This window comes from Streptomyces sp. NPDC005017 (genome assembly GCF_042873115.1).
In the GTDB taxonomy this organism is placed as follows: Bacteria; Actinomycetota; Actinomycetes; order Streptomycetales; family Streptomycetaceae; genus Streptomyces.
In genome coordinates, this window is the sequence record NZ_JBIALD010000003.1 from 109,617 (window position 1) to 332,424 (window position 222,808).

The 222,808-nt window shown below is 73.2% G+C and carries 205 protein-coding genes, 10 pseudogenes and 1 CRISPR repeat array (1 of these 216 running past the window's edge); of the genes and pseudogenes, 106 read left to right on the forward strand and 109 right to left on the reverse strand.

Annotation, left to right across the window (positions count from 1 at the left end; all coding sequences use genetic code 11):
* The 7 genes from ACFYR0_RS05540 to ACFYR0_RS05570 all read left to right on the forward strand — a co-directional run.
* Positions 1-50 carry the final stretch of an urease subunit gamma gene (locus ACFYR0_RS05540; RefSeq protein ID WP_386379609.1) on the forward strand. The gene continues 253 nt to the left of window position 1, outside the view, so the window shows 50 of its 303 coding nt (coding positions 254-303); the start codon falls outside the window, past its left edge; it ends in the stop codon at positions 48-50.
* 13 nt (positions 51-63) lie between these two features.
* Positions 64-375: an urease subunit beta gene (locus tag ACFYR0_RS05545; protein ID WP_356689985.1), complete on the forward strand. Its 312-nt coding sequence runs from the start codon at positions 64-66 to the stop codon at positions 373-375.
* Positions 368-2,089 (forward strand): urease subunit alpha, encoded by a 1,722-nt coding sequence (locus ACFYR0_RS05550; protein WP_389322177.1) that lies wholly within the window; start codon positions 368-370, stop codon positions 2,087-2,089. Before ACFYR0_RS05545 ends, ACFYR0_RS05550 begins: the two co-directional genes overlap by 8 nt.
* Positions 2,089-2,763, forward strand: coding sequence for an urease accessory protein UreF (locus tag ACFYR0_RS05555; RefSeq protein WP_389322179.1), 675 nt, complete (start codon positions 2,089-2,091; stop codon positions 2,761-2,763). The genes ACFYR0_RS05550 and ACFYR0_RS05555 overlap by 1 nt, the downstream gene beginning before the upstream one ends.
* 135 nt (positions 2,764-2,898) lie before the next feature.
* Positions 2,899-3,582: an urease accessory protein UreG gene (ureG, locus tag ACFYR0_RS05560; RefSeq protein WP_389322181.1), complete on the forward strand. Its 684-nt coding sequence runs from the start codon at positions 2,899-2,901 to the stop codon at positions 3,580-3,582.
* The gene (locus tag ACFYR0_RS05565; protein WP_389322183.1) at positions 3,579-4,343 is read left to right on the forward strand and encodes an urease accessory protein UreD; all 765 of its coding nucleotides are present in this window, start codon (positions 3,579-3,581) and stop codon (positions 4,341-4,343) included. Before ureG ends, ACFYR0_RS05565 begins: the two co-directional genes overlap by 4 nt.
* A gap of 111 nt (positions 4,344-4,454) precedes the next feature.
* Positions 4,455-6,077, forward strand: a complete 1,623-nt coding sequence (locus tag ACFYR0_RS05570; RefSeq protein WP_389322185.1) for an alpha/beta hydrolase — start codon at positions 4,455-4,457, stop codon at positions 6,075-6,077.
* 82 nt (positions 6,078-6,159) lie between these two features.
* On the opposite strand, the gene ACFYR0_RS05575 is transcribed toward ACFYR0_RS05570, so the two are convergent.
* From ACFYR0_RS05575 to ACFYR0_RS05595, 5 genes are all read right to left on the reverse strand, one after another.
* Positions 6,160-7,185 (reverse strand): NAD-dependent epimerase/dehydratase family protein, encoded by a 1,026-nt coding sequence (locus tag ACFYR0_RS05575; RefSeq protein ID WP_389322187.1) that lies wholly within the window; start codon positions 7,183-7,185, stop codon positions 6,160-6,162.
* Positions 7,186-7,246: 61 nt separating this feature from the next.
* Complete coding sequence (locus tag ACFYR0_RS05580) at positions 7,247-7,966, reverse strand: lysophospholipid acyltransferase family protein (RefSeq protein WP_389322189.1); 720 nt, start codon at positions 7,964-7,966, stop codon at positions 7,247-7,249.
* A gap of 425 nt (positions 7,967-8,391) precedes the next feature.
* Positions 8,392-9,612 (reverse strand): ornithine--oxo-acid transaminase, encoded by a 1,221-nt coding sequence (gene rocD / locus ACFYR0_RS05585; protein ID WP_389322191.1) that lies wholly within the window; start codon positions 9,610-9,612, stop codon positions 8,392-8,394.
* The gene (gene ddaH / locus ACFYR0_RS05590) at positions 9,612-10,433 is read right to left on the reverse strand and encodes a dimethylargininase (protein ID WP_389322193.1); all 822 of its coding nucleotides are present in this window, start codon (positions 10,431-10,433) and stop codon (positions 9,612-9,614) included. The genes rocD and ddaH overlap by 1 nt, the downstream gene beginning before the upstream one ends.
* A 136-nt stretch (positions 10,434-10,569) precedes the next feature.
* Positions 10,570-11,061, reverse strand: a complete 492-nt coding sequence (locus tag ACFYR0_RS05595) for an Lrp/AsnC family transcriptional regulator (protein ID WP_389322195.1) — start codon at positions 11,059-11,061, stop codon at positions 10,570-10,572.
* A gap of 101 nt (positions 11,062-11,162) precedes the next feature.
* On the opposite strand from ACFYR0_RS05595, the gene ACFYR0_RS05600 reads away from it, so the two are divergent.
* The 4 genes from ACFYR0_RS05600 to ACFYR0_RS05615 are packed head-to-tail and all read left to right on the forward strand — an operon-like array spanning position 11,163 to position 15,264.
* Positions 11,163-11,945 (forward strand): LytR/AlgR family response regulator transcription factor, encoded by a 783-nt coding sequence (locus tag ACFYR0_RS05600; RefSeq protein WP_389322197.1) that lies wholly within the window; start codon positions 11,163-11,165, stop codon positions 11,943-11,945.
* Position 11,946: 1 nt separating this feature from the next.
* Positions 11,947-12,306 (forward strand): hypothetical protein, encoded by a 360-nt coding sequence (locus ACFYR0_RS05605; RefSeq protein WP_389322199.1) that lies wholly within the window; start codon positions 11,947-11,949, stop codon positions 12,304-12,306.
* A 22-nt stretch (positions 12,307-12,328) separates the two neighbouring features.
* On the forward strand, positions 12,329-14,059 hold the full coding sequence (locus ACFYR0_RS05610; RefSeq protein ID WP_389322201.1) for a cation acetate symporter: 1,731 nt from the start codon (positions 12,329-12,331) through the stop codon (positions 14,057-14,059).
* Positions 14,056-15,264, forward strand: coding sequence for a sensor histidine kinase (locus ACFYR0_RS05615; RefSeq protein ID WP_389322203.1), 1,209 nt, complete (start codon positions 14,056-14,058; stop codon positions 15,262-15,264). The genes ACFYR0_RS05610 and ACFYR0_RS05615 overlap by 4 nt, the downstream gene beginning before the upstream one ends.
* A gap of 18 nt (positions 15,265-15,282) precedes the next feature.
* On the opposite strand, the gene ACFYR0_RS05620 is transcribed toward ACFYR0_RS05615, so the two are convergent.
* From ACFYR0_RS05620 to ACFYR0_RS05640, 5 genes are all read right to left on the reverse strand, one after another.
* On the reverse strand, positions 15,283-15,453 hold the full coding sequence (locus ACFYR0_RS05620; protein WP_386379593.1) for a hypothetical protein: 171 nt from the start codon (positions 15,451-15,453) through the stop codon (positions 15,283-15,285).
* A 156-nt stretch (positions 15,454-15,609) separates the two neighbouring features.
* Positions 15,610-16,560 (reverse strand): cytochrome c oxidase assembly protein, encoded by a 951-nt coding sequence (locus ACFYR0_RS05625; protein ID WP_389322206.1) that lies wholly within the window; start codon positions 16,558-16,560, stop codon positions 15,610-15,612.
* A gap of 210 nt (positions 16,561-16,770) precedes the next feature.
* On the reverse strand, positions 16,771-17,796 hold the full coding sequence (locus tag ACFYR0_RS05630) for a 6-phosphofructokinase (protein WP_386379591.1): 1,026 nt from the start codon (positions 17,794-17,796) through the stop codon (positions 16,771-16,773).
* Between the two features lie 296 nt (positions 17,797-18,092).
* Complete coding sequence (locus ACFYR0_RS05635; protein ID WP_386379590.1) at positions 18,093-18,821, reverse strand: type 1 glutamine amidotransferase; 729 nt, start codon at positions 18,819-18,821, stop codon at positions 18,093-18,095.
* A gap of 20 nt (positions 18,822-18,841) precedes the next feature.
* A complete protein-coding gene (locus ACFYR0_RS05640; RefSeq protein ID WP_386379589.1) occupies positions 18,842-20,080 on the reverse strand; it encodes a MurT ligase domain-containing protein in 1,239 nt (412 codons plus the stop codon).
* A 158-nt stretch (positions 20,081-20,238) separates the two neighbouring features.
* Here ACFYR0_RS05640 and def point away from each other — a divergent pair, with 158 nt between their 5' ends.
* Positions 20,239-20,775 carry a peptide deformylase gene (gene def / locus ACFYR0_RS05645; protein WP_389322209.1) on the forward strand — a complete coding sequence of 179 codons (537 nt, stop codon included), beginning with the start codon at positions 20,239-20,241 and terminating at the stop codon, positions 20,773-20,775.
* Positions 20,776-20,834: 59 nt separating this feature from the next.
* Here def and ACFYR0_RS05650 read toward each other — a convergent pair whose 3' ends face one another.
* The gene (locus ACFYR0_RS05650) at positions 20,835-21,479 is read right to left on the reverse strand and encodes a TetR family transcriptional regulator (protein WP_389322211.1); all 645 of its coding nucleotides are present in this window, start codon (positions 21,477-21,479) and stop codon (positions 20,835-20,837) included.
* A 170-nt stretch (positions 21,480-21,649) separates the two neighbouring features.
* Here ACFYR0_RS05650 and ACFYR0_RS05655 point away from each other — a divergent pair, with 170 nt between their 5' ends.
* Complete coding sequence (locus ACFYR0_RS05655) at positions 21,650-22,876, forward strand: acyl-CoA dehydrogenase family protein (protein WP_389322213.1); 1,227 nt, start codon at positions 21,650-21,652, stop codon at positions 22,874-22,876.
* 141 nt (positions 22,877-23,017) lie between these two features.
* On the opposite strand, the gene ACFYR0_RS05660 is transcribed toward ACFYR0_RS05655, so the two are convergent.
* The 5 genes from ACFYR0_RS05660 to ACFYR0_RS05680 all read right to left on the reverse strand — a co-directional run bounded on the left by ACFYR0_RS05660 (position 23,018) and on the right by ACFYR0_RS05680 (position 28,107).
* The gene (locus ACFYR0_RS05660; RefSeq protein WP_389322215.1) at positions 23,018-23,248 is read right to left on the reverse strand and encodes a DUF6213 family protein; all 231 of its coding nucleotides are present in this window, start codon (positions 23,246-23,248) and stop codon (positions 23,018-23,020) included.
* Between the two features lie 25 nt (positions 23,249-23,273).
* A complete protein-coding gene (locus ACFYR0_RS05665; RefSeq protein ID WP_389322217.1) occupies positions 23,274-24,668 on the reverse strand; it encodes an NADP-dependent succinic semialdehyde dehydrogenase in 1,395 nt (464 codons plus the stop codon).
* Between the two features lie 70 nt (positions 24,669-24,738).
* A complete protein-coding gene (locus tag ACFYR0_RS05670) occupies positions 24,739-25,209 on the reverse strand; it encodes an NUDIX domain-containing protein (RefSeq protein WP_389322219.1) in 471 nt (156 codons plus the stop codon).
* Positions 25,206-26,744 carry an ATP-dependent DNA ligase gene (locus tag ACFYR0_RS05675; RefSeq protein WP_389322221.1) on the reverse strand — a complete coding sequence of 513 codons (1,539 nt, stop codon included), beginning with the start codon at positions 26,742-26,744 and terminating at the stop codon, positions 25,206-25,208. Before ACFYR0_RS05675 ends, ACFYR0_RS05670 begins: the two co-directional genes overlap by 4 nt.
* Before the next feature lie 397 nt (positions 26,745-27,141).
* On the reverse strand, positions 27,142-28,107 hold the full coding sequence (locus tag ACFYR0_RS05680; protein ID WP_389322223.1) for an NAD(P)/FAD-dependent oxidoreductase: 966 nt from the start codon (positions 28,105-28,107) through the stop codon (positions 27,142-27,144).
* 79 nt (positions 28,108-28,186) lie between these two features.
* Here ACFYR0_RS05680 and ACFYR0_RS05685 point away from each other — a divergent pair, with 79 nt between their 5' ends.
* The 7 genes from ACFYR0_RS05685 to ACFYR0_RS05715 all read left to right on the forward strand — a co-directional run bounded on the left by ACFYR0_RS05685 (position 28,187) and on the right by ACFYR0_RS05715 (position 33,663).
* Entirely contained in the window at positions 28,187-28,759 is a 573-nt protein-coding gene (locus tag ACFYR0_RS05685; protein WP_386379580.1) for a helix-turn-helix domain-containing protein, read from the forward strand.
* A 78-nt stretch (positions 28,760-28,837) separates the two neighbouring features.
* Entirely contained in the window at positions 28,838-29,014 is a 177-nt protein-coding gene (locus ACFYR0_RS05690) for a hypothetical protein (RefSeq protein WP_389322226.1), read from the forward strand.
* Between the two features lie 45 nt (positions 29,015-29,059).
* Entirely contained in the window at positions 29,060-30,025 is a 966-nt protein-coding gene (locus tag ACFYR0_RS05695; RefSeq protein WP_389322228.1) for an NADPH:quinone oxidoreductase family protein, read from the forward strand.
* Positions 30,022-31,203 carry an acyl-CoA dehydrogenase family protein gene (locus tag ACFYR0_RS05700; RefSeq protein WP_389322230.1) on the forward strand — a complete coding sequence of 394 codons (1,182 nt, stop codon included), beginning with the start codon at positions 30,022-30,024 and terminating at the stop codon, positions 31,201-31,203. Before ACFYR0_RS05695 ends, ACFYR0_RS05700 begins: the two co-directional genes overlap by 4 nt.
* Positions 31,200-32,294, forward strand: coding sequence for an acyl-CoA dehydrogenase family protein (locus ACFYR0_RS05705; protein ID WP_389322233.1), 1,095 nt, complete (start codon positions 31,200-31,202; stop codon positions 32,292-32,294). Before ACFYR0_RS05700 ends, ACFYR0_RS05705 begins: the two co-directional genes overlap by 4 nt.
* A 185-nt stretch (positions 32,295-32,479) precedes the next feature.
* A complete protein-coding gene (locus tag ACFYR0_RS05710) occupies positions 32,480-33,343 on the forward strand; it encodes a phosphatidylinositol-specific phospholipase C/glycerophosphodiester phosphodiesterase family protein (protein WP_389322235.1) in 864 nt (287 codons plus the stop codon).
* Between the two features lie 125 nt (positions 33,344-33,468).
* Entirely contained in the window at positions 33,469-33,663 is a 195-nt protein-coding gene (locus ACFYR0_RS05715; RefSeq protein WP_386379575.1) for a hypothetical protein, read from the forward strand.
* A gap of 45 nt (positions 33,664-33,708) precedes the next feature.
* On the opposite strand, the gene ACFYR0_RS05720 is transcribed toward ACFYR0_RS05715, so the two are convergent.
* A complete protein-coding gene (locus tag ACFYR0_RS05720; RefSeq protein WP_389322238.1) occupies positions 33,709-34,977 on the reverse strand; it encodes a phosphodiester glycosidase family protein in 1,269 nt (422 codons plus the stop codon).
* 414 nt (positions 34,978-35,391) lie between these two features.
* Between ACFYR0_RS05720 and ACFYR0_RS05725 the strand changes: the two genes are divergently transcribed.
* The gene (locus ACFYR0_RS05725; RefSeq protein WP_389322240.1) at positions 35,392-36,699 is read left to right on the forward strand and encodes a family 16 glycosylhydrolase; all 1,308 of its coding nucleotides are present in this window, start codon (positions 35,392-35,394) and stop codon (positions 36,697-36,699) included.
* 118 nt (positions 36,700-36,817) lie between these two features.
* Here the strand turns inward: ACFYR0_RS05725 and ACFYR0_RS05730 are convergent, their stop codons facing one another.
* A complete protein-coding gene (locus tag ACFYR0_RS05730; protein WP_389322242.1) occupies positions 36,818-37,795 on the reverse strand; it encodes a UDP-glucuronic acid decarboxylase family protein in 978 nt (325 codons plus the stop codon).
* A 600-nt stretch (positions 37,796-38,395) separates the two neighbouring features.
* Here ACFYR0_RS05730 and ACFYR0_RS05735 point away from each other — a divergent pair.
* The 3 genes from ACFYR0_RS05735 to ACFYR0_RS05745 are packed head-to-tail and all read left to right on the forward strand — an operon-like array spanning position 38,396 to position 40,407.
* Complete coding sequence (locus tag ACFYR0_RS05735) at positions 38,396-39,451, forward strand: phosphotransferase family protein (RefSeq protein WP_389322244.1); 1,056 nt, start codon at positions 38,396-38,398, stop codon at positions 39,449-39,451.
* Between the two features lie 6 nt (positions 39,452-39,457).
* Positions 39,458-39,592, forward strand: a complete 135-nt coding sequence (locus ACFYR0_RS05740; protein WP_389322246.1) for a hypothetical protein — start codon at positions 39,458-39,460, stop codon at positions 39,590-39,592.
* The gene (locus ACFYR0_RS05745; protein WP_389322248.1) at positions 39,589-40,407 is read left to right on the forward strand and encodes a family 16 glycosylhydrolase; all 819 of its coding nucleotides are present in this window, start codon (positions 39,589-39,591) and stop codon (positions 40,405-40,407) included. Before ACFYR0_RS05740 ends, ACFYR0_RS05745 begins: the two co-directional genes overlap by 4 nt.
* An 83-nt stretch (positions 40,408-40,490) precedes the next feature.
* Here ACFYR0_RS05745 and ACFYR0_RS05750 read toward each other — a convergent pair whose 3' ends face one another.
* The 7 genes from ACFYR0_RS05750 to ACFYR0_RS05780 all read right to left on the reverse strand — a co-directional run bounded on the left by ACFYR0_RS05750 (position 40,491) and on the right by ACFYR0_RS05780 (position 48,128).
* Positions 40,491-41,306, reverse strand: coding sequence for a polysaccharide deacetylase family protein (locus ACFYR0_RS05750; RefSeq protein ID WP_389322250.1), 816 nt, complete (start codon positions 41,304-41,306; stop codon positions 40,491-40,493).
* Entirely contained in the window at positions 41,303-42,292 is a 990-nt protein-coding gene (locus ACFYR0_RS05755) for a glycosyltransferase family 2 protein (RefSeq protein ID WP_389322252.1), read from the reverse strand. Before ACFYR0_RS05755 ends, ACFYR0_RS05750 begins: the two co-directional genes overlap by 4 nt.
* Positions 42,289-43,584, reverse strand: coding sequence for a lipopolysaccharide biosynthesis protein (locus ACFYR0_RS05760; protein WP_389322254.1), 1,296 nt, complete (start codon positions 43,582-43,584; stop codon positions 42,289-42,291). The genes ACFYR0_RS05755 and ACFYR0_RS05760 overlap by 4 nt, the downstream gene beginning before the upstream one ends.
* A 66-nt stretch (positions 43,585-43,650) precedes the next feature.
* Positions 43,651-44,937 (reverse strand): glycosyltransferase, encoded by a 1,287-nt coding sequence (locus ACFYR0_RS05765; RefSeq protein ID WP_389322256.1) that lies wholly within the window; start codon positions 44,935-44,937, stop codon positions 43,651-43,653.
* Positions 44,934-45,692 (reverse strand): glycosyltransferase family 2 protein, encoded by a 759-nt coding sequence (locus ACFYR0_RS05770; RefSeq protein WP_389322258.1) that lies wholly within the window; start codon positions 45,690-45,692, stop codon positions 44,934-44,936. Before ACFYR0_RS05770 ends, ACFYR0_RS05765 begins: the two co-directional genes overlap by 4 nt.
* 208 nt (positions 45,693-45,900) lie before the next feature.
* Positions 45,901-46,299: a hypothetical protein gene (locus ACFYR0_RS05775; RefSeq protein WP_389322260.1), complete on the reverse strand. Its 399-nt coding sequence runs from the start codon at positions 46,297-46,299 to the stop codon at positions 45,901-45,903.
* A gap of 8 nt (positions 46,300-46,307) precedes the next feature.
* Positions 46,308-48,128 (reverse strand): glycosyltransferase, encoded by a 1,821-nt coding sequence (locus tag ACFYR0_RS05780; RefSeq protein ID WP_389322262.1) that lies wholly within the window; start codon positions 48,126-48,128, stop codon positions 46,308-46,310.
* 493 nt (positions 48,129-48,621) lie between these two features.
* Between ACFYR0_RS05780 and ACFYR0_RS05785 the strand changes: the two genes are divergently transcribed.
* Complete coding sequence (locus tag ACFYR0_RS05785) at positions 48,622-49,344, forward strand: alkaline phosphatase family protein (RefSeq protein WP_389322264.1); 723 nt, start codon at positions 48,622-48,624, stop codon at positions 49,342-49,344.
* Between the two features lie 36 nt (positions 49,345-49,380).
* On the opposite strand, the gene ACFYR0_RS05790 is transcribed toward ACFYR0_RS05785, so the two are convergent.
* Entirely contained in the window at positions 49,381-50,130 is a 750-nt protein-coding gene (locus ACFYR0_RS05790) for a GNAT family N-acetyltransferase (protein ID WP_389322266.1), read from the reverse strand.
* A 456-nt stretch (positions 50,131-50,586) separates the two neighbouring features.
* Positions 50,587-51,585: a GNAT family N-acetyltransferase gene (locus ACFYR0_RS05795; protein ID WP_389322268.1), complete on the reverse strand. Its 999-nt coding sequence runs from the start codon at positions 51,583-51,585 to the stop codon at positions 50,587-50,589.
* A 475-nt stretch (positions 51,586-52,060) separates the two neighbouring features.
* Here ACFYR0_RS05795 and ACFYR0_RS05800 point away from each other — a divergent pair, with 475 nt between their 5' ends.
* Positions 52,061-52,753, forward strand: coding sequence for a hypothetical protein (locus ACFYR0_RS05800; RefSeq protein ID WP_389322270.1), 693 nt, complete (start codon positions 52,061-52,063; stop codon positions 52,751-52,753).
* A 147-nt stretch (positions 52,754-52,900) separates the two neighbouring features.
* On the opposite strand, the gene ACFYR0_RS05805 is transcribed toward ACFYR0_RS05800, so the two are convergent.
* The 4 genes from ACFYR0_RS05805 to xylB all read right to left on the reverse strand — a co-directional run bounded on the left by ACFYR0_RS05805 (position 52,901) and on the right by xylB (position 58,919).
* Positions 52,901-54,430, reverse strand: coding sequence for an aldehyde dehydrogenase family protein (locus ACFYR0_RS05805; protein WP_389322272.1), 1,530 nt, complete (start codon positions 54,428-54,430; stop codon positions 52,901-52,903).
* Positions 54,431-54,613: 183 nt separating this feature from the next.
* Positions 54,614-56,005: a GAF domain-containing protein gene (locus ACFYR0_RS05810; protein WP_389322274.1), complete on the reverse strand. Its 1,392-nt coding sequence runs from the start codon at positions 56,003-56,005 to the stop codon at positions 54,614-54,616.
* A gap of 122 nt (positions 56,006-56,127) precedes the next feature.
* Positions 56,128-57,336, reverse strand: a complete 1,209-nt coding sequence (locus ACFYR0_RS05815) for an ROK family protein (RefSeq protein WP_389322276.1) — start codon at positions 57,334-57,336, stop codon at positions 56,128-56,130.
* Positions 57,337-57,473: 137 nt separating this feature from the next.
* Positions 57,474-58,919: a xylulokinase gene (xylB, locus tag ACFYR0_RS05820; RefSeq protein ID WP_389322278.1), complete on the reverse strand. Its 1,446-nt coding sequence runs from the start codon at positions 58,917-58,919 to the stop codon at positions 57,474-57,476.
* A gap of 230 nt (positions 58,920-59,149) precedes the next feature.
* Here xylB and xylA point away from each other — a divergent pair, with 230 nt between their 5' ends.
* Positions 59,150-60,316 (forward strand): xylose isomerase, encoded by a 1,167-nt coding sequence (xylA, locus tag ACFYR0_RS05825; RefSeq protein ID WP_389322280.1) that lies wholly within the window; start codon positions 59,150-59,152, stop codon positions 60,314-60,316.
* A 103-nt stretch (positions 60,317-60,419) separates the two neighbouring features.
* On the opposite strand, the gene ACFYR0_RS05830 is transcribed toward xylA, so the two are convergent.
* The 5 genes from ACFYR0_RS05830 to ACFYR0_RS05850 all read right to left on the reverse strand — a co-directional run bounded on the left by ACFYR0_RS05830 (position 60,420) and on the right by ACFYR0_RS05850 (position 66,841).
* Positions 60,420-60,605 carry a hypothetical protein gene (locus ACFYR0_RS05830; protein ID WP_389322282.1) on the reverse strand — a complete coding sequence of 62 codons (186 nt, stop codon included), beginning with the start codon at positions 60,603-60,605 and terminating at the stop codon, positions 60,420-60,422.
* A 38-nt stretch (positions 60,606-60,643) separates the two neighbouring features.
* Positions 60,644-61,018, reverse strand: coding sequence for a hypothetical protein (locus tag ACFYR0_RS05835; protein WP_389322284.1), 375 nt, complete (start codon positions 61,016-61,018; stop codon positions 60,644-60,646).
* A 107-nt stretch (positions 61,019-61,125) separates the two neighbouring features.
* Positions 61,126-62,466: an esterase-like activity of phytase family protein gene (locus ACFYR0_RS05840; RefSeq protein WP_389322286.1), complete on the reverse strand. Its 1,341-nt coding sequence runs from the start codon at positions 62,464-62,466 to the stop codon at positions 61,126-61,128.
* Between the two features lie 329 nt (positions 62,467-62,795).
* Positions 62,796-64,070 carry an SWF or SNF family helicase gene (locus tag ACFYR0_RS05845; RefSeq protein WP_389322288.1) on the reverse strand — a complete coding sequence of 425 codons (1,275 nt, stop codon included), beginning with the start codon at positions 64,068-64,070 and terminating at the stop codon, positions 62,796-62,798.
* A complete protein-coding gene (locus tag ACFYR0_RS05850) occupies positions 64,067-66,841 on the reverse strand; it encodes a DEAD/DEAH box helicase (RefSeq protein WP_389322290.1) in 2,775 nt (924 codons plus the stop codon). The genes ACFYR0_RS05845 and ACFYR0_RS05850 overlap by 4 nt, the downstream gene beginning before the upstream one ends.
* A 437-nt stretch (positions 66,842-67,278) precedes the next feature.
* On the opposite strand from ACFYR0_RS05850, the gene ACFYR0_RS05855 reads away from it, so the two are divergent.
* Positions 67,279-67,461, forward strand: a complete 183-nt coding sequence (locus ACFYR0_RS05855; RefSeq protein WP_386379551.1) for a hypothetical protein — start codon at positions 67,279-67,281, stop codon at positions 67,459-67,461.
* A gap of 49 nt (positions 67,462-67,510) precedes the next feature.
* On the opposite strand, the gene ACFYR0_RS05860 is transcribed toward ACFYR0_RS05855, so the two are convergent.
* Both ACFYR0_RS05860 and ACFYR0_RS05865 read right to left on the reverse strand, forming a co-directional pair.
* Positions 67,511-68,455 (reverse strand): hypothetical protein, encoded by a 945-nt coding sequence (locus ACFYR0_RS05860; RefSeq protein ID WP_389322292.1) that lies wholly within the window; start codon positions 68,453-68,455, stop codon positions 67,511-67,513.
* 330 nt (positions 68,456-68,785) lie between these two features.
* The gene (locus ACFYR0_RS05865) at positions 68,786-69,082 is read right to left on the reverse strand and encodes a hypothetical protein (protein WP_389322294.1); all 297 of its coding nucleotides are present in this window, start codon (positions 69,080-69,082) and stop codon (positions 68,786-68,788) included.
* 119 nt (positions 69,083-69,201) lie between these two features.
* Here ACFYR0_RS05865 and ACFYR0_RS05870 point away from each other — a divergent pair.
* Positions 69,202-69,321 (forward strand): annotated as a pseudogene (locus ACFYR0_RS05870) (DUF2236 domain-containing protein); the annotation flags it as partial.
* On the opposite strand, the gene ACFYR0_RS05875 reads toward ACFYR0_RS05870, so the two are convergent.
* Together ACFYR0_RS05875 and ACFYR0_RS05880 are read right to left on the reverse strand one after the other, a co-directional pair.
* Positions 69,303-71,327 (reverse strand): recombinase family protein, encoded by a 2,025-nt coding sequence (locus tag ACFYR0_RS05875; RefSeq protein ID WP_389322296.1) that lies wholly within the window; start codon positions 71,325-71,327, stop codon positions 69,303-69,305. The pseudogene ACFYR0_RS05870 and the gene ACFYR0_RS05875 overlap by 19 nt on opposite strands.
* Positions 71,328-71,359: 32 nt before the next feature.
* Complete coding sequence (locus ACFYR0_RS05880) at positions 71,360-71,536, reverse strand: hypothetical protein (protein ID WP_389322809.1); 177 nt, start codon at positions 71,534-71,536, stop codon at positions 71,360-71,362.
* Between ACFYR0_RS05880 and ACFYR0_RS05885 the strand changes: the two are divergent.
* Positions 71,501-72,130, forward strand: a pseudogene (locus ACFYR0_RS05885) (oxygenase MpaB family protein); the annotation flags it as partial. The gene ACFYR0_RS05880 and the pseudogene ACFYR0_RS05885 overlap by 36 nt on opposite strands.
* A gap of 108 nt (positions 72,131-72,238) precedes the next feature.
* Here the strand turns inward: ACFYR0_RS05885 and ACFYR0_RS05890 are convergent.
* Positions 72,239-72,838, reverse strand: a complete 600-nt coding sequence (locus ACFYR0_RS05890; protein ID WP_389322298.1) for a class I SAM-dependent methyltransferase — start codon at positions 72,836-72,838, stop codon at positions 72,239-72,241.
* 151 nt (positions 72,839-72,989) lie between these two features.
* Here ACFYR0_RS05890 and ACFYR0_RS05895 point away from each other — a divergent pair, with 151 nt between their 5' ends.
* The 5 genes from ACFYR0_RS05895 (at position 72,990) to ACFYR0_RS05915 (ending at position 78,317) form a co-directional block, all read left to right on the forward strand.
* Positions 72,990-73,760, forward strand: coding sequence for an MHYT domain-containing protein (locus tag ACFYR0_RS05895; protein WP_389322300.1), 771 nt, complete (start codon positions 72,990-72,992; stop codon positions 73,758-73,760).
* Positions 73,761-73,822: 62 nt separating this feature from the next.
* On the forward strand, positions 73,823-76,567 hold the full coding sequence (locus tag ACFYR0_RS05900; RefSeq protein WP_389322302.1) for a nitrate- and nitrite sensing domain-containing protein: 2,745 nt from the start codon (positions 73,823-73,825) through the stop codon (positions 76,565-76,567).
* A complete protein-coding gene (locus ACFYR0_RS05905; RefSeq protein WP_389322304.1) occupies positions 76,564-77,001 on the forward strand; it encodes a roadblock/LC7 domain-containing protein in 438 nt (145 codons plus the stop codon). Before ACFYR0_RS05900 ends, ACFYR0_RS05905 begins: the two co-directional genes overlap by 4 nt.
* A gap of 14 nt (positions 77,002-77,015) precedes the next feature.
* Entirely contained in the window at positions 77,016-77,429 is a 414-nt protein-coding gene (locus tag ACFYR0_RS05910) for a DUF742 domain-containing protein (RefSeq protein WP_386379543.1), read from the forward strand.
* Between the two features lie 282 nt (positions 77,430-77,711).
* Positions 77,712-78,317, forward strand: a complete 606-nt coding sequence (locus ACFYR0_RS05915) for an ATP/GTP-binding protein (RefSeq protein ID WP_389322307.1) — start codon at positions 77,712-77,714, stop codon at positions 78,315-78,317.
* Between the two features lie 35 nt (positions 78,318-78,352).
* Here the strand turns inward: ACFYR0_RS05915 and ACFYR0_RS05920 are convergent, their stop codons facing one another.
* Positions 78,353-78,781, reverse strand: a complete 429-nt coding sequence (locus ACFYR0_RS05920) for a PPOX class F420-dependent oxidoreductase (protein ID WP_389322309.1) — start codon at positions 78,779-78,781, stop codon at positions 78,353-78,355.
* Between the two features lie 93 nt (positions 78,782-78,874).
* On the opposite strand from ACFYR0_RS05920, the gene ACFYR0_RS05925 reads away from it, so the two are divergent.
* A complete protein-coding gene (locus tag ACFYR0_RS05925) occupies positions 78,875-79,288 on the forward strand; it encodes a roadblock/LC7 domain-containing protein (protein WP_389322311.1) in 414 nt (137 codons plus the stop codon).
* 126 nt (positions 79,289-79,414) lie between these two features.
* Positions 79,415-80,443: a DUF6397 family protein gene (locus tag ACFYR0_RS05930; RefSeq protein ID WP_389322313.1), complete on the forward strand. Its 1,029-nt coding sequence runs from the start codon at positions 79,415-79,417 to the stop codon at positions 80,441-80,443.
* 25 nt (positions 80,444-80,468) lie between these two features.
* On the opposite strand, the gene ACFYR0_RS05935 is transcribed toward ACFYR0_RS05930, so the two are convergent.
* Together ACFYR0_RS05935 and ACFYR0_RS05940 are read right to left on the reverse strand one after the other, a co-directional pair.
* On the reverse strand, positions 80,469-81,335 hold the full coding sequence (locus ACFYR0_RS05935; RefSeq protein WP_386379538.1) for an acyl-CoA thioesterase: 867 nt from the start codon (positions 81,333-81,335) through the stop codon (positions 80,469-80,471).
* A 19-nt stretch (positions 81,336-81,354) separates the two neighbouring features.
* Positions 81,355-83,868 carry a DEAD/DEAH box helicase gene (locus ACFYR0_RS05940; RefSeq protein WP_389322316.1) on the reverse strand — a complete coding sequence of 838 codons (2,514 nt, stop codon included), beginning with the start codon at positions 83,866-83,868 and terminating at the stop codon, positions 81,355-81,357.
* Between the two features lie 145 nt (positions 83,869-84,013).
* On the opposite strand from ACFYR0_RS05940, the gene ACFYR0_RS05945 reads away from it, so the two are divergent.
* Positions 84,014-84,808 carry a metal-dependent hydrolase gene (locus tag ACFYR0_RS05945; RefSeq protein ID WP_389322318.1) on the forward strand — a complete coding sequence of 265 codons (795 nt, stop codon included), beginning with the start codon at positions 84,014-84,016 and terminating at the stop codon, positions 84,806-84,808.
* A 38-nt stretch (positions 84,809-84,846) separates the two neighbouring features.
* Here ACFYR0_RS05945 and ACFYR0_RS05950 read toward each other — a convergent pair whose 3' ends face one another.
* The 4 genes from ACFYR0_RS05950 to ACFYR0_RS05965 all read right to left on the reverse strand — a co-directional run bounded on the left by ACFYR0_RS05950 (position 84,847) and on the right by ACFYR0_RS05965 (position 89,621).
* Entirely contained in the window at positions 84,847-85,110 is a 264-nt protein-coding gene (locus ACFYR0_RS05950) for a type B 50S ribosomal protein L31 (protein WP_389322321.1), read from the reverse strand.
* A gap of 42 nt (positions 85,111-85,152) precedes the next feature.
* Positions 85,153-85,620, reverse strand: a complete 468-nt coding sequence (locus ACFYR0_RS05955) for a DUF5709 domain-containing protein (protein WP_386379534.1) — start codon at positions 85,618-85,620, stop codon at positions 85,153-85,155.
* A gap of 201 nt (positions 85,621-85,821) precedes the next feature.
* Positions 85,822-87,816, reverse strand: coding sequence for an ABC transporter ATP-binding protein (locus ACFYR0_RS05960; RefSeq protein ID WP_389322324.1), 1,995 nt, complete (start codon positions 87,814-87,816; stop codon positions 85,822-85,824).
* A complete protein-coding gene (locus ACFYR0_RS05965; RefSeq protein WP_389322326.1) occupies positions 87,813-89,621 on the reverse strand; it encodes an ABC transporter transmembrane domain-containing protein in 1,809 nt (602 codons plus the stop codon). The genes ACFYR0_RS05960 and ACFYR0_RS05965 overlap by 4 nt, the downstream gene beginning before the upstream one ends.
* Positions 89,622-90,111: 490 nt before the next feature.
* Between ACFYR0_RS05965 and ACFYR0_RS05970 the strand changes: the two are divergent.
* Positions 90,112-90,407, forward strand: a pseudogene (locus ACFYR0_RS05970) (peptide-N4-asparagine amidase); the annotation flags it as partial.
* 132 nt (positions 90,408-90,539) lie between these two features.
* Here the strand turns inward: ACFYR0_RS05970 and ACFYR0_RS05975 are convergent.
* Entirely contained in the window at positions 90,540-91,001 is a 462-nt protein-coding gene (locus tag ACFYR0_RS05975; protein WP_389322328.1) for a MarR family winged helix-turn-helix transcriptional regulator, read from the reverse strand.
* A 288-nt stretch (positions 91,002-91,289) separates the two neighbouring features.
* Here ACFYR0_RS05975 and ACFYR0_RS05980 point away from each other — a divergent pair, with 288 nt between their 5' ends.
* Together ACFYR0_RS05980 and mltG are read left to right on the forward strand one after the other, a co-directional pair.
* On the forward strand, positions 91,290-93,092 hold the full coding sequence (locus ACFYR0_RS05980; protein WP_389322331.1) for an ABC transporter ATP-binding protein: 1,803 nt from the start codon (positions 91,290-91,292) through the stop codon (positions 93,090-93,092).
* A 43-nt stretch (positions 93,093-93,135) separates the two neighbouring features.
* Complete coding sequence (mltG, locus tag ACFYR0_RS05985) at positions 93,136-93,978, forward strand: endolytic transglycosylase MltG (protein ID WP_389322333.1); 843 nt, start codon at positions 93,136-93,138, stop codon at positions 93,976-93,978.
* Positions 93,979-94,011: 33 nt separating this feature from the next.
* Here mltG and ACFYR0_RS05990 read toward each other — a convergent pair whose 3' ends face one another.
* Positions 94,012-95,088, reverse strand: coding sequence for an NAD(P)-binding domain-containing protein (locus ACFYR0_RS05990; RefSeq protein ID WP_389322335.1), 1,077 nt, complete (start codon positions 95,086-95,088; stop codon positions 94,012-94,014).
* 130 nt (positions 95,089-95,218) lie between these two features.
* On the opposite strand from ACFYR0_RS05990, the gene ACFYR0_RS05995 reads away from it, so the two are divergent.
* Complete coding sequence (locus ACFYR0_RS05995; RefSeq protein WP_389322337.1) at positions 95,219-95,644, forward strand: YjbQ family protein; 426 nt, start codon at positions 95,219-95,221, stop codon at positions 95,642-95,644.
* A 200-nt stretch (positions 95,645-95,844) separates the two neighbouring features.
* Entirely contained in the window at positions 95,845-97,401 is a 1,557-nt protein-coding gene (locus ACFYR0_RS06000; RefSeq protein WP_389322339.1) for an MFS transporter, read from the forward strand.
* A gap of 31 nt (positions 97,402-97,432) precedes the next feature.
* Here ACFYR0_RS06000 and ACFYR0_RS06005 read toward each other — a convergent pair whose 3' ends face one another.
* From ACFYR0_RS06005 to ACFYR0_RS06015, 3 genes are all read right to left on the reverse strand, one after another.
* Entirely contained in the window at positions 97,433-98,353 is a 921-nt protein-coding gene (locus ACFYR0_RS06005) for a peptidoglycan-binding protein (RefSeq protein WP_389322341.1), read from the reverse strand.
* A 152-nt stretch (positions 98,354-98,505) separates the two neighbouring features.
* Positions 98,506-99,819, reverse strand: a complete 1,314-nt coding sequence (locus ACFYR0_RS06010) for a hypothetical protein (RefSeq protein WP_389322343.1) — start codon at positions 99,817-99,819, stop codon at positions 98,506-98,508.
* Positions 99,820-100,036: 217 nt separating this feature from the next.
* Positions 100,037-100,432 carry a DUF5997 family protein gene (locus ACFYR0_RS06015; protein WP_389322345.1) on the reverse strand — a complete coding sequence of 132 codons (396 nt, stop codon included), beginning with the start codon at positions 100,430-100,432 and terminating at the stop codon, positions 100,037-100,039.
* A 58-nt stretch (positions 100,433-100,490) separates the two neighbouring features.
* Between ACFYR0_RS06015 and ACFYR0_RS06020 the strand changes: the two genes are divergently transcribed.
* Complete coding sequence (locus ACFYR0_RS06020; RefSeq protein WP_389322347.1) at positions 100,491-101,288, forward strand: LysR substrate-binding domain-containing protein; 798 nt, start codon at positions 100,491-100,493, stop codon at positions 101,286-101,288.
* Between the two features lie 438 nt (positions 101,289-101,726).
* Here the strand turns inward: ACFYR0_RS06020 and ACFYR0_RS06025 are convergent, their stop codons facing one another.
* On the reverse strand, positions 101,727-102,203 hold the full coding sequence (locus tag ACFYR0_RS06025) for an Lrp/AsnC family transcriptional regulator (RefSeq protein ID WP_389322349.1): 477 nt from the start codon (positions 102,201-102,203) through the stop codon (positions 101,727-101,729).
* A gap of 297 nt (positions 102,204-102,500) precedes the next feature.
* Here ACFYR0_RS06025 and ACFYR0_RS06030 point away from each other — a divergent pair, with 297 nt between their 5' ends.
* Both ACFYR0_RS06030 and ACFYR0_RS06035 read left to right on the forward strand, forming a co-directional pair.
* The gene (locus tag ACFYR0_RS06030; RefSeq protein WP_389322351.1) at positions 102,501-104,018 is read left to right on the forward strand and encodes an FUSC family protein; all 1,518 of its coding nucleotides are present in this window, start codon (positions 102,501-102,503) and stop codon (positions 104,016-104,018) included.
* Positions 104,019-104,184: 166 nt separating this feature from the next.
* Positions 104,185-105,210, forward strand: coding sequence for a lactonase family protein (locus ACFYR0_RS06035; protein ID WP_389322353.1), 1,026 nt, complete (start codon positions 104,185-104,187; stop codon positions 105,208-105,210).
* A 77-nt stretch (positions 105,211-105,287) separates the two neighbouring features.
* Here the strand turns inward: ACFYR0_RS06035 and ACFYR0_RS06040 are convergent, their stop codons facing one another.
* From ACFYR0_RS06040 to ACFYR0_RS06055, 4 genes are all read right to left on the reverse strand, one after another.
* Complete coding sequence (locus ACFYR0_RS06040; protein ID WP_389322355.1) at positions 105,288-106,211, reverse strand: sirohydrochlorin chelatase; 924 nt, start codon at positions 106,209-106,211, stop codon at positions 105,288-105,290.
* A 127-nt stretch (positions 106,212-106,338) separates the two neighbouring features.
* Positions 106,339-107,340, reverse strand: a complete 1,002-nt coding sequence (locus tag ACFYR0_RS06045) for an N-acetylglucosamine kinase (protein WP_389322357.1) — start codon at positions 107,338-107,340, stop codon at positions 106,339-106,341.
* On the reverse strand, positions 107,337-108,014 hold the full coding sequence (locus ACFYR0_RS06050; RefSeq protein ID WP_389322359.1) for a uracil-DNA glycosylase: 678 nt from the start codon (positions 108,012-108,014) through the stop codon (positions 107,337-107,339). Before ACFYR0_RS06050 ends, ACFYR0_RS06045 begins: the two co-directional genes overlap by 4 nt.
* A 60-nt stretch (positions 108,015-108,074) precedes the next feature.
* A complete protein-coding gene (locus ACFYR0_RS06055; RefSeq protein WP_389322361.1) occupies positions 108,075-109,160 on the reverse strand; it encodes a WD40/YVTN/BNR-like repeat-containing protein in 1,086 nt (361 codons plus the stop codon).
* A gap of 283 nt (positions 109,161-109,443) precedes the next feature.
* Between ACFYR0_RS06055 and ACFYR0_RS06060 the strand changes: the two genes are divergently transcribed.
* Entirely contained in the window at positions 109,444-110,052 is a 609-nt protein-coding gene (locus ACFYR0_RS06060; protein WP_389322362.1) for a hypothetical protein, read from the forward strand.
* A 168-nt stretch (positions 110,053-110,220) separates the two neighbouring features.
* On the opposite strand, the gene ACFYR0_RS06065 is transcribed toward ACFYR0_RS06060, so the two are convergent.
* Positions 110,221-111,879, reverse strand: coding sequence for a DNA alkylation response protein (locus ACFYR0_RS06065; protein ID WP_389322364.1), 1,659 nt, complete (start codon positions 111,877-111,879; stop codon positions 110,221-110,223).
* A gap of 104 nt (positions 111,880-111,983) precedes the next feature.
* Between ACFYR0_RS06065 and ACFYR0_RS06070 the strand changes: the two genes are divergently transcribed.
* A complete protein-coding gene (locus ACFYR0_RS06070) occupies positions 111,984-112,727 on the forward strand; it encodes a PaaX family transcriptional regulator C-terminal domain-containing protein (RefSeq protein WP_389322366.1) in 744 nt (247 codons plus the stop codon).
* An 8-nt stretch (positions 112,728-112,735) separates the two neighbouring features.
* A CRISPR array of direct repeats spans positions 112,736-112,936; the repeat unit is 24 nt; unit sequence CGGCTCCACGCGCGCGTGGCGTGC.
* Positions 112,937-113,010: 74 nt separating this feature from the next.
* Here the strand turns inward: ACFYR0_RS06070 and ACFYR0_RS06075 are convergent.
* Both ACFYR0_RS06075 and ACFYR0_RS06080 read right to left on the reverse strand, forming a co-directional pair.
* Positions 113,011-113,802: a pectate lyase gene (locus ACFYR0_RS06075; protein WP_389322368.1), complete on the reverse strand. Its 792-nt coding sequence runs from the start codon at positions 113,800-113,802 to the stop codon at positions 113,011-113,013.
* A gap of 250 nt (positions 113,803-114,052) precedes the next feature.
* Positions 114,053-115,132 (reverse strand): NADH:flavin oxidoreductase/NADH oxidase, encoded by a 1,080-nt coding sequence (locus ACFYR0_RS06080; protein ID WP_389322370.1) that lies wholly within the window; start codon positions 115,130-115,132, stop codon positions 114,053-114,055.
* Positions 115,133-115,231: 99 nt separating this feature from the next.
* On the opposite strand from ACFYR0_RS06080, the gene ACFYR0_RS06085 reads away from it, so the two are divergent.
* The gene (locus ACFYR0_RS06085; protein ID WP_389322372.1) at positions 115,232-115,588 is read left to right on the forward strand and encodes an ArsR/SmtB family transcription factor; all 357 of its coding nucleotides are present in this window, start codon (positions 115,232-115,234) and stop codon (positions 115,586-115,588) included.
* A gap of 84 nt (positions 115,589-115,672) precedes the next feature.
* Here ACFYR0_RS06085 and ACFYR0_RS06090 read toward each other — a convergent pair whose 3' ends face one another.
* Positions 115,673-116,992 carry an FAD-dependent oxidoreductase gene (locus tag ACFYR0_RS06090; RefSeq protein WP_389322374.1) on the reverse strand — a complete coding sequence of 440 codons (1,320 nt, stop codon included), beginning with the start codon at positions 116,990-116,992 and terminating at the stop codon, positions 115,673-115,675.
* Between the two features lie 219 nt (positions 116,993-117,211).
* On the opposite strand from ACFYR0_RS06090, the gene ACFYR0_RS06095 reads away from it, so the two are divergent.
* Positions 117,212-117,985 carry a DUF6214 family protein gene (locus ACFYR0_RS06095; protein WP_389322376.1) on the forward strand — a complete coding sequence of 258 codons (774 nt, stop codon included), beginning with the start codon at positions 117,212-117,214 and terminating at the stop codon, positions 117,983-117,985.
* 111 nt (positions 117,986-118,096) lie between these two features.
* Here the strand turns inward: ACFYR0_RS06095 and ACFYR0_RS06100 are convergent, their stop codons facing one another.
* Positions 118,097-118,756, reverse strand: coding sequence for a DUF305 domain-containing protein (locus tag ACFYR0_RS06100; RefSeq protein ID WP_389322378.1), 660 nt, complete (start codon positions 118,754-118,756; stop codon positions 118,097-118,099).
* A 216-nt stretch (positions 118,757-118,972) separates the two neighbouring features.
* Here ACFYR0_RS06100 and ACFYR0_RS06105 point away from each other — a divergent pair, with 216 nt between their 5' ends.
* Positions 118,973-120,475 carry an LVIVD repeat-containing protein gene (locus ACFYR0_RS06105; RefSeq protein ID WP_389322789.1) on the forward strand — a complete coding sequence of 501 codons (1,503 nt, stop codon included), beginning with the start codon at positions 118,973-118,975 and terminating at the stop codon, positions 120,473-120,475.
* Here ACFYR0_RS06105 and ACFYR0_RS06110 read toward each other — a convergent pair.
* The 6 genes and pseudogenes from ACFYR0_RS06110 to ACFYR0_RS06135 all read right to left on the reverse strand — a co-directional run bounded on the left by ACFYR0_RS06110 (position 120,463) and on the right by ACFYR0_RS06135 (position 125,418).
* Positions 120,463-121,263 carry a TetR/AcrR family transcriptional regulator gene (locus ACFYR0_RS06110; protein ID WP_389322380.1) on the reverse strand — a complete coding sequence of 267 codons (801 nt, stop codon included), beginning with the start codon at positions 121,261-121,263 and terminating at the stop codon, positions 120,463-120,465. The two genes, ACFYR0_RS06105 and ACFYR0_RS06110, sit on opposite strands and share 13 nt — an antisense overlap.
* A 211-nt stretch (positions 121,264-121,474) precedes the next feature.
* Positions 121,475-122,164: an HAD family hydrolase gene (locus tag ACFYR0_RS06115; RefSeq protein ID WP_389322382.1), complete on the reverse strand. Its 690-nt coding sequence runs from the start codon at positions 122,162-122,164 to the stop codon at positions 121,475-121,477.
* 237 nt (positions 122,165-122,401) lie between these two features.
* Positions 122,402-123,070 (reverse strand): annotated as a pseudogene (locus tag ACFYR0_RS06120) (phosphatase PAP2 family protein); the annotation flags it as partial.
* A 147-nt stretch (positions 123,071-123,217) separates the two neighbouring features.
* A complete protein-coding gene (locus ACFYR0_RS06125) occupies positions 123,218-124,156 on the reverse strand; it encodes a M56 family metallopeptidase (protein WP_389322384.1) in 939 nt (312 codons plus the stop codon).
* A gap of 144 nt (positions 124,157-124,300) precedes the next feature.
* Positions 124,301-124,846, reverse strand: coding sequence for a DUF5134 domain-containing protein (locus ACFYR0_RS06130; protein WP_389322386.1), 546 nt, complete (start codon positions 124,844-124,846; stop codon positions 124,301-124,303).
* A 179-nt stretch (positions 124,847-125,025) separates the two neighbouring features.
* Positions 125,026-125,418, reverse strand: a complete 393-nt coding sequence (locus ACFYR0_RS06135; protein WP_389322388.1) for a VOC family protein — start codon at positions 125,416-125,418, stop codon at positions 125,026-125,028.
* A 123-nt stretch (positions 125,419-125,541) separates the two neighbouring features.
* Here ACFYR0_RS06135 and ACFYR0_RS06140 point away from each other — a divergent pair, with 123 nt between their 5' ends.
* Entirely contained in the window at positions 125,542-126,087 is a 546-nt protein-coding gene (locus tag ACFYR0_RS06140) for a GNAT family N-acetyltransferase (RefSeq protein ID WP_389322390.1), read from the forward strand.
* A 3-nt stretch (positions 126,088-126,090) separates the two neighbouring features.
* Here ACFYR0_RS06140 and ACFYR0_RS06145 read toward each other — a convergent pair whose 3' ends face one another.
* Positions 126,091-126,774, reverse strand: a complete 684-nt coding sequence (locus tag ACFYR0_RS06145) for a glycerophosphodiester phosphodiesterase (protein ID WP_389322392.1) — start codon at positions 126,772-126,774, stop codon at positions 126,091-126,093.
* 338 nt (positions 126,775-127,112) lie between these two features.
* Between ACFYR0_RS06145 and ACFYR0_RS06150 the strand changes: the two genes are divergently transcribed.
* From ACFYR0_RS06150 to ACFYR0_RS06165, 4 genes are all read left to right on the forward strand, one after another.
* A complete protein-coding gene (locus ACFYR0_RS06150; RefSeq protein ID WP_389322394.1) occupies positions 127,113-128,510 on the forward strand; it encodes a DUF6421 family protein in 1,398 nt (465 codons plus the stop codon).
* A 41-nt stretch (positions 128,511-128,551) separates the two neighbouring features.
* A complete protein-coding gene (locus ACFYR0_RS06155; RefSeq protein ID WP_389322396.1) occupies positions 128,552-129,298 on the forward strand; it encodes an SDR family NAD(P)-dependent oxidoreductase in 747 nt (248 codons plus the stop codon).
* Complete coding sequence (locus ACFYR0_RS06160; RefSeq protein WP_389322398.1) at positions 129,295-130,365, forward strand: threonine aldolase family protein; 1,071 nt, start codon at positions 129,295-129,297, stop codon at positions 130,363-130,365. The genes ACFYR0_RS06155 and ACFYR0_RS06160 overlap by 4 nt, the downstream gene beginning before the upstream one ends.
* A gap of 82 nt (positions 130,366-130,447) precedes the next feature.
* Positions 130,448-131,038: a transglutaminase family protein gene (locus tag ACFYR0_RS06165; protein WP_389322400.1), complete on the forward strand. Its 591-nt coding sequence runs from the start codon at positions 130,448-130,450 to the stop codon at positions 131,036-131,038.
* Between the two features lie 352 nt (positions 131,039-131,390).
* Here ACFYR0_RS06165 and ACFYR0_RS06170 read toward each other — a convergent pair whose 3' ends face one another.
* Entirely contained in the window at positions 131,391-132,119 is a 729-nt protein-coding gene (locus ACFYR0_RS06170; protein WP_389322402.1) for a lysophospholipid acyltransferase family protein, read from the reverse strand.
* Between the two features lie 410 nt (positions 132,120-132,529).
* On the opposite strand from ACFYR0_RS06170, the gene ACFYR0_RS06175 reads away from it, so the two are divergent.
* The 4 genes from ACFYR0_RS06175 (at position 132,530) to ACFYR0_RS06190 (ending at position 135,661) form a co-directional block, all read left to right on the forward strand.
* A complete protein-coding gene (locus ACFYR0_RS06175; protein ID WP_389322404.1) occupies positions 132,530-132,898 on the forward strand; it encodes a TlpA family protein disulfide reductase in 369 nt (122 codons plus the stop codon).
* A 220-nt stretch (positions 132,899-133,118) separates the two neighbouring features.
* Entirely contained in the window at positions 133,119-133,628 is a 510-nt protein-coding gene (locus ACFYR0_RS06180; RefSeq protein ID WP_389322406.1) for a flavin reductase family protein, read from the forward strand.
* Positions 133,629-133,846: 218 nt separating this feature from the next.
* Entirely contained in the window at positions 133,847-134,635 is a 789-nt protein-coding gene (locus tag ACFYR0_RS06185; protein ID WP_389322408.1) for an electron transfer flavoprotein subunit beta/FixA family protein, read from the forward strand.
* Between the two features lie 51 nt (positions 134,636-134,686).
* A complete protein-coding gene (locus ACFYR0_RS06190) occupies positions 134,687-135,661 on the forward strand; it encodes an electron transfer flavoprotein subunit alpha/FixB family protein (protein ID WP_389322410.1) in 975 nt (324 codons plus the stop codon).
* Positions 135,662-135,761: 100 nt separating this feature from the next.
* Here ACFYR0_RS06190 and ACFYR0_RS06195 read toward each other — a convergent pair whose 3' ends face one another.
* Entirely contained in the window at positions 135,762-136,664 is a 903-nt protein-coding gene (locus ACFYR0_RS06195) for an endonuclease/exonuclease/phosphatase family protein (RefSeq protein WP_389322412.1), read from the reverse strand.
* Between the two features lie 156 nt (positions 136,665-136,820).
* On the opposite strand from ACFYR0_RS06195, the gene ACFYR0_RS06200 reads away from it, so the two are divergent.
* Complete coding sequence (locus ACFYR0_RS06200; RefSeq protein WP_389322791.1) at positions 136,821-138,116, forward strand: DUF6986 family protein; 1,296 nt, start codon at positions 136,821-136,823, stop codon at positions 138,114-138,116.
* 13 nt (positions 138,117-138,129) lie between these two features.
* Here the strand turns inward: ACFYR0_RS06200 and ACFYR0_RS06205 are convergent, their stop codons facing one another.
* From ACFYR0_RS06205 to ACFYR0_RS06215, 3 genes are all read right to left on the reverse strand, one after another.
* The gene (locus ACFYR0_RS06205) at positions 138,130-138,936 is read right to left on the reverse strand and encodes an alpha/beta fold hydrolase (protein WP_389322414.1); all 807 of its coding nucleotides are present in this window, start codon (positions 138,934-138,936) and stop codon (positions 138,130-138,132) included.
* A gap of 460 nt (positions 138,937-139,396) precedes the next feature.
* The gene (locus ACFYR0_RS06210; protein ID WP_389322416.1) at positions 139,397-140,200 is read right to left on the reverse strand and encodes a hypothetical protein; all 804 of its coding nucleotides are present in this window, start codon (positions 140,198-140,200) and stop codon (positions 139,397-139,399) included.
* Between the two features lie 7 nt (positions 140,201-140,207).
* Positions 140,208-141,257, reverse strand: coding sequence for a LacI family DNA-binding transcriptional regulator (locus ACFYR0_RS06215; RefSeq protein WP_389322418.1), 1,050 nt, complete (start codon positions 141,255-141,257; stop codon positions 140,208-140,210).
* 199 nt (positions 141,258-141,456) lie between these two features.
* On the opposite strand from ACFYR0_RS06215, the gene ACFYR0_RS06220 reads away from it, so the two are divergent.
* The 3 genes from ACFYR0_RS06220 (at position 141,457) to ACFYR0_RS06230 (ending at position 143,945) form a co-directional block, all read left to right on the forward strand.
* Positions 141,457-142,404, forward strand: coding sequence for an ROK family protein (locus ACFYR0_RS06220; protein WP_389322420.1), 948 nt, complete (start codon positions 141,457-141,459; stop codon positions 142,402-142,404).
* 144 nt (positions 142,405-142,548) lie between these two features.
* On the forward strand, positions 142,549-142,752 hold the full coding sequence (locus ACFYR0_RS06225) for a hypothetical protein (protein ID WP_389322422.1): 204 nt from the start codon (positions 142,549-142,551) through the stop codon (positions 142,750-142,752).
* Positions 142,753-142,895: 143 nt separating this feature from the next.
* On the forward strand, positions 142,896-143,945 hold the full coding sequence (locus ACFYR0_RS06230) for an NUDIX domain-containing protein (RefSeq protein ID WP_389322424.1): 1,050 nt from the start codon (positions 142,896-142,898) through the stop codon (positions 143,943-143,945).
* Between the two features lie 190 nt (positions 143,946-144,135).
* Here ACFYR0_RS06230 and ACFYR0_RS06235 read toward each other — a convergent pair whose 3' ends face one another.
* Positions 144,136-145,491: a dipeptidase gene (locus ACFYR0_RS06235; protein ID WP_389322426.1), complete on the reverse strand. Its 1,356-nt coding sequence runs from the start codon at positions 145,489-145,491 to the stop codon at positions 144,136-144,138.
* Between the two features lie 249 nt (positions 145,492-145,740).
* Between ACFYR0_RS06235 and ACFYR0_RS06240 the strand changes: the two genes are divergently transcribed.
* The 3 genes from ACFYR0_RS06240 to ACFYR0_RS06250 all read left to right on the forward strand — a co-directional run bounded on the left by ACFYR0_RS06240 (position 145,741) and on the right by ACFYR0_RS06250 (position 149,149).
* Complete coding sequence (locus ACFYR0_RS06240; protein WP_389322428.1) at positions 145,741-147,120, forward strand: geranylgeranyl reductase family protein; 1,380 nt, start codon at positions 145,741-145,743, stop codon at positions 147,118-147,120.
* A gap of 113 nt (positions 147,121-147,233) precedes the next feature.
* Positions 147,234-148,487 carry a sensor histidine kinase gene (locus tag ACFYR0_RS06245; RefSeq protein ID WP_389322430.1) on the forward strand — a complete coding sequence of 418 codons (1,254 nt, stop codon included), beginning with the start codon at positions 147,234-147,236 and terminating at the stop codon, positions 148,485-148,487.
* Positions 148,484-149,149, forward strand: coding sequence for a response regulator (locus ACFYR0_RS06250; RefSeq protein ID WP_389322432.1), 666 nt, complete (start codon positions 148,484-148,486; stop codon positions 149,147-149,149). Before ACFYR0_RS06245 ends, ACFYR0_RS06250 begins: the two co-directional genes overlap by 4 nt.
* Here the strand turns inward: ACFYR0_RS06250 and ACFYR0_RS06255 are convergent.
* Positions 149,110-149,397 (reverse strand): DUF6332 family protein, encoded by a 288-nt coding sequence (locus ACFYR0_RS06255; protein ID WP_389322434.1) that lies wholly within the window; start codon positions 149,395-149,397, stop codon positions 149,110-149,112. The genes ACFYR0_RS06250 and ACFYR0_RS06255 overlap by 40 nt on opposite strands.
* A 78-nt stretch (positions 149,398-149,475) precedes the next feature.
* Positions 149,476-150,966: an MFS transporter gene (locus ACFYR0_RS06260; RefSeq protein WP_389322436.1), complete on the reverse strand. Its 1,491-nt coding sequence runs from the start codon at positions 150,964-150,966 to the stop codon at positions 149,476-149,478.
* A gap of 85 nt (positions 150,967-151,051) precedes the next feature.
* Here ACFYR0_RS06260 and ACFYR0_RS06265 point away from each other — a divergent pair, with 85 nt between their 5' ends.
* Entirely contained in the window at positions 151,052-151,456 is a 405-nt protein-coding gene (locus tag ACFYR0_RS06265; RefSeq protein ID WP_389322438.1) for a MarR family winged helix-turn-helix transcriptional regulator, read from the forward strand.
* Positions 151,457-151,466: 10 nt separating this feature from the next.
* Here ACFYR0_RS06265 and ACFYR0_RS06270 read toward each other — a convergent pair whose 3' ends face one another.
* The gene (locus ACFYR0_RS06270) at positions 151,467-152,204 is read right to left on the reverse strand and encodes a maleylpyruvate isomerase family mycothiol-dependent enzyme (RefSeq protein ID WP_389322440.1); all 738 of its coding nucleotides are present in this window, start codon (positions 152,202-152,204) and stop codon (positions 151,467-151,469) included.
* Positions 152,205-152,461: 257 nt separating this feature from the next.
* Here ACFYR0_RS06270 and ACFYR0_RS06275 point away from each other — a divergent pair, with 257 nt between their 5' ends.
* A complete protein-coding gene (locus ACFYR0_RS06275) occupies positions 152,462-152,914 on the forward strand; it encodes a phospholipase (protein WP_389322442.1) in 453 nt (150 codons plus the stop codon).
* Positions 152,915-153,004: 90 nt separating this feature from the next.
* Here the strand turns inward: ACFYR0_RS06275 and ACFYR0_RS06280 are convergent, their stop codons facing one another.
* The 3 genes from ACFYR0_RS06280 to ACFYR0_RS06290 form a co-directional block, all read right to left on the reverse strand.
* Positions 153,005-154,510: an amidohydrolase gene (locus tag ACFYR0_RS06280; RefSeq protein WP_389322444.1), complete on the reverse strand. Its 1,506-nt coding sequence runs from the start codon at positions 154,508-154,510 to the stop codon at positions 153,005-153,007.
* 28 nt (positions 154,511-154,538) lie between these two features.
* Complete coding sequence (locus ACFYR0_RS06285) at positions 154,539-156,368, reverse strand: glycoside hydrolase family 15 protein (RefSeq protein ID WP_389322446.1); 1,830 nt, start codon at positions 156,366-156,368, stop codon at positions 154,539-154,541.
* Between the two features lie 281 nt (positions 156,369-156,649).
* Positions 156,650-157,429: a DeoR/GlpR family DNA-binding transcription regulator gene (locus ACFYR0_RS06290; RefSeq protein ID WP_389322448.1), complete on the reverse strand. Its 780-nt coding sequence runs from the start codon at positions 157,427-157,429 to the stop codon at positions 156,650-156,652.
* Between the two features lie 163 nt (positions 157,430-157,592).
* Here ACFYR0_RS06290 and ACFYR0_RS06295 point away from each other — a divergent pair, with 163 nt between their 5' ends.
* Together ACFYR0_RS06295 and ACFYR0_RS06300 are read left to right on the forward strand one after the other, a co-directional pair.
* Positions 157,593-158,474: an SIS domain-containing protein gene (locus ACFYR0_RS06295; RefSeq protein WP_389322450.1), complete on the forward strand. Its 882-nt coding sequence runs from the start codon at positions 157,593-157,595 to the stop codon at positions 158,472-158,474.
* A 34-nt stretch (positions 158,475-158,508) separates the two neighbouring features.
* Positions 158,509-159,375 carry a ketose-bisphosphate aldolase gene (locus ACFYR0_RS06300; protein ID WP_389322452.1) on the forward strand — a complete coding sequence of 289 codons (867 nt, stop codon included), beginning with the start codon at positions 158,509-158,511 and terminating at the stop codon, positions 159,373-159,375.
* A 111-nt stretch (positions 159,376-159,486) separates the two neighbouring features.
* On the opposite strand, the gene ACFYR0_RS06305 is transcribed toward ACFYR0_RS06300, so the two are convergent.
* Complete coding sequence (locus tag ACFYR0_RS06305; RefSeq protein ID WP_389322793.1) at positions 159,487-160,620, reverse strand: methyltransferase; 1,134 nt, start codon at positions 160,618-160,620, stop codon at positions 159,487-159,489.
* 68 nt (positions 160,621-160,688) lie between these two features.
* Here ACFYR0_RS06305 and ACFYR0_RS06310 point away from each other — a divergent pair, with 68 nt between their 5' ends.
* The 3 genes from ACFYR0_RS06310 (at position 160,689) to ACFYR0_RS06320 (ending at position 163,196) form a co-directional block, all read left to right on the forward strand.
* Complete coding sequence (locus ACFYR0_RS06310) at positions 160,689-161,351, forward strand: alpha-ketoglutarate-dependent dioxygenase AlkB family protein (protein WP_389322454.1); 663 nt, start codon at positions 160,689-160,691, stop codon at positions 161,349-161,351.
* Between the two features lie 25 nt (positions 161,352-161,376).
* Complete coding sequence (locus ACFYR0_RS06315; RefSeq protein ID WP_389322456.1) at positions 161,377-162,621, forward strand: ROK family protein; 1,245 nt, start codon at positions 161,377-161,379, stop codon at positions 162,619-162,621.
* Between the two features lie 92 nt (positions 162,622-162,713).
* Positions 162,714-163,196 carry a hypothetical protein gene (locus tag ACFYR0_RS06320; protein WP_389322458.1) on the forward strand — a complete coding sequence of 161 codons (483 nt, stop codon included), beginning with the start codon at positions 162,714-162,716 and terminating at the stop codon, positions 163,194-163,196.
* 76 nt (positions 163,197-163,272) lie between these two features.
* Here the strand turns inward: ACFYR0_RS06320 and ACFYR0_RS06325 are convergent, their stop codons facing one another.
* Positions 163,273-163,461, reverse strand: a complete 189-nt coding sequence (locus ACFYR0_RS06325; RefSeq protein ID WP_389322460.1) for a DUF1272 domain-containing protein — start codon at positions 163,459-163,461, stop codon at positions 163,273-163,275.
* 299 nt (positions 163,462-163,760) lie between these two features.
* On the opposite strand from ACFYR0_RS06325, the gene ACFYR0_RS06330 reads away from it, so the two are divergent.
* Complete coding sequence (locus tag ACFYR0_RS06330; RefSeq protein ID WP_389322462.1) at positions 163,761-164,048, forward strand: SHOCT domain-containing protein; 288 nt, start codon at positions 163,761-163,763, stop codon at positions 164,046-164,048.
* Between the two features lie 438 nt (positions 164,049-164,486).
* On the opposite strand, the gene ACFYR0_RS06335 is transcribed toward ACFYR0_RS06330, so the two are convergent.
* The gene (locus tag ACFYR0_RS06335; protein WP_389322463.1) at positions 164,487-165,131 is read right to left on the reverse strand and encodes an ATP-binding protein; all 645 of its coding nucleotides are present in this window, start codon (positions 165,129-165,131) and stop codon (positions 164,487-164,489) included.
* Between the two features lie 189 nt (positions 165,132-165,320).
* Positions 165,321-165,644: a hypothetical protein gene (locus tag ACFYR0_RS06340; RefSeq protein ID WP_389322465.1), complete on the reverse strand. Its 324-nt coding sequence runs from the start codon at positions 165,642-165,644 to the stop codon at positions 165,321-165,323.
* 354 nt (positions 165,645-165,998) lie between these two features.
* On the opposite strand from ACFYR0_RS06340, the gene ACFYR0_RS06345 reads away from it, so the two are divergent.
* Positions 165,999-167,123: a PLP-dependent cysteine synthase family protein gene (locus ACFYR0_RS06345; RefSeq protein ID WP_389322467.1), complete on the forward strand. Its 1,125-nt coding sequence runs from the start codon at positions 165,999-166,001 to the stop codon at positions 167,121-167,123.
* Positions 167,124-167,144: 21 nt separating this feature from the next.
* Here the strand turns inward: ACFYR0_RS06345 and ACFYR0_RS06350 are convergent, their stop codons facing one another.
* On the reverse strand, positions 167,145-167,615 hold the full coding sequence (locus ACFYR0_RS06350) for an SRPBCC family protein (RefSeq protein WP_389322469.1): 471 nt from the start codon (positions 167,613-167,615) through the stop codon (positions 167,145-167,147).
* Between the two features lie 64 nt (positions 167,616-167,679).
* Positions 167,680-168,519, reverse strand: a complete 840-nt coding sequence (locus ACFYR0_RS06355; RefSeq protein WP_389322471.1) for a DeoR/GlpR family DNA-binding transcription regulator — start codon at positions 168,517-168,519, stop codon at positions 167,680-167,682.
* 280 nt (positions 168,520-168,799) lie between these two features.
* On the opposite strand from ACFYR0_RS06355, the gene ACFYR0_RS06360 reads away from it, so the two are divergent.
* A complete protein-coding gene (locus ACFYR0_RS06360) occupies positions 168,800-171,373 on the forward strand; it encodes a hypothetical protein (protein WP_389322473.1) in 2,574 nt (857 codons plus the stop codon).
* Here ACFYR0_RS06360 and ACFYR0_RS06365 read toward each other — a convergent pair.
* From ACFYR0_RS06365 to ACFYR0_RS06380, 4 genes are all read right to left on the reverse strand, one after another.
* Positions 171,361-173,811: a right-handed parallel beta-helix repeat-containing protein gene (locus ACFYR0_RS06365; protein WP_389322475.1), complete on the reverse strand. Its 2,451-nt coding sequence runs from the start codon at positions 173,809-173,811 to the stop codon at positions 171,361-171,363. The genes ACFYR0_RS06360 and ACFYR0_RS06365 overlap by 13 nt on opposite strands.
* A gap of 133 nt (positions 173,812-173,944) precedes the next feature.
* Complete coding sequence (locus ACFYR0_RS06370) at positions 173,945-174,547, reverse strand: hypothetical protein (RefSeq protein WP_389322477.1); 603 nt, start codon at positions 174,545-174,547, stop codon at positions 173,945-173,947.
* Positions 174,548-174,743: 196 nt separating this feature from the next.
* Positions 174,744-175,565: an MOSC domain-containing protein gene (locus ACFYR0_RS06375; protein WP_389322479.1), complete on the reverse strand. Its 822-nt coding sequence runs from the start codon at positions 175,563-175,565 to the stop codon at positions 174,744-174,746.
* A gap of 40 nt (positions 175,566-175,605) precedes the next feature.
* A complete protein-coding gene (locus ACFYR0_RS06380) occupies positions 175,606-176,070 on the reverse strand; it encodes a DUF6643 family protein (RefSeq protein WP_389322481.1) in 465 nt (154 codons plus the stop codon).
* A 302-nt stretch (positions 176,071-176,372) separates the two neighbouring features.
* Here ACFYR0_RS06380 and ACFYR0_RS06385 point away from each other — a divergent pair, with 302 nt between their 5' ends.
* Positions 176,373-177,674, forward strand: a complete 1,302-nt coding sequence (locus ACFYR0_RS06385) for a TerD family protein (protein WP_389322795.1) — start codon at positions 176,373-176,375, stop codon at positions 177,672-177,674.
* Positions 177,675-177,780: 106 nt separating this feature from the next.
* On the opposite strand, the gene ACFYR0_RS06390 is transcribed toward ACFYR0_RS06385, so the two are convergent.
* Complete coding sequence (locus ACFYR0_RS06390; RefSeq protein WP_389322483.1) at positions 177,781-178,971, reverse strand: glycosyltransferase; 1,191 nt, start codon at positions 178,969-178,971, stop codon at positions 177,781-177,783.
* A gap of 39 nt (positions 178,972-179,010) precedes the next feature.
* Between ACFYR0_RS06390 and ACFYR0_RS06395 the strand changes: the two genes are divergently transcribed.
* Together ACFYR0_RS06395 and ACFYR0_RS06400 are read left to right on the forward strand one after the other, a co-directional pair.
* Complete coding sequence (locus tag ACFYR0_RS06395; RefSeq protein WP_389322484.1) at positions 179,011-179,805, forward strand: glutamate racemase; 795 nt, start codon at positions 179,011-179,013, stop codon at positions 179,803-179,805.
* A 105-nt stretch (positions 179,806-179,910) separates the two neighbouring features.
* Positions 179,911-180,456, forward strand: coding sequence for a hypothetical protein (locus tag ACFYR0_RS06400; protein ID WP_389322486.1), 546 nt, complete (start codon positions 179,911-179,913; stop codon positions 180,454-180,456).
* Positions 180,457-180,555: 99 nt separating this feature from the next.
* On the opposite strand, the gene ACFYR0_RS06405 is transcribed toward ACFYR0_RS06400, so the two are convergent.
* The gene (locus ACFYR0_RS06405; protein WP_389322797.1) at positions 180,556-181,602 is read right to left on the reverse strand and encodes an O-antigen ligase family protein; all 1,047 of its coding nucleotides are present in this window, start codon (positions 181,600-181,602) and stop codon (positions 180,556-180,558) included.
* A 562-nt stretch (positions 181,603-182,164) separates the two neighbouring features.
* Between ACFYR0_RS06405 and lnt the strand changes: the two genes are divergently transcribed.
* The 4 genes from lnt (at position 182,165) to ACFYR0_RS06425 (ending at position 187,271) form a co-directional block, all read left to right on the forward strand.
* Positions 182,165-183,775 (forward strand): apolipoprotein N-acyltransferase, encoded by a 1,611-nt coding sequence (lnt, locus tag ACFYR0_RS06410; protein WP_389322488.1) that lies wholly within the window; start codon positions 182,165-182,167, stop codon positions 183,773-183,775.
* A gap of 75 nt (positions 183,776-183,850) precedes the next feature.
* Entirely contained in the window at positions 183,851-184,330 is a 480-nt protein-coding gene (locus tag ACFYR0_RS06415; protein ID WP_389322490.1) for an NUDIX domain-containing protein, read from the forward strand.
* 54 nt (positions 184,331-184,384) lie between these two features.
* Entirely contained in the window at positions 184,385-185,185 is an 801-nt protein-coding gene (locus ACFYR0_RS06420) for a 3-hydroxybutyrate dehydrogenase (RefSeq protein WP_386378622.1), read from the forward strand.
* A 76-nt stretch (positions 185,186-185,261) separates the two neighbouring features.
* On the forward strand, positions 185,262-187,271 hold the full coding sequence (locus tag ACFYR0_RS06425; RefSeq protein ID WP_389322492.1) for a helix-turn-helix domain-containing protein: 2,010 nt from the start codon (positions 185,262-185,264) through the stop codon (positions 187,269-187,271).
* Between the two features lie 46 nt (positions 187,272-187,317).
* Here ACFYR0_RS06425 and ACFYR0_RS06430 read toward each other — a convergent pair whose 3' ends face one another.
* Complete coding sequence (locus tag ACFYR0_RS06430; RefSeq protein ID WP_389322494.1) at positions 187,318-188,706, reverse strand: MFS transporter; 1,389 nt, start codon at positions 188,704-188,706, stop codon at positions 187,318-187,320.
* A 221-nt stretch (positions 188,707-188,927) separates the two neighbouring features.
* Here ACFYR0_RS06430 and ACFYR0_RS06435 point away from each other — a divergent pair, with 221 nt between their 5' ends.
* The 3 genes from ACFYR0_RS06435 (at position 188,928) to ACFYR0_RS06445 (ending at position 191,882) form a co-directional block, all read left to right on the forward strand.
* On the forward strand, positions 188,928-189,878 hold the full coding sequence (locus ACFYR0_RS06435; RefSeq protein ID WP_389322496.1) for a LysR family transcriptional regulator: 951 nt from the start codon (positions 188,928-188,930) through the stop codon (positions 189,876-189,878).
* Between the two features lie 143 nt (positions 189,879-190,021).
* Complete coding sequence (locus ACFYR0_RS06440) at positions 190,022-191,224, forward strand: NAD(P)/FAD-dependent oxidoreductase (protein WP_389322498.1); 1,203 nt, start codon at positions 190,022-190,024, stop codon at positions 191,222-191,224.
* 226 nt (positions 191,225-191,450) lie between these two features.
* On the forward strand, positions 191,451-191,882 hold the full coding sequence (locus tag ACFYR0_RS06445) for a tetratricopeptide repeat protein (protein ID WP_389322500.1): 432 nt from the start codon (positions 191,451-191,453) through the stop codon (positions 191,880-191,882).
* A 44-nt stretch (positions 191,883-191,926) separates the two neighbouring features.
* On the opposite strand, the gene ACFYR0_RS06450 is transcribed toward ACFYR0_RS06445, so the two are convergent.
* Positions 191,927-193,717: an FAD-dependent oxidoreductase gene (locus tag ACFYR0_RS06450; RefSeq protein ID WP_389322502.1), complete on the reverse strand. Its 1,791-nt coding sequence runs from the start codon at positions 193,715-193,717 to the stop codon at positions 191,927-191,929.
* Positions 193,718-194,031: 314 nt separating this feature from the next.
* Here ACFYR0_RS06450 and ACFYR0_RS06455 point away from each other — a divergent pair, with 314 nt between their 5' ends.
* Together ACFYR0_RS06455 and ACFYR0_RS06460 are read left to right on the forward strand one after the other, a co-directional pair.
* A complete protein-coding gene (locus ACFYR0_RS06455; protein WP_389322504.1) occupies positions 194,032-194,466 on the forward strand; it encodes an SseB family protein in 435 nt (144 codons plus the stop codon).
* A gap of 173 nt (positions 194,467-194,639) precedes the next feature.
* Positions 194,640-195,419 carry a pyrroloquinoline quinone biosynthesis protein PqqB gene (locus tag ACFYR0_RS06460; RefSeq protein WP_389322506.1) on the forward strand — a complete coding sequence of 260 codons (780 nt, stop codon included), beginning with the start codon at positions 194,640-194,642 and terminating at the stop codon, positions 195,417-195,419.
* 112 nt (positions 195,420-195,531) lie between these two features.
* Here the strand turns inward: ACFYR0_RS06460 and ACFYR0_RS06465 are convergent, their stop codons facing one another.
* From ACFYR0_RS06465 to ACFYR0_RS06475, 3 genes and pseudogenes are all read right to left on the reverse strand, one after another.
* Complete coding sequence (locus ACFYR0_RS06465; protein WP_389322799.1) at positions 195,532-195,933, reverse strand: MarR family winged helix-turn-helix transcriptional regulator; 402 nt, start codon at positions 195,931-195,933, stop codon at positions 195,532-195,534.
* Positions 195,934-196,031: 98 nt separating this feature from the next.
* Positions 196,032-196,382 (reverse strand): VOC family protein, encoded by a 351-nt coding sequence (locus ACFYR0_RS06470; protein WP_389322508.1) that lies wholly within the window; start codon positions 196,380-196,382, stop codon positions 196,032-196,034.
* Positions 196,381-196,717 (reverse strand): annotated as a pseudogene (locus tag ACFYR0_RS06475) (hypothetical protein); the annotation flags it as partial. The pseudogene ACFYR0_RS06475 and the gene ACFYR0_RS06470, both read right to left, overlap by 2 nt.
* Positions 196,718-196,791: 74 nt before the next feature.
* Here ACFYR0_RS06475 and ACFYR0_RS06480 point away from each other — a divergent pair.
* The 11 genes and pseudogenes from ACFYR0_RS06480 to ACFYR0_RS06530 form a co-directional block, all read left to right on the forward strand.
* Positions 196,792-197,103 (forward strand): annotated as a pseudogene (locus ACFYR0_RS06480) (glycosyl hydrolase 53 family protein); the annotation flags it as partial.
* A 298-nt stretch (positions 197,104-197,401) separates the two neighbouring features.
* Positions 197,402-197,746, forward strand: a complete 345-nt coding sequence (locus ACFYR0_RS06485) for an ArsR family transcriptional regulator (RefSeq protein WP_389322510.1) — start codon at positions 197,402-197,404, stop codon at positions 197,744-197,746.
* Between the two features lie 108 nt (positions 197,747-197,854).
* Entirely contained in the window at positions 197,855-198,820 is a 966-nt protein-coding gene (locus ACFYR0_RS06490) for an SMP-30/gluconolactonase/LRE family protein (RefSeq protein WP_389322512.1), read from the forward strand.
* 195 nt (positions 198,821-199,015) lie between these two features.
* Positions 199,016-199,465, forward strand: a complete 450-nt coding sequence (gene crcB, locus ACFYR0_RS06495; RefSeq protein ID WP_389322514.1) for a fluoride efflux transporter CrcB — start codon at positions 199,016-199,018, stop codon at positions 199,463-199,465.
* Entirely contained in the window at positions 199,462-199,824 is a 363-nt protein-coding gene (locus ACFYR0_RS06500; RefSeq protein WP_389322516.1) for a DUF190 domain-containing protein, read from the forward strand. Before crcB (ACFYR0_RS06495) ends, ACFYR0_RS06500 begins: the two co-directional genes overlap by 4 nt.
* The gene (gene crcB / locus ACFYR0_RS06505) at positions 199,821-200,195 is read left to right on the forward strand and encodes a fluoride efflux transporter CrcB (RefSeq protein WP_389322517.1); all 375 of its coding nucleotides are present in this window, start codon (positions 199,821-199,823) and stop codon (positions 200,193-200,195) included. The genes ACFYR0_RS06500 and crcB (ACFYR0_RS06505) overlap by 4 nt, the downstream gene beginning before the upstream one ends.
* A 226-nt stretch (positions 200,196-200,421) precedes the next feature.
* Positions 200,422-201,054, forward strand: a pseudogene (locus ACFYR0_RS06510) (FadR/GntR family transcriptional regulator); the annotation flags it as partial.
* Positions 201,055-201,251: 197 nt separating this feature from the next.
* Positions 201,252-202,268: an asparaginase gene (locus ACFYR0_RS06515; RefSeq protein WP_389322519.1), complete on the forward strand. Its 1,017-nt coding sequence runs from the start codon at positions 201,252-201,254 to the stop codon at positions 202,266-202,268.
* Between the two features lie 387 nt (positions 202,269-202,655).
* A complete protein-coding gene (locus ACFYR0_RS06520) occupies positions 202,656-203,594 on the forward strand; it encodes a glutaminase (protein WP_389322521.1) in 939 nt (312 codons plus the stop codon).
* 431 nt (positions 203,595-204,025) lie between these two features.
* Complete coding sequence (gene mptB / locus ACFYR0_RS06525) at positions 204,026-205,429, forward strand: polyprenol phosphomannose-dependent alpha 1,6 mannosyltransferase MptB (RefSeq protein WP_389322523.1); 1,404 nt, start codon at positions 204,026-204,028, stop codon at positions 205,427-205,429.
* The gene (locus tag ACFYR0_RS06530; protein ID WP_389322525.1) at positions 205,426-206,859 is read left to right on the forward strand and encodes a glycosyltransferase 87 family protein; all 1,434 of its coding nucleotides are present in this window, start codon (positions 205,426-205,428) and stop codon (positions 206,857-206,859) included. The genes mptB and ACFYR0_RS06530 overlap by 4 nt, the downstream gene beginning before the upstream one ends.
* An 83-nt stretch (positions 206,860-206,942) precedes the next feature.
* On the opposite strand, the pseudogene ACFYR0_RS06535 reads toward ACFYR0_RS06530, so the two are convergent.
* The 3 genes and pseudogenes from ACFYR0_RS06535 to ACFYR0_RS06545 form a co-directional block, all read right to left on the reverse strand.
* Positions 206,943-207,779: pseudogene (locus ACFYR0_RS06535) on the reverse strand (D-alanyl-D-alanine carboxypeptidase family protein); the annotation flags it as partial.
* A gap of 120 nt (positions 207,780-207,899) precedes the next feature.
* A complete protein-coding gene (gene rho, locus ACFYR0_RS06540; protein WP_389322527.1) occupies positions 207,900-209,039 on the reverse strand; it encodes a transcription termination factor Rho in 1,140 nt (379 codons plus the stop codon).
* 273 nt (positions 209,040-209,312) lie between these two features.
* Positions 209,313-209,489, reverse strand: a pseudogene (locus ACFYR0_RS06545) (SAM-dependent methyltransferase); the annotation flags it as partial.
* Here ACFYR0_RS06545 and ACFYR0_RS06550 point away from each other — a divergent pair.
* Together ACFYR0_RS06550 and ACFYR0_RS06555 are read left to right on the forward strand one after the other, a co-directional pair.
* Positions 209,486-209,770 (forward strand): annotated as a pseudogene (locus tag ACFYR0_RS06550) (cytochrome P450); the annotation flags it as partial. The pseudogenes ACFYR0_RS06545 and ACFYR0_RS06550 overlap by 4 nt on opposite strands.
* Positions 209,771-209,792: 22 nt before the next feature.
* The gene (locus ACFYR0_RS06555; RefSeq protein WP_389322529.1) at positions 209,793-210,632 is read left to right on the forward strand and encodes a class I SAM-dependent methyltransferase; all 840 of its coding nucleotides are present in this window, start codon (positions 209,793-209,795) and stop codon (positions 210,630-210,632) included.
* Here the strand turns inward: ACFYR0_RS06555 and ACFYR0_RS06560 are convergent.
* The 6 genes from ACFYR0_RS06560 to ACFYR0_RS06585 all read right to left on the reverse strand — a co-directional run bounded on the left by ACFYR0_RS06560 (position 210,602) and on the right by ACFYR0_RS06585 (position 216,077).
* Positions 210,602-211,351 (reverse strand): GntR family transcriptional regulator, encoded by a 750-nt coding sequence (locus ACFYR0_RS06560; RefSeq protein ID WP_389322531.1) that lies wholly within the window; start codon positions 211,349-211,351, stop codon positions 210,602-210,604. The two genes, ACFYR0_RS06555 and ACFYR0_RS06560, sit on opposite strands and share 31 nt — an antisense overlap.
* A gap of 129 nt (positions 211,352-211,480) precedes the next feature.
* A complete protein-coding gene (locus ACFYR0_RS06565; protein WP_389322534.1) occupies positions 211,481-212,644 on the reverse strand; it encodes a serine hydrolase domain-containing protein in 1,164 nt (387 codons plus the stop codon).
* Between the two features lie 157 nt (positions 212,645-212,801).
* Positions 212,802-213,770: an acetylxylan esterase gene (locus ACFYR0_RS06570; protein ID WP_389322536.1), complete on the reverse strand. Its 969-nt coding sequence runs from the start codon at positions 213,768-213,770 to the stop codon at positions 212,802-212,804.
* A 197-nt stretch (positions 213,771-213,967) separates the two neighbouring features.
* The gene (locus ACFYR0_RS06575; RefSeq protein WP_389322538.1) at positions 213,968-214,552 is read right to left on the reverse strand and encodes a hypothetical protein; all 585 of its coding nucleotides are present in this window, start codon (positions 214,550-214,552) and stop codon (positions 213,968-213,970) included.
* A gap of 168 nt (positions 214,553-214,720) precedes the next feature.
* Positions 214,721-215,479 (reverse strand): ferredoxin reductase, encoded by a 759-nt coding sequence (locus tag ACFYR0_RS06580; RefSeq protein WP_389322540.1) that lies wholly within the window; start codon positions 215,477-215,479, stop codon positions 214,721-214,723.
* Positions 215,472-216,077, reverse strand: coding sequence for a sulfite oxidase-like oxidoreductase (locus tag ACFYR0_RS06585; RefSeq protein WP_389322542.1), 606 nt, complete (start codon positions 216,075-216,077; stop codon positions 215,472-215,474). The genes ACFYR0_RS06580 and ACFYR0_RS06585 overlap by 8 nt, the downstream gene beginning before the upstream one ends.
* Positions 216,078-216,263: 186 nt before the next feature.
* On the opposite strand from ACFYR0_RS06585, the gene ACFYR0_RS06590 reads away from it, so the two are divergent.
* The 3 genes from ACFYR0_RS06590 to ACFYR0_RS06600 all read left to right on the forward strand — a co-directional run bounded on the left by ACFYR0_RS06590 (position 216,264) and on the right by ACFYR0_RS06600 (position 219,042).
* On the forward strand, positions 216,264-216,968 hold the full coding sequence (locus tag ACFYR0_RS06590) for a GNAT family N-acetyltransferase (protein ID WP_389322544.1): 705 nt from the start codon (positions 216,264-216,266) through the stop codon (positions 216,966-216,968).
* Positions 216,969-217,118: 150 nt separating this feature from the next.
* Positions 217,119-217,928 carry a putative protein N(5)-glutamine methyltransferase gene (locus ACFYR0_RS06595; RefSeq protein WP_389322546.1) on the forward strand — a complete coding sequence of 270 codons (810 nt, stop codon included), beginning with the start codon at positions 217,119-217,121 and terminating at the stop codon, positions 217,926-217,928.
* 202 nt (positions 217,929-218,130) lie between these two features.
* Entirely contained in the window at positions 218,131-219,042 is a 912-nt protein-coding gene (locus ACFYR0_RS06600) for a hypothetical protein (RefSeq protein ID WP_389322548.1), read from the forward strand.
* A gap of 117 nt (positions 219,043-219,159) precedes the next feature.
* Here ACFYR0_RS06600 and ACFYR0_RS06605 read toward each other — a convergent pair whose 3' ends face one another.
* Positions 219,160-221,238 (reverse strand): SpoIIE family protein phosphatase, encoded by a 2,079-nt coding sequence (locus ACFYR0_RS06605; protein ID WP_389322550.1) that lies wholly within the window; start codon positions 221,236-221,238, stop codon positions 219,160-219,162.
* Between the two features lie 596 nt (positions 221,239-221,834).
* Here ACFYR0_RS06605 and ACFYR0_RS06610 point away from each other — a divergent pair.
* Positions 221,835-222,707: a hypothetical protein gene (locus tag ACFYR0_RS06610; RefSeq protein ID WP_389322552.1), complete on the forward strand. Its 873-nt coding sequence runs from the start codon at positions 221,835-221,837 to the stop codon at positions 222,705-222,707.
* Positions 222,708-222,808: the final 101 nt, after the last annotated feature.

Consider the following 222,808-nt stretch of genomic DNA (forward strand, 5'->3'; position numbering starts at 1 on the left):
CCTTCCCGGACGGCACCAAGCTCGTCACCGTCCACGACCCGATCGTGTGAGAGGGGCGGCCCGATGATTCCCGGCGAGATCCTGTTCGCGGACGGCCCCGTGGTCCTCAACGAGGGCCGTGAGGTCACCCGGCTGACCGTCCTCAACTCCGCCGACCGGCCCGTACAGGTCGGCTCCCACTACCACTTCGCCGAGGCCAACCCGGGCCTCGACTTCGACCGCGCCGCCGCCCGCGGCAAGCGGCTGAACGTCGCCGCCGGTACGGCCGTACGGTTCGAGCCCGGCATCCCCGTCGAGGTCGAACTCGTCCCGCTCGCCGGCGCGCGGATCGTGCCCGGACTGCGCGGGGAGACCGGAGGTGCCCTCGATGCGTGAGATCTCCCGTGCCGCCTACGCCGACCTGTTCGGGCCGACCACCGGCGACCGCATCCGGCTCGCCGACACCGACCTGCTGATCGAGATCGAGGAGGACCGCTCGGGCGGACCCGGACTCGCCGGTGACGAGGCGGTGTTCGGCGGTGGCAAGGTCATCCGCGAGTCCATGGGCCAGGCGCGTGCTACGCGCGCAGACGGAACCCCGGACACCGTGATCACCGGCGCCGTGATCGTCGACCACTGGGGTGTGGTCAAGGCCGACGTAGGCATCCGTGACGGCCGGATCACCGGCATCGGCAAGGCGGGCAACCCTGACACCATGGACGGCGTCCACCCCGACCTGGTGATCGGCCCCGAGACCGAGGTGATCGCGGGCAACGGGCGCATCCTCACCGCCGGTGCCATCGACGCGCACGTCCACTTCATCTGCCCGCAGATCGCCGACGAGGCGCTGTCCTCGGGGATCACGACCCTGGTCGGCGGCGGCACCGGACCGGCCGAGGGATCGAAGGCCACCACGGTCACGCCCGGCCCCTGGCATCTGGCCCGCATGCTGGAGGCGATGGAGGCACATCCCCTCAACATCGGCCTGCTCGGCAAGGGCAACACCGTCTCCCACGAGGCCATGCTGTCCCAGATCCGCGGGGGCGCCCTCGGTCTGAAGCTGCACGAGGACTGGGGCTCCACCCCGGCCGTGATCGACGCCTCGCTGACCGTCGCGGAGCGGACCGGCATCCAGGTCGCCATCCACACCGACACGCTGAACGAGGCGGGCTTCGTCGGCGACACCCTCGCCGCGATCGCCGGGCGCGGCATCCACGCGTACCACACCGAGGGCGCGGGCGGCGGCCACGCGCCGGACATCATGACCGTGGTCTCCGAGCCGCATGTGCTGCCCAGCTCCACCAACCCGACGCGGCCCTTCACCGTCAACACCGCCGAGGAACACCTCGACATGCTGATGGTCTGCCACCACCTCAACCCGGCCGTCCCCGAGGACCTCGCCTTCGCCGAGTCCCGCATCCGGCCCTCGACCATCGGCGCCGAGGACGTACTCCACGACCTGGGCGCCATCTCGATCATCTCCTCCGACTCCCAGGCCATGGGCCGCGTCGGCGAGGTGATCCTGCGTACCTGGCAGACCGCGCACGTGATGAAGCGCCGCAGGGGCGCGCTGCCGGGGGACTCGCACGCCGACAACCACCGAGTACGTCGCTATGTCGCCAAATACACGATCAACCCGGCCCTCGCGCAGGGACTCGCCCGGGAGATCGGGTCGGTCGAGAGCGGCAAGCTCGCCGACCTGGTGCTGTGGGACCCGGCGTTCTTCGGCGTCAAGCCCCAGCTCGTCCTCAAGGGCGGCCAGATCGCCTATGCGCAGATGGGCGACGCCAACGCCTCCATCCCCACCCCGCAGCCGATCCTGCCGCGCCCCATGTACGGCGCGATCGGCCGGGCTCCGGCGGCCAACTCCGTGAACTTCGTCGCCCCCCTCGCCGTCGAGGACGGGCTGCCGGAGCGGCTGGGGCTCGGGAAGAGGTTCGTGGCGATCGAGTCCACGCGGGCGGTCACCAAGGCCGACATGCGCGAGAACGACGCCCGGCCCCGGGTCGAGGTCGACCCCGACAGTTTCGCCGTGCACATCGACGGCGAACTCGTCGAGGCCACCCCGGCGGCCGAACTGCCCATGGCCCAGCGTTACTTCCTCTTCTGATGTCCCGGGCAGCGCTACTCGTCCTCGCCGACGGCCGCTTCCCCGCCGGAGGGCACGCGCACTCCGGCGGGGCCGAGGCCGCGGTCAAGGCCGGGCGGGTCACGGACGCGGCGACGCTGGAGGACTTCTGCCGGGGGCGGCTGCACACGGCCGGGCTGGTGGCCGCGGGGCTCGCGGCGGCGGCCGCGCGCGGGCTGGACCCGGTGGAACTGGACGCCGCAGCCGACGCCCGAACGCCGTCGCCCGCGCTGCGGACGGCCGCGCGCCGACTGGGGCGGCAGTTGCTGCGGGCCGCGCGGGCGACCTGGCCCTCGCCCGAACTCGACGCACTGGCGGGGCGGTTCCCCAAGGGGGCCCACCAGCCCGTGGTGCTCGGTGCCGTGGCGCGGGCGGCCGGGCTCGGGGCGCTCGACGCGGCGTACTGCGCGGTCTACGAGAGCGTCAGCGGGCCGGCGACGGCGGTGGTGCGACTGCTGAGTCTGGATCCGTTCGAGGCCACGGCGGTGCTGGCGCGGCTGGCGCCAGAGCTGGATCTCGTGGCCGACCGGGCGGTGGAGGCGGCGGGGCGGGCCGTGGGGGAGGGGGTGGGGGTACTGCCCGCGGGGTCCGCGCCGCTGCTGGAGCTGTCGGCGGAGGCGCATGCGGCGTGGCCCGTGCGGTTGTTCGCTTCGTAGGAGTTCCTCGCCCCCGCCGTCCCGTCCCGTCCCGTCCCCAGGGGGCTCCGCCCCCGGACCCCCGGGCCTCGCCCGCCCACCACCCGGAACCGGCAGCCGAGAAGGGCCGGTTCGGAACCGAAGGAGCCGTGAGACATGCATCTGGATTCGATTCACCCCGGTGCCTCCGCCGTCAGTGCCGATGCCCGGCGGCCCGACGGGCGGCGGAGGGCGTTGCGGGTCGGGCTCGGGGGGCCCGTGGGGTCCGGTAAGACGGCGACGGTCGCGGCGCTGTGCCGGGTCCTGCGGGAGGAACTGTCCCTCGCCGTCGTGACCAACGACATCTACACCCGCGAGGACGCCGAGTTCCTGCTGCGCGAGGCCGTGCTGCCGCCCGAGCGGATCGCCGCCGTGGAGACCGGGGCCTGCCCGCACACCGCGATCCGGGACGACATCTCCGCCAACCTGGAGGCGGTGGAGGACCTGGAGGACGAGGTGGGTCCGCTCGACCTGGTGCTCGTCGAGTCCGGCGGCGACAACCTCACCGCCACCTTCTCCAAGGGGCTGGTGGACGCGCAGATCTTCGTCATCGACGTGGCCGGGGGCGACGACATCCCGCGCAAGGGCGGACCCGGCGTGACCACGGCCGACCTGCTGGTCGTCAACAAGACCGACCTCGCCCCCTACGTCGGCTCGGACCTCGCGCGGATGGCGGCCGACGCCAAGGTGCAGCGGGCCGAACTGCCCGTCGTCTTCCAGTCCCTGCGCGAGGAGCGGGGTGTCACCGAGGTGGCCGCGTGGGTGCGCGGACAGCTCGCCGTGTGGCGGGCCCGCGGATGAGCGGCGTACGCGCCACCGCACGGGTCGTCGCCCGCGCCGACGGACGGGGCGGTACCGCCCTGCCCGTCCTGGAGAGCGAGGGCCCGCTGGCGCTGCGCCGGACCAGGGCGCACGGCGACGAGGCGCGGGTGATGCTCGTCGGGGCCATGAGCGGGCCGCTCGGCGGCGACCACCTCACGGTCCGCGCGGAGGCCGGAGCAGGCGCCCGGCTGCGGGTCGGCTCCGCCGCCGCCACCCTGGCGCTGCCGGGGCAGACCAAGACGGAGGCCCGCTACGACGTCCTGCTCGACGTCGCCGACGGAGGTGAACTGCGCTGGCTCCCCGAGCAGTTGATCTCGGCGCGCGGCAGTGACCTGTATGTCACCACTCGTGCCGAACTGGCCGCCTCCGCCCGGCTGGTGCTGCGCGAGGAGCAGGTACTCGGCCGGGCCGGGGAGGAACCCGGGCGGCTCACCAGCCGTCTCACGGTGCGGATCGAGGGCCGCACCCTGCTCGACCAGGAGCTGTCCTGCGGGCCCGGCGCACCGGGCGGCTGGGACGGCCCCGCCGTGCTCGGGGGGCACCGCGCGGTCGGACAACTGATCGTCGTGGGAACCGAGTTCGCGGAACGGCCGGTCACGGCCCGGGTGCTGGGCGAGGGAGCCGTGCTGATGCCCCTCGCCGGGCCGGCCGCGCTCGTCGGCGCCGTCGCCCCCGACGCCCTGCGGCTGCGCCGGGTGCTGGACGAGGCGCTCGGCGGGCTCGACCGGGGTGACCGCTGACCGGTCATCCGGTTCCGGTTATCGGATTGGCAAAGAACCGCGGCCGCCCCTGTCCCGCACCACCTCGCAGCCACCAGGATCACCCCGTACTCGTGTCTGAACGTCGAAATCATGTACGGGGAGGACTACTTGAGAGACACCGAAGCGAAGAGGCGTACGGCCGCCGCGGGTTCGGCCGGTGCGCTGATCGCCGCGACGCTGATCGCCGGGGCAGTGACCGCGCCCACGGCCAGCGCCAGCCAGGGTGACAGCCGTCACCGCACCGTCAGCGAGGCGCACGGCGCCGCGATCGCGGCGGCCCGCGCCGCGAAGGCCGGGATCAACTGGCAGGACTGCCCGCCCGACTGGGGCCTGGAGCAGCCCATCAAGTGCGGCTGGGTCACCGTGCCGCTCGACTACGCCAAGCCGTACGGCAAGCAGATCAAGCTCGCCGTCGACCGCATCGGCCACACCGGCACCCCCGAGGAGCGCCAGGGCGCCCTCCTCTACAACCCCGGTGGCCCCGGCGGCTCCGGCCTGCGCTTCCCGCGCCGCGTCGTCACCGGCGCGCCCGTGTGGGCGAAGACGGCCAAGGCCTACGACTTCGTCGGCTTCGACCCGCGCGGGGTCGGCAAGTCGGCTCCGATCTCCTGCGTCGACCCGCAGGAGTTCGTCAAGGCGCCCAAGATGGACCCGGTGCCGGACAGCGAGGCCGACAAGCGCGCCCAGCGCAAGCTGGCCCGTGAGTACGCGGACGGCTGTGCCGAGCGCAGCGGCGAGATGCTGCCGCACATGACCACGCCCAACACCGCGCGCGACCTGGACGTCATCCGCGCCGCGCTCGGCGAGAAGAAGCTGAACTTCCTCGGCGTCTCCTACGGCACCTACCTCGGCGCGGTCTACGGCACGCTGTTCCCGACGCACGTGCGCCGCATGGTCGTCGACAGCGTGGTCAACCCCTCCCGCGAGAAGATCTGGTACCAGGCCAACCTGGACCAGGACGTCGCCTTCGAGGGCCGCTGGAAGGACTGGCAGGACTGGGTCGCCGCCAACGACGCCACCTACCACCTCGGCACCACCCGTGACGCCGTCCAGGCCAAGTGGCTCGAACTGCGGGCCGCCGCCAAGAAGAGCCCGCTCGGCGGGGTCGTCGGCCCGGCCGAGCTGATCTCCTTCTTCCAGAGCGCCCCGTACTTCGACAGCACCTGGGCCTCGAGCGCGCGCGTCCTGAGCGCGTGGGCCGCCGGTGACACCCAGGCCGTCGTGGACGCCGCCGCCCCCGACCCGAGCGACACCGCGGGCAACGCCTCCTCGGAGAACGGCAACGCCGTCTACACGGCCGTCGAGTGCGCCGACGCCCAGTGGCCCACCAGCTGGAAGAAGTGGGACCGGGACAACACGCGGCTGCACCGCGACCACCCGTTCATGACCTGGTCCAACGCCTGGATGAACCTGCCGTGCGCGACCTGGCCGGCCAAGCAGCGGACGCCGGTGAACGTGAAGACCCACAAGGGTCTGCCGCCCGTGCTCATCGTGCAGGCCGACCGGGACGCGGCGACGCCGTACGAGGGTGCGGTGGAACTGCACGCGCGCTTCAAGGGCTCCCGTCTGATCACCGAGAAGAACGCGGGCTCGCACGGTGTCACCGGCCTGGTCAACTCCTGCGTCAACGACCGTGTGGACGCCTATCTGCTGACCGGGGCGCTGGACTCGTCGGACGTGACGTGCGCGGCGCACGCCACCCCGAAGCCGTAGCGCTCCGCTCGGCGGGATGTGGTTCGGTGCCCTGTGGCTGCGCCCGCGCGGCGGAGCCGCACACCGACACAGCCCCGCGCCCCTAGGTGAGCCAGGCGTCCTCGGCGTCGTAGTCGAAGAGGTCGCCGTACGTGGCGTACATCTTCGGGTACGCCTCTCGCCAGTCCCTTCCGGACAGGCGGTCCGTGATCCACTCGACCGTCTCCGGGAGGGACTCGGCGTATCCGGTCACCTGGCGGTAGCCGAGCTCCCGGCGGGCCGCCGACATGTCGCAGATGACCGGCACCGGCACCGACCAGGGGGAGTCGCCCACCGTCGGGGCCGGTGCGGGACCGTCGACCAGGACGGTCCTGGGCGGTGCCACCCCCATCACCGTGTCGATGGCCTCGGCGATCTCCGCGACCGTCGGGGCCTCGTCGTCACAGGCGTTGAGGACCCGGGAGCCGGGCCGGGCCGCCGCCAGCCGGATCAGCTCGGCCAGGTTGTGCACACTCGCGGGATGGAAGCGGCTCTCGCCGCCGTGGGCGAGAACGCGGCTGCGGCGGCCGTCCAGGTTGCGTTTGACGAAGTAGAGCTCGCGCGGGGTACGGCAGTGCGGGCCGTGCACCGCGCCGGCGCGCAGCAGCGTGGCCGGCAACCGGTCGCCTGCGGCGAGGAGTTCGCGCTCCACCGCCACCTTGCGGGTGCTGTACGTGGCGTCGCCGGGGGAGACCGTCGGCTGTGTCTCCGGGATCGGCAGCGGGTAGTGCGGGAAGCCGTCGGGCTCGGACTGGGTGTCGAAGCCGCGGCCCGCGCCGTCCTCGTAGACGGCAACGCTGGAGATCACCACGGCCGAGCCGACGCGGCCGGCCAGCCCGGTCAGCTGGCGGGCGTGGTGCTCCCGGAAGGCGACCATGTCGACGAGCACCTCGCAGTCCTCGCCGACCACCGCCTCCAGCGCCCTGTGGTCCTCGCGGTCGAGCCGGACCGCGCGCACTCCCTCCGGCCAGGCCGCGTCACGGCCGCCGCCCCGCGAGGCGGCCGTCACCTCCCAGCCGTCCCGGGCCAGCGCCGCCACCGCCGGTCGCCCGATCTGTCCCGTCGCCCCGATCACCACAGCTCGTCCCATGCGGCGACCGTACGCGCCCGGCGGCCCGGGCCCCAAGGGCGTCTGCCGACAGCAGAGCGCGTCAGGTCAGCGGCATCCGCGGGAACCTGCGCTCCTTGGCGTCGGCGGCCTGCTCCGCCTTGGCGACGGCCGCGTACGTGTCGACGTACTCCTGGCCGGACAGTTCCAGGATCGCGTACATGATCTCGTCGGTGATCGCGCGCAGGACCGCCTTCTCGTGCTCCATCCCCGCGTAGCGGGAGAAGTCCAGCGGCTCGCCGAACCGGATGACCACCGGGTGGAAACGGGGAACGATCCTGCCGGGCGGCTGCGCCTCGAAGGTGCCGATCATCGCGCACGGGACGACGGGGACGCCCGCCCTCAGCGCCATGACGGCGACGCCGACCTTGCCCTTGTAGAGGCGGCCGTCGTGCGAGCGGGTGCCCTCGGGATAGATGCCCAGCAACTGGTCCTTGGCCAGCACGCCGAGGCCCTCGCGGATGGCGGCCTGTCCCGCCTCCTTGCCCGAGCGGTCCACCGGGATCTGCCCCACGCTGTGGAAGAAGGCCGCGGTGAGCCGGCCCTTGAGACCCGGCCCCGTGAAGTACTCGGCCTTCGCCAGGAAGGTGATGCGGCGCTTGAGCACGGCCGGCATCAGGAAGTGGTCCGAGAACGACAGATGGTTCCCGGCGACGATGGCCGCCCCCGAGGACGGCACATGCTCCAGGCCCTCGATCCGGGGCCGGAAGACCAGCCTCAGCAGCGGGCCCAGCAGTACGTACTTGAGCAAGTGGTAGAACAAGGGCGCTCCTCACTCCGGCGAAGCCGCCCAACCCCCTTGTTCCCGCAGGTCAACCGGCCCGTTCTGATGGGGAGTCAGTGTAGGCGCGGGTGCCCGGGACGGGAACCGGGCCCGGCCGTGCCGGGGACGGGCGGGTGACGGGAAACGATCCCTCCGGACGAGGGAATCCCGGTCCTCGGCCCGTCAGTGCGGGGAACCCGGCCTCCGCGGCCCGGCCCACCGGAGCCGGAAACCCGGCGCCGCGGAAGCGTGGCGCGGCCCGCCGGAGCCGGAAACCCGGCGCCGCGGAAGCGGGGCGCGGCCCGCCGGAGCCGGAAACCCGGCGCCGCGGAAGCGCGGTCCGGCCCGCCGGAGCCGGAAACCCGGCCCCCGGAAGCGGGGCGCGGCCGACCCAAGGCCGCGCCCCCGAAGGACCGGGACGCCGGTCAGCCCGTCAGCACCTTCTCCAGCGAGCCCATCGCCGACAGGAGTTCCTCCGCGGTGATGGTCAGCGGCGGCGCGATCCGGATCGTGGAGCCGTGCGTGTCCTTGACCAGGACACCCTCGCGCATCAGGCGCTCGCTGATCTCGCGGCCCGTGCCGATGGCCGGATCGATGTCGACGCCCGCCCACAGGCCGCGCGCGCGGAAGCCGACGACACCCTTGCCGACCAGCTCGGTCAGCCCGTCGCGCAGCACCACGCCCAGCTCCGAGGCACGGCGCTGGAACTCGCCGGTCTCCAGCAGCTCCACCACGGCCGTGCCGACCGCCGCGGCCAGCGGGTTGCCGCCGAAGGTCGAGCCGTGCTCGCCCGGCCGCAGCACCCCGAGCACCTCGCGGCTGCCGATCACCGCGGACACCGGCACGATGCCGCCGCCCAGCGCCTTGCCGAGCAGCACCAGGTCCGGGACGACGTCCTCGTGCTCGACGGCGAGGGTGCGCCCGGTGCGGCCGAGGCCGGACTGGATCTCGTCGGCGATGAACAGACACCCCTGGCGGCGGGTCAGTTCACGGACCCCGGTGAGGTAGCCGTCGCCGGGGATGACGACGCCGGCCTCGCCCTGGATCGGCTCGATCAGCACGGCGGCGGTCGTCTCGTCGACGGCCTCCTCCAGCGCGGCGAGGTCGTCGTACGGCACGATCCTGAAGCCGGGCGCGAACGGTCCGAACCCGGCCCGCGCGGTCTCGTCGGTGGAGAAGCCGACGATGGTCGTCGTACGGCCGTGGAAGTTCTCCGCCGCGACCACGATCGTGGCCCGGTCGGCGGGCACGCCCTTGACCTCGTAGGCCCACTTGCGGGCCACCTTGATGGCGCTCTCCACCGCCTCGGCGCCGGTGTTCATCGGCAGCACCATGTCGTGCCCGGTGAGCGCGGCGAGCCGGTGGGCGAACTCGGCGAGCCGGTCGTTGTGGAACGCCCGCGAGGTGAGCGTGAGGCGGTCCAGCTGACGGTGCGCGGCCTCGGTCAGCGCCGGGTTGCGGTGGCCGAAGTTGAGGGCCGAGTACCCGGACAGCATGTCGAGATAGCGGCGGCCCTCGACGTCCTCCACCCAGGTGCCCTCGGCACGCGCCACGACCACGGGCAGCGGGTGGTAGTTGTGGGCGAGGACCGGCTCCTCGGCGCGGATCAGCTCGGCGGAGGAGCGGGTGCGGGCGGGTGCGGTCATCAGCGGATCTCCTGGGTGCAGCACTTGATGCCGCCGCCGGCCTTCAGGAACTCCGACAGGTCGACGGCGACGGGGACATAGCCGCGCTCGGCGAGTTTCCCGGCGAGCGCCTCGGCCTGCGGCGCGATGAACACATGGCGGCCGTCCGACACGGAGTTCAGCCCGAAGGAGGTGGCGTCCTCGCGGGTCGCCCTCACCGCGTCCGGGAAGAGCCGTTCGAGCACCTCACGGCTGCCGGGCGAGAACGCCTCGGGGTAGTAGACGATGTTGTTGCCGTCGCCCGAGTCGTCCAGCACGAACAGCGCCGTGTCCAGGTGGTAGAAGTACGGGTCCACCAGGTTCAGACTGATCACCGGACGGCCGAAGAACTCCTGCGCCTCGCGGTGCGCCTCACGGGTGGTGCGGAAGCCGTGCCCGGCGAGCAGGTACCGGCCCGTCCAGACCAGGTCGCCCTCGCCCTCGCACACCGACTCCGGGCGGTGCACGGCGAAACCGGCCTGCTTGAACCACATGTCGTAGTGCACGGACTCCGGGCGCCGCTCCTCCGCGTGGAACAGCGAGCCGAGGACGCGGCCGTCGACGACGACCGCCGAGTTCGCGGCGAACACCATGTCGGGCAGTCCGGCGACAGGCTGCACGGAGTCGACGGTGTGCCCGTGGGCACGGTAGGTGCGGATCAGCTCCTGCCACTGCTCCTGGGCCAGGTCGACATCGACCTCGACGTCGGGATGCATCCAGGGATTGATCGCGTACTGCACGGCGAAGTGTCTGGGTTCGCAGACGAGGTAACGCCGCCGGCGCGGCACACGGCTGTCGGTCACAGAGGGGTCCCTCCGCTTCCTGGGGTGATCGGTCAGGGGTGATACCACGGTAGAAACCGACACCGACGCCCGACAAGAAACAAAAGCTGCGCGTCCGCGCAGGAATGCTGCGTGTCGATCAGGGCTTACGCACGTCTCATGCGCCCTCGGGGGCGGGCTGGGACGCACCCGCCTCCGGACTCTCCGGCAGCAGATGGGACAGCACCATCACACTGATCGTCTTGCGGATGAAGGGCTCCGTACGGATGCGCTCCAGCACCTCCTCGAAGTGCCCCACGTCCCGCGCCCGCACATGCAGCAGCGCGTCCGCTCCGCCCGTCACCGTCATCGCCGCGGTGATCTCCGGATGGTTGCGCACCACCTCGGCGAGCCGCCGCGGCGGCGCCGCGCCCTCGCAGTACACCTCGACGTACGCCTCCGTGCGCCAGCCCAGCGCCGAGGGCCGCACGGTCGCCGTGAACCCGGTGATCACGCCGGTCTCGCGCAGCCGGTCCACCCGGCGCTTGACCGCCGTCGCCGACAGCCCGATCGCCCCGCCGATCTCGGCGAAACTGGACCGGGCGTTCGCCATCAGGGCGGTGATGATCTTCCGGTCGAGCTCGTCGAACGGAGGGGTGCTGCTGTTCACACCGCCACTGTATCCAGCGCAAACGCGCCTGCCGCGTCCCACGCGAACGTCCTCGCCGAGTCCGTGTCCAGGCCCGCCGATCACGCCTACACTCCACGTTCATGCTGCGCGCCCTGGCTGTCGACGACGAACGCCCCTCGCTGGAGGAACTGCTCTACCTCCTCAACGCCGACCCCCGCGTCGGCAGCGTGGAGGGCGCGGGCGACGCCACCGAGGCGCTGCGCCGCATCAACCGGGCCCTGGAGAGCGGCCCCGACGGTCCCGAGGCCATCGACGTCGTCTTCCTCGACATCAACCTGCCCGGCCTCGACGGCCTCGACCTCGCCCGGCTGCTCACCGGCTTCGCCAGGCCCCCGCTGGTCGTCTTCGTCACCGCCCACGAGGACTTCGCCGTCCAGGCCTTCGACCTCGACGCCGTCGACTACGTCCTCAAACCCGTCCGCCGCGAACGCCTCGCGGAGGCCGTCCGCCGCGCCTGCGACCTCAAGCCAGGCGCCCCGCGCGGCACGGAACCGCCGGCCGGCCCCGCCCCGCGCATACCCGTGCACGAGCCCGACCCCGACCAGATACCCGTCGAACTCGGCGGTGTGACCCGCTTCGTCGCCGTCGACGACATCACCCATGTCGAGGCCCGCGGCGACTACGCCCGGCTGCACACCGCCCGCGGCAGCCATCTGGTCCGCATCCCGCTGTCCACCCTGGAGGACCGCTGGCGCGCCCGCGGCTTCGTCCGCATCCACCGCCGCCACCTCGTCGCCCTGCGCCACATCGCCGAACTCCGCCTGGACGCGGGCTCCGTGAGCGTCCTGGTCGGCGCCGAGGAGCTCCAGGTCAGCCGCCGGCACGCGCGCGAGCTGCGGGACCTGCTGATGCGGAGGCCCTGACATGCCCCAGGACCCCGCCGAGACCCGGGTCGTCGTCACCGGCCCGCCCCGCCGCACCCGCCGCACCCCGGCCCGCCTGCGCCCGCGCACCGAGATCGACGAGCAGACCACCCTGGGCCACACCTACGTCCGCTCCCTGATGCGCAGCCAACTGCGCGCCGCGCTCACCGCGTTCGCCGTCCTCGTCCTGCTCGTCGGCCCGCTGCCCCTGCTCTTCAGCGCCATGCCCGCCGCCCGCCGCCTGGAGTGGGGCGTCCTCGGCTTCGGCCTGTACGCACCCCTCGTACTGCTCGCCCGCTGGTACGTGCGCCGCGCCGAACGCAACGAGCGGGACTTCGTCAGCCTCGTCGAGGACCGGTGAGCCGCCCCGTGACCGACGTCCGGTGAACCCCGGCTACGCCGTACCGGCGGTCGCCCTGGTGGTCGTGGCGACGATCCTCGTCGGCGCCTTCGGCCTGCGCATCTCCCGCACCACCTCCGACTTCTACGTCGCCTCCCGCACGGTCGGCCCCCGGCTGAACGCCGCCGCCATCAGCGGCGAGTACCTGTCGGCGGCCTCCTTCCTCGGCATCGCCGGCCTCGTCCTGGTCCAAGGCCCCGACATGCTCTGGTACCCGGTCGGCTACACCGCCGGCTATCTCGTCCTGCTGCTCTTCGTCGCCGCCCCGCTGCGCCGCTCCGGCGCCTACACGCTGCCCGACTTCGCCGAGGCGCGGCTCGCCTCCCAGGCCGTACGGCGGCTCGCCGGGGCCTTCGTCGTCGGTGTGGGCTGGCTCTATCTGCTGCCCCAGCTCCAGGGCGCCGGGCTCACCCTCACCGTCCTGACCGGCGCCCCCGACTGGCTCGGCGGTGTCATCGTCGCCGTCGTCGTCACGGTCACCGTCGCGGCGGGCGGCATGCGCAGCATCACCTTCGTGCAGGCCTTCCAGTACTGGCTCAAGCTCACCGCGCTCCTCGTGCCCGCCCTCTTCCTGGTCCTGGCCTGGCAGCAGGACGGCCGCCCGAGCCACGCCTTCGAGGAGCCCGCCGCCTTCCGCGAGCAGCGCACGGTCCGCGTCGACGACAGCCTCGACCTCAAGCTCGACCGCCCCCTGACGGCCACCGTCACCGGCACCGTCGACGGCGCCCGCTACGAGGACCGCGAGACCACCCTGCCCGCCGGCACCCACCGCATCGACGGGGGCACCCGGCTCACCTTCGCCCCCGGCACCGCCGTCCCCACGGCCGAGCGCGGCGGCAACGGCGGCATGTCGACCTCCCTCGCGGCCGGCCGCGCCGAACGCCCCCTGTACGCGACGTACGGCCTGATCCTCGCCACCTTCCTCGGCACCATGGGCCTGCCCCACGTCGTCGTCCGCTTCTACACCAGCCCGCACGGTGTGGCCGCCCGCCGCACCACGGTCGCCGTCCTCGCCCTGGTCGGCGGCTTCTATCTGCTGCCGCCGGTCTACGGCGCCCTCGGCCGCCTCTACGCCCCCGAGCTGACCATCACCGGCGACGCCGACGCGGCCGTCATGCTGCTGCCGGGCCGGATGCTCGGTGGTGCCGCGGGCGACCTGCTCGGGGCGCTGGTCGCCGGGGGCGCCTTCGCCGCGTTCCTGTCCACGGCGTCCGGACTGACCATGGCCGTCGCGGGCGTCCTCACCCAGGACGTACTGCCCAGGGCCCTGCTGACGGATCTCCGCGGCGTACGGCAGTTCCGGCTGGGCACCGGCCTCGCCATGCTGGTGCCGCTGGCGGCGAGCGCGCTGGCGGGCGGGCTGCCGGTGGCGGACGCGGTCGGGCTCGCCTTCGCCGTGTCGGCGTCCTCCTTCTGCCCGCTGCTCGTCCTCGGCATCTGGTGGCGCCGGCTGACGCCGCCGGGCGCGGCCGCCGGGATGCTGGTGGGCGGAGGCTCGGCGTTCCTCGCCGTCACCGCCACCATGGCCGGCTTCCTCGGGCCGGGCGGACTGCACGCCCTGCTGGCCTGGCCCGCGCTGTGGTCGGTGCCGCTGGGCTTCCTCACCATGGTCCTGGTGTCGCTCGCCACCCCGGGCCGGGTCCCGGCGGGCACGGCGGCGATCCTCGCGCGGTTCCATCTCCCCGAGGAGCTGAGAGTGGAGGCGAAGGCGTGACCGGATTCGTGGCGGGGCTCTGCGTGGCCGTCCTGCCCCTGCTGGCGGCGGGCTTCTGGCTCGGCCGGCGCACGGCCCGCCGGGAGGGCCGAGGCGACGGCCTCGGCACACCCGTCGAGCACGCCACCTTCCAGACCCTGCACACCGCCTCGCTGGCGGCACCCTCGCTGCGGGCAGGCCTGACCGAGGAGACGGCCCGCAGGTCTGCCCGCCGACTGCGCTCCCTGCTCGGCACCGAGGCCCTGTGCCTCACCGACGAGGAACGGGTCCTGGTCTGGGACGGCGTCGGCGCGCACCACCGCGACGACATCATGGAACGCCTCGCGGGCGCGCTGGAGACCGGTCGGGGCGAGGCCTTCCCGCTGACCTGCCCCAGCCCCGCCTGCCCGGTCCGCTGGGCCGTGGTCGCCCCGCTCACCGTCGACGACCGGGTCCACGGAGCCCTGGTCGCCTGCGCGCCCCGGGAGTCCGCCGTGCTGGTCCGCGCCGCGGGCGAGGTGGCCCGCTGGGTCTCCGTCCAACTGGAACTGGCCGACCTCGACCGCTCCCGCACCCGGCTGATCGAGGCCGAGATCAAGGCCCTGCGCGCCCAGATCTCGCCCCACTTCATCTTCAACTCGCTCGCGGTGATCGCCAGCTTCGTGCGCACCGACCCCGAGCGGGCCCGGGAGCTGCTGCTGGAGTTCGCCGACTTCACCCGCTACTCGTTCCGCAGGCACGGCGACTTCACCACCCTCGCCGACGAGCTCCACGCCATCGACCAGTACCTCGCCCTGGTCCGCGCACGCTTCGGCGACCGCCTCGCCGTCACCCTCCAGATAGCACCCGAGGTGCTGCCCGTCGCGCTGCCCTTCCTCTGTCTCCAGCCGCTCGTCGAGAACGCCGTGAAGCACGGCCTCGAGGGCACGGCGGACACCTGCCGCATCGGCATCACCGCGCGGGACGCGGGCGCCGAGGCGCTGGTCGTCATCGAGGACGACGGCGCCGGCATGGACCCCGCGCTGCTGCGCCGCATCCTCGCGGGCGAGGTCAGCCCCTCCGGCGGCATCGGGCTGTGCAACGTCGACGACCGGCTCCGCCAGGTCTACGGTGACGACCACGGCCTCGTCATCGAGACCGCCCCCGGCGCCGGGATGAAGGTGACCGCCCGGCTGCCGAAGTACCAGCCGGGCGTGCACTCGGCGGCCCGCCTCGGCCGGGGCTGAACCAGGGCGCCGTACTGCTCAGGTGCTGCGGGTGGCCACCATGCCGAGGGTGATCAGACCCAGCACGACCCAGCCGAACCACAGCCAGCCGTTGCTGCCGAGCACCGCCGTGTAGGCCGTCACCATGACGAGCCCGCCGAGGGTGAGAACCCCCATGGTCTTCGTGGAGCTGTCCGTGGAACCGGGCATCGCGACACCCTCCTCGTGGTCCGTCCCTCCATGGTGCCCCGGATCCGCGCCGAAGCGGCCCCGATCCGCAAATACGTCCGGTTTCCGGCGCGGGGACAGGAGGAGAAACGGGAGAGAAGCGAGGGGGCGAGACGGGTCCCGGGCGGGGACGACCGCTCAGCGGCTGCGCGCGTTCAGCGAGGCGAGATAGGCGTTGTACGCCTCCAGCTCCTTGTCGCCGTCCCGGTCCGCGGCCCGGTCGCTGCGCTTGGCCTGCCGCTGCTCGGAGCCGTACCACTGGAACAGCAGTGCGATCAGCACCAGCACCGAGGGGATCTCGCTGAAGGCCCAGGCGATACCGCCGGCCGCGTTCTGGTCGGCGAGCGCGTCGATCCCGAGCGAGGCGGGCGGGTCGCTGTACGTCTTCACCATCGGGGTCGAGCCCATCATCAGCGCGATGCCGAAGAACGCGTGGAACGGCATGCCCGCGAACAGCTCCAGCATCCGCATCAGATACCCCGGCCGCTGCGGGCCCGGGTCGACGCCCATGATCGGCCAGAAGAAGAACACCCCGACCAGCAGGAAGTGGATCATCATCACGGTGTGGCCCGCCTGGGACCCCATCAGCGTGTCGAACAGCGGGGTGAAGTAGAGCCCGTACAGGCTCGCGATGAACATCGGGATGGTGAACGCCGGGTGCGTGACCACCCGCATGTACCGGCTGTGCAGCAGCGCCAGCAGCAGTTCCCGCGGACCCTTGCGGCCCCGTCCGGCGACGGGCAGCGCCCGCAGCGCGAGGGTGACCGGCGCGCCGAGCAGGATCAGGATCGGCGACAGCATGCTGATCACCATGTGCTGCACCATGTGCACGCTGAACATGACCATGCCGTAGTCGTTCAGCCCGGTGCACATCACCAGCGCGATGCTCAGCACCCCGGAGACGAAGGCCACGGTCCGCCCGAGCGACCAGGCGTCCCCGCGCCGCCGCAGCCGCACGACCCCCCACACGTACAGCGCGGTCCCCAGCAGACAGGCGACGAGGAAGAACCCGTCCGGCGACCACTGAAGACCGCGCCCCAGCGTGAACGGCGGCAGATCCATGGTCATGCCGTGCCCGCTGTGCTCCATAGCCGGCTCCTGCTTTCGTGGGGGGTTGTGCGCTTTGGTCCGGCACCAAGAGTAGAACCGCCCCCAGCCGCACTCGCGACCGGGGGCGGATCAGCGCAATCAGGGGCGCGGGGCTGTATCGATCACGCGGCTCCGCCGCGCGGGCGCGACAAGCCACGACGAACCCGCACCCGCACCACGGGCCGGAGGAAACCGCCGACCGCCGGACGGCTAGAGCACGCACTCCGCCTCGGCGTACCGCCCCTCCGGCACCGTCTTCAGCGTCTGCACGGCCTCGGCCAGCGACACCATGACGATGTCCGTGCCCCGCAGAGCCGTCATCTTCCCGAACTCACCCCGGTGCACGGCCTCCACCGCGTGCCACCCGAACCGCGTCGCCAGCACCCGGTCGTACGCGGTCGGCGTACCACCGCGCTGCACATGCCCGAGGATGACCGGACGGGCCTCCTTGCCGAGCCGCCGCTCGAGTTCGACCGAGAGCTGCCGGGCGATGCCCGCGAACCGCTCGTGGCCGTAGATGTCCTTGCCGCCCTCGTCGAACTCCATGCTCCCGGCCCGCGGCTTGGCACCCTCCGCGGCGACCACGATCGCGAACCGCTTGCCCGCCTCGAACCGCTCGCCGACCACGGTGGCGAGTTCCTCGATGTCGAAGGGCCGCTCGGGCACCACGATGGCGTGGGCACCCGCGGCCATGCCGGAGTGCAGGGCGATCCAGCCGGTGTGCCGTCCCATGACCTCGACGACGAGCACCCGCTGGTGGGACTCGGCGGTGGTCTTGAGCCGGTCGAGGGCCTCGGTCGCCACACCGACGGCCGTGTCGAAGCCGAAGGTGACGTCCGTGACAGCGATGTCGTTGTCGATGGTCTTCGGCACGCCGACGACGGGCAGACCGCTGTCGGACATGAGCCGGGCCGCCTTGAGCGTGCCCTCGCCGCCGATCGGGATGATCGCGTCGAGTCCGAGGTCCGCGACATGGCCCTTGGCCCGCTCGACCCCGTCCCGCAGATGGGACGGCTGGACGCGGGAGGAACCGAGGATGGTTCCGCCGCGGGCGAGGATGCCGCCCACCGCGTCCAGGTCGAGCTTCATGTAGTCGCACTCCAGGAGGCCCTTCCAGCCGTCCCGGAAGCCGATGACCTCGTCGCCGTGGTCGACGACGGCACGGTGCACGACGGACCGGATGACGGCGTTCAGGCCGGGGCAGTCGCCGCCGGACGTGAGGACACCAATGCGCATAGCCCGAAATACCTTTGCAACGTGGGGGCCGAGGACCGGACCACGTCGTCCGGCTTGATCCCGGTCACCCTACCGGCGTGAGGGGGTCGCACCACCATGGGCGTCCGCCTGGTGGACGTGCCCGCACATGTGAGCGGACGGCCTGTCAGAGGGGCCCTCGCAGTACGGTGACGGAGCCTTCTTTCCTCCGTCTTTCCTCCGCGTTTCGGGCATCTGGAGAGCGGTCGACGGGACATGAAAGAAGAGCCGCCCGGGGCCACGGGGGCCCAGGGCGGCTCGTGCGACGCCGTACGGGGTCAGGCGGGCTGCTGCGCGGCGGCGATGCGCTCGTTGCGCAGCGCCTCGTACCAGCGGTCGTCGATCGGCGGCAGGGCGTTGACGTCGAGCGCCAGCTTCAGCAGCAGGTCGGCGATCAGCGGGTTGCGCGCGAGCACCGGCCCGTGCATGTACGTGCCGAACACGGTGTCGTTGTACGCCCCCTCCGTGCCGTCCCCCGTGCCGTTGCCCTTGCCCAGGCGGACCCGGGCGAACGGACGGGCGGTGGGGCCGAGCTGGGTGACGCCCTGGTGGTTCTCGAAGCCCGTCAGCGGGGGCAGGCCCAGCCGCGGGTCGATGTCGCCTAGGACGTCGCCGACGCACCGCTCGCCCGTCCCGCGCACCGTGGTGACGTCCAGCAGCCCGAGGCCGGGCTCCCGCTGGCCGAGGTCGTTGACGAACTCGTGGCCGAGGATCTGGTACCCGGCGCACACCGCGAACACGATCGCGCCGTTCTGCACCGCCTGGTACAGATGTCCGTCGCGGCGCAGCCGCTCGGCAGCCAGCCGCTGCGGCCGGTCCTCGCCGCCGCCGATCAGGTAGATGTCGCCGGACGTCGGGATCGGCTGGTCGCTGCGCACGTCCATCCGGGCCACGTCGAGACCGCGCTGGCGGGCCCGCCGCTCGACGACGAGCGCGTTGCCCTGGTCGCCGTAGGTGCTGAGCAGGTCGGGGTAGATCCACACCAGCCGCAGTTGGTTGTCGCTCATGAAGTGATCGTCCTCCCTGTTCAGTTGCCGACGATCCGGCGCAGGTCCTGGAACGCGGTGTAGTTCGCGATGACCTCGATCCGGCCGGGCGGGGCCTGCTGGACGGCCTGGTCGAGGTTCTCGCAGACCTGGAAGTGCTGGTTCGCGACCTCCAGACGCACCGCGAGGTCCAGCTTCCGGTCGCCGATCACGAAGATCGGGTGGCCGGTCAGGCGGGTGTAGTCGACGTCCCACAGCCACGAGGTGTCGGTGCCGTCGGCGCCGCGCGCGTTCACGGACAGGATCACCGGGGTCGGCGGCGGGTCGATCAGGGAGAACGTCTCCAGCCAGCCCGCGGGGTTCTTGGCGAGCAGCAGCCGCAGATCGCGCTGCATGTACTGCACCACGTCGTAGCGTCCGGCGACGGCCTGCACCTGGTACATCCGCTCCAGGGCGACCTGCGGCGGCACGCCGAACACGGCGGCGACGGCGGCCGAGGAGGCGGCGTTGGCCTTGTTGGCGCGGCCCGGCAGCTGGAGATGGATCGGCCAGGCGGAGCCGTGCGGGTCGAGGACGTGGTCGCCGGAGAGCGCCCAGGTCGGGTTCGGGCGGCGGAAGCCGCAGTCGCCGCAGAACCAGTCGTCGCCGGGGCGCTGCATCACACCGCCGCAGGACGGGCACGACCAGGCGTCGTCCTTCCACATCTGGCCGGCGGCGACCCAGATCACGTTCGGCGAGGAGGACGCGGCCCACACGACCAGCGGGTCGTCGGCGTTCGCCACGATCACCGCCTTGGAGCCCGCGAGACCCTCGCGCCAGTTCTCCGCGAGCATGCGGGTCTCCGCGGCGCGGTCGAGCTGGTCGCGCGAGAGGTTGAGGAGGGCGATGCACTTCGGGGCGGTGTCCCGGGCGACACCAGCGAGGTACTTCTCGTCGACCTCGATCACGCCGAACTTCGACTCCGAGCCGCCCGCCAGCGCCGAGGTGATACCGGCCGGCATGTTGGCGCCGAGGGCGTTGGACACGACCGGTCCGGCCGCGCGCAGCGCCTCGGCGATGAGCCGGGTGGTGGTGGTCTTGCCGTTGGTCGCCGAGACCAGGACCACGTCCAGGTTCTGTGCCAGCCGGGCGAGCAGGTCGGGGTCGAGCTTGAGGGCCACCCGTCCGCCGATCACCGAACCGCTCCCGCGCCCCGCGGCACGGGATGCCGCCGCGACAGCCTTGCCGGCGGTCACGGCGAGCTTGGCCCGCGGAGTGAGCGGGTCCGAATTGCCTGCCATCAGTCCTCGATCCTCCTTGCTTACGCGCCGCTTCGAAAGCCTCGACGGCCACGTGGTGTGGCCTCAGCCTATCGAGATCCACTCACGTGCCCGAATCGCGGCACCGTCACGATCCAGGCACGCACCTGTCGCGACCTGCAGACCGTACCCTTGCCGCCATGCGACAAGGCTTCATCCCGGGCGCCCGCGGGCGGGTCCGGCCCCTCACCCTGCTCGGTTCCCCGGTGCTCCACACCCCCTGCGCCGAGGTCACCGACTTCGGCCCCGGACTCGCCGCCCTCGTCGAGGACTTGTTCGCCACGATGTACGCCGCCGAGGGCGTGGGCCTGGCCGCCAACCAGGTGGGGGAGTCACTGCGCGTCTTCGTCTACGACTGTCCCGACGACGAAGACGTACGGCATCTCGGGCATGTCGTGAACCCCCGGCTCGTCGCGGTGGACGGTGTGGAGATCCGCGGCCCGGAGGGCTGTCTGTCCCTGCCGGGGCTGGAGGCGGGCACGGTCCGCCACGACCACGCCGTGGTCGAGGGCTTCACGGTGACGGGTGAGCCCGTCACGATCCACGGCACGGGCTGGTTCGCCCGCTGCCTCCAGCACGAGTGCGACCACCTGGACGGGACGGTCTACGCGGACCGGGTGACGGGCCGGCGCCATCGCCGGCTGATGAGGCAGGTGGCCAAGTCGCCCTGGAGCTGAGCCTCCGGGGCGCGGGCCCCCACGGCGGACGCGGGCGATTCCGTGAGACGCGGCCTGAGTCAGAACCCGGGCCCGCCGACCCGGTCCCCGGCGGCGGCCAACCGCCCCCACAGCAGGTCCGCCAGACTCCGTACCAGTTCGGCCCGGGAGCAGGGGCGTTCGCCCAGCCACCAGTCACCGGCGGCGTGCATCATGCCGACGATGCCGTGCCCCCACACCCTGGCCAGCTGCTGCGACCCCGGTCCGAGGTCCAGCCGTTCCTCGATGACCGTGGCCAGTTCCTCGCCCATGCGCCGCAGCACCGGGGCGGAGTACCTGCCGATGTCGAACCCGGCGTCGCCCGGCTGGCCGCCCTCCGAGGGGTGCATCAGGAACCGGTAGACCTGGGGCCGGGCCTCGATCGCGGCGAGGTAGGTGTCGAGGGTCGCCTCCACCCGCTCGCGCCGGTCCGCGGGCGCGTCCAGGGCGGCCCGCAGCGAGTCCAGCAGGGCGTCGGTGTGCCGCTTGGCGAGGGCGGCGTACAGACCGCCCTTGTCCCCGAAGTGCCGGTAGAGGATCGGCTTGGTGATCCCGGCCTCCGCGGCGATGGCGTTCATGGAGGCCTGGGGGCCGTCCCGGAGCACCACTCGGTCCGCGGCCTCCAGCAGCTCGCGCCGTCGGCGGTCGGCGGACCTCTGCTGCTCGGTCCGCTGCGTGGTGTCCATGTGCTCTCCCCACCCGTGCTGATTCGGTGACGCCAGCGCAAACTAACACTCGGGACGTCCCGCGCATCGAACGGGATGCCGAGGAACCACGATGAGTTGACTTTTCCTACTCGTCGGTAACAGACTGCGGTTACCGCAAGTAACGCGCAGGTGCCGCCGCTGGAGGGGACATGGCCGAGTTCACCATGGAGCTCAACGACGAACAGAAGGAGGTCCGCGACTGGCTGCACGGCTTCGCCGCCGATGTCATCCGGCCCGCGGCCGCCGAATGGGACGAGCGTGAGGAGACCCCCTGGCCGGTCATCCAGGAGGCCGCCAAGGTCGGCATCTACTCCCTGGACTTCTACGCCCAGCAGTACTTCGACCCGACCGGCCTCGGCATTCCGATGGCCATGGAGGAGCTGTTCTGGGGCGACGCCGGTATCGCCCTGTCCATCGTCGGCACCGGTCTCGCCGCCGTAGGCGTCCTCGCCAACGGCACGGAGGAGCAGATCGGCACCTGGATCCCCCAGATGTACGGCGACGCCAACGACGTCAAGGTCGCCGCGTTCTGCTCCTCCGAGCCGGACGCCGGTTCCGACGTCGGCTCGATGCGCACCCGCGCGGTGTACGACGAGGCCACCGACGAATGGGTGATCAACGGCACGAAGACCTGGGCGACGAACGGCGGCATCGCCAACGTCCACGTGGTCGTCGCGGTCGTCGACCCGGAGCTCGGCTCCAAGGGCCACGCCTCCTTCATCGTCCCGCCGAACACCCCCGGCCTCTCCCAGGGCCAGAAGTTCAAGAAGCACGGCATCCGCGCCTCGCACACCGCCGAGGTCGTCCTGGACCAGGTACGGGTGCCGGGCTCCTGCCTGCTGGGCGGCAAGGAGAAGCTGGACGAGCGGCTGGCCCGCGCCCGCGAGCGCGCCAGGTCCGGCGGCGAGCGCGTGAAGAACGCGGCCATGGCCACCTTCGAGGCCTCGCGCCCCGCGGTCGGCGCCATGGCGGTCGGCACCGCCCGTGCCGCGTACGAGGTCGCCCTCGACTACGCCAGGACCCGCGAGCAGTTCGGCCGGCCCATCATCGACAACCAGGGCGTCGCCTTCCAGCTCGCGGACATGCGCACCTCGGTCGACGCGGCCCGGCTGCTCGTCTGGCGCGCCTCCTGGATGGCGGTCAACGGCAAGCCGTTCACCGCGGCCGAGGGCTCCATGTCGAAGCTGTTCGCCTCCGAGACCGCCAAGCAGGTCACCGCCCAGGCGATCCAGATCCTCGGCGGCAACGGCTACACCCGTGAGTACCCGGTGGAGCGGATGCACCGCGACTCGGCGATCTACACGATCTTCGAGGGCACCAGCGAGATCCAGCGCCTGGTCATCGCCCGCACCCTCGCCGGGCTGCCCATCCGCTGACCGCGGTCTCTCCGCGCCGCCCGGAGGCGAGCCCGTCCGGCTCGCCCTCCGGGGCGGAGAACGACTCCCCGCCCCGGACGCGTACCCGGGTGGCGCCGCCGGACCCCGGCGGGGCGAGCACCCGGAACGGGGAGGCCGGACTCAGGACTGCCCGCTGCTGTGGGCGATACAGGCCACGTCGATCCGGTCGGCCAGCTTCGCCAGCTCGATCGTCAGGGCGGCGACCGTCTCCTCGTCGAGCTCCCGGTCCCCGGCCTCGACCAGATGCACCCAGCGCGCGCCCATCGTGCGCAGCAGCTTGCTCACATCGGCCGCGGCCACCTGCAGGGCCCCACGGTCGTCGACAATCAGCGGCAGAGTCACTTCGCGCACATCGGCGATCGTAACCGCGCGACCGTCACGCACCGTGCCAAACCGTCGTGATGTTGCAGAACTCGCGGATTCCGTGCCCGGACAGCTCACGCCCGTACCCCGAGCTCTTCACACCGCCGAACGGGAACGCCGGATGCGAGGCGGTCATGCCGTTGACGTAGACCGCGCCCGCCTCCAGATCCCGGACGAACCGGTCCACTTCGGCCTCGTCGCGGGTCCAGACGTTCGAACTCAGCCCGAACGGCGAGTCGTTGGCGATGAGCACGGCCTCGTCCAGGTCGCCCGCCCGGTACAGCGTCGCCACCGGACCGAACGCCTCCTCGCGGTGGATGCGCATCTCGCGGGTGATCCCGGCCAGCACCGTCGGCGGGTAGTACCAGCCCGGCAGCTCGGGACGGCGCAGCCGGTGACCGCCGCACAGCAGGTCCGCCCCGCTGCGTGTCGCGTCGTCCACCAGCTCCTCCACGTCCGCGCGCCCCTGCTCGGTGGCGAGCGGACCGACGTCCGTGTCCTCCTCCATCGGGTCACCGACCTTGAGCGCCTTCATCGCGGTCACGAACCGTTCGGCGAAGGCGTCGTAGACGTCCGTGTGCACGATGAACCGCTTCGCGGCGATACAGGACTGCCCGTTGTTCTGCACCCGCGCGGTCACCGCTGTCTGCGCGGCCCGGTCGAGGTCGGCGGAGGGCATCACGACGTAAGGGTCGCTGCCGCCGAGCTCCAGGACGGTCTTCTTGATCATCTCGCCGGAGGTGGAGGCGACAGCCCGGCCGGCCGGCTCACTGCCCGTGAGCGTCGCCGCCCGGACCCGCTCGTCGCGCAGGACGCCGTCCACCTGGGCGGCGCCGATCAGCAGGGTCTGGAAACAGCCCTCCGTGAAGCCCGCCCGGTGGAACAGGTCCTCCAGGTACAGCGCGGTCTGCGGCACGTTCGACGCGTGCTTCAGCAGGCCCACGTTGCCCGCCATCAGCGCGGGCGCGGCGAACCGGATCACCTGCCACAGCGGGAAGTTCCACGGCATCACCGCGAGCACCGGCCCGAGCGGGCGGTAGCGCACCCGCACCCGGGACGCCCCGGAGTCCCGTACGTCCGAGGCGGCGGGCTCCTCGTCGGCGAGCAGCGCCTCGGCGTTCTCCGCGTACCAGCGCATGGCCTTGGCGCACTTGGCGGCCTCGGCCCGGGCCTGCTTGACCGGCTTGCCCATCTCGGTGGTCATCACCCGCCCGATGTCCTGCTGGTCGGCGTCCAGCAGCTCGGCGGCCCGGTTCAGCAGCCGGGCGCGGTCGGCGAAGGCGCTCGTGCGGTACGTACGGAACGTGGCCTCGGCGAGCTGGAGCCGGCGTTCCAGCTCCTCGTCCCCCATGGCCTCGTACGTCTTGAGCGTCTCGCCGTTCGCCGGGTTCACCGTAGCGATGGGCATGACCGGACCTCCCTGGGTGGGCTGTGTCTCGACGATCCCGCGCCCCGGCCGGGGCCGCAACGCGTGGACGTCAGGGCGAGTGTTCCGCGAGGCGGTCGAGAAACGCGGCCTGCGCGGAGACGACGACCTCGCGGGCTCTTTCCAGGCCGTACCAGGCGACCCGGTCCAGCTCGGGGAACTCCTGGGTGCGGCCCGAGCGCGGCGGCCACTCCATGGTGAACGTGCCGGGGACCACCGTGGCCGGGTCCAGGTCCGCCTCGACCGCCCACACCGTGACGACCTTGCCGCCCCGCTGCCGCACCTCGCCGAGCGGTACGGCCGCACCGTCCGGCGGCTCCAGGCCCAGCTCCTCGTGGAACTCGCGCCGGGCCGCCTCCCAGGCGGGTTCCTCCGAGTCGTACTCGCCCTTGGGGACCGTCCACGCGCCGGCGTCCTTCCGTGCGAAGAACGGACCGCCCATGTGGCCGAGCAGCACCTCAAGGCCGTCCTCGCCGTGGCGGTACAGCAGCAGGCCCGCGCTGCGCCCGCCCGCGGCGCTCACGGCCGCACCTCCGGGTGGGCGGCCAGCAGGGTCTCCACGGTGTCCGCCTCCTCAGGCCGCTTGTCCTCCCGGTAGCGCACCACCCGGGCGAAGCGCAGCGTGACGCCCGCCGGGTAGCGGGAGGACCGCTGGAGACCGTCGTAGGCGATCTCGACGACGAGTTCGGGGCGTACGGTCACCACCCAGCCGTCGTCCTTCACCGCGATCCCCCGGAGCCGCTCGGTCTGCCAGGCCAGCATCGCGTCGGTCATTCCCTTGAACGTCTTGCCGAGCATGGCGTACGAGCCGTCGGCGCGGCGGGCGCCGAGATGGAGGTTGGACAGCTTGCCGGTGCGGCGGCCGTTGCCCCACTCGACGGCCAGGACGACCAGGTCGAGGGTGTGCACGGGTTTCACCTTGAGCCAGGACGCTCCCCTTCGGCCCGCGCTGTAGGGGGCGTCGAGGGCCTTCACGACGACGCCCTCGTGGCCGCGGCGCAGGGTCCCGGCGAGGAAGTCCTCGGCCGGGGCCACGTCGTCGGCGCCCGCGGCGAGGGCGCGGCGCACCCGCATCGGCTCGGGCACCAGCCGGGCCAGCTCCGCGTGCCGCTCGGTGAACGGCAGGTCGAGGAGGTCGCGGCCGTCGACGGACAGGGCGTCGAAGAAGACGGGGGAGACGGGCACGGACTCGGCCGCCGTCGCCACGTCGACGCGGGAGCCCACCCGCCCGGCGGTCTCCTGGAAGGAGCGGGGCCGGCCCTCCGCGTCGAACGACAGCACCTCCCCGTCCAGGACGAACCGCTCGCCCGCGAGACCCAGCGCCGCCGCCGTCACCTCGGGCAGCCGGTCCGTGATCTCGTCGAGGGTGCGGGTGTAGACGCGTACGTCGGTGCCGTCGCGGTGCACCTGGACACGGATGCCGTCCAGCTTCTCCTCGACCGCGCACGCGCCGAGCCTGCCGACGGCCTCGGCCACCGAGGCGGCGGTCTGCGCGAGCATCGGCAGGACCGGGCGGCCTACGGTGAGCCGGAAGCGGTCCAGGGCGGGCGGGCCGTCGGCGAGCAGCGCCTCGGCCACGGCCTGCAGCGACCCGGCCAGCATCACCGCACGGCGTACCTCGGCGGCCCCGGCCCCCGTCGCCTGCGCCAGCCCCTCGATCGCGACCGCGTCGAGCGCGCCCTGCCGGACCTCGCCGGTGATCAGGCCGAGCAGGAAGCGCTGTTCGTCCGCCGTGGCCGCGCCCATCAACTCACCCACCAGCCTCGCGCGTTCGGCCTGCGAGCCGGGGCCGGAGAGCGCGCCGAGCTCGGTGAGCCGGGCGTCCACCTCGCGCACGGTCAGGCCCGGCCCGGCGGCCGGTTCGACCGGCCGGCTCAGCGTCTTCCAGCCGACCCCGAGCCGCCCCTGCGGCAGCCGGCCCGCGAGATACGGGATGACGACCGGCGCGTCCCGCGCGTCCGCCTCCCGGAACAGTCCGGCGAGCAGAGCGATCTTGCGAGACCTCGCCGACGCGGCGGCGACCTCCCGCGACACCTCGGCAACCCGACTCAACAACATGCAGTCATGGTGCGCCGCCCCGCCCTCAGAGGCGCGGGGAACGGCGCGACCGGCCGACCACGCCCCGCACCCGAGGCGGCCGGGGCCCTGGGCGGCGGCCCGTCTCTCAAGGGGCGCGGGGAACGGCGCGACCAGCCCCCACGACCCGCACCCGCGATGGAACGGCCCGCCCCTGAGGGGTGCGGGGAACGGCGCGACCGGCCGACCACGCCCCGCACCCGAGGCGGCCGGGGCTTGGGCGGCGCCCCATTTTCAAGGGGCGCGGGGAACTGCGCGATCAGCCCACCACGACCCGCACCCGCGATGGAACGGCCCGCCCCTGAGGGGCGCGGGGAACGGCGCGACCGGCCGACCACGCCCCGCACCCGCGACGCCCCCGGCAGGGCAACGCCCCACGTCACGCCCCCGCGTCAAGGTCCGCGAACAGCAACTCCCCGTTCACCGCGGCACCAGCCCGATACCCACGGCTCGCCGCGTTCACCACCTGCTCGGCGAAGCCCGACGCGTTGCCCGCCGCCCACACCCCCGCGACACTGGTCAGACCCCGCTCGTCGATCACGGGGTACGTGCCGAACGGCGTCTCGTCCATCTCCGCGCCCAGCTTCACGAACAGCTCCGTGCACGGCACCGGCCGGGGCGCCACGAACAGCACCTCACGCTCGTACGCCGTGCCGTCCGCGAGCCGGACAGCGGTCAGCCGGTCGTCCTCCACCACCAGCCCCGCCACCCGGCCGGGCACGACCTTCACCCCGGCCGCCGCGAGCCGGCGCACGTCCTGCTCGGACAGCTCCGACCCGGCGACCTCGTGCAGGAACAGCGTGACGTCCTCGGACCACTGGGACACCATCAGCGCCTGGTGCACGCTCAGCGCGTTCGCGGCCAGCACCCCGAACGCCCGGTCACGGACCTCCCAGCCGTGGCAGTACGGGCAGTGCAGCACATCGCGGCCGAAGCGCTCGGCGACGCCCGCCACCGCCGGGAGCTCGTCCCGCAGACCGGTCGCGACGACCAGACGCCGGGCCCGTACGGTCCGGCCGCTGTCGAGCGTGACGGTGAAGTCCCCGTCCCCGTCCCTCGCGACGTCCGTCACCCGGTCCCGGACGAGCCCGACGCCGTACCGGGCGATCTCCTCGCGCCCGGCCGCCAGGAACTCGGCGGGCGGCATCCCGTCACGGGTGAGATAGCCCTGCATGTGCGCGGCGGGCGCGTTGCGCGGCTCGCCCGCGTCGATGACGAGGGTGCGGCGCCGGGCCCGGCCCAGCACCAGCGCCGCGGACAGCCCCGCCGCGCCCCCGCCGACGACGATCACCTCGTACGTCACGGCGTTCTCCCTCCTCTCGTCCGGCCCGGTCTTCTCGGTCATCGTGACCACCTCCTGACGAGAAGGTCGCCCCGGCCTCACCGGATTGACAAACCAGTTTGCCGAAACTGCAATGTCGGCCATGACCACCGAAGACGTTCTCGCGGAAGTGGGCCCCCGGCTGCGGCGGCTGCGCAAGGAGCGGGAGGTGACCCTCGCCGGGCTGTCCGAGGCGACGGGGATCTCCGTGAGCACCCTGTCCCGGCTGGAGTCAGGGCAGCGCAAGCCCTCCCTGGAACTGCTGCTCCCGATCGCGCAGGCCCACCAGGTGCCCCTGGACGAGCTGGTCGGCGCGCCGCCGGTCGGCGACCCCCGGGTGCGGGCCGCCCCGATCGTGCGGTACGGGCGCACCCACTGGCCGCTCACCCGCCAGCCGGGCGGGCTCCAGGCCTTCAAGGTGCTCGAGCCCCAGCGCTCCCTGGAGCCCGACCCGCGCACCCACGAGGGCTACGAGTGGCTGTACGTCCTGTCCGGCAGGCTGCGTCTGGTGCTCGGCGAGCACGACGTGGTGCTCGGGGCGGGGGAGGCCGCCGAGTTCGACACCCGGGTGCCGCACTGGTTCGGGTCGACGGGGGAGGGGCCGGTGGAGTTCCTGAGCCTGTTCGGGCCGCAGGGGGAGCGGATGCACGTCCGGGCGCGGCCGAAGAACGCGTAGCCGGCCTCGCGGGGAGCGAGGGGACCCGGGGGGCGCGTCGCTCCCCGCGAGGCCGGCTGCCGGGGCTTCCCGGAGGAGGTGGTCACCTGGCTGTACTACGTCCGCACGGCCCGGGTGCCGGGATTCTCCCTGGCCGAGATCGGCCGGCACGGCGAGGAAGTGCGCGAAGCGCCCGGCACCGCCGAGGCGCTGTCCGCCCACGCCGGCCGACTTTGCCGGAAAGGGCTGTTCCCTGATCGGCAAGCGACCGCTTAGTATGCCCTCGACCCGGTCGTACGACACAGTCCGTGGAGGCCCCGAATGCAGGCATGGCAGGTGCACGAGAACGGCGAGCCGAGCGAGGTGATGCGGCTCGCGGACGTCGAGCGGCCCACGCCCGGGGACGGCCAGGTCCTGCTGAAGGTGCGCGCCGCGAACATCAACTTCCCCGATGTGCTGATGTGCCGCGGCCACTACCAGGTACGGCCGCCGCTGCCGTTCACGCCCGGCGTGGAGATCTGCGGCGAGACCGAGGACGGCCGCCGGGTGATCGCCAACCCGGCGCTGCCCCACGGCGGATTCGCCGAGTACGCCGTCGCGGACGCCGCCGCGCTGCTGCCCGCGCCGGACTCCCTGGACGACGCCGAGGCGGCCGCGATGCACATCGGCTACCAGACGGGCTGGTTCGGGCTGCACCGCCGGGCGGGCCTGGAGGCGGGCGAGACGCTGCTGGTGCACGCCGCCGCGGGCGGGGTCGGCAGCGCGGCCGTCCAGCTCGGCAAGGCGGCCGGCGCCACCGTCATCGGCGTGGTCGGCGGCGCCGACAAGGCCGCGGTCGCCCGGGAGCTGGGCTGTGACGTGGTGATCGACCGGCGCGCCGAGGACGTCGTCGCCGCGGTGAAGCAGGCCACGGGCGGCCGCGGCGCCGATGTGATCTACGACCCCGTGGGCGGCGAGGCCTACACCCAGTCGGCCAAGGTGGTCGCCTTCGAGGGCCGTATCGTCGTCGTCGGCTTCGCGAGCGGCACCATCCCCAGCCCCGCGCTCAACCACGCGCTGGTGAAGAACTACTCGGTCCTCGGCCTCCACTGGGGCCTGTACAACGTCAAGAACCCCAAGCTGGTCCTGCACTGTCACGAGCAGCTCACCGAGCTGGCCGCCCGCGGTGCGATCAAGCCCCTGATCAGCGAGCGGGTGCCGCTGGGCGAGGCCGCGGCCGCCGTCCAGCGCGTCGGTGACGGTGTCACCACCGGCCGCGTCGCCGTGACGACGGAGGCAGTGGCATGACCGACGCCGACGAACTGCGCCGCCTGACCCGGGAGTTCCTGGCCGCGCACCCGCCCGCGACCACCGACCGCACCGACTTCCTGCGCGCCCGCTTCGACGCCGGCCTCGCCTGGGTGCACTACCCGCAGGGTCTCGGCGGACTGGGCGCCCCGCGCACCCTCCAGGCCGTCGTGGACGCCGAGCTGGAGGCCGCCGAGGCGCCCGACAACGACCCCCGGCGGATCGGCATCGGCCTCGGCATGGCCGCGCCGACGATCCTCCGCTACGGCACCGAGGAGCAGAAGCGCCGCTTCCTGCGGCCCCTGTGGACCGGCGAGGAGGTGTGGTGCCAGCTGTTCAGCGAGCCCGGCGCCGGGTCCGACCTGGCCGCGCTCGGCACCCGGGCGGTCCGGGAGGGCGACGACTGGGTCGTCAACGGGCAGAAGGTGTGGACCTCCAGCGCCCATGTCGCCCGCTGGGCCATCCTCATCGCCCGCACCGACCCGGACGTGCCCAAGCACCGGGGCATCACCTACTTCCTGTGCGACATGACCGACCCCGGCGTCGAGGTGCGCCCGCTGCGGCAGATCACCGGTGAGGCCGAGTTCAACGAGGTGTTCCTCACCGACGTCCGCATCCCCGACTCCCGCCGCCTCGGCGAGACCGGAGACGGCTGGCGGGTCGCGCAGACCACGCTGAACAACGAGCGGGTCGCGATCGGCGGCATGCGGCTGCCGCGCGAGGGCGGCATGATCGGACCGGTCGCCCGCACCTGGCGCGAACGCCCCGGACTGCGCACCCACGACCTCCACCAGCGGCTGCTGAAGCACTGGGTCGACGCCGAGGTCGTCCGGCTCACCGGCGAACGCCTGCGCCAGCAGCTCGCGCTGGGCCAGCCCGGTCCCGAGGGCGCCGGCATGAAGCTCGCCTTCGCCCGCCTCAACCAGGAGATCAGCGGCCTGGAGGTGGAACTCCTCGGCGAGGAGGGCCTGCTGTACGACGACTGGACCATGCGGCGCCCGGAGCTGGTCGACTTCACCGGCCGCGAGGCCGGCTACCGCTATCTGCGCTCCAAGGGCAACAGCATCGAGGGCGGGACCAGCGAGGTCCTGCTCAACATCGTCGCCGAGCGCGTGCTGGGCCTGCCCGCCGAGCCGCGCACCGACAAGGACGTCGCCTGGAAGGACCTGACCCGGTGAACAAAGAGCCCGATCTGCTCTACTCGGAGGAGGAGGACGCGCTCCGCGCGGCCGTCCGGGACCTGCTCGCCGACCACTGCGACGCGCCCGGCGTCATCGCCCGCACCGAGTCCGACGCCCCGCACGACCTCCGCGCCTGGAAGGCGCTCACTGACGGCATGGGCCTGGCCGGCCTGCTGGTCCCCGAGGACCGGGGCGGCCAGGGCGCCACGCACCGCGAGGCCGCCGTGGTCCTGGAGGAGCTCGGCCGCGCGGTGGCTCCCGTGCCGTACCTGACCAGCGCCGTGGTCGCCACCGAGGCCCTGCTCGCCTGCGAGGCCGAGGGCGGTCTGCTCGCCGAGCTGGCGTCCGGCCGGCGCATCGGCGCGCTCGCCGTCGCGCTGAACGTCGCGCCCGAACGCGCCTACCAGGTCGTACGGTTCGAGGACGACGCACTGCACGGGGAGCTGACCGGCATCGCCGACGCGGCGGCCGCGGACGTGCTGCTGGTCCCCGCGGACGACGGCGGGCTGTACGCGGTGGAGACGGGCGCGGTCACCGTCACACCGCAGGTGTCGCTCGACCTCACCCGGCCGCTGGCCACCGTCACCCTGGACGGCGTCGCCGGGCGGCTGCTCGGCGACGCCGAACCCGCGGTGCGCCGCGCCCTGCGCGCCGGTGCCGGACTGCTGGCCTCCGAACAACTCGGCGTCGCCGAATGGGCGTTGACCGAGACCGTGCGGTACCTCAAGGAGCGCAAGCAGTTCAACCGGTCCGTCGGCGGCTTCCAGGCGCTCAAGCACCGGCTCGCCCAGCTGTGGCTGGACGTCGTCGGCCTGCGCGCCGCCGCCCGCAACGCGGCCGACGCCCTGGCGTACGGCCCCGACGACACGGAGACGGCCGTGGCGGTCGCCGTCGCCCAGGCGTACGCGGCGCCGGTCGCCGTGCGCGCCGCCGAGGAGGCCCTCCAACTGCACGGCGGCATCGGCATGACCTGGGAACACCCCGTCCACCTCTGCCTGAAGCGGGCCAAGGCCGACTCCATCGCCTACGGCACCGCGGGCGTCCACCGGGACGCGCTGGCCGAACTGGTCGACCTGCGCGCTCCCTGACGTCCGCCCGGCGACCACCGGGGAAAGCCCGCCCCACCCGGGGCGGGCTTTTCCGTGCGCTGCGCCGCGGCCGGTGAACGCATGACGGCGGTCCGGCCAACTCCTGCGCCACACGGCCTCTTTGAGGTGTGCACGCCCCATACTCGCTGGGGATTCACACCGGCACCCCCACAGGGAGGCAGCGCATGGCCCTCACCACCCGTCGCAGAGCCCTGACAGCCCTCGGCGCGGCCGTCGCGGGCACGATCGCCCTGCCCGGCGCCACCGCCCTCGCGAGCGAGCGGAACAAGCACCGCCCGTCCCCGCTGTGGCGGGCCCACGCGCACAACGACTACGAGCACCCCCGCCCCCTCCTCGACGCCCTCGACCACCGCTTCGGCAGCCTGGAGGCCGATATCTACCTGGTCGGCGACCAGCTCCTGGTCGCCCACGACCCGGAGGACCTCGACCCGGCCCGCACCCTGGAGTCCCTCTACCTCGACACGCTCGCCGCGCGTGTGAAGGCCAACCACGGCTCGGTGTACCGCGGTCACCGCCGACCGCTCCAGCTCCTGATCGACATCAAGACCGAGGGCGCCTCGACCTACCTGGAGCTCGACCGGCATCTGCGCCGCCACAAGCAGCTTTTCACCACCTTCGCCCACGGCCGCGTCCACCGCGGCCCGGTCACCGCGGTCATCTCCGGCGACCGCGCGGCCCGCGTGCCGATGGAGGCCCAGTCCGTGCGCCGTGCCTTCTACGACGGCCGGCTCACCGACCTCGGCTCCTCGGCGCCCGCCTCGTTCGTGCCGCTGATCAGCGACAACTGGACCCGCCTGTTCACCTGGCAGGGCGTCGGCCCTTTCCCCTCCGCCGAGCGTGAGCGGCTGCACGCCATCACCGCGGCCGCCCATGAGCGCGGCCAGACGGTTCGCTTCTGGGCCACCCCGGACGTGGCCGGCCCGGCCCGTGACGCCCTGTGGGCCGAACTCCTCGACGCCGGTGTCGACTTCCTCAACACCGACGACCTGGCGGGCCTGGAGGCCTTCCTGGACGCGCGTCGGGCCTGACCCTCACACGCAGACACCACACGTTCGGGGGACATGTCAGCCGCCCGGATGAACCCTCCGTTACGCCACACTTGCGGCCGAACGCCGTGAACCGGACGCGACCGGCGTGGCGGAGGAGGTTGACGATGGCCGTTTCCATCTCTGTGGTGCTGCTGCTGTTCATCCTGGCGGTGATCTTCCTGCGCAACGGGGGACTGAAGTTCTCCCACGCGCTGGTGTGCGCACTGCTCGGCTTCTACCTCGCCAGTACGGGCATGGCGCCCACCATCCACAGTGGTCTCACGGCCACCGCGGACATCGTCGGCAGCCTGCGGCCGTGAGGCCCGCGCGGTCTCCGGCCCTCCGGGGCCGAGGCCGCGCGGGCCTCACCCGGTCGTGAAGACCCCGATGCCGTTAGGGACGGCGCGCTCCGCGCCCCCGCTCGGATGGTTGAGCGCGGTGACGGCGCCGGAGCCCGGGTCGCGGGCGACCAGGGCCGAGGAGCCGCCGCCGTCCAGGTTGAACCCCTGCGCGGCACCCAGGTCCGCCAGCGTGGCGGCGAGTTCCGCGACGGTCAGCCCGGTGCGGTACTCGGGCGCGCCGTCCAGTGTGAGCAGGAGCAGCCTCCGCCCGCCCCGGGCGATGCCCACGGCCGTGCGCACGGCGGCGGTCCGGTTCTCCAGGCCGGGCAGCGGGCGGCCGTCCCGCAGCACCGGGTAGCCGCCGACGGCGAAGCGCAGGGGATCGGGGGAGACGGTGGTGCGCAGCCGGTGCCTGATGCGCACGCGCTCGCCGAGGGAGAACTCCCTCAACTGCCGCGCGCCCGCCTCCCGGCCGACCAGCACCGTCGTGCCCGCGGCGATGGGCCCGCCGCCCGGGGTGTCCGCGGTGGCCACGACCTGGCCGTCGCGGACCGTCACCTCGTAGGTGTCGGCGCTGCACGGCGCCGCCCGATCGGTGTCCGTGCCACAGGTGGCGCGCGCCCGGGAGGCGGAGCCCCAGCTCCCGGTGAACGCCCCGATGGAACCCACCGGCAGCGCGTACTGGTTGAGCCCGCCGAGCGGCAGCCGCGTCTCAGGGGTGCGCAGCGAGCCCTCGAACGTGAGCCGCTCGAGCCGCGCCCGGTGGTCGCGGCCCACCCCGACGACGTCCTCGGTGCTCGTGCCCGGCGGCAGCGCGGGGCCGAACCGCTGCCCGTTCGGCACCGCCGCCTTCAGCGTCCGGCCGTCCGCGACCGCCGGGCCGACGCTCGCGCCGGTGGCCTGGACGCCGGGGTGCTGGGTCTCGGTGATGTTGAAGAAGTCGCCGTTGACGCCCGCCACCGCGCCCCGGGCCGCGGCCATCCGCGAGACGGTGTCCCGCGCCGCGACCGCGCCGGGGTACAGCAGCCCCAGCCGCACCCGGAGCTCGGCGAGGTCGACGCGCAGCACATGGGCGTGCGCCGGGCCCTGGGCCCCCTGGAGGTCGTACTGCTCGTAGACGACACCCGGCGCGACGGGCACCGCGGGCGCGGTGACGGCCGGTGCGAAAGGTGACGCCCGGTCGACGGCGTCGGCCGGTGCCGCCCCGGTGAGGGCGGCACCGGCCGACGCGGTGAGTGCCGTGAAGAGGGCCAGTGCCGTTCTGCCCGCCCGTGCCCGGCCGAGTGCGCGCATGGCCGATCCTCCGCCCGAGATCCCTGAGCAACCGTCAAAACCACGGAAGTGCAGGGAGATTGCACCACAGACGGATGGCTGCGCCTCGACCACCTTGGAACGGGTAAGGAAACGTACTCCCTCCGGGGGTGCCGCCGGACCGGTGGGGCATCGGCGGTCGGTGCCCGGCCCGCGGCCGCGCTCACGCCGGATCCGCACATGTGAAAGAACTCACCGAACTGCCCCTGGTGTGTTTGTCGTCACCGGGTGCGGCACTTGCGCATCGAGTTCTCCTCGCGCAGAGTCCATGGCTATTCGGTCGGCCATTGCTCATCCGTCGAGAATGATCCAACTGTCGCAAGGGGGGCGAAAGGTCATGCGTACATGCCAAAGAAGTCCACGAACGACATCCGGCGACATCGCCGCCCTCGCGCTGTGCGAACGAAGCTGGGCGCTCTGGCGCTCGCCACTGCCGCACTCGCCGTAGGCGTCCACACACAGCCGGACCGGGCACAGGCCGCAAGCGAAAACGTCGTGGTCGATTCCCTGTCCGTGTCGGCGGCCCCCGGCGGGCAACTCAAAGCCACTGCCACGGTCCACAGCGCCAAAACCGTCAAAGTGCAGGCACTGACCGTCGCCGTGCGATCCGCGCAGAACAGAAACTATGACTTTCCCGGGGCCACCGCGACCACTCTCGGAACCCGGCCCACCACATATGCCTCGGGCTCCCGCGTATTCCCGGCCGGCACCTATGACTATTTCGTCGCGTACAAGCTTCGCGGCAACTGGCACCGTCTCTCCCCGGTGAAATCCTTCACCTCCGGCACCCCCTCCGCCCCCACGCCGACGGCGACCCCGACGTCGCCCGCCTCCACTCCCACGCCGACAGCGGCGCCGACGTCGCCCGCCTCCACCCCCACACCGACAGCGGCGCCGACGTCGCCGGCCTCGACCTCCACGGGCACGCCCACGCAGACCGCGTCCCCCACGCCCACCCCCACGCCGACCCCGACATCGACTTCCGGCACCACGCCCTCCGCGCCCACGACCGGCGCCATGCCCGTCGGTATCGCCGGCACGTGGCGCCAGGTGTTCAGCGACGAATTCAACGGCACCTCTCTCGACGGTTCCAAGTGGCACCCGAACTGGTTCGGTTGTTCCACGTGTGTCACCAAGCCGATCAACTCGGCCGAAGGTTCCGCCTATTCCCCGTCGCAGGTCTCCGTCAGCGACGGATCCCTCCGCCTCAAGCTGATCGAGAAGCCGACCACCGTCGACGGCAAGACGTATCCCTATCTTTCCGGAATGGTGAACAGCAACGGAAAGGCCCAGTTCACCTACGGCGCTTTCGAAGCCCGCATCTACACACCCTCGATCGGGACGAAGATGGCCAACTGGCCCTCTTTCTGGACCGACGGGCAGAACTGGCCCGAGGACGGGGAGATGGACATCCTGGAAGGCCTGGGCGGCTCCGCCTGTTATCACTTCCATTCCACGGCGGGCGGTCCGGGAGGCTGTGCTCCGGGCACCTACTCCGGCGGCTGGCACACGTTCGGCGCCGAATGGGAGCAGGGCTCCGTCACGTACTACTACGACGGCAAGCAGGTCGGCCGGATCACCACCGGGATCACCTCTGCCCCGATGTATCTGATCCTCAACAACGGGATCAACCCCAGTCACAGCGGGACCAACGCTGCCCCCGCCGACATGGTGGTCGACTATGTGAGGGTCTGGCAGCACTGACCGACCCGACCCACGCGCCCTGGGCGCCCGCCTCCTGCGGCGGGCGCCCAGGGCGCGTCGGCCCCGGAGCGCCGGTCCCCCGGGCGGCGGCGCGGTGTCCGGGGCGAGTCGCCGTACGTCAGGACGGCCCGGCCGCGGCGGCCCGCACCGGCGCTCGCGCGAGGGCCGGCGACTCCGCCATGAACCAGTCGACGGTGCGCCGCAGTCCCTCTTCCAGTGGCACCCGCGGCTCCCAGCCGAGCCCCTCGCGGGCCCGGGTGATGACAGGGCGCCGGCGGACGGGGTCGTCTACAGGCAGGGGGAGATGGCGCAGCTCACTGCCGGATCCGGTGATCCCCGTCACCAGTTCCGCCAGTTCCCGCACCGTGCGCTCCTCCGGATTGCCCAGATTGAAGGGGCCCGGCTCGGCGGAGTCGACCATGGCCACCAGGCCGCGGACCAGGTCGTCGACGTAGCAGAAACTCCGCGTCTGGCTGCCGTCGCCGAATATCGTCAGCGGCTCACCCCGGAGCGCCTGCCTGATGAAGCTGGAGATCACCCGGCCGTCGTGCGGACGCATATGAGGGCCATATGTGTTGAATATCCGGACGATACCGGTATCGACCCCCCGGCTGCGTCGGTACGCCATGGTGAGGGCCTCCGCGAAACGCTTGGCCTCGTCGTAGACGCTTCGAGGGCCGATGGGGTTGACGTGTCCCCAGTAGTCCTCGGTCTGCGGATGCACCGCGGGATCCCCGTAGACCTCGCTCGTGGACGCGAGGACGAAACGCGCTCCGTGGCTCTCGGCCAGCCGCAGCATGTTCTCCGTGCCCCGGCTGCCGACCGCCAGCGTCTCGAGCGGATGGTGGTGGTAGTCGGCGGGTGACGCGGGCGACGCGAGGTGCACGACGGCGTCGACCCTCCCGGAGACGTGGAAACCCTCCGTCACGTCGCAGGGGGAGCACCGGAAGCCCGGCCGGGGCAGCAGACGGGCGACGTTCGCCTTTCGGCCCGAGGAGAAGTTGTCCAGACAGTGGACGCTGTCATTCCTGCGCAGCAGTTCCTCGCACAGGTGCGACCCCAGAAAGCCGCCGCCACCGGACACCACCACACGCATGTGATCCTCCTGCCGCTCGGCCGGGTCGCCCTGTGCGCCGGGCGACGTGCCACGACCGGGTAGACCTGTAAATTTACGACGTATATGTACATCTTCCCCCTTTGGCTCGTCGAGGTCAACGCACAAAAGGGGTGTAGGGGAAGGAAAGCCTGCGAACCCTACGGGCCCGGCAGCTCGCGACGTGGCCGGGCGGGATCGCCTCGGCCGCAGCAGGCGGCGCGCCGGGCGCCGCGGTCGTGGTGCCGCTGAGGCCGGAGTGCGGAGCCGGCTGACCGGCGCCAGGTTCTCGAGCGCCAGTGGGCAACCGAGTTCGCGGCCCGAGTCGACGAGTTCGTCACGGCTCCGCGGCGGCGCCGCCATGCCCCGGGTGCCGACCGTGCGCCCCGCGCCCAGACTGCAGTGGGTAGTTGCCCATCCCGGCGAGGAGTACGGGTACTTCCTTGTCCGGCGAGAGGGTCACCCGCCCCTCTCCGGGAAGCTCCTCCCGAAAGGCACTAGCATGGATGAAAGCTTCAGGTCGTCCCAGTAGGGGCGTATCGCCCATATCCCCTATCCCCGGCAAGCGCGGGTCGTGCCGTCGACGGCCCGACAAGGTCTGGTATGAAGACACCCGCCACGATGTCCTCGCTCTCCGGTTTGCTGCCGCTGTACTTCCCTCGCGCGCTGGCCGGACTGGACGACCGCCTCCGGGCCCACTGGCTCGTACGCGGCGCCGGTCCCAGGGACATCACCGTGGTCCGGCGCCCCTCACTGCCCAAGGCGGGCCTGCTGGTGTTCGAGCTGCGGCGCGGCGCGGGCAGCCTGGTGGTCAAACACCCCAGGAACGAGGCCGGGGTCGCCGTCACGGCGCGGGAGTGGGAGGTCCTCAAGGAACTCGACGCGGACAGCCGGCTCGCCCCCTGGCGTGATCTTCTGCCGCGTGTCGTCGGCTCACGCGGGCCCGAGGGGACCGTCGCCCAGACCAGGCTCCCGGGTGTCCCGGCGGAGCGGCTGATCCTGGACAGCCCTGACGATCCGTACGCCGTCGTGGCTCCCGCCATGAAACTCCTGGCGGATCTGCGGGCCGCAACCGGGCGTCGCCGCAAGGCCGCCGACAGGGCGCCCGCCTGGTGCGAGGCGCAGCTCAGGGCCCTCTCCGCCGGAATCCCCCGCTACCGGTCCGGCCGGCGGGCGGCCGAGTTCGAGGCCCTGCGCCGCCGGCTGGACGCCGCCCTGGCCGGAGCCGAGCTGACCGAGGGCTGGACCCACGGCGACTACCACGCCGGCAACGTGCTGCTCGGCGGCGTCCCCCTCCGGGTCACCGGTGTCTTCGACTGGAGCAGCGGCCGCGCCGACGGGCCGTGCGAGATCGACGCGTACACCTTCGTCCTGGCCCTGCGCAGTACCCTCACCGGCCGCCCGCTCGGCGGCCTGGTCGCCGAGACGCTGAGCGCGGGCCGGGTAGCGGACGCCGACCGCGCGCTGCTCGCGCCGACCGGGCTGGACCCGGATCACGGCGTCGCCGATCCGGTGGCGATCCCCCTGCTGAGCTGGCTGTGGCACGTGACGAACAACGTCTGCAAATCCCCGAGGTTCGGCCACAGCTACGGGTGGCTGGCGCACACGGTCGCACCCGTGCTCGACGAATGCGCCCGTTGGGCCGGTGCGCGGCCGTGAGCCTCCGTGCCCGGGCTGCACTCCACCGGACTGGCCGCCGCGCCCACCTTCGGTCCCGTCCTGCGGTTCGTCACCGGCACCGGATTCGCCGCGCGCCGGGCGGCCGTCTCCGTCGCCGCGAGGAACCGCACCGGTCCATGACGACACGGGGCGCGGTGATCGGTGTGCTCATGCTGTTGCTGGCGGCATGCGGCGCCGGCGGTGCCACACCCGAGAACACGGCGTCCCGGCCCGGGGAGACCGCCGAGTGGCGCCTGGTGCTCCGGGACGAGTTCGACGGCTCACGGCTCGACACGGGCCGCTGGGCCACCTGCTACGACTGGAACGAGGACGGCTGCACCATCGCCTCGAACAACGAACTGGAGTGGTACCAGCCCGGTCAGGTGGCCGTCGGCGGCGGGAAGCTGACCCTCACCGCCCAGCGCCGGGACGTCCGGGCCAGTGACGGCAAGGTCTACCCCTGGGTGTCCGGCATGATCTCCACCGGCCGGGACGACTGGTACGCCGAGCCACGGCACACCTTCACCTACGGCTACTTCGAGGCGGCGATCCGCATCCCGCCGCAGGGCGGGATGGCACCGGAGTTCTGGATGATGCCCGCGAGCCGCTACACGCCGCCCGAGATCGACATCATGGAGTTCCTCGGCAACACCCGCAGGGTGTCGATGTTCGTGCACTGGCTGAACGACGAGGGCGAGGAGAGGAAGCAACGGGGGACCTACACCGCGGACGGCTTTCCCGACGGCTACCACGTCTTCGCGCTGCTCTGGGAGAAGGACAAGCTCGTCTGGCTCGTGGACGGCGTCGAACGGTTCCGGGTGACGGAGCCCGAGCGCATCCCGCACGTGCCGATGGAGGTCATCATCAACCTGGCCGTCGGCCTTCCGTACACCCCGCACCCGGACACCGACCTGGCGCGCATGTACGTGGACTGGGTCCGGGTCTGGCAGCGTTGACGTGCCGTCGGCGCATCCGGGTCCGGGGGCGTTGAGGTGAAGTGCCGTCGGCGCACTCCGTGTCCGCGGCGCCCGGCCGCGGGTCAGGCGGGCAGCGCCCGGTACGGCCGCCCGGTCACCGCTTTCGCCCGGCGGTAGACCCGCCAGCCCCTGGTCATCAGCCCCTCGGAGAACGGCGCCACAGGGGCCCCCTCACCGCTGGTCCAGCGCGCGAAGCGGTCCCGGCCGGTGTCGGCCCGGACCATGAGCCGGGCGAACCGCATCGGGTCGTCCTGGTCCGAACTGAACGCCGAGGCCGCCCGGATGGCGGCGGCCGAGGTCCAGCCCGCCTCCCGCACCAGTGTGCGCACGGTACGGCTGGAGTAGCCGTGCGGGTAGGCGAAGGAGTCGACGCGGTGCCCGAGTTCGTCCTCGATCCGCCGTTTGCAGCCGGCCACCTCCTCCCGCGCCGACCTCCGGGACAAGGTGTCCAGTTGCGGATGGGTCGTGGTGTGACCGCCGATCTCGACCCCGGCCGCGTCCAGTTCCTTGACCTGGTCCCAGCTGAGCGTCGCCACCGACGGGAACGGCGAGTGGCCCGACGTCCGTCCGGCGTCGCGCAGGGCGCCCGTGGTCACGTACAGGGTGGAGGGAAGTCCCCGTGCGGCGAGCAGTGGAGCCACCGTGGAGGCGAAGTCCGCGTATCCGTCGTCGAAGGTCAGCACCGCGGACCGCGGTGGCACCGCGGGACCGCCGAGCAGCGCGGCGACCAGCTGCCGCAACGGGATCACCCGCAGTCCGCTGTCGGCGATCATGTCCAGTTGCTCCACGAACGTGCGCGGAGCGACGGTGAACCGCGCCAGCCACGACGGTGAGCGGTCCGACACCGCGTGATAGAGGAAGACGGGTACGACGCTCATGACCGTGCCGCCGTCCTCGGCCGCGCCGCACCCCGCCGGGAACCCAGCGGCCTGACCGACCCGACCAGGTAGCCGGTGACGGTCGCGCACACACCCCCGGACAGCGCCCCGATCCTGCGCAGCGCGCCGGGGCGTCCGATCCGGGTGACGTCGCGGGCGAGGGCCCGCGAGATGGTCGACCGTACGTACACGCGCTCGTTCGCCAGTGCCGGGCCGCTGCCGCAGCGCCGCGCCACCAGGGCCTTGGAAAGCCCTTCGACGTAGCAGCGGTTGCGGAAGTAGGCCCAGCTGGTGCGGGACTTCGGGACCCGGTGCCGTATCTCGGCGGCCGGCTCGTACAGCAGGACGGCCTCCGGGTCGCGGGCGGCGATCCGCAGGCACAGGTCCGTCTCGTCGCAGCTCGCCACCGGCCGGCTGCCCACGCGTCCGAAGGCGTCGAAGAAGCCGCCGACGGCGAGCAGTTCGCTTCTGCGGAAGGACATGTTGGCGCCGATGAAGTTGCGGACGCGGGCGGCGCTCCGGGGCTGGCCCCGGTAGGAGCAGCCGACCACCCAGTCGAACTCCGGCGGGAACCACACCGGCCGTCCGGTCAGCCACCACGGCCGGACGAATCCGCCGACGCCCACCACCCGGGGGTCGCGGTAGGGCGTCAGCAGGCGGTCCGTCCATCCCGGTCCCGCTGTGGCGTCGTCGTCGAGGAAGGCCACCACGTCGGCACGCGACACCGACACTCCGGTGTTGCGGCCGCCCGACAGACCTCGGCGCCGCTGGTTGGCCACCACACGGACGCCCGTCAGCTCCCGCTCGGCGCGCTCCAGGAGGGCCTGGTTGTGGTCGATCACCAGCACGACCTCGTCGGCGGGCGGGTCCTGGGCCAGCACCGACGCGATCGCGGCCCGCATGTCGTCCCAGCGGTCGAGGGTGTAGGCGCAGATGACGACCGCCAGGGTGGGGACGGTGCGTTCGGTGGAGGGTGCGCTGTTCATGATGAGCCTTCGGTGACGGGGACGAGCCAACGGGACCGGGACACGACCAGGAAGCCGGCGATCACACACTGGGTGACGAGCCAGGCGATGCCCGCGCCCACGAGGCCGACCGTCGACAGCAGCAGATGCGTGAGCCCGAGCACCAGGACGCACATCGCGGCCTGCAGCCACACCGCCCAGCGCAGCCGTCGCTGCGCCCGGGCCACGTCGATGGCCACGCTCAGCAGCAGGTTCGGCAGCGCGGACAGGGCCAGCAGCCGCAGCAGCGTGCTCCCTTCGGCGGCGTACGAGGCACCGAAGATCGACAGGATCTGCGGTGCGGCCGCGACCACGACGACGGTGACACCGCCCAGCAGCAGACCCGAGTGGCGCAGGACGCGCAGGGAGTGCTCCACGAGTCGTTCGGGCCCGCGCACGGATTCCGCGAGCAGCGACGTTCCCATGTTGCGGGCGATCAGGTAGGGCACGTAGGCGACACCCCAGGCGACCGAGTAGAAGGCGCTCTGCTCGGCACCACAGTTGTTCAGCACGATCAGCGGGACCACGGTGTATCCGGCGACCCGGAACAAGGAGCCGACGTAGTCGGCCGCGGCGTACCCGAACATGCGGGGCGGTGGCGGCGCGGTCTTCGTCTCCCGCTCGTGCCGGGGAATGCCCCGGCCCAACAGGACAGAGTTGGCCACGATCAGCGAGACCACGAGAGCTCCCGCCCACGACAGGAGTATCCCGGAGAAGAGGCCCAGGGCCGCGCCGAGGCCGAGCAGCAGGATCTTCACCAGGGCGAAGATCAGGTTCTCCCCCACGACCCAGCCCGGCATACGGACCGCGGTGAGGGCGCCGTCCTGCAGGACGAAGACGGCGTAACCGGCGGTCGCCACCACGAAACAGGTCGCGGTGACCGGTGTCAGCAGGAAGCCGAGCCTCGGTGAGATCAACGGAATCAACGCGAGGAACAGCAGGGCCACCATCACGCTGAAAGCCGTGCTTGCCGCGTAGCAGGTGAGGACCAGACGGCGGCTGCGGCGGCCGGCGGTCGGCACGAACCGCACCAGGAAGTCGTTCAGGTTGAGCTGTCCTATGCCGGTGAGTAGGAGGGATGCGGAGAGTGCCGAGTAGCTCAGGCCCACGGTCCGCTCGTCGTACCAGTGCGTCGCGAGAGTCCAGAAGAAGAAGCCGAGACCGGCGTTGACGAGGGAACTGACCGCGAGGACGTGTCCCGTGCGCAGGAGGGGCTCGCCCGGGAGCGCGGCGGCGACACCCGCGCGCAGCATGCCCAGGGGGCTTCGTCGCATACCGGCGCCCCTTGCCGCTGAGTCGGTGACCCCGCTGGTGTCCAAGCCACTCACCTCGGCATCGGTTCAGGCGCCGTTGAAGCGTCCGCGGAGATAGCCGCAGGGGCCGTAGACCATCCCCCGCACTTCCAGGAGCGCCAGGTGCCGGGACCAGCCGGCCTCGGGATCGGCGCCGCGGGCGCGTGACCTGGTCATGGCGTAGCGGATGCCGCGGGGCAGCCGCCGGAGCAGGGCGGGCAGCCGGCGGGGATCGCGCAGCAGCGCGCCGGTGAGATAGGCGCCGAGGCCGGCCCCGTAGCCGAACGCTTGTGCGGCCACGGCGTCCCGGGTACGGCGATGGCAGTGCCAGACGATGGCACTCGGCTGGTAGGCGAGCGTGTGACCGGCCGTCAGGATCTCGAAGAAGGCGAGCAGGTCGTCACCGCCCCGGCCGGGGGTCCCGGCACCGGTCGCGGTGTCGAAGCCGCCGAGGGCGCGCAACACGTCGGCGCGGAACGCCATGTTGGCGCCGGAGCCGAAGCGCCCGGCGGTGAACGGGAACAGCGGGTCCGCCGGCGGATCGAGCAGCGACCAGGTGCGCGGCACGTACCCTTTCGCGAAACCGCCCTGCAGTTCGAGGGCGATCTGGGCCTGGGTCTCCAGTTCGGCCGGCACGATCAGCCCGGTGACACAGCCGGTCCGCGTGTCGCGGGCGAAGGGCTCGGCCAGCGCCGACAGCCATCCGGGGTCGGCGAGCGTGTCGTCGTCCGTGAAGGCGATGATCGATCCGCGCGCCCCGGCGAGCCCCAGGTTGTGGGCGCGGGCCAGCCCGGCGACAGGTTCGCGGACATAGCGGACGCGTCCGGCGAACTCTCCGCGGACCAGGGCCTCGGTCGCACCGTCGGCCGGGGCGTTGTCGACCACGATGATCTCGAAATCGGGATACGCCGAGCGCAGCAGCGAACGCAGACAGTGGCGGAGCCTCTCCGGTCGGTCGCGCGTGGCCACGACCACGCTGATGCCGGGTGCCGGGTGGGGTGCGTGGCGCCGGACGCCCCGGTGCGGCCGGTCGTCCGGGTCGCCGTCCGGCGGTCCGGTCCGGTCACCGGCGAGGTGCCCGGCGAGCTGCTCCGCCAGTTCCACGTGCGCGGTACCTGCCAGCGCCCGCCACAGGTTGTCGGGTCCGGAGGTGTCGACGGCGCTGACCATGCCCAGGGGCCGGCCGTCCAGTCGCACGAGTGCGCGGGCCTGTCCCCGCGGGCGGACCGGCCCACGGTCACCGGGCAGCCGGAACTCGCCCGGACGGGCCAGGTCGATGTCGACCACCGGCACCGGGGGCCGGACGAGAGGGGGGCGGACCGAGGCGGAGGTCACGATGCGTTCCTGTCGGTCCGGGCGGCCGAGGACCGGGCGCCCGGACGTTCCGAGAGCAGGGTGCGCAGCACTCGGCGCCCGTCGGATATGGCGTGGAGGTTCGAGCAGCCGCTGCGTCGGGGCAGTTCCAGGCTGGGGACCTCGGCGATGCGCAGACCGGAACGCAGGGCGTGCGCGATCATCTCGGCCTCGATCTCGAAACCCGAGGCGTGCAGATCGAGCTGGTCGAGGAAGCTGCGCCGGAACGCGCAGTAGCCGTAGCACAGATCGGTCAGGGAGGCGTGGTACATCCGGTTGGCGGCGATCAGGAGCACAAGGTTGCCCATCCGGCGGATGGGGGTGATGTCGAGCGAGCCGCCGCCCGCGACGAACCTCGAGCCCTTGACGAAGTCGTAGCCGTGGTCGAGGAAGTGCACGAAGTGGGGGATCTCCGCCGGTGACATGCTGCCGTCGGCGTCCATCATCACCACGTAGTCACCCTTCGCCTCCAGGAAGCCGGTACGCAGGGCGTTGCCCTTGCCGGGGCCGCTCTGTCGCACGTTGCGCACGGTCGGGAGGCAGTGCTGCGCCATCGGAACCGTGGCGTCGGTGGAGTCGCCGTCGACGAGGATGACCTCGTCCACGCATGCCGGGATCTGCTCGAAGACCCACGCGATGTTGCGGGCCTCGTTGAGCGCCGGAACGACCAGGCTGACGGTGGCGTGTGCCCCGGCGTCTCGCTCGTTGTCGATGATCGGGTCGTTGTACATGATCATGCATCTCCGGGTGCGCATCTACGCCATATATTTACGGCGTATATGTACACTTTCGCCCGATTTGAGGAGGGCGTCAAGAGAGCGATGTGCAGCCGGTGCCTTGACAGCCGGGGGACTGCCGCGACGCCCTCACATGGAGCGTTGCGGCCACCAGGGCCCTTCTACGGATCTCCGTCGGAAGGGCCCTGGGCGAGATCGCCCCGGCGCCTTACTCCGGGTCCGGGACGGCTCGCCGCGCCCGGCGACCTCGGCCGGGCCCGGGCAGCAGGGCCAGGACGGAGGTGGCGGCGGCGAGCGCGAGCAGCGCCCGGGTGACGGTGAACGCGTCCCACAGGAACAGGGGTGCCGCGACGAGAACCGCCATCGACACGCTGAGCGTCAGGGCCAGGCCACCCGTCTCCAGCACCCTCGTCCGGTCCGTGACCCGCACGGCACCCGGCCGCGCCCACCGGGAGGCCGCCAGGCCGGGACAGACGAGCAGGAACGCCGTCGTCACCACGGCGCGCAGGACCGGGGCGTCCGGCAGGAAGGTGACCACCGCCAGGGCCGCCCAGCCGGACAGCGCGAGTCCCCAGCGCAGGGAGGTCGTCGAGCGCGGGGAGGTCATGGCCGCGCTCAGCCCTTCGGGCCCTGATACCGGTAGACCACCGCGTCCTTGTTGCGCAGGACGGGGATGTAGTCCGGGTCCGTCGCCAGGGCCGAGTCCATGCGTCGCATGATGTCTGCGGGCAGGACCCCCGTCTGGTAGATGTCGGCGGCCTGGGCCCGGCTCAGGATGATGTAGGCGGGCTGTTGCGGGCTGGCCCGCTGGACGAACCCCTCCAGGCCGTCCAACGGGTTCTTCACCAGGCGCAGCCGGTCGTCGATGTCCTGCTGGGTGAACTCCACCTGGGGGTTCTCGTCGTAGCGCTGGTAGAGGCCGGGCACGGCCGAGGTGAGGGAGACGACCGTGGACCCGGGGGGAGCGGTGGCCGCGACGAAGCGTGAGGCCGCCACCTCGTCTTTCGTGAAGTAGTTCGCCGATTCCTTGCCGTAGTAGCCGAACAGGAGTCCCCCGAGCAGGGCGAGCAACAGCGGACAGGCGGCCAGCACCTGAAGGCGCGGCCGCTTGCCCCGGTCGAGGAGGAGGACCGCGATCAGCAGCGAGGCCGCGGGCAGCGCGAAGAGATAGGCGCGAAAGATCATCTCTCCGCCGTACGCGTTCGCAGCCAGGACCGGCATCGGAGCAAGGACGAGCAGGGGCAGGCCGGTGCGGCGGACCCAGGGGCGGGCCACGAACGCGATGGCCGCCAGCAGGAAGACCGCGGCGGACAGGCCCCGGTCGACCCAGGCCACCACGACATGGCCCGGAGCCGCGGTGCCGAGGGCGGCCAGCCCGGAGACGACGTTGGTGTCAGGTTTCAGCAGCGAGCCCAGGAAGTCCTGCAGGTTCTCCGAGATGTACGGGCGGGCGACGGTGGCGTACCAGGCCATGTTCAGCAGCACGGCACCGGCCAGGACGGGCAGCACGACACGGCGGTTGCGCCGCGGCAGCGACAGCACTACCAGCGCGCTGATCAGCATGAGCGGTGTCAGCGGGTGCGAGGAGATGATGACGGCCACGAGCACCATGACCAGCACGAACCGGCCGACGGGCCATCGGCCTGCGCGGACACCGCCCGAACCGTACAGCACCGAGGTGGGCAACTGCCCCATGACCAGGGCGATCACCGTCACGAAGAGCAGGAACGCGAAGGCCTGGGGTGCGAAATAGTCCTGACCCACCCAGGAGCACGAGTAGTACACCCACGCCGCTCCCCAGACCAGCCTGCGGTCACGCGTCACCGTCCGGTAGAGCATCAGCAGGGGAGCGAGCAGCACGGCGTTGTAGACGGGCGGTGTCCAGGTCGCGTAGCCGAGCGACGACTCCAGGCCCGTGGCCTGGAGGAAGAACGCGTTGAGGTCGAAGAATCCGGGCCACTGGTTGTAGATAGTGAGCTTGCCCGCGTGGGGCACCTCGCCCTGGTGGCGGATCACGGCGTCGACCACCGCGACGTGTTTCCACGCCCAGCTGTAGCGCAGTGTCGGGTAGAGCAGCGTGGGGGTCGCGTGGACGACCGCGATCAGCCCGAGGACGTAGGCGGCGAACCATCCGCCGGCGGTCCGCCGGTCGGTCAGCGCCAGGCAGAAGCCGAGGGTGAGCAGGCCGAGGGCGACCCAGAACAGCACCGGCAGCACCTGGAGCAGGCCCAGGTCGCGCATCCCGCCCAGGTGCACATGGCGCAGGGACAGCAGCCAAAAGGTGAGGGCGACGGGAAGGACGAAGCGCGCCGTCCACTGGCGTGCCGTGGTCCGGTCGGAGGAACGCCGCTCTCCGGCGGCGGTACCTGGCCGCCGCGCAACAGCGCTGGTGAAGGAGGCCATGCGCCCGCCCGTCAGCGTCTGGAGCTTGCCCATGAAGGGGTCTCCCGGGGAGCCGATGCCTCGACAACGGTCCCCATGGCGCGGGACGCCGGCTCCTCAAGAGGACCCGGCGCTCTCCCGCCGCGGCAGACAGGGACGCTGACTCGACGCATCTGGCACCTTCCGGTCGGGCCTGTCGGTCCCCCGTCCCGGCGAACGGCCATCCGCGACACGGGCTGACGTCACTCCCGCTCGTCGGGACACCTTGGCACGCGATGTCAACCGATAAGAGGTAGTAGTACTGATTGTGACGGTATCTCCGATGGCTGCAAGTGGCAGGCCGTGGCGATCACGTACGACGCGCGGCGAAACGGTGCCCGGAGGGAGAGCGGTGAGGTCACGAGTACGAGGCGCACGGCCGGGGCCGGCAGGTCTCCTGACGAGGGGGCTCCTCGCCTGGGCGACCGTGCTGGTGACGTTCCTGACGACAGCCGGGTGCGACCAGTCGTCGGCCGGGGCCGGGATTCCCCGTCCGGACCATATCGTCGTGGTCATCGAGGAGGACCAGCCGTACGACGCCGTCATCGGAAACCCGGACGCCCCGTACCTCAACCAACTGGCCCGGCGAGGCGCCTCGCTCACCCAGTTCTACGCCCTCACCCACCCGAGCCAGCCCAACTACCTGGCGCTCTTCTCGGGCTCCTTCCTCGGCGTCGACGACGATTCCTGCCCGCACGCACTCACGGCACGGAATCTCGGCTCTCAGCTCCTCCAGGCCGATCTGAGCTTCGTGGGCTACGCGCAGAGCCTGCCCCACGTCGGCTTCACCGGCTGCGCAAGCGGTGCCTATGTGCGCCGGCACAACCCCTGGGTGAACTTCGACAACCTTCCCGCTTCCGCCAACCGCCCGTGGACCGACTTCCCTCGGGACTTCACCGATCTGCCGACGGTCGCGTTCGTCGTCCCGGACCTCGAGCACGACATGCACGACGGCCGTGTGCGACAGGGGGACACCTGGCTGCGGAACAGTCTCGGCGACTACGCCGACTGGGCCATGACCCACAACAGCCTGCTGGTCGTCACCTGGGACGAGGACGATTCACAAGGACCCAACCACGTCCCCACCATCCTCGTGGGCGAGCATGTCGAGCGGGGCGACGACGCCCAGCCGAACAATCAGTTCGGACTGCTGCGCACGCTCCTGGACGCGTACGGCCTCGAGCCGCTCGACCACAGCGCCGACGCGGAACCCGTCGACGTGTGGCGGTGACGGCTGACGTGGGGGTGACGACTGGAACGAGGAACCTCAGGGATCCTGAAAGCGGATCAGGCGTTTGACGGCTGTCCGCAGCCGACGGTCGGCTGCCGAGACGGGAAGTCGTTCCCGGAGGTAGCGCGGGGAGGAGAAGGACTCCGCTCCGAACCCCGCTTTGAATGCGGCGAGGGAGGAGTCCGGGGCGGACTCCCCCATGTCGAACGTCCGGCACGCCGCCGTGCACGCGTCCTCGATCGCCAGCCGGTACAACAGGGGAACGGCGTGGACCGGATGGGCCAGTTCCCGATCCATGGCACTGCGCCACAGCTTGGCGTGAAGACCGTGGCGCAGGACGACACACGCCCCAGCGGGCTCTCCGGCGCGCCAGGCCATCCAGATCGCGCACGCCTCACCGAACCGGGCAGCCACCTCTTCCAGCCGCCGCACGGGGAACTCTCGCGTCCTGCGCCATCGGGCCAGCGCCAACGGCTCATGCTGTTGCTCGGCCCAGCGCACGATCGACTTCTCGTAGAGACTGTAGAAGGCGGGAACGAGGCGTCCGGTACGGTCCACTTCGACGTCGACGTCCGAGCGCTCGGCATGGCGGATCTCTCGTCGCACATGACGTCTGAAGCGGCGCTCCCAGACTGTGCCAAAGCCGCCGTCGAGGTCCACCATCTGTGTCATGTGGGGCTCAAGACGGAAGCCAGGGGCGGCGTTCGCCCATACGGCCTGGTCCGCCGGCCGCAACCGCACACCCACCCGAAGCGCACGCAGTCGCGCGAGATCGGCGAAGACCACGCGTGCCTCCGCCGGACTCACGTCTCCCGGGCACACCGGCCCTCCGATGCCCCAGCCGGCCGGCCAGGACTCCTCCGTGCCCAGGATCGGCGGGCGATGCCTTCTGGCCGCGAGGGGGAGGACGAGTGAGTGGCCTCGCTCGAACACGTAGAGGCGGCTCGCGTCCCGGTACGGCCCTGTGGCACACAGGCAGTCCAGCCAGAGCGGAGTCTGGGTGGGGCTGGTATCCGGGTCCTGGCCCGCCAACTCCCACCAGACGTCACGTGGAGCCGGTGTGGTGATGCGCGCGACACCGGCCGGAGTATTGATCAGGAGCTGAGCAGGTGCGTTCACGGGCCTCTCCTGCCGGGTGTGTATATGGGCCCCCGAGGCTTGGCGTTCGCGGACCGAGAACCTTCTGCCAACGTCCGGTGCTGGACGGGGTGCCCAAGCGAGGCACCTCGGTGGGATCGGGTGTCACTCGTCCTTGAATCCGATGAGACGTTTCGCGGCACTCCGCAAGCGCTGATCGATCGTTGTCAGGGGAAGCACTTCCCTTCGATAGCCGAACGATGTGTAGCCGCGAGCACCGAGCCGCTCCTTGAAAACGCTGACAGAGGAGCCGGGGGCCGAGTCGCCCAGGTGGTAGAAGCGGCAACCGGCCGAACAGGCGTCCTCGATGGCGAGCTTGTGCAGCAATGTGGTGGCACGGCTGGGACCGGCCAGTTCTTTGACCATTCCGCTCCGCCAGTACTTCGCGTGAGGCCCGTGACGGAGCACCATCATGGCCGCCGTGGGCTGACCTTGATATGAGGCCAGCCACACGGCGCAGGACTCGGCGAAAGTCTCGGCGACTATCTGGAACTTGCGCAGCGGGTCGATCCGGTTTCTGCGCCAGCGAGCGAGCGCCAGCGGCTCGTTCTGCTGTTGCGCCCAACGGGCGATCGAGTGCTGGTAGAGCGCGTAGAAGGTCGGCACCAGACGCCCGGTACGGTCGACCTCCACGTCGACACCTGCCTTCTCGCCCTTGCGTACGGCGGTTCTGACCGGCCCTTTGAACTTCCGCGCCCAGACGTCACCGAAGCCGCCGTCGAGGTCCAGGATGTGCGTTGTGTGACGCAAGGTGGCGAAGTCGGACGGCACTGCCGACACCCACGCGGGGTCGACGATCGGCCCGAATCGCACGGACACGCGATTCGCGGGAAGGCGGGCCAGATCCCCGAACACGGCGCGCGCTTGCTTCGGGTCAGGTGTCTCGGCGGCCACAGGAGCTCCGATGCCCCACTCGGAAGGCCAGGCGTCCTGGGCGATCAGGCGGGCGGGCCAACCGCGTCGGCGAGCCAGCGGCACGACGATCCCGCCGGCATGGTCGAATTCGTAAAGGCGGCTGACATCCTCATAGGAATCGGTTGCGCAAATGCAGTCCAGCCAGCCCGGGGTCTGGGTAATCAGCGCCTCGTCGCTGCCGTCGACCAAGCGCTGCCATTTATCCCGGGGTGCCGGACTCGTTATCTCGAGATGGTTCCAGGTCGGCGAGGTTCGCGAGCCCGCAGAACGCATGACGCTACTTCCTTACGCGTCGCAAATGGTAGGAGTGTGGAACCTTCACTCATTTCAAGAGTGCTCCACCAGTCATCGGGCCGCATCTTCGTCACGGTCGCCGACCGTGTGTCACCTGGGGGAGTCGGCAGGGCAGGCGCTCTCTCGAGCCCGCTCGAGAGCCGTCCGTCACGGTCGCGCCGGGGTGAACGGCGAGCCGCGACTTCTCCCCCTCGCCTTCAAATCGCAGAAGGCCAAAGCAAAAGGTATTGTTACTTCTGAATGCCAGCACGAGTGACCTGCACACGCCCAGCCGACGGAGGTGCCTGTGGGTCAATTGGACGGAGCTCAGGCCTCCACGCGCACGGTGCGCCTTCATCAGCGATTCCCTTCATTTCGGCTGATGCACGGCATGCGTCTCAAGGTCGACGACGCGATCGATCTGGTCCGCCTCAAGCTCGACGCGCTGCCCGACGGTGTCTACCAGCCGGTCCCGGGCATACGCGTGCGCAAGGCGAAGCGATCCGTCGGTACCGGGTCGCGATGGGCGGCGATGGAGCCGGTCGTGGAGCGGCTCGGGGTGGAGAGCGCCATGGATGTAGGCGCAAATGTCGGCTACTTCCCGATGAAGCTGGCCCAGCGTGGGATCCCCTCTGTCGCGCTGGAGGCGGATCCCAAATGCGTTCGCACGGCGATGACTGCCGTGCGAAGGAACCAGCTGGACAACGTGGCGGTCATGGCCCTCGAGTTTCGCCCTGACACGCTCGGCCTTCTGCCGACGACCGAATGCACCATCCTGCTGTCCGTCTGGCATCACCTGGTGCGGGAGATGGGCCTTGACACCGCCAGCGACCTGCTGAGAGGGCTCTGGGCCCGGACCGGCAAGGTGATGTTCTTCGACAGCGGCGAGAACGAGATGCCCGAGTCGTTCGGACTGCCGCGCATGCTGCCGACGCCTGACGCCTGGCTCACGGAGTACCTGGAGAAGAACTGCTCCGGTGGACGGGCCGAACACCTCGGCCGGCACCGTGCCTTCGACGCCGACGGTCTCCCGACGGACCGGGCGCTCTTCGCGGTGATCCGGGAAGCGCCGCTCGACGAGTAGGAGGGGCCGGGCCGGGAGCCGGGGGAGGGGGCCGTGTGCCGCCGAGGGCGCTGCGCGCTGGGGAGGGGCCGTGTGTCGCCGAGTGTGCCCGACGGCGTGCCTGACCGGCGTGCCTGACCGGCATCCCGCCGGTCAGGCACCCGTCGTCTATCCCGGGAAGAACCCGAGGGCCTTCGGCGAGTAGCTCACCAGAAGGTTCTTCGTCTGCTGGTAGTGCTCCAGCATCATCTTGTGGTTCTCGCGGCCGATGCCCGACTGCTTGTAGCCGCCGAACGCCGCGTGCGCCGGGTAGGCGTGGTAGCAGTTGGTCCACACCCGCCCCGCCTGGATGGCACGGCCCGCGCGGTACGCCGTGTTCATGTCCCGCGTCCAGACGCCCGCGCCCAGCCCGTACGGCGTGTCGTTGGCGGTCTTGACGGCGTCGTCGAAGTCGTCGAACGAGGTCACCGACACCACCGGCCCGAAGATCTCCTCCTGGAAGATCCGCATCCGGTTGTCGCCCTCGAAGATCGTCGGCTGGACGTAGTAGCCGCCCTTCAGCTCGCCGTCGTGCTCGACGCGTTCACCGCCGGTGAGCACCCGGGCGCCCTCCTTGCGGCCGATGTCCAGGTAGGACACGATCTTCTCCAGCTGCTCGCTGGACGCCTGGGCGCCGATCATCGTGTCGGTGTCCAGCGGATTGCCGGGCCTGATCAGCTCGGTGCGGGCGACCGCCGCCTCCATGAACTCCGCGTAGTTCCCCCGCTGGATCAGCGCCCGCGAGGGACAGGTGCACACCTCGCCCTGGTTCAGGGCGAACATGGTGAAGCCCTCCAGCGCCTTGTCGCGGAAGTCGTCGTCCCGCGCCCAGACGTCGTCGAAGAAGATGTTCGGCGACTTGCCGCCCAGCTCCAGCGTGACCGGCTTGAGGTTCTCCGAGGCGTACTGCATGATCAGCCGCCCGGTCGTGGTCTCCCCGGTGAAGGCCACCTTCGCCACCCGCGGGCTGGACGCCAGCGGCTTCCCGGCCTCCACGCCGAAGCCGTTGACCACGTTGAGCACGCCAGGGGGCAGCAGGTCCGCCACCAGGCTCAGCCAGTAGTGGATCGACACCGGGGTCTGCTCGGCCGGCTTGAGCACGATCGCGTTGCCCGCCGCGAGCGCCGGGGCCACCTTCCAGGCCGCCATCAGCAGCGGGAAGTTCCACGGGATGATCTGCGCGACCACGCCCAGCGGCTCGTGGAAGTGGTACGCCACCGTGTCGTCGTCGACCTCGCTCAGCGAGCCCTCCTGCGCGCGGACCGCGCCCGCGAAGTAGCGGAAGTGGTCGATGGCCAGCGGGATGTCGGCCGCCAGGGTCTCCCGGACCGGCTTGCCGTTCTCCCAGCTCTCCGCCACCGCGAGCGGCTCCAGATACGCCTCCATGCGGTCGGCGATCTTCAGCAGGATGTCGGCGCGTTCGCCCGCCGAGGTGCGTCCCCAGGCCGGGGCCGCCGCGTGCGCCGCGTCCAGCGCCCGCTCCACGTCCTCTGCCGTTCCCCGCGCCACCTCCGCGAACGGCTGTCCGTTCACCGGGCTCGGGTTCTCGAAGTACTGGCCCCGGGCCGGGGGCACGTACTCCCCGCCGATGAAGTGGTCGTACCGCGCCTGGTAGGAGACGATCGCGCCCTCGGTGCCGGGCGCCGCGTAACGGGTCATGCTCTGTGCCTCCCGATGAACCGCCGCCCGCCGTCGGACGGCTTCCCGGGGGACGTTAGGGAGGGCGAGGTTGCGCGGACGTTGCACGGCTGTGGGTGGAGGGGGCGGTTTGCGGTCGTAGGGGCCGGTGGCGCGGCGGGCCGGTCGGCGTCCGGTCTGCCGTCGGGGCGGCCGGCGGTACGGCTACGGCGTCCTGCGGGGTGGCGGCGGGCCGGGGCGGTGCGCGGGGTCTCCCGCCGGGCCCGGTGGCCGCAGACGGGCGCCGTTGTACGGCGGGACGGCCCGGGCCACCGGCCCGCCCGGCCGCGCCCGTGGCTCGGCCCGGGGCGCCAACTCGGCCTCCAGCGCGGCGAGCCGGGCCTGCACCGCGGCCGTCGGGCGGAGCGCGGCGAGGGCCCGCCACACCTCCACGTCGTCCTCGCCCCAGGCCGCGTACGCCCACTCGGCCAGCAGGTCCGGGTCCTCGCGGTCGATCAGCGCGGCGCGCAGCCCGTCCGTGAGCCGGCGCCGCAGCCTGACCACCGCCGGGGCCTGGGAGGCGGGCAGCAGGGGACCGGTGTAGGCGCTCGCGGCCGCGGTGACCGCCCCGGCCGCCAGCCGCCGCTCGACCACGGCGACGTCCGACTCCACCGGCACCGTCAGCCGGTACGGCCGTGAGGCCAGCAGCCCCGGACCCAGCACCCCGCGCAGCCGGGCCAGTTCGGCCCGCAGGGTCACCGGCGTCACCGACTCGTCCTCGTACAGGGCGCACAGCAGTTCGTCGCCGGTCAGGCCCTCGGGATGGCAGGCCAGCAGGACCACGATCTCGCTGTGCCGGCGGCCCAGCCGGACGCCGCGTCCCCCTCCGCGCAGCCGTACCTCGTCCCGGCCGAGCGCGCTCAGTTCCAGTACGTCCGCGTCGGCGGCGGGGGCTTCGGGAGCCAGCAGCGCGAGCTGGGACTCGGCGGCCCGCGCGACCGCCTGCACGAACGCCAGGCTGTGCGGGTGCGCGAGGTCGTCCCCGCCGGTGATGTCCACCGCGCCGATCACCCGCCCGGTGCGCGGATCGTGCACGGGGGCCGCCGCGCAGGTCCACGGCTGCACCTGCCGGGTGAAGTGCTCCGCCGCGAAGACCTGCACCGGCCGGTCCACGGCCACCGCCGTGCCCGGCGCGTTCGTGCCCATCGCGCTCTCCGCCCAGCGGGCGCCCGGCACGAAGTTCATCCGGCCCGCCTCGCGCCGGGTCCTCGGATGTCCCTCCACCCACAGCAGCCGCCCGTGCGCGTCGCAGACCGCGACCAGATGCCCGCCGTCCAGCGCGAAGGGGCCCATCAGCTCCCGGAACAGCGGCATCACCCGCGCCAGCGGATGCGCCGCCCGGCAGGCGCCGAGCTCACCGTCCGTCAGCTCCACGTCCGCGGTGCCGTCCGGCCCGACCCCGGCCCGCGCCGAACGCCGCCAGGAGTCCGCCACCACGGACCGCACGGGGCGGGTCACCCGGCCCGCGTCGGTGAACGTCTCGTGCGCGCGACGCAGCCGCCGCGCGTGCTCGACGGGGTCGGCCCCCGGCTCCAGGGCAACCCAGGGTTCGGTCAACTCGGCCTCCCGGACGGCGGTGCGATGCGGACATCGTCACTCCGGGTGTCCGTGCCGACAACCGTTTCGACACGGGTCGCTCGGTCGACCGTCCGGGAACCGGCCACTGGAGGGTTCCCCGCTCACCGGCCCCTGGCCGCCCCCGCCGGATCGTCCAGCACGCCGCGCACCACCCAGTGCGCGGCGCCCAGCAGCGGTCCCTCGGGACCCAGCCCCGAGACGGACACCGGGCAGGCCGGTCCCGTGGTGCGCCGGGCCAGCTCGGCCTCCAGGGAGGGCAGCAGCCAGGGCGCGAGCCCGGCCAGGGCGCCGCCGAGCACCACGCCGCGCGGGTCCAGCAGATTGACGGCGCCGGTCAGGGCGATGCCCAGCGCCTCGCCCGCCTCGCGCAGCGCGTGGCGTACGGCCTCCTCCCCTGCGGCGGCCCGCCCGGCCAGCAGGCCGACCCGGTCCTCGCCCGGTTCGAGGCCGGCGGCGCGCAGCACCGCCTCCTCGCCCGCGTACTGCTCCAGACAACCGCGGCCCCCGCAGGGGCACTCCGGGCCGTCGGGCCGGACCGGCACATGCCCGAGCTCGCCGGCGAAGCCGCGGGTCCCGCGCAGCAGCCGGCCGTCGACGACCACCGCCGCGCCGATGCCGATCTCGGCCGAGACGTGCAGGAAGTCGCGGGGGGTGTCCGCGCCGAGCCAGAGCTCGGCGAGGCCGCCGAAGTTCGCCTCGTTGTCCACGGTCAGCGGGTGCTCCGCGGGCAGCAGCGCGCCGAGGTCCACGTCGTGCCAGCCGAGGTTCGGCGCCCGTACGACCGTCCTGGCGTCCCGCGACACCAGACCGGGGACGGCCACGGCGAGGCCCGTCGGCCACAGGCCCGCGTGGTCGGCCTCGGCCACCACCTGGCGCAGCAGCGCGGTGAGTTCGGCGACGACCGGCCCGGGGGAGCGGCCGCGGTTGGTGCCGTGGCGCACCGCCCGTGCCCGCACCCGTCCGCGCAGGTCGACCGCGCACACCGCGAGGTGGTCCACGCCGATCTCCGCGCCGATGCCGGCCGGACCGTGGCCGCTGACGGCGAGCGCGGACCCGGGCCGTCCCACCCGGCCGGGCCGCTCCGGGCCCAGCTCCTCCAGCAGACCGGTCCGGATCAGCTCGTCGACCAGGGTCGACACGGCCGCCCGGGTCAGCCCGATGCGGGAGGCGACCGCGGCCCGGGACAGCGACGCCTCCGCGCTCACGGCGTGCATCACCCGCGCGAGATTGCGGCGGCGCATACCCGCCTGGGTGTCCGGCAGGGCACGCCCGGGACCGTCGGGGCGCGCTTCGTGCGGTGGTGCGGCCATGCCTCCGTCAGTCCTCGGTCGTGCCAGTGCCGTGCCGCGGGGCGTGGGGCCCGCTGGGGCCCTTCTGATGGATCTCCGCGTGACGCCGCGGAGATCCATCAGAAGGGCCCCAGGTCCCGGGTCCGTGCCCCGGGGCCTCAGCCTCGGGTCGCACCCCGCCTGAGCAGCGGGGCCGCGTCGGAGAGTACCCCGGAGATCCGGGCCAGCGTCTCCCCGTCTCGCTCCACGGCGTCGAGCACGGGTCCGCGCGCGGTGTCCCAGCGGCGCGCCACGGCGGCCGGGTCCTCGCCGGTGAGCACCCCGGCGGCCTGGGCGGCGGCGCCCAGCGCGACCAGCTCGCGGGCCTCGGGCACCAGGACGGGACGTCCCGACAGCCGCCGTACGGTCTCCTGCCAGGCCCTGCCCCGGGCTCCGCCGCCGATCAGCAGCAGGGGCGTGGAGCGGTCCGCGTCCTGGTCGAGGACCAGGTCGAGCGCGCCGAGCAGGGAGTGCACGGCACCGTCGTAGGCCGCCTGGAGCAACTGGCCCGCCGTGGTGTCGTGGCGCAGGCCGTGCAGCAGCCCGGTGGCGTCGGGCAGGTCCGGGGTGCGCTCGCCGTCCAGGTACGGCAGGAGGGTCACGCCCGTGCCGGGCTCCACCGCCTCGCGGTCCAGGCCGAGCAGGGCGGCGACGCGGTCGACGGCCACGGTGCAGTTCAGGGTGCAGGCCAGCGGCAGCCAGTCGCCGCGGGCGTCGGCGAAGCCCGCCACCGTCCCGCTGGGGTCGGCCGGGCGGTGCGTCGAGACCGCGTACACCGTGCCGGACGTGCCGAGGCTGAGGACCGGCGTTCCCGGGAGCAGTCCGAGGCCGAGGGCCGCGGCGGCGTTGTCACCGGTGCCCGGCGCGACCAGGGTGCCCTTGGAGAACGGCAGGTCGTGGCTGTCGCGTACGGTGCCGACGACCTCGCCGGGCCGGGCCACGCGCGGCAGCAGCGCGGGGTCCAGCCCCACGTGCCCGAGGATCCCGGCGTCGTACGCCTCCTGTCCCGAGGTCCACCAGCCCGTGCCGGAGGCGTCGCCCCGGTCGGTGGTGGCCAGGCCCGTGAGGCGTTCGGTGAGGTAGTCGTGGGGGAGGCGCACGGCCCTGGTGGCGCGGACCGCGTCCGGCTCGTGCTCGGCGAGCCACGCCCACTTCGTGACCGTGAACGAGGCGCCGGGCACACTGCCCGTGCGCTCGGCCCAGGCCTTCGGACCGCCCAGCTCCTCGACCAGCCGGCGGGCCTGGGGCGCGGAGCGCACGTCGTTCCAGAGCAGGGCCGGGCGGACGGGTTCGCCGTGCTCGTCCAGCGTCACCAGGCCGTGCTGCTGGCCGCCCACCGAGACGGCGGCCGCCTCGTACGCGGCCTCACCGCACTGGCGCAACGCCTCGCGCAGCGCGTCCCACCACCGGCGGGGGTCGCTCTCCCGGCCCACACCGGCGGACACGGTGTGCGGAGCCTGTCCGCTCGCCACCACCTCACCGGTCGCCGCGTCGACGACCAGCGCCTTCGTGGACTGCGTGGACGTGTCCACGCCGACTACGAGCGGACCCTCGGCTGCTGACATCGGACTCTCCCTCTCGATGTGGCTCTGCGGGATCTGACCTGCTGTTTTTCCATTGTCACCAGGACACCGTGCCCCGACCCCGACCGCTGTCCCCCGGGGTACGGCGGCCCGGGCGCACATCTCGGGGACTCCATGTCCCTTCCCTGAGACGCGTCGGCATACTAATTTGTAAAGTGCGATGACGAAATAGCGTCCTCGCGAAACGGTCGAAGCAAGCAAGGAGCCGTGGCATGAGCTACCAGCCCACCCCCGAGGACAGGTTCACCTTCGGCCTGTGGACCGTCGGCTGGCAGGGACGGGACCCCTTCGGCGACGCCACCCGGCGCGCCCTCGACCCTGTCGAGACGGTGCAGCGCCTGGCCGAGCTGGGCGCGTACGGCGTGACCTTCCACGACGACGACCTGATCCCCTTCGGGTCCTCCGGCACCGAGCGCGAGTCGCACGTCAAGCGCTTCCGCCAGGCCCTCGACACGACCGGCCTGACCGTGCCGATGGCCACCACCAACCTCTTCACCCACCCCGTCTTCAAGGACGGCGCCTTCACCGCGAACGACCGCGACGTGCGCCGCTACGCCCTGCGCAAGACCGTCCGCAACATCGACCTGGCCGCCGAACTCGGCGCCGGGGTCTATGTCGCCTGGGGCGGCCGCGAGGGCGCCGAGTCGGGCGCCGCCAAGGACGTGCGCGTGGCCCTGGACCGCATGAAGGAGGCCTTCGACCTGCTCGGCGAGTACGTCACCTCCCAGGGCTACGACCTGCGCTTCGCCATCGAGCCCAAGCCGAACGAGCCGCGCGGCGACATCCTGCTGCCGACCGTCGGCCACGCCCTCGCCTTCATCGAACGCCTGGAACGCCCGGAGCTGTACGGCGTCAACCCCGAGGTCGGCCACGAGCAGATGGCCGGGCTGAACTTCCCGCACGGCATCGCCCAGGCCCTGTGGGCGGGCAAGCTGTTCCACATCGACCTCAACGGCCAGTCCGGCATCAAGTACGACCAGGACCTGCGCTTCGGCGCGGGCGATCTGCGCGCCGCCTTCTGGCTGGTCGACCTGCTGGAAAGCGCCGGTTACACCGGGCCCCGCCACTTCGACTTCAAGCCGCCGCGCACCGAGGACCTCGACGGGGTGTGGGCCTCCGCCGCGGGCTGCATGCGCAACTACCTCGTCCTCAGGGAGCGTGCCGCCGCCTTCCGCGCGGACCCGGAGGTCCGTGAGGCCCTGCACGCCTCCCGTCTGCACGAACTGGCCCAGCCCACCGCCGGGGACGGCCTCCGGGCCCTCCTCGCCGACCGCACGGCCTTCGAGGAGTTCGACGTGGAGGCGGCCGCCGCGCGCGGGATGGCCTTCGAGCGGCTCGACCAGCTGGCCATGGATCATCTGCTGGGGGCGCGGGGCTGATCCCGGATCCCGCCCCGCGTTCGTGCCCGGGCCGTACGGCGGCTCGGTGCGGGCGGCTCGGGGTGCGGGGCCGCCGGGGCGCCTCTCCGGGGGCGGGAGCGGGTCAGCCCGGCGGTCGGAGCCGGTCGGTCCGTCGGCGGGTGCGGCGGCCGGGGCCGTCGGGGCGGTCGCCGCGCGTGAGGGTGTCGTTCAGCGCGTCGCGCAGACGTGTCAGCCAGTCCGCCGCCGTGCCGGGTATCCAGGGACGCTCGGCACGGAACGCCGTCCGGTCCACCCGCCAGCCGGTCACCCGCTCCCGGCCGAAGGCAGCGGCCGCGGCCGCGGCGGCTACCGCGCTCGCCTGTCCGCGCCGCAGGACCTTGCGCAACAAGCGGGGCGGCAGCCGGGTGCCCGCCGCCTCGGCTCGTACTCCCCGGCGCCGTCCGCGGCCTCCGCCCACCGCTGGAACCGGCCGGCCACGACCCGCACCTGAGGCGGCCGGGACTCGACGGTCCCGATGCCGTCGACGTACGGATACGGATCGAGCGGATCGACCCGGAACACGTCCTCCAGCACCACCCAGTCGAGGTCGGCCGGCTCCCGGGCGGCGGCTCCCACCCAGGCCGGGAGCGTCATGCTGCCGCGCAGCACGAGGGAATCGCTCCAGGGCGCGGACGCGCCCTGGAGCGAGCACATGGCCGGGCGCCGCGCGGCGCCCGGCACTCCTCCCCCCGAGTCCTGTCACACCGACGACGCTACCAACGGGCACTGACAACGCCCGTTACCGAGAGCGAGGGCGACGGACCCGGCGGGGCGGGTGTCACGGTGGCTCAGAAGCCGTTCGGCAGACGGACGTAGACGACCCTGGTCTCGACACCGCTGTCCACCAGGCGGCCCTGGGCGTCGAAGGCACCGGTGCCGTCCGTCATCCCGAAGTCGTTGTCGTTGATGACGGCGAGCGTGTCGCGGTCGACCCGGGCGACACCCTCGATCTTGCCCGGGACGCCGGCGACCGTGCCCAGGTCGACCAGGAGGCGCTTGGACAGCACGGGCACGCCCGCCGCCGCCGGGTCCGCCAGCTGCTCAAGCGCCGGGGACGTCGTCGCGTCGTCCCAGGGCCCGCCCAGGATGTCCGCGCGGCGGTCCAGGCGTACGACGTGCAGCCGGGCGGTCCTGTCCGTGCGCTCCTGCACCAGCAGACGCTCCCGGCCCACCGCGACCACCGAGGAGATCTTGAGCTCGGAGGTGTCGTCCTCGCCCGGGTCCACGACCTCGACCGGGTCGAAGCGGTACGCGTACTCGGCGGTGACCGCCTTCCTCTCCGGCGAGAAGCGGAACAGCCGGGTGGTGCGCGAGGAGTTCCCGGAGGCGGTGTCCGGCAGCGAGAGCGGGCTCTGCACGGCGATCACCAGGTCGCCGCAGGGCAGCAGGGCGAGACCCTCGAAACCGCGGTTGACCTTCCGGTTCAGCAGGATGGACGGCAGCGTCTCGACCACGGGGTAGTCGGCGCCGGCGAGGTTCAGCCCCTGGGGCACGTACCGCTCGAGCACCTTGCCGCGCGCGGAGACGTGCACCAGCGAGGGGCCGTACTCGTCCACCAGCCAGAACGTCCCGTCCCCGGCGCGGACGATGCCCTCGGTGTCCAGGCCGTTCGGGTCGAACGGCAGCGGGGTGGAGGCGTCGTAGGAGTACGGGGCCTCGTCCCGGGAGGCCTGGTTGGACAGGCCGGTGACGGGCTTGCCCGAAGAGGTGGTGATCGGTATCGCCGACACGACCTTCACGGCGTCGCCGTCCACCCGGATCCGCACGATCGCGGGGTCGAAGCCCGGCACGGGGAAGGTGCGGCGCTTGGTGCCGTCCACCTTGATCTGGCCGTTGGGCCCGCGGTCGGTGACCGTCCAGAACTCGCCCTTGCGGCCCGTCGGGTAGAGGTCGCTGCCGATGCCGCCGAGGTCCACGCCCCGGTCGTCCGCCACCGTGCCCGGCAGCAGCGCGTTGCTGAAGGCCCCGAGCGGGATGTCCCCGAGCGTGGCCGTGCGGACGACACGGGGCTGGTCGCCGGAGTCCGCCGACGCGGGAACCGCGGCCGTGAGAGCGGCCAGAACGGCGAGGGGCAGCCCCGCCGCGACGGAACGGGAGACGGGGCGCCGGCCTGCGGCGTTCGGGGACATCGAGCCTCCAGTGGGCGAGTTCGCTGACAGCGGCCAGATTCGATCCCTCCGGGGAGAAGCGGGCGCCACGCACGCGTGAACGCCCGGTGTCGACCCGTGGTCGGGTCGGCATCGGGCGTCCTCGGCAGCGTCCCGGCCGGGCCCGGAGAAGGGGACCGGCATCGATGGGGGCCGTCCGGTGCCCTGCCCGGAACCGCATTTGACGGCGTGTCATCCGACGGTCTCCCGCCTGCCCCATGGGGGGCGGAGCGGCTGTTCCGGCCGGGCGACGGCGCGTCTTCCGGCACCCGCCCAGTCGGTTGCGGCGGAGCGGCTCTTCCAGCCTCGCGTCAGACCTCGTCCGCCCCGCTGTCCATCGACGCCAGGGCCGTCGCCGGATCGCGGGACACCGGGCCGCCCGGTACCCAGCGACCCCGCTCCTTGCGGTACGGCCACCAGCCGCCCTCCCGCCCCAGACGCAGCTGGAAGGGCGCGTCGGCGACGGTCCAGCGGTTGCCCCGGGCCCGTAGCACGGGTCGTTCGTCCTGGTCCCACGCCGAGTCCAGGGCGGCACGCGCGCGTGCGAGAGGCTCGCCCCCCACGGACCACTCCTCCTCGCACACGGCGAGCGCCGGGGCGCCGCCCAGCCTCCAGGCCCGCACCGCTACGGCCAGCGTCTCGGGCGTACGGCCCGACTCCTCGGCCAGGCGGCGCGTGACGGCCCGCCCGGGGTCCGCCGCGGCGAGCCGGACGGCGTCCAGGGCGAGCGTGGGCGCCTGGAGCTGCCCGGCCTCGGCCCGGTGCTGCTCCGGTTCGGCCGTCAGAGCCGCCGCGAGCAGCCGGTGGGCCTCCGTCGCGGCGCACTGCGCGAGGAACTCCAGGGCGTCCGGATCGACTTCGGCCGGGGCGGGCACGTCCGTGTCCAGCGTCGGGGGAGTGCCCGGTGCGTCGGGCAGCTCCGGGAGGGCGGGCAGGGCCGGCAGGATGTCACCGACGGCGAAGGCCTCGGCCGCGTCCACCCCGTCCGGCTCGGGGGCTGCCTCGGTCCGCGCGGTGCCCCGGTGCTGCAGGTCCTCCACCAGGGCCGACTCGCCCCGCCCGCGCAACAGCAGCAGCACCAGCGGGTCCTGGTCGAGCAGCAGCGCCACCTGGTAGCACAGCGCCGCCGTGTGACGGCAGTGGTCCCAGGCCCCGCAGTCGCACTCCGGTTCGAGATCGCCGAGCCCCGGCAGCAGGTCGACTCCCGCCGCGGCCGCGTCCTCGACCAGATGGGTCGGCATCTCGCCGTCGAGGAGCGCCGCCACATGCCCGGCCCGCTCGACGGCCATGTCCAGGAAGCGGTCCCACCCGGCCGCGGGCAGTTCCGTCAGCAGGACGTCGGCCCGGTGTGCCGTGCGGTCGCGGTCCTGGACGACGGCGGTGATCCGGCCCGGCCGCACCGACACCGCGCCCACCCCGCCCGCGCGCGCGAGCCGCCGCCCCGCCCTGAGCTGCTCGCCGTCCAGCGCCCCGTCCTCCAGTGCCTGGAGCCAGGCCCGCCCCCACCAGGTACGGGCGAAGCCGCGCCCGTGGGAGGGCGGCAGCGCGGCGAAGGTGCGTTCCGTGTCGTCCCCGCTCCGCGTCATCGCGCACCCCCGCGCAGCTCGACCAGTTCGGACAGTTCGGCGTCGGTCAGCTCCGTCAGCGCGGCCTCGCCGGCGCCGAGAACGGACTCCGCCAGCGCGCTCTTACGGCTCAGCATGTCCGCGATGCGGTCCTCGATCGTGCCCTCCGCGATCAGCCGGTGCACCTGCACCGGGCGGGTCTGTCCGATGCGGTACGCGCGGTCGGTGGCCTGCGCCTCCACGGCGGGGTTCCACCAGCGGTCGTAGTGCACGACGTGCTCCGCGCGCGTGAGGTTCAGCCCGGTGCCCGCCGCCTTCAGCGACAGCAGGAACACCGGCACCTCGCCGTCCTGGAAGCGCCTCACCAGCCGTTCGCGCTCGGCGACCGGCGTCCCGCCGTGCAGGAACTGCGTCGGCACGCCCCGTCCCGCCAGATGGCGCTCCACGAGGCGGCCCATCGCCACGTACTGCGTGAAGACCAGGACGCTCTGGTCCTCGGCCAGGATGGTGTCCAGCAGCTCGTCCAGGAGCTCCAGCTTCCCGGACCGGCCCCCGATCCGCGGCCGGTCCTCCTTGAGGAACTGCGCCGGGTGGTTGCAGATCTGCTTCAGCCCGGTCAGCAGCTTCACGATCAGGCCGCGCCGGGCCATGCTGTCCGCGCCCGCGATCTCCGCCAGCGTCTCGCGCACCACCGCCTCGTACAGCCCGGCCTGTTCGCGCGTCAGCGACACCGGCCGGTCGGTCTCCGTCTTCGGCGGCAGCTCGGGCGCGATCCCGGGGTCGGACTTGCGGCGGCGCAGCAGGAAGGGGCTCACCAGCCGGGCGAGCCGTTCGGCCGCGGCGGGGTCGTGACCGCCCTCCACGGCTCGCGCGTACCGGGTGCGGAAGGTGCCGAGGCGGCCCAGCAGCCCCGGCGTCGTCCAGTCGAGGATCGCCCACAGCTCGGACAGGTTGTTCTCCACCGGGGTGCCGGTGAGCGCGACACGCGCGCGTGCCCCGATGGACCGCAGCTCCCGCGCGGTCGACGCGTACGGGTTCTTGACGTGCTGCGCCTCGTCGGCGACGACCAGACCCCAGGCCGTCCCGGCGAGGCGGCCGGCGTCCCGGCGCATCGTGCCGTACGTGGTCAGCACGAACCCCCCGTCGGCGAGGCCGTCGAGTTCGCGCCGGGGGCCGTGGAACCGGTGGACCGCCGTGCCCGGCGCGAACTTCTCGATCTCCCGCTGCCAGTTGCCCATCAGGGAGGTGGGACAGACGACGAGGGTCGGACCGGCCGTCGCGGTGTCGGTCTGCCGGTGCAGATGCAGGGCGATCAGCGTGATCGTCTTGCCCAGGCCCATGTCGTCGGCCAGACAGGCGCCCAGCCCGAGGGACGTCGTCCGCGCCAGCCAGTCCAGTCCGCGGCGCTGGTAGTCGCGCAGGGTGGCCGCCAGCGCCTCGGGCTGGGCGACCGGCTCGTGCGATTCCGGGGCCGTCAGCCGCTCCCGCAGGGCCGCCAGCCATCCCGTGGGCTCCACCTCGACCCGGCGGCCGTCGACCTCCACCGAGCCCGCCAGAGCCGCGCTCAGCGCGTCGACGGGAGTGATCGCGCGGGCCTGCCGGGCGCGGACTCCGCGCAGCTCCTGAGGGTCGATCAGCACCCACTGGTCCCGCAGCCGTACGACCGGGCGGCTGGCCTCCGCCAGCAGGTCGAGCTCCTCGCGGGTGAGCCTCTCGTCGCCCACGGCGTAGCGCCAGTCGAAGGAGAGCACCGCGTCCGGGGACAGGAACGAGGGCAGCCCGGTGGCGCGCTCGCCCGGCTCCTGGCCGGCGTCGGGGGGACCCACGACCGCCCGGACGGTCAGCTCGCGGGTCAGGCCCTTGGGCCAGTGCACGTCAACACCGGCGCCGCTCAGTGCCCGCGCGCCCTCACCCACCAGGTCGGTGACCTCCTCGTCGGCGAGGTCCAGGGCCGTGGGCACCGCGGCCGACAGCAGAGGTGCCAGGGGCGGCCAGGCCCGTGCCGCCCGGCGCAGGGCGAGCAGGGCGTCCACGCGCGCGCGTGGGCCGAGGGCGGCGCCGGTGGCGTCACCTGCCGTCCACACCTCGGCGGCGTCGGCGACCAGGGCCGGATCGCTCACGCTGTGCACCTGCGGCACGATCCGGAAGCTCGGGAAGGTCTCGTCCGGGTCCGCGCCGTCTTCACCGAGACCCGGCACCTCCACCCGCAGGGAGACCCGGACGCCCGCGTCGTGGCCCGCGGCGACGTCGGCGGCCCAGGCCCGCAACTCCGGCAGCAGTCGCGGCTCTCGTCCCGCGAAGGCCGGGCCTCCCGTCACGAGCGGGGCCGCGGGCGACCGGGGGAGCGTGTCGGCGACGGCGTCCATGAAGGCGCGCAGGAGCCGCTCGGGTTCGGGCAGCCGGGGGGCGCCGGTGGCGTCGACGGGGACGGCGTGCGCCTCGGGAGGCATGGAGGCGGCCAGGCGGCGCAGGGCGGCCGTGTCCTCGGGGTCCAGCGGGCCCGCGCGCCAGGCGTCGTGGCCGTCCGGGGACAGTCCGGGCAGCAGCAGGCCGCGGGCCGTCAGGCGCAGCGCGAGAACGGCCGCGGTGCCCCAGAACGCCGCCGCCCGGTGTGCGCCGGGGGCGACACGCGCGCGTGTGAGCACCGGCAGCGCCGCGTCGACGGGCAGCAGCAGGGCGGGCACCTCGTCCGGCTCCACGCCGTGCTCGGTGGGCACGATCACGCGCAGGTCGGCGACCGACCCGGGCTCCGGGGCGGCCGGAGCCGGACCCTCCGGCGTCCAGAAGGCCATCGTGCCGGTGCGGGCGGGGTCACCGGGCAGGAAGACGACATGGCAGTGGGTGAGTTCGGAGATCTCGGAGGCGGGTGCGACGGAAGTACTCTTCAGAGCTATGACGCATTCCTCAAATTTGACTACCGGGTTCAGAGTGGTCGAGGGTACAGGAGGCGGACCCCTGATCGAAGATGATTTGCCGTGTCGTGGATCACATTCCCGCCCGACGCTGCTTGCCGGGACCGGGACTCTCTCCCAGGGTGGAGTAACGGGACTCTCTCTCGGGGTGGAGTAAGGGGCGGACTCAGGGACGTCTCAGGGTCGCGGTCCGGAACCGCGGCGGGTGCCGACCCCGTTCTCAGTACAAGAGGGCGGGGGCCGACCCGGCTCTCGGGAAAGAGGGCGGACCCGTTCTCGCAACGGTGGACGGCTGTGGCCGCAAAGGAGGCGACAACATGTCGAGGAACGCGAAGATCGCCGCAGGAGGCGTGGCGGTCGGGCTCATCCTGCTCATCTGGCTGCCCTGGTGGGCCGCGCTGCTGATCGTGCTGGGCGTCCCGGCCGCGGCCTACCTCACACTGGACCCGTCACAGCGGCGCCGACTGCGCCGCGTCTCCCGCAAGGAGCTCGGCCGCTGAGGCGGTGACCCGGGTGCGCGGCGCCGGCGCGCACCCGGAAGAGGCTCCGTCAGCTGGGGCGTACGGCCATCTTGTCGAGCGCCTCGAGCAGACCGGGCAGCTCAGGTCCCCGCCCCACGGGAACGACCTCGCCCGGCATCTCGTCGAGCAGCACGAACGCGATGTCGTCGGTCCTGGCCACCAGCGACCAGCCCGGACCGTCGGCCCGCAGCGTCCGCGCGTCGCCCGGGGCGAAGGAGGAGCGCACCCGGCCCAGTGGCGGAGGCGTGTCCACGTACGCCCGCGCCTCGGCCAGCACCCGTCGCACGCCTTCGCTGCGCACGCCGCCGGACTCCTGACCGGCGCCGGCGTCCTGCGCGGCGTCCGAGCCCGAGCCTTTCTCCGAGCCCGAGCCCGAGCCCGAGTCCTGCTCCGTGCCCGAGCCCGAGTCCTGCTCCGTGCCCGCTTCCGCCGTCGTGTCCCCCTCGGCGGAGGTTCCGTCCGTCGCGGCGAACGCGGAGTCGTCGATCTGCTCGCGCCACAGCGCCCACTGCAACGCGATCTCGTCCGCTCCCATGCGACGCTGGGCCGGACCCCAGCCGGAGGTGTCCGGCGGGGCCAGCGGAGCCCGCTCCGCGAGCTCGGCCTCGGGGTCGTGCGGCGCCGGGACACCCGGGGCCGCCACGGCGAGCGCCAGCGGCCAGCCGGGCAGCGCCGCCACCACCGTGTGCTCCGCCGGCGACAGGTCGTACTCCATGCCGCAGTCCCAGGAGGCGATGGCCACGGCGACCAGCGAGACATCGTCGGTCGCGATGGTCCACCGGGCGCCCTCGCCGTCCTGGCCCAGCACCAGGCCGTACCCCTCCGCGAGGGGCGCGAGACCGAGCGCCGCACAGGCTTCCGGATAGTCGTCGCCCAGCACGCTCGGGAACTGCGCCGGCGTCAGCAGCACCGCCGTGAGCACATAGAGCGCGTCCTCCGCCGCCGTGACGGCGTCCTCGTCCGTCCCGGACATGCCAGCCTCCCAATGATTCATCCCGATCGCGCGCACCCTAATGCGCGCCGGACGCCCTTGTCACGACCGCCTGGCGCACCCGGAGCTGCGGTTTTCCGACGTGGTGGGACGAATCGACCGCCCCGGCCCGTCCGTCCCGGGCCTCTGGCAACCGGCCGGGGCCGCACGCCGTCCGGCCCCGGCCCGCTGCCGCCTGCCGTCCGTCCCCGGGCCCCTGTCATCCGCATGGGGCCGCCTTGTCGTCCCGCTCGGGCCCCTGCCGTCCGGCCCGGGCCACCTGAGCCTGTCCTGGCCCCCTGCGTCTGTCCCGGGCCGTCGGCAGCCTCCGCCTCAGGCGGCCGGCAGCCCGAGGAGCGAGCGGGCCACGGTCGCGGGAGACTCGTCGCGCTCACGCGCGAGCGCGATCAGCGCCCGGCACGCCAATTCGTTCACCCCGAACGACAGCGCCTCCGGCGAGACCCATCCCGCGGCCTCGTCGATCCGGTCCTGGTCGTCCTCCGCGCAGGCCGACACATACACCGCGGCGGCCTCGAAGAGGTTGTGCGAGCGCCGGTCGCGGCCGGTCTCCCGCTCCGTGCGCTGTGCGGTGACAATCCCGCGCCATGCCTTGCGGACCTTCTCGAACATCCTGACCGCCTTCCCCGTGCGTCAGTCGCCTCGTTGCCGTGCAGCGGTACCGCTGATCCTTTCATCTGCTCCGACCCAACGTAGAGTTGGAGTTCCGGCGGCAGAAGGGGGACGGCGCGGTGAAGCGCTACGACAGGCTCGAGCGGATCCGGCGGATGGACCCCTACAAGGAGGCCACCGAGATCTACCGGCTCAGCTCCGCCTACGAGTTCCCCTGGGACTACAGCCGGGCCCTGGAGACCATCCCCTCGGGTGCCGTCGGAACTCGTACGAGCAGCCTGGGATCGATCCTGCCCTCCACCACCAGTGGAGGCAGCGGGTACACGCTCGGAAGAGGCAGGCTCGCGCAGTCCTCCAGCAGACCCATCGCCTGTTCGAAGAGGCCGGAGGTCACCCAGCGCTGATAGCGCGTCGTGAGCCCTGTCGTCTTGCCGTACTCCTCGGGCAGCTCCTTCCAGGTACAGCCCGAGCGCGCCTTCAGGAGCACCGCTTCGAGCACCTGACGGTGCGGCAGGCGGTCCTTGCGCTGGCGCTTCTCGGAGCCCTCGAAGAGGGCCTGGACGCGGCTCCAGGCCGCATCGTCCAGGACCGGCACGCCGCGGTCCCGCTCGCGGAACCAGGCGGTGAGCGTGTCGTCCGCCCGGACCTTCTTGGGGACCGGGCCGGCCAGTGTGACCTTGAGGTCCAGCAGGTCGCAGACCTCCGCCTTCTCCTCGGGCGTCATGTCCCGCATGCGAGTGCGGGCCACCTCTGCGAGCGCCTGGAGGTCGTGCGCCCGCTGCTGGGCGAGATCGCTTTCCTCCTGCCAGGCGATGGCCTCGCCGCGCAGCTTGACCAGCTCCGCCCGCTCGTCCTCCAGGGCCTTCGTCGCCTGGGCGACAGCTGCGGGGGAGGTGCTCTTTGCCGCCAGGATCATCATGTTGGCGATGGCCGTGTCCTGCGCCGCGATCTTCTTGTCCAGATCGGCCACGCGTTCAGCGTGGTTGGCCCGTTGGCCTGTGGCCATGTCCAGCCAGTCCGATGCCATCTTCGCGAGCCGCCCGGGGTCCTGGAGCAGGTCGCAGACCTCGCCCCACACGCGCACCTCCAGGGCGTCGGCGTCCACCTGTGAACAGGTGCAGACCGTAGCGCCGGGGAAGGTTTCGATCTTCCCCGTGCAGCGGTACATGCGTCCGGGGCGGTCGCCGCGGTCAAGGCCCGTGTAGTGCTTCCCGCATGAGCCGTACACCCGCTTGCTCAGCGGGTGAGTGCTGCCCGACTCCTTGCGGGCTCTGGCGTTGCGGGCCAGGGCCCGGTTCAGCCGCTCCACATCCGCCTCCGGAAAGAGGCGGGGCAGCTCGATGACCACGGTCTGGCCGTTGGCCGGCCGACCGTCCACGCCGAGCTTCGTGCCTCCCTTCCAGCCCGCGGTCTGCGGGTTGCGGTAGATCATCTGGCCCTTCTGGAGGGCCGTGCCCTGGAGGCGGCTGCGCAGATTGCCCGCGGTCCAGGGCCTCCCGGAGCGAGCCCGGTAGCCCTCGGCGTTCATCGCCATGGCCGCCTGGCGGCAGTTCTTGGCCTCCACGACGATCAGGTGCCACGCCCTCTTCAGAGCGTCCGTTTCGTGAACTGCCGTGCAGTGCTCGTCTGCGGGGCAGACGTCCAGCGTCAGCGTGGACTCCCCACGCCTCCCCTGGTCTTCGATGCGCCACCCGTACGGCGCCGAGCCGCCGGGATGCCCGCCCTCTTCGGCCTTCTCCTGAATACCGCTCTGCGTGCGGACCCTGATGCGCGTGTACTCCTTGAAGGCATAGTTCGCCTCCTCGCGCATCTGGGCTTCGCCCTCTTCAGTGGTGTTGTCGATGCTCTTGTCGACGATGGCCACGAAGATGCCGAGGTCCTGCAACTCCCAGACCCAGCGGTAGAAGACGCGGTCCGTGCGCCCGATGGCGCGGGTTTCGTTGACCACGACCACGTCGAAGGGGCGGGGCTCCTGCCGGGCGAGCTTCATCAGGCGGGGCAGGTCGTCCCGCTCCTGCCAGGACAGGGAACCGGAAACGCCCTCGTCCTTGAAAGTATCCACATGCGCCCAGCCTTTGGCGGCGATGTGCTTCGCCGTCTTCTTGGCGCTGTAACTGATGCCGTAGCCCTGCTTCTGCTGCTCCGTCGACACCCGCAGGTAGTCGACGGCCCGGAGCGTGGCTGTGAGAGTCTGGGTCACGTCAGTCCCTTCGCGACTGGCAAGGCCCCGGTTCGCGCCTCGCACGCGCGGCCGGGGTCGTCTCGTACGGCGCGAGCCTATGCCGTACCGCTGTCAGCGCGGGGGCTGAACAGGAGTTTCAGGATTCGCCCGTAGGTGTCCGGATCGTGCTCGGCGGCCTCGGTCCAGCGAATGCTGATCTCAGGCCTGTCCTTCCTCAGCCACTCGCCGGCGCCCTCGCCCGCACCGCCATCCGGCGCATCAACCAGATGCACCCCAGCTACGACATCGGCGACGACGACATGCGGTACGTCCTGAGCACCTTCGTCGTGATGCCGAAGCGCTGGATCGACACCTACGGCTGGCGGCGGCTGTCGCGCCACGAGACGGTGGCCGCCACCAACCACTACCGCGCCCTGGGCCGTCACATGGGCATCCGGGACATCCCGGAGAGCTACGAGGAGTTCGTGGACCTGCTCGACACCTACGAAGCCGGCCACTTCGCCTGGGACGACAAGGCGCGCCGCGTCTCCGACGCCACCCTCGACCTGATGAGCTCCTGGTATCCGCGCCCCCTCGCGCCCGTGATGCGCACCGCGACGCTCGCCCTTCTTGACGAGCCGCTGCTGCGGGCCTTCCGCTACCCGCCTCCCTCCGCCTCCGCGCGAACGCTCGTGCGCCGGGCGGTGCGGCTGCGCGGGCGGGCCGTCCGGCTGCTGCCCCCTCGCCGCGCGCCCCGTTTCGCGCGGCAGAACTGGGAGATCAAGGGCTACCCCGACGGCTACGAGGTGAACGAACTGGGCACCCGGCCGGTTCCCGGCGTACGCGGCTGCCCCGTACGCCACGTGGACGGATCGGGTGTGGAGTGAGCCGGGTGTCCGCCTCTGTAGGCCCGCGCGGCTCGGTCGGACGCCGGACGCCCCTGTGGACCCGTGCTGCTCAGCCGACCGCCGGACGCCCCTGCGGGCCCGTCCGGCTCAGTCGGCGCGCACCGCGAGGACCAGGAAGCGGTCGTCCTCGTCGACGTACGACGTCATGTGCCAGCCCGAACGCGTGAGCAGGGGCCGGAGGTTGCGCTCGGCGCGCAGGTCGTCGGGCGTGAGCTGCCGACCATGGCGAGCGGCCAGGGCGGCCCGGCCGACGGGGTGGAACAGGGCCAGCGCGCCGCCGGGGCGCACCACACGCCCCAACTCCCCGAGATTTCTCTCGGGTTCGGGCAGGTGGGCGATGAGGCCCGCGCCGAACACCGCGTCGAGCGATCCGGAGCGCAGCGGGAGCGCGGCGACATCGGCGAGCAGCAGTCGCCCGTCCCGGTTCCTCCCGGCCGCCACGGCGGCCTCCAGCATGGCCGGGGTCAGGTCGGCGCCCAGGACCACTCCCGAGGCTCCCACGGCCGCTCGCAGCGGCGTCAGCGCCCGCCCGGTGCCGCAGCCCGCGTCGAGCACCCGGTCGCCCTCGCGCAGGCCCAGTTCGGCGACGGCCGCCGCGTAGGCCGGGCCGTCGTCCGGGAAGCGGGCGTCCCAGTCCGCGGCGCGGGCCGTGAAGAACTCCTGGACGTGCCTGTGGTCATCGCTCATGACCGGCATGATCCCTCACCACCCGGGACGGAGCCCGGCGCGCACCTTCGAGCGCGACACGATCGTTCCGGAACATCTCTGTGTCATATTCCAACACCTTTCGAAATGCGCCCCCTTTGTGCGCCCATGCCCCGGCTAGCGTCCCTGGGCCATGGGACACCTGGACCACGCCACCTTCGGCTGGCTGACCCCCGTGCTGTCGTACGCGATGGCCTGCATAGGCGCCGCACTCGGACTGCGCTGCACCGTGCGCGCCCTCGGTGCGACCGGGCGCTCGCGCCGCAACTGGCTCTTGACGGCCGCCTCGGCCATCGGTACCGGCATCTGGACGATGCACTTCGTGGCCATGCTCGGCTTCGGCGTCCACGGCACCGAGATCCGCTACGACGTTCCGCTGACGATCCTCAGCCTGCTCGTCGCGATGACCGTCGTCTGCGCCGGCGTGTTCGCCGTCGGCTACAGCCGCGAGCGGGGCCGAGCGCTCCTGCTCGGCGGACTCACCACCGGCCTCGGTGTGGCGAGCATGCACTACCTGGGCATGGCGGCCGTACGGCTGCACGGTGACGTGACCTACGACCCGGTCATGGTCGGACTCTCCGTCCTGATCGCCGTCGTCGCGGCGACCGCGGCCCTGTGGGCGGCGCTCAACATCAAGTCGGCCGTCGCGGTCACCCTCGCCTCGCTCGTCATGGGAGCGGCGGTCAGCAGCATGCACTACACCGGGATGTTCGCGGTGCGTGTGAGCGTCACGCCCTCCGGTGAGGTGCTGCCCGGGGCCACGGCGATGCAGTTCATCTTCCCCCTCGCCGTCGGCCTCGGGTCCTACCTCTTCCTGACCTCGGCCTTCGTCGCGCTGTCGCCCACGTCGGGAGAGCGCGAGGCGACCGCCTCGGCCCAGCGCCCGGTGGAACTCACCCCCTGAGCCGGCCGTACGCACGCAGCGCCCCACGGCACGCCCCGATCCCCTTTCCGAGCGAGGAGGCCATGCGTACACCCCGCAGTCCCCGAACGGCGGACGACGAGCCGCCGCCCCCGGCGCCGCCGCGCGGCCGCCGCGCCCACGCCGGACTCCCGGCCGACGAGGAACCCCACCCCTCCGCGAGCGACACGCCCGGCGGCGCGCCCACGCGCGCGGGACGCTGGCGGATACGCCCGCGCACCGTGCGCGCCAAGATCGTCTGCCTGCTGATGGTGCCGGTGATCTCCCTGCTCGCCCTGTGGGCGTACGCCACCGTCTCCACCGCCCAGGACGTGTCCCGGCTGCGGCAGCTGCAGCGCGTGGACGCCGAGATCCGCACGCCCGTCGCGCTCGCGGTCACCGCGCTCCAGGCCGAACGCGCCGCCGCGGTGGGCCACGCGAGCGCCCCGACCGCCGGCTCCGGGACCGACCTCGACCAGCTCGCCCGGACCACCGACAAGGCCGTCGCCCGGCTTCGGCTCGGCGGCGGCAGCACCGTCGCCGACAGCCAGGAACTGCCCTCCGGAGTCGCCCGCCGCCTGGAGGCCTTCGTCACCGGCGCCGAACAGCTGGGCGCGCTGCGCACCGAGCTGACGGACGGACGCGTCGGCTGGCAGGAGGCCTACGAGCGCTACACCCGCAGCATCTCGGACGCCTTCGCCGTCGGCGGCGCCCTCACCGGCATCCAGGACGCCGAACTCGGCTCCGACGCGCGCGTGCTGCTGGAGTTCTCCCGCGCGGGCGAGGCACTGGCCCGGGAGGACGTGCTGCTGGACGGCGCACGCCCGGCCAAGAACCTCTCCGGCGAGCGGCTGCGCCTGTTCACCGGCGTCGTCGACACCCGCCGTGCCCTGACCGAGGCGGCCGTGGCCGATCTGCACGGCAGGGAGCGCGCGGCCTGGCAGAAACTCGCCGACTCCGACGCCTACGCGGCCCTCGTGGCCATGGAGAACCGGGTCCTCGCCTCCGCACCGGGCAGGAAGGCGCTCTCGGCCGCCCCCGAGAGCGCATGGCGGCCGGCCCACGCGCGCGTGCAGAGCGCCATGCGGACCATCGAGCAGGACACCGCCCGGGACGTCGCCGACCGCGCCGACCCCTTCACCCGCGGACTGCTCACCCCCGCCGGAGCGGCCGTGCTGTTCGGCCTCGCCGCCGTCGCCGCCTCCCTGGTCATCTCGGTGCGCATCGGCCGCGGACTCGTCGTCGAACTGGTCGGCCTGCGCAACAGCGCCCTGGAGATCGCCCGGCGCAAGCTTCCCGAGGCCATGCGCAGGCTGCGCGCGGGGGAGGAGATCGACATCCGGGCCGAGGCCCCGGCGGGACCGCGAGCCGAGGACGAGGCGGGTCAGGTCGCCGAAGCACTCGGCACGGTCCACCGCGCCGCGCTGCGGGCCGCCGTGGAGCGCGCCGAACTCGCCAGCGGCATCTCCGGCGTCTTCGTCAACCTCGCCCGGCGCAGCCAGATCCTCGTACACCGCCAGCTGACCCTGCTCGACAGCATGGAACGCCGCTCCGAGGACCCCGACGAGCTCAGCGACCTGTTCCGGCTGGACCATCTCACCACCCGTATGCGGCGCCACGCGGAGAGCCTGATCATCCTCTCCGGCGCGGCACCCGGCCGGGCCTGGCGCACGCCGGTCTCCCTGACCAACGTGATCCGCGCGGCCGTCTCGGAGGTCGAGGACTACGCGCGCGTGGAGGTGCGTCAGCTCCCCGAGGCGGCCGTGGCCGGCGCGGCCGTCGCCGACCTCACCCACCTCCTGGCCGAACTCGTCGAGAACGCGGCGCAGTTCTCCCCGCCCCACACGCGTGTGCGCGTCACCGGCGAACCCGTCGGCAACGGCTACGCCATCGAGGTCGAGGACCGCGGCCTCGGTATGGGCAGGGAGACCCTCGCCGAGGCCAACCGGCGCATCGCCCAGTCCGAGTCGCTCGACCTGTTCGACAGCGACCGGCTCGGCCTGTTCGTGGTGAGCCGCCTCGCGGCCCGACACAGCGTCCAGGTCCACCTCAGGCCCTCGCCCTACGGCGGCACCACGGCCGTGGTCCTGCTGCCCGTGGCGCTGCTGCACAGCGGCGCGCCGGAACGATCCGGCAACGAGGTCACGAGGGCGCCGCTGCCCGCCGCGGAAGCCGAGTACGCGCGCGTGCCCGGCGGCCCGCGGTCCCGGGAGGTCGCCGGACCGGGCGCAACGCCCTACCAGGAAGCCGTCGGCCGGCCCGCCCGGGAAGCCGTGGGACCGCCCGGTCCACGAGGCCGTGAGGTCGCCGGACCGGGCGGAACGCCGCATCGGGAAACGGTCGTCCGTCCCGGGGCGCGGCATCAGGAGACCTCCGGACCGGCCGGCGCGCCCTACCAGGAGGCCACCGGGCGCACCGACGAGCGGCGTCAGGAGTCCGCCGGGCCCACCGGAGACCGCCCCGCCCTGACCATCACCCCCGCACCACCGCCCCCGCCCCCGTCCGGCACCCCGCCACCCGGGGTGACGGCGTTGCGCCCGCACCGCACCCCCGAGGAGCCGGAGCGCGCCGACAACCTGCCCCGCCGGGTCCGCCAGGCCTCGCTCGCACCCCAGCTGCGCGAGGCGCCCCGGCCGCCCGACCGGCAGACCGGCCCCCGTGCCGACGACCAGCGCACCCCCGAGCTCGCCCGGGACCGTATGGCCGCGTACCGCGACGGCTGGGCGCGCGGCGGCGGCAGACCCCCCGGCACCGCCGCCGTGCCGCCCCACCGCGCAGCCGGCGACAGCAGCGAAGGAGACCCCGCATGACGCAGGACCCGAGGATGAGCGCCGCCCAGCGGTCCGGTGAACTCGACTGGCTGCTGGACGATCTGGTGCTGCGGGTGCGCGAGGTGCGCCACGCCGTGGTGCTGTCCAACGACGGACTTCCCGTGGGCGCTTCCAGCGACCTCGGCCGCGAGGACGCGGAGCACCTCGCCGCGGTGTCCTCCGGCTTCCACAGTCTCGCCAAGGGCACGGGACGCCACTTCGGCGCCGGAGGCGTACGCCAGACCATGGTGGAGATGGACGACGGCTTCCTGTTCGTGGCCGCCGCCGGCGACGGCTCCTGCCTCGCCCTCCTCACCGCGGTGACCGCGGACATCGGCCTGGTGGCCTACGAGATGGCGCGCCTGGTCCGGCGGGTCGGCGAGCACCTCTACACGCCGCCGCGCGCCGCCGCACAGCCGCCCGCGGCGGGATGACGCGGTCCGCGGCCATGACCGACGACCTGTGGGGCGCCCCGAGCGGACGGGGCAGCCAGTGGTACGACGTCGAGGCCGGCCCCCTCGTCCGCCCGTACGCCATGACCGGCGGACGGACGAAGCCCGGTCCCGGCGGCGCGCGTCTCGACCTGATCGCCCTCGTCACCCTCGACCCGGCGGCGCCCCGCGCCGAGGACGTCGTCGACCTCGGGCCCGAACACCGGTCGCTGACGGACCTGTGCCGGACGGAGACCCAGTCCGTCGCCGAACTCGCCGCCGGCGCCGATCTTCCCGTCGGCGTGGTGCGCGTCCTCCTGGGCGACCTGCTGGAGCTCGGCTGTGTCACCGTCACCCGGCCCGTACCGCCCGCACAGCTGCCCGACGAGCGGATTCTGCGCGAGGTGATCGCGGGGCTGCGGGCGCTCTAGCGAGATCGGAGGCGGGCACAGGGAAGGAGCAGCCACGAGGCGACGCGCACGAGATGTCGAAAGCCATACGGACGCAGACCACCACCGACCTGTGAACCAACCGGGCAGCGGAAGGGTCCGGACGGTCAGATCGGTCCACAACCTGTCCAACCCCTCGAAGAGGGCCCGCACTTGTCATCATGCTGACTTCGCCATCCGTGCGGAGGCCGCGCGCCTGCACGGTCCGGGCCCCGAACTCCCCCCACGACGACCGTTTTCCGGAACTCCCGAGAGAAGTGATCCATGGTCTCCGAGCACTCCGACGGCACGGGCGACGAGACGGCCGCGCTGGCGCTGAAGATCCTGGTCGCCGGCGGCTTCGGCGTCGGCAAGACCACCCTGGTCGGCGCGGTCAGCGAGATCAGGCCGCTGCGCACCGAGGAACTGCTCAGCCAGGCCGGCCGGTCGGTGGACGACACCGACGGCGTCGACCAGAAGGTCACCACCACCGTCGCGATGGACTTCGGCCGGATCACCATCCGCTCCGGACTGTCCCTCTACCTGTTCGGCACCCCGGGACAGGACCGCTTCTGGTTCCTGTGGGACGAGTTGTCACAGGGGGCGCTGGGCGCGGTGGTCCTCGCCGACACCCGGCGTCTGGAGGACTGTTTCCCCGCCGTCGACTACTTCGAGCACCGGCACATCCCCTTCGTGGTCGCCGTCAACTGCTTCCCGGGCTCCCGCACCCACGCCGCCGGTGACGTCTCACGCGCCCTCGACCTCGACCAGGGCACACCGGTCGTGCTGTGCGACGCCCGCGACAAGGACTCCGGGAAGGAGGTGCTGATCCAACTCGTCGAGTACGCCGGGCGGATGCACACCGCCCGGCTGCTGGACTCCGTGAGCTGAGACCGTGGCGGCGACCGCGGATTCCGGGGCGGGCCTCAGTCGGAGACGGCCTTTGCCGAGACGACCTTGTCGACGGTGACCCGGACCAGGAGTTCGCCCGGGACGCCGTTGCGCGCCCCGAACTCCTCGGCGCGCTCCTCGCCCATGTACCGTGCCCCGATCCTGGCCGCCCAGTGGCGTAGATCGGCGAGGTCCTCCGACACCAGGGCCCGGCCCTGGACCACCACGAACTCGAACGGCGGGCGGTCGTCGTCCACACACAGCGCGACCCGCCCGTCGCGCCGCAGATTACGGCCCTTGACGGTGTCCTTGCCGGTGGTGAACACCAGATCGTGCCCGTCGAGCACGAACCAGACGGGTGCCACATGCGGGCTTCCGTCGGCCCGGACGGTGGACAGCTTGCCGGTGCGGGTGCCGTCCGAGACGAACGCCCGCCACTCCTCGTCGGTCATCTTGCGTGCCATGTCCCCATCCTCCTTGCCCGGCGGCCCGCTCGTGGGGAACGCTTGCAAAGAGTTCCTCCGAGCAGGGGGAAGCGGCACACGGGGAGACCGGGCATGGCGCTGAACCAGAAACTCGGCTGGCTACTGGACGATCTGACCGAGCGTGTCGGGGAAGTCCGGCATGCGCTGGTCCTGTCCAACGACGGGCTGGTCACCGGAGCGAGTACCAGGCTGCGACGCGAGGACGCCGAGCACCTGGCCGCCGTCGCCTCCGGACTGCACAGCCTGGCCAAGGGGTCCGGACGCCACTTCGGTGCCGGACAGGTCCGCCAGACCATGATCGAGTTCGATGACGCGGTGCTGTTCGTCACCGCCGCGGGCGCCGGAAGCTGTCTGTGCGTCCTCAGCGGCGCCCAGGCCGACATCGGGCGGATCGCCTACGAGATGACGCTGCTCGTGAACCGGGTCGGCGAACACCTCGCGGTGGACGCCCGGCAGCCCGAGCAAGCACCGTCCGCAGACCCCTGACCTGCTATCTCTCCCTTCCGGAAGAGTTATCCACAGGCTCGCCACGAGATCGGCCGCGGTGGCTACGGTTTTTCCCACGGGCCACGCACACGGCGTGGGCCACCGACTCCACGGGGGAGACAGGCCATGTCCGAACACACCGTCACGCGATCCGACCCCACCTGCACCACCAGCCGTGCCGCACGCGAACTGGACCTCAGGCGAGGCGAGTTCGAGCTCGCGATGCACCTCGGCCGGATCCGGACCGTGCCGGACGAGGGCGGCGGCGGCCGCCGCGTCCCCTACGCCGAGATCGAACGGCTGCGCTCGGCGCCGGACCACCCGGAGGGCCTGAGGCAGCGCCTGAGCGTCGTGGGCACGAGCGCGGGTGCGGGCCTGCTGGAAGTGCCCGCCACCCGGTTCACCCGGTTCGCGCGCGTCGGCCTGGTGACACCGGTGCGCTTCTACCTCAACCGCTACCGGGCAGTCGTGTGGCTGTATCTCGCCGACGAACTACGGCAGTTCGCCGCCGAACCGTACAACGCCTCGCTGCTGAAAGGGCGGATGCTGCCGCACAGTCTGCGCGGTCAGGTCCAGGCCGGCGTGGACCTGCGCCCCCGGAACTGGCGCGGCCGGCACGTGGGCTTCCTGCTCCGCCAGGCCGAGGACCCCTGGCAGCAGGCGGGAGTGTTCGCCGCGCTGCTCGGCCCGGGCGATCCCGTCGAGCTCGTGCCGGACCCCTACGAGCGCGCCCACCTGAACCGCTTCCGCCCGAGCCTGCCCGCACACGGCACGCCGGGCTCCCCGGCCGCACGCGTCGCCGAACGGATCATGAGGGCCGACGAGCCGGACGAGGTCGCCTGGCTCAGGGCCGAGCTGATCGCGGCGGTGGAGGCCGCCCGCCTCGAGCAGCCCGCGCCCCGCCCCACACCCCGGCGGACCACGGCACCCGCGCCGCCCCCTGCCTCTCCGGCGGCAGAGCCTCGGCCGGGCCGGGGCGAACCACCGGGCCTGGAGCCCCTGCCGAGCCGGGGCGACGAGGTTGCGCAACCCGCGCGAAAGGCCCCGGCGCAACCCGCGCCGGCCCCGGCGCGAGCCCGCGGCGGCCTGCTGGGACGCCTGCGCCGAGGCCGCGCACGCATCCGCCGAGGTGAACGCCCACCGCGGCGCACTTGAACGCCGGGTCCGGCCCTCGACCGGCCTACAACGCCCTGAACAGCCCTTCCTGGACGACCGAGACGAGCAGACGGCCCTCGAGGTCGTAGATCCTGCCCCGGGCCAGCCCCCGCCCGCCCGTGGCGATCGGCGACTCCTGGTCGTAGAGGAACCACTCGTCCGCCCGGAACGGCCGGTGGAACCACATCGCGTGGTCCAGCGACGCCATGTCGAAGCCGCGCGGCCCCCACAGCGGCTCGACCGGGATGCGCACGGCGTCGAGAAGGGTCATGTCACTGGCGTAGGTCAGCGCGCAGGTGTGCACGAGCGGGTCGTCGCCCAGCGGTCCGACCGCGCGCATCCACACCGCGCTGCGCGGATCGGAGCCCTGGACCTCTTCCTTCGTCCAGCGCAGCCGGTCCACATAACGGATGTCGAAGGGCTGCCGGCGCGCCATGCGCTCCAGCTGTTCGGGCAACGCGCCCAGATGCTCCCGGAGTTCGTCCGCCACCGTCGGCAGGGACTCCGGGTCCGGCACCTTGCGGGCCGGCGGCAACTGGTGCTCGAAGCTCCCTTCCTCGGGCTTGTGAAAGGAGGCGGTGAGATTGAAGATCGTGCGGCCCTGCTGCACGGCGGTGACCCGGCGGGTCGTGAACGACCGCCCGTCCCGCACCCGTTCGACCTGGTACACGATCGGCACCCCGGGCCGGCCCGGCCGCAGGAAGTACGCGTGCAGCGAGTGCACCGGGCGGTCGTTCTCCGTGGTGCGACCGGCCGCGACCAGCGCCTGGCCCGCCACCTGGCCGCCGAAGACCCGCTGGAGGGACTCCTCGGGACTGCGGCCACGGAAGATGTTGACCTCGATCTGCTCCAGGTCGAGCAGGTCGACGAGCCTCTCGGCCGGGTTCGTCATGAGTGCTTCCCCCCTGCGGTCACAGCTGGCCGACGTCGGTCACACGGACGACCGCGCGGCCCTCCGCGTCGGAGGCCGTGAGATCGATCTCCGCGCTGATGCCCCAGTCGTGATCCCCGTTCGGGTCGTCGAAGATCTGCCGGACACGCCACAGCCGGTTCGCGGGCTCCTCCTCGATGACGAGCAGCTTGGGTCCCCGCGCGTTGGGGCCGGTGCCGAGATCCTCGTACTCGTCCCAGTACTTGTCCATCGCCTCGCCCCAGGCGTCGGCGTCCCAGCCGGACTCGGCGTCCATCTCGCCCAGCTCGCCGACCTGGTCGAGCGCGGCCAGCTCCACGCGCCGGAACATGGCGTTGCGGACCAGCACCCGGAAGGCACGCGCGTTGGCGGTGACCGGCTTGACCTCGTCGGCCTTCTCCTGGGCCTCCTCGGCGGTCATCTCCTCCGGGTTGGCGAGCTGCTCCCACTCGTCCAGCAGACTGGAGTCGACCTGGCGGACCATCTCGCCGAGCCACTCGATCAGGTCCTGGAGGTCCTCGGACTTCAGATCGTCGGGCACGGTGTGGTCGAGGGCCTTGTAGGCGCTGGCGAGGTAGCGCAGCACGATGCCCTCGGTGCGGGCCAGCTCGTAGTGGCTCACCAGCTCCGTGAAGGTCAGGGCCCGCTCGTACATGTCCCGGATGACGGACTTCGGGGACAGCGGATGGTCGCCGACCCAGGGGTGGCTCTTGCGGTACGTGTCGTAGGCGTGGAAGAGCAGCTCCTCCAGCGGCTTGGGGTAGGTGACGTCCTGGAGGCGCTCCATGCGCTCCTCGTACTCGACGCCGTCCGCCTTCATCGCCGACACGGCCTCGCCGCGCGCCTTGTTCTGCTGGGCGGCGAGGATCTGACGCGGGTCGTCGAGCGTGGACTCCACGACCGACACCATGTCCAGGGCGTAGGAGGGCGACTCGGGGTCGAGGAGTTCGAAGGCCGCGAGCGCGAAGGTGGACAGCGGCTGGTTGAGCGCGAAGTCCTGCTGGAGGTCGACGGTGAGCCGGACGATGCGGCCCTCGGCGTCGGGCTCGTCCAGCTTCTCGACGATGCCGCCGTCCAGCAGGGAGCGGTAGATGGCGATGGCCCGCCGGATGTGGCGCAGTTGCTGCTTGCGCGGCTCGTGGCTGTCCTCCAGCAGATGCCGCATGCCCTCGAAGGCGTTGCCGGGACGGGCGATGACCGACAGCAGCATCGTGTGCGTCACCCGGAACCGGGAGGTCAGCGGCTCCGGCTCGGAGCCGATCAGCTTCTCGAAGGTGTCCTCGCTCCAGGCCACGAAGCCTTCGGGCGCCTTCTTGCGCACCACCTTGCGCCGCTTCTTCGGGTCGTCGCCGGCCTTGGCGAGCGCCTTGTCGTTCTCGATGACGTGCTCGGGAGCCTGCGCCACCACGTAGCCCGCCGTGTCGAAACCGGCCCGGCCGGCCCGGCCCGCGATCTGGTGGAACTCACGGGCGCGCAGCGTGCGCACCCGGCTGCCGTCGTACTTGGTCAGCGCGGTGAACAGCACCGTGCGGATGGGCACGTTGACACCGACGCCCAGCGTGTCGGTGCCGCAGATCACCTTCAGCAGGCCCGCCTGCGCGAGCTTCTCCACCAGGCGCCGGTACTTGGGCAGCATGCCGGCGTGGTGCACGCCGATGCCGTGGCGCACGTAGCGGGAGAGATTGCGGCCGAACGAGGTGGTGAAGCGGAAGTTGCCGATCAGCTCGGCGATCTGCTCCTTCTCCGCCTTCGAGCACATGTTGATGCTCATCAGCGCCTGCGCCCGCTCGACGGCCTGCGCCTGGGTGAAGTGCACGATGTACACGGGCGCCTGCTGGGTCTGGAGCAGCTCGGTGAGTGTCTCCGTCAGCGGGACGCGCTCGTACTCGTAGGACAGCGGCACCGGACGGGTCGCCGAGCGGACCACCGAGGTGGGGCGGCCGGTGCGCCGGGTGAGGTCCTTCTCGAACATCGAGACGTCGCCGAGCGTCGCCGACATCAGGATGAACTGGGCCTGGGGAAGCTCGAGGATCGGGATCTGCCAGGCCCAGCCGCGGTCGGCCTCCGCGTAGAAGTGGAACTCGTCCATGACGACCTGGCCGACGTCGGCGTCCTTGCCGTCGCGCAGCGCGATGGAGGCGAGCACCTCCGCGGTGCAGCAGATGACCGGCGCGTCCGCGTTGACGGAGGCGTCGCCGGTGAGCATGCCGACGTTCTCGGTGCCGAAGAGTTTGCACAGTTCGAAGAACTTCTCCGACACCAGCGCCTTGATGGGAGCCGTGTAGAAGGTGACCTCGTCACGGGCGAGCGCGGCGAAGTGGGCGCCCGCCGCGATCATGCTCTTGCCGGAGCCGGTGGGGGTCGACACGATCACGTTCGCGCCGGACACCACCTCGATCAGCGCCTCCTCCTGATGGGGGTAGAGCGTGAGACCCCGCTCCTGGGCCCACGACTCGAAGGCTTCGTAGAGGGCGTCGGGGTCGGCGGTCGGCGGGAGCTGATCGATGAGGGTCACGCCCCCATCTTGCCTGGCCTCCCGCCCGATGCGGGAATCGGATGCCCGCGCGAAGATCGCTGCCGCTACGCTGTGGCGCCGACGTGGCGTAAGTCCACGCGGTCAAGTGGACAGCGGCACATGAGGGACGGGGCGGGCAACGGCGATGATGGGACCAGCACACTCACTGTCGGGCGCCGCGGCCTGGCTCGGCGTAGGCGCGGCGGCCGCCGCGGCCGGGCACACGATGCCCTGGCCGGTCCTCCTGGTCGGTTCGCTGCTCTGCGCCGGCGCCGCGCTCGCCCCCGACCTGGATCACAAGGCGGCGACCATCTCGCGCGCCTTCGGTCCGCTCTCGCGGTGGCTGTGCGAGATCGTGGACAAGCTCTCCTACGCCGTCTACAAGGCGACCCGGAAGCCGGGCGACGCGCGCCGTTCCGGCGGGCACCGCACCCTGACGCACACCTGGCTGTGGGCGGTGATGATCGGCGCGGGCACCTCGGTGCTGGCGATCACGGGCGGCCGCTGGGCGGTCCTGGCGATCCTCTTCGTGCACATGGTGCTGGCGATCGAGGGCCTGCTGTGGCGGGCGGCCCGGGGTTCGAGCAGCGATGTGCTGGTGTGGCTGCTGGCCGCGACCAGTTCGTGGATCCTCGCCGGACTGCTGGACAAGCCGGGGAACGGGGCGGACTGGCTGTTCACCGCCCCGGGTCAGGAGTATCTGTGGCTGGGGCTGCCGATCGTGCTCGGTGCCCTGGTGCACGACATCGGGGATTCCCTGACCGTGTCGGGTTGCCCGATCCTGTGGCCGATCCCGCTGGGCCGCAGGCGCTGGTACCCGATCGGGCCGCCGAAGGTCATGCGGTTCCGTGCGGGCAGCTGGGTGGAGCTCAAGGTGCTGATGCCGGTGTTCATGCTGCTCGGCGGCGTGGGCTGCGCGGCAGCGCTCAACGTGATCTGACCGCCTGGCGTCCTCTCGGGCGCGGGCTCCCGCGTCGGTCAGGAGTTGCCGCCGGTCTCGCCCTCGCCGTAGCGGCGTTCGAAGCGGGCGATGCGGCCCTCGCTGTCGACCGTACGTGCCTTGCCCGTGTAGAAGGGGTGGCTCTCGGAGGAGATCTCCACGTCCACCACCGGGTAGGTCTCGCCGTCGTCCCACTCGATGGTCCGGTCGCTGCTCGCGGTGGACCGGGTGAGGAAGGCGTAACCGGCGGCGCGGTCGCGGAAGACGACAGGGCGGTAGCCGGGGCGTTCGTCCTTCGCCATCAGGACTCCTGGTGCGGTGGGGGAAGGGGCTCGGGCGCTCCGTCAGCCGGAGAGCGCCTCCTCGTCGACTATGTGCATGGCCGCCTCCTCGGCGGAGGCCGCCGCACCGTCGATGCCGACGTCGGTGGCGACGAGGGCGCTCTCCTCGTCCTCGTGGGCACCCTCGTCGGGGGCCACGAGGCGGCCCGAGCGGACCGCGCCGACCTCGTTGTCCAGCAGCTCGCCGTCCGCGTCGCGGTCGCCGATGCCGTCCCCGTCGGCTGCGGCCACGTCCGGGACCTCCTCGGCGAGGCGCTGGTCCAGGGTCTCGCCCTGCCTGCGCTCGGCCGCCGTCACACCGGTGTGCTCGACCGCCCAGGGCCGCTCCGGAGGGGACCAGCCGCGGTCGAGGGGGTCGCCGACACCGTCGTCGACCAGGGTGTCCTCCGCGTCGAGCAGGCCCGCGTCGTCCTGGACCTCGGACCCGTCGGGCTGGTAGACGTCGTCTCCCCATCCGTCGGCGCTGTTCACGGGTACCTCCAGGGGCTGGGGACGATGCCGTTCACACATCGGGCCGCAGGGTGTCGCAGCCGCGCGGGGCGCGGACCCGAGCCGTCTCGGTGGCACCCGGCCGACGGGTGTTCCCGCGACCGGTGCCGGTTTCCAGACTTCCACCCTTGGTCGGAACCGCGCAACGCCACGGGTCCCGGGCCGCTCCCGGCCCGGGTCGGCTCACCCGTGCCAGGAGCGCCAGAGCGCCGCGTACGCCCCGTCGGCGGCGACCAGCTCGTCATGGCTGCCCAGCTCGCTGATGCGGCCGTTCTCCACGACGGCGATCAGGTCGGCGTCATGGGCCGTGTGGAGCCGGTGGGCGATGGCGATGACGGTACGACCGTTGAGGACCCGGGCCAGGGACCGCTCCAGGTGCCGGGCCGCCCGGGGGTCGAGCAGCGAGGTCGCCTCGTCCAGGACGAGGGTGTGCGGATCGGCCAGGACGAGCCGGGCGAGCGCGATCTGCTGGGCCTGCGCGGGGGTGAGGACGAAACCGCCCGAGCCGACCTCGGTGTCCAGCCCCTCGTCGAGGGCCCGGGCCCAGCCGTCGGCGTCGACCGCGCCGAGCGCGGCCCACAGCTCGTCGTCCACCGCGTTCTCGGCCATCGCCGCCGTGGCGGCGCGGTCGGCGCCCTTCCGGACCCGGTTCCGCGTGGACGCCCGCTCCGCGTCCTGCGCGGCCCGCTTGCCGGCGGCCGTCCCGTCCGCCTCGTGCACGGTCCGCGTGCCGGAGGCCTCGCCGTCCGAGCCGTCCGCGTCGTCCAGGACCTCCTTGCCGGAGGTCTCGTCGTCCGCCGGTACCCGCGAGCGCGGCACCGCCAGCAGCAGGTTGTCGCGCAGGGAGCCCACGAAGACGTGGTGTTCCTGGTTGACCAGGGCGACATGGGAGCGGACGCGTTCCGCGGGCATGCGGGAGAGCTCGGCGCCGCCCAGGGTGACATGGCCCGTCCGGGGCGCGTAGATCCCGGCGAGCAGCCTGCCCAGCGTGGACTTGCCCGCGCCGGACGGGCCGACCAGGGCCAGTCTGGTGCCGGGGGCGACGGCGAGGGACACCTTGCGCAGCACGTCGACGCCCTCCAGGTAGCCGAAGTGCACCCGGTCCGCGTCCACGTGCCGGCCGGCGGGGGCGACCGAGGCGTCACCCGCCTCCGGCTCGATGTCCCGGACACCGACGAGGCGGGCCAGCGACACCTGGGCGACCTGGAGCTCGTCGTACCAGCGCAGGATCAGCCCGACGGGGTCGACCAGCATCTGGGCGATGAGCGCGCCGGTGGTGAGCTGGCCGATGTCGATCCAGCCCTCCAGGACGAACACGCCGCCGAACATCAGCACCGAGCCCAGCACCGTGACATGGGTGATGTCGACGACGGGGAACAGCACCGACCGCAGCCACAGCGTGTACCGCTCCCAGGCGGTCCACTCCGCGACCCGTCGGTCGGACAGGGCGACCCGCTGTGCTCCCAGGCGGTGGGCCTCGACGGTGTGCCCGGCGTCCACGGTCTCGGCGAGCGCGGCGGCCACGGCGGCGTATCCGGCCGACTCCGACCGGTAGGCGGCGGGCGCCCGCTTGAAGTACCAGCGGCAGCCGATCACCAGCAGCGGCACGGCGACCAGCACGGCGGCCGCGAGCGGCGGGGCCGTGACGACCAGTCCGCCCAGCAGCAGCGCCGCCCAGACCACGCCGATGGCCAGCTGGGGGACGGCCTCGCGCATGGCGTTGGCGAGGCGGTCGATGTCGGTGGTGATCCGGGACAGCAGATCACCCGTCCCGGCGCGCTCCAGGACACCGGGCGGCAGCCCGACCGAGCGCACCAGGAAGTCCTCGCGCAGGTCGGCGAGCATCCGCTCGCCGAGCATCGCGCCGCGCAGCCGCACCTCGCGCACGAACACCGCCTGGACCAGCAGCGCGACCACGAACAGTGTGGCGGTGAGCCCGAGATGGAGCTCACGGGTGCCGTCGGAGACCCGCTCGACGAGACCGCCGAGGAGGTAGGGGCCGACCATCGAGGCCACCACGGCGACCGTGTTGACGCCGACGAGCACCAGAAAGGCGCGGCGGTGCCGCTTGAACAGTTCCCGCACGTACGCGCGCACGGTCGCGGGGGCGCCGACGGGCAGGGTGCTCGCCGTCGTCGGGGCCGCCGGGTCGTACTCCGGTGGCGCCACGCCGATCATGCCGTCTCCTCGATCTCTTCCAGGGCGTGCCGCAGGGCGGCCCGCCCGTCCCGGACGGCGTCCGGGAGCGGTTCTTCCTCGGTCTCGCGGGTGACCACCGCGCGGTACCGGGGTTCCTTGTGCACGAGCTCCCGGTGCAGGCCCACCGCGGCGACCTCGCCCTCGTGGACGAGGACGACCCGGTCGGCGCGGTCGAGCAGCAGGGGTGAGGAGGTGAACACGACGGTCGTGCGCCCGGTGCGCAGTTCCCGTACGCCCCGGGCGATCCGGGCCTCGGTGTGGGAGTCGACGGCGGACGTCGGCTCGTCCAGGACGAGCACCTCGGGGTCGGTGGCCAGGGAGCGGGCCAGGGCGAGGCGTTGGCGCTGGCCGCCGGAGAGGGAGCGTCCCCGTTCGGTGATCCGCGCGTCCATCGCGTCGTCGATGTCGAGCGAGCCCTGGACGAGCGCCGCCAGCACGTCCTCGCACTGCGCGGCGGCCAGCGCCTCGCGGGCGTCGACGGCGCCGGAGGCGGGCACCTCGAACAGCTCCCGCAGCGTGCCCGAGAGCAGCACCGGGTCCTTGTCCTGCACCAGGACGGCCGTGCGCGCGGTGTCGAGGGGCAGTTCGTCCAGCGGTACGCCGCCCAGCAGCACCGAGGTGCCTGGCTCGCCCGGGTGTCCGCCGAGCCGTTCCGCGAGCCGGCCGGCCGCGTCGGGGTCGCCGCACACCACGGCGGTGAGCCGTCCGGCCGGGGCCAGCAGACCGGTCGCCGGGTCGTACAGATCGCCGGCCGGCACCTCGCCCGCGAGGGAGCCGCCGCCGTCCGTCGCGCGCTCCAGCGACAGCACACGGGCGGCCCGGCGCGCGGCGGGCTTCGAGAAGGAGTACGCCATGGCGATCTCCTCGAAGTGACGCAGCGGGTAGGTGAGGATCATGACGGAGCTGTAGACGGTGACGAGTTCACCCACGGTGATGCGGCCCTCGCGGGCCAGACCCACGCCGTGGGCGACGACCGCGATCAGCAGCAGTCCGGGCAGCAGCATCTGGATCGCCGAGATCAGCGCCCACATGCGGGCGCTGCGGACGGCGGCGTGGCGCACCTCCTGGGATGCGCGGCGGTAGCGGTCGAGGAACAGTTCCTCGCCGCCGATGCCGCGCAGCACCCGCAGTCCGGCCACGGTGTCGGAGGCCAGCTCGGTGGCGCGCCCGGCCTTCTCGCGCTGGTGGTCGGCCCGCCGCGTGGCGCGCGGCAGCAGCGGCAGCACCGCGAGCGCCAGGACGGGCAGACCCACGGCGACGACCACGCCGAGCGCGGGCTGGTACACGACGAGTCCGGCGACGACGATCACCACGGTGAGCGCGGCGGCGGTGAACCGGGACATGGCCTCGACGAACCAGCCGATCTTCTCCACGTCACCGGTGGAGACGGCCACGACCTCGCCCGCGGCCACCCGCCGGGTGAGCCCCGAGCCGAGCTGGGAGGCCTTGCGGGCCAGGAGCTGCTGGACGCGCGCGGCGGCGGTGATCCAGTTGGTCACGGCGGCCCGGTGCAGACCGGTGGAGCCGATGGCGTTGCCCGCGCAGGCCAGCGCGAGCAGCCCTCCGGCGAGCGCCAGCCGGGTGCCGGAGCGGGCGACGACGGCCTCCACGGCCAGCCCGACACAGAAGGGCAGCACGGAGACGGACAGGAAGTGCAGCAGCCCCCAGGCCAGCGACTTCAGCTGGCCGCCCAACTGGTTCCGGCCCAGCCACCACAGGAATCGAGGCCCCGAGCGTGCGTCCGGTACGCCCGGGTCGGGATACGGAAGGTCTTGGATCTGCATGACGTCCCAGTGGCTCGTGTCAGGAGGGATCGGAAGGGATCGAGAGGGATCGAGAGGAAGGAGATGAGGGTGTGGGGGTACCGGGCCGCCCGCCGACGGCAACAAACCGTGAAAGCGTCGCGTCATTCCGTGGTCGTGGGCAACCGGTTTTCCGGGCGCACGGCAAGGCCTCGGCCACGTCCTGACGCCCCGTCGCGGGCGAGCTCGCCAGCCCGTCGAACACCGTTGCGCCCGAGTTCGTCGGCCCGTAGAACACCGGGCATGAGAAGTCGGATGGTCATGTACATACTCACGAGCGTGGTCCCCCGGCTGAGCGCCTTCCCCGCGGCGGGGCCGGCCCGGGCCGCCGACGCCCCGCCGAGTTCGGCACCGACTGGCACTGCCCGGTCACCGCCGCCCCGCCCGTCACCGCGCCCGCCGGAAGGACCTGCCGGGTCACGCTCGCCGAGGCGCAGTTCCGCGACTTCACGCGCTACAGAGGGGCACATGCACCCACACGTTGGACGCCACGACCACGGTCGGCGCGGCGGTCCGGCTGCGGACCGTGCTGAGCCGCGGCGACCGCGCCACGGTCATGGAGACGCGCGACGGCGTGCGAACGGCCTGGTCACGCCTCGACGACCGTACCGGGGCGACGCCACGTACACGATCAACGTGCCGCGCGACCAGCGGCACGCGGTCGCCACCACGAGCGAGCGGTACCGCCCGTAGGGCCCGGCGGGCTGCCGCGACCGCACACCGACGACGGTGCAGGGCGTGCTCGTCGAGGACCGCCTGCGCTGCTGAGCACCCGGCGGCCACGGCAGGGGCGCGTTGCCCGAGCGCCCCTGCCCGGCCCGTCGCCGCTGCCCGCCGTTCGCCGCCGCCCGGCCCGGCGTCCCTTCGCGGCCCCGCCGACAAGCCGTCCTCCCGGAGGGTTCAGCACCGCCCGGCGCCGACTGCCTCCGCATCCCCGTCGATCAGGGTGTCCAGCAGTCCCCGCAGCACCACCCGTTGCGCCTTGTCGAGCGGCGCCAGGATCTCCTCGGCGGCGGCCCGGCGGGCCTCCCGCAGTTCGCGCAGCGCCTTGCGGCCTTCGTCGGTGACCTCGATACGGATCACCCGCCGGTTGGCCGGATCGGGCACGCGCCGTACCCTGCCGCTCGACTCCAGTCCGTCGACGAGCGACGTCACCGCGCGGGGCACCACCTCCAGCCGCTCGGCCAGATCGGCCATCCGCGGGGGCGAGCCGAAGTGCGCCAGCGTGCGCAGCAGACGGGACTGGGCCGGGGTGATGCCCAGGTCGCGGCGCTCCAGATGACGCTTCTGGATGCGGTGCACCCGGCGGGTGAGCCGCAGGAGTTGCTCGGCGAGCAGGCCCTCGGGATCGGGGGTGGTCATGCGGGAACAATATCAGCACGCCGTTCATTGTGAGTATAGGTAACAATGAGCTACGATCCATCAGCCGCCGTCGGCACCTCGCGCCGGAGGCAAGCGTGCGGCACGGGCACACACGCCGCACGGGCACGCACCACGCCCGCGACGGACAGGCGGCGCGTCCGCCCCGGGCACGGCACGGACCGCGCCCGCCCCCGGGCACGTACCGCGCCTTCCGCGCGCTGTGCCGCCGAAGCCGAAGCCGAAGCCGAAGCCGAAACCCGCCGACACCCGTCCCACTCGTAGGAGCCCATGCACCCCGACCACGAGCCCACCTGGAGCCCACCCGCCGACGCCGAGGAGCAGCCCCGGCAGGTGCGGCGCATTCTGGCCCTCTTCCGCCCCTACCGCGGCCGGCTGGCCGTCGTCGGCCTGCTGGTCGGCGCCTCCTCGCTGGTCTCGGTCGCCACGCCCTTCCTGCTGAAGGCGATCCTGGACACGGCGATCCCCGAGCAGCGCACCGGCCTGCTCACCCTGCTCGCGCTCGGCATGATCCTCAGCGCGGTGCTGACCAGCGTGTTCGGGGTCCTCCAGACCCTGATCTCCACCACGGTCGGCCAGCGTGTCATGCACGACCTGCGCACCGCCGTCTACGGCCGGCTCCAGCGCATGTCGCTCGCCTTCTTCACGCGCACGCGTACCGGCGAGGTGCAGTCCCGTATCGCCAACGACATCGGCGGCATGCAGGCGACGGTCACCTCCACCGCCACCTCCCTCGTCTCCAACCTCACCGGCGTCGTCGCCACCGTGGTGGCCATGCTCGTGCTCGACTGGCGGCTGACGCTGGTCTCGCTGGTCCTGCTGCCGGTGTTCGTCTGGATCAGCCGCCGCGTCGGCAACGAACGCAAGAAGATCACTACCCGGCGCCAGAAGCAGATGGCCTCGATGGCCGCCACGGTCACCGAGTCGCTCTCGGTCAGCGGCATCCTGCTCGGCCGGACCATGGGCCGGGCGGAGTCGCTGACCCGGTCCTTCTCCGACGAGTCCGAGCGTCTGGTCGAGCTGGAGGTCCGCTCGAACATGGCCGGCCGCTGGCGCATGGCCGTGATCACCATCGTCATGGCCGCGATGCCCGCCGTCATCTACTGGACCGCCGGCATCGCCCTTCACATGGGCGGCTCCGACGTCTCGCTGGGCACGATCGTCGCCTTCGTCTCGCTCCAGCAGGGCCTCTTCCGGCCGACCGTGAGCCTGCTCGGCACGGGCGTGCAGATCCAGACCTCGCTCGCCCTGTTCCAGCGCATCTTCGAGTACCTCGACCTGCCGATCGACATCACCGAGCGCGAGCGCCCGGTGCACCTCGACCAGGTCAAGGGCGAGGTCCGCTTCGAGGACGTGGAGTTCCGGTACGACGACAAGGGCGGTCCCCTGCTCGACGGCATCGACGTCACCGTCCCGGCGGGCGGCAGCCTGGCCCTGGTCGGCCCGACCGGCGCGGGCAAGTCCACCCTCGGGTACCTCGTGCCGCGGCTGTACGACGTGACGGGCGGCCGGGTCACCCTCGACGGGTACGACGTGCGCGACCTCGACTTCGACACGCTCGCGCGGGCGGTCGGCGTCGTGTCGCAGGAGACGTACCTCTTCCACGCCACGGTCGCCGACAACCTCCGCTTCGCCAAGCCCGACGCCACCGACGAGGAACTGCACGCGGCGGCGAAGGCGGCGCAGATCCACGAGCACATCGCGGCCCTGCCCGACGGCTATGACACGGTCGTCGGCGAGCGCGGACACCGTTTCTCCGGTGGCGAGAAGCAGCGGCTGGCCATCGCCCGCACGATCCTGCGCGACCCGCCCGTGCTCATCCTCGACGAGGCGACGAGCGCCCTGGACACCCGCACCGAGAGTGCCGTCCAGGAGGCCATCGACGCACTGTCGGCGAACCGCACCACCATCACCATCGCCCACCGGCTGTCCACCGTTCGGGGTGCCGACCAGATCGTCGTCCTGGACTCCGGCCGAGCGGTCGAACGGGGCACGCACGAGCAGTTGTCGGAGCTCGGCGGGCGGTACGCGGCCCTCGTCCGAAGGGACGCACGACGGGAACCGACAAGATGACGATATGCCGGGTTTATGGGGTTGTGCGGGTTACCGTGCCCCCATGCAGACGAACACTCCGCCACGGAGCGCGATCCGACTGACGCGCCGGGGCCGCCTCGTCCTCATCGCCACCGGGGCCGCCGTGGCAGGCACCGCCGTGGCGGTGCCGCTGCTGCCCCTGGGCGGCGAGGAGAAGGCCGAGCCCACCTCGCTGGTGATCCCCGAGGGCTGGCGCGCCGGCCAGATCTACGAGGCCGTCGACAAGGCCCTGTCCCTGCCCCCGGGCACCGCCAAGAAGTCCCTGCCCAAGGCCGGACTCAAGCTGCCGGCCGACGCCGAGGGCAACCCGGAGGGCTATCTCTTCCCGGCGACCTATCCGCTCACGGACAAGTCCACGCCCGAGTCGATGCTGTCGTACATGGTCGACACGGCGAACAAGAAGTTCAACGGCGCCCCCATCGCCGCCGGTGCCCAGCGCAACGCGATGAACGTCTACCAGGCCGTCACCATCGCCAGCCTCGTCCAGGCCGAGGCGAACACCAAGGCCGACATGGGCAAGGTGGCCCGGGTGATCTTCAACCGGCTGGAGCGCGGCATGCCGCTCCAGATGGACTCGACGATCAACTACGCGCTCGGCCGAGCCACCCTCGGTACGAGCCTGGCCGACACCCGTCTGGACAGCCCCTACAACTCCTACCAGCGCATGGGCCTGCCTCCCACGCCGATCGACAACCCCGGCGAGGACGCGATGCGCGCCGCCATCAGCCCGACGCCTGGCGACTGGCTCTACTTCGTCACGGTCAAGCCGGGCGACACCCGCTTCACGGCCGACTACGCCGAGCACCAGCGCAACGTGGCCGAGTTCAACGCCCAGCAGAAGAAGGGCGCGCAGCAGAAGCGCTGACCGGACCCGGCGCGCGGCCGTCCGGGAGGCGCGTCAAGCGGCGACCGGCTCACCGGCCAGCAGCCGCCTGATGTCCCGCACGGCCGCGCGGCCGGCCCGGTTGGCGCCGATGGTGCTGGCCGACGGTCCGTAGCCGACGAGGTGGATCCGCGGGTCGGCGACCGCGCGGGTGCCGTCCACCCGGACGCCCCCGCCCGGCTCACGCAGTCTCAGCGGGGCGAGGTGGTCGATCGCGGCACGGAACCCGGTCGCCCACAGGATGACGTCGGCCGCCACCTGACGGCCGTCGTCCCAGGCCACACCGTTCGGCGTGATCCGGTCGAACATCGGCTGCCGGTCCAGGACTCCGTCCCGCAGCCCCTGCCGGATCGCGTCGTTCAGCGGCAGTCCCGTCACCGACACCACGCTCTTCGGCGGCAGTCCCTGCCGTACGCGCTCCTCGACCAGCGCCACCGCCGCGCGGCCCACGTTCTCGTCGAAGGGGCCCTCGCGGAAGACCGGCGGCCGACGGGTGACCCAGGTCGTGGCCGCCGCGTACGGGGCGAGCTCCAGCAGGTGCTGGGTCCCCGAGGCGCCCCCGCCCACCACCACGACGCGCCGTCCGGCGAACTCCTCCGGACCCGGGTACTGCGCGGTGTGCAACTGCCGCCCCCGGAAGGTCTCCTGCCCCGGATAGCGAGGCCAGAACGGCCGGTCCCACGTGCCGGTCGCGTTGATCAGCGCCCGGGTCGCCCAGGTGCCGTCCGAGGTCTCGACGAGCAGCCGCCCGCCCTCGCCCTCCCGCACCGCGCGCACATCCACCGGCCGCCGTACCCGCAGCCCGAAGGTCCGCTCGTACGTGGTGAAGTACTCGGAGATCACCTCCGAGGAGGCCCGCTCCGGGTCGGCGCCGGTCAACTCCATCCCGGGCAGGGCGTGCATCCCGTGCACCCTGCCGTACGTGAGCGAGGGCCAGCGGAACTGCCAGGCGCCGCCCGGACCGGGGGAGTGGTCCAGCACCACGAAGTCGCGCTCCGGCTCGAAACCGGTGCGGCGCAGATGGTAGGCGCTGGACAGACCCGCCTGACCAGCGCCTATGACGACGACCTCGACCTCGCGTATGTGGTTCACGCTTCTACCAACCGCGCGGAGGCCGCCCCTCTTCCCGGCCGCCCCTACCAGGCGTCGGCCGCCATGGCGACACGAGGCACCGGTCCGCCCCTCCGGTACGACGGTCCCCGCATGGGCCAGGATGGGAGGCATGTCAGATGCGTTCACCACCCGCGTACTGCACGTCGCCTCCGGCTCCGTCGAGCGGATCGTCGACCTCACCGGCGACTGCCAGGCCTTCCTCGCGCAGACCTCCGGAGGTCGCGACGGCCTGCTCAACATCTTCGTCCCGCACGCCACCGCCGGCGTCGCCGTCATCGAGACGGGAGCGGGCAGCGACGACGACCTGCTCGCCGCACTGCACTCGCTGCTCCCCGCCGACGACCGCTGGCAGCACCGCCACGGCAGTCCCGGCCACGGCCGCGACCATGTGCTGCCCGCCATCGTGCCCCCGCACGCCACGCTGCCGGTGATCGGCGGCCGACTCGAGCTCGGCACCTGGCAGTCGGTGTGCCTGGTCGACACCAACAAGGACAACCCCGAACGCAAGGTGCGGCTGAGCTTCCTGGCCGGCTGACCCGACGGGCGCCGGCTGATCCGACGGGCGCCGGCTGATCCGACAGGCAGTAGTCCCAATCACTCCACGGCCCGGGCCCGAAGCACCGGGTGGGGCCCGATGATCGAGTGGTGACCCCAGAGGCACGGGCGTACCGTCGAACGGTGGACCAGCGGTGGACGCACCGTCCGCCTACCCTCATGACGAAGGCGTGACGCCTCATGAGCAGCCACCCGCAGCCCGGCTCCGCGACGAGCACGGCCACCCCGGAAAAGGGTGGCGGCGGCAACGCGATGGCCCTGCTGGTCATCGCCTCCTGCCAGCTCATGGTGGTGCTCGACATCACCATCGTGAACATCGCGCTGCCGGACATCCAGCGCGCGCTGGACTTCTCGACCACCAGCCTGTCCTGGGTGGTCAACGCGTACACCCTGACCTTCGGCGGACTGCTGCTGCTCGGCGGGCGGGCCGGCGACATCCTCGGCCGGCGGCGGGTGTTCGTCTTCGGCGTGCTGCTGTTCGCGTTCGCCTCCCTGCTCGGCGGCTTCTCCCAGGACTCCGGCCAACTCCTCGCCGCGCGCGCCCTCCAGGGCGTCGGCGGCGCCATCGCGTCCCCCACCTCCCTGGCGCTGATCAGCACCACATTCCGCGAAGGCCCCGAACGCAACCGTGCGTTCGGCGTGTTCGCCGCGGTCTCGGCGGGAGGCGGCGCGATCGGGCTGCTGATGGGCGGAATCCTCGTCGAGTGGCTGGACTGGCGCTGGGTCCTCTTCGTCAACGTGCCCATCGGCCTGCTGATCGCCTTCGCCACGCCGCGCTACATCAAGGAGTCCGAGCGCCACCCGGGCCACTTCGACATCGCCGGCGCGCTCACCTCCACCGTGGGCATGGTGCTGCTCGTCTACGGCTTCATCAGGGCGGCGCAGGACGGCTGGCGGGACCCGTGGACGATAGGCTCGTTCTGCGCGGCCGTCGTCGTGTTGGCGGCGTTCATCGTGATCGAGCGCCGCTCCTCCCAGCCGATCACACCGCTGCACATGTTCGCCGACCGCAACCGTGCGGGCACCTACGGCATCATGCTGTGCCTGGCCGCGGCGATCTTCGGCATGTTCTTCTTCCTGACGCTGTTCGCGCAGAATGTTCTGGACTTCAGCCCGCTGGTGACCGGGTTCGCCTTCCTGCCGGTCAGCGCCGTCATCGCGGTCGGTGCCGCGCTGGCCTCGCGGTTCCTGCCCGTGTACGGACCCAAACCGTTCATGGTGGTCGGCGCGATCCTGGCGGCCGCCGGCCTGGCCTGGCTGACCCTGACCGACGTCCACTCCACGTACGCGGGCAGCATCCTCGGCCCGCTCCTGGTGTTCAGCCTGGGCATGGGCATGGAGTTCGTGTCGCTGACCCTGATGGCGCTGTCCAACGTCGAGGTCCGCGAGACGGGCGCGGCGTCCGGACTGCTCAACGCCACTCAGCAGGTCGGCGGTTCACTGGGTCTGTCCATCCTGGTCACCATGTTCGGGACGGCCAGCAACAACGAGGCCGAGAAACAGGTCCCGCTGTTCCTCCAGCAGGCGACCCCCCTCGAACGGCTGCGCTTCGAGAGGACGGGGCAACTGCCACCGCCCTACTCGGACGAGATCCTCACCGCGGGTGTGTCCTCGGCGTTCGTCGTGGCGGCGGTCTTCGCCGCCGTGGCCGCGATCATCGCCGTCCTCGTCATCCAGGTCCGCCCGTCCGACCTGGAGCGGCTCCAAGGCGGCGGCATGGGCCCCGGCCCCGGGTGACGCGGGGACCGGGGGCCGGCGACGAAGAGCGTCAGGAGAACAGCAGTTTCCAGGTCAGCGGGCCCGGGAACCCGTCCGCGTCACCGCGCAGTTCCTCGCGGGACTTCTGGAAGTCGCGCACGTTGAGCCGGTCGGCCTCGCCCCAGGACCGGCTCGGCCCGACCTTGTAGTGGTCGCCGAAGCCCTCTTTGACCAACTGCCTGCCCAGCACCAGCACATGGTCGTTGACCGCGCCCTCGCGGAAGAACTTGCGGCCCGGGAACACCGGAACCTTCGGCCTGCCCGGCTTCGGCTGCGTACCGGCCGGCGGCTCGTCCAGGTCCAGGTCCGCCCGGGCCCGCCGCAGGATCTCGGTGATGTCGATCCCGCCGGGGTCGCCGTGGTCGTTCTCGGGGACGTGCATATGGCCGCACACCCCGTTGAACGCGGTCCACTTGGCCTTGCTCATGCGCTGGCCGTTCCTGCTGCCGTAGGAGTCGGGGTAGGCAGGCCACGCCTTCGGACCGCTCAGCGGCACGCCGTGCTGCTCGTGCATCCACGACAGGAACCGCGCGACGCCCTCCAGCGCCCAGGCCGGCGCCTCCGGCCAGAACAGATGCCGCCGGCCCGCGTCCTTCCACTTGCCGTGGGTCGTCGGATCGCAGGTGCCGACCAGTTCGACCTGGCAGACGTTGAGTGTGTTCGTCTCCACGCCGCCCGCGAGGTTCTGAAGCGCCCGGGAGGAGCACTCGATGTCGAAGTGCTGGAACCAGCGCAGCCGCTTGGTGTCGAGGTCGGGCACCGCGGTCAGGTTCGGGGCGGCGCCACCACCGCCGTAGTCGGGCAAACTCGTTCCCTCGGTGGTGTGCAGGACGACGACGTTGACCTCCATCGGATCGCCGGGGAAGTCGTCCTGGTACCAGTTCGCGCGGCTGGATCCGGGGTAGCGCTGGGGACCGGTCTTCACACTCATGCGCAGCCTTTCGAGTCATGAGGTGCCCCCGAGCGGCTCCGAGCGGCGCCCGGGGTGTCACTTGATGATGACTCAACTAGCGGTGGCTGCACGGAAGGTGACCGCATCCGGCGGCTTTCGTCCGGACGGTGCCACAACCTGGTCGAGAGCGGTCAGAGGAAGCGGCCGCTCTGCACCGGCCCGGACGACCTCAGGGCCGTGCGCTCGCCCCGCAGCCAGGTGTCGCGCACCGCCGTGGCGAATCCGGCGAACGCCTCGTCGGGGTCGGCCGGTGTCCCGCCGTCGCCCTCGTCGGCGACGGCCTCGGCGGCCGCGATCTCCTCGGCGATCCGCTCCTCGGGCCGCTCGTCGGCCGGCTCCCGGCGCGGGGTCCCGTCCTCGCCCACGGCCATCCGCTCGCCCCAGGGCGCCACCACCGACTGGTGCAGCAGGGTCACGCTGTCCGCGGTGACCGCCGGGGCGTCGGTCCAGCAGGACGCGTGCTCGTGCAGCACCTGCCCGGGGGCCCGTTCGTGCAACTGCTGGAGGACCTCGGGACCCTCGGCGGTGTCGAGCAGGCCGTTCAGGTCGTACGCGACCACGACCGTGTCCTCGCGTCCGGGGGCGAAGGGCTGCGCGGGGAGGCCCAGCACCCGCGCCGCGGCGAGGCCGAGGACGCGGCTGTCCCGGTCGGGCAGCAGCGAAACCGACCGGGGCCGCAGCCCGGCGGCCGCCGGCAGGGTCCGCAGACGCAGCAGCCCGCGCAGACACTGCTCCGGAGTGTCCTGGAGGAACGCGAACCGGCCGGTCATCCCGGCCTCGAAGCCGTACGACGAGAGCGTGCCGAGGATCGTGCCGCCGATCACGTACTGCCATCCGCGCAGGTCGGCGAGGTCCAGCGGGGTCGTGACCGCGGCGGCACGCTCCAGCATGCGGGTCTGCCGCCGCCGGGGCGGCAGCCACTGCGGGTCCTCCGGGTCGCCCAGCAGCGCGTGCTGGCGACGGGCGAGGGGGAGGTCGCCGGCCATCAGGGCGTTGTAGACCAGGAGATAGCGGTCCGGCCAGGGTACGAACCGGTCCTCGTACCGGCCGAGCAGTTCGGCGGCGTCGGCGTGCCGTCCCTCGCGCTCGTACGCCGAGACCAGCTCGCGCATCACGCCCAGGGCGTCCGGGTTGGCGCGCAGCACCTCGCGCAGGGCGGGGACGGCCAGATACGCCACCCCGCGCTCGACACAGGCGTAGCCGTAGGCGTACTGCGCCCTGGCCAGGTCCGGGCGCGCGGCCAGCTCCGAGGCGGCTTGGCGCAGGTCGTCGAACCCGGCCGCCTCCGCGGCGCGCGCGACCACGAGGGCCACCTCGCCGAGCGGCAGGCTGTCGGTGTCCGACCGCAGCTGCCGCAGGGCACCGGGCACGTCGTCCGAGTCCAGCAGCTCCCAGGCCTTGAGGACGTCGGGGGTCTCGGGGCGGCGATTCCTGCGCGAGAACATGCCGAAGATCATCACGGACCGGGGTCCGCGTTCTCAAACGGATTTTTGGGCGGGCCAAGGGGTCCGAAGGGGTCGAAGAGTGTGCTCTCGAGCCTGTGACCGGGGCGCACGCCCTCGAGCCGACCGCCGGGGCGCGTGCCCTCGAACGGGTTCCGGGCCGCCGGCGCACACCCCTCTGGTCCAGTCCGCCGGCGTGCACCTCGGGGGCGGCCGCGCGTCAGGAACCCTGGCCCTCGGCCCGCTCCGCGTTCCGCTTCTTGATCCGCACGGTCTCCTTGCGCACTTCGGCCTGCGTGGCGCGCTCCTTCTCCAGCCACTCGGGCAGCTCGGACCTGATCGCCTCGATCTGCTCGGTGGTCAGCGCCTCGGTGACACCGCCGCGGGCCAGGCCCGCGATGGACACGCCGAGCTTCGCCGCGACCACGGGGCGCGGGTGCGGGCCGTTCTGCCGCAGCTCGCTCAGCCACGCGGGCGGGTTGGCCTGAAGCTCGTTGAACTCGGCGCGCGAGACGACCCCCTCCTGGAACTCGGCGGGGGTGGCGGGCAGGTACACACCCAGCTTCTTCGCCGCGGTGGCGGGCTTCATCGTCTGGGCGGTCTGGTGCGACTTCATGCTGTCCAGACTAGACGCCGGGTGACGGGCCGCCGACCACGGCCGGTAACCTGGCGGAGTGACAGGCTCGGCAGCACCCTCCTCGTTCCGGCTCGCGTTCGTACCCGGGGCGACTCCCGGCAAGTGGGTGCGGATCTGGGAAGAACGCCTGCCCGACGTCCCGCTCGCCCTGGTCCCCGTCGAAGCCGCGGACGTCTCGGCCGTGCTGCGTTCCGGCGAGGCCGACGCGGGCATCGTACGACTGCCCGTGGACCGTACGGCCTTCAGCGCGATCCCCCTCTACACCGAGGCGACCGTCGTCGTGGTGCCCAAGGACCACCTGCTCACGGCGGCCGACGAGGTGACCGTCGGCGACCTCGCCGACGACGTGGTCTTCCATCCCCTCGACGACGTGCTCGGCTGGGAGACGCTGCCGGGCAGGCCGGCCGTCGAGCGCCCGGCGACCACCGCCGACGCGATCGAGCTGGTCGCGGCGGGCGTCGGTGTCCTGGTCGTCCCGCAGTCCCTCGCCCGGCTGCACCACCGCAAGGACCTCACCTACCGCACGGTCACCGACGCTCCGCAGTCCGGCGTGGCGCTCTCCTGGCCGGAGGACTCCCACACCGACCTGGTCGAGGACTTCATCGGGATCGTCCGGGGCCGCACGGTGAACAGCACCCGCGGTCGCCCTCGCCCGTCCGGGACGCCCGCGCGCGACCAGGCACCCGCGGCCCGCCGCAAGCCCGCCCCCGGGGCGAAGAGCACCCGCGCGGGCAACTCGAAGACCGCCGGAAGGGGCGGCACGGCCAAGGGCGGCGCCGGAAAGACCGGTGGCAAGGGCGGCAGCGGCCGGGGCAAGCCACGCCGCCGCTCGTAGCGGCCCTGCCTCGGCCGTCGCCGTCCGCCTTTCCCACGCCCCTTGGGGAGCCGGCCGGATTGTGCGCCGTCGCGTGCGGGTTTTCCGTCGGCTGATCGCGCGGTTCCTCGCGCCCCTCGACGGATCGCCCGGTCGCCCGCGCTCCTCGACGGATCGCGCGGTTCCTCGTGCCCTCGACGGATCGCCCGGTCGCCCGCGCTCCTCGACGGATCGCGCGGTTCCTCGTGCCCTCGACGGACCGCCCGGTCACCCACGCTCCTCGACGGATCGCGCGGTTCCTCGCGCCTCTTGGCTGATCGCGCGGTTCCCCGCGCCCCTCGACGGACCGCCCGGTCGCCCGGCCTTCGAGCGGCGCGCCGACTGCGCGTCCCGCCACCCACGGTCCGCAGCGGGAGGCCGTCACCGCCCTCCGCCACCGGCCGCCCCCGGCGCCCCCGCTCAGCGTGCCGCCGAGCGGCCGATCGACTCCACCAGCGGCAGCAGCCGGTGCGGCACGCGTTCGCGCAGGGCGACCTCCGTGCGGGTGCGGACGACACCCGGGAGGCTGATCAGCTCCTGGATCACGTCCTCCAGGTGCGCGTTGTCGCGGGCGACCACGCGGGTCAGCAGGTCGCCCCCGCCCGTGATCGAGAAGGCCTCGACGATCTCGGGCACGGCCGCCAGCGCGTCGCCCACGTCGTCGAGATGGCCCTGGGTGACCTCGATGTGCACGAACGCCAGCACCGGATGGCCGAGCGCGGCGGGGGAGAGGGCGGGACCCGTACCGGTGATCACGCCCTCCCGCTCCAGCCGGTCCAGCCGGGCCTGGAGGGTGCCGCGGGCGACGCCGAGGAGGCGGGCGTACTCGCGCACGCTCGTGCGCGGCTGCTCCAGGAGCAGCCGCAGGATGCGGGTGTCGAGCTCGTCCACGGCCATGGCGCGACGGACCTCCTCATCACTTGTTGATCTTCGTCGACTGTACCAATGGCCCCGCGCCCCGCGACCCGGATGGACCAGGAAGCGTGGTCCGTTGGCACGGTTTCGGCCGAGCTGATCGCTCTGATGCTGGGCCATTGGCCCACCGGACGAGTGCCGACTTGAGCCAGTGGCGGCGGGGATGCTGTCATGGGGTCGTCGATGGCGCTGCGGATTCCGCGGCGCCTTTTTCATGCTGGTCGTACGGGCGCCTCCTCGGCGCCTGTCCGGGCCTGCCGTGACAAGGGAGCGAAAGCAGTGCTGAAGACGGTGTTCGTGGCTCCGGATCCGGGGCGGACGCGGCTGCGCTTCGCCACCCGGGCCGTCCTCGGCATCGGGCTCGCCGTGGTGCTGTGCGGCCTGGCCGGACACTCCCTGCTCGGCGCCCTCATCGGCGGTCTCGCCGCGCTGCTCGCCCTGTTCACGGTCACCGACGCCACGGTCCGGGGGCAGGCGGTCACCACCGCCCTGCTGCCCGCCGTCGGCCTGCCGGTGCTCGCCCTCGCCGCCGAGCTGCACGACCAGCCGGTCGCCCGTGACCTCGCCTTCCTCGCGGTCGTCGGCGCCGGGGTGTACGCCCGCCGCTGGGGGCCGCGCGGCCACAGCCTCGGCGTGTTCGCGTTCATGACGTACTTCATCGCCCAGTTCCTGCACGCCACGCCCGGCATGCTGCCCGAGCTGTACGCCGCCGTCCTGCTGTCCGTCCTGACCGCCGCGGTGGTGCGTTTCGGGGTGTGGTGCTACGAGCGCCGGCTGCCCCCGCCGCCCGCCGTCGCGCCGCCCGGCGGCACCGGCCTGGCCCGCATCACCACCCGCCAGGCCGTGCAGGCCACCGCGGGCGCGGGCTTCGCCCTGTTCGTCGGCCAGCTGGTGTCCGGGCATCGCTGGTACTGGGCCGTGGGCGCCACCTGGTGGATCTTCGTCAACACCACCTCGCGCGGCGAGACCCTGGTGCGCGGCTTCCGCCGGGTCCTCGGCACCGTGATCGGCATCGGTCTCGGCCTGCTGGTCGCCGTACCCGTGCAGGGCGACCCGGTGGTCTCGTCGGTGCTGCTCGCCGCCTGTGTCTTCGGCATCTTCTACACGGCCCCCGTCTCCTACACGTGGATGATGCTCTGCGTGACGCTGCTGGCCTCCCTGCTCTACGGCCTGCTGGACCTGCTCGACCCGGCCCTGCTCGCGCTGCGGCTGGCCGAGACGGGCGTGGGTGCTCTCGGTGCCGTGCTGGCCGTGCTGTTCGTCCTGCCCGTCACCACGCACGCCGTGACCGACGCCTGGATCCAGCGCGCCCTGACCTGCGTCCACGCCTGCACCGCCGAGGCCGCCGCCCGGCTGGCCGGGGTCCCGGGCGCCGACCCGGCGCCCCGGGTCGCCGAACTGGAGCAGATGCTCGGACGGGTACGGCTCGCCGTCGCGCCCCTCGTCCACCCGCTGAACCCGATGCTCGTCCGCAAGGGCCGCGCCCTGCGCGTCCTGGCCCTGCTGGACGACTGTGCCCGGGAGATCCGCGGCCTGGTCGCCGTCGCCGCCGACCCGGAGGCGTCGCAGGACGCCCGGCTCGCCAGGGCCTGCCACCGGGTCGAGGCCTCGGTCGAGGCGCTGATCGCCAGCCCGGCGAGCAAGGGCCGCGAGCCCCGCCCCGCCGGCTCCCCGGCCGTGCGGCCGCCCCAGGCCGGCGAGCCCGCCCTCGCCCACCTGCACGGTCTCGAACACGCCCTGGCCGAACTGGCCGCCCCCCTGCGGGCACCCTCGGGCTCGCCGCTCGTGGGGGCGTGAGGCGGGCGCGCACGAGGGCGTGCCGGAGAGCCGTCCGCCGCGACGCGCTTCAACCTGCCCCCCGCACGCATCGATCCGGACGTGCCCCGCGCTCTCAACCCCCTTGGTCTAGACCGCAGGTGCTACCGTCGCCCGGGACGGGCAGTCGACCGACAAGGGGACAGCGGTGGCAGACGGCGGCAGGCGCAGGGCGTTCATCGGGTCGTTCACGGCAGCGGGCGGCCCGGGCGTGATCATGGCGGCCGTCGACACCGCGGACGGCTCGCTGGCCGTCCTCGGCGGCGTGAACGGCGTGCCCGACCCGTCCTATCTCGCCCTCGCGCCCGACGGCGGCACCCTCTACGCGGTCAGCGAGACAGCCGAGGGCGCGGTCGCCGCCTACCGGGTGACCGGCGAAGCCCCCGAGCCCGTCGGCAGGCCCGTGCCCGTCGGCTCCGGCCCCACCCACCTCAGCGTCTTCGACGGCCACCTGCTCACCGCCGACTACGGCTCCGGCAGCGTCTCCGTCGTCCGCCTGCGCCCCGACGGCACCCTGGAGGGCCCCGTCTCCGCGGTGCTCCGGCACACCGGTTCCGGCCCCCACACGCCCCGCCAGCAGGGCCCGCACGCCCACCACGTGCAGCCCGACCCCAGCCGCCGCTGGGCGGTCAGCGTCGACCTCGGCACCGACTCCGTGCGGGTGTGCACCCTGGCCGACGGCCGTCTGGAGCTGCACCGGGAGGTCGCCCTGCGCCCCGGCTCCGGCCCCCGCCACCTGGCCTTCCACCCCGAGGGCGACCGCGCCTACGTCGTCAACGAGCTCGCCCCGACGATCACCGTCTGCCGCTGGAACGCCGCCGACGGCACCCTCAAGCCGCTGACCGAGACACAGGTCCTGCCGGGCGCGCCGGACGGCGACGCGTACCCGTCGGGCGTCGTGGTCTCGCCCGACGGCCGGTTCGTGTGGACCGCCGTACGCGGCGAGGACGTGCTGTGCGTGCTGGCCGTCGAGGGCGAGAGTCTGCGCCTGGTCGGGACCGTCCCCTGCGGCGGACACTGGCCGCGCGCGCTCACCGAGGCCGACGGCTACCTCTACGTCGCCAACGAACGCTCCGGCGACGTCACCTGGTTCCGCCTCGACCCGGACACCGGTCTCCCGCGCCGCGCCGGATCGGTCCGGGTCCCCGCCGCCTCCTGCGTCGTCGTCGGCTGACCCGGTCCCTGCACGCCGAAGGGCCCGCCCCGGTCGGGGGCGGGCCCTTGTCGTACGACGTGGAAAGGGTGCGCGGGTCAGCGCAGGGGCGTGCCCTGCTGCGCCGGCGGGGCGATGCCGAGGGCCTGCGTGTACTGGGCCAGGGCGAGCTTGCCGATCGCCGGATACGGGCCGAGCGCATCGGCGGCGGCGCAGCCGGCCTCCGCGGCGGCGGCCTCGATCAGCGAGGCGTCGATCTCCGGGCCGATCAGGTAGGGGGCCAGCGCCAGCTGCTGCGAGCCCGAGGAGCGCAGCTGGTCGGCGACGGCCGCGATCGAGCCCTCCTGGTCCAGCGCGGCCGCCATCACGGGCACGGCCAGACGCGCGGCGAGCAGCATGCCGGTGATCCCGGCGGCCTGCACGGCCTCCTCGCCACCCACCGAGGCGAGGATGATGCCGTCCGCGGCCGTGGCCACGGTGAACAGCCGGGCGCGGTCGGCGCGGGCCAGACCGGCCTCGGACAGCCGCACGTGCAGACCCTCCGCGAGCAGCGGGTGCGGGCCCAGCACGTCCGTCAGGTCGGCGGCGACCCGGCTGTCCATCACGGCCTGGCGGACCTGGCGCAGCAGCGCGCCGTCCGGGCCGGCGAGCAGCGGCACGACCACCGCGACGGGGCCCTCGGGCTCCTTGACCTCCACACCCGCGGCGAGCGCCTGCTCGTAACGGGCGGTGCGCTCGTCGGCGGCGTGCGCGAGCACGACCTTCAGCGACGGGAACTCCGCGTCGTCCCCGTCCACGAACCCGATACGGGCGTCGAGCCCGGGGAGCTCGGAGCGGGCGATGCTCACGATCTCCTCGGCGAGGCCACGGGTGGCGGCGCTGGGCGTGCCCGGAACCGCGAGAACGAGCGCGGGTGCGCCCTCGGGAGCCGCCAGCGGCTCGGGTCGGCGGTGCCGCCCGGGCTGGCGGGGGCGCGGCATTCGTACAGGCAGGCCGGACGCGGGCCCAGTGGGGGAGCTCATGGCGCCGCATGTTACTGGCTTCCTGGGCTCCCCTGTTCGGGGAGGGGGCAGGTGAGCGGTATCCGTCCCGTTTTGTCTGATCAGTTGTGATGAGTTACGTACGAATTCGCCACGGTTGGCACGTCCTTCAGTCCCCGTCCATGCGCACGACCAGCAGCATTCGCTCGTCAGCGGGCAGAGTGAGCTCGTCCGTGGCGAGAGCCGTCGCGATCCGCATCGCGCCCAGCAGCGGGTCGCCCTCGGCCGGAACCCGTCCGACGTGCGGCAACCGTCGCGCCAGCGCCTCGTCCAGGGGGCCGAGCAGGGGCGCGCCCAGCCGGAACAGACCGCCGGTCAGCGCGAGTACGGACTCGCCTTCGGCGGGGCAGACCGCCGCGGCGGAGTCGGCGATGTGGCGTGCCGCGTCCCGCAGGATCCCGGCCGAGACCCGGTCCTCGTCCGCGCAGGCGGCGACCTGTGGCGCGAAGGAGGCGAGGACGGCCGGCCGGTCCGGACGCGGGTACAGCTCCGCGGGCAGCCCCGGCATCGGCCCGAAGGTCTCCTCCGCCCGCGACAGCAGCGCCGAGGACCCGCCGTCGCGGCCGTCATGGGCGCGCAGCGCGGCCTCCAGCCCGGCGCGGCCGATCCAGGCGCCGCCGCCGCAGTCGCCCAGCAGATGGCCCCAGCCGTCCGCCCGCCGCCAGCGCGAGAGGTCCGTGCCGATCGCGATCATTCCGGTGCCCGCCGCCACCACGGCACCGGCGCGCGGGCCGAGCGCCCCGGTGTACGCGGTCACGGCATCGGCCGCGAGCACGGCGGCCCGGGTGCCGAACTCGCGTCGCAGCACCCCCGGCAACCCGGCCCGCAGCCCGTCGCCCAGTGTGCTCAGCCCGGCCGCGCCCACGGCGGCCGTACGCAGCTCCGTCACACCTGTCTCGGCCGTCAACGACCGCACCAGCGGGAGCAGTTGTCCCATCAGGTGGTCCGCGTCGATCCCCCGGGGACCGGTGCGCACGGGCACGGCCGACTCCCGTCGCGCCGACACCCTGCCGTCAGCGGTCCCCACGACGACCCGCAGGCCCGACCCGCCGGAGTCGACGGCCAGACAGCCGGTCGAACCCCGGGACGCCGTGCCCCCGGGCCTGGTCACGGCAGGCGCCAGTCCACGGGCTGCCCGCCCTGGCCGACCAGCAGGTCGTTGGCCCGGCTGAACGGACGGGAGCCGAAGAAGCCGCGGTCGGCCGACATCGGGGACGGGTGCGCGGACTCCACCGAGGGCAGACTGCCCAGCAGCGGACGGAGATTGCGGGCGTCACGGCCCCACAGGATCGACACCAGCGGCTTCCCGCGCGCGGCGAGGGCGCGGATCGCCTGCTCGGTGACCTCCTCCCAGCCCTTGCCGCGGTGCGCGCCCGGGCTGCGCGGTGCCGTGGTGAGAGCCCTGTTGAGCAGCAGCACGCCCTGGCGGGTCCACGGCGTGAGGTCGCCGCTGGACGGCTGGGGCAGCCCCAGGTCGGAGTGCAGCTCGCGGAAGATGTTGATCAGGCTGCCGGGCAGCGGCCGTACCTCCGGGGCCACCGAGAACGACAGCCCGACCGCGTGCCCCGGCGTCGGGTACGGGTCCTGCCCGACGATGAGGACGCGGACCTCGTCGAAGGGCTGCTGGAAGGCCCGCAGGACGTTCTGCCCGGCCGGTAGGTAGGTGCGCCCCGCGGCTATCTCCCCGCGGAGGAAGTCGCCCATCCCGGCGATCTTTCCGGCCACGGGCTCCAGGGCGCTCGCCCAGCCCGGTTCGACGATCTCATGCAACGGTCGTGGTGCCACGGCGTCACCCTACTGCCGTGCAGGGCACGGCGATCAACCGGTGGCCAGGGGCCGGCCGCCTCACGCGACCACCGCCGCCCGCACGCACAGCACGTCGGGCAGGTGCGAGGCCAACTGCCGCCAGCTGTCGCCGTCGTCGGCCGACGCGTACACCTCGCCGTTGCGGTTGCCGAAGTACACGCCCGCCGGGTCCGCGTCGTCGGTGCACAGGGCGTCGCGCAGCACGGTGCCGTAGTGGTCGCCCTGCGGGAGTCCGGCCGTCAGCGGCTGCCAGGTCTCGCCCGCGTCCCGGGTGCGGAAGACGCGGCAGCGGTGGTCGGCCGGGACCCGGTCGGAGTCGGCGGTGATCGGGAACACGTAGGCGGTGTCGCCCTGGTGCGGGTGCGTGGCCATCGCGAAACCGAAGGTGGACGGCAGGCCCTTGCCGATGTCGGTCCACCGCCCGCCCCCGTCGTCGCTGCGGTACACGCCCCAGTGGTTCTGGAGATACAGCCGGTCCGGGTTCACCGCGTCCCGCGCGACCTTGTGCACGCACTGCCCGAACTCGGGGTCCGGATCGGGCAGGAACACCGCGGAGACACCGGAGTTGGACGGCGCCCAGCTCGCGCCGCCGTCGCCGGTGCGGAACACCCCCGCCGTGGACACGGCCACGGTGACCGCGGCCGGATCGCGCTCGTCGGTCAGGACGGTGTGCAGGCCCTCGCCGCCACCGCCGGGCACCCACTGGGAGCGGGTCGGGTGCTCCCACAGCGGGCGGACCAGGGCGAAGCTCTCTCCGCGGTCCTCCGAGCGGTACAGCGCGGCCGGTTCCGTCCCCGCGTACACCACGCCCGGTTCGGCCGCCGCCGGGTGCAGCTGCCACACCCGCTCCAGCGAAGCCCCCGTGTCCTGGGGGAACTTGACCGCGGGCGCGGCCGGTTCGGTCCAGGTCCGGCCGAGGTCGTCCGAATGGAACACCGACGGGCCCCAGTGCGCGCTGTCGCCACCCGCGAGCAGGCGCGTGGTGTCGCCGCTGGTGTCGATCGCGACCGAGTACACGGCCTGCGCGTTGAAGTAGGGACTTTCGTCGAACTCCCAGGCGCCCTCGCGCCGGCGCCCGATGAACAGGCCTTTCCGGGTCCCCACGGCGAGCAGTACTTCGGTCATGCCGGTCACCTCCGCGACGTCTTCGTCTCAGACACCGGCCAGTCTGCACCCCACCACTGACAGTCACCTGGGGACGGCCGTCTCCGCAGGTCAGCGTGTGTCGGGCGGCAGGTCCCGTGATCGCCCGGGGGCGAGTAGGGCTCCCTTGCGACCCCACGGGTCTCGCCGAGGCGCCGGCCGCGCGCCACCGCCGGGGCGCGGGCACGCCCTGAGCATCGGCGGGCCGGCGCCCGTATGGGACGGCGACGGGGTGGACCGAGTGCTCGTGAGGAGGCGGCCCTCGATGAGGCTGCGGGGTCGGAGGGTTGGGCACGTGTGGCTGTGGCGCTGGCGGCGCAGCCCGTTGCGGCGGCGGTCCGACGTGGTCGAGGGCTGGGTGCTGTTGGCGGCCTGGACACTCACCGTGCTGTGCGGGGTGCTCACGGGCCTGACGGTCGCAGGTTCCGTGGAACGGGGGCTGGCGCGGGAGCGCGCGGAGTGGCGGCCCGTCACCGCCCGGCTGACCGAACGCGCGCCCGGTGTGCCCGCCGGGCCCGGCGCGGCGAGCGGCTCCCAGGTGTGGGCCGGGATCGGCTGGCGCGCGCCGGACGGCTCCCCGCGGTCCGGTCAGGCCCGGGTCGCGCCGGGCACCGTGGCGGGGACGGCGGTGAAGGTCTGGACGGACCGGCAGGGCCGCCTCGTCAGCGAGCCGACGGGCGCCGCCGAGGCGCGGGTGCGCTCCGCGCTGGTCGGCACGCTCATCGGCCTCGGCGCCGCCGTGGTCCCCTTCGCCTGCGGCCGCGCGGTGCGCGACCGGCTGGAGTGCCGGCGGCTCGACCAGTGGGATACGGACTGGCTCCGCTTCGACCCGCTGTGGGGCCACCGGACGGGCTCGGGGCCGCAGGACGCCTGAGCGGCGGGGCGGGCAGAGGCGGGGGCAGGGGCTGGCGTGGGGCAGCGTCCGCGACCGGCGATTCCGCTCCGGTCGCGGACCTCCGGCTCGGGCGGCCGCTCGCCCCGACCTCGTGTTGCCCCGCCCTCGACCCAGGCCCGCGAAGCTGCCCGCGCTCCACCCCGGGCCTCACAGCCCGAGCGCCCGCCCCAGGATCCCGTCCAGGTCCGCCGAGTCGGGCAGGGTGCCGAAGGCGTGCCCCCAGTCGCCGCCCAGCCGGGTCGCGCAGAAGGCGTCCGCGACGGCGGGGGGCGCGTACCGGACCAGCAGGGACGCCTGGAGGGCGAGGGCCATGGACTCCACGAGCCGGCGGGCGCCGGTCTCGGACGCGCTCGCCAGCCCTTCCCTCAGACGCCCGACCGCCGCGTCGAGACGGGCGTCCGCCCCCTGGGCCAGGGCCAGTTCGGAGAACAGGGCGTCCGCCGTGCGCGGATCGCGTGTCAACGCCCGCAGGACGTCGAGGGCGTTGACGTTCCCGGAGCCCTCCCAGATGGACAGCAGCGGAGCCTCGCGGTAGTGGCGGGGCATGCCGGAGTCCTCGACGTAGCCGTTGCCGCCCAGGCACTCCAGGGCCTCGGCGGTGAAGGCGGGGCCCCGCTTGGTGACCCAGTACTTGCCGACGGCCGTGGCGATGCGGCGGAACGCGCGTTCGCCCTCGTCCCCGCGGATCGCCCGGTCGGCGGACCCCGCCAGCCGCAGGGTGAGCGTCGTGGCGGCCTCCGACTCCAGCGCCAGGTCGGCCAGTACGTTGCGCATCAGCGGCTGGTCGGCGAGACGTGCCCCGAACGCGCTGCGGTGACGGGTGTGATGGCCGGCCTCGACGAGCGTCCTGCGCATCAGCGTCGCCGACGCCGTCACACAGTCCAGCCGGGTGCAGTTGACCATCTCGATGATGGTCTTGACGCCCTGCCCCTCGGGCCCGACCAGCCAGGCGACAGTGCCGTCGAACTCCGGCTCGGAGGACGCGTTGGACCGGTTGCCGAGCTTGTCCTTGAGCCGCTGGACCCGGAAGGTGTTGCGGGTGCCGTCGGGCAGTACGCGGGGCACGAGGAAGCAGGACAGCCCGCCCGGCGCCTGCGCCAGCACCAGGAACACGTCGCACATCGGCGCCGAGGTGAACCACTTGTGCCCGCGCAGGGTGTAGACACCGGGTTCCGAACCGGGCGTGGCCACCGTGCTGTTGGTGCGAACGTCCGAGCCGCCCTGCTTCTCGGTCATGCCCATCCCGGCGAGCAGCCCGCGCTTCTCGGCCGGTACCCGCAGCCCCGGGTCGTACTCCCGGCTGGTCAGCAGCGGCTCGTAGACCTTGGCGAGTTCCGGTTCGCGGCGCAGCGCGGGGACCGCCGCGTAGGTCATCGAGGTCGGGCAGCCGTGCCCGGCCTCGCTGTGGTTCCACACCAGCCCGCCCGCGGTCCGCGCGACATGCGCGCCCGGGCGGTCGTCGGCCCACGGCGACCCGGCCAGGCCCTCCTCGACCGCGACCCGCATCAGCCGGTGCCAGCTCGGGTGGAACTCCACCTCGTCGACGCGGTGGCCCCAGCGGTCGTGGGTGCGCAGCTCGGGCTCGTACCGGTTGGCCAGCTCGCCCCACTCCTGCGCCTCCGCGCCGCCCGCCAGCAGGCCGAGCCGGCGGATGTCGGCCTCCGCCCAGCCGGCGCCCTCCCGGCGCAGGCCCTCCAGCAGGGCCGCGTCCTCGGCGGCGTCGTAGGGCGCCAGGGGCGGGGCCTGGTTGGTGACGTCGTGCGTCGCGTACCGCGTGTGCCGCTCGTGTACGGGTGTCGAGACCATGACGCGAGTGTTGCACTATCTCTGCGGTCGCAGCAATGATGCAACATCGTCTTCCGGCCCGTACAGTACGAGGCCATGCGCAGCCACGACACGAGGTCCCACGGATGACCGCCCCGGCAGGCCCCGGCACCGTGGAGCTGCGCCCGCTGTCCGCGCGGTCCGTCGTCCTGAGCCTGCTGCTCGGGGCGGACCCGCCCGAGATGACCGCGAGGGACCTCGCCCGCGCGGTCGAGCCGTTCGAGGTCGGCGGGTCGACCCTGAGGGCCGCGCTCAGCCGGATGGCGGCCGCCGGCGACCTGCGCCGCACCGGGGCCGGGTACCGCATCGGGGAGCGGCTGCTCGAACGCCGCCGTCGCCAGGACGAGGCGGTCCGGCCGCACACGCGCGCGTGGGACGGCGACTGGGAGATGGTCGTGGTCACCGCGACGGGCCGCGGCCCCGCCGAACGCGCCGAGCTGCGCACCCGGCTGACCGCGCTGCGCCTCGCCGAACTCCGCGAGGGCGTCTGGCTGCGCCCGGCCAACCTCTCGCGCGAACTGCCCGGGGAACTGGGGCGGGTGGCCGAGCTCGGTACGGCCCGCCCCGCCCGGCCCCCGCGTGAACTGGCCGCACGGCTGTGGCCGCTGGACGACTGGGCGGCCACGGCGGACGCCCTGCTGGCCCATGGGGGGCGGTCCGTCGGTCCGACCGACCGCCTCACCGCCTACGCGGCGATCGTCCGCCATCTGCTGGCCGACCCGGTCCTGCCGGACGCCCTGCTGCCCACGGGCTGGCCGGGCACGGCCCTGCGCACCGCCTACGCGGACTACCGCCGGGAACTCGCCCGGCAGTTGGCGACGCGCGCGTAGAGCCGCAGCGGCTCCACGCGCGCGTGGCGTGCTGCTCGTCCGCCTCAGGCCGCCGGTCGGCCGGCACATCGGCTCCACGCGCGCGTGGCGTGCTGACCTCCGGGTCCAGCACCGGCTTGGGCGGTCGCTCGGCTCCACGCGCGCGTGGCGTGTCCATCCGGCCCTGTGCGCGCGCCGAACGACCCGGGCTCCACGCGCGCGTGCCGGACACGAGGGCGCCGAGGGCGACCGTACGAAGCGCCGTGCGGGGATGCTCCGCGCGGCCGCCCTCACCGCCGGGGCGTCACCGGTAGGTGATGTCCGAGGTGGAGTAAAGGCAGTTGGTGCTGTCCGGGCCCCTGCCGACGGCCGTGTTGTTGTTGTACTTCTGGCAGGGGACGACCTTGCGCGAGGCGTCGTTGAGGATGGTGATGCCGCGCAGGGTGGCCACGTCGTTGCGGTTGACGTTGATGCCGACCAGCCGGGCCGTGCTGCCGGTGCCGGTCACCTCGACGGTGCTGAGGTTGACCTTGCGGGTGTACTGCGTCGAGCAGTCGCCGCAGGAGCGGTAGAGCGTCTTGAACTCCCGCACCGCGAAGTCGGAGATGTTCACGGTGCCGCCGCCGTTGTGCTGGAACACCTTGTCGGACGCCTTCTTCGCACCGCCGCCGACGACGTTGTACGTGGCGCTCGAGCCGCCGCGGAAGGTGGCGGCGTCCTCGCCGACGTCCTCCCACCAGACGTTCTGAAGGGTGCAGCTGCCCAGACAGTGGATGCCGTCGGCGCCCGGCGCGCCGATGATCACGTTCTTCAGGGTGACGCCGTCGGCGAGGGTGAGGATCGGCTTCTGGTCCTCGGCCTGGTCGCCGGTGCCCAGCGCCCCGCTGCCGTAGAGGCGCAGCATGCCGTAGTCCTTGGAGCCGGTCAGGCTGATGGTCGCGGTGACCGCCTGGCTGCCGGACGCTGACGGCCAGGCGGCGGCGCTCGCCGGGGTGAGCGCCGCGCTAGCCATGAGCATGCCAATCGAGAGGCCGGTGGCGGTCAGTGCGCCGGCCGTGGTGCGCCCGCGCCCGCGCGGGTGTCGGGGAGAGGTCATGTCCCGATTCCTTCCTCCGTGATGGTGGGGGTCATTACGTGGTGCGGCTCGAATCGGTCATGGTGCTGAACGGAACGTAGATAGAAAGCGCTTTCCAGTCAAGAGGTGTGGGAGCGCTTCAACACTTTGGCGGAGCGTGCCACGCCGCCGGGCGGGACGTCCCTCCTCGCGAAGGTCTGCACCACGAGTTGACGCCGAGGGGGCGCACCGGCGTCCGGTGCGCCCCCTCGGAGACGCGTGTGCACCCGGGTCAGACCGAGCGGTGGTACTGGTCCGGCACCCGCACCTCGCCGCCCAGTTCGCGGGCCGCCTTCCGGGCCCAGTACGGGTCACGCAGCAGCTCACGGCCGAGGAGGACGGCGTCGGCCTCGCCGTTGGCGACGATCTTCTCGGCCTGCTCGGCGTCGGTGATCAGGCCCACGGCCGCGACCGGCAGCGCGGTCCCGGCCTTCACCCGGGAGGCGAAGGGCACCTGGTAGCCGGGCCCGGTCGGGATCCGGGCGTCGGGGACGTTGCCGCCGCTGGACACGTCGAGCAGATCGACGCCGTGCTCCTGGAGCGCGCGGGCGAGGCGGACGGTGTCGTCGGCGGACCAGCCGCCCTCCTCCAGCCAGTCGGTCGCCGAGACCCGGAAGAACACCGGCTTGCCCTGCGGCCACACCTCGCGCACCGCGTCGACGACCTCCAGGGCGAACCGGGCGCGGTTCTCGAACGAGCCGCCGTAGGCGTCGGTACGGCGGTTGGAGTGCGGCGACAGGAACTCGTGGACCAGATAGCCGTGCGCGCCGTGGACCTCGACGACCTCGAAGCCCGCGGCGAGCGCGCGCCGTGCCGCGTCGGCGAACCGCCCCACGATCTCCTCGATGCCCTCGACGCTCAGCTCCTCGGGCGTCTGATGCCCCTCGGCGAACGGCACCGCGCTCGGTGCCACCGGCTGCCAGCCGTGCGCCTCGGGCCCGACCGGCCTGCCGCCCTTCCAGGGCCGCTCGGTGGCGGCCTTGCGCCCGGCGTGGGCGAGCTGGACGCCGGGGACCGTGCCCTGCGCCGTGAGGAAGCGGGTGATCCGGCGGAACGCCTCGAGCTGGGTGTCGCTCCACAGGCCCAGGTCGTAGGGCGAGATCCGGCCCTCGGGGCTCACGGCCGTGGCCTCCACGAGGACGAGACCGGTGCCGCCGGCCGCCCGTGAGGCGTAGTGGGCGAAGTGCCAGTCTTGCGGGGCTCCGGCGTCGGGACCCTCGGGGGCGGCCGAGTACTGGCACATCGGCGACATCCACACCCGGTTGGGGATGGTCAGATCGCGCAGCCTGTAGGGCTCGAAGAGCGCACTCACGGCGACTCCCTTTCGTCACGGGACCGTTCGACGAGTCGTACGATACTCATCGTAGTACGGGAGATGTCAAACTACGAAGACCTTCGTACAATGGCTTCCATGACGCCCACCGCACCCGCCGCCGGCCGCGAGCTGCCGCACCCGGCCAGCGAGGAGATCCGGCTGGAGGGCGTGCTGCACGCCCTCGCCGACCCGATGCGGCTCCAGATCGTCAGCGAGCTCGCCGCCGCGGGCGGTGTGGAGCTGACCTGCTCGCAGTTCGCCGTGCCCGTCACCAAGTCCACGACGACGCATCACTTCCGGGTGCTGCGGGAGGCCGGGGTGATCAGGCAGGTGTACCGCGGCACGGCCAAGATGAACGGCCTGCGCGTGGACGACCTGAACGATCGTTTCCCCGGGCTGCTGGACGCGTTGATCGCCGCCGCGGCCCGGCAGGCGGGAAGCGCGGGGGCGTAAGGTTCCGGGGTTTCCGGGAACTGAGGGGGTGTGCCGCTCCCCGGGCGGCGCCGTGCGAGGCGCCCGGCGCCGGGGCTGCCGCCGCTACCCCGCCCCGGCCGCGTCCAGGAGCGACCGCCAGTCGGGGAGCTTCACGACGTTCCTGCCCAGGGACGCGCCGAGTTCGGCCTCCGCCCGCTCGATCGACTGCCATCCGGCCCACTGCACCGGGGTCAGCCCCGCCGCCCGCAGCGCCGTCAGCGGGTCGTCCGGGACGTCCTTGCGGAGCAGTTCCGGCGCGTCCTGGAGCAGGGACGTCACCGTCTCCTTCGCGCAGGGGCGGTTCGTGCCGATGACGCCCGTCGGGCCCCGCTTGATCCACCCCGCCACGTACTCGCCCTCGGCGACCCGGCCTGCCGTGTGCGGCACGGTGCCCGTGGTGCCGTCGAACGGCAGGCCCGCCAGCGGCACGCCCTGGTAGCCGACCGAACGCAGGACCAGCTGGGCCTCGATCACCTCGAACCGGCCCGTGCCCGTCACCCCGCCGCGCCCGTCCGGCAGCGTGTGCTCGAAGCGGACCGCGCCCACCCGGCCGCCGTCGGCGAGGAGTTCGACGGGGCGCAGGAAGAACCGCGCGTGGATGCGGCGCGGCGCGTCACCGGGCGGCCGTGCGGACCAGTCGCGCAGCACCTCCACGTTGCGGCGCCGCGCGGCGGGCAGGGACGCGTCGTCCGTGTAGGCCGGGTCGAGCGCCAACTCCGCTGGATCCACACGGACTTCGGCACCCGGCAGGCCGCCCAGCTCGCGCAGCTCCTTGGTGGTGAAGCGGGCCTGGGACGGGCCGCGCCGCCCCACCATGTGCACGTCGGCGACCTCGCTCGCGGCGAGTGCCGCGAACGCCGCCTGCGGCATGTCGGTGGGGCTCAGCTCGGCCGCTCCCCGGGCCAGGACGCGGGTGACGTCCACCGCGACATTGCCCACCCCGATGACCACGGCCGACCGCGTGCCCCGCACGAACCCGTCGTCCACGGCGTCCGGATGGGCGCTGTACCAGGACACGAACCGGGTCGCCGACCAGCTGCCCGGCAGATCCTCGCCGGGGATGCCGAGGTGGCGGTCGGTGGCGGCGCCGACGCAGTACACCACCGCGTGGTACAGCTCGCGGAGCCTCTCCGCCGCCACGCCCCCGGTGCCCACGTGCACCCCGCCGAGGAAGCGCACCCGCTCGTGCTCCAGAACCGTACGCAGGTTGTTCTGGAGGGACTTGATCTTCTCGTGGTCCGGCGCCACGCCGTAGCGCACCAGTCCGTACGGGCAGGGCAGCCGGTCCAGTACGTCGACCAGCACCGCGGGGTCCTGCTGGACCAGGGCCTGCGCGGTGTAGACCCCGCTGGGTCCGGAACCGACGACGGCGACACGCAGCACGGCGGAACTCCTCGTCCCGAGATGTGGCAGGAGATCGCTGGTGCCTCCAGCATCGCACCGGCGGGCCCGCCGGGGGAGAGGCGGAGCTGACCCGTCGGAGTGCCCGGTGTGCGTGTCCTTTCGATCTTTTCGTATGGAATGTGATGATGCGGTTACGTTGCGTGTGTGCTAGAAGCATCCTTTCTCAATCTTTCTGATCGCCGTTTCGAGGACGGAGCGGTGTCCGTCCGGCCCGCGTGGGAAGTGCGGGAGGGTGCGGGCGCCACGTCCTGGTTCCAGGTACGGCTGGGCTTCGCCGACGGTGCCCGGGTGGACGCGCTGGCCGTGGTGAGCGCGGGATGCCTGTCCATCGAGGACGTCCGGGCCCAGCCGGCCCTCTCCCTCGCCGACCTCACCGTCCTCGCCGACTGGATCGAGGGCCCGCTGTCCGAGGTGTGCGGGATCGAGCCGTGCGGGATGGAGCCGGGCGGGATCGGGCCGGGCAGTTTCGAACCGTGCGGGATCGAGCCGTACGAGGAGAGCGGCGCGCGGGCGGGGGCCGAGGCCGACACCGAGGCCCGGCTCCGGGCCGGCGGGTCCTTCGGCTTCGGCGGCTTGGACGGCTTGGACGACCTGAGCGACCTGGACGACCACCCGGACGACCCGCACGACCCGGACGGCTTCGGCCGTACGGGCGAGCCCCCCGGGCAGGACGAGTTCGCGGGCCGGGACGGCTCCACGGGCCCGGACGGCTTCGCCGATCCCGAGGACCCCGCCGGCCACCCCGACGCCCTCGCCCTCACCCCCGCCCCCAGCCGCGCCCGCCCCGCCTGGCCGCGGGGTGTCGAGGGGCGCCGGCTCGTCGCCCAGGAGTACCGGGCGGCGCAGGAGGACGGCGTCGACCCGGTCCTCGCGGTGATGTGCGCGACCGGGCACAGCCGCCGAAGGTCGCTGAAGCTCATCGCCCAGGCCAGGGACATCGGCTTCCTGACGCCACGTCACGCCCGCCGCTGACGGCCGCGCGTGGCAAAGCGCCTGCCCTGACTGTCGCGCATGGTGAGACCGGGCCTCAAAGCAGCGCGCGGCGGAGCCGGTTGCCGACGTCGGACGCGGCGGGCCCGGCCGTCAGACCATGTCCCGCATGCGTGAGATCTCGCTCGTCTGCTGGGCCACCACGTCGTCGGCCATCTCCTCGACCTGGATGTTGTTCCCCTGCGCCTTCACGTCCGTGGCCATGGTGATCGCCCCCTCGTGATGGGTGATCATCAGCTGCAGGAACAGGGCGTCGAAGTCCTCGCCGCGCGCCGCCCGCAGCTTCGTCAACTGGGCCTCGGTGGCCATCCCGGCCATGGCGGCGTGGTCGTGCCCCTCGCCCCGCTCCGGCTGGTCATGGGCCGTCAGCCAGCCCTTCATCGCGCCGATCTCCGGCCCCTGGGCGGCCGTGATGCGCTCGGCGAGCCGCTTCACCTGGGCCGACTCCGCCTGCTTCGGGGCGAGTTCGGACATCTCCAATGCCTGCTGGTGGTGCTCGATCATCATGCGCACGTACGACACGTCGGCCGAGTTGGGGGTGTCGTCCTCGGCCCGCTGCTCGGCGGCCTCCTCGGCCGACAGGGTCCGGTTGTCCTCGCCCGGCATGCCCGGCTGGAGCACCGAAGGACCGCTCGATGCCGGGGACTTGGCGTTGTCTTCGGAGCCGGATTCGCAGCCGCCGAGCGTGAACGCGGCCAGGGCGGCGAGCGATACCGACGCGAGGGATGCACGCAGCGCGCGGCGGGAATGCACAACGGCCTCCTGTGGCTGGGTTGTCCGCTCCGGGGGAGGGATGAGCAGGCACACCTTGTGAGTGTTGATGACTGTCCTAGCACGGTTCCGCGCATCACTGATCAAAAACCTGGATTACATCTCCGTTTAACCCCTGTTGATCTGTGCATGATGCAGACGATACTTCGGGGGTCCGTGAACCGTTCCGTCGTGAACGGAACAAGGGAGGAAGCAGCAGTGACCCTGTCCAACAACCCCCGAACGCGGCGCAGACGACTGGGAGTTGCCACCGCGGCGGCCGGCCTGCTGGCCGCGCTGCTCACGGCTCACCCGGCCGTCGCCACCCCCGACCCCGGCGACGTCCCGACGACTCGGAAGGACGTCTCCCGCAGCGCCGAGGCCGATGTGCGCGAGGCCATCGACGCCGGCGAGATACCCGGCCAGGACGAGATCGTCCACTCGGCCAACATCACGCACGTCGCCAACGTCCCCAAGGACCTGGTGAAGGGCACCAACTCCGACCTGGCCTTCCAGGGCCGGTACGCCTTCGCCGGCAACTACGACGGGTTCCGCATCTTCGACATCAGCGACCCGAAGGCGCCCAGGACCGTCGCGCAGGTGCTGTGCCCCGGATCGCAGAACGACATCTCGGTCTCCGGCAACCTGCTGTTCCTGTCCACCGACTCCTCGCGCAGCGACAGCAGTTGCAACAGCACCACCCAGCCCGCGACCGAGAAGTCGTCCTGGGAGGGCATGAAGGTCTTCGACATCAGCGACAAGGCGAACCCGAGGTACGTCGCCGCCGTCGAGACCGCCTGTGGCTCGCACACCCACACGCTGGTGCCCGAGCGCCGCAACGTCTACGTCTACGTCTCCTCCTACTCGCCCAACGCCACCTACCCGGACTGCCAGCCGCCGCACGACGGCATCTCCGTGATCAAGGTGCCGCGCAACGCTCCCGAGAAGGCGGCGGTCGTCGGCTTCCCGGTGCTGTTCCCCGGCGAGGGCCCGGACGGCGGCGGCAACCCCGGCGGCCCGACCAACCCGGGCGTCAGCAAGACCACCGGCTGCCACGACATCACGGTCCTGCCCTCCAAGGACCTCGCGGCGGGCGCCTGCATGGGTGACGGCATCCTGTTCTCCATCGAGGACCCCGAGAACCCGAAGGTCATCGACCGCGTCCAGGACAACGTCAACTTCGCCTTCTGGCACTCCGCGACCTTCAACCAGAAGGCCAACAAGGTCGTCTTCACGGACGAGTTGGGCGGCGGCGTCGGCGCGACCTGCAACGAGGCGACCGGTGCCAAGCGCGGTGCCGACGGCATCTACGACATCGTCGGCCGCGGCGACCACCGCAAGCTGGTGTTCCGCAGCTACTTCAAGATCCCGCGCATGCAGGCCGCGACCGAGAACTGCGTCGCCCACAACGGCTCGCTCATCCCGGTCAAGGGCAAGGACATCATGGTCCAGGCCTGGTACCAGGGCGGTGTCTCCCTCTGGGACTTCACCGACTCCGCCAACCCGAAGGAGATCGGCTTCTTCGAGCGCGGCCCGCTGAGCACCCAGCAGCTCACGGTCGGCGGCACCTGGTCGGCGTACTACTACAACGGCTACATCTACTCGAACGACATGGCCAAGGGCTTCGACGTGCTGCGGGTGAGCGACAAGCTCACCGACCCGGCGCGCCGGATCCAGCTGCGTGAGCTCAACGTCCAGACCCAGCCGGACTACTTCGACTGACCGGACACGGGCCCCGGCCGGCCGTCCGGCCGGGGCTCTCGCTCCATGGGCGTCCCGTCCGCGGGCTCCCGCTTGACGGGCGGTCCGCCGACGGGCTCAACGGGCCGCTCGTCCGTCGGCCCCTGATCCACGGGCCGGGTGTCCGTGGAGAAGAACCGCGACAGATCCTCGTCGCACCTCCCGCCGGGCGCCTCGGTGTCCGGCGGGACCCCCATCTCCCGGTCCAGGCCGTAACGCCGGAAGAGCTCCGCGCGCAGCGGCTCCATCGGCAGGCCGACGTTCGGCAGCACCATCGCGTACACCGCGCCCATCAACTGCGAGCGCAGCATGGCGTATTCGGCGTCCGGGTCCCCGCAGCCCAGCCGGGTGACGGTGTCCCGCAGCAGCTCGCCGAGCCGCTGCTGCTCCGCGCACCGTACGAAGCCCTCCGCCTGGAGCAGCCCCGCCATGTGCTGGCGCATGAGCACCGTGTGGTCGCGCGCGAGTCCCAGTACGGCGTCGATCGCCCGCGCCATCCGCTCCCGGCCGTCGTCCGTGCGCGGCTCGCGTTCCAGGGCCTCCTCCAGCGTCCGGTGCATCAGCCGGTGCACCGCGGACTGCACCAGCTGGCGCTTGCCGGGGAAGTAGTACGAGACCAGACCGCGTGCGGAGCCCGCCCGGTCCGCTATGTCACCGAGGGTCGTGGCCTCGTAGCCGCGTTCGTCGACGAGTTCGACCGCCGCCTGGAGAAGCCGTTCGCGCGAGCGCCGTCGCAACTCTTCATTGACCTGGGCGCTGCGCGGGGACATGCTGGACTCCTGCGTTGACTGGCTGCCAGCCAACTATACTCAGCGCAGCGGGCCACGCTCCTTCGGGTGCGTGGTCTCGGCTGCCGTCCGCCTCGGGCGACGCGGGGGATCGTCCGAGGTGGGCGGCTTTTCTCACCTTGTTGGTGGCCTGAGGCTATTTCTTCCGGGCGATCACGGCACCCGGGCCGGCCGACGGCTCCCCGCCCCCGGCTCAGCCCATGAGGTCCAGCACCGGCCGCAGTCCGTCGGGGCGGGCGTCGGCGGGCAGGTGGTCCACGAAGTGCACCCGGCAACCGAGCGCGGCCGCGCCGCCGTCAGCCCGCCGGTCGTCGCCCACCATCAGCACCTGCCGGGGATCGGCGCCGAGCGCCTCGCAGGCCGTGGCGAACAGCCGCGGATCGGGCTTGCGGACGCCGTGCTCGTACGACAGGACGTAGACGCCGACGAACTCGTCGAGCCCGTGCGCGCGGAAGACCGGGCGCAGGTCCCAGCCGATGTTGCTGACCACTCCCACGGCGATCCCGCGCTCCCGCAGCCCGCCGAGCACCTCGGCCGCGTCGGGGTACGGCGTCCACGCGGCCGGTGTCATATGGCGCTCGTAGAGCGCGTCGTGCAGGCCGGGCTCCGGCAGCCGGACCCGGCGGGAGAGGCCGGTGTACGCGGCCCGGTGCAGCTCCGCGCTCTCGTCGCGGACCTCCCAGAGGGTGGCGAGGTCCTCGGGGAGGCGCAGCGGGTTCGCCCCGCCCGGCAGCGCCCCGGCCTCCTCCAGGGCCCGAGCCGTCCTGACCAGTTCCGGCCCGGACAGGGTGATCCCGGACTCGGCGAGCACACAGGCCAGCCATGACTCGGCGGACTCGATCCGGAAGAGGGTGCCGGAGAAGTCGAACAGCACAGCGGTCATGATCGGATCCTATGACCCGGACCCGGACCCGGACCCGGGGCCAGATCCAGGCTCAGGGCCGGACCCGGACCCGTGTTCAGGCCCGGACCCGTGTTCAGGCCCGGACCCGTGTTCAAGGCCGGACCCGCGTTCAGGCCCGGACCTGCGTTGAGGACGGGACCCGTGTTCAAGGCCGGACCCGTGTTCGGGACCGGACCCGGTGCGTCCCGGCGGAGGCGGTGTCCTGCGGGGCGGGGCGGGCAGCCACCGCCGGTGTGCCGCCACCGCCAGGGCCACCACGGTCGCGCCCAGGAGCCACCCGCCCAGCACGTCCGTGGCCCAGTGCACGCCCAGCCAGATCCGGGTCAGCCCGACCCCGAGGACCGAGACGACGGCCACCGCCACCGCCGCGCGGAACACGGCACGGCTCACGCCGTAGCGGTGCGCGAGCCACAGGAGCAGGCCGAACACCACCGTGGCCGTCATGGCGTGGCCGGACGGGAACGCCGCGTAGTGGGCCGAGTCCACGGGGTCGGACCAGCGCGGGCGCTCCCGGCCCAGGGCCGCCTTCAGGGTCTGCTGGACGCCCGTGCCGACGGCGACGGTGACCACCAGCCACAGGGCCGTCCAGCGCGCCGCGACCCGCAGCACCAGCCACAGCACCGCCACCGCGCACAGCACCCGCATGGTCTGCGGGTCCCACACCCAGTCCGTGAGGACGCGGGCGACCCCGGTCAGGCCGTCCTCGGCCACCGCCCAGCGGTGCGTGGTGCGGGCGACGGAGCGGTCGACGGACATCAGCGGATGCCACGCCACTCCCACGAGCACCACCAGCAGAACGGAACACACGGCCAGTGGTCTCGCCGCACGCAGTGCGCGGTGACGGCGGGGGGACCGGGGCTGGGTTTCCGTGGGTGACGGTGCCATGGACCGATCCTTGCCCAACCGTGGGGCCCGAGGCCAACCACGGGGCCGTGGGACAGGGTGGCGCGGGTGCCGCCGACGGGGCCGGCGTGGCGTCCGCCCCTCAGGGGCCGCGTCCGTACCAGGCGGCCGCCCCGTGGCGGGACGGCGCTATCCGAGGGCCCGCAGCCCTGGTACCAACGCCACCACCACGGGTATCACCGGCACCAGCGCGGCCGCGGCCGTCAGCCGCAGACGGTGGCTGGGGGTGAGCCGGTCCGGCGCGGTGAGCAGCCGGTTCACCCGCTGCGGCACCTGCGCGTCGGTCGTGGGGCAGGGACCGAAGACGCCCCGGCCCTCGTTCAGTCCCACCAGCGCCAGCGCCGTCGTCAGCCGTCCGAAGCGCCGGGAGGCGGTGTCGTCGGCGGCCAGTTCGACCAGCCGGTGCATCTCGTCGCGGAACGCCTCGAACACCCGGATCTGCGGGAACCCGATCGCCAGCGCGGCCGAGCAGTGCCGCAGCCAGTCGTGCCGGGCCTGCGCGTGTCCCATCTCGTGCGCGAGGACGGCGTCGAGCTGCCGCCCCTTCAGCCGGCGCAGCGCGGCGGTCGTGACGACCAGGCGGGGCGTCGAACCGGGCAGCCACCAGGCGTCGGGCCGCTCGCCCTCCAGCACCACCAGCCGTCCGCGGCCGGACTCCTCGCCGGGCAACCTCGGTGCGCGCAAGCGCAGTTCGGCCCTCCGGTGGCTGCGCCGGGTGCGGGCCCGGGCGACCTCGCGCACCAGCATCGCCGCGCTCCACACGCCGCCCAGCGCCAGCGCCACCGCGGTGGCCGCCGCCCAGCCACCGCCCGTGGTGCCGAGCGCGTACGCCTCCACGACCGGGCGCGGGGCCGGGGCGAACAGGTGACCGCGTACCTCCTGCCAGGCGGCCGCCGCGCTGAGGGCCATCGAGAGCGCGCAGCACAGCAGTACGGTCGCCACCGCGCACTGCCACACCCACAGGGCCACCACGGGCTCACGGTCCGGCCAGTCGGCCCGGGCCAGCACGCGGGGTGTGACCGCGGCGGTCAGGGCGCCGAGCAGCAGCAGTGCCACGGGGACCATCATGTCCACCACCCTATGAGCGCGCGGCCGTCCAGGGGTATGGACCAACGGGCCAAGTGACGCAGACCACGGTTTCGTTCGGTCCTCGCCCGGCGCGGCGGGACGGCAGCGGGGGCCGGGCGCACCGCAGTTGGCGACGGCCGGGTGTCACAGCGCCAGCAGCATCGCCACCATGGAGATCCCCATCGACAGCCGGCAGGCCCTCACCAGCTCCGGCCGGTCGCCCCAGGCGAGGGCCCCGGCGGGCACCGCGGACACCCCGGGCACGGGCACCAGCCGTACGCCCGACAGCAGCACGTAGCCGGTGAAGTAGAGCAGCAGGGCGCCCGTCAGCAGGGGCACGCCGGAGCCGCCGTGCGCGTGCCCGGGGGAGGCGGACATCGTCACGGCCATGTAGACCATCGCCCCGTCGCCCACCAGGTGGTGCAGTTGATGCCCGCCGGCGCGCCCGGCCCGCAGCGAGTGCAGCGCGGCCCCGGCGAAGAGCGCGGCACAGCCGGGCCAGGCCCAGCCGGGCGGTGTGAACACGGTCGCGGGCACGGCCATGGCGGCCATGCCGAACGCCATGAGCGCCTCGGTGCCCGCGCCGCGGCGCTGCTCCTCGACCCCGCTGCGCAGCCGCAGCAGACAGTAGGCGCCGGTCGCCGAGCACAGCGCGACGAGCAGCCAGCCGGGCGACGCCGGTCCGTGCACCCGTACCTCCCCGCGTCGACGATCGCTCCAACGAAGCGATGCCCGGGACGTACGGGGCGTACGCGAGCGCAAGGGTGTACACGGGGAGCACTCGACGGAGCACGGGCCCTCGCCGCGTCAGTGTTACGTGGCGCACTCGACGGAGCAGAGCCCCTCGCCGCGTCAGCGTTCCGGCGGCGTCACAGGCCCGGCCGGTGCCGCAGGGGGTGGTCGCGCGGCACCTCGACCAGCACGATCTCCGTGCCGTCCGGGTCCCTGATCCACATCTCCACCAGTCCCCACGCCTCGGTGACCGGTGGCCGCGCGATGTCGACGCCCTTGGCGCGCAGTTCCTCGTGCGCCGCGGCCACGTCGTCGACCTGGAGCCACAGCCGCACCGCCTCGGTGGGCATCTCCGCGGTGCGGCCGGAGAGTTCGAGGAACCCGCCGCCCAGGAAGTAGACCGTGCCCCGGTCCGGGCCGGTGCCGAACTCGCGGTATACGGCGAGGCCCAGATCACCGCCGTAGAAGGCACGGGAACGCTCGGGGTCGCGGGGCCGCAGCAGGACGCGGCTGCTCAGCACATGCACCATGCCCGCGAGCCTAGATCGGTCGCCCGGGTCGCGCCCGTCCTGTGAGACGACTATGGCAAGTGGCCCCCGGGCCAGGGTTAGGCTCCTCGTGTTCGAACCGCGCCACAGATCGGAGCCGCGTCCATGGAATCCGCCGTCACCGCAGCCGCACTGACCTTCCGCGACGCCACCGCCGCGGACGTGGACGCGCTGGTCGCGCTGATCGAGTCGGCGTACCGGGGCGACTCCAGCCGCACCGGCTGGACCACCGAGGCGGACATCCTGGAAGGGCAGCGCACCGACCCCGAGGGCGTTCTCGCGGTGATCGACTCGGCGGACAGCAGGCTGCTCACCGTGGAGCGGGACGGTGCCGTCGTGGCCTGCTGCCAGCTCGAACACCGCGGCGACCACGCCTACTTCGGCATGTTCGCGGTCAGCCCCGGGCTCCAGGGCGGCGGCATGGGCAAGGTGATCATCGCCGAGGCGGAGCGGCGGGCCGTGCGGACCTGGGGCGTGAGCGAGATGCACATGACCGTGATCTCCGTGCGCGAGGACCTCATCGCCTGGTACGAGCGGCGCGGCTACCGCCGTACGGGACGGATGACCCCGTTCCCGTACGGCGACGAGCGGTTCGGCATCCCGCAGCGCGACGACCTCCAGTTCGAGCTGCTGGTCAAGCCGCTGGTGTGACGCTCAGGCGGTGAAGCGGCCGGTGCGTTTGATGCCGGGGTGGTCGGTGGTCGCGCCGTCCAGCTCCAGCGCGCGCACCAGCCGCAGGTGCTCCTGTGTGTTGACCACCCACCCGACGATCCTCAGATCCGCCTCGCGGGCGCGCTCCACGACCTCCAGGGTGATCCTGCGGATGTTCAGACAGAGCGTGGCCGCGCCCACCGCCACCGCGCGGTCCACGATGTCGGTGGAGTAGCGGCTGCCGACCAGCGCGGTGCGCGCGCCCGGCACCAGCCGGGCGATCTCCGCGACCGCCTCGTCGTGGAACGAGGAGACCTCGACGCGGTCCGCGAGGTCCCGCTCGCGCATCACCTCGGCGAGCGCCCGGGCCGCCGCCACGTCCTTGATCTCGGCCTGGAGCGGCGCGCGCACCGCGTCCAGGACCTCCTCGAGGACCGGGACGCGTTCACCGCGCCCCGCGTCCAGGGTGCGCAGCTCGGCGAGGGTCTTGTCGGCCACGGCGCCGGTGCCGTCCGTGGTGCGGTCCACGTCCTCGTCGTGCATGACCACGAGGGCGCCGTCCTTGCTCAGATGAAGGTCCAGCTCGATGACGTCCAGGCCGCCGCGCTCGGCGGCGACGAAGGACCGAAGGGTGTTCTCGGGCTCGACGCCCATGACTCCGCGGTGACCGATGGTGAGGAAGTTCAAGGGGTACCTCGCTTCCGTCGACGGCGGCTCTGTGCCGTACGAACCGGAGCGGACCGTTCGCACGGCAGGTCCCGCAGCCTAACGGGCCGCCGACGGGATGGACCCGTCCGCGACCGAACCCGGCGATGGCTGGTTCCCGCTCCTGTTCCGTACTCCCCGGGAAACCGCCCGTCCATGCGGGCGTCATGGGCCCGTACCTCGGCCGATCCCACCTCGACAGGAAAAAGTGAAGTGAAACCCCCGGTTCGACAGGAGATTTTCCCGAGGCCCCCCTTGCTGGAGGAAACCTCATATGCCTACGGTGTCCTTACGAGAGGTTCTCGCGTGGAGGATGGGACATGACGGAAATTCTTGTGCAGACGGCTTCGGAGGGACAGGTTCCTCCCATGACCAGGGTCATCGAGCACCCGGCGTGGCCGGTGCTCAAGGATGCCGTGGAGCAGATCCGGCCATGGCAGTCCAAGGACGGGTCGATCGACTTCACCGCCGAGGGCGCCCCCGGGCGTGCCGCCGCCGAGGCCGTGGTGGCCCGCATAGCCGAGGCCGTGGAGACGCTGTCCCCGCTGCTCGCGCACGACGCCGCGTACCACAAGGCCCTGGTGGGCGACCTGCGCCGGTGGGCCGACGAGGGCTTCCAGGTACCCGACTTCCTCGACTCGCTGCTGGCCTTCCAGCCGGCCGCGGGCCGCGCCGACGGCCTCCAGCACCTGGTCGTCTTCCCGATGTACACGCAGAACGGCAACCCGGACCGCAACCTGGAGGCGGTCGTGCTGCGCATGGTCTGGCCCGAGTGGCTGGCCGAGCTGGAGCGCACCCGCTACGACAACCCGCTGTTCTGCGGCATCAAGTTCGAGGACTTCACCGCGGGCTACGACACCAACTCCGCGGTGCTCTTCCCCGAGACCATCGCCGTGCGCGAGGCGCCGGAGCGGTTCACCTGGGGCGGCATCTTCTGCGACCGCGAGGCCGCCCGCTTCCGCCGGGTCACCGAGGCCGCCGTCGAGACCCTGGGCCTCGAGCTGCCCGAGGACATCGCCGCGATGGTCCACGACCAGACGCGCTGCGAGGAGGCCTTCGTCCTGTGGGACATGGTCCACGACCGCACCCACAGCCATGGCGACCTGCCCTTCGACCCCTTCATGATCAAGCAGCGCCAGCCGTTCTGGATGTACGGCCTGGAGGAGCTGCGCTGCGACCTCACCGCCTTCAAGGAGGCCGTGAAGCTGGAGGCCGAGGGCGTCCCGCAGGCCCGTGACGTGCAGTACGCGGTGCTCTTCGACCGGATGTTCCGCTTCCCGCTGACCGGCGACCGCAACCGCAACTACGACGGCCTGGGCGGCCAGCTGCTCTTCGCCTACCTGCACAAGCACGACGTGGTGCGCTGGACCGACAACAAGCTGTTCATCGACTGGCAGCGCGCCCCGCAGGTCACCAACCAGCTGTGCGCCGAGATCGAGAAGCTCTACCGCGACGGCATCGACCGTCCGAAGCTGGTCCACTGGTTCGCCGGCTACGAGCTGGTCTCCACCTATCTCTCCCCGCACCCGGGCTCCCGGTGGGCCAAGGGTCCCGACGCCCTCGACCTGGCCCAGCCGCCCCGCAAGCTCGTCGATGACGTGCTTCCGGACGAGTTTCCGCTGAGCATGTTCTATGAGGCCCTGTCCAAGAAGCTGAAGAACGTGATCGCCTCGACCAAGGGCATCACGGCGGACAGCGCCGAGCGGGTCGCCGCGTGAGCGACCGGCACACCGAGAACACTGCTCAGGAGGCGAAGAACATGGGGAACGGGGCTCTCAGCGGTGCGGTGATCGCGGTGGCCGGCGCGGGCGGACCCGCCGGCCGGGCGGCGCTGCTCAGGCTCGCCGAGGCGGGCGCCACGGTCGTCGCGGCGGACAACGACCCGGAGCGGCTCGCCGAGGCCGTGGACGCGGCCCGCTACGCGTCCGGCGGCGCCACCGTCACGGGCGAGACGGTCGACCTGCTCGACCTGGACTCCACCCGCGACTGGGCCGCGCGCACCGAGAAGGAGTTCGGTCACGTCGACGGCCTGGTCCACCTGGTCGGCGGCTGGCGCGGCAGCGAGACCTTCACCAAGACCAGCCTCGACGACTGGGACTTCCTGGAGCTGCTGCTCATCCGTACCGTGCAGCACACCTCCCTCGCCTTCCACGAGGCGCTCCAGCGCAGTGAGCGGGGCCGCTACGTCCTGATCAGCGCCGCGGGCGCGACCAACCCGACCGCCGGGAACGCCGCGTACGCCGCGGGCAAGGCGGCCGCGGAGGCGTGGACGCTCGCCATGGCCGACTACTTCCGCAAGGCCGGGGGCGAGCAGGGGCCGACCTCGGCTGCTGCGATCCTGGTCGTGAAGGCGTTGGTGCACGACGCGATGCGCGCCGAGCGGCCCAACGCGAAGTTCGCGGGCTTCACGGACGTCAAGGACCTCGCCGAGGCCGTCGCCGGCGTCTGGGACAAGCCCGCCGCGGAAGTGAACGGAAACCGTCTGTGGCTCACCGAGCAGCCGTGAACCCCCCGAAGACCGACGCGCGTCGCCACCACGATCCCGAGGTCCGCGGTTTCGCCAGCGACAACTACGCCGGGGTGCACCCGGAGGTGATGGCCGCCCTGGCCCTGGCCAACGACGGCCATCAGGTCGCGTACGGCGAGGACGACTACACCGAGAACCTCCAGGGGATCGTCCGCAGCCACTTCGGGCCCACGGCCGAGGCTTTCCCGGTCTTCAACGGCACCGGCGCCAACGTCGTCGCGCTCCAGGCGGTCACCGACCGCTGGGGCGCGGTGATCTGCGCCGAGAGCGCGCACATCAACGTCGACGAGGGCGGCGCGCCGGAGCGGATGGGCGGCCTCAAGCTGCTCACCGTGCCCACGCCGGACGGCAAGCTCACCCCCGAGCTGATCGACCGGCAGGCCTGGGGCTGGGACGACGAGCACCGCGCGATGCCGCAGGTCGTCTCGATCACCCAGAGCACCGAGCTGGGCACGCTCTACACGCCGGACGAGATCCGCGCGATCTGCGAGCACGCCCACGCGCACGGCATGAAGGTCCACCTGGACGGCTCCCGCATAGCCAACGCCGCCGCCTCGCTGAACGTGCCCATGCGGACGTTCACCAACGCGGTCGGCGTCGACATCCTCTCCCTGGGCGGCACGAAGAACGGCGCGATGTTCGGCGAGGCGGTCGTCGTCATCAACCAGGACGCCGTGCGGAGGATGAAGCATCTGCGCAAGCTGTCCATGCAGCTCGCCTCCAAGATGCGCTTCGTCTCCGTGCAGCTGGAGGCGCTGCTCGCCAAGGACCTCTGGCTGCGCAACGCCCGCCACGCCAACGAGATGGCCCAGCGCCTGGCCGAGGGCGTACGCGCGGTGCACGGCGTCGAGATCCTCTACCCGGTGCAGGCCAACGGCGTCTTCGCCAAGCTCCCGCACGACGTGAGCGAGCGCCTCCAGAAGCGCTTCCGGTTCTACTTCTGGGACGAGGCCGAGGGCGTCGTGCGCTGGATGTGCGCCTTCGACACGACCGAGGAGGACGTGGACGCGTTCCTCGCGGCCCTGAAGGAGGAGATGGCTCACTGAGCCACCTCTCGTGATGCATAGGTATGCGGTCACCCGGAAAGTCATTGACGGCCGGGTGATCGCGTTCCTATGCTCTGGCGGCATGGAGCTGATCCAGAAAACCCCTGACCTTTCCGCCTACTTGGCCGCCGACGAGGTCATCGACCATCACCATCCGGTGGTGCGCGAGACCGCGGCCCGTCTCGCGTCCGGCGCCGCCGACTCGTATGACTATGCGAGGGTCGCCTTCGAGTACGTACGCGACGCCATCCCGCACTCCGCCGACACCGGCGACCCGCGCGTGACCTGGCGCGCCTCCGACGTCATCGAGCTCCGCACGGGCATCTGCTACGCCAAGTCCCACGCCCTCGCCGCGCTGCTGCGGGCGGAGGACATCCCGACCGCGCTGTGCTACCAGCGGTTGCGGGACGACGGTTCGGGCCACTGTGTGCACGGCCTCGTCGCCGTCCGCCTCGACGGCGCCTGGCACCGCCAGGACCCCCGCGGCAACAGGCCCGGCATCGACGCGCGCTTCTCCCTGGACGGCGAACACCTGGCCTTCACGGTCACCCCGGACTCCGACGAGACCGACTACCCCCTCCTGTACGCCGCCCCCCACCCGACAGTCCTCAAGGCCCTCCGGTCCGCCCTTGACCGCCCCCACCTCTGGACGACGCTCCCCACCACCCTCTGAAAGGGGCGCGGGGAACTGCGCGACAGGTACCCCAAGGATCACGGGACGTGGGTGACAGGGACCTGAGGGGTCGCGAGGCCTTGCGCGACACGTACCTGAAGGGGTGCGGGGACCTGGGCGACACGTACCTGAAGAGTCGCGAGGCCTTGCGCGACACGTACCCGAAGGGGTGCGGGGAACCGCGCGACCAGCCCACGCCAACCCGCACCCCGACGACGGCCCCAGCCCCGGCACCAACCCGCCCAGCCTCCGCAGAGGCCACCGCATCGCGACGTCCCCGAAGGGGCGCGGGGAACCGCGCGACCGGCCCGCGCCACCCTGTCGGCCGGGGCCCGGCGTGCCCGGCACCGGGTCAGCGCGACTCGGCGGCCTTCACCTGCTCCGGGGTCGGCGCGGTGCCGCCGAGGTGGGCGGGCAGCCACCAGCTGTCCTCGGGGCCCTTGGGGCGGGCCGGGTAGGCGCGCTGGGCGGCGTCGAGGAGTTCCTGCACCCGCTCGCGGACCTGGCGGGTGAGGGCACCGGCGTACTTGTCCTTGGAGGCCTCGATCGCCTCGCCCACCCGGATGGTGACCGGGATGTGGCTGCGCTTGAAGTTGCGCGGCCGGCCCTTGGTCCACAGCCGCTGCGTGCCCCACACGGCCATCGGGATCAGCGGCACGCCCGCCTCCTGGGCCATGCGCGCGGCACCGGACTTGAAGCTCTTGAGGGTGAACGACTGCGAGATCGTCGCCTCGGGGAACACCCCGACCAACTCGCCGGAGCGCAGCGACCGCAGGGCGTGCTGGTAGGCCGCCTCGCCCTGGGCGCGGTCCACCGGGATGTGCTTCATACCGCGCATCAGCGGGCCGGAGACCTTGTGGCGGAAGACCGACTCCTTGGCCATGAAGCGCACCAGCCGCTTCTGCGGCAGCGCCGACAGGCCGTTGAAGACGAAGTCGAGGTAGCTGATGTGGTTGCTCACCAGCACGGCACCGCCCGACCGGGGGATGTTCTCCGACCCCTGGCAGTCGATCTTCAGGTCCCAGGCCTTGAACAACGTCAGGGCCAGACCGACGACGGGACGGTACACAAGCTCTGCCATGGGTGGGACGGACCCTTTCTGCTCTGCCTGGGAAAGGGGCTCCCGGCCGAAAGTTACGGAGCCGTAGGTTTACGGCATGTCGCAGATCGTGCCCGAAGAACGCGTGGGGAGCCAGCCCGCGTGCCCGACCCGGGCGAGATCCTCGTCACGTCCACCTCGCGCTTTTAGCTTCGCTTTACTCCGGGCGTACCCATCAGCCACGCCCGAACCAGGGACATCTCGCGTACCGGCCGGTGGGCTTGTCACACCATCGGCGGTGTCCCCGTCGTCTCTCCGTCCGCCGTCCCGCGAGGGCGGTTCCAGCGCCCCGCAAGCGGGACGCGACGGGAGTGCGGGAATCATTGCGGTCGTGTGAACGCTTCAGCTCAGGACGACAAGGGCGGAAGACGGTCGCGGCGGGCGTCCGCGAGGTGACGTTCCGGCGGCGGAAGGGGAGAGCGCGGGTGCGCGGGCGCGACGAGGGGACGGTGCTCGGTCCGGCCGAGCTGGGCGGGGAACTGGGGGAGAGGGCCACGCTGGTGCAGTTCTCCAGCGCCTTCTGCGCGCCCTGCCGGGCCACCCGCAGGGTGCTCGGGGAGGTGGCGGCCATGGTGCCCGGCGTCTCGCATCTGGAGATCGACGCCGAGGACCGGCTGGAACTGGTCCGTGCGCTGGACATCCTGAAGACCCCGACCGTGCTCGTCCTGGACGCCGGCGGGCGGGTGGTCCGCCGGGCCTCGGGGCAGCCCCGCCGGGCGGACGTGATCGCGGCTCTGGGCGCCGCGGTCACGGGTGGGTGAGGGGGCTTCGCATGGTTCGTGACGTGCGCGTGAACCGGCTCCCACATGGCGGTACGTACTTGACTGCGCCCGCCATCCGTCGTCAGCCTGACGTCCATGCCATCGGAACTCCTTCTGTTCAGCCGGGTGCACGTCGACCTGGCGCGCACCGCGAGCGCGCGCTGTCCGGGCTGCTGAGCTCCCGCGACCCGCTCGTTCCCACCATCAGAAGGACAACCCCATGACGGCCACGTCCGACCTCGGCACCCCCCGTCTCGCCTCCCCCGAACTCCTGCGCTCCGTCTTCCGGCGGCATGCCGCGGGTGTCGCGGTCATCACCGCGTGCGGCGCCGCCGGCCCCGTCGGTTTCACTGCCACCTCGCTCACCTCCGTCTCCGCCGAGCCCCCGATGATCTCCTTCGGCATCGGCACCGGCGCCTCCAGCTGGCCCGCGATCGCCGAGGCCGGGCATGTCGGCGTCCACATACTCGGCGAGCACCAGCAGGACCTGGCCGCCACGTTCGCCCGCAGCGGGGCCGACCGCTTCGGCCCGTCGACCGCCTGGCGCGAGGGCCCCGAGGGGGTGCCTCTGCTCGACGGCGTGCCGGCCTGGCTGGTCGGCCGGGTCGCCGCCCGGGTGCCGGCCGGCGACCACCGGCTCGTGCTGGCCGAGGTGCTCCTCGGGGACCCGACGGGCGCCGGCCGCCCGCTCCTGTACCACCAGGGGCGCTTCACCGCTCTGCGGGATTGATCACGCCTGGGCGATTCTGCGAAGCGGTCCGATTCCGGTTACGCTGCGTTGCGAAGGTCACAGTTCAAAGCGCTTGCTTAGCGGGGAAGAACTGGGTGTACTGACGAGTAATATTTCGGTCGGAGCGCCGGATCGCCCCGACCGGGATCGGCCGCTTGAGGCGCCTATGCTGCCTGCAAGAGGCAGCCGAGAAATGACGATGCAGTAGGAGAGCCGGCGTGAGCTTGAGGATCGTTGTCACTGTGAAGTACGTGCCCGACGCCACTGGCGACCGGCACTTCGCCGATGACCTGACCGTCGACCGCGACGACGTGGACGGCCTGCTCTCCGAGCTGGACGAGTACGCCGTCGAGCAGGCGCTTCAGATCTCCGAGAACTCGGACGACGACGTCGAGGTGACCGTCCTGACGGTCGGCCCCGAGGACGCCAAGGACGCGCTGCGCAAGGCGCTGTCGATGGGCGCCGACAAGGCCATCCACGTCGAGGACGAGGACCTGGAGGGCACCGACGCCATCGGCACCTCGCTGGTGCTGGCGAAGGCGATCGAGAAGGCCGGCTTCGACCTGGTCGTCTCCGGCATGGCCTCCACCGACGGCACCATGGGCGTCGTCCCGGCCCTGCTCGCCGAGCGTCTCGGTGTCCCGCAGGTGACCCTGCTGTCCGAGGTCTCCGTCGAGGACGGCACCGTCAAGGGCCGTCGTGACGGCGACGCCGCCTCGGAGCAGCTGGAGGCCTCCCTGCCGGCCGTCGTGTCGGTCACCGACCAGTCCGGCGAGGCGCGTTACCCGTCCTTCAAGGGCATCATGGCCGCGAAGAAGAAGCCGGTTCAGTCCTGGGACCTGTCGGACCTGGACATCGACGCCGACGAGGTCGGCCTGGAGAACGCCTGGACCGCGGTCGACTCCGCGGCCGCGCGTCCGGCCCGCACGGCCGGCACGATCGTCAAGGACGAGGGCGAGGGCGGCAAGCAGCTCGCCGAGTACCTCGCGAGCCAGAAGTTCATCTAAGGCTCGACACGCCGACCGCCCCTCAACTTCGTTACGCAGGAGAGCAATCCCATGGCTGAAGTCCTCGTCTACGTCGACCACGTGGACGGTGCCGTCCGCAAGCCGACCCTCGAGCTGCTGACCCTGGCCCGCCGCATCGGCGAGCCCGTCGCCGTCGCGCTGGGCAACGGCGCCGCCGACACCGCGGCCGCCCTCGCCGAGCACGGCGCGGTGAAGGTCCTCACCCACGACGCGTCCGAGTACGCCGACTACCTGGTCGTCCCGAAGGTCGACGCCCTCCAGGCCGCCGTCGAGGCGGTTTCCGCCGGGGGCTCCCTGGCCGCCGTGCTGGTGCCGTCCTCCGCGGAGGGCAAGGAGATCGCCGCCCGTCTGGCGCTGCGCATCGGCTCCGGCATCATCACCGACGCCGTCGACCTCGAGGCCGGCGACGAGGGCCCGGTGGCCACCCAGTCGGTGTTCGCCGCGTCCTTCACCACCAAGTCCCGTGTCTCCAAGGGCACCCCGGTCATCACGGTCAAGCCGAACTCGGCCGCCGTCGAGGCCGCCCCGGCCGCCGGCGCGGTCGAGGCGCTCGCCGTGACCTTCTCCGACAAGGCCACCGGCACCAAGGTCACCGCGCGCACCCCGCGTGAGTCGACCGGCCGTCCGGAGCTGACCGAGGCCGCGATCGTCGTCTCCGGCGGCCGTGGCGTCAACGGCGCGGAGAACTTCGCGATCGTCGAGGCCCTCGCCGACTCGCTCGGCGCGGCCGTCGGTGCCTCGCGCGCCGCGGTGGACGCCGGCTGGTACCCGCACACCAACCAGGTCGGCCAGACCGGCAAGTCGGTCTCGCCGCAGCTGTACATCGCCAACGGCATCTCCGGCGCGATCCAGCACCGCGCGGGCATGCAGACCTCGAAGACCATCGTGGCCGTCAACAAGGACCCCGAGGCCCCGATCTTCGAGCTGGTCGACTACGGCGTCGTCGGCGACCTGTTCGACGTCGTCCCGCAGCTCACCGAGGAGATCAACACCCGCAAGGGCTGATCACCTCACCTCCTGATCTCCGTCAGGCTGTCCGAGGCCCCCGTGACCCGCACCGGTCACGGGGGCCTCGCCATGTCCCCGGGCGCCGCCCGCGCGGCGTTCACCCCAGGGTCAGCGTCACCTGCACGGGCAGATGGTCGCTCGGGAACTGCCCTTCCACGGCGAAGGTGTTGACCGACGCGCGGTGCGTCACGACGCCCGGGGTGGCGAGGATCCAGTCGATGCGGTCGCCGTCCGGCACCAGCGGCCGGTACCCGTGGAAGGTGCCGTACAGCGGCCCCCGCTCGGCCGCCGTGTCCCAGGTGTCCACCAGGCCCGCCGCCAACAGGCCGGCGTGGACCGGGTTCCGGTGCGCCGCCACGTTGAAGTCGCCCGTCACCAGCAGCGGCAGGGCCGGGTCCAGCGCGCCGACGCGCCGGGCGACGAGTGCGGCGGCCTCGAGGCGGGCGCTCTGGCTGCGGTTGTCGAGATGCGTGTCGAGGACGTGGAACTCCCGCCCCGCGTCGGTCAGATCGCGGAAGCGGACCCAGGTGGCCATCCGGACCGAGGCCCCGCCCCAGGTGTTGGAGGCGATCACCTCGGGTGTGCCGGACAGCCAGAAGTGGTCGTAGGCCACGGGCGCGAGCCGGCGGGTGTCGTAGAAGACGGCCATGAACTCGTCCCGGCTGCCGCCCGCGCGGCCCGTGCCGATCCAGTCGTAGTGCGGCGCGAGGTCGGCCTCGATGTCCCTCAGCTGCTGGTAGAGGCCCTCCTGGGTGCCGATCACATGCGGGCGCTCGCGGCGCAGCAGGGCGCGCAGGACGGGGCGGCGGACGGTCCAGCTGTGGGGTTCGGCGGTGCTCGCGAAGCGGAGGTTGAAGGACATCACGCGCAGCGTGCGGCGGGGTTCGTCCGTCGAGGCGGCGGAGACGGACAGTGCTGTACTGGAGGCGGGCACGGTGACCGCGGCGGCCAGGGCGGTCTTCAGGCCCAGACGGCGGGTGACGCGACTGCGGTGCGGCACGGGTACTCCTCGGGGAGAAGGACGACCGGACGAGTCGGTGCGCTGGAGAGTGTGGCAGCTACCCGTGAGCTGAGGTGTTGACCGGCCGGAAGTCCCCGGATAACTTCATTCAACGGATTGTTGATTCCGTAGTGCGGAAAATTGGAGGACGTGGGAATGGGCCAGGGCCAGCAGGAGCAGGTGGCGACGAGCCTCGCGGGCACCGTCGGCGAGGAGATCAGCGCCTCCCTCGCGGAGGTCGACGCGGAACTCGAGCGCGTCTACCCCGGGGACCCCGGCACCCGCCAGCCCGTGCACACCGTCTACGTACCCGGCGACGTCTTCGCCGCCGACACCGTCCGCTCCTGGGGCGACCGGGCCCTCGCCGCCCTCGACGAACACGCCCCGGACGCGGCCTCCTTCGCCGCCGTCCTCGGCCTGGCCGGCGAACTGGCCGAGCCGGTGTACTCCCGCGTCCGCGCGAAGCTGGAGCGCGAGCCGATCGAAGACCTGCGCGTCGACTTCGAGGACGGCTACCAGGGCGGCCACGAGGACCGGGACGCCGCCCGCGCCGCCCGCCTCATCGCCGAGGCCTACCGCGACGGCAGCGCCGCCCCGTACATGGGCATCCGCATGAAGTGCATGGAGGCCCCCGTCCGCGACCGCGGCATCCGCACCCTGGACGTGTTCCTCACCGGCCTGGTGGAGGCCGGCGGACTGCCCGGCGGACTGGTCCTGACCCTGCCCAAAGTGACCTACCCCGAGCAGGTCACCGCCATGGTCCGGCTACTGGAGGCCTTCGAGAAGGCGCACTCCCTGGAGCCCGGCCGGATCGGCTTCGAGATCCAGATCGAGACCAGCCAGTCCATCCTGGCCGCCGACGGCACCGCCACCGTCGCCCGGATGATCCGGGCCGCCGAGGGCCGCGCCACCGGCCTGCACTACGGCACCTTCGACTACAGCGCCTGCCTCGGTGTCTCCGCCGCCTACCAGGCCGGCGACCACCCTGCCGCCGACCACGCCAAGGCGGTCATGCAGGTCGCGGCGGCGGGCACCGGCGTACGCGTCTCGGACGGCTCGACCAACGTCCTCCCGGTCGGCCCCACAGAGAAGGTCCACGACGCCTGGCGCCTGCACTACGGCCTCACCCGCCGGGCCCTGGCCCGCGCCTACTACCAGGGCTGGGACATGCACCCGGGCCACCTTCCCACCCGCTACGCCGCCGTCTTCGCCTTCTACCGCGAGGGCTTCGAGCAGGCCGCCGCCCGCCTCGCCCGCTACGCCGACCGCGCCGCGGGCGACGTCATGGACGAGCCCGCCACCGCCAAGGCCCTCGGCGGCTACCTGCTGCGCGGCCTCGACTGCGGCGCCCTGGACATCGCCGAGGTCGCCCGGCTGACCGGCCTGACCCGGGCCGACCTGGAGGGGTTCGCGGCGCCGCGGCGCGGCGACCTCACGGCGTCCGCCGAGTAGGGCCCGCCCGGCCTCAGGCGGGCCCGGGGACCGTCGCCTCCGCGCGGCGGACAGGGAACACGGTCGGTACGGGATCGTTCCCGAGGAAGTCGAGGACGATCCGGTTGACCACGGCGGGCTTCTCCATCGTCAGCAGGTGCGAGGCCCCGGGGACGACGGCCAGCTCGGCCCCGGGGATCGCGCGGTACAGCGCGATCGTGTGCTCCAGGGTGAACATGTCGTCGTCCCCGGCCATCACCAGGACGGGCACCGTGATCCGGGCCAGATCCTCCGTGGAGAGGTCCGGCTCCACGCGGTACATGTCGAGCAGCCGGTCCGCGACCACCGGCCAGTGCTCCGGCCCGTCGGGCGACACGGCGACGTACATCTCGCGGAACGGCGCCATGTCCGGACTGGCCGCCGTCATATGGTCGAGCAGCCCCGGCACCGCCGAACACTCGCTCGGCGGGCGGAAGTTCGCGCCGATCGCCACGACCTTGCGGACCACGTCCGGGCGGGTGATCGCGACCAGCAGTGCCACGATCGCGCCGTCGCTCCAGCCGACCAGATGAGCCGGGCCGCCGACCATCATCTCGACGAAGTCGGCGGTGTCCCGGGCCATGTCCTGGTAGGTGAGCGGCCCGGGGACGTCGGGCGTGCGCCCGTGCCCGCGGCGCTCGGGCAGGAAGACGTGGTACTCCGCCGCGAGGGGGGCGCGCTGCGGGTCCCAGGTCTCGTTCGTGCAGAACCCGCCGTGCAACAGCAGCAGCGGCGGCTCACCGGCCGTGCCCTCGGTCTCGTACCACGTCCTGACGCCGGGAAGATCCACGTAGTCGCCCATGGCCGCCGGCTCCCTCCGGAGTGCCCCCGCTCACGGCCAGTGTCCGCCGCCCGCGGAGCCGCCCGCAACGCGAGCGGCCACCGGGCCGCGCACCGGTGCTCACGCGCGGCCGAGCCGTCCTCCAGGGCGGGTTTCGAAAGTCTCGCCTGCGCTGCGGCGCCTGGCACGCACTCCCCCTGAGGGGCCCCAGCGGCGTTGCCGAAACGCCCGAACAGCTCCGCTGTCAGGGCGCTCCGGCGCCTTGCGCTCGCACGCACCGGACGCCGCGGAGCCCGCCCTTCAGGCGGACGGGCCTTTCGAAACACGCCCGAGGGCCCTCCTGACGGCTCTCCGCGGCGTCGTGACGCCCGGCACGCACTCTCCCCCACCGCCTCAAGGGCGTGGGAGGTACCCCCAGCCGCACGCCGATCGCCCGCACCGGACGCCGCTCCTTCTTCCACGGAGACCCATCAGAAGGGCCCTAGTGTCCTTCCGGCGCGTCCGTGCCGCGCCCGGCCGGTACGTACGCCTCCAGCCCGGACCGCGTCACCAGCCCCTCCTCCGCGAACAGCCGCGTGCCGTGCTCGCACAGCGCCGCATCGGCCCGCGCCCGCGCGACGAACTCCTCCGGCGTCGTCCCGAACAGCTCCCTCAACCGGGGCAGCCCGGCCAGCAGCCCGGTGAGCAGCTCCCGCTGCCCGGGGTGCGGCCGGGGCGTGCCGCCGCCGTCGTGCAGCACCCCGCGCCGGTTGACGTACGCGTACACCCCCGGCAGCGTCCGCCCGTCCTCCAGCTTCACCGGCACCTCCGCCGCGGGCAGCCAGGCCCGGCGGAAGTTGCCGGCCGGCAGCGGCACGCCCTCGCTGGCGTCCACCACCGCGAGCTGTTCGCCGTCCAGCCATGCCACGAACAACTTCCGCACGGCGCCCGGCGCGCGCAGGGGTGACGCCGAGACGTATCCCATCCGGCTGACATGCGCGGAGACGCCCACGGCGAGGCCGGTGACCCGGACCTTCACCATCGGCACGGGCGCCGAGAGCCCGGCCCGGGCCATCTTGCGGCCCAGCTGGCCGGGCGAGGCGTTGGACCCGACCGCGAGCACCGGGGTGCGGTCCGGGTGGACCAGCCGGGTCAGCGGCCACAGATGGCCGTCGTCGAGCAGCCCGGACCGCCGTGGCCACACACCGGGATAGCTCAGCGGGTCGTCGTGCGGTACCCCGGAGAGGCCCAGGGCCTCCAGCGTGTGCCGTTCCGGGTCCGGGGCGGCGGCCGTGTCCGGGTCCATGGACACCTCAGTCCGCGGGCGGCAGCTCGCCCGAGCCGCGGGCGATCAGACGGGTGGGCAGCTCGATCCGCTCGGGCGCGACCAGACTGCCGTCCAGCTGACGGAACAGCCGCTCGGCGGCCGTGCGGCCCAGCGCCGCGGCGTCCTGCGCGACCACGGTCAGTCCGGGGCGCAGCAGGTCGGCGAGCTCGATGTCGTCGAAGCCCACCAGGGCGACAGCGCGCGCGTGCTCGGCGAGGACCCGGACGACCGTGACGGTCACCCGGTTGTTGCCGGTGAAGATCGCCGTCACCGGTTCGGAGCCGGAGAGCATCTCCTCGGCCGCCCGGCGCACCCGCTCGGGGTCGGTCGCCCCCAGGGACATCCAGGACCCCGCCACCGGTATCCCGGCGTCCTCCATGGCCGCCCGGTAGCCGCGCAGCCGCTCGGCCGCGGTGTGGATACGGGGCATGTCGCCGATGAACCCGATCCTGCGGTGCCCGTGCGCGATCAGATGGGCGACACCGTCCCGGGCCCCGCCGTAGTTGTCCGACAGCACCACGTCCGCGTCGATCCGCCCGGCCGGGCGGTCCACGAACACCGTGGCCACGCCCGCCCTGATCTCCGGCTCCAGATAGCGGTGGTCGTCACCGGCCGGGATGACGACCAGGCCGTCGACCCGCCGCGCGCACAGCGCCAGCGCCAGTTCCTGCTCCCGCTCGGGCTCCTCGGCGCTGGAGCCGTTGATCAGCAGCGCGCCGTGGGCGCGGGCCACCTCCTCCACGGCCCGGCTGAGGGGGCCGTAGAAGGGGTCGGCGAGGTCCTCCAGGACCAGGCCGATGCTGGCGGTGCGGCCCTTGCGCAGCACACGGGCGCTGTCGTTGCGCCGGAAGCCGAGCGCCTCGATGGCGTCCTGCACCCGCCGCTCGGTGTCGGGGGTGACACCGGGCTCGCCGTTGACGACGCGCGACACCGTCTTCAGGCCGACACCGGCCCGTGCGGCGACGTCCTTCATCGTCGGGCGGGTCCCGTAGCGGGCTGCGGAGAGCCCGTCGGCTCGGCGGATGGCATCGGCCACGGTGGGGTGTCCTGTCCTGTGATCCTCGGGGGTGCGTGGATTCGTGGATTGTATGAGGATGTGGCGTCGAGCATAGAGCCTGGACAACGTTGTCATGGTCGGGGGACACTGTCCGACGCATACTTCGACCGCGCGCCCCACCGCCGGACAGACCTGCGCATTTCCTGCCCATTCCCACGGCTGACGGGGAGAACCGACCTTGACGCACACCGCCCTCGTGGCCGCTCTCGACATCGGCGGCACCAAGATCGCCGGTGCCCTGGTGGACGGTGACGGCCGGATACGGGTGCGCGCCCAGCACCCGACGCCCGCCCGCAAGGACGGCGACACGGTCATGGACGCCGTGCGGCAGGTCCTCGCGGAACTCGCCGCCTCGCCCCTGTGGCGGCGCGCCGACGCGGTCGGCATCGGCAGCGCGGGACCGGTGGACGCCTCCACGGGCACGGTCAGTCCGGTCAACGTCCCCGGCTGGCGCGACTACCCGCTGGTCGACGGCGTCCGCGAGGCGACCGGAGGGCTCCCCGTCGAGCTGATCGGCGACGGCGTGGCCATCACGGCCGCCGAGCACTGGCAGGGCGCGGCCCGCGGCCACGACAACGCCCTGTGCATGGTCGTCTCCACCGGCGTCGGCGGCGGTCTGGTCCTCGGCGGCCGGCTCCACCCGGGCCCCACCGGCAACGCCGGGCACATCGGCCACATCAGCGTCGACCTCGACGGCGACGCCTGCCCCTGCGGTTCGCGCGGCTGTGTCGAGCGCATCGCCAGCGGTCCCAACATCGCCCGTCGCGCCCTGGACGCGGGCTGGCTGCCCGGCCCGGACGGTGACGTCTCCGCCGCCGCGGTCGCCGCCGCTGCCCGCTCCGGCGACCCCGTCGCCCTCGCCTCCTTCGAGCGCGCGGCGCAGGCCCTGGCCGCCGGCATCGCCGCCACGGCGACCCTCGTCGAGATCGACATCGCCGTCGTCGGGGGCGGTGTGGGCAACGCGGGCGACATCCTCTTCACGCCCCTGCGCAAGGCCCTCGCCCACTACGCCACGCTCTCCTTCGTACGGCGGCTGAAGGTGGTGCCCGCCCGGATGGGCACGGACGCCGGGCTGGTGGGCGCGGCCGCGGCGGCACTGTCGCGGAGGGCCGCCGCGGGCGTGTGAGCAGGGTGTGCGGCGAGGTGGCCCCCTTCGTGGCGGAACGGTTCCGCCACGGTGGCGCCGCGGGCGGCCCTGGCCTTCGTGCGACGGCCCTGACCTTCGTACGACGGCCGTGACCTTCGTGCGGCGGGTGCCGTTGAGTCCGGCATGAAGAAGCGCAGCATGCTCGCCATCGCCTCCCTCGCCACCGGCTTCGTCGTCGCGGCGGTCACCCCGTCCCACGCCCTCGGCGACGACCTGGGCGACCTCGACGTGAACGGCACCCTCAGCACCCTCGACCGCACGATCGCCAGCGACAGCCTCGACGTCGACGAGTCCGCCCTCGGCGGCCAGGGCGCGCACAACGGCTGACGGCCCCGAACGCCGTCCCCGGGGCGCCGGATCTCCCGCCGGGAGGTCCGGCGCCTCACTGTTCGCAGGCACTCAACTGCGCCTGGTTTCCGTGGCAGGGTGGAACGGGCAAGCCACTGGGGGCCAACAGAAGAGGGGGAATCGTGACCGTCGTCTGGATCAACGGCGCGTTCGGTGCGGGGAAGACGTCCACCGCACGGGAACTGATCGACCTGATCCCGAACAGCACGCTCTTCGACCCCGAACTCATCGGAGGGGCACTCACACACCTGCTGCCCGCCAAACGACTCGCCGAGACGAGCGACTTCCAGGACCTGCCGATCTGGCGCCGGCTCGTCATCGACACGGCGGCCGCGCTGCTCGCCGAGCTCGGCGGCACCCTCGTGGTGCCCATGACCCTGCTGCGCCAGGAGTACCGCGACGAGATCTTCGGCGGTCTCGCCGCCCGCCGGATCGCCGTACGACACCTCGTACTGACCCCGGCCGAAACGATCCTGCGCGAGCGGATCGCCCGACGCGAGGTCCCACCGGACCTGCCCGACGGCGAGATACGCATACGCCAGTGGTCCTACGACCGGATCGAGCCCTACCGGGCCGCCCTGGCCGGCTGGCTCTGCGCCGACGCCCACCCCGTCGACAACGGCACTCTCACACCCCACGAGACCGCCGTGCGCATCGCCGACGCCGTCGCCTCCGGCACCGCGCCCGCCTGCGCCATCGTGCAGACCGCCCAGCCCACCGCCGAGACGGTCGCCTCGGGCGTCCTGCTCTTCGACGAGCACGACCGCGTCCTGCTCGTCGACCCCACGTACAAGCCCGGCTGGGAGTTCCCCGGCGGGGTCGTCGAACCCGGCGAGTCACCCGCCCGCGCCGGTGTGCGCGAGGTCGCCGAGGAGACGGGCATCCGGCTGGCGGACGTACCGCGCCTCCTGGTCGTCGACTGGGAACGCCCGCAGCCCCCCGGCTACGGCGGGCTGCGGCTCCTCTTCGACGGCGGCCGGCTCGACCGCTCCGCCGCCGAACGCGTGCTGCTGCCCGGCCCCGAACTGCGCGCCTGGCGCTTCGTCACCGAGCAGGAGGCCGCCACCCTGCTGCCGCCCGTGCGCTACGAACGCCTGCGCTGGGCCCTGCGGGCGCGCGAGCGCGGGGCGGCGCTGTACCTGGAGGCGGGCGTCCCGGCCGGGAACGGCTGATCGGCGCCGCCGCGCGGGAACGCGGTACCCGTACGGCCGTACGCGGCCCGCCGCGGCCGGGGCGTACGCCAGGCCGCGCCCGGCACCCGCCACCCCCGTCCCTCCCGGCGGCCGGAGCATCCGCCGCCGAACCGCTCCCGGAGGAGGAAGGCGCGGGGCCCCACCCGGTGAGGCCCCGCGTCCCACGGCGTCAGCGCGCCGCGTAGTTGCGCAGGAACAGCGCCTCCGCCACCGACAGCCGCTCCAGCTCCTGCGGCGACACGCTCTCGTTCACCGCGTGGATCTGCGCCTCCGGCTCGCTCAGGCCGATGAGCAGGATCTCCGCGTCCGGGTAGAGCGAGGAGAGGGTGTTGCACAGCGGGATCGACCCGCCCTGACCGGCGTACTGCATCTCCTCACCCGGGTAGGCGACCGCCATCGCGTCGGCCATCGCCTGGTACGCCGGGCTGGACGTGTCCGCGCGGAACGGCTGGCCCTGGCCGATCTGCTCCGTCGACACCCGGGCGCCCCACGGCGTGTGTGCCTCCAGGTGCGCGACGAGCAGCTCGGTGGCCTCGGCCGCGTCGGCGCCCGGCGGCACCCGCAGACCGATCAGCGCGCGGGCGCTCGCCTGCACCGACGGCGTGGCGCCCACCACCGGCGGGCAGTCGATGCCGAGCACGGTGGCCGAGGGCCGCGCCCAGATCCGGTCCGCCACCGAGCCCGAGCCGATCAGGCCCACACCGTCCAGCACCTTGGCGTCCTCGCGGAACTGCTTCTCGTCGTAGGCGAGCCCGTCCCACGACGGCCCCTGCCCGAGCCCGTCCACGGTCGTCGTGCCGTCCTCGGCCCGCAGCGAGTCCAGCACGCGGATCAGCGCCGCCAGCGCGTCGGGCGCCGCGCCGCCGAACTGGCCGGAGTGCAGGTTGCCCTGGAGGGTGTCGACCCGCACCCGCAGCGTCGTCATACCGCGCAGCGTGGTCGTGACGGTGGGCAGGCCGACCCGGAAGTTGCCCGCGTCGCCGATGACGACGGTGTCGGCCTTCAGCAGCTCCGGGTGCGCCTCGGCGTACTGCTGGAGACCGCCGGTGCCCATCTCCTCCGAGCCCTCGGCGATGAACTTCACGTGCACCGGGACACCGCCGTTCGCCTTCAGGGCGCGCAGCGCGAGCAGGTGCATGATCACACCGCCCTTGCAGTCGGCGGCGCCACGGCCGTACCAGCGCCCGTCGCGCTCGGTCAGCTCGAACGGCGGCGTGCTCCAGCGCGTCTCGTCCAGCGGCGGCTGCACGTCGTAGTGGGCGTACAGCAGGACCGTCCGCGCGCCCTCGGGGCCGGGCAGGTAGCCGTAGACCGACTGGGTGCCGTCCGGCGTGTCGAGCAGGGCCACGTCCTCGAAGCCCTCGGCCGACAGCGCGTCCGCGACCCAGCGGGCAGCTCCCTCGCTCTCGGACCTGGGGAACTGGTCGAAGTCCGCCACCGATTTGAAGGCCACCAGCTCGGCGAGTTCCGCCTTCGCCCGGGGCATCAGCTCGGTGACGGTCTCGGCGACCGGATTCGACGACATGGGCACGCTCCTCGTAGGTGCGACGTTGGACGTATGGGTAGCGCGATCCTGTCACAGTGACCTGCGGCGGGACCCGGGCGCCGGGTCCCGCCGACCATGGGGAACAGCACGTTTCGGCCGGGGCGCGACGGCTGGGCAGCGGGTGACGGACCACGCGACGGGGGCATGGTCCTCGGGACGGGCACCGGGCCCGCCGTAGGATGCGCAGGACAGAAGCGACAGGCGGCTGGACCGGGAGCAGTAACCATCGTGAGCAGCGAGAACTCTTCGGCGGACGACGAGCGGCAGGTCTGGGACGTCGTCGTGGTGGGCGCGGGACCCGCGGGGGCCTCGGCCGCCTACGCGGCCGCGGTCGCGGGACGACGCGTGCTGTTGCTGGAGAAGGCCGAACTGCCCCGTTACAAGACATGCGGCGGCGGCATCATCGGCCCCTCGCGCGACGCGCTGCCGCCCGGCTACGAACTGCCCCTGCGCGACCGGGTGCACGCGGTCACCTTCACCCACAACGGCCGCTTCACCCGCACCCGGCGCTCCCGGCACATGCTCTTCGGACTGATCAACCGCCCCGAGTTCGACCAGCAGATCGTCGAGCACGCCCAGAAGGCGGGCGCCGAACTGCGCACCGGCGTCACCGTCTCGCGCGTCGAGCAGCACGGCTCGGCGGTGCCGGACCGGCGCACGGTCGCCGTCGTCCTCCAGGGCGGCGAGACCGTCCTGGCACGGGCCGTCGTCGGCGCGGACGGCAGCGCCAGCCGGATAGGAGCACACGTCGGCGTGAAGCTCGACCAGGTCGACCTCGGCCTGGAGGCGGAGATCCCCGTCCCGCAGACCGTCGCCGACGACTGGAAGGGCCGCATCCTGCTCGACTGGGGCCCGATTCCCGGCAGTTACGGCTGGGTCTTCCCCAAGGGCGACACCCTGACCGTCGGGGTGATCTCCGCGCGCGGCGAAGGCGCGGCCACCAAGCGGTACCTGGAGGACTTCATCGGCAGGCTCGGCCTCGCCGGGTTCGAACCGAGCGTCTCCTCGGGGCACTTGACCCGCTGCCGTGCCGACGACTCGCCGCTCTCGCGCGGACGCGTGCTGGTCTGCGGCGACGCGGCCGGGCTGCTCGAGCCGTGGACCCGCGAGGGCATCTCGTTCGCCCTGCGCTCCGGGCGGCTCGCGGGGGAGTGGGCCGTGCGCATCGCCGAGGCGCACGACGCCGTCGACGCCCGCCGCCAGGCACTCAACTACGCCTTCGCCATCAAGGCGGGGCTGGGCGTCGAGATGGCCGTCGGCAAGCGGCTGCTCGCCGCGTTCGAGCGCCGCCCCGGGGTCTTCCACGCCGGTCTCACCGGTGTGCGTCCCGTGTGGCGGGCCTTCATGGACATCACCCGTGGCCGGACCTCCCTCGGGGAGATCGTCCGCAACCGGCCCGTCGTGCAGCGGATGCTGGTCCTGCTCGACCGGGGGGTGGCCGGGGGGCCCGCGGCGGGGTCCGGTTCCGGGGCCGCCGCCGGGCCCGCTTCCGGTGCGGAGGGTGCCGGAGCGCCTGGCGAGGAGGCCGGGGCGGCTGGGGAGTCCGGAACTTCCGGTGGTTCCGGGGCCTCGGGGGCTTCCGACGCCCCCGGGGGCGTCACTTCCTGATCCTGGTGAGGTGGGGACACCGTCCCCACCTCACACGTACTTCCCGGGGAGTACGTGTGATCACCACGCCCGGCTGACGCCCTCGGCGCCGTGCCCGGTCTAGCGTGGCGGGCATGGACGATCAGCGCGTGCGCCGGGGGAGACCATCGTGGGGTCCGCCGCCGTGGGTCCTGGAACACCGGCGCCGGGAGCGCCGGTGGCCCTGGCCCTCGACGCTGCTGATCACCGTCTTCGTCATGGCCGGCTCCTCCTACGCCGCTCACGAGCAGGCGGGGGAGCGGGCGGACCTCGACGTGTTCGGACGGGTGCTGCTGGTGCTGGCCTGCGGTCAGTTGCTGTGGCGGCTGCGCCGCCCGGTGCCGGTGGTGTTCGGCACGGCGGCCACCGCGGCGGTCTATCTGGCCGCCGGGTATCCGTACGGCCCGGTGTTCCTCACGGTCGCCGCGGCCTGCTTCAGCGCGGTCGTGGCGGGGCACCGCAGGGCCGCCTGGGCGGCGGTCGGCGCGCTGTGGGCCGCCCATGTGCTGGTGGCGCACTGGCTGTACCGGTGGCTTCCCCCGTCGGGCGACTCCGCGGCGTCCTGGGGGCAGGAGGCGGTGATCGCCGCCTGGGTCGCCGCGGTCGTCGCGCTGGCGGAGCTGGTGCGGGTACGCCGTGAGCAGTGGGCCCGTGAGCGGGCCGAGCGGGCCCAGGCGGCCCGGCGGCGCGCGGACGAGGAACGGCTGCGGATCGCCAGGGAGCTGCACGACGTCCTCGCGCACAGCATCTCGGTGATCAATGTGCAGGCGGGCGTGGGTCTGGCCCTGCTGGACAGCGACCCGGAACAGGCGCGGGCCGCGCTCACCACGATCAAGTCGGCCAGCAAGGAGGCGCTCGGCGAGGTCCGTCAGGTGCTCGACACCCTGCGCACCAAGGGTGACGCCCCGCGCGCGCCCGCCCCCGGCCTGGACCGGCTGCCGGAACTGGTGGAACAGGCGGCGGGCGCGGGTCTCACGGTCACGGTGGAGGGCGAGGTGCCCAGGCTGGCGCCGGGCGCGGACCTCGCCGCGTTCCGGATCGTGCAGGAGGCGCTCACCAACGTCGTACGGCACTCGGGGTCCCGCCGCGCGCGCGTGGTGCTGGATCAGGGCGACGGGTCTGCGCCCCGGACGGACGACGGGCGGGCGGGCGGGCCGGTGCTGCGGCTGCGGATCGACGACGACGGTCCGGCGACCGGCGCCGACGCGGGCGGCAGCGGGAACGGCCTGGCCGGGATGCGGGAGCGGGCGGCGGCGCTGGGTGGCACGATCGAGGCGGGGTCCCGGCCGGACGGCGGCTACCGGGTGCTCGCGGTACTGCCGTTGCGAGCCGAGGAGGACGACCGGTGATCCGAGTGCTGCTCGCCGACGACCAGTCGCTGGTCCGGGCCGGCTTCCGGGCGCTGCTGGACGCGCAGCCGGACATCGAGGTGGCCGGGGAGGCCGCCGACGGCGACGAGGCGCTGCGACGGGTGCGCGAACTGCGCCCGGACGTCGTGCTGATGGACATCCGGATGCCCGTGCTCGACGGTCTGGCGGCCACCCGGCGCATCACCGGGGACGAGGAGCTGAGGGACGTCAGGGTGGTCATGCTGACGACGTTCGAGCTCGACGAGTACGTCTTCGAGGCGATCCGCTCCGGGGCCTCGGGCTTCCTGGTCAAGGACACCGAGCCGGAGGAACTCCTGCGCGCGGTGCGGGCGGTGGTGGCGGGCGACGCGCTGCTGTCGCCGGGCGTGACCCGGCGGCTGATCGCGGAGTTCGCGGCCCGTTCCAAGGAACCCGCGGCGGCCGGCGCGCTGGGCCGGCTGACCGAGCGGGAGCGGGAGGTGATGACCCTGGTAGGCATCGGGCTGTCCAACGAGGAGATCGCCCGGCGCCTGGTCGTCAGCCCGCTGACCGCCAAGACCCATGTCAGCCGCACGATGGTGAAGCTCGGGGTGCGGGACCGGGCCCAACTCGTGGTGCTGGCCTACGAGTCGGGGCTGGTGCGGCCGGGCTGGCTGGGCTGAGCCGACCTCCGGAACCGCATCAGCACGGACACCACGCGGACGGCGAAGAGGACGGGCGCGACCACCAGCGCGGCGCGGACCAGGAGGGTCTCCAGCGGGCCGGGCAGATCGAAGAGGAACGCCGGTCCGGCGACCGCCCCGAACACCACCGCGGCCGCGAAGGCCGCGCTGAAGAGGGCGTATCCGATCTCGACGGTGATCGCGTCCCGTTCGGCCTGTGTGCGGCGCCGTCCCCCGTGCGTGGTCATGCTCCCGAGTGAAACAGCCGGGTGCCCGGCGGGGCAAACGGCCCCGCCGGGCACCCGTGGGAGGCGGCGTCCCCCGACTCAGTCGCGGACCGCGACGCGGTCCGCGCCCGCCTCCTCGGTGGTGGACCTGGCGACGACGACGGAGTGCGCCGGACGTCGGACCCGCAGTCCGGTCAGGGTGACCAGCAGTCCCGCCGCGGCGATCGCGGCGATCACGACCAGGCCGGGCCGGTAACTGTCCAGGACCGCCTGCGGGGTGGCGGTCTCCGGGGCGCCCGCGGTGACCACCGCGGTGACCACGGCGAGGAAGATCGCACCGCCGACCTGGACGGAGGTGTTCAGCAGTCCGGAGACCATGCCCTGCTCGTGGTCCTCGACCCCGTTGGTGGCCTGGATGTTGAGCGAGGGGAAGACCAGCGCGCAGGCTGCGCCGATCAGCAGCATGCTCGGCAGGATGGCGACGGCGTAGACCGGGTCGAGGTCGACCCCGAGGAACAGCGCGTATCCGGCGACCATCAGGGCGAAGCCGACCGCGATCAGCCGCTGGGTGCCGAACCGGTCGACGATCGAGCCGACCTTGGTGGAGGAGACGGCCACCAGCGCGCCGGCGGGCAGGAACGCCAGCGCGGTGTGCAGCGCGGACCAGCCGAGCAGCGACTGCATGTACAGGGTGACCAGGAACTGGAAGCCGACGTACGAGCCGAAGAAGGCCATGGCGCCGAGCTGGGCGCGGATCTGGCTGCCGGAGCGCAGTACGCCGAGCCGGATCAGCGGCCCGGCCGAGCGGCGCTCGACGAGCACGAACGCGGTCAGCAGGACGGCGACGGCGAGGAAGGACAGCAGGGTGCGGGCCGAGGCCCAGCCGGATTCCGGGGCCTGGACGACGGTGAAGACGAGCAGCAGCATCGAGGCGGTGCCGAGGACGGCGCCGGGGATGTCGTAGCCGTTGTGGTTCCGTTCGCGGGTGCTGCGCGGCAGCAGCTTGAGGCCGGCCACGAGGGCGAGCAGCGCGATGGGCGCGGGGAGCAGCATCGTCAGGCGCCAACTGGCCTCCGTGAGCAGGCCGGAGAGCACCAGGCCCATGGAGAAGCCGGTGGCGGCGCAGGTGGTGTAGATGGACAGGGCCCGGTTGCGCAGGGGGCCCTCGGGGAACGTGGTGGTGATGATCGACAGGCCGGCCGGCGCGGTGAAGGCCGCGCTCAGGCCCTTGACGAAGCGGCTGGCGATGAGCAGGGGGCCGGAGTCGACCAGGCCTCCGAGGAGCGAGGCGAGCGCGAAGACGCCGAGCGCGACCAGGAACACCTGGCGCCGGCCGAGGAGGTCTGCGGTCCGTCCGCCGAGGAGCAGCAGTCCGCCGTAGCCGAGGATGTAGCCGCTGACGATCCACTGGAGGGTGGAGGTGGACAGGCCCAGGTCGGAGCCGATGGACGGGAGGGCGACACCGACCATCGACACGTCCAGGGCGTCGAGGAACATCGCGGCGCACAGCACCAGCAGGGTGCCCCACAGCCGGGGTGTCCATCGATCCGTCGCCGACGGGGCCGCGGGGATAGTGAGCGGAGAGGTCATGGCGACGACACTACATGCGCATACATCGAATGCAAGTGCATTTAATTCGGATGCAACAAAATCGGTTCCCTGCTACGGTGCGCCCATGGCGGCGAAGAAGGCCGGGCAGGCGCTCGTGGACCAGTGGCGGGACATCCTGGCGCTGCACGCCCGCACGCAGTGCGAACTCGACCGCGCGCTGGGCCGGCACGGCCTGTGTGCAAGCGACTTCGAGGTGCTGGACGTGCTCGCCGGGGTCTGCGCCTTCCGTGTCCAGGAGATCGCCGAGCGCGTCCATCTCAGTCAGAGCGCGCTCTCCCGGCTCGTCGCCCGGCTGGAGAAGTGCGGCCTCGTCGAGCGTGCTCTGTGCCCGGAGGACCGCCGTGGAGTACGGGTGGCGCTCACCGCGAAGGGGCGCGAGCTGCACGGCGCGGTGCTGCCGGTGCAACGGGAAGTACTGGCAAGGATGTTGGGGAGCCGGGCCGAGACGGGCGACGCGCGGCCGGTCTGATCCCGCGCGGTCAGCCGATCCCCGAGCGCTCGCGCCACAGATCGGCGAGCGCGCGGTCGCCCGCGATGTGCGGGACGGGCAGCCGGTTCCACAGGGCGAAGTACAACTCGTTCGCGGTGCCCGAGAGTTCGGCGTCGGCGGGCCCTTCCCCGTCGGGCGTGGTCACCGGCGGCTCCGGCGAGAGCCGTACGCTCCACACCGCGTCGGTGTCCGAACAGCGCACCCGCAGCGCACGCGGCACCTCGGTGCGGACCCGGCTGCGGCTGCGGGCGTGGAACCCGCGCAGCAGTTCGTCGATCCCGTCGGCCGCGAACTCCGCGTCCACCGGGTCCGGCGCGACGCCGAGCGCCGCCTGCGCGTCGAAGCGGTGCACGGTCGTCTCGTGGGCCTGCCGTCTGGTCCAGAAGGCCAGGGGCGAGGGGGTCGGGGCCGGGAGGAAGGTCCAGCACGCCACGTCCTCCGGCGCGTCGGCGAGCGTCGCCAGCAGCCGCCGGTGAACGTCCCGGTACCAGTCCGTCAGCTCCCTGCCGTCGAGGCCGGACGCCTCGTCGAACGGCCTGGGCCCGGTGATCCGCTCCCTGACGAACGCCTCGGCCCACACATGCACCGCACCCGTGTGCCGCACCAGGTCCCGTACCCGCCAGCCGGGACAGGTCGGTACGTCGGCGTCGGCCCCGGCCCGCTCCGCGGCGTCCGCGAGCAGCCGGCCCGCCAGGTCGAGGGCCTCGAGGTGGTGAGCGGTGTCCATGGGGGGAGTCTGCCCGACGGGATGCCGTCCCGGGCGGGGCGCGTCGGGTTTCCGTGGCTCGTTTTCCTGGACAATCGCCTCATCACGCCCTCGGCGGGGCTGTCGACAGTTGTTGAGTGACTGTCAAGTGACCATTGGCGACGGAGAGTTAACGGATCATTGAGGTTACCTAGGGGTATGTAGAAACCCCCTCCACCCATCATCTTGTCATGTACCTGCGACCCGATGGCCGGGTCGCAGTCTCATGGAGGTGTGGGATGCACCGCAGACTCGCCACCGGTCTGGCCGGATCGGCTTTCGCTCTCGTCACGGTCGTCGGCGTGGCCACCGCCGCCGAGGCCGCTCCCGCCGACAAGCCGCAGGTCCTCTCCAGCTGGACGCAGACCACCGCGTCCAGCTACAACCTCTGGGCCGCCGCGCGCTCGAACCAGTCCGCCTGGTCCGCCTACGGGTTCGACTGGTCCACGGACTACTGCTCCTCCTCGCCGGACAACCCGTTCGGCTTCCCCTTCAGCATGTCCTGCGCCCGCCACGACTTCGGCTACCGCAACTACAAAGCGGCCGGCACCTTCAGTGCGAACAAGTCCCGCCTCGACAGCGCCTTCTACGAGGACCTCAAGCGCGTCTGCAACAACTACAGCGGCGCCACCAAGACCTCCTGCAACAGCACCGCCTGGACGTACTACCAGGCGGTCCGCGCGTTCGGCTGACGCCCTCCGGCACGGGTGCGGCGGCGACCCGCAGACGCCGCCGCACCCGTCCGGGGGTCCGTCGTCGACGCCCCCTCCGCCCTTGGGGCCCTACGGCCCGAAGGTGAACCGGCCGGCCAGCAGGGTCGCGTGCACCGGCATCTCGCGGAGCGCGCGCCCGTCGGCCCCGAGCGGATCCGCGTCCAGCACCACCAGGTCGGCCGGGCCGCCCGCCTCGACCACGAGCCGCCCGCGGGTGGAGGCCGCCAGCGCCGCCCGCACCGGGATCCGTTGCTCCGGGTGCCATGCCGGGCGGTCGTCCCCGGTGCGGCCCACCGCCGCCGCGACGGTCAGCCAGGGGTCCAGCGGGGCCACGGGCGCGTCCGAACCGAACTCCAGCCAGGCGCCGGCGGCCAGCAGATCGCCGTAGGCGAAGGCGCGGCCCGTGCGTCCGGCCCAGTGCCGGTCGGCCACGTCCCGGTCGTCCACGGCGTGCGCGGGCTGCACCCCGGCCGTCACCCCCAGAGCGGCGAACCGCGGCACGTCCCCGGGCGCCAGCAACTGCGCGTGCTCGATCCGGCCCCGGCAGCCGACCGCCGCGAACGCGTCCAGGGCAAGGGAGTTGGCCCGGTCGCCGATCGCGTGCACCGCCGGTTCGACACCGTGCGCCCAGGCCCGTCGCATCAGCCGCAGCAGCTCCTCGTACGGCGTCTCCTGGAGGCCGTACGCCTCCGCCGTGCCCTCGAGACCCGGGTACGGGTCGGCGCACAGCGCGGTACGGGTGTTGAGGGACCCGTCGGCGAACAGCTTCAGCGGGCCGACCCGCACCAGACCGCCCGTGCCGGGCAGCACGTCCCCGGTGCGCAGTCCGCGCGCGATCGCGGCCTCCAGACGGTCCGGGTACACGGCGGCGTCGACCCGCACCGGCAGCGGGCCCGACGCGGCCCGCCGGGACCAGTCGGTGAGGTTGTCGGCGAAGTGGAAGTCGACGACACCCGTCACCCCGCGCGCGGCGGCGGCCCGCAAGGCCTCGGCGATCCAGCCGTCCAGCACCTCATCGGGCACCTCCGGCAGCGCCGACACCGCCCGGAAGCACTCGCCCTCACGCAGCAGCCCGCTCGGGTGCCCGGCGCCGCCGACCAGCGCGAGCCCGGCGGAGTTCAGCCACGCCGCGTGCAGATCGGCGCTCACCAGCGCGACCGGACGGTCCGGACACACCGCGTCCAGCAGCGACCTGTGCGGGGCGTCGGGCCACAGCCCGTCCCGGAACCCGTACCCGATGAGCACCTCTCCCTCGGGCAGCCCGGCCGCGTGACCCCGTACGGCGTCGGCGGCCGCCCGTGCCGAGTCCGCGCCGGACAGGTCCAGCCGGTGCCGCACGCTCGCCCACTGCGCGGCATGGACATGCGCGTCCCACAGTCCGGGGAGCAGCGTGCGGCCGTCGAGGTCGAGCACCCGGCCGCCGGTGACCGCGTCCTCGGTGACCGCGGCGACCTCGCCCCCGGCGATCCGTACCGAGCCGATCGGCCCGCCCGGCCCAAGCCGCACGTTGGAGAGAACCAACTCGCCTTCTTCATCATGGAGTTGTCGGGGCGGCAGGCCGTCGAGGCTCGTCATCCGGATGCTCCACGGGGTCGGGTCGGTCTCAGCCGAGGGCGCGGTCGAGGTTGAAGGCGGCGCTGATCAGGGCGAGGTGGGTGAACGCCTGCGGGAAGTTGCCCTGTTGCTCCCCGGTCTGCCCGATCTCCTCGGCGTACAGGCCGACATGGTTGGCGTACGTCAGCATCTTCTCGAAGGCGAGGCACGCCTCGTCCACCCGGCCGGCGTGCACCAGGGCCTCGACGTACCAGAACGAGCAGATGGAGAAGGTGCCTTCGTCGCCGCGCAGTCCGTCGGGGCTGGCCTGCGGGTCGTAGCGGTAGACGAGGGAGTCGGACACCAGGTCCTGGGTGAGCGCGTCCAGCGTGGACAGCCACTTGGGGTCGGTGGGCGCGATGAACTTGGTCAGCGGCATCATCAGCAGCGCCGCGTCCAGTACCTCGCCGCCCTCGTGCTGCACGAACGCGCGGCGGCTCTCCGACCAGCCCCCGCTCATGATCCGCCGGTAGATGGTGTCGCGGGCCTCGCGCCAGCGGTTGAGATCGGCGGGCAGTCCGCGCCGGTTGGCCATCCGGATGGCCCGCTCGATGGCCACCCAGCACATCAGGCGCGAGTACAGGAACTTCTTGCGCCCGCCGCGGGTCTCCCAGATGCCTTCGTCGGGCTGGTCCCAGTGCGCGCAGACCCAGTCGACGATCGCGCACACGTCGTCCCAGTGGTCGCTGGAGATCGGCCGGGCCCATTTGTCGTAGAGGTAGATCGAGTCGATCAGGGCGCCGTAGATGTCGAGCTGGAGCTGGTCGGCGGCCGCGTTGCCGACCCGGACCGGCGCGGAGCCGCGATGGCCCTCCAGATGGGCGAGTTCGCACTCGGGGAGGTCGGTGCGGCCGTCGATGCCGTACATGATCTGGAGCGGTCCGGAGGCGTGGCTCTCGCCCGGGGTGATGTGGTCGGTGACGAACCGCATGAACGCCTCGGCCTCGTCGGCGAATCCGAGCCGCAGCAGGGAGTAGACGCAGAAGGCCGCGTCGCGGACCCAGACGTAGCGGTAGTCCCAGTTGCGTTCGCCGCCGAGCTGTTCGGGCAGGCTGGTGGTGGCCGCGGCGACGATCGCGCCGGTGGGGGCGTAGGTGAGCAGTTTCAGGGTGAGCGCGGAGCGGTGCACCATCTCGCGCCAGCGGCCCCGGTAGCGGGACTGGGACAGCCAGCGCCGCCAGTACGCGACGGTCGCGGTGAACTGCCGTTCCGCCTCGGTGCGGGCGCAGCCGCGCGGGGCGACCCCGGGGCCGACCTGGTCCAGAGCGAACACCGCCGACCCGCCCTCGGAGAGCTTGAAGTCGGCGCGGGCGTCGGGGCCGTCGGCCTCCAGCGGCAGGGTCGCGGTCAGCGCGAGCGTGAGCTTCTCCGACTCGAAGACCGCCATCTCGCCGTCCAGGCGCAGGCTGTGGGGCTGGGCGCCGTAGTCGAAGCGGGGCGCCACCCGCACCCGGAACGGCACCGAGCCGCGTACGCACAGCACGCGCCGGATCAGGCGGTGCCGCTCGGTCTCCGCCACCGAGCCGTCGACGGGCATGAAGTCCTGGACCTCGCCGACGCCGTCCTCGGTGAAGAAGCGCGTGATCAGGACGTTGGTGTCGGGGAAGTAGAACTGCTTGGTGCGGGCCGGGCCGATCGCCGTCACCTCGAAGCGGCCGCCGCGCTCGGCGTCCAGGATCGAGGCGAAGACGCTGGGCGCGTCGAACGCCGGGCAGCAGTACCAGTCGATCGTGCCGTCGGTGCCCACCAGGGCCACACTGCGCAGGTCGCCGATCAGACCGTGCTCGGAGATGGGCGGGTACCGGGCGTCGGCCCCCTCGAAGCTGGTTGTCGCGGCCATCGCAGCCTCCTCGTCGGCTCGCACGGCGCGGCTTCCAGCTTAGGCGGGTTCCACAGGGGCCACCCCCGGGACAGGGGCGGCCCTCCGGGCCGGGGCCTCCGGCTGCGGGCGTCCTCACGGGCCCCCTGCCGACGTCCTCACGGGCCCCCTGCCGACGTCCTCGCGAGCACCCCTGCGGGTGTCCTCGGGGACGCCCCGGCGGGCGGGCCCGGGGCGCCCCGCCCCTCACACCACTCGTACCGCGACACCCGCCCGAAGCGGCGGACCGTCTTCGCGCGCTCTCACACCGCCCGTACCGCGACACCCGCCTCCTCGAAGCGGTGGACCGTCTCCGCGTCCACCGCCGAGTCCGTGACCAGGGTGCCGACCGCCTCGGCGGCGCAGATGCGGGCGAAGGCGCGCCGGCCCAGCTTGCTGGAGTCGGCGGCGACGACCACGCGCGCGGCGCGCTCGCAGAGCAGCCGGTTGATGGCGGCCTCGGCCTCGTCGTGCGCGGCGGCCCCGTGCGTGACGTCGAAGGCGACCACGCCGAGCACCGCCACGTCGAGGGTGATCTGACCGAGCACCCCGTCCGCGAGCGGCCCGGTCAGCTCGTACGACTGCGCCCGCGCGACCCCACCCGTCACCACGATCTTGAACTGCGGGCGCACGGCCAGCTCGTTGGCGATGTTCAGCGCGTTGGTGACCACGGTCAGCGCGGGCGAGCCGGAGGCGAGGTCGGCGCGCACGGCCAGGGCGCGGGCCACCTCGGTGGTGGTCGTGCCGCCGGTGAGGCCGACCGCCTCACCGGGCGCGATCAGATCGGCGACCGCGCGGGCGATGCGCTGCTTCTCCGAGGCGCGGCGGGCCGTCTTGTAGCGCAGCGGCAGCTCGTACGACACCCCGTGCACCACCGCGCCGCCCCGGGTGCGCACCAGCATCTGCTGCTCGGCGAGCTGGTCGAAGTCGCGGCGGATCGTCGCGGCCGAGACCTCCAGCTCGGCGGCCGCCTCCTCGACGTCCAGCCGGCCCCGCTCGACGAGCAGTTCCAGCAGCGTCTTCCAACGGGCGTCGCGCGACATCCGCACCTCCAACCAGCCCAGGGCGTGATCACCGCCGATTCCCGGTGACCCTAGCGCACCCGTCGCCGGCGTGGATGCCCACCGAATGGCCTACCGAATGCTTGAAGATGCTCGAAAAATCGCGCTATCTTGCATGAACAATCACCGGTGGGAGGGGTCCGGCATGACACATGTCGAGGACGAACTGCACAGCCAGCCGGAGTGCTGGACCCGGGCCGCGGCGCGGGCGCCGGAGCACCGCGCGGCGCTGCCGGCGGCGGGGGAGCGGGTCGCGATCGTCGGCTGCGGCACCTCGTACTTCATGGCGCAGTCGGCGGCGGCCCTGCGCGAGGGCGCGGGGCAGGGCGAGACGGACGCCTTCGCCGCCTCGGAGTTCCCGCGCGGCCGCGCCTACGACCGCGTCGTGGCCCTCACCCGCTCCGGTACGACGACCGAAGTGCTGGACCTGCTCGCCGAGTTGCGCGGCCACACCCGCACCTGCGCGATCACCGCCGATCCGCACACGCCGGTCATGGAGGCCGCCGACGACCTGATCGTCCTCGAGGACGCCGACGAACGCTCCGTCGTCCAGACCCGGTTCGCCACCACCGCGCTCACCCTGCTGCGCGCCCACACCGGGCTGCACACCGACGCGGCGGTCGCCGACGCCCGCACCGCGCTGGCCGGGCCGCTGCCCGAGGACCTGGTGGAGCGGACCCAGTTCACCTTCCTCGGGCGAGGCTGGACCGTGGGCCTGGCGAACGAGGCCGCTCTGAAGATGCGGGAGGCCTCCCTGTCCTGGGCCGAGGCCTACCCGGCGATGGAGTACCGCCACGGGCCGATCAGCGTCACCGGTCCCACCACCGCGACCTGGATGTTCGGCGAGGCACCCGAGGGCCTGGCCGGGCAGGTGCGCGCGACCGGCGGCCGATGGCTGGCCGGGGAGCTGGACCCGCTCGCCGAACTCGTCCGCGCCCAGCGGCTCGCCGTCGCCGTCGCCGCCGCCCGCGGCCTGGACCCGGACCACCCGCGCCACCTCACCCGCTCGGTCGTCCTCACGCCCTGAAACCCCCTCACCGCCCTCGCCCAGGGAGCCCCGCGTGCCCCTCGTCACCACCGGTGAGCTCGTCACCCGCGCCGCCGCGGGCCGCCGTGCCGTCGCCGCCTTCAACGTCGTCACCCTGGAGCACATCGAGGCCGTCGTCGCCGGCGCGGAGAGCGTCGACGCACCGGTCGTGCTCCAGGTCAGCGAGAACGCCGTCAGGTTCCGCTACGGCCGTCTGCTGCCCCTCGCCCGGGCCGCCGTCGCCGCCGCCGAACGGGCCGCCGTGCCCGTCTCCCTGCACCTGGACCACGTACAGAGCGACGCCCTGCTGCGGCAGGCCGCAGAGGCGGGGTTCAGCTCGGTGATGTACGACGCCGCACGGCTGCCGTACGCCGAGAACCTCGCCGCCACCCGGGCCGCCGCCGACTGGGCGCACGCCCAAGGGCTGTGGATCGAGGCCGAGTTGGGCGAGGTGCGCGGCAAGGCGGGCCGGCCGGCGCTGGACGCCCACGCGCCCGGCGCCCGTACCGACCCGGCGCAGGCACGGGCGTTCGTCGCCGACTCCGGCGTGGACGCGCTCGCCGTCGCCGTCGGCAGCGTGCACGCCATGACCACCCGCACCGCCACCCTCGACCACGGCCTGCTCAAGAACCTGTCGGCCACCCTCCAGGTGCCGCTCGTCCTGCACGGCTCCTCGGGCGTGCCCGACGGCGAACTGACCGAGGCCGTCACCGGAGGCATCACCAAGGTCAACATCGGCACCGCCCTCAACGCGGCGATGACCGGCGCCATAAGGGAGTTCCTCGCCGCCCACCCCGAGGCCGTCGACTCGCGCACCTACCTCAGCGTGGGCCGCGAGGCCATGGCCCGCGCGGTCCGGGGCATCGTGGAGGTCCTCCGGACGGGCCCTGGCACGGCCTGAGTTCGGCCGGTGGCGGGACCGCGGAGGTGCTCCGGACGGACGGGCCCGGCCGCGGCCTGAGCGCGGCCGCGGGCGGGACCGGCGGTCACCTGGCGGCCGGCACGGGCCCGGCTAGCGCCTGACGGCTCTGAGGACCACGAACTTGGGGTCGCCTGCCACGAGTTCACTGTTGCCGAACACCCGCCGCAGCTTCACGTGATACCCGAGATGCCGGTTCCCGATCACCCACAGCTCACCGCCCGGCCGCAGCACCCGCCGCGCGCCGGTGAACATCCGCCACGCCGTGGTGTCCGTCGTCGCCTGATGGGAGTGGAAGGGCGGGTTGTTCAGCACCAGGTCCATGCTGCCGGCCGCCACCCCGGCGAGCCCGTCCCCGACCCGGAACTCGGCGTGCCCCGGCACCCCGTTCGCCCGGTAGGTGGCCTCCGCGGAGGCCACCGCCTGGAACGACTCGTCGGTGAACAGCACTTCGGCCTCAGGGTTGGCCAGGGCCACCGCCGTCCCCACGACGCCGTTGCCGCACCCGAGGTCCACCACCCGGCGCGCCCCGCGCGTGACCGGCAGATGCCCGAGGAAGAAGCGCGTGCCGATGTCCAGGCGGTCGGCGCAGAACACCCCCGCGTGGTTGACGACCGTCCGCCCCGAGACGGGCCCGATCCCCTCGGGCAGGTCGTAGCGGAGCGGCCACGGATTCGCCGACCGCCGCAGAGCCGCGTCCGGAGTGCAGAAGATCAGCCGCGCCTTCTTCTCGGCCAGCGAGGTCCGGGTCGGCCCGATCACGCTCTCGAAGAGCTGGAGCGTGGAGGTGTGGATCTCCTTGACCATGCCGGTGCCGACGACGACCGTGCCCTCGTGCACAGCGGGGGCCAGCCGCCGCAACTGGTCCTCCAGCAGCGCCAGGCTCTTGGGCACCCGCACGAGCAGCACATCGATCCGGCCCGGCGGTGTGTCCTGCGTGGTGAGCAGCTGGACCGTGCCCGGCTTGGCCCCGGCCCGCTCCAGGTTCGCCCGGCTCGCCTCCTGTCCCAGCCAGGAGTCGGTGATCTGCACCGGCCGGTGCGCCGCCAGCGCCGTCACCAGCGCGCCCCAGCGGTCGCCCAGCACGACGACCGTGCCGGACAGATCGACGCCTGAGCCGTCGAGATACCGCAGCAGATACTCGTCGGAGGCGTCCCAGGCGCGCAGCCGGTCACGCGGGTCCTCGGGGAAGCGGGCCAGCGTCAGCTCGCCCCACGGCGTCGTCATACGGTCGTTCATCGTGCGTCCAGGCTAGCCGAGCCGCAGCTCAGCACAGGTGGGGGAGGATGGGTGGCATGGACGCCGAGCTGTTCCCGCGAGAGCGCGCCGAGGTGGCGCCCGGCGCGGTCCACCTGCCGGACTGGCTCGACGGGGACGGGCAGCGCGAGCTGCTCGCCGCCTGCCGGGAGTGGGCGCGCCCGCCCGCCGGCCTGCGCACGGTACGCACCCCCGGCGGCGGCACCATGACCGCCCGGCAGGTATGCCTCGGCTGGCACTGGTACCCGTACGCCTACGCCCGCACGGTCGTCGACGGCGACCGCACCCCGGTCAAGCCCTTCCCCGCCTGGCTCGGCGAACTGGGCCACCGCGCGGCGACGGACGCGCTCGGCCCGGGGGCGGCAACGGCGGCGTACGACATCGCGCTGGTCAACTTCTACGACGGCGACGCCCGGATGGGCATGCACCGCGACGCCGACGAGAAGTCCGACGAGCCCGTGGTGTCGCTCAGCCTCGGCGACAGCTGTGTCTTCCGGTTCGGCAACACCGGGTCGCGCTCACGGCCCTGGACGGACGTCGAGCTGCGCAGCGGCGACCTGTTCGTGTTCGGCGGGCAGTCCCGCCTCGCCTACCACGGCGTACCGCGGGTGCTGCCGGGGACCGCGCCGGCCGGGCTCGGCCTGACCGGACGGCTCAACCTGACCCTGCGCGTCAGCGGATTCCCGGCGTCCGCCCGATGATGCGGATCATGGGAGACTCGCTCCCATGAGCGGCAAGGCGGACCCCCGGCCGACGGGGGAAGGGACCACCTCGAGGACGCGGTTGGACCGGGGGCGCGGTGCGCTCGGGCCCGCGTTGGAGCTCGTGCACACCGGGCGGGCGCCCACCCGGGCCGTCCTGACCGCGGAACTCGGTGTGACCCGGGCCACCGCCGGTGCGGTCGCCGCCGAGCTGGAGGCCCTCGGCCTGATCCGCGTCGACGCCCGGCCCGCCGCGGCCGCGGGCTCCCAGGGCCGCCCCTCGCACCGCCTGGAGGTCGCCCAACAGGGCCCGGTCGCGCTCGCCGCGCAGGTGCACGCGGACGGGTTCCGGGCCGCGCTGGTCGGTCTCGGCGGGCGGATCGTCGCCACCGCGCCGGGCCGCGAGACCGTCGACGCCGACCCGGCGAAGGTGCTCGGCTCGGTCGTCGACGAGGGCGCCCGCCTGCTGCGCGAGACCGGGCGCCGCTGTGTCGGCGCCGGGCTCGCCGTGCCCTCGGCCGTCACCGAGCCGGAGGGTCTCGCCCTCAACCCGCTCCACCTCGCCTGGCCGCCGGGCGCCCCGGTCCGCGAGATCTTCGCCGAACGGGTGCGCGCGGCCGGCATCGAGGGACCCGCCTTCGCCGCCAACGATGTCAACCTCGCCGCGCTCGCCGAGCACCGGCACGGAGCCGGGCGCGGCGCCCGTGACCTGCTGTGCGTGGCCACCGGGCACCGCGGTGTCGGCGGCGCGCTGGTCCTCGACGGCCGGCTTCACACCGGCAGCGCCGGGCTCGCCCTGGAGGTCGGCCACCTCACCGTCAACCCCGAGGGCCGCCCCTGCCACTGCGGCGGCCGCGGCTGCCTCGACGTGGAGGCCGACCCGCTGGCCCTGCTCACCACCGCCGGCCGCGCACCCGGTCCGGAGAGCTCCCTGCTCAAGCAGGCCGACGACCTGCTCCGCCAGGAGTACGCCGACCCGGCCGTGCGCAACGCCGCCGAGGCCCTCATCGACCGCCTCGGGCTCGGACTCGCCGGGCTGGTGAACATTCTCAACCCGGACCGGATCATCCTCGGCGGGCTGCACCGCACCCTGCTCGACACCGACCCCGACCGGCTGCGGGCCGTCGTCGCCGACCGCAGCCTGTGGGGCCGCAGCGGCGGCGTCCCCATCCTGGCCTGCTCCCTCGACCACAACAGCCTGGTCGGCGCGGCGGAACTGGCCTGGCAGCCGGTCCTGGACGACCCGCTGGCAGCGCTGACGGCGGCCTGAGGTCCCGGCCTGCCGCCGTTGGCTTGGGGTCACCGCGTGCGCCCGTCTAGGATCAGCGATCTTCAGTCAGGCCGACCGAACAGGACCCTCCTTTGCGTCACTTCGCGTTCCCCGTCGCGGCCTCGCCTCGGCGTGCCTGGCTCGTACCGGTTCTGGCGGTGGCCCTGACCGGCTGCTCGCTGCTGCGCCAGGACGCGGTGTGCACCCAGGCCGACGCGGACTCGCAGGTCTCGGTCCTCTGGCGGCCTTCCGACTTCGGCGGGCCCGACGCGGCGCGGATACGGCTGTGCGTGGACGGCACCTGCCGTGTACGGATGTCGGGCGAACTCAGCGAGCCCCTCCTCTTCCTGCACATGACGCTGCCGGACGACATCGGCGCCTCTACCCTGCCGGTGCGGCTCACGGTGACGTCCGCGAGGACCGGCGAGACGGTCGTCCAGGACAGCGTCGCCGCGAAGCTGACAGCACAGGACCCCAACGGCGCGTCCTGCCCGCCCCGCGTCTGGACGGCGACCTACCGCGTCGACCCCGTGAAGGGACTCACCTCCCCGAAGGGCGTGAAACTCCAGGGGTGAGCCCGCCCGCGAGCGACCGACGCCCCAACGCCCTTGCCCGTACAGGCACTCGGTGCGTCTCCGCCCCGCCGGTCCGTCAGGCGGGTGCCACCGCCCGGCGCGGCCGGTCCACCAACTCCCCGCCGCAGTTGGGGCACACGCCCTCCATCGCCTCGGCGCAGGGAAGGCAGAACGTGCACTCGTAGGAACAGATCCGGGCGGCCCCGTCGCCGGGCAGCTCCGCCGTGGTGCAGCGTTCGCAGCGGTCACGCATCTCCAGGGCCATGAACGGTCTCCTCAGGTGGGGGGGGCTGCTCTCATCGTCCGCCCCCGCACAGCCGGTAGGCAGTGCCCCCAGCGGCCAAGGATCACCGTGATCGGGCCACGCTCCCAGGGGCCCTTCCGCCCACCCCGGGCTTGACCGCCCCTGCCCCCAGAGCCGGACCTCCCCCGGAAGACCCGCCGCCCCCGCCCCTACTCCCCGGGAAGTACCCGCACTGCCCCCGGCCGTACGACGACCCTGACCCTTCCCCGCGGCGAGGCTCGGAGCATCACCCGAAGACCCGTCGAAGGAGATGAACCGACATGGAGACACTCGCGCACTGGGACGGCGGCCCCGGGCCGTGGATCCTGCTCTTCCCCGTCGTCTGGGCGGCCGTCGTGGTCGCCGTGGTCACCGTGCTGCGCCGCACCGTCCGGCGCGGCCGCCCGGGACCGTGGCGCCTGCCCGACAACCGCCGGCCCACCGGCGACTCACCGCTCGCCGTGCTCGGCCGCCGGTTCGCCTCCGGCGAGATCGACGAGGACGAGTACTGGCGCCGGCTGTCCGTCCTGGACGAGCAGTTCGGCCCCACCAAGGGCGGTGCGGCATGACGGTCCCACCGCCACCCGCACGGCCGCCCGGGTCGTGGACGCCGTGAAGGTCTACGCCGGACGTGCTGCGGGCCATCGCCACGGAGTGACGGGGTGCGGGCGTGCCCGGTGGCGCCGGCCGTGCGGAGGACGGCCGTGGCGAGCGCGGTCGTACGGGGTCGGGCCTTGGCCGGCGCGGTCGTGAGGCGGCCGGGCGCGACGGGGCGGGCCTGTCGGGGAGGCTTGTACCGAGGGCGGGGCGGCCGTACACGAGGTGGTCTGCGGGCGGGCGCGGCACCCGCGCAGACGCACGGCCCAGACGCACGGCCCAGACACGTCAGAAGCCGTGCGAGTAGTGCGAGACGCGTGGACCGTGCGGGCCACGCGTGCGGCCGGCCCGGTCGGACCGCCGGGCCCGCGCGGACCCTGCGAGCCCTCTGGGCCCCCCTCACCGCCCGGTCAGCCGGCAACGGCGGACCGGGCGGGAGCGTGTTCGGGCCGCAGTGCGTCGGCCGCGAGGGCGACGGGCTCGACCTCCGGGATGCCGACGGGCTCGACCGCTGGCAGACCCAGCGGCTCCACCTCCGGCAGGCCGACGGTCGCGACCTCGGTGAACCGGACCGGGGAGTCCGGCACGGGCACCGTGCGGACCGGCGGTTCCTCGACGGCCACCCGGCGCGGGGGGCGGGCGGCCCGCGCCTTCAGGGCGGCGGGCGTCGGAAGGCTGAACCACACGGTCTTGCCCTGCTCACCGTCCGGACGCGCGCCCCAGCTCTCGCTGACCGCCGCGACCATCGCGAGCCCTCGCCCGCAGGTCGCCAGCGGATCGGCGTCGCCCACCACGGGGAGACGGGGATCGTGGTCGCGCACCGACACCGTCAGCCGGTCGAGCATGAGCTCGATCCGCACGGTGCACGTCTTGTCGGGCTGGGCGTGGCGGTGGACGTTGCTGAGCAGCTCCGTCACACCGAGCGCCGCCCGGTCTATCAAGGGATCCAGATGCCAGTAGCGCAATTGCGCAGAAAGGATTCTGCGGACCTGGCCGATCCGCGAGGGCAGAGCTTGCAGCTCCACCGTGCAATGTCTGCTTGGGTGAGTGATCACGGCTGCGACTCCCCGACGTTGAGGTCCGGAAGAACACGGAGTACGGATCCAGCAGGAGTTCCGGGTCGAGACGAGACGGCCGCCTGCTGTCGTGCCCGGCGGGCTGGTTCGCAGCGTTGTCGCCGGTAAACCCAGAGTGACGTGAGACCAGGTTGACGCAAGGGGTGGGGAGCCGCAACTCGCCGTGCCTCAGCGGTCACGCCCCGCAGCCCTGCGTACGGCCTCCATGAACCGGCGCGCCGCCGGCGGACCGGGCTCGCCCGGCGCGGGGTCGTGCTCGCCCAGGGTGAGCGTGTAGCGCTTGCCGTCCAGGTCCGCGACCGCCTGGCCCTCGGACCCGAACCACGGCTTCGACGCCCGCACCGAGGTCACCGGTGCGCTGTCGATCTCGCTGCCGTAGCTGGTGAGCAACTCCAGCCTGCCCTCGCTGATCCGGACCTGCCCGGCCCGGGTGAGCGAACGCAGGCCCTTCCCGATGCGCACACCTGTGGCAGTGAACTCCGGCTCCGCCATGCCGCCTTGCCCCCTTGCTCGCGCCTGGCGCGTCCCGCCGTACGCCCGTACGGGCCGTCGGCGTGGCGTGCCGTGATCCCCTGTCGACACTCCGGGTGACACCCCTGCGGGTACCCCGCGCGGTGCAGTCTGCCCGCACCCGGCCCGGTGCACCAGTGTGCGCGTCGTGCTCGCGCCGGGCGTGAGGAGCACTCGGCCGAATGCGCCCCATCTGCTTCGCACATCCGTGCCCCAGCCCGGCTTTGAGCCGCCCAAAGCCGGGTTTATGCAGGTGGGAAGCGTGCGCGAAGGTGCTTATGCTCGAATCACGGGCCGCATGCGCCGCGACCCGAGCGCAGCGTGAGGAGCACGGCCGTGAGCACCATCCAGCAGACCCCGCCCGGTGTGACCCTCGATGTCGACCGTACCGACGCGAGCTACCGCGACTGGCTGAAAGAAGCCGTCCGCCGGGTCCAGGCCGACGCCAACCGCTCCGCCGACACCCACCTACTGCTCTTCCCGCTGCCCGAGAAGTGGGGCATCGACCTCTATCTCAAGGACGAGTCGACCCACCCCACCGGCAGCCTCAAGCACCGGCTCGCCCGCTCGCTGTTCCTCTACGGCCTGTGCAACGGCTGGATCCGGCCCGGCCGACCGGTCATCGAGGCCTCCAGCGGCTCGACGGCCGTCTCCGAGGCCTACTTCGCGAAGCTGATCGGCGTCCCCTTCGTCGCCGTCATGCCGCGCACGACCAGCGCCGAGAAGATCCGACTGATCGAGTTCCATGGCGGCCGCTGCCACTTCGTGGACGACCCGCGCACCATGTACGAGGCCTCCGCCCGCCTCGCGGAGGAGACCGGCGGCCACTACATGGACCAGTTCACCTACGCCGAGCGGGCCACGGACTGGCGCGGCAACAACAACATCGCCGAGTCCATCTTCCGCCAGCTCGAACGCGAACGGTTCCCCGAGCCCGCCTGGATCGTCGCCACGGCCGGCACCGGCGGCACCTCGGCTACCATCGCCCGCTACGTCCACTACACGCAGCACGACACCCGCATCTGCGTGGCCGACCCGGAGAACTCCTGTTTCTTCGAGGGCTGGACCGCCGGTGACCCGGACGTCACCTGCGACTGCGGCTCGCGCATCGAGGGCATCGGCCGCCCGCGCATGGAGCCGAGCTTCGTGCCCGGCGCCGTCGACCGCATGATGAAGGTCCCGGACGCGGCCAGCGTCGCCGCGGTGCGCGCCCTGGAGCGGGCCATCGGCCGCAAGGCGGGCGGCTCCACCGGCACCGGACTGTGGAGCGCCCTGAAGATCGTCGCCGAGATGGCCGCCGAGGGGCGCACGGGCAGTGTGGTCACCCTGCTCTGCGACCCGGGGGACCGGTACCTCGACAAGTACTACTCCGACGCCTGGCTCGCCGAACAGGGGCTGGACATCGCGCCGTACGCCGAGGTCATCGACACCCTGCTGGCGACCGGCGTGTGGTCGCACTGAGCGGGCGCGGAGGGTGCCCGTTCAGCCCGCGAGCCGTCGGTCCAGGGTCGTCACCGCGTCCTTGAAGGCGCGGGCGAGGCCGGGGCGTGCCAGCCGCAGTGCCAGCCGGAAGGGCGCCGTCCCGTCGGCGGCGAAGGTCCAGCACACGCGCGTGCCGCCGCCGACGGGCGCGAGCCGCCACTCCTCGACCAGAGCGTGTGCGCCGGGCGCGTTGGTGACGTCCACGCGATAGGCGTACAGCTCGGGCTCCTCGGCGACGAGGACCGTCTCCTCGAACCGGGTGCCGCCGCGCAGCCGGACCTCCCGCCCGGCCCCGTCCCGCAGCGGCCGGGCGAGCGCCACCGCCCCGAACCACTCGCTCCAGCCCGCCACATCCCCGGCGAGGGCGGCGAACACCCGCTCCGGCGCCGCCGCGACGTTCCGCGCGAACACCAGCCGCACGGGCGCGTCCCGCACGAAGCCCAGTTCCTCCGGACGCAGACGGCGAGCCATACCAACCCCCTGGTAGACGCGGACGACTTGAGACGCCGAGCGCCTCACGGTACCTGAGTGACCGTCAGGCGTCTGCCCCGTCCGTCTCGTTCTCGTCCTCGCCCGCCACCACCAGGCTCGGCAGATGCTCCGAGATCTCTGCCCGCGCCTCGGGGGGGAGCCCCGCGTCCGTCACGAGGGTGTCGACCTCCTCCAGCGTGGCGAACGAACTCAGGCCCACCGTGCCCCACTTGGTGTGGTCGGCGACCACCACGACCCGGCGCGCCGCCAGCACCAGCCGCCGGTTGGTCTCCGCCTCCGCGAGGTTCGGCGTGGACAGCCCCGCCTCCACCGATATGCCGTGCACCCCGAGGAACAGCACGTCGAAGTGCAGCCGGGAGATGGCCTGATCGGCCACCGGGCCCACCAGCGAGTCCGAAGGGGTGCGCACCCCGCCGGTCAGCACCACCGTCGCCGCGCCCTGCACCGGTGCCGAGGAACGCTGCGCCGCGTGGAAGACGTCCGCCACCCGCACCGAGTTCGTCACGACCGTCAGATCCGGCACGTCCACCAGCCGCTGCGCCAGCGCGTACGTCGTCGTACCGCCCGACAGCGCTACGGCGCTGCCCGGCACGACCAGGGCGGCCGCGGCGCGCGCGATGCCCTCCTTGGCCGTCGGCTCCAGACCCGACTTGGCCTCGAAGCCCGGCTCGTGGGTGCTCGCCTCCATCAACGGGACGGCACCGCCGTGCACCTTCTCCAGCACGCCCTGGCGCGCGAGGGAGTCCAGGTCGCGGCGGACCGTCATGTCCGACACGCCGAGCTTGCGGGTCAGCTCGTTGACCCGGACCCCGCCCCGGCGCCGGACCTCGTCGAGAATCAGGGCGCGCCGCTGCTCCGCGAGGAGGTTCTGATTCTCGCTCACCTACGCTCCGGTCCTTTCGTCCACTGCGGTCCATCGCCCTCGCACCCGCCCCGACAAGGGCGTTTTCCTGCGTCTCCGGGGCGTGGCGCCCATCCTCGCACGGGCCGCCACGGATCGCGCCACCGGTCACACCGGCGTGTACCTGCCACAGATGTCCCGGGTTCGAGGGACGGATCGGGGAGATTCCGTGACGAGAGGTGTACGCAGGACGCCCCGTCGAGATCCTGTTCTGCGCACGGGCCAGTTGCCGACGCAGCGTCACGGGGGGAAGTGCGACAGAGTGGAACGCGCACAGGAACACGCCTTCGCCCCCGGGCCCGACGGCCCGCAGGACCACCACGGCCCCGCCGAGCGGTCCGACGGTCCGCACGGCCGCACCGACGCCGTCGGGCCCGACGGCTCGCAGGACCCCACCCCGCCCGTCGAGCCCGCGCGGACCGGGGACTCCGCGACCGCCCTGGAGCTCCTGGTCCACGGCGTCGGCGGCACCACACCGGAGGAGATGCTCGGCGATCCACGCATCGTACGGATCACCGGCGACGACACCGCGGCCGTCTTCCGCCGCACGGACGACGCCGAGGACCAGGACCCCGGCGTTCCGATGGACCGGGAAAGGGCGGCACGCCGCCGCCCCGTCCCCGAGGCGTACGTCTGGTGCAACCTCACCTCCGGCAACGGCACCCGCGCCCTGTGGCTGTTGCTGCTGCCGTTCATGGTCGTCAACCTGGCGCACTGGATGCGCCCCGGCGCCCGGGGCCACGCCCGGACCGTGCGTCTGTACGGGCTGCTGGTGCGGCTCGCCGGACTGAGCCTGACCGTGCTCCTCGTGGCGGGCGCCTGCGAGGTCACCCTGGACCTCGCGGCCTGGCAGTGCGCGGGCACGCGCGCTTGCGCCGAACGGCACACCTGGCTGGGCTTCCTGTCCCTGTCCGGCTCCGGCGGCTGGTGGAGCGGGCCCGGCCGCAGACTGGCCCTCGCCGCCCTGGTGCCCGCCGCCCTGACCGGCCTGCTGTGGTACCTGTCCCACCGCTCCTGGAACGCCTACGAGTCCCAGCGCCCGCTGCCCCGCTCCGAGGAAGCCGGCGAGGACACCGGGCGCACCGCCCTGGGCCGGCCCGGCTTCTGGTACGGCCGCCGCCTGGTGGCCCGGCTGCGCGCCGCGCACACCGCGGCGGGGCTGCTCACCGTCGCCGCCGTGCTCACCTCCGCCGCCGCCCGGCATGACCGCGAGCCCGGCGGCCCGGCCGTCCTCGACCTGCTGGGCCGCCTCCAGAGCGCGGCCCTCGCCGCGGGCGCGGCCGTCGTGGTGTGGGTGGTGTGCCGGCGCGGCCGCAGCGAGCGGCGCCTGGACCGCGCCCTCGACGTGCGCCTCGTCCCGCTGCTGCCGCTCGGCGCCCTCGCCGCCCTGGTCCTCGCCATGGTGTACGCCGGGTGGGAGCGCCCCGGCTGGCAGTCGACGGGGCGGCTGGCCGGGGACACGGCCTTCGGCGGCATCGCCCTGGCCCAGGGCCTGCTGGCGGTCGGCCTCGCGGTCGTCGCGCAGGTGCTGCACCGTGCCCTGCCCGGCCCGCGCGCCGCGCTGCGCGGCCTCGGCGGACCCGCCGTCACCCTGCTGGCCTGTGCGCTGGGCGGCGTGATGGCCGGCGGACTCGCCCAGCGGGTCGCGGACTGGCTGGACGGCACCCGCGCCGTCATCCCCGGCCCGCCGGTCCTGCTGACCTGGCAGGCCTCCGTCATCCCGCCGCTGCTCCTCGTCCTCCTCGCCGTCTGCGCCCTCCTGGCCCGGCGCACCCTGCGGCTGACCCGCGCCGAGGAGCCGACGGTCGACCGCGACTACGCGGACGAGCCCAGGCTCCCGGAGCGCACCCGGCGAATCGCCCGCGCGCGGGCCATGGCCACCCTCACCGACCGCGCGCCCCTCGTCGTCGCCGTCACCGCCGTCACGACGCTGCTGCTGGGCGCCGGGGCGCTGGCCGGCGCCTGGCTCAGCGACCGCACCCCCGGCGGGGCCGCCGAGCACACCCACCCGGTGGTCCGGGGTGCCGCCGACACCGCGCAGGCACTCGGCTCCTGGCTGATCGGCGTCGGCTTCATACTGTTCGTCACCTGGGGCCGCCGCGCCTACAAGGACGCCTCCGCCCGGCGCACGATCGGCATCCTGTGGGACGTGGGCACCTTCTGGCCGCGCGCCGCCCACCCCTTCGCCCCGCCCTGCTACGCCGAGCGCGCGGTGCCCGACCTGACCTGGCGCATGACGACCTGGACCCGGGCCACCGGCGGACGCCTCGTCATCTCCGGGCACTCCCAGGGCAGCGTGCTCGCCGCCGCCGCGGTCTGGCAGCTGCCCCCGGCCGAGCGGGGCCGGGTCGCGCTGCTGACGTACGGCTCCCCGCTGGAGCGGCTCTACGGCCGCTGGTTCCCGGCCCACTTCGGGCCCGTCGCCCTCGGCGCCCTGCACCGCGAGGTGGCCTGCTGGCGCAATCTGCACCGGGCGACCGACCCCATCGGCGGCCCGATCGGCCTGCCCGGCGAGTGCGGTCCGGAGGTCGACCGGCCCGCCCTCAAGGACCCCCTCGGGCACGGCCGCACCGACCGCCACCCGCTGCCCGCGCCCGTCCTCGGCCACTCCGCCTACCAGGCCGACCCGGCCTTCGCCGAGGAGCGCGCCCGGCTGCTGGCCCGCCTCCAGCCAGGTGTGCCCGGCCCGCGCCCGCCCGGCGAGCAGCCCCGTACGGACCGGCCGGGCCTCATGGGCGAGCCGCGCCGCCCCGATGAGCCGGGCTCCACCGGCCGGCCGGGAGCAGGTCGGGGGCATCCCGGAGACCCGCGCGAACAGGAGGCTCAGGACGTCTGAGGCAGATCCGCCCCGAACAGCAGCGTCAGTTCGTCCGTGCTCGGCTCCGCCACCTGCGCCACCCGGCTCGCGTGGCGTTCCACCATTGCCTCGAAGGTCTGCCGCGCGGTACGGCCGTTGCCGAACGCCGGGCCCTTCGGCAGATCGGTGAAGTACCTCAGCAACGCCTGGGCCGTGCCCGTCGCCAGCCGGTACTCGTGCTCCTCGGCCTGCTGCTCAACGATCCGCAGCAGTTCCTCGGGGCCGTAGTCGGAGAAGGTGATGGTCCGTGAGAAGCGGGAGGCGACGCCCGGGTTGACGGACAGGAAGCGCTCCATCTCCGCGGTGTAGCCCGCGACGATCACCACGACCGCGTCGCGGTGGTCCTCCATCAGCTTCACCAGGGTGTCGATGGCTTCCTTGCCGAAGTCCCGGCCCGCGTCCTCCGGCGACAGCGCGTACGCCTCGTCGATGAACAGCACCCCGCCCCGCGCCCGTTCGAACGCCTCCTGGGTGCGGATCGCCGTGGAGCCGATGTGCTCGCCGACCAGGTCGACACGGGACACCTCGACCAGGTGGCCCTTCTCCAGCACTCCGAGGGAGGCGAGGATCTCGCCGTAGAGCCGGGCCACCGTCGTCTTGCCGGTGCCGGGGGAGCCGGTGAACACCAGATGCCGCTTGACGGAGGCCGCCTTGAGCCCGGCCCGCTGCCGCCTCCGGCCCACCTCGATCATGTCGGTGAGGGCCCGCACCTCGCGCTTGACGCTGTCCAGGCCCACCAGCCCGTCCAGTTCACCGAGTACGTCCTGGGAGGTGCGGGGCTCCTCGGCCCCGGCGCCCACGGCGGGTTCGGCGACCGCGCGCTGACCGGGGACGGTGGTGAGCTGTCCGGGCGTCGCCGTGAGCAGTCCGCCGGTCTGCGCGGCCGTCTGCAGGACGGGCTCCGGGGCGGCCGGCCGCCGCAGGCCCATGCTCTCGTCGCTGGTGCAGTCCTCCACCACGGGCCCGGAACCCGACCCGGCGTCCGGGCCGCCGTCCGCGAACTCGTAGCCACCGCGCGCGCACCGCTCGGTACGGCACCTGCGCAGCGTCGTACGGCAGCCGTCGATCACATGGAAGCCGTAGCCGCCGCTGTCCGTGACCCGGCAGCCCGTGAAGCTGCCGCGGCCGCCGGCCGAGACATAGAACCCGGCCTCGGCGGGGGAGTCGACCGTGCAGCGCTCGACGGCCGGGTCGGCGCCCTTGGTGACGATCACGCCGGTCTGGGTGCCTGAGATCGCGCAGTTGCTCAGGGTGCCGCCGCTGCCGTGGTCGCGGAACCAGGCGCCCGTCGCCGCGTCCCGGATACGGCAGTCGTCGAGCTGCGCGGTCGCGCCGTCGCTCACCGACACGGCCGTGTTGCGCACCTGCGTCAGGTCGGTGTCCACCACGTCCGCGCGCGAGCCCCGGTCCAGGACGAACAGCGCGTCCGGCACGTCGTGCACCCGGCAGGAGTCCAGCACCGCCGTCGCGCCGTCGCTCACCCACACCGCCGGATAGTCCCCGGTGCTGTCGAAGATCTCGCACTGGTTGGCGTCCACGCGCGTGCCCGGGTCCCACACCGACAGCCCGTTGCGCCCGAACTGCCGCACCGTGGTGCGGGTCAGCGTCAGCACCGAGCGCGAGCGCAGGTCGACCGCGTTCTCCGGGATGTCGTGGATGCGGCAGTCGGCCAGTGTGAGCACCGCGTCGGTGTCCAGGGTCACCCCGTCGGCGGTGGTGCGGTGCACATCGCAGTTGACGAGATGTCCGGTGCCGTGCGCGGTGATCTGCACCCCGCTGCCCCGCACCTCGTACACCTCGCATCCCACCGCCTCCAGCGTGGAGCTCTCACCCGTCACCGACAGGCCCGATCCCGAGGCGTGGTGCACCCGGCAGCGGTCCAGGCGTGGATGCCCGCCGCCGCGCACCGCGACGCCCGCCTGTCCGGCCGCCATCACCTCGCACTCCTCGAACACCCCGCCCCCGCCGTCGAGTACGACGATCCCGATACCGGCCGGGTTGTCGACGGTGCAGCGCCGCACGGTGGGCCGGGCGCCGCCGCGCACCTCGATGCCGGCCGCGGACCGTGTCACGATCCGCACGTCGGAGATCTCCGGGGTGCCCTCCTCCACCAGCAGCGCGGGCGCCGCCGAGTCCTGTCCCTCCACATGCAGGTCCTGGACCACCGCCGCGGCCCGTACGGTCAGCGGCACACCCTCCGTCGGCGCGATGCGCACCGAGCCGGGCGAGCCCTCCGGGCCGCGCAGGGTCACCGCCCGCTGGACGACGAGGTTCTCCCGGTAGGTGCCGGGGGCGACGGTGAGCACGTCACCGTCGGCCGCGGCCTCCAGGGCGGCGGCGAGCGATGCGTACTCACCTGTGCGGCGCCGCCACCGCGAAGTGCCGGTGTGCGTCACCTGGACCGTGCCCTGTGCCATGACGTTGTCGTGCCCCCACCTCGTCGTACTGATGGCTCGCTCGCGCGGGTTGCTGCCGAAGGGGTTCGGCCGGTCAACCGTAGCGTGCGGGAGAGCCGTGGACCGACCGGAGCCGGAAGGCGGTCGCGGACCGTCAGCTGCCGGTACCGGTGCGGCCCCAGTCCGGTCCCGCCCGGTCCCAGGCCTGATCCCAGCGCGCGTACCGCAGCCTGAGCATGCGCCAGAGGACCAGCCGCCGGGCCGACTCCATCAGGGCCGCGGCGACGATCGTCGCTCCGATGCCCGCGAGGACGGCGTGGGTGGTGGCCGTGGCCGGATCGAGTGGTCCGGGCGCGAGCCGGCCGTGCGCGTCGGTCCATATCCGGAACTCGTCGCCGGGGCCCGGGTCGCGCAACTGCGCCGCCAACGCCCCCCGGTGCCCGGTGCCGTCCGGGGCGGTCCAGCCCGCCAGCACCCGGGTGCGGGTGTCCCGGGCGCCGGTCTCGGGGTCGGCGCCCAGGGCGGTGCGCTCCAGCCGGCGGATCACCTGGGCCGTCACCGGATGGCGCTGTCGGTGCTGTTCCTGCACGGAACGCTGGAGGGTGTCCTGCGCGGCCGCGCCCACCAGCGCGCCGGTCAGCGGGGCGGCGAAAAGTATCAGCAGCAGGATCGTCAGGCACACCCAGGCCTCGGCCAGATCCGTCCCGCGGCGCAGCGGATTGTGCCGCCAGCGCCAGAGCCCGCTGATCGCCCGCACGTCCGCCCCCCTCCCCGCTCCGTGACACCTCCCGCCGGAGACGCCCGCCCGGGGTCCGGCCCGGCGGAGAGCGACGTCACCCGATGGAGGGCGACTTCACGCCGGACGGGACCTCTCACGCACTTCTCACCCGTTCCAACGCCCGGCCTCCCCGCCGGGGTTCCCGCGCGCCCCACCCGATTCGCGCGGTGCCGGGCTATCCGAGGACACGCACCGGGTCCCCGACCCGGACCGTCCCGAGCGTGAGAGGCACCAGGTTCTGCCCGAACACCAGCGACCCCGCGAAGCGCCGGTGGCGGCCGAGCGTGTGCAGGGGCTCCTTGCCGCGTGCGGCGGTGCCCTGGTCGGTCGTGGTCACCACGCAGCGCCCGCACATCTTCGCCACCCGGAAGGTCACGTCGCCGACGGCGATGCGCGACCAGTCGTCCTCGGCCCAGGGCCCGGTGCCCGAGACGACCAGGTTCGGCCGGAAGCGGTTCATCGGAAGAGGGCCCTCGGCCGCGTGGGCGCCCTGCGCGATCAGGGAGTTGAGGGAGTCGAGCGAGGACGCGGAGGTGATCAGCAGCGGAAAGCCGTCCGCGAACGACACGGTCTCGCCGGGCAGCGCGTAGTCCGGGTCGACCGGGCGGCGCGTGGCCGGGTCGTCCATGTGCACCAGGCGCACCGGGACGCCGAGATAGCCGCTGCACCAGTCGTGCGCGTCCTGGCCGGCGAGGGCGCCCTCGACCTTGGTCCCGAAGATGTCGAGTGCGACGAGGTCCACCGGCTCCGGCTCGGTGACGGTCAGGGACGGCAGTCCGGGCGCGGACAGCACGACGCCGCCGGGCACGAGCCCGGCGGCGGCCGTCGCGAGGCGCGGGTGCTGGCGTTGTGTGACGACCTTTCCCCCGTCGTCGATCAGCACCCAGCGTCGGTCTCCGGCCAGCCCCCAGGGCTCCACGACGGCCTCGCGTGGGTTCTCACCCCGCAACGCCTTGACCGGATGGACATGTATCGACTGAAGCTCCGCGATCCCCATGGGGCCATCGTGCCACTGGGCGCCGACAGCCCGGAGGATCTCAGTAGCCGCGATACTGCTGGTTGTTGTACGGATCCTGGTACGGCGCGGGGACCGGACGCGGAGCCGCGGGGCGCATCGCCTCGTAGCCGGCGGCACCCGGCATCGGCGGACGCGGCGGCTGCTGGCCCTGGTAGCCGCGCGGCGCGGCGGCCTGCTGCGGGATGTACCCCGTGGGCACGGCCTGGTGCAGCGGGGCGGGCTGCGCCTGCTGGGGATAGCCGTAGGAGGGCTGGGACGGAGCCGCCGGGAGGGCGGGCAGCGCCGCCGGCAGCGCCGGCAGACTGCTGCCCGGCATCGCGGGCATCGCGGACAGACCGGCGCCCGGCATGTCGTACGCGGCGGGGACCCGGATCGGGGCGATCTGAGGGGTGCCCCGCTCGGCGACGAGCGAGTCGTAGATCGGGGTGTCCGGGAAGGAGGCGGAGTAATAGCCGCCGCCATAGGTGGAGCGGGGGGAGGTCATGGCACATAAGTTAAGCCCACGATGTGCTGGTTGGGGAGACCGATAAGAGGGTTGTTTTCCGTGCCCGACGTGACGCGGGATCCCCAATGCGAGCGAATTCGGAGAAAAAGGGGCGGCAATCGTCACTTGGATCGTGTAAAAGCTCAGCTCCCGGGGGGTTACCGGCGGTTGTACGGGTGGTGTTCCGGCCATCCGGATGAGCCCCGCGGGTCTGTGCGCATAGGTTGGGCGCACACAGAAGACATCGATTGCCGCCGGGCCCCGACCTGGCGCGGTGACCCGTGATGGGGGCGGACATGTCAATGCCGAAGGGTTCCAACGTTCCGGTGCCCACGACGGCCCTGCGGGTCGAGCTGGGCTGGCGCTCCGGCCCGGGTGTGCCCGACGCCGACGCCTCGGCCCTGCTGCTGGTGGGAGGGAAGGTGCGGTCCGACGGGGACTTCGTCTTCTACAACCAGCCGGCCCACTCCTCCGGCGCCGTGCGCCACGAGGGCAAGCGCGACGCCGGCGGTCAGGTCACCGACACGATCGTCGTCGACCTCGCGCGCGTGGAGCCCTCGGTGGAGACCGTGGTGCTCGCCGCCTCGACGGACGGCGGCTCCTTCGGGCAGGTGACCGGCCTCTACATCGAGGTCCGTGACGCGGCCCGGGGCACGGTGGCCGCACGCTTCGACAGCACGGGCGCGTCCGTCGAGACGGCCTTCGTGCTCGGCGAGTTCTACCGGCGTCAGGGCGCCTGGAAGTTCCGCGCGGTCGGCCAGGGCTACGACCGGGGCCTGGAGGGCCTCGCCACGGACTTCGGCATCACCGTGGACGAGCCCCAGCACCAGGCGCCCCCCGCCGCCCCTCGTGTGCCGCAGCCGACGAGGCCCGCGCCCTCGCAGTCGACGATGCCCACGCTCGCCGCGCAGCCGATGCCGCCCGCCCCGCCCGTCACCGTGCCCCCGCCGCCGCCCGCCCAGCCCGTGAGCCTTTCCAAGGTCACCCTGACCAAGGCGGCGCCCTCGGTCTCGCTGACCAAGCAGGGCGGCACCTCCGGAGCGATGCGGGTCAACCTCAACTGGGAGGTGCGCAAGCAGTTCTCGGGCTGGGCCGGCAAGTTCGGCCGCCCGGTCGCGATGCACTCCGACCTCGACCTCGACCTGTGCGCCCTGTACGAGCTCAGCGACGGCAGCAAGGGGGTCGTACAGGCCCTCGGCAACGCCTTCGGCGCGCTGCACCAGCCGCCGTTCATCCACCTCGACGGCGACGACCGCACCGGAGCGGTGTCCTCGGGCGAGAACCTCACCGTCAACCTCGACCACAAGCAGTGGTTCCGGCGCGTCCTCGTCTTCGTCACCATCTACGAGGGCGCCCGCTCCTTCGCCGACCTGCACGCCACGGTCACGCTGCAACCGCAGTACGGCGCCCCGATCGAGTTCTCCCTCGACGAGTGCACGGTCCCCTCGACGGTCTGTGCCCTCGCCCTGATCACCAACACCGGCAACGACCTGATCGTCCAGCGCGAGGCCCGCTACCTGGTGCCCGAACGCGGTGTCAGCCCCCAGCGGACCGTCGACTACGCCTACGGCTGGGGAATGAACTGGACGCCCGGCCGTAAGTAGAACGCGCGGGGAACGAACTGGACGCTCACACCTTGGGGAGAACGCCTCGTGTTGAAGAGGACGCCCACGGTGATTCCGCGGACGCCCCGTAATAGAGGGGACACGGTCAGCTCTCCTCGCCGACCGTGTCCGGGCGCGCGTAGGTGCGGCCTTTCCAGGCCGCACCCCGCCCCCGGTAGTGCTGCACCGCCGAGTCGGCCGTCATCAGCAGATAGAGGAACGCGGTGAACGGCAGCAGCGGGGCGAGCCAGGGCGAGAGGCCGTAGTAACGGAGCATCGGCACGTACGTCCCCGCCATGATCAGCCACGCCGCACCGCCGAGCACCGCCGTCGCCGTGCTCCCCGCCGCCAGCCCGGCGGTCAGGGCCACCGGGGGCACCAGGTACACCAGCGCGAGCCCAGCGACCGTGCCCGCCAGCAGCAGCGGGTTGTGCCGCAACTGCGCGTAGGCGCTGCGCGAGACCATCCGCCACAGGTCGGCCAGCCGCGGGTACGGCCGCACGCTGTCCACCCGCTCCGCGAGCCCCAGCCAGATATGGCCGCCGCCCTTCTTCACCGCCCGTGCGAGCGCCACGTCGTCGATCACCGCGTGCCGGATCGCGTCCGGGACACGGGCCCGCTCGGCTGCCTCCGTCCGCAGCAGCACGCACCCGCCCGCGGCTGCGGCCGTACGGGATCCCCGGCGGCCGACGCGACGGAACGGATAGAGCTGGGCGAAGAAGTAGACGAACGCCGGGACGACCAGCCGCTCCCAGCCGCAGGCCACCCTCAGCCGCGCCATCAGCGACACGGCGTCGAAGCCCCCGGTGCGCGCGGCCGCCACCAGCGTGCGCAGACTGTCCGGGGTGTGCGCGATGTCGGCGTCCGTCAGCAGCAGGTACTCGGGCTCACGCGCGCGTGCCAGCGCGATGCCGTGCCGGACCGCCCACAGCTTGCCCGTCCAGCCCGCCGGCGGCTCGCCCGGCGACCCCACGGTGAGCGGCAGCCCGCCCCGCCGCGCCAGTTCACGCGCCAGCTCCCCGGTCCCGTCGGCGCTGCCGTCGTCGACGAGGAACACCTCCGCCCGCCCTGGATAGTCCTGCGCGAGCAGCGAGGGCAGACTCGACGGCAGTACGTCCGCCTCGTCACGGGCCGGTACGACCACACACACGGACGGCCAGGTCTCCGGATCGCGGCGTGGTGGAAGGCGCACATCGGTGCGCCAGAAGAAGCCCTGGCAGAGCAGCAGCCACAGCCAGGCGGCGAGTGATCCGGCGGAGATCCACACGAAGGCGCCCACCCGCGCAGTGTGCCCCACGCCCCCGGGCCACGGGAGCACATCGACTATCGTGGCCGGGTGAAGATCGCGCTCATGGACTCCGGAATCGGCCTGCTGGCGGCCACCGCCGCGGTACGCCGCCTGCGCCCCGACGCCGATCTCGTCCTCTCCCTGGACCCCGACGGCATGCCCTGGGGCCCGCGCACCCCCGCGGACCTCACACGGCGTGCCCTGGCCGTCGCCGAGGCCGCGGCCGAGCGGGAGCCCGACGCCCTGATCGTCGGCTGCAACACCGCCACCGTGCACGCGCTGCCCGCCCTGCGCGCCCGCCTCGAACCCGCCCTGCCGGTCATCGGCACGGTCCCGGCGATCAAGCCGGCGGCCGCCGGCGGCGGCCCGGTGGCCATCTGGGCCACCCCCGCCACCACCGGCAGCGACTACCAGCGCGGCCTGATCCGCGACCACGCCGACGGCGTCCCGGTCGCCGAGGTGCCCTGCTGGGGCCTGGCCGAGGCCGTCGAGCACGCGGACGAGGCGGCCGTGGAGGCCGCGGTCACCGCGGCCGCCGCCCTGACCCCGCCGGACGTGACGACCGTCGTCCTGGGCTGCACCCACTACGAACTGGTCGCCGAGCGCATCCGTGCCGCCGTCCAGCGCCCCGGCATGCCGCCCCTGGTCCTGCACGGCTCCGCCGGGGCGGTCGCCGCGCAGGCCCTGCGCCGTATCGGCGAGCCCCCGGCCCCCGAGGCGCCCGCCCTCGGCGCCCTCACCGTGCTGCTCAGCGGCCGCGAGGGCGTCCTGCCCGCGCCCGCGCTGGCCTACGAGGAGGGCCGACTGCTTCCCGCGGTCAGCCCGGCGGCGGATCTCACGTAGCCCCGTACCCGGCCCCTTCGGCGGGAAGCCGGCGCACGTCCGTCCGGACCAGTCACTCTCCGCGACCCGGTACCGGCGGAGCGGAACCTGAGTAATCTCGAAGGCATGAGGCAGCAGGCCCACGGCGACGACTCGTCGCACCCCGAGGTCTGGACCGGCCGGGCGACCAACCGGGTCCAGTGGCTACTGGCGCTGATCGGCGCCGCCTGTGTCGCGCTCGGCATCGAACTGGCCGTGGCCTCCCCGTGGACCTCCGGTACCGCCCCGCTGGTGATGGCCGTCGTCGGCTGCATCGCGGGCGGCCTCCTGGTCCTGTTCGGCACGCTGGCCTTCGTGCACGTGGCGCTGCGGGTCGACGACGAGTGCCTGGAGGTGCGCTGCGGCCACATCGGTGTGCCGCGCCGCCGCATCCCGCTGTCGCACGTGGCCGGGGCCGACTTCGACCCGCATGTCACGCCGCGTCACTGGGGTGGCTGGGGCTACCGCTGGCGGCCGGAGAAGGGCACCGCGGTCGTGGTGCGCCGGGGCGAGGGCGTCGTGCTGCGCCTGTGGGACGGCCACACCTTCACGATCACGGTGGACGACGCGGAGGCGGCCGTCCGGGTCATCAGGGACCGGCTGCGCGCGAGCACCCCCGGCGCCGCGCACTGACGTCGCGCCCGAGCACCCCCGCGTCGCGCACTGACGTCGGGCGCGCCCACCGGGCACCGCACGCGGGCCCCGGGCCTCGGTCCACGTCTCCGCCCGGCCTCAGCCCCCGGACCGGGCTCCCGCTTCGTAGGGCTGCTCGGCCAGTGGCCTGGCCGTGGCCAGGCCCGCCAGCAGGCCCGCGCCGACCGACACCGTGGTGAAGCTGAGCGCGTTGCCCACCGCCGAGACGGCCGCGACGGCGGTGAGGGCCGCCCCCGCGGTCAGGGCGACCGGGGTGGTGCGGGCGTTGCGCCACAGTGTGTGCAGCACCCACACGAACGCGGCGCCCAGCAGCACCAGACCGACCACCCCCTGCTCCGCGAGCATCTGGAGCGGCGCCGAGTGCGGCTTCCCGTCGGGGAAGGGCGCCCCGGCCGCCGCCGGGCTCAGTTCCCCGAAGCGGCCAGGACCCACGCCCAGCAGAAGGTCGTCGTGCGCCAGGCGCACCGCGTCCTGCCACAGTTCGACGCGCTTGGCGGTCAGTCTGCTCTCCAGGGAGACGGCGAGGCCGTCCGGCAGGGCGCGCTCGGCGACGGCCCAGAGGGCCACCGTGACCAGCGCCGCCGCCGTAGCGAGGCCCGCGACACCGAGCCCCCGGCTGCGCATGCCCCCGGCGGCCAGCGAGCACAGCAGCACGATCGCGCACAGCACGGCCCCGGCCGTGGTCCCCAGCGCGACGGCGGCCGTCGCGATCCCGCACGCCAGCAGCCGCAGCAGCAGCCGCAGCGAGGGCGCCGAGGCCGCCCACGCGGCACAGCAGGCGGCGCCCGTGCTCAGGGCGAGCAGCGCGGCGGTCGCGCCCGCCTCGCCCAACGGCACCCCGGACTGGGCCCCCGGTGTCAGATAGGGCGTGGCGATCGCGAGGCCCAGACCGCCCAGCGCGGCGGCGCAGGGCGCGGCGACCGGCAGCAGCGCGCCGGAGATCCGCCCGGCGGAGTGCCCGGCGGCCACGGCCAGCACCGCGAGCAGCATCCCCTCGGGACGGCCGCCGTGCGCGGACGCCGAGATCACCGCCCAGGCGGCACAGGCCCCCAGCACGATCACACCCGCGGCATCGGAACTCCGGCGTCCGTCGCCGTGGGCCTCCGCCCCCGTCGCGGACGCCATTCCCGTCCAGCTCACCTGACCCCCCGTACCCCGGCCCCCCGACCGTCCCGCACACCCCGGACCCCTACCGACCGGTCGTACGGCTCGGGCACACCGTAGCGCCGTGCGGTGGATTCGGACCCCGTCCGTCCTGTCCCACCCCGCTTGCCCCGTACGCCCCGACGTCGTCCGGCCCCGCGAGAACTCTGCCCCCGGGCGTCGTACGCGCTGGTCCGCGCGGCTCCGGCTCACCGTAGTCGCTGGGCGGCGGAACGGGGACGATCGGGGGCGAGTTGTGCAGAAACGTTGCGGCAGAGCCGTGGCCCGACGGGGCCGGAGGGCCTCGCCGAGCGGGCGCCGGCCATGGCTGTCCCGTGCCGCCGCGAACGCCTGCCGGCCTGTTCGGAGCCGGCGCCGGTCACGATCGTCCCATGGTGCCGGGACCGGCTCCCGGCCTGTTCGGAGCGGGCGCCGGTCATGGCCGTCCCGTGGCGCCGGGACCGGCTCCCGGCCAGCTCGGAGCGGCCCCGCCTCCGTGGACCGGGCTTGTCGGCCCCCACGTCGGCCGCCGTACACTCCGGGAGTGACCGTCACCGCAACCCCCGTGGGCGAGTCGGACCGGACCCCGTCGCAGACGCAGCCCGCCCCGCGCGGCGCGCGGCTGCCGCGCCTGGTGCCGGCCGTCGCCGCGGCGCTCTCCGGAGTGCTGCTCTACGTCAGCTTCCCGCCGCGCACCCTGTGGTGGCTTGCCCTGCCGGCCTTCGCCGTCCTCGGCTGGGTGCTGCGCGGCCGCGGGTTCAAGGCGGCTCTCGGCCTCGGCTACCTCTTCGGCCTGGGCTTCCTGCTGCCGCTGCTGGTGTGGACGGGCGTCGAGGTGGGCCCCGGGCCCTGGCTCGCCCTGGTGGTGATCGAGGCGGTCTTCGTCGCGCTGGTCGGCGCGGGCGTCGCCGCGGTGTCGAAGCTGCCCGGCTGGCCGCTGTGGGCCGCCGCCGTGTGGACCGCAGGTGAGGCGGCACGCGCGCGTGCGCCCTTCAGCGGCTTCCCCTGGGGCAAGGTCGCCTTCGGCCAGGCCGACGGCGTCTTCCTGCCGCTGGCCGCCCTCGGCGGCACCCCCGTGCTCGGTTTCGCGGTGGTCCTGTGCGGCTTCGGGCTCTACGACGTCGTACGCCTGGTCCTGGAACGGCGGCGCACGCGCGTGTGGCGGCGCGGTGCGGCGGCCGTGGCCCTGCTGAGCGTGGCGGCGCCGGTGGCCGGGGCGCTGTCGGCCCGCACCCTGGTCAGCGACAAGGCCGAGGACGGCACGCTCACCGTCGCGGTCGTCCAGGGCAACGTCCCGCGCGCGGGACTCGACTTCAACGCCCAGCGCCGGGCCGTGCTCGACTACCACGCGCGGGAAACGCTGCGGCTGGCCGCCGACGTCGACGCGGGCCGGGTGGCCCGTCCGGACGTGGTGCTGTGGCCGGAGAACTCCTCCGACATCGACCCCTTCGCCAACGACGACGCCCGAGAGGTGATCGACGGGGCCGCCAGGGCGATCGGCGCGCCGATCTCGGTCGGCGGTGTGGTCGAGCGCGACGGAAAGCTCCTGAACGAGCAGATCCTCTGGGACCCGGCCAAGGGCCCCGTGGACACCTACGACAAGCGGCAGGTCCAGCCGTTCGGCGAGTACCTCCCGCTGCGCCCGCTCGTCGGCGCGATCAACGACAGCTGGACGGGGATGGTCCGGCAGGACTTCAGCCGGGGCGACGAGCCCGGGGTGTTCACCGTCGCCGGTGCCCGGATCGGCCTGGCCACCTGCTACGAGGCCGCCTTCGACTGGGCGGTGCGCGACACCGTCACCGGCGGTGCCCAGCTGATCTCCGTACCCAGCAACAACGCCACCTTCGGACACAGCGAGATGACCTATCAGCAGCTCGCCATGTCCCGCATCCGGGCCGTCGAGCACAGCCGTACCGTCACCGTCCCGGTGACCAGCGGTGTCAGCGCGGTCATCCTGCCCGACGGCACGATCACCCAGCGCACCGGCATGTTCGTGGCCGACTCCCTGGTCCAGGAGGTGCCCCTGCGGTCCTCCGAGACGCCCGCCACCCGGCTGGGCGTCCTGCCGGAGATCGTCCTGGTGCTGATCGCGGCCGGCGGGCTGGGCCGGGCGGTCGCCGCGGGAGTGCGCGCACGGCGGACCGGCAGCGCGTAGGCCCCTCTGATGCCCTGGCGGCCGCGTCCGGCGGACCCGCCGGGCCCCAAGATCGCCTCGGTTAGGGTCGGGGGTATGCCTACCCCCGACTTCATACGCACGCTCAGGGCCTCCGCGGGCCGTCAGCTGCTCTGGCTCCCCGGCGTCAGCGCGGTCGTCCTCGACGACGCGGGCCGGGTGCTGCTCGGCCAGCGCGCCGACAACCACCGCTGGTGCGTGATCTCCGGCATCCCCGACCCCGGGGAGCAGCCCGCCGAGTGCGCGGTGCGCGAGGTGTACGAGGAGACCGGTGTGCGCTGCGTCGTCGAACGGATCGTGGCCGTCAGGTCCACCAAGGAGGTCACGTACCCGAACGGTGACCGCTGCCAGTTCATGGACGTCACCGTGCGCTGCCGGGCCGTCGGCGGCGAGGCCGTCGTGGGCGACGACGAGTCACTGGCGGTCGGCTGGTTCGAGGTGGACGCGCTGCCGCCGATGACCGCCTCCCAGCAGTTCAGGATCAAGCAGGCGCTGTCGGACGAACCCACATGGTTCGAGCCTATGACTTCCGCATGAAGTGTGGGGTCTGACCACATGGGGCGGGGTCCGGGCCCTGCCTAGGGTCGGACCATGACCCCGCCCTCAGCCCTTCCGGGCACTCCCGCCTCCGCACTCGACCTCGGCGGCCGCACCGCCCTCGTCACCGGCGCCGCCGGCGGCATCGGCCGCGCCTGCGCCCTGCGCCTCGCGGCCGCCGGGGCCAAGGTCAGAGCGGTCGACCGCGACGACGCGGGCCTGCGGACCCTGGCCGAGGACGCCACGGGCCTGGCCGGCACCGTCGAACCCCGGCTGCTGGACCTCACCGACCTGGACGCGGCCGAACTCTGCGCCGCGGGCACCGACATCCTGGTCAACAACGCCGGACTCCAGCTCGTCCGGCCCCTGGAGGAGTTCCCGCCGGACGTCTTCCACACCGTGCTCACCGTGATGCTGGAGGCCCCGTTCCGCCTCATCCGCGGCGCCCTGCCGCACATGTACGGGCAGGGCTGGGGCCGCATCGTGAACATCTCCTCCGTGCACGGCCTGCGCGCCTCGCCCTTCAAGTCGGCCTACGTCGCCGCCAAGCACGGACTGGAGGGGCTGTCGAAGACCGCCGCCCTGGAAGGCGCCTCCCACGGCGTCACCTCCAACTGCGTGAACCCCGGCTACGTCCGCACGCCCCTGGTCGAGAAGCAGCTCGTCGACCAGGCACGGGCGCACGGCATCCCCGAGGAGCGCGTCCTCGCCGAGGTGCTCCTCCAGGACAGCGCGGTCAAACGCCTGATCGAACCCGAGGAGGTCGCGGAAGCCGTGGCCTACCTGTGCGGCCCCGCGGCCTCCTTCGTCACCGGCACCTCCCTGGCCCTCGACGGCGGCTGGACCGCGCACTGACCACGGCCACGGCCGGGGCGCCCGGAGTTTTCCACAGGGCTGCCGGTGCGCCCCGGTCATGGGGAATCCTGTGACCATGCCCCGCGATCACGTGCAGTCCGCCGAACCGACCGCCGCCGAGCCCCTCGGCCCGGCCGGCCCGTCCGGCGCGGCCGCAGCCCCCGGCGGAGAGGCCGGGCCCTCGTCCGCCGAGTCCGCCACCGGCCCCGAGGCGCCCTTCCTCGAGCTGCTCGCCCGGGGTGCCTCCGCCGACGCCTACGAGCAGCCGGTGCTGGCCGCCCGCGCCCAGGGCCGGTCCGCCGCCCGGATCGCCGCGCTCGACCGCGCCAAGCTGCTCGCCCTGCGGGTCCGCTCCGAGCTGGAGGGACGCCGCCGCCGCGAGGCGGAGCTGTCGGCCCTGTTCGAGACCGCGCACGACCTCGCGGGCCTCAGAGACCTCGACGCCGTCCTCCAGGCGATCGTCCAGCGCGCCCGCTCGCTGCTCGGCACCGACGTGGCCTACCTCAGCCTGAACGACCCGGTGCGCGGCGACACCTATATGCGCGTCACCGAGGGCTCGGTCGCCGCCCGCTTCCAGCAGCTGCGCCTCGGCATGGGCGAGGGTCTCGGCGGACTGGTCGCCCAGACCGCCCGCCCGTACGTCACCGACGACTACTTCGAGGACGAGCGCTTCCAGCACACCAGCACCATCGACACCGGCGTGCACGACGAGGGCCTGGTGGCCATCCTGGGTGTGCCGCTGATGCTCGGGCACACCGTGATCGGCGTGCTCTACGCCGCCGACCGCCGGGCCCGGGTCTTCGAGCGGGAGCAGATCGCGCTGCTCGGCTCCTTCGCCGCGCTCGCCGCGGCGGCCATCGACACCGCCAACCTCCTCACCGAGACCCGCTCCGCCCTCGCCGGACTGGAGCGCGCCAACGAGATCATCCGCGACCGCAGCGGCGTCATCGAACGCGCCTCGGACGTCCACGACCGCCTCGCCGAACTGGTGCTGCGCGGCGGCGGGGTGCACGACGTGGCCGCCGCCGTCTCCGAGGTCCTCGAGGGCACCGTCGAGTTCACCGAGGCCGACGCGGCCCCCGCGAAGGCCCTGGAGGCCTCCCGCGCCGAGGGCCACGCCGTCCGGCACGACGAGGACTGGATCGCCGCCGTCTCCGCGGGCGGTGAACTGCTCGGCGCGCTCGTCCTGCGCGGGCACCCCGGCCTCGACCCCGTCGACCAGCGCACCCTGGAGCGGGCCGCGATGGTCACCTCCCTGCTGCTCCTGGCCCGCCGCTCCGCCGCCGAGGCCGAGCACCGGGTGCGCGGCGAGCTGCTGGACGACCTCCTCGACGCCCGCGACCGCGACCCGCGCCTGCTGCGCGAACGCGCCTCCCGGCTGCACGCCGACCTGGACGCCACCCATGTCGTGCTGGCCGCCCGACTCGACGGCCCCGCCGCCGACGCCGAGCACGAGGCGGCCGCCCGCAGACGCCTGTGGTCGGCCGCCTCCCACCTCGCCGCCACCCGCCGGGGCCTGGCCGCCGCCCGCGACGGCGGCACCGTCCTGCTGCTGCCGCTCACCGGCGGCGACACCGCCACCGGCCTCGCCCGCCGCACCGCGCGCCAGCTCGGCACCGCGGTCCACGAGGCCGTCACCGTCGGCGCCTCCGCCCCCGTCGAGCGCCTCACCGCGCACCCCGACGCCGTCGCCGCCGCCTACGCCGAGGGCCGCCGCTGCCTCGACGCGCTGCGTCTGCTCGGCCGCACCGGCGACGGGGCCGCCGCCGAGGACTTCGGCTTCCTCGGCCTGCTGCTCGCCGGGGACCGGGACATAGCCGGCTTCGTCGAGCGCACGATCGGTCAGGTCGTCGACTACGACGAACGCCGCGGCACCGACCTGGTGCGCACGCTCGACGCCTACTTCGCCTGCGGGATGAGCCCGGCGCGCACCAAGGACGACCTGCACGTCCATGTGAACACCGTCGCCCAGCGGCTGGACCGGGTCGGCCGGCTGCTCGGCGAGGACTGGCAGAGCCCGGCCCGCGCCCTGGAGATCCAGCTCGCCCTGCGGCTGCACCGGCTGGCCTCGCCCGCACAGCGCTGACCCCCGTACGAGTGGGGCGTACGGGGGCCGGTGGACCGGGGGAGGGTCAGACGGTGTGGGCGTCGGCCCGGCGGGTCACCGCCGCGTCCACGGCGTCGGCGGGGGACGCGACCTCGGCCAGGTCGCGGTGACGCGTCTCCTTCGCCACACCGACCGCGATGAGCGTCAGCACGGCCGCGGCGATCACATACAGCGCGATCGGCGTCGAGCTGCCGTAGTCGGCGAGCAGGGCGGTGGCGATCAGCGGGGCGGGTGCACCGGCCGCGACCGAGGCGAACTGGGCGCCGATCGACGCGCCCGAGTAGCGCATCCGGGTCGCGAACATCTCCGAGAAGAAGGCCGCCTGCGGGGCGTACATCGCGCCGTGCAGCACCAGACCCACGGTGACGGCGAGGACCAGGCTGCCGAACGAGGCGCGGTCGACGAGCGCGAAGAACGGGAACATCCACAGGCCCACACCGGCCGCGCCCAGCAGATAGACGGGACGCCGGCCGATCCGGTCCGACAGCGCTCCCCACAGCGGGATCACCGCGAAGTGCACGGCGGAGCCGATGAGCACCGCGTTCAGGGCGGTCTGCTTGGAGACACCGGCCGAGGTGGTGGCGTACACGAGGATGAACGCCGTGATCACGTAGTAACTGATGTTCTCCGCCATCCGGGCGCCCATCGCGATCAGCACATCACGCCAGTGGTGGCGCAGCACGGCGACCAGCGGGGTCTTCTCGGCGGCGGCACCCGCCTCGGCCTTGCGGGCCTCGGCCTGGGCCAGGGCCTCCCGGAAGACGGGCGACTCGTCGACGGACAGACGGATCCACAGACCGACGATCACCAGGACTCCGGAGAGCAGGAACGGTATCCGCCAGCCCCAGGAGGTGAACGCCGCGTCGGACAGGACGGCGGTCAGCAGGGACAGCACACCGGTCGCGAGCAACTGGCCCGCGGGCGCCCCGGTCTGCGGCCACGAGGCCCAGAACCCGCGCCGCCTCGCGTCCCCGTGCTCTGACACGAGCAGCACCGCGCCGCCCCACTCGCCGCCCAGCGCGAAGCCCTGGACCAGCCGGAGCACGGTCAGCAGTACGGGCGCGGCCGAGCCGATCGTCGCGTGCGTCGGCAGCAGGCCGATCGCGAAGGTCGCCCCGCCCATCAGCAGCAGGCTGAGCACCAGCAGCTTCTTGCGGCCGAGCCGGTCGCCGTAGTGCCCGAACACCAGCGCGCCCAGCGGTCGTGCCGCGAAGCCGACGGCGTACGTCAGGAAGGACAGCAGCGTGCCGACGAGCGGGTCGGAGTCCGGGAAGAACACCTTGTTGAAGACGAGCGCGGCGGCGGAGCCGTACAGGAAGAAGTCGTACCACTCGATGGTCGTGCCGATGAGGCTGGCGGCGACGATGCGCTTCAGGTTGCCGGGCGTTGGGGGAGCGGTTGCTGCGGAGGCCATGTGCGCCACTTCCTCGTGTGCGGTGGGGACGGGTACGTGCTGGCACACCGTAGAGACACGCAGGTCACCGTCGTATGTGGTGGGACACCATAGTTCGAGGCGATGGTGTGCGCCCGGCCCCCATGCCTTCCGGGCGGGGGCGCGGTAAGGGCCTGACCGCGAGGCCCGGCCCGGCTCGCGGTCGTGAACGGCAGCCATAGGGAAAGCCGTAGATTCTCCTTGTGAGCGATAGCGATTCCCATGGCAGGAGCCCGGCGCCGCACCAGGGCGCGGGCCCGCACCCCCTCGATCTGAACCTGCTGCGCACCTTCCTGGCCGTGTACCGGTCGGGCTCGTTCACCGGGGCCGCGCAGTTGCTGGGGCTCTCGCAGCCCACGGTGACCACGCAGATGCGCACGCTGGAGCGGCAGACGGGGCGGGAACTGTTCGAGCGGCTGCCGCGCGGGGTCGCGCCGACGCCCGTGGCCGGTGAACTCGCGGCGCGCGTGGCGCCGGGTCTCGACCTGCTCGCGGCGGTGGCCGGCCCGGACCCGTCGGCGGAGCGGGCGCCCGAACCCGTGCACCTGGCCGGCCCGGCCGAATTCCTCAGCACCTGGGTGCTGCCGACCCTTGCCCCGCTCGTCGCCGACGGGGCGCGGCTGCGGGTGGCGACGGGGCTGACCGACCCGCTGCTCGACGAACTGCGGGCCGGACGCCACGATCTGGTGATCTCCACGCTGCGTCCCCGCGGCCGGACCCTGTCCGCGGTTCCCCTGGTGGACGAGGAGTTCGTGCTGGTCGCGGCACCCTCCTGGGCCGAGCGGCTGAAGGAGCCCCTCGCGGTCGAGGGCCCTTCGGTGCTGCATCCGGTCCCGCTGGTGACGTACGCCGAGGATCTGCCCATCGCCCGCCGTTACTGGCGGCACGTCTTCGGCCGCAGGCTCTCCTGCGCCGCCGCGCTCACGGTGCCCGATCTGCGGGGGGTGAAGGCCGCGGTCGTGGCGGGCGCGGGCTTCACCGTGCTGCCCGCCTACCTCTGCGCCGGCGAGCTGGCCTCCGGCGCCCTCGTTCTCCTGCACGAGCCCGAGGACCCGCCGATCAACACCAGCTTTCTGGTGCAGCGGCCGGGCGCCCCCGACAACCCGGACGTGGTCCGCGTCCGCGACCATCTCCTGCGCGCCGCCCGCCAGTAGCCGGGCGCCTCGGAGCGGCGCCCGGCGGGCACTACTCCATACGGGGCATACCGGATTCTTCATCTCTAGGTGCCTCATAGGGTGTCAGGTGACTCGATCCCGCGGTGTCCGGAAGCCGGGCTCCGGGAGACGGAGGAGACACCATGAGCCAGAACGCCCACGTCCTCGTGCTCGGCGGCGGATACGCCGGAGTGATGGCGGCCAACCGCCTCACACAGCGCGACGACCTGAGGGTGACGCTGATCAACCCGCGGCCGGGCTTCGTCCACCGCATCCGGCTGCACCAGGTCGCGGCGGGATCCCCCGAGGCGGTCGTCGACTACGGCGAGGTCCTGTCCGACCGCGTCCACCGGGTGGTCGACACGGTGACGCGGATCGACGCCGCCGAGCGACGGGTGGTCCTGGCGGAGGGCGGCTCGGCCGGCTACGACTACCTGGTCTACGCGGTGGGCAGCGGCAGTCGCGTCCCGGCCGTGCCCGGCGCGGCCGAGTTCGCCTTTCCGGCCGCCACCCTCGAGGAGGCGCAGCGGCTGTGCGCGGTCCTCGACTCCACGCCCGCGACCGCCGCCGTGACCGTGGTCGGGGCGGGGCCGGCCGGTATCGAGATCGCGGGTGAGCTGGCGGAGGCGGGCCGCAGGGTGACCCTGGTGTGCGGCGGGGTCCTCGGCCCGTATCTGCATCCACGGGTCCGGCGTACGTTCGCCAGGCGGCTGGCCGCGCTCGGTGTGCGGGTCCTGGAGGGCTCCGGGGCCAGGGTGACGTCCGTGTCCCGTGAGGCCGTGCGCCTCGCCGACGGCAGGGAACTGGCGAGCGACGTCACCGTATGGGCCGCCGGGTTCGGTGTGCCGGACCTCGCCGCGCGCAGCGGGCTGAGCACCGACACGCACGGCCGCCTGCTCACCGACGAGACGCTGACCAGCATGGACGACACGCGCATCGTCGCCGCCGGGGACGCGGTGGCCCCCTCCGACCTGCCGCTGCGGATGAGCTGCCAGGCCGCGAACCCGCTGGGCGCGCACGCCGCCGACACGGTGCTCAGCCGGCTCGACGGGAAGCAGCCCGGGCTGATCGACGTGGGGTTCTTCGGCATGTGCGTCAGCGTGGGCAAGGCCGCCACCGTGCAGCTCGCCTCCAAGGACGACCGGGCCAACAGCTTCTCCGTCGGCGGATTCCTCGGCTGGAAGGTCAAGCGGACCAGCTTCCCGGGCCTGCTCCGGCATCTGAAGGACGAGGCGCGCAAGCCGGGCTCGTACACCTGGAAGTTCAAGGACCCCAAGCGCCGCGAGCGGGTGCGGGCCAAGCACGACGCGACCGTCGCGGGGGCGAACCGTCCAGGGCCCTTCTGACGGATCGCCGTGGCGTCCGCCGGAAGGGCCCTGCCCGGCGGACGAGGCTCGAGGGCGGGCGAGGCGAGAGCGGCGCCGATCCGGACTCCGGGCGGGGAATAGGGGCGTCCGGGTGCGCGTTGGCGCGGCTGTGGTCGACGCGTCGATCACACGGGCGGGACGGCGCACGGTCGGGGACCGGTGCCCACCGTCCGGCCACAGCCCCGAGACCCCGGACGGAGGAGACATGACCGGCAGCTTCAACGGCTACGCCCCGGACGACGGTGTCGCGCCGGACCGCTGGGCCAGCGCCCTGCACCTGTTCGACAACGGCGCGGGCGTCCCCCGCGAGGAGAGCACCGCCGAGCGGTGGGAGCGGGCCCGGCTGCTGTTCGAGGCCAGGGACTACGCCGGTGCCGCGCGTCTGCTGGCGGTGGTCGTGGAGGAGGCCCCGGAGCAGACCGGCCCGCGGCTGCTGCTGGCCCGCACCTACTACCACTCGGCCCAACTGGGGCGCGCCGAGGAACAGTTGCGGCTGATCGTCGAGCGCGACCCGGTGGAGCACTACGCCCACCTCATGCTGGGCCGCACCCTGGAGCGCCAGGGCCGCCGACAGGAGGCGGAGCCGTGGCTGCGGATGGCCGCCGCGTTCTCGGGGGAGTTCCCGGACGGGGAGTGACGTGCCGGGGCGTGGGTCGACCGCGCCCCCGGTCCGCCGGCCCTTCACCCCAGGTCGAACACGTTCCGCAGTCCCAGCCGGTACCGCAGCCGGTCGTGCCGGCGCAGGGGCGCCAGCTCGGGCGCCTCGAACAGCGGTGTCACCGTGCAGCGCGGGGCCGCTGAACCGACGCGGTCCAGCAGGGCGTTGACCGCCTGGCGGGCCGAGGCGTTGGCGCCCTCCATCGTGGCGAGGTCGATGTCCACCGAGACATAGTCGCCGGAGAGATAGAAGTTGGGGACGAGTGTCCTCGCGGTGGGGCGGTTGTGGAGGGTGCCCACCGGGTGGATGAGGAGCTCGTCGTCGTTGACCGGGTGCGGGGTGCCGAGGCCGGACACGCCCGGGTCGAGGTACCAGGAGTGCAGGGCGCTGTCCTTGAGGACGGTGCGGCCGGTGTCGTTGAGGGCGGCCTTGAGCTGGGCCCAGACCTCGCGGGCGACCTGGTCGCGGGTGCACTGCTTGGCCGTACGGCCGTACAGGACACCCTCCTTGTCCCACTCGGAGATGTCGACGGAGAGGCAGTTCACCGCCGTACCGTCGCCGTAGTCGGCGGCGAAGTCCCGGCCGGGCCAGTGCTCGGCCTGCTGGATGGCGGTCAGCGACCAGGGGGAGTCGACGAGGTTGAGGTGGCCGCGCAGCAGGGGCGCCGACTCGGTCAGATAGAACTGGATGCCGGTCATCCAGTCCGTGCGCAGCGCGTCGCAGCGGGCCAGTTGGGGATCGGCCGCGCGCAGGGCGGGGCCCCAGGTGCGGCGGGCGTGCTCGACCGGCATGGCCGAGATGTAGTGCTCGGCCGTCACCGTCCGCCGCGCTCCCCCCGGGTCCTCGGCCACCACCCCGGTGACACGGCCGCTCCCGTACGTCACCTCCCGTACCGTCCAGCCGATCCTGAACTCCACGCCCAGCGAGGTGAGATGGTCCGTCCAGGGGTCGATCCAGGCCTCGTTGGTCGGCGCGTCGAGGATGCGGTCCAGCGGTCCGTCGGCGCCCCGGCCGAGGGCGTTGAACACGAACGCCTCCAGCAGACTGGCCACCGTACGGGTCGACGCCTCCTCCGCCTTGGTCGCCACGATGTTGCGCGTCACGCCGACGGCGAGGATGCGCCGGTAGTCGTCGGACATACGGTCGGCGCCGGTGAAGTCCCACCAGGGCAGCGACTCCCAGGTGTCGTCGCGGCGCTCGGCGCAGCTGGTGAGGAACACCACGAGCCGCCCGACGAAGTACGCCACCTCGTGCGGAGGGATGTTCGACGCCGTCTCCAGCAGCGCCGTCAGGGCGCGCCGGATCTCGTCCAGGGTCAACTGCGCGCCCCGGTGGCCAGGCCAGGGCAGGGGAGCCCGTAAGTCCTCGCGGCCGGTGCGGGCGAAGGACATCTCGGGCGGGGCTACGAGGTTGTCCCAGACGCCGTGGGCGTTGCCGGGGAAGGGGATGCGCCGCATCGTGTCGGGGAGGTTGTGGTAGATGCCCGGGATGAAGCGGAAGCCGTGCTCGGCGGGCAGCGGCCGGCGTCCGCCCCGCGCGCTGTCCGGGACGTCCATGGAACGGGCCTTCCCGCCCAGGGCCCGGCGCTCGTAGACCGTCACCGCGAAGCCCCGCTCGGCCAGTTCGTGCGCCGCCGTCAGACCCGCGACCCCGCCTCCGAGCACCGCGACCGTCGCCGGGGCGCCGGGCTCGGCGGCGGCCCGCCCCGTCGCGGGGAGACCCAGCGCCGCGGCGGCCGCGCCGACCCCCGCGCCGGTCAGGAACGTTCGCCGCGCGCTGCCCCCGCCACCCGTGTTCCGCGTGTGCCCTGCCATCGCCGCCAGCCCCCTTACCGCAGGTAACCACCGTGGTCGGCGCAGGAGTCTACGGAGGGCACCCGGAGCCCGGAAGGCCCGTGCGCCGCAGTGGCCGGGACTGATCGGTGACCGCCGGGCCCGCGTGCCCCGGCCGACGCACCCCTGCCGTACTCCTGCGGCGCGAGTACGCCTCGCGCCGAGGCGGGCACCGTTCGTGACGGTGGCGCGGGCGGCATGGTCGCCCGCGCACTGGGTACGCGGGGGGACGGCGCGGGGCCGAGCCTGCCCCGGGCCGCTCCCCGACCGTCGCCGCCACTCTCAGGGAACCAGTCATGGACACTCCGGCCCACCGCAACAACGACACCCCGGCCCAGCCGGCCAACGACACACCCGCCGGGCGCGCACTCGACGCCCTCGTCCAGAACACCGACGACACGCTGGCGCTGGCGACCCTCGCCGACAGTGACGTCCTGGTGCCCGTGCCCGACGACGCCACCGACGCGGAGGCGGGTGACCCGGGCACGGTGACGCTGCCCGTGATCGAGCAGCCCGGCGCCGCGCCCGTGGTGCCCGTCTTCACCTCGGAACCCGAGATGGCCGGGCTGCTGCCGTACGTCTCCCGCTACCGGGTGGTCCCGCTCGGGGCGCTCGCCTCGCAGTGGCCCGAGGAGGAGGGGCTGTCGCTGACCATCGACGCGGCCTCCGACCACGGCCTGACCCTGACCTCGGAAGGGGTGCGCACCCTGCTCGCCCGGCCACGCGGGTGAGTCCGGCCTCGCGGGTGAGCCCGCCACGTGGCTGAGCCCGGCTACGAGGCCGAGTCCGGCCACACGGCTGACGAGATCGGCCGGAAACGCCCCCCGGGGCGGGGCGGCCCGGTGCTCTCGCGCGGGAAGGCCTCCGCCGAAGCACTCGCGGTGACCGCACACCGGGGGTCGTCTTGAGGGTCGTCCTGCTCGGCACCGCCGCCCACGGCGGCATCCCCCGGTGGACGTGTTCCTGCGCACCGTGCGCCGCGGCCCGCGACGGCGGGGCGCCCGCCCGCACCCAGGCCGGTGCCGCCGTCCCCGGCAACGCGCGCGACCGGTGGCTGCCCGACGCCTCGCCCGATCTGCGCGCCCAGCTCACCGCGGTCCCCGCGCTGTGGCCGGGGCCCGCCTCCCGGCCCGCCCCGGTGTGCGGCGTCCTGCCCACGGGCGCCGAACCGGCCCGGACCACCGGCCTGGGCCTGCTGCGCGGAACGCCGGGCCTCACCGTGTACGCGGCCCCGCCCCTGCTCACCGCGTTCGCCCCGGCCCGTGCCGCGCTCGACCGCTACACGCCCTGGAACTGGCGCGACGGCCTCACCGAGGAGGGATTCGTGCTCTCCGGCGGCCTGGTCGTCTCCGCGTACGCCGTGGGGCCGGGGCCGCCCGCCTGTCTGTCCGGAGGCGGGAAGGACCGGCGCTTGTCGGCCGCCTACCGCATCGAGGTCCTGGCCACCGGGGGAGTGCTCGTCTACGCGCCCTCGCTCGACCCGGTACACACCGCCCCGGAGGCTCCGCCCGCGACGGCGGACTGTGTCCTGCTGGACGCGGCCGCCCTCGCCGCCGGCCGGACCGTCGTTCCCGGAACCCGGCTGATCGCGACGAGGCTCGCCGACACCAGCCCCTTGCTCGGCCACGTGCCGGGTGCGGCCGGGCCCGAAGTCCTCCCGGACGGGGCGGAGTTCGTGCTCTGAGGCCGAGGGTCTCCCGGGAGCCCGTGCCGCGCGGGGCGGATCAGGACAGCGGCGTCACATCGTCCGGACCGGGCGGATCAGGACAGCGGTGACACGCCGCCCGGAGCGACGATCACTCCTCCTCCGCCGGGCCCAGCATCCGCGCCAGAGCGGCCCGCTGGAGCGGCAGTACCTCCGCGTGCAGGGCGCGGCCCCTGCCGGTCAGCGTCACGTACACGCCCCGCCGGTCCTCCGCGCACACCGAGCGCTCGACGAGGCCGTCCTTCTCCAGCCGGCCGATCAGCCGGGACAGCGCGCTCTGGCTGAGATGCACCCGGCCGGCGAGGTTCTGCACCCGGCACTGCCCGCCCTCGTCGCGTGTCTCCGCGACGAGGAGGTCGAGCACCTCGAAGTCGCTGGCACCGAGGCCGTGCGGGTGCAGGACGCGGTCGATCTCGCACATCGTGCGCGCGTGCACCGAGAGGATGTCCCGCCATCTCGCTTCCAGCCGGGAATCGGCCGTGTTGACTGCCATACCCGCACGGTAACACCGTTCCGCACAGTTGTTGAGTGTGCAACTATCCGGGTCGCGGGCGGGCCGGGCGCGCGCGGTCCGCACCCGGCCGGCCGCGGTCAGGCCCGGGGGTCCTGGAGCAGTCCCACGAGGTTGCCGTCCGCGTCCTTCACGGACGCGATCAGCCGGCCGTTGCCGACGTCCCGCACGTCCTGGAGCGTCTCGGCCCCGGCGGCGAGCAGCGCCTCGAGGCTGGTGCGGACGTCGTCGACGTGCCAGTACGGGACCGGGCCGGTGAGGCCCTGGGCATGGCCGTTGGGGTCGAGGCCTACGTCCTGGCCCGCGTCCTTGTAGCCGACGTAGTACGGCGTGTCCGCGTAGGGCTCCACCCCGAGCAGCGCCCCGAACACCGCCTTGGCCCGCTCCAGGTCCTTGACGGGGTAGATGATCGTCTTCACTCCGGCGGTCATGACGTACTCCTCGATGATGGTCCGCGTGACCCGGCGCCTGTTCCCGCGCCGGTGGTTCCACGCTAGGTCCGGGAGCCCCGCCGCGGCTTCTCCGATCCTGACCGGTTGCTCCGACGGGTGGGTACCACGCCACCAGCGGCACCCCGGCCTCGCGCAGTTCCTGGGCGACCGGGTCCCCGGAAGTGACCGGAGACCAGCAGCACGCCGTCGACGTGCCCGGCGGTGATGTACCGGGCGATGCGGCGGCGTTCGTCCTCCGTGCCCGCGATCATCAGCAGAAGCGGGATGCCGTGCGCGGCGAGCGCCTGGGTGCAGCCGCGCGGCAGGACGTCGAACATCGTCTCGCGGCCGCGGAAGCGGTAGGTCGCCGGCGCGTAGCCGCTGAACGCCGAGACGACCGTGGACAGCGGCCTACCCCCACCGCCTGGGCGGCGACGACTCGCACGAGGACGTCATCGGCCTCACCGGCGAACTCGTCTCCGGCTGCCCGGCGACCACGGCCGGGCAGACCCGGTGGATGGACGACGTCGCGAGCATCGTCGAGGCCGTCCCGAACGGCCGCGGTCCCGGTGTCCTCTCCTGGGAGGCCACCCGGACCGCGGTCACCGGCAACGGCTGGGACCCGGCCGACGCCTCCTCCGCCAACGCCCGGGAGAACCAGGCCCTGTTCGGCTACGACGACAGGGCGCTGTCGTCGATGTCCTGGTTCAGCCACCGCTGAGCCCCGGCATGACGAGCCCGGCCGCCCGCACGGTGGCCGGGCCTTCGCCGTGCGCGCGGTCGCCGTGTGCCGCCGGCCGCCGAAGGCCAGGTCAGGGCGTATGCCGGGCAAGTGGTGGGGCGGTTGTGCGCCGACGCGGGGGGAGTGTTTCGACCGCACGGCAGTTCGATCCAGACAAAGGCGGCGAAGTGCCGGACGCGGCGGCGCGCGCGGCGCCAGAGTGGGAGCGCGCCGTGCGAGCGCCCGTGAGGGGGACGTGATGCTGAGGACTCCCGTCAGTGGACTGCGCCTGGAAATAATGGAGTTGCTGAAGGACCCCGCGAGGCATTTCCCGGCGTGGCGGCAAGGCGACCCGGCCGAGGGCGAGTTCACCGCCGAGGACGGGGCGGGTGCCGGTGCTGACAACGGGGCCGGTGACGGGAACGGGGTCTGTGCCGGGGACAAGGTCGATGCCGAGGAAGGAGTCACCGCCGAGGCCGTCGCCGTACGGCTCGGACTGGGCCCTGAGGCCGCCGCCACCCATCTCCGCCTGCTGGCCGACCTGGGGCTGCTGCGCGCCCGGCGGGTCCGTCGCCGTGTGCGCTACCGGCGGGACGAGGTGCGGATCGCCGAGGTGGCGCGGATGTTCGAGAAGGGCTGGTAGGGCCGTCGCCGCCGCGAAGGCGTCTCGGCCCGGCCGGATTCGTGCGGTGCGCGAGCCGTTCGGCTGCGAGGATGGGCCACCTTCCGACTTCCCGAAGGGCAGGCGCCGATGATCCCCTCCACGGCACTGGTACCGCGTCGACTGATCGCTCTCGGCGGCCGGGGCCCCGAGGACGTGGTGGCCGACACCCGAGGACGCGTCCTGACCGGCGTGGAGGACGGGCGGATCCTGCGACTGGACGGACTCGACGATCCCGGCAGGGCACCGCGCGTCCAGGTGCTCGCCGAGACCGGCGGCCGCCCGCTCGGCCTCGAACTCCTCGCCGACGACACGCTGTTGGTCTGCGACGCCGAACGCGGCCTGCTCCGCGTCGACCTGGACTCCGGCGTCGTCCGCGTGCTCGCCGACTCGGTGGCGGGGCGGCGGCTGCGGTTCGCCAGCAACGTCGTCGCCCTGTCCGACGGCACCGTCTACTTCACCGTCGCCACGACCCGCTACCCCCTCGCCCAGTGGATCGGCGACATCGTCGAACACACCGGCACCGGGCGCCTGCTGCGTCTCGCGCCGGACGCGAAGGAGCCCGAACTCGTCGTGGACGGACTGCAGTTCGCCAACGGTCTCGTGGCCGCCGAGGACGAGTCCTTCCTCGTCGTGGCCGAGACGGGCGCCCGCCGACTGACCCGAGTGCGGCTGACCGGGCCGCGAGCCGGGCGCACCGAGCCGTTCGCCGAGAACCTGCCCGGCATGCCCGACAACATCTGGCGCGGCGCCCCGGACGGTCCGATCTGGGTGGCCCTGGCCGGCCCGCGCGTCCCCCCGCTGGACCTGCTGCACCGCGCGGCCCCCGCCGTCCGCCGCTCCGCCGCCGGGGTCGCGGTCCGCGCGCCCTACCGTCCCACCGGCATGATCGGCGCCCTCGCCTACGGCGACCACGGCACCGTCCTCCACCGCCTCGCCGCCCGCCACTCCCGCTACCGCATGGTCACCAGCGTCTGCGAGACCGCCGATCACCTGGTCCTCGGCAGCCTCTGGGAACGCGGAGTGGCGCTCTGCCCGCGGCCCGGCGTCGGCTGATCCCGCGCGGGCGGGGGCGGGGGCGGGAGACGGCCGAGCCGAGATCCGTCCCCCGGGATCCGTCTCCCGAGGGGGCGCCCCGGCCGTCGGGTGCCACCGCCGTAGGGGTGCCCCGGCCGTCGGGTGCCACCGCCCGCACCCCGGCGATACGCTGGAGCCCGCTCGCGATCAAGCCCGCCGGGAGAACGTACGACCATGACAGCCCAGGAGACGGGGAGCGCCGCCGCCGTGCGGCCGGCCCGTCGGCGCGGTCAGGCGCCCGTCGTCGCGGCGGTCGCCGTTGGCGGCGCGATCGGCGCCACGGCCCGTTACGCGGCCTCCCTGCTGTGGCCCGCGCACAGCGGCGGCTTCCCCTGGACCACGTTCTGGGTGAACGTCTGCGGCTGTGCCGTGATCGGCGTGTTCATGGTGCTGGTCACCGAGGCGCGGACGGTGCACCGGCTGGTGCGGCCGCTCTTCGGCACGGGCGTGCTCGGCGGGTTCACCACCTTCTCGACGTACGCCGTCGACATCCAGCAACTCCTCGATCACGGCCGGCCCGGCACCGCGCTGGCCTACCTCGGCGCCACCCTGCTCGCCGCGCTCACCGCGGTGTGGCTGGCGGTGACGGCGGCCCGCCGCGTCCTGCTGCCGAGGCCCCGGTGACCGGCCCGGCGGGCAGGGCCCTGCGGCTGACCGTCTTCGTCGGCGAGGACGACACCTGGCACCACCGTCCCCTCTACTCCGAGATCGTCCACCGCGCACATGAGGCCGGCCTCGCGGGTGCCTCCGTATTCCGCGGCATCGAGGGCTTCGGGGCGACCTCGCTGATCCACACCTCGCGCCTGCTGTCCCTGAGCGAGGACCTCCCGGTGGCCGTGGTGATCGTCGACGCCGAGGAGACCGTACGGGGCTTCCTGCCGCGGCTGGCCGAGCTGGTCGGCGAGGGGCTGGTGACGCTCGACGAGGTGGAGGTCGTGCGGTTCGCCGGTCCCGGGAACGCCGGGGGAGAGGGCGGGGCGTGAACTGGCTCCTGGTCGTCGCCGGCGGCATGATCGGCGCACCCCTGCGCTATCTGACCGACCGCGCCGTGCAGTCCCGGCACGACTCGGTGCTGCCGTGGGGCACCTTCGTGGTGAACGTCAGCGGTTCCCTGGTCCTCGGGCTGCTCACCGGCGCGGCCGCGGCGGGCGCCGCCGGCTCCCACCTCCAGCTCCTGCTGGGCACCGGACTGTGCGGCGCCCTGACCACCTACTCGACCTTCTCCTACGAAACCCTGCGGCTGGCCGAGGACGGCGCCCGTGGATACGCCCTGGCCAACGCGGCCGTGAGCGTGGCCGCGGGCCTCGGCGCGGCCTTCGCGGGGGTGGCGCTGGGCCGGGCGGTGTGGGGTTAGGGGCCTTCTGGCGGCGGGGCGTGGTGTGCGGGTGCGGGCGTTCCGCAGCGGTTTTCGTGGGGTGTCCCCGGCGGATCTCGTGGGGCGTCCCGACCGTTCCCGTAAGGCTTCCGCCGGGCCCCGCGCGGCCCCGCCTTGACAGCACCCGCCACCCACACGGACCATCAGTCCCGTGAACCTGTCAGACAGCCAGACAGGTGGAGTGGTCCCGCGGCGTGTCAGCGCCATGGAAGCGGTGCTCGCCCACCTCCGCGGCGCCATCGAGCGCGGCACCTATGCGATCGGGGACAAACTCCCCTCCGAGGCGGAGCTGTGCCGGACCCTGGAGGTATCCCGGCCCGTCCTGCGCGAGGCGCTGCGCGCCCTGCAGACCATGGGCCTGACCGTGTCCAGGACCGGCAAGGGCACCTTCGTCGTGGCCTCCGCCGTGGAGGACCCCACCTTCGGCGACTACACGGCCAGCGACCTGATGGAAGTGCGCCGGCATGTGGAGATCCCCGTCGCCGGGTACGCGGCGCTGCGGCGCACCCCGGAGAACCTCGACCACCTCGCGCACCTCATGGAGCGCATGGAACGGGAGACGGACACCACCGCCTGGGTCGCGATGGACACCCTCTTCCATCTGGCGGTCGCCGAGGCCGCGCAGAACCCGGTCTTCCGCCGGGTCATCGAGGAGATCCGCGACGCCCTGGCGCGTCAGTCGGCCTTCCTGAACGAGCTGGGCGGGCGGCGCGAGCAGTCCAACCGCGAGCACCGCGCCATCGTCGAGGCGCTGACCGACGGCTCCGAGCCCGACGCGATCGCCGCGATGAGCCATCACCTCGACCGGGTCGAGACCAGTCTCACCGACATCGTGCGGGCGTCCGGGGCGGAGGACTCCGCCGGTGCGGATGCCGATGCCGCGGCGGCGGTCGGGGCCGGAGCCTCGGCCGGGGCCGTCGGTGTCCGAACCGGCGGCGTTCAAGCCGTCGGCAGCGAAGCCTCGGCCGGCACCGGAGCCGGTGCGTGAACGCCGCCGCCCGTGCCACCCCCCGTCCACCCACGAACCAGGCAGCCATGAACGACCACACCCTCGCCGACGCCCCCGTCATACGGGAGCCCCTCCACGCCCCCGTAGCGCACCTCGTCCGTGCCGGGGTCGTCGAGGGCATCCACTACGGCTCCGTCGTCGTCCTCGGCGCCGACGGCCACGTCGAGTTCCAGCTCGGCGACATCGAGGCCGCGTTCTACCCGCGCTCTGCGCTCAAGCCGGTGCAGGCCGTCGCCATGGTGCGCGCCGGGCTGCCGCTCGACGGCGAGCTCCTCTCGCTCGCCGCGGCCAGTCACTCCGGCGAGGAACGCCACCTCGACGGCGCCCGCCGCATCCTCGACCTCGCCGGGCTGACCGAGGCCGATCTGCGCAACACCCCCGACCTGCCGTACGGCCGTGCCGTGCGCGACGCCTGGATCCGCGACGGCCGCCCGGCCTCCCGGCTCGCCCAGAACTGTTCCGGCAAGCACGCCGCCATGCTCTACACCTGCCGGCTCAACGGCTGGTCCCTGCACGACTATCTCGACCCGTCACACCCCCTCCAGCGGGCCGTCGCCGAGATCGCCGAGGACCTCACCGGGCAGCGGATCGCCCAGGTGACCGTCGACGGCTGCGGGGCCCCGCTGTTCTCCGTCTCCCTGCACGGGCTGGCGCGGGCCGTGGCCGGCATCACCGCGTCCGCCCCCGGCACGCCCGAGGCGCGGGTCGCGGACGCCATGCGGGAGCATGCCGAGATGGCCTCCGGGGCCGACCGGGACGTGGCCGCGCTGATGCGGGCCGTGCCGGGGCTGCTCGCGAAGGACGGTTTCGAGGGCGTGGAGGTGGCCGCGCTGCCGGACGGGCGGGTCGTCGCCGTCAAGATCGCTGACGGGGCCGACCGCGCGCGGGTGCCCGTGGCTGCGGCCGCGCTCGCGCGTGCCGGGGTCGATGCCTCGTTGCTCACCGCGTTCTCGGGTGAGGCGTTGCTCGGTGGGGGGCGGCGGGTGGGGGCGGTGCGGGCCGTCCGGGCGCTTGATCCGCTGGCGGTGGGTTCCGCGGCGTAGTGCCGTCCGGCGGTTGTGTGGGTGCGGTTCCGCGTGGCGGTTGTGTGCGTCGTGGCGGCCGTCTGTGGGTGTTTGCGCAGTTCCCCGCGCCCCTTGGGGGGTTGGGGTTGTGCGTTTCGTGCCGGCCGTCCGTGGTTGGGCGCGCAGTTCCCCGCGCCCCTTGTGGGGGTGGGGGTTGTCGGTGTCGTGCCGGTCGGCTGTGGGTGTTTGCGTAGTTCCCCGCGCCCCTTGGGGGGTTGGGGTTATGCGTTTCGTGCCGGTCGTTCGGGGCTGGGCGCGCAGTTCCCCGCGCTCCTGGGGCGGTGGCCGCCCGGGCGGTGGGTTCGATGCGGGGGCCGCGGCCCTGGGGCGGTGGCCCTCAGGGCGGTGGGCGCGAGGTGGGGGAGAATGGTGATCATGTCTGTCGCGTCGTCCATGGCGTTTCAGCCGGTGCTGGAGCGTATCGCCGAGGAGATCGAGCACACCCCCGGCCGCGGGCGCCCCGCCGACTACATCCCGGCACTCGCGGCCTGCGACCCTCGCCGCTTCGGGATGGCCGTCGCGGAGGCCGACGGCACGGTGTACGGGGTCGGGGACTGGCGCGAGCCCTTCTCCACCCAGTCCATCACCAAGGTTTTCACCCTCGCCCTGGACCTCGCGCGCGAGGGCGACGAACTCTGGGAGCACGTGGGCCGGGAGCCCTCCGGCAACCCCTTCAACTCCCTGATCCAGCTGGAGTACGAGAACGGCATCCCGCGCAACCCCTTCATCAACGCGGGCGCCCTCGTGGTCACCGACCGGCTGCACACCCGTACCGGCGCGGCGGCCGAGGAACTGCGGTCCTTCCTGTGCGCCGAGAGCGGCAACCCCGACCTGGCCTTCGACGAGGAGGTCGCCGCGTCCGAGGCGGCGCACGGCGACCGCAACGCCGCGCTCGCCCACTTCATGGCCTCCTACGGCAACATCGACAACCCGGTGCCGGAGCTGCTGGAGCAGTACTTCCGCCAGTGCTCCCTGCGCGCCTCCTGCGCCGACCTCGCCCTCGCCGCCGCCTTCCTCGCGCGCCACGGCGTCCGCGCCGACGGCGGCCGACTGCTCACCCGCAGCCAGGCCAAGCAGGTCAACGCCGTCATGCTCACCTGCGGCACCTACGACGCCGCGGGCGACTTCGCCTACCGCGTCGGCCTCCCCGGCAAGAGCGGGGTGGGCGGCGGAATCATCGCGGTGGTGCCGGGGCGCTGCGCGCTGTGCGTGTGGAGTCCGGGCCTGGACGAGCGCGGGAACTCGGTCGCGGGGGTGGCCGCCCTGGACAGGTTCACCACCCTGACCGGCCTGTCCGTCTTCTGAACCGCCCTGTCCACCGGCCCGTCCCCCTCCCGGCTCCGGAAGCCGGTTCACGCTCCCGTCCCGGCTCCGGAATCCGATCGGGCTCCCGTCCCGGCTCCGGAATCCGATCACGCTCCCGTCCTGGTTCCGGAAGCCGGTTCACGCTCCCGTCCCGGCCTCGGAATCCGATCGGGCTCCCGTCCCGGCTCCGGAAGCCGGTTCACGCTCCCGTCCCGGCTCCGGAATCCGATCGGGCTCCCGTCCTGGCTCCGGAATCCGATCACGCTCCCGTCCCGGCCTCGGAATCCGATCGGGCTCCCGTCCCGGCTCCGGAAGCCGGTTCACGCTCCCGTCCCGGCCCCGGAAACCGATCACGCTCCCGTCACGAACAAGCGACCGCGCCAACAGCCCCCAGTCGCCTCCCGGCCATCGGAAATTGACACGCTGCCGAAGTGTTGGCCGTCACTCACCCAGTGGATCTACGCCGTTGCCGGGCCCTCGGCCTCGCCGGGACCGCGTTCCTCGCGGCGGGCGGTGAGACGGCCGGAGCCCTTCCCGTCCGGGAGTTGCTGACCCCTGCCTCGCCCGGTGCCGCTCTCGGCCTGGTCGTCGTCTACTTCGGGGTCGTCCTGCTGATCGCGGCCTGGGCCCTGCTGGGCAGGCTGATCCACGGCTCCGCACCCCCCTCGCCGCGCGCGCTGCTGCTCGTGCTGGCCCTGTGGGCGACACCGCTGCTGCTCGCCCCGCCGCTGTTCAGCCGGGACGTCTACAGCTACCTCGCGCAGGGCGCGATGGTCGACGCGCACATCGACGTCTACTCCTACGGACCCTCGCACCTCGGCGGCCCCCTCGCCGAGGAGGTCGCCCCGGTCTGGCAGCACACGGCGGCGCCCTACGGCCCCGTCTTCCTCGCCACCGCCTCCGCCCTGTCCGCGCTGACCAGCGGCGAACTCCCCGCCGGGCTCATGGGCATGCGCCTGGTCGCCCTGCTCGGCGTGGCACTGATGGCCGCCGCGCTGCCCCGCCTGGCCCGGCACTGCGGCGCCGACCCGGCCGCCGCGCTGTGGCTCGGCGCACTCAACCCGCTGGTGCTGCTCCACCTGGTGGCCGGCGCCCACAACGACGCGCTGATGCTGGGCCTGCTCGGCGTCGGGCTGGTCGCGGCCCTGGGCCGCAGGCCCGCCCTGGGGGCCGTACTGGTCACGCTCGCCGCCCTGGTCAAGGCGCCCGCGCTGCTCGGGCTCGCCGCGATCGTCCTGCTCCAGATCCGCGCCGACCGCGGCCCGGCCAAGGCGGTGCTGACGACCGCCGGGGCGGCCGCCGGCACGACCGTGGCGGCCACCGCCGCCGCGGGCACCGGCTACGGCTGGATCGGCGCGCTCGACACCCCCGTCTCCGCGCACAACTGGGCGCTCACCAGCCTCCTCGGCCGTGCCACCGGCGCCCTGCTGGAACGCCTCGGCAGCGACCTCGCCCCGCTCGCCGTGCCCGTGTGGCACACCGCGGGCCTCGCGCTCACCGCCGGGGCCCTGCTGGTCATCTGGGTACGACTGCGGCCCCGGCCGGTCTACGCGCTCGGCCTCAGCCTCGCCGCCGTCGCCGCCTTCGGCCCGGCGATCCGCCCGTGGTACGCGCTGTGGGGGCTGTTCCTGATAGCGGCCGCCGCGCCCAGCGCCTCCGTACGCCACCGCGTGGCGGCGGTGACCGGGGTGCTGGCCCTGTCCGTGATGCCCGGCGGCGGCCCCGCGGACCTCGAACAGCTCGTGCTCGCCGTCTCCGGCGGGGTCCTGGCGGTCGTCGTCCTGTGGCAGGCCCACCAGGCCGCGCAGGCCCCGGCCCTGGGACGCGCCGCGTGAGCGCCCCGCGCGCGGACGACCGCGTCCGCCCCGCGCTCCCGGCCGTGCCCCGCACCGGCCGCGGCCGTCTGCTGTTCGTGCTCGCGCTCGTGGCCGTCGTGACGGTCTTCACCGCGACCGTGCCGCTGCTGCGCGACTGGTTCGACCTGCGCGTCTACCACGGCGCCCTGCACAGCTGGATCCAGGACGACCGTCTCCTCTACGACTACCGGGTGCCGGGCACGGCGTACGGCTTCACCTACCCGCCGTTCGCGGCCCTCGCCATGCTGCCCCTGGCCTGGCTGCCGCTCACCGCGGCGATCGTGATCGCGCTGCTGCTCAACCTGGCGGCCCTCACGCTGGTCCTGCGCCTGCTGACCGGCCGGGCCTGGCGGCGCCACGGCTGGTACGGCTGCGCTCTGGCCGCCTGCGCGCTGGCGCTGTTCGAGCCGCTGCGGGACACCTTCAGCTTCGGCCAGGTCAACGTGCTGCTGCTGGCGCTGGTCGTCGTCGACGGGTGGCTCCTCGCCACGGGCCGGGGCCGCTGGGCGGGCATCGGCATCGGTCTCGCGGCGGCGGTCAAACTGACCCCGGCGATCTTCATCGGACTGCTGCTGCTGGCGGGGCGGCGCCGCGCCGCGCTCACCGCGACGGCCGTGGCGGGCGGGGCCACGGCCCTGGCGGCCCTGGCGGCCCCGGGCGCGTCCCGGTTCTACTGGACGTACGCCCTGTGGGACACCGACCGCATCGGCCGCCTCGACTACGTGTCCAACCAGTCCCTCCAGGGCATCCTGGCCCGCCTCGGCGAACCCGGCCGTACCGTCTGGGCGACGGCCGTGCTGGTGGTCCTCGCCGTGTGGGCGGTCCGCACGCGGCGGGCCGCCGCGGACGGGGACTGGCAGGCCGCGTTCGCCCTGACCGGGCTGACCGCCTGTCTGGTCAGCCCGATCACCTGGGTCCACCATCTGGTCTGGCTGCTGCCGTCGTTCGTGATCCTCGTCCGGTGCGGCCGCACGCGTCCGGCGGCCCTTCTCTACGCGGTGATGTGCACCAGCGTGGTGTGGCTGTGGTTCGACGACCCGTCCGGCCTCGACGGCTTCCTCGGCAGCAACACCTACGCCTGGATCACCCTCGGCCTGCTGCTGTGGCTGCCGGCCGGTCAGGCCCCGGCCGTGGGGCGGCGGCTCGCCAGCCGGATCACCAGCGCCACGATCCCGGCCCCGAGGGCGGCGGCGCCCGCGATCGCCAGCCCCGCGGGCCAGCCCGGCGTGGACTCCTCGGGCTCGGCGACGGCCGCGACCGCCGGGGCCGCCGAAGCCGCCGGAGCCGCCGCGGGCGCGGCCTCAGGGCCCGCCACCGGCCGTGCCTTGAACGCGTCGAGCGAGCCCACCGGCTCGACGCGGTCCGCCGCGTGGAAGCCCCAGTCGAGCAGCGAGCGTGCCTCCTCGTAGACCGTGAAGGGGCCGCCGCCCTGCGGGTTCATCACCGTGACGACCAGGGTGCGCCCGCCCCGGCGGGCGGCGGCGACCAGCGTGTGGCCGGCGTTCGTGGTGTAGCCGTTCTTCACGCCGATCAGCCCCGGGTAGCGCTCCACGCCGTCGGAGCCGCTCAGCAGCCGGTTGGTGTTCCGGATGCCGTACGACGAACCGTTCCGCCCGGGGAACTCCGCGTCGACCGTGGCGCAGTACCGGGCGAAGTCGGCGTTGCGCAGCCCCGCCCGCCCGAACACGGCGAGGTCGTACGCCGACGACACCTGGCCGGGCGTGTCGTACCCGTCGGGCGAGCGCACCTGCGTGTCCCGGGCGCCCAGCGCGCGGGCCTTGGCCTGCATCCGCTGGGCGGTCGTACGCCAGCCGCCGCCGAGCGAGGCGAGGACGCGCACCGCGTCGTTGCCGGAGCTGAGGAACACCCCACGCCACAGGTCGGACACCCGGTACGTCTGGTTCTCGGCCACCCCGACCATGCTGCTGCCCGCGCCGATCCCCGTGAGCTCCTCGTTCCGCACCTGGTGCCGCAGCCCCGCGGGCAGCAACGGCAGCACGGTGAGCGCGAACAGCGTCTTGAGCGTGCTGGCCGGCGGCAGCTTGCGGTGGGCGTCGTGCGCGGCCAGCACGGCACCGCTGTCCGCGTCGGCCACCACCCACGACAGGGCGGACACGTCCGGCACCTTGGGCGCCCCGCCTCGGGGCCGCACCTGGGTCCCCGGGCCGTACAGCAGCGCGGTCGACGGCGCCGCGGCCCGTGGACCGCCCGGGTCCGTACCGGCCGGGTCGGCGGCCGCGACCGGGGCGAGCGCGAGCAGGCCGGTCATCCCGAACGCACAGGTGGATACCGCCATCCGGGAGCCGCGGGAAGAGAATCCGATCGTCATACGGTCAACCTAGAAACGCCGCGCGCCTCCGCCGCGCTGCCCTCGCCGAGAGGGCCGCGCGAGCACCCGGTTGTCCTAGGCCCGCGTGCGGACCGGGGCCGCGCGAGGTACAAGGAGCCGTCAGCCCGGCGGCAGGGTCGGCTGGATCCGGCGCAGGAACGTCGCGTTGTCCGGTGTCTCCCGCATGCGCCCGAGCAGGGTCTCCAGGTGCGTGTGCCCGTCGCGGGTGGTGACGGCCCGGCGCAGGGCGCGGACGGCGGCCGACTCGGCCGGGGCCAGCAGCAGTTCCTCCCGGCGGGTGCCGGACCGCTGGATGTCGACGGCGGGGAAGACCCGGCGGGAGGCGGGCTCACGGTCGAGACGCAGCTCCATGTTGCCGGTGCTCTTGAGCTCCTCGAAGAAGTAGTCGTCGGCGCGGGAACCGGTCTCCACCAGGGCCGTGGCGAGGATCGTCAGCGAGCCGCCCTCCTCCGCCGTCCGGGCCGCGCCGAAGAACCGCTTGGGACCGAGCAGCGCGGCCGCGTCGACGCCGCCGCTGAGGGTGCGGCCACCGGAGGCGGCGGCGTTGTTGTGGGCGCGGCACAGCCGGGTCAGCGAGTCGAGCAGGAGCACCACGTCCTCGCCGGCCTCCACGAGCCGCTTGGCGCGCTCCACGACCAGTTCGGCCAGCGCGATGTGCTGCCGGGGAGCGCGGTCGAACGTCGAGGCGTACACCTCGCCGCGCACCGAGCGCCGCATGTCGGTGACTTCCTCGGGGCGTTCGTCGAGCAGCACGACCATCAGCCGGCACTCGGGGTGGTTGCCCGCGACGGCGGCCGCGAGTTGCTGGAGCAGCACGGTCTTGCCGGTCTTGGGCGGGGCCACGATCAGCCCGCGCTGCCCCTTGCCGACCGGGGCGAGGAGATCGACGACCCGGCCGGCCAGGCCGGAGGCGGGGTGTTCGAGGCGCAGCCGCTCGCTCGGGTGCAGCGGGGTGAGATCGCCGAAACGCGGCCGGCCGCGCAGCTCCCCGGGCGTACGGCCGTTCACCAGGCCGACCTCGGCCAGGGCGCGCCGGTCGCCGAGTCGTCCCTCGACGATGTCGCCCTTGCGCAGGGAGTGACGACGGATCAGGGCGGCGGAGACCTGCGGATCGGCGGGCGTCGGCAGGCAGTCCGGGCCGCGCAGGTACCCCTTCCCGTCGGCGCCGATGTCCAGGACACCGGTGGCCGGCCGTACCGGGGGCTGCTGCACAGGGGGGTGTTCGAGTGTGGTGGTCATGAGAGGCGGTCCTTTCGAGGACGGCACGGGGCGGGGCACGGGGAAGGGAGATGCCGCGCGGGAAGGTCCTGCGGACGCGGCGGACGGCATCACCTCGGGTACGGCGCGAACGCCCTGCTCACGAGGTGGTGCGGGGAAGCCGGAGTGGCTGGTCCGGGAGACATCCGACGGACGGGCCCACGGCGGGGGAGAGACGGAACACGCACCGGCGCCCCGGACGGGGCGTACACAGGTGCTCACCGCACCGTAGCACAGACGGTGCGGCGCGGGGGATCAGCGCGTCGCCGACAGGGCGTACATCAGCGGGACACGGGGCTCCGGGAGCCGCCACCAGCCGGACGGGACCCGCTCCATGTGCGGCCAGCGCGGCCAGGGCAGTTCGTCGGTCTCGCGGAGGGTGCGCACGGTCAGTCCCGCCCCGGTCAACGCCGTGACGACCTCTCCGATTCCCGGCCGCGGGGCGGGACACCGCCGCGTACGGCCCGGACGCCCGCCGGTTCGACGTCACCCGGCCGCGCCGCGCGGACGCCGTACGCCACCTCTCCCTCTGCCACGGCGCCCACTACTGCCTCGGCGCGCCGCCGGCCCAACTGGAGGCGGCCATCGCGCTCGAGCGGTTGTTCACCCGCTTCCCCGACCTCGATCTCACGGTCCCGGAGAGCGGCCTCGTGCGGCACGCCGGCTTCGTCGGCAACAGCGTGCGGACGCCGCCGGTGCGGCTGCACGCGTAGCGGCGGGTCTACCCTGACGGAGATGTTCAGTCCCGAAGGCCCCACCCTGCGCGAACTGGCCGTACAGGCCCTGTCCTCCGTCGAGCGCGGCTACGACCTCCTCGCGCCGAAGTTCGACCACACCCCGTTCCGCACGCCCGACTCGGTGCTGCGGGCGGTCGCCGCCGAACTGCGCCGCGACCGACCGTACGAGGACGGGCTCGACCTGTGCTGCGGCACGGGTGCCGGGGTGGGCGCGCTGGCCGGGGTGTGCCGACGCAGTGTCACCGGGGTGGACTTCAGCGCCGGGATGCTCGACGTGGCCCGGCGGCGCGTCGGGGGAGCGCGCCAGCGCCCCGCCGACGGGCGGCGGGACGCCCCGGTTCCCGGGGCGCCGACGCCTCGCGCCGCCCGCGCGCCCGCGCCCCGGGTCGCCTGGGTCCGCGCCGACGCGCGGGCCCTGCCCTTCGGCCGGGACGCCTTCGACCTGGTGGTCAGCTTCGGGGCGTTCGGGCACTTCCTGCCCCGCGAGCTGCCCGGCCTCTTCGCCGGGGTGCACGCCGCGCTGCGGCCGGGCGGGTGCTTCGCCTTCCCGCTGGTCGCCCCGCCCCGCCCGCTCTCGGCCGCGTACTGGATGCTGCTCGGCTTCGACGTGGTGATGCGGGTGCGCAACGCCCTGTGGCGACCGCCGTTCGTGATGTACTACCGCACCTTCCGGCTCGCCGATGTGACGCGGGAGCTGGAACGGGCCGGATTCCTGGTCGAGTTGCGGGCGCTCGACGAGTTCGGGCGGCGCCGTGACGGCAGCCCCCGGGTCCGGGCGGTGCTCGCCCGGCGTCCAGCGGCCGGGGCTCAGCCGGCCGCGGGAACGGTGAACTCGTAGACCAGGGCGTCCTGTTGCGCGTCCACCACCAGGTCGGTGATCTCCAGCGGCCGGGAGAACTGGTCGTGCACCAGCCGCGTCACCCGGACCGACGGCGTGTCCGGGAGAGGCGTGATGCTGTCGCGGTGGTGCAGGGTCAGCCCGGCCTGCCGCATCCAGTCGTAGGCGCGGCGCAGCTGGGCCGAGGCGGTGCCGTCCGCGCGATAGCGGTAGCGGGCCAGTTCCTCGACCTCGGCGAGCGCCACCGCCGAGAAGGACGACACCGCCGTGCGGCGCCCGTTGCCGTCGGCGGCCGCCGACTCGTAGCGGTGGACCAGCGTCGGGCGCCGCGGGGCGAGTCCCAGGGCCTCGGCGTGCCCCGGCGGCGGGGTCTCCCAGGTGACGGTGGCCCGGTCGAGGTCCCCCGGGCCGCCGGAGCCGACCGGGAAGGCCAGCGCCGACGGCGGCTCGACCGGCGAGACGGGCAGGACGGCGTGGCTGCCGCGTCGGTCGGTGGAGACCAGACCGTCGCGGCGCAGCACTTCCAGCGCCTGCCGTACGGTCTCCCGGCTGACACCGAAGTGCTCGGCCAACTGGCGTTCGCCGGGCAGGCGTTCGCCCGGCGGGATGGTGCCGTCGCGCAGCTCGCCGAGCAGTTCCGAGGCGATGCGCCGGTAGAGGGGATGGTCTCCCTCGACTCCTGCCGAGGGAAGTGGTTCCTGCGGAGTGGTGCGGGCCATGCCGCGCCTCCTGTTGGTGACGTGCCGTAGCCGTGCGGGCTCATTGCGCCACCACATCTAGCATTGGTCTAAACCAGTTGGGAAGGGCGATCTGATGGTTCGTCCGAAACCGTATGCCCCGCACCGGCCTCACAGCGCGCTGTAAAGGGCTTCCACCAGGGCGGACTTGCGTGGATCGTCGGCGAGGCGGGTGCCCATGCGGTTCATCACATAGCCGAGTGACACCCCGGCCTCCGGGTCCGCCAGCCCGCACGAGCCGCCCGCCCCGTCATGTCCGAAAGCCCGCGGGTTCGGCCCGAACGAGCCGTGCGGGCCGCTCAGCCACAGTCCCAGCGCGATCTCGGTCTCGTGCCCGAAACCCGCCCCCAGCACAAGGTCCAGGCAGGCCCCCTGGCCCTCCCGGACCCGCTCGGCCGCCGGGCCGGACAGCACCCGGTGGCCGTCGTACGTGCCCCCGCCCGCGAGGATGCCGTAGAGGGCGGCGACCGCCCGCGCGGTGCCGTGGCCGTTGGCGGCCGGGATCTCCGCGGTCCGCCAGGCGGGGCTGTTCGCCTCGGCGGCCCCGACCAGCGGGTTGGCCAGCGCGGCGACTCCCGCGGGCGGCAACTGGCCGAAAGCGGCCGCCCGTTGTCCCGTCGTGTCGCGTGTGGGCACCAGTTCGGCCGCCCGCCCGGACTCCGTCCCGGGCAGCCCGATCGTGAAGTCGATCCCGAGCGGCCCGGTGACCTCGCGGGCGAGGAACGCCCCGGGCCGCAGCCCCGAGACCCGCCGGACGACCTCGCCGACCATATGGCCGTACGTCAGCGCGTGATAGCCCGAGCGGGTGCCCGGCTCCCACCAGGGCGCCGCCGCGGCGAGCCGGGCGACGGTGGTCTCCCAGTCGTACAGGTCGGCCACGGAGTGCGGCCGGGGCAGGCCGGACAGCCCGGCCCGGTGCGAGAGCAGATGCCGTACGAGCACCTTCTCCTTGCCCGCGGCCCCGAACTCCGGCCAGTACGACGCCACCGGCGCGTCCAGGTCGAGCAGCCCCCGGTCCGCGAGGATGTGCGCGCACAGCGCGACCGGGCCCTTGGTGGTCGACCAGACGTTGACCAGGGTGTCCCGTTCCCAGGGGCGGGTGCGGGCCGCGTCGGCCCACCCGCCCCACAGGTCCACCACCGTCTCGCCGTCGACGGTGACGGCGACCGCCGCCCCCAACTCGCCGCGGTCGCGGAAGTTCTCCTCGAACGCCGTGCGCACCGCGGCGAACCGCGCGTCGCACCGGCCGTGCACCTCGGGCGCCTGCTCGGGCATGAACCCCTCCGTCGTCCATCGGGACCCCGGCCTCCTCACGGGGCCGGGCCCGATGACCGTACCGACTGGTCGGACTGGACGGAAGAAGGGGGCAGGCGCTCCGGGCGCGCGGGTGCGCGGCGTACCTGACGGGCGACGTCCCTCGGGCGTACGGCCGTCAGGCGTACGTCCGGACCCAGCGCAGCTTGGCCGCCTCGTGGTGCGGGCCGCCGCCCTCGTGGTCGTTGAAGTCGTACACTTCGATGGACTTGTCGTCGCCGCCCCAGGCGTTGAACGCGGCGAACACCGTCGACGGCGGGCAGGTCTGGTCCTCCAGGGCCGCGGAGAACAGGGCGGGGGCGGTGCCGCGGGCGGCGAAGTGGACGCCGTCGAAGTACGACAGCGTGCGCAGGGCGTCCTCGGTGCGGCCGCGGTGCGTCCTGAGGTACAGGCCGATCTCGCGGTACGGGTGACGGTCCGTCAGGGTCGTGGCGCGGGGGAAGTCGCACAGGAACGGCACGTCCGGCGCCACCGCCACCAGGCCGGGCACCAGGCCCCCGACGGCGAGCGTGACGCCGCCGCCCTGGCTCGCGCCGACCGCCACGGTCCGCGAGGCGTCCGCCAGCGGGTGCGAACGGGCCGCCTCCACCGCGCGCACGGCGTCGGTGAACACCCGGCGGTAGTAGTAGTTCCCGGGGGCGTCGATGCCCCGCGTCATGAAGCCCGGGTACGCGGGCGCGCCGCCCACCGGGTCGGCGGTGCCGCCGCCTCCGCCCCAGACGCTGCCCTGGCCGCGCGTGTCCATGGTGAAGTGCGCCCGGCCGCTGGAGGCCCAGAGCAGGTGCTCGTGGGGCAGGCCCCGTCCGCCGCCGTACCCGACGAACTCCACGATCAGCGGCAGCGGTCCGGTCGCGTCCGCCGGGAGCCGCAGCCAGCCCTTCACCGGATGGCCGCCGAACCCGGCGAACGTCACGTCGTACACCCGCACCGTGGACAGCCCGGTGTCGACCGGTTCGAACCGCGCGTCCAGGTCGAACTCGCGTGCCTCCTGGAGGGTCTCGGCCCAGAAGGCGTCGAAGTCCTCCGGGGCGGCGGACTCGCTGCGGTACGCGCGGAGCTCGTCCAGGGGGAGGTCGAACAGGGCCATGCAGGACCGCCTTCGGCAGGGACGCGGATGATCGACCACACCGTACGTGGGAGCGTGCACAGGAACCAGGCCCCGCCGTCTCCGGCAACCCCGGCCTCGTCCCTCGCGGGCCCGCCGCATCGCGGACCCCTGGCCTCGCCCCGCGCTCCCGTACCCCGGGTCCGCCCGCGTCTCCCGTGGCCGAGTCCGCCCGTGCCTCAGCCCCGGCGGCCCGTCCACCGCGGTTCGACGCGCGCCCAGTCCCGCTCCCACTCGGCCAGGCGGCGCCGGGCGGCGACGCGGCGGATCAGGGTGAGGGCGGCGAGCACCAGGCCCGCCGTGCCGCCCGCGCCGCAGATGCCCATCGCGAGGGTGTGCTGCCACACCGAGGAGACGTCCGGAGGCGGCGCGACGGCACGGTCGCGCGGGTCCAGCCAGAGCTCGACCAGGTCACCGCGCCGGGCGTCCGCCGGAACCGCCGCGCGCGTGGTGCCCGCCGTGCCCTCCGGCCCGCGCCAGCGCACGGTGGCGTGCCGGGTGACCGGACGCCCGCCCTGGAGCGCGGGCAGCGGCGGCGGCATGTCCCCGAGCACCTCGGCCCGGACCTCACGCCGCTCCGCGCGCAGCGCCTGTGCCGCCGAGGAGGCCTCGCCGTACGCCAGCCCGCCCGCCGCCAGACCCGCCAGCGGCGCGCCCAGGACCAGCAGTACGGCGGCGGTCATCACCGTCCACGCCTCGACCACGTCCGAACGGCGGCGCAGCCGGTTCGGCCGCAACGCCCACTCGCGCAACCCGGTTCGCACCACCGACCCCCTCGCCACGGCGCGTGGAGTGCCCTCGCCCTTCAAGTACCCGGACAACGCACATCGTTCACCGAAGTACCGGGAGACGGGCGGAAGGCGGCCGGAGGTCGAGCAGCCGGACGCCGGTGTTCCATGGAAGGTCCCGCGCGGCCGGGCCGGCCGCGCGGGTCAGCCGAAGCGCTCGATGCGGATGCGGTCCACCGGCTGGCCCGCCGCGACCAGCAGCCGCGAGGCGTGCTCGGCGAAGGAGTCCGAGCCGCAGACGTACGCCTCCCAGCCCCCGGCGGGCGGTTCGGCCAGCAGCCCGGCCAGATGCGCACCGGTCAGCCGTCCCACGGGAACACCCTCGGGCGCGCCGCGGGTGAACACCGGAGTCGTCTCGGGGCCGTACTCGCCCGCGTAGATCAGCTCCTCGGGGCTGCGCGCGGACACCACCAGCCGCAGCGGCACGGTGAGGCCCCGCGCGCGGTGGTGGCGGACCATCGACATCAGCGGCACGACTCCGGAACCGGCGCCGATCAGCAGTGCGGCCCGGTCGCCCGGCCAGGCGAAGAAGCCGCTGTGCGGGCCGCGCACCTCGACGCTGTCACCGATGCGGGCCTCGGTGTGGAACCAGCCCGAGACCTCGCCGTCCGCCACATGGTCCAGGGTCAGTTCGATGTGCCCGGAGCCGTCGGGCGCGGAGGCGAGGGAGTAGTGGCGCTGGGCGGTGTAGCCGTCCGGCGCGGTCAGCCGCAACTGGAGGTGCTGGCCGGGCACATGGCCCGCCCAGGACGGCACCGCGAAGCGGAAGGTGGCGGCCCGCGGGGTCTCCCGGCGGATCTCGGTGATCGTCGCGCTCTGCCAGACCGTGGCGACGTGCGTGGGCACGGAGATCCGGCCGGGGATCGCGAACCGTGCCGGGGGCGCGAAGGTCGTCTCAGTCACCGGTGAACCTCTGCTCTTCCCACGGGTTGCCGCGCTGGTGGTAGCCGTTCTGCTCCCAGAAGCCGGGCTCGTCGTGGTCGAGCAGCCGCAGCCCCGCGATCCACTTGGCGCTCTTCCAGAAGTACAGGTGCGGCACCAGCAGCCGGGCCGGGCCGCCGTGCTCCGGGGCGAGCGGCTCGCCGTCGAACTCCCAGGCGATCCACGCCCTGCCGCCGGTCAGGTCGGCGAGCGGCAGGTTGGTGGTGTAGCCGGTGTGCGACCAGGCCACGGCGTGGGTGGCGGAGGGCAGCGGGCCCGCCGCTTCCAGGAACGTGTCGAGGGACACCCCGCCGAAGCGCACGCCGAACTTCGACCAGCTCGTCACGCAGTGGATGTCGCCCTCGTACACCGACCCGGGCAGCGCGTGCGCCGCGTCCCAGTCCCAGGTCCGCGGCCGCTCGACCAGGCCGTCGACCTGGAAGGTCCAGTCCTCGGGCGTGAGGTCGGGGGTGACCTCGGCGGACAGGACGGGCCAGTCGTCGCCCGCGTCGTACTGGCCGGGCGGCAGTCCGGGACGGTCGACGCGCGGCCGCCCGGAGAAGCCTCGGGTGACGTTCATGGAAGGGGGTGCCTGCCTACGAGCATGGGAAGGGGGTGCCTGCGTCCGAGAAGACGCATTCGTGTTGCTTACACATTCAACCGTACGCGCACCGGGACGCGTCCCCGGCCTCCGCGGTCATTAAGGCCGTATGAACACGGCCCAGCTGCGGGAATACGGCTCCGGCGGCACGGGATTGGACCTGGCATGAGCGCACACGTCCTGGACAACCCGGCCCTCGCCTCCCTCTCCGGCCCCCACGCCCGCTTCGCCGAGCGGCGCGGCCGGGTGCTGCGCTACCCGCTCGACGTCTCGCCCTGGCTGGCCCTGCCCGACGCCCCGGACGCCCGGGACTGGGCCGACCTGGCGGCGCTCGCCGGGCCCGGTGCCGAGGTGCCTCTGCCGGCCTTCCGGGGGCGGGTCCCGGCGGGCTGGGAGATCACCTTCGAGATGGACGGGGTGCAGCTGGTGGACGACGGGCTGGCGGCCGCGCCCGATCCTGAGGCCGTGGTGCTGGGGCCCGCCGACGTCCCGGAGATGCTCGCCCTGGTCGAGCGCACCCGGCCGGGCCCCTTCCTGCCCCGCACCATCGACATGGGCACCTATCTGGGCATCCGCCGGGGCGGGGTACTGGTCGCCATGGCCGGTGAACGGCTCCATCCGCCGGGCTGGACCGAGATCAGCGCCGTGTGCACGGACCCGGCCGTCCGGGGCGAGGGCCTCGCCAGCCGTCTGATCCTCGCCGTCGCCCACGGCATCCGGGAGCGCGGCGAGACGCCCTTCCTGCACGCGAGCGCGGGCAACACCGACGCCGTACGCCTCTACGAGGCCCTCGGCTTCCGGCTCCGCACGCGGACCTCGTTCCTGGCGGCCAGGGCGCCGCAGGGGCGGGCCGTGGAGGCGTTGGCGTAGGGCTGCGGGCCGGGGTGGGCCGGGGCTCGCGGATCACGGATCACGGGTCGCGGTTCGCGGTTCGCGGTTCGCGGATGGCAGATGGCGGATCGCGGGAGGGTGCCGGGGGCGGGCGGCGGCCGGATGATCACTGGGTAGGCTGGCGGCTCGATGACTTCCACGGATTCCACCACCTCCGGCTCAGGCCCCGCGTCCCGGTCCGCCCTCGTCGCCGCGCTGCGGGCCGCGGGCTGCGTCTTCGCCGAGGACGAGGCCGAGCTGATCCTCGCCACCGCCCGCACCCCGGCGGAGGCCGCCGCGATGGCCGACCGGCGAGCGTCCGGGCTGCCGCTCGAACTCGTCCTCGGCTGGGCCGAGTTCGCGGGCCGCCGGATCGTGGTCGAACCCGGTGTGTTCGTGCCGCGCCGCCGCACCGAGTTCCTGGTCCGCCAGGCCCTCGCCGAACGGCCCGGCGCCCGGGTCGTGGTGGACCTGTGCTGCGGCTCGGGCGCGGTCGGCGCCGCCCTCGCCGCCGCGCTCGGCCCGGTCGAGCTGCACGCCGCCGACATCGACCCCGTCGCCGTGCGCTGCGCCGCCCGCAACACCGCCGCCGCGGGCGGCCGTGTCCACCAGGGTGACCTCTTCGAGGCGCTGCCCGGTGAACTGCGCGGCCGGATCGACATCCTGGCCGCCAACGTCCCCTACGTCCCCACCGACGAGGTCGGGCTGCTGCCCGCCGAGGCCCGTGACCACGAGCCCCTCGTCGCGCTCGACGGCGGTGCCGACGGGCTGGACGTGCTGCGCAGGGTCGTCGCCGGGGCGCCCGGCTGGCTGGCGCCCGGCGGCCTCCTGCTGATCGAGACCAGTGAGCGCCAGGCCCTCGCGGCGACGGAGGCCTTCAGCGCAACGGGGCTTGCCACCCGGGTCGCCGAGGACGAGGAGCTCCACGCCCAGGTGGTCATCGGCACCCGGGCCGACTGAGCCCGCCTCCCGCGACGGCGTAGGAGGCGTGCGTCTGAAGGCGTAGGAGTCGTGCGCCGGGGGCGGGCGTCCTCGGCCACGTCGTCCCGGCGGGCCACGTCCACGTCCGACCGCCGCCCGGCGGATTTCCGCCCGTTCCCGTGAACGTCGCGCGGTGCCCCCGCGTCGAAGGAGCACCACCTCACGGTCCCAGGGGGAATCCATGCGCAACAGCACCGTCCGACTTCTCTGTGTCGTCACCGCCCTGGCGGCGGCCGCCGCCACCGGCTGCGGCGAGGAGCGCCGGCCTCACGGCACCACCCGAGTCGGCGACGGCGAACGGCCCGGCGGGACACAGGAACGTGCCCGGCGGGTGGCCGAGGCCTGGGACGGCTCCACGGCGGCGGACGTGTACCGGCGCGGTTTCTACCCGATGGCGGACGTGGTCGAGACACCCGAGAACGCCTTCCGCAACGGCGCCGACAAGGAGGCGTACCTCACGCGGAACTTCGGCCTGCGCGGCGAACTGCCCGCCTCCGACCGCGACGAGGGCGAGGTCGCCTGGGCCGACGGGCGTTCGCTGACCCTGCCGATGATGGACGCCCGCGAGACGCTGGCGAAGCTGGACCGCGACAGCGGGGGCGGCCCCGAGCTGGTGGTCACCGGGGCGCGGCTCGGCACGATGAAGCTGGTCACCAGCCGCGGCCCGGCGACGGTCCCGGCCTGGCTGTTCACCCTCGACGGCTACGACACGCCGTTGAAGCGCGTCGCCCTCGACCCGTCCGAAAAGCCCGAGTCCCCGATCGGGCCCGCCGCGGACTCGCCCAGCAACGAGCAGTGGCCGCTCCAGCAGTTCGTACGGACGTCACGGGACGGCCGTTCCGTCACCGTGCTGGCCGGTCACGGCTCCTGCGACAAGGGCCCCGCCGCGGACGTGCTGGAGACGGACGGCTCGGTCGTGCTCTCGGGATGGATCCGCGACCCGAGCGACGGGGACTGCACCGCCGACCTCCGGTTCACCGAGGTGACGGTGAAGCTCGCCGAGCCGGTCGGCGACCGCGTGCTGCTGGACGCCTTCACGGGCCGTCCGGTGCCGTACGGGGACCACGCGGGCGGTATGCCGGACGAAGGCTGAGCGGGGCCGGACTCCGCCGAGAGCGAGACCGGACTCTGCCGAGAGCGGGGCCGGATGCCGCCGAGAGCGGGGCCGGTCCGGCTCGTTCCCGTGGTGCGGGCGAGCCGGCGGTCCCGCTCAGTCCTCGTCGCGCACGCGGGCGATGAGCAGGGCCACGTCGTCGTGGTTGTCCGGGTGGTGCAGGGTGTGCACCAGCAGGTCGCAGACCTCGTCCAGCGGCCGCGTGGGGCCGTGCAGCAGGTCGAGCAGGGTGTCGAGGCGCTCGTCCAGTGAGTGGCGGCGAGTCTCCACCAGCCCGTCCGTGTACAGGACCAGCTGGTCGCCGGGGTGGAAGTCGAACGCCGTCGTCGCGAACGCCACCCCGCCCACGCCCAGCGGAGCCCCGGTCGGCAGGTCCAGCAGCTGGGGGTCGGCGCCGGCCCGGATCAGGGCGGGCGGCAGATGGCCCGCGTTGGCGATCCTGCACTCTCCGCGCGCCGGGTCGTGGACGGCGTACAGGCAGGTGGCGATGGCCTGGTCCAGGTCGGCGGTGATCCGGTCGAGGTGCTCCAGGAGCAGCGCCGGGTCCAGGTCGAGGGAGGCGAGGGTGGTGGTGGCGGTGCGCAGCCGGCCCATGGTCGCCGCCGCCGAGATGCCGCTGCCCATCACGTCGCCCACGACCAGCGCGGTCTTGCCGCCGTCCAGCGGGATGACGTCGAACCAGTCGCCGCCGACCTCGGTGGTGGCGCCCGCGGGCTGGTAGCGCGAGGCGACCTCCAGCCCGCCGGTCACGGACGGATGGCTGGGCAGCAGGCTGCGCTGGAGGGTGAGAGCGGTGTCGCGGGCGTTCTGGTACCAGCGCGCGTTGTCGATCTGCACGGCCGCGCGGGCCGCCAGCTCCCGCGCGAGCAGCACGTCGTCGTCGGTGAACGGCAGCGGGTTGCGGGTGCGCTTGAGGTCCAGCGCGCCCAGCACCTCGCCGCGGGCGATCAGCGGCACCGCGAGGTACGAGTGGACGCCCGCGCGGCCCAGCAGCCCGGCCGTCTCGCCGGAGCGCGCGATCCGCGGCAGGTCGGCCTCCGTGACGTGCGGCAGCAGCATCGGGCGGCCCGTGCGCACACACTCGGTGATCAGCCGGTCGGCGCCGTAGCGGGTGATCTGCCCGGCCGGGTCGGCCGCCTCCAGGGCCAGCGGCGAGCGGTCGGCGCGCACCGCCAGGGCCCGGATCACGGCGGCCTGGGCCGGACCGAGGCTGGTGCGGCGCCCGGTGAAGACCGCCTCCAGCAGGTCCACGGCGGCGACGTCGGCCAGCTCGGGCACGGCCACGTCCGCGAGTTCACCGGCGGTGCGGTCCAGGTCCAGGGTGGTGCCGATCCGGGCGGAGGCGTCCGCGATGAGGGCCAGCCGGCGCCGGGCGGTCTCGGCCTCGACGCCCGCCCGGTACTGCTCGGTGACGTCCACGACCGACACGGCGACGCCCAGGACCGTGCCCAGGGAGTCCTCGAGGCGGTACAGGGACACCGACAGGGCGTGGTCCGCGTCCGGGTCGGCGGGAATGCGTCCGACGACCGAGCGGTCCACCACGGGCCGTCCGGTGGCCAGCACCTGGCGCGCGGCGTCCTGGAGCTCGCTCACGTCCAGGCGGGGCAGCACCTCGCCGGTGGTGCGGCCCAGGTGCTCGTCGGCCGGGACACCGTCGATGCGTTCGAGCGCCGGGTTGACGGAGACGTACCGCAGGGTCGTGTCCAGCACGGCCAGACCGATGGGGGACTGGGCGACCATGCGGTCGGACAGGGCGACGTCCCGCTCCAGCCGGCGCACGGTCGTCTGGTCGGCGGCGAGGCCGAGGGCGTAGGCGTCGCCCCGGTCGTCGAGCAGACGCATGTTGCGGAACTCGACCAGCCGGGTGGAGCCGTCCCTGTGCCGTACCGGGAAGGCGCCCGCCCAGCCCTCGCCGGTGGCCAGCACGTCGGCGAACAGCTTGATGACGAGCTCCATGTGCTGCTCGTGCACCATGATCTGCGCCGCGTACCGGCCGAGCGCCTCCTCGGCGGAGTACCCGAACAGCTCCTCGGCCTGCGGGCTCCACAGCACGATCCGGCCCTCGTCGTCCAGCACGATCGAGGCCACGTTGATGACGTCCAGCAGCCCGCTGGGCCGCGAGGGACCGCGTACCGGCTCACCGCCCGCCGTCACAGGAGGCCCGGCTGCACCCATCGAACGCACCGCCTTCACCCGTCCTCCCGGCACGCCGTCCCCCGTGCCGACTCCCCATGCCGTACTACGCTCAACCATCTCTCATACGCCACACCGTCCGTCTCCACCATCCCTCAGGGCGGGTGGTCTCGTCCCGGTGAACGGACGGGTCGGGGGTGTCCGGGGCGTATCGGGACCTTCGGGACGGTGCCGACGGAGGCGTGGCGACGGGGACGGGCGAGGCGGCGTCGGTACGGGTGCGGAGCGCGCTCGTAAGGCGTTGACCTGCGGGAACGGCGCCACCCGGCCGCGGTCGGCCGCATGTCCAGTGTGCGGAGGGTGATGGGGGGCACTGTGCGTCACCGGCCTTCGCCCTGGGCGCGGTCACCGCCGTCCCGGCCCGCCCGCGCCCGCCGTCCCGCGGCCGGCCCCCGCCCGGCTTCGAGCAGTGCTGCGCCCGGCACGGCCGCCCCTGCCGCCGGCGGCCGAACTCGCCCTGGGGGCCGGGGGTCTGTGGGCCGGCGCCCGCGTTCCAGTTCTGGTCTGTACATGACCACTTTGTCACGCCAGACTGTGCGCCGAGCGGAACCCACCCCCCGACCCGAGGAGCCGACTCGATGCCCCTGCGCGCCCGGCAACGTTGTCATGCCGTCCTGACCGGACTCGTCGCTCTCGCCAGTGCCGCCGTACTGTCCGCCGCGCCGCCCGCCGCGGCCGCCGACAACTGGGTGGAGGTCGGCTCCGACCGGGCCCGGCCGCTGGACGAGAGCCAGGGCCTGACGTCGGTGGAGGTGCCCGCGGGGAGCCCCCACCGGTACACCGGCATCGGGACCATCCCCGTCGGCCTCTCCGCCCGGGGCTGGAACCACGTCGGCGACCCGGACGCGTCGTACGGCGGCTACTACGTCGAGCCCTACCAGCGCGACTCCGGCGCGGCGAAGATGTTCCGGGTGCAGGCGCCGGGCGGTGCCTGGTCGGAGTACGTCCACGCGCTGAGCCCGGGCGAGGCGCTGAACAACTCCTGGGTGGCGATCTCGCCCGACGGCCAGTGGATGCTGGCGGGGGAGTGGGGCACCATGACCCGGCTGCTGGTGTTCCCGACGCCGGGCGTCAACCCCGGCACCTCGCCCTCCGCCAACCTCCCGCAGGCCTCGACGGTCCGCCTGGACCGCGCCGTACGGGACGTCCAGGGCTGCGACTTCTCCGGCCCCACCACCCTGCTCTGCTCCTCCGACGACCCGGAGGGCTCGCTCTTCGGCATGACCAAGCCGCTCCTCCAGATCGACCTCTCCGCCGCGCCCGGCACCTCCGACGTGTCCGGCCGCGTGACCGCCCTGCGCCAGCTGCCCCTGCGCAGCGGCTGCTCCGGCTCCTTCGAGACCGAGGGCATCGACTACGACCGCCGCACCGCCACCCTCCGCGTCATCGTCATCTCCCCCGGCTTCTGCGTCCTCACCGACAGCAAGACCTACCGCTTCACCCGCACCTGACCCCCAAGGACACCCGCGACCCCTCCCGCGCGCAAGGGGTGCGAGGAACCGCGCGACCACATCCAACGCACCCGCACCCACAACCAAGCCCCCGACCCCCG

Excerpts from the sequence above, each read along its gene's own strand:
- ACFYR0_RS06040 (WP_389322355.1), bottom strand. The coding sequence starts at position 106,211 with ATGAGCTCCCCCACTGGGCCCGCGTCCGGCCTGCCTGTACGAATGCCG.
- ACFYR0_RS05685 (WP_386379580.1), top strand. The coding sequence starts at position 28,187 with ATGACCACCGAAGACGTTCTCGCGGAAGTGGGCCCCCGGCTGCGGCGG.
- ACFYR0_RS05735 (WP_389322244.1), top strand. The coding sequence starts at position 38,396 with ATGAAGACACCCGCCACGATGTCCTCGCTCTCCGGTTTGCTGCCGCTG.
- ACFYR0_RS06235 (WP_389322426.1), bottom strand. The coding sequence starts at position 145,491 with ATGTCGTCGAATCCGGTCGCCGAGACCGTCACCGAGCTGATGCCCCGG.
- ACFYR0_RS06315 (WP_389322456.1), top strand. The coding sequence starts at position 161,377 with ATGAGCGGCAAGGCGGACCCCCGGCCGACGGGGGAAGGGACCACCTCG.
- ACFYR0_RS05900 (WP_389322302.1), top strand. The coding sequence starts at position 73,823 with ATGCGTACACCCCGCAGTCCCCGAACGGCGGACGACGAGCCGCCGCCC.
- ACFYR0_RS06015 (WP_389322345.1), bottom strand. The coding sequence starts at position 100,432 with ATGAAGTCGCACCAGACCGCCCAGACGATGAAGCCCGCCACCGCGGCG.
- ACFYR0_RS06260 (WP_389322436.1), bottom strand. The coding sequence starts at position 150,966 with ATGACCTCTCCGCTCACTATCCCCGCGGCCCCGTCGGCGACGGATCGA.
- ACFYR0_RS06585 (WP_389322542.1), bottom strand. The coding sequence starts at position 216,077 with ATGAACGTCACCCGAGGCTTCTCCGGGCGGCCGCGCGTCGACCGTCCC.
- ACFYR0_RS06115 (WP_389322382.1), bottom strand. The coding sequence starts at position 122,164 with ATGACCGCTGTGCTGTTCGACTTCTCCGGCACCCTCTTCCGGATCGAG.
- ACFYR0_RS05995 (WP_389322337.1), top strand. The coding sequence starts at position 95,219 with ATGTCAGATGCGTTCACCACCCGCGTACTGCACGTCGCCTCCGGCTCC.
- rocD (WP_389322191.1), bottom strand. The coding sequence starts at position 9,612 with ATGACCGCACCCGCCCGCACCCGCTCCTCCGCCGAGCTGATCCGCGCC.
- ACFYR0_RS05680 (WP_389322223.1), bottom strand. The coding sequence starts at position 28,107 with ATGACCGAGAAGACCGGGCCGGACGAGAGGAGGGAGAACGCCGTGACG.
- ACFYR0_RS05565 (WP_389322183.1), top strand. The coding sequence starts at position 3,579 with ATGAGCGGCGTACGCGCCACCGCACGGGTCGTCGCCCGCGCCGACGGA.
- ACFYR0_RS05915 (WP_389322307.1), top strand. The coding sequence starts at position 77,712 with ATGGTCTCCGAGCACTCCGACGGCACGGGCGACGAGACGGCCGCGCTG.
- ACFYR0_RS05980 (WP_389322331.1), top strand. The coding sequence starts at position 91,290 with ATGCACCCCGACCACGAGCCCACCTGGAGCCCACCCGCCGACGCCGAG.
- ACFYR0_RS06450 (WP_389322502.1), bottom strand. The coding sequence starts at position 193,717 with ATGGCAGGGCACACGCGGAACACGGGTGGCGGGGGCAGCGCGCGGCGA.
- ACFYR0_RS06440 (WP_389322498.1), top strand. The coding sequence starts at position 190,022 with ATGAGCCAGAACGCCCACGTCCTCGTGCTCGGCGGCGGATACGCCGGA.
- ACFYR0_RS06555 (WP_389322529.1), top strand. The coding sequence starts at position 209,793 with ATGTTCAGTCCCGAAGGCCCCACCCTGCGCGAACTGGCCGTACAGGCC.
- ACFYR0_RS05800 (WP_389322270.1), top strand. The coding sequence starts at position 52,061 with ATGCGTCTCAAGGTCGACGACGCGATCGATCTGGTCCGCCTCAAGCTC.
- ACFYR0_RS06285 (WP_389322446.1), bottom strand. The coding sequence starts at position 156,368 with ATGGCCGCGACAACCAGCTTCGAGGGGGCCGACGCCCGGTACCCGCCC.
- ACFYR0_RS06055 (WP_389322361.1), bottom strand. The coding sequence starts at position 109,160 with ATGACCGAAGTACTGCTCGCCGTGGGGACCCGGAAAGGCCTGTTCATC.
- mltG (WP_389322333.1), top strand. The coding sequence starts at position 93,136 with ATGCAGACGAACACTCCGCCACGGAGCGCGATCCGACTGACGCGCCGG.
- ACFYR0_RS05850 (WP_389322290.1), bottom strand. The coding sequence starts at position 66,841 with ATGGCCTTCTGGACGCCGGAGGGTCCGGCTCCGGCCGCCCCGGAGCCC.
- ACFYR0_RS05920 (WP_389322309.1), bottom strand. The coding sequence starts at position 78,781 with ATGGCACGCAAGATGACCGACGAGGAGTGGCGGGCGTTCGTCTCGGAC.
- ACFYR0_RS05555 (WP_389322179.1), top strand. The coding sequence starts at position 2,089 with ATGTCCCGGGCAGCGCTACTCGTCCTCGCCGACGGCCGCTTCCCCGCC.
- ACFYR0_RS05675 (WP_389322221.1), bottom strand. The coding sequence starts at position 26,744 with ATGTTGTTGAGTCGGGTTGCCGAGGTGTCGCGGGAGGTCGCCGCCGCG.
- ACFYR0_RS05600 (WP_389322197.1), top strand. The coding sequence starts at position 11,163 with ATGCTGCGCGCCCTGGCTGTCGACGACGAACGCCCCTCGCTGGAGGAA.
- ACFYR0_RS06590 (WP_389322544.1), top strand. The coding sequence starts at position 216,264 with ATGAGCGCACACGTCCTGGACAACCCGGCCCTCGCCTCCCTCTCCGGC.
- ACFYR0_RS06275 (WP_389322442.1), top strand. The coding sequence starts at position 152,462 with ATGCACCGCAGACTCGCCACCGGTCTGGCCGGATCGGCTTTCGCTCTC.
- ACFYR0_RS06010 (WP_389322343.1), bottom strand. The coding sequence starts at position 99,819 with ATGTTCTCGCGCAGGAATCGCCGCCCCGAGACCCCCGACGTCCTCAAG.
- ACFYR0_RS06170 (WP_389322402.1), bottom strand. The coding sequence starts at position 132,119 with ATGGCAGAGCTTGTGTACCGTCCCGTCGTCGGTCTGGCCCTGACGTTG.
- ACFYR0_RS06150 (WP_389322394.1), top strand. The coding sequence starts at position 127,113 with ATGACGGAAATTCTTGTGCAGACGGCTTCGGAGGGACAGGTTCCTCCC.
- ACFYR0_RS06200 (WP_389322791.1), top strand. The coding sequence starts at position 136,821 with ATGGGCCAGGGCCAGCAGGAGCAGGTGGCGACGAGCCTCGCGGGCACC.
- ACFYR0_RS06420 (WP_386378622.1), top strand. The coding sequence starts at position 184,385 with ATGACCCCGCCCTCAGCCCTTCCGGGCACTCCCGCCTCCGCACTCGAC.
- ACFYR0_RS05605 (WP_389322199.1), top strand. The coding sequence starts at position 11,947 with ATGCCCCAGGACCCCGCCGAGACCCGGGTCGTCGTCACCGGCCCGCCC.
- ACFYR0_RS05840 (WP_389322286.1), bottom strand. The coding sequence starts at position 62,466 with ATGTCCCCGAACGCCGCAGGCCGGCGCCCCGTCTCCCGTTCCGTCGCG.
- ACFYR0_RS05925 (WP_389322311.1), top strand. The coding sequence starts at position 78,875 with ATGGCGCTGAACCAGAAACTCGGCTGGCTACTGGACGATCTGACCGAG.
- ACFYR0_RS06380 (WP_389322481.1), bottom strand. The coding sequence starts at position 176,070 with ATGACCTCCCCCCGCTCCACCTATGGCGGCGGCTATTACTCCGCCTCC.
- ACFYR0_RS05570 (WP_389322185.1), top strand. The coding sequence starts at position 4,455 with ATGTACGGGGAGGACTACTTGAGAGACACCGAAGCGAAGAGGCGTACG.
- ACFYR0_RS05860 (WP_389322292.1), bottom strand. The coding sequence starts at position 68,455 with ATGTCCGGGACGGACGAGGACGCCGTCACGGCGGCGGAGGACGCGCTC.
- ACFYR0_RS05550 (WP_389322177.1), top strand. The coding sequence starts at position 368 with ATGCGTGAGATCTCCCGTGCCGCCTACGCCGACCTGTTCGGGCCGACC.
- ACFYR0_RS05630 (WP_386379591.1), bottom strand. The coding sequence starts at position 17,796 with ATGCGCATTGGTGTCCTCACGTCCGGCGGCGACTGCCCCGGCCTGAAC.
- ACFYR0_RS05950 (WP_389322321.1), bottom strand. The coding sequence starts at position 85,110 with ATGGCGAAGGACGAACGCCCCGGCTACCGCCCTGTCGTCTTCCGCGAC.
- ACFYR0_RS05975 (WP_389322328.1), bottom strand. The coding sequence starts at position 91,001 with ATGACCACCCCCGATCCCGAGGGCCTGCTCGCCGAGCAACTCCTGCGG.
- ACFYR0_RS06350 (WP_389322469.1), bottom strand. The coding sequence starts at position 167,615 with ATGGCTCGCCGTCTGCGTCCGGAGGAACTGGGCTTCGTGCGGGACGCG.
- ACFYR0_RS06135 (WP_389322388.1), bottom strand. The coding sequence starts at position 125,418 with ATGGTGCATGTGCTGAGCAGCCGCGTCCTGCTGCGGCCCCGCGACCCC.
- ACFYR0_RS05620 (WP_386379593.1), bottom strand. The coding sequence starts at position 15,453 with ATGCCCGGTTCCACGGACAGCTCCACGAAGACCATGGGGGTTCTCACC.
- ACFYR0_RS05700 (WP_389322230.1), top strand. The coding sequence starts at position 30,022 with ATGACCGACGCCGACGAACTGCGCCGCCTGACCCGGGAGTTCCTGGCC.
- ACFYR0_RS05665 (WP_389322217.1), bottom strand. The coding sequence starts at position 24,668 with ATGCCCATCGCTACGGTGAACCCGGCGAACGGCGAGACGCTCAAGACG.
- ACFYR0_RS05805 (WP_389322272.1), bottom strand. The coding sequence starts at position 54,430 with ATGACCCGTTACGCGGCGCCCGGCACCGAGGGCGCGATCGTCTCCTAC.
- ACFYR0_RS05760 (WP_389322254.1), bottom strand. The coding sequence starts at position 43,584 with ATGCGACGAAGCCCCCTGGGCATGCTGCGCGCGGGTGTCGCCGCCGCG.
- ACFYR0_RS06205 (WP_389322414.1), bottom strand. The coding sequence starts at position 138,936 with ATGGGCGACTACGTGGATCTTCCCGGCGTCAGGACGTGGTACGAGACC.
- ACFYR0_RS06325 (WP_389322460.1), bottom strand. The coding sequence starts at position 163,461 with ATGGCCCTGGAGATGCGTGACCGCTGCGAACGCTGCACCACGGCGGAG.
- ACFYR0_RS05935 (WP_386379538.1), bottom strand. The coding sequence starts at position 81,335 with ATGACGAACCCGGCCGAGAGGCTCGTCGACCTGCTCGACCTGGAGCAG.
- ACFYR0_RS06455 (WP_389322504.1), top strand. The coding sequence starts at position 194,032 with ATGGACACTCCGGCCCACCGCAACAACGACACCCCGGCCCAGCCGGCC.
- ACFYR0_RS06190 (WP_389322410.1), top strand. The coding sequence starts at position 134,687 with ATGGCTGAAGTCCTCGTCTACGTCGACCACGTGGACGGTGCCGTCCGC.
- ACFYR0_RS06385 (WP_389322795.1), top strand. The coding sequence starts at position 176,373 with ATGCCGAAGGGTTCCAACGTTCCGGTGCCCACGACGGCCCTGCGGGTC.
- ACFYR0_RS06255 (WP_389322434.1), bottom strand. The coding sequence starts at position 149,397 with ATGACCACGCACGGGGGACGGCGCCGCACACAGGCCGAACGGGACGCG.
- ACFYR0_RS05865 (WP_389322294.1), bottom strand. The coding sequence starts at position 69,082 with ATGTTCGAGAAGGTCCGCAAGGCATGGCGCGGGATTGTCACCGCACAG.
- ACFYR0_RS06210 (WP_389322416.1), bottom strand. The coding sequence starts at position 140,200 with ATGGACCCGGACACGGCCGCCGCCCCGGACCCGGAACGGCACACGCTG.
- ACFYR0_RS05635 (WP_386379590.1), bottom strand. The coding sequence starts at position 18,821 with ATGAGCGACAACCAACTGCGGCTGGTGTGGATCTACCCCGACCTGCTC.
- ACFYR0_RS06075 (WP_389322368.1), bottom strand. The coding sequence starts at position 113,802 with ATGACCTCTCCCCGACACCCGCGCGGGCGCGGGCGCACCACGGCCGGC.
- ACFYR0_RS06290 (WP_389322448.1), bottom strand. The coding sequence starts at position 157,429 with ATGTCGCGCGACGCCCGTTGGAAGACGCTGCTGGAACTGCTCGTCGAG.
- ACFYR0_RS06465 (WP_389322799.1), bottom strand. The coding sequence starts at position 195,933 with ATGGCAGTCAACACGGCCGATTCCCGGCTGGAAGCGAGATGGCGGGAC.
- ACFYR0_RS05655 (WP_389322213.1), top strand. The coding sequence starts at position 21,650 with ATGGCCGAGTTCACCATGGAGCTCAACGACGAACAGAAGGAGGTCCGC.
- ACFYR0_RS06305 (WP_389322793.1), bottom strand. The coding sequence starts at position 160,620 with ATGACGACGCCGTGGGGCGAGCTGACGCTGGCCCGCTTCCCCGAGGAC.
- ACFYR0_RS06330 (WP_389322462.1), top strand. The coding sequence starts at position 163,761 with ATGGAGACACTCGCGCACTGGGACGGCGGCCCCGGGCCGTGGATCCTG.
- ACFYR0_RS06490 (WP_389322512.1), top strand. The coding sequence starts at position 197,855 with ATGATCCCCTCCACGGCACTGGTACCGCGTCGACTGATCGCTCTCGGC.
- ACFYR0_RS05930 (WP_389322313.1), top strand. The coding sequence starts at position 79,415 with ATGTCCGAACACACCGTCACGCGATCCGACCCCACCTGCACCACCAGC.
- ACFYR0_RS05770 (WP_389322258.1), bottom strand. The coding sequence starts at position 45,692 with ATGATCATGTACAACGACCCGATCATCGACAACGAGCGAGACGCCGGG.
- ACFYR0_RS06110 (WP_389322380.1), bottom strand. The coding sequence starts at position 121,263 with ATGTCCCCGCGCAGCGCCCAGGTCAATGAAGAGTTGCGACGGCGCTCG.
- xylB (WP_389322278.1), bottom strand. The coding sequence starts at position 58,919 with ATGTCAGCAGCCGAGGGTCCGCTCGTAGTCGGCGTGGACACGTCCACG.
- ACFYR0_RS05745 (WP_389322248.1), top strand. The coding sequence starts at position 39,589 with ATGACGACACGGGGCGCGGTGATCGGTGTGCTCATGCTGTTGCTGGCG.
- ACFYR0_RS05575 (WP_389322187.1), bottom strand. The coding sequence starts at position 7,185 with ATGGGACGAGCTGTGGTGATCGGGGCGACGGGACAGATCGGGCGACCG.
- ACFYR0_RS06520 (WP_389322521.1), top strand. The coding sequence starts at position 202,656 with ATGGTGATCATGTCTGTCGCGTCGTCCATGGCGTTTCAGCCGGTGCTG.
- ACFYR0_RS05625 (WP_389322206.1), bottom strand. The coding sequence starts at position 16,560 with ATGGAGCACAGCGGGCACGGCATGACCATGGATCTGCCGCCGTTCACG.
- ureG (WP_389322181.1), top strand. The coding sequence starts at position 2,899 with ATGCATCTGGATTCGATTCACCCCGGTGCCTCCGCCGTCAGTGCCGAT.
- ACFYR0_RS06365 (WP_389322475.1), bottom strand. The coding sequence starts at position 173,811 with ATGGCACAGGGCACGGTCCAGGTGACGCACACCGGCACTTCGCGGTGG.
- ACFYR0_RS05890 (WP_389322298.1), bottom strand. The coding sequence starts at position 72,838 with ATGAGCGATGACCACAGGCACGTCCAGGAGTTCTTCACGGCCCGCGCC.
- ACFYR0_RS05815 (WP_389322276.1), bottom strand. The coding sequence starts at position 57,336 with ATGGCCGCACCACCGCACGAAGCGCGCCCCGACGGTCCCGGGCGTGCC.
- ACFYR0_RS05905 (WP_389322304.1), top strand. The coding sequence starts at position 76,564 with ATGACGCAGGACCCGAGGATGAGCGCCGCCCAGCGGTCCGGTGAACTC.
- ACFYR0_RS06280 (WP_389322444.1), bottom strand. The coding sequence starts at position 154,510 with ATGACGAGCCTCGACGGCCTGCCGCCCCGACAACTCCATGATGAAGAA.
- rho (WP_389322527.1), bottom strand. The coding sequence starts at position 209,039 with ATGACCACCACACTCGAACACCCCCCTGTGCAGCAGCCCCCGGTACGG.
- ACFYR0_RS06140 (WP_389322390.1), top strand. The coding sequence starts at position 125,542 with ATGGAATCCGCCGTCACCGCAGCCGCACTGACCTTCCGCGACGCCACC.
- ACFYR0_RS05640 (WP_386379589.1), bottom strand. The coding sequence starts at position 20,080 with ATGGCAGGCAATTCGGACCCGCTCACTCCGCGGGCCAAGCTCGCCGTG.
- ACFYR0_RS05895 (WP_389322300.1), top strand. The coding sequence starts at position 72,990 with ATGGGACACCTGGACCACGCCACCTTCGGCTGGCTGACCCCCGTGCTG.
- ACFYR0_RS06430 (WP_389322494.1), bottom strand. The coding sequence starts at position 188,706 with ATGGCCTCCGCAGCAACCGCTCCCCCAACGCCCGGCAACCTGAAGCGC.
- ACFYR0_RS06000 (WP_389322339.1), top strand. The coding sequence starts at position 95,845 with ATGAGCAGCCACCCGCAGCCCGGCTCCGCGACGAGCACGGCCACCCCG.
- ACFYR0_RS06070 (WP_389322366.1), top strand. The coding sequence starts at position 111,984 with ATGACCGCCCCGGCAGGCCCCGGCACCGTGGAGCTGCGCCCGCTGTCC.
- ACFYR0_RS06065 (WP_389322364.1), bottom strand. The coding sequence starts at position 111,879 with ATGGTCTCGACACCCGTACACGAGCGGCACACGCGGTACGCGACGCAC.
- ACFYR0_RS06445 (WP_389322500.1), top strand. The coding sequence starts at position 191,451 with ATGACCGGCAGCTTCAACGGCTACGCCCCGGACGACGGTGTCGCGCCG.
- ACFYR0_RS05695 (WP_389322228.1), top strand. The coding sequence starts at position 29,060 with ATGCAGGCATGGCAGGTGCACGAGAACGGCGAGCCGAGCGAGGTGATG.
- ACFYR0_RS06565 (WP_389322534.1), bottom strand. The coding sequence starts at position 212,644 with ATGCCCGAGCAGGCGCCCGAGGTGCACGGCCGGTGCGACGCGCGGTTC.
- ACFYR0_RS06225 (WP_389322422.1), top strand. The coding sequence starts at position 142,549 with ATGAAGAAGCGCAGCATGCTCGCCATCGCCTCCCTCGCCACCGGCTTC.
- ACFYR0_RS06605 (WP_389322550.1), bottom strand. The coding sequence starts at position 221,238 with ATGGGTGCAGCCGGGCCTCCTGTGACGGCGGGCGGTGAGCCGGTACGC.
- ACFYR0_RS06560 (WP_389322531.1), bottom strand. The coding sequence starts at position 211,351 with ATGGCCCGCACCACTCCGCAGGAACCACTTCCCTCGGCAGGAGTCGAG.
- ACFYR0_RS06610 (WP_389322552.1), top strand. The coding sequence starts at position 221,835 with ATGCCCCTGCGCGCCCGGCAACGTTGTCATGCCGTCCTGACCGGACTC.
- ACFYR0_RS06155 (WP_389322396.1), top strand. The coding sequence starts at position 128,552 with ATGGGGAACGGGGCTCTCAGCGGTGCGGTGATCGCGGTGGCCGGCGCG.
- ACFYR0_RS06060 (WP_389322362.1), top strand. The coding sequence starts at position 109,444 with ATGAGGCTGCGGGGTCGGAGGGTTGGGCACGTGTGGCTGTGGCGCTGG.
- ACFYR0_RS06295 (WP_389322450.1), top strand. The coding sequence starts at position 157,593 with ATGACACATGTCGAGGACGAACTGCACAGCCAGCCGGAGTGCTGGACC.
- crcB (WP_389322514.1), top strand. The coding sequence starts at position 199,016 with ATGACAGCCCAGGAGACGGGGAGCGCCGCCGCCGTGCGGCCGGCCCGT.
- ACFYR0_RS06400 (WP_389322486.1), top strand. The coding sequence starts at position 179,911 with ATGAGGCAGCAGGCCCACGGCGACGACTCGTCGCACCCCGAGGTCTGG.
- ACFYR0_RS05775 (WP_389322260.1), bottom strand. The coding sequence starts at position 46,299 with ATGACCTCCCCGCGCTCGACGACCTCCCTGCGCTGGGGACTCGCGCTG.
- ACFYR0_RS06025 (WP_389322349.1), bottom strand. The coding sequence starts at position 102,203 with ATGGCCGTGGACGAGCTCGACACCCGCATCCTGCGGCTGCTCCTGGAG.
- ACFYR0_RS06265 (WP_389322438.1), top strand. The coding sequence starts at position 151,052 with ATGGCGGCGAAGAAGGCCGGGCAGGCGCTCGTGGACCAGTGGCGGGAC.
- ACFYR0_RS05750 (WP_389322250.1), bottom strand. The coding sequence starts at position 41,306 with ATGAGCGTCGTACCCGTCTTCCTCTATCACGCGGTGTCGGACCGCTCA.
- xylA (WP_389322280.1), top strand. The coding sequence starts at position 59,150 with ATGAGCTACCAGCCCACCCCCGAGGACAGGTTCACCTTCGGCCTGTGG.
- ACFYR0_RS06595 (WP_389322546.1), top strand. The coding sequence starts at position 217,119 with ATGACTTCCACGGATTCCACCACCTCCGGCTCAGGCCCCGCGTCCCGG.
- ACFYR0_RS06600 (WP_389322548.1), top strand. The coding sequence starts at position 218,131 with ATGCGCAACAGCACCGTCCGACTTCTCTGTGTCGTCACCGCCCTGGCG.
- ACFYR0_RS06485 (WP_389322510.1), top strand. The coding sequence starts at position 197,402 with ATGGAGTTGCTGAAGGACCCCGCGAGGCATTTCCCGGCGTGGCGGCAA.
- ACFYR0_RS05650 (WP_389322211.1), bottom strand. The coding sequence starts at position 21,479 with ATGGACACCACGCAGCGGACCGAGCAGCAGAGGTCCGCCGACCGCCGA.
- ACFYR0_RS05545 (WP_356689985.1), top strand. The coding sequence starts at position 64 with ATGATTCCCGGCGAGATCCTGTTCGCGGACGGCCCCGTGGTCCTCAAC.
- ACFYR0_RS05910 (WP_386379543.1), top strand. The coding sequence starts at position 77,016 with ATGACCGACGACCTGTGGGGCGCCCCGAGCGGACGGGGCAGCCAGTGG.
- ACFYR0_RS06415 (WP_389322490.1), top strand. The coding sequence starts at position 183,851 with ATGCCTACCCCCGACTTCATACGCACGCTCAGGGCCTCCGCGGGCCGT.
- ACFYR0_RS06340 (WP_389322465.1), bottom strand. The coding sequence starts at position 165,644 with ATGGCGGAGCCGGAGTTCACTGCCACAGGTGTGCGCATCGGGAAGGGC.
- ACFYR0_RS05730 (WP_389322242.1), bottom strand. The coding sequence starts at position 37,795 with ATGCGTGTGGTGGTGTCCGGTGGCGGCGGCTTTCTGGGGTCGCACCTG.
- ACFYR0_RS05710 (WP_389322235.1), top strand. The coding sequence starts at position 32,480 with ATGGCCCTCACCACCCGTCGCAGAGCCCTGACAGCCCTCGGCGCGGCC.
- ACFYR0_RS06245 (WP_389322430.1), top strand. The coding sequence starts at position 147,234 with ATGGACGATCAGCGCGTGCGCCGGGGGAGACCATCGTGGGGTCCGCCG.
- ACFYR0_RS05715 (WP_386379575.1), top strand. The coding sequence starts at position 33,469 with ATGGCCGTTTCCATCTCTGTGGTGCTGCTGCTGTTCATCCTGGCGGTG.
- ACFYR0_RS06470 (WP_389322508.1), bottom strand. The coding sequence starts at position 196,382 with ATGACCGCCGGAGTGAAGACGATCATCTACCCCGTCAAGGACCTGGAG.
- def (WP_389322209.1), top strand. The coding sequence starts at position 20,239 with ATGCGACAAGGCTTCATCCCGGGCGCCCGCGGGCGGGTCCGGCCCCTC.
- ACFYR0_RS05720 (WP_389322238.1), bottom strand. The coding sequence starts at position 34,977 with ATGCGCGCACTCGGCCGGGCACGGGCGGGCAGAACGGCACTGGCCCTC.
- ACFYR0_RS06180 (WP_389322406.1), top strand. The coding sequence starts at position 133,119 with ATGACGGCCACGTCCGACCTCGGCACCCCCCGTCTCGCCTCCCCCGAA.
- ACFYR0_RS05855 (WP_386379551.1), top strand. The coding sequence starts at position 67,279 with ATGTCGAGGAACGCGAAGATCGCCGCAGGAGGCGTGGCGGTCGGGCTC.
- ACFYR0_RS06425 (WP_389322492.1), top strand. The coding sequence starts at position 185,262 with ATGCCCCGCGATCACGTGCAGTCCGCCGAACCGACCGCCGCCGAGCCC.
- ACFYR0_RS06570 (WP_389322536.1), bottom strand. The coding sequence starts at position 213,770 with ATGGCCCTGTTCGACCTCCCCCTGGACGAGCTCCGCGCGTACCGCAGC.
- ACFYR0_RS06405 (WP_389322797.1), bottom strand. The coding sequence starts at position 181,602 with ATGGCGTCCGCGACGGGGGCGGAGGCCCACGGCGACGGACGCCGGAGT.
- ACFYR0_RS05965 (WP_389322326.1), bottom strand. The coding sequence starts at position 89,621 with ATGCAGATCCAAGACCTTCCGTATCCCGACCCGGGCGTACCGGACGCA.
- ACFYR0_RS05945 (WP_389322318.1), top strand. The coding sequence starts at position 84,014 with ATGATGGGACCAGCACACTCACTGTCGGGCGCCGCGGCCTGGCTCGGC.
- ACFYR0_RS06515 (WP_389322519.1), top strand. The coding sequence starts at position 201,252 with ATGAACGACCACACCCTCGCCGACGCCCCCGTCATACGGGAGCCCCTC.
- ACFYR0_RS06375 (WP_389322479.1), bottom strand. The coding sequence starts at position 175,565 with ATGGGGATCGCGGAGCTTCAGTCGATACATGTCCATCCGGTCAAGGCG.
- ACFYR0_RS06085 (WP_389322372.1), top strand. The coding sequence starts at position 115,232 with ATGACGCCCACCGCACCCGCCGCCGGCCGCGAGCTGCCGCACCCGGCC.
- ACFYR0_RS06270 (WP_389322440.1), bottom strand. The coding sequence starts at position 152,204 with ATGGACACCGCTCACCACCTCGAGGCCCTCGACCTGGCGGGCCGGCTG.
- ACFYR0_RS06125 (WP_389322384.1), bottom strand. The coding sequence starts at position 124,156 with ATGATGGTCCCCGTGGCACTGCTGCTGCTCGGCGCCCTGACCGCCGCG.
- ACFYR0_RS05755 (WP_389322252.1), bottom strand. The coding sequence starts at position 42,292 with ATGAACAGCGCACCCTCCACCGAACGCACCGTCCCCACCCTGGCGGTC.
- ACFYR0_RS05845 (WP_389322288.1), bottom strand. The coding sequence starts at position 64,070 with ATGACGCGGAGCGGGGACGACACGGAACGCACCTTCGCCGCGCTGCCG.
- ACFYR0_RS05960 (WP_389322324.1), bottom strand. The coding sequence starts at position 87,816 with ATGATCGGCGTGGCGCCACCGGAGTACGACCCGGCGGCCCCGACGACG.
- ACFYR0_RS06165 (WP_389322400.1), top strand. The coding sequence starts at position 130,448 with ATGGAGCTGATCCAGAAAACCCCTGACCTTTCCGCCTACTTGGCCGCC.
- ACFYR0_RS06310 (WP_389322454.1), top strand. The coding sequence starts at position 160,689 with ATGGACGCCGAGCTGTTCCCGCGAGAGCGCGCCGAGGTGGCGCCCGGC.
- ACFYR0_RS05780 (WP_389322262.1), bottom strand. The coding sequence starts at position 48,128 with ATGGGCAAGCTCCAGACGCTGACGGGCGGGCGCATGGCCTCCTTCACC.
- ACFYR0_RS06005 (WP_389322341.1), bottom strand. The coding sequence starts at position 98,353 with ATGAGTGTGAAGACCGGTCCCCAGCGCTACCCCGGATCCAGCCGCGCG.